The organism is Sphingomonas faeni, from assembly GCF_024273235.1.
Taxonomy (GTDB): domain Bacteria; phylum Pseudomonadota; class Alphaproteobacteria; order Sphingomonadales; family Sphingomonadaceae; genus Sphingomonas; species Sphingomonas faeni_A.
Window position 1 is genome coordinate 1 of record NZ_JANBVH010000004.1, and the last position, 172,440, is coordinate 172,440.

Below are 172,440 nucleotides of genomic sequence, written 5' to 3' on the forward strand. Positions count from 1 at the left end.
GGAGGCGGAGCAACGTCCCGCAACGCGACATCACCGCGCCGCGAGTCGCTCCATCGCCCGCTCGCGCCCGATCAGCGGCAGCAACGCCGCCATGTCCGGGCCATGATCGCGCCCCGTCAACGCGCGCCGCAACGGCAGGAACAGCGCCTTCCCCTTGCGCCCCGTCTCCGCCTTCAACCGGGCGGTCAGCGCATGCCAGGGGTCGCTCGACCAATCGATCTCCCCCGCCGCCGCCAGCGCCTGATCGAGATACTCAGCCTCCACATCGCCCTCGACCGCGATCGGTCCCTCGATGACGCCCCACCAGTCCGCCGCATCGGCCAGCGTCACCAGGTTCGGCCGCACCGCCTCCCAGGCCGCCACATCCATGCCCTCGGGCAACCGCCCGGCCACCGCCTCGAACGGCAGCGCATGCAGGATCCGCGCGTTCAGCGCCGCCAGTTCCGCCTCGTCGAACCGCGCCGGTGCCCGCCCGAACCGCGCGAAGTCGAACCCCGCGATCAGCGGCGCGGCGTCGGCGATCGGCTCGACCGGGTCGCTCGTCCCGATCCGCGCGAGCAGTGCGCGCACCGCCTGCGGTTCGATCCCGACCTCGCGGAAGTGATCGACGCCGAGCGAGCCGAGCCGCTTTGACAGCTTGCCCTCCGCGCCCGTCAGCAACGCCTCGTGCGCAAACCGCGGCGGCGCAACGCCGAGCGCGGCGAACATCTGCAGCTGGAGCGCGGTGTTCGACACATGATCCTCGCCGCGCACGACGTGAGTCACGCCCATCTCGGCATCGTCGATCGCCGACGGCAGCATGTACAGCCACGAGCCGTCCGCGCGCCGGATCACCGGATCGCTCATCGTCTTCGCTTCAAAATGCTGCGGACCCCGGATCAGGTCGTCCCAGGCGATCGCCGAGTCGTAATCGAGCTTGAACCGCCAATGCGGGCGTACGCCGTCCGCCTCCAGCTTCGCCCGCGCCTCGTCGTCGAGCGCCAGCGCCGCGCGATCATAGATCGGCGGCAACCCTCGCCCGGCCTGGATCTTGCGCTTCAGGTCGAGCTCCTGCGTCGTCTCATACGCCGGATACACGTGCCCGCTCGCGACCAGCGCGTCGAACCGCGCCTCGTACAACGCGAACCGCGCCGACTGCCGCTCCTCCGCATCGGGCGTCATCCCGAGCCAGTCGAGATCGGCGCGGATCGCGTCGACGAAGCGCTCTTCGCTGCGTTCGGGATCGGTATCGTCGATCCGCAACACGAACTTGCCGCCATTGGCCCGCGCGAACATCCAGTTGTGGAGCGCGGTGCGGATGTTGCCGACATGCAGCCGGCCGGTGGGCGAGGGGGCGAAACGGGTGATCACGGTCATCCTGCCGCTGTACGGAGCGGCGCCCGCGCGGGCAAACCCTTCCACCAATCGGAAGCTGCGCCTAAGGGGTGCGGAATATCGAGCGGGAAAGAGCTTCATGAAACTGATGACCGGCAATTCGAACCTGCCCCTCGCGCAGGAGATCGCCGCCTATCTTGAGACTCCGCTGACCGACGTCAGTGTGCGGCGGTTCGCCGACGAGGAGGTGTTCGTCGAGATCAACGAGAACGTCCGCGGCGAGGACGTGTTCGTGATCCAGTCGACCGGCTATCCGGCCAACGACAACCTCATGGAACTGCTGATCATGATCGACGCGCTGAAGCGAGCGTCGGCGCGGCGCATCACCGCGGTGATCCCGTACATGGGGTACGCGCGGCAGGACCGGAAACCGGGCCCGCGCACGCCGATCTCGGCCAAGCTGGTCGCCAATCTGATCACCGTCGCGGGCGCGAACCGCGTGCTGTCGGTCGACCTCCACGCCGGCCAGATCCAAGGCTTCTTCGATATCCCGACCGACAATCTCTATGCCGCGCCGGTGATGTCGGCGGACATCCTCGCGCGGTTCAAGGGCAAGAATTTGATGGTCGTCTCGCCCGACGTCGGCGGCGTCGTCCGTGCGCGCGTGCTCGCCAAGCGGCTCGACAACGCACCGCTCGCGATCGTCGACAAGCGTCGCGAGCGCGCGGGCGAGTCGGAGGTGATGAACATCATCGGCGAGGTCGAGGGACGCTTCTGCATCTTGGTCGACGATATCGTCGATTCGGCGGGGACGCTCTGCAACGCGGCGGCGGCGTTGAAGGAAGCGGGCGCCGAGGACGTCGTCGCGTATGTGACGCATGGCGTGCTGTCGGGTGGCGCGGTTGCGCGAGTCGAGGGTTCGGAATTGCGTGAACTGGTGATCACCGACTCGATCGGCAACCACGACGTGATCAAGGGCGCCCACGGCAAGATCCGCCACCTCCAGATCGCGCCGCTGCTCGGCGAGGCGATTAAGCGGATCGCGGACGAGACGAGCGTGTCGAGCCTGTTCGATTGACGGGCGCAGGTGCGGCGTCGTCCGCGCCGCTGATCGCAACGCGGTCAGCGCCCGGCACGGCCGGCGGTTCGGTCATGCCGAACCGACCGACGGCGGCTTTGCCGACGTTCCTCGCCGTTTTCCTGCGAACGCAGGAATCCAGTGTAACCAAAGGCCGGGCTAAGTAATCCTGGGCTCCTGCGTTCGCAGGAGAACGAGCTGGCGTCCTATCGCTGCGACAGCGCCACGATGTGCTCGAATACCGCCGGATGCAGCGGCTTGGCGAACGCGCAACCGTATTTGAACTTGTCACGCCACGCGACCACCGCTTCGAGTGCCGCGAGCCCCGGAAGCGTCAGCCACACCACCGTCCCCGGCCACAACGTAAAGCTCGTCTCCGCACGAAATCCGGAGAGCGACAAATCCGTAACCTCGATCTCGAATCGCGTCTGGCCCCGATCGCGCAGATGGGCGCGCATCTTGACGGCCTTGCGTAGCGCCTGACGAAGCTCCTCGCCTTTCGGTTCGGCGGGAGGGATGGGGACCGGCTGTGTCATGTCCGGGATACTGCTCCCCAAGTGGTTACCAATCTCCAAACGCCTTACGATTCGGCGACTTGGGATTTGGCCGCTCGCGGCTTGACGGGCGCTCGAATACCAGCGCGCGACCGTCGCTTCAGTTCCGCCTTCAGATCCTCGGGCTTCGGCGCGACGAGGAAACCGAAGCTGACATTGCCCTCCTTCGTCTCGACGACGTGGTGCAGGCGGTGCGCCTGGACGATCCGCTTCATGTATTTCGACTTGGGCAGATACCGCGTCGGAATGCGCTGGTGCACGATCACGTCGTGAAACCCGAAATAGATCGCGCCATAGGCTGCGATCCCCGCACCGATCCAGGCGAACCCCGGCCACCAGCCGAGCTGCACGCCGCCCAGCAACAGCACGAACGACGGCACCGCGAAGATCGCCGCATACAGGTCGTTCAATTCCCAATTACCGTGGCGGGCGCGGTGGTGACTCTCGTGCAGGAACCAGCCGAAGCCGTGCATGATCCAGCGGTGCGCGGCATAGGCGAACGCCTCCATGCCGATCACGGTGCCGATGAACAGGAGGATGCCGAGCCAGATCGCCATGCCCTGCATATAGGGGCGGTAAGGCTCGACGGCAAAAGGCGAATTGTCCCAGGGAAAACCAGATCAACTCAACAAGGATACGCCTCTATTGCGAACGAGACGCAAGTGCATGTGCCTTAAGGGTGGATTTGCTGCCCGCCCTGTGCTTTACGCCGACGCAATTCCCGAGTTTCCTAAAAATTGCGTGGAGCCTTCCCGATGAACATCCATGAATACCAGGCCAAGGAACTGCTGGCCAAGTTCGGCGTCCCCGTGCCTGCCGGTTTCGCGGCGCTGACCGTCGAGGAGGCCGTCGAGGCGTCCAAGAAGCTTCCCGGACCGCTCTATGTCGTCAAGGCGCAGATCCACGCCGGCGGCCGCGGCAAGGGCAAGTTCGTCGAGCTTGGCCCCGATGCCAAGGGCGGCGTCCGCCTCGCCAAGACCGAGGACGAGGTTCGCGCGGCCGCGACCGACATGCTCGGCAACACGCTCGTCACCATCCAGACGGGTGACGCGGGCAAGCAGGTCAACCGCCTGTACGTCACCGACGGCGTCGACATCGACAAGGAATTCTACCTCGCGCTGACGCTCAACCGCACCACCGGCCGCGTCATGATGGTCGTCTCCACCGAAGGCGGCATGGACATCGAAGCCGTCGCGCACGACACGCCCGAGAAGATCCAGTCGATCGACATCGACCAGGCTACCGGCTTCATGCCGCACCACGGCCGCGCCGTTGCCGCCGCGCTGAAGCTGACCGGCGATCTCGCCAAGCAGGCCGCGAACACCGCGTCGAAGCTGTATGACGCGTTCATGGGCACCGATGCCGAGCAGATCGAGATCAACCCGCTCGCCGTCACCAAGGACGGCAAGCTGATGGTGCTCGACGCGAAGGTCGCGTTCGACGGCAACGCGCTGTTCCGCCACAAGGACCTGCTCCAGCTGCGCGACGAGACCGAGGAAGATCCCGCCGAGCTCGAGGCGTCGAAGTACGACCTCGCCTATATCAAGCTCGATGGCGACATCGGCTGCATGGTCAACGGCGCGGGTCTCGCGATGGCGACGATGGACATCATCAAGCTCAACGGCATGTTCCCGGCCAACTTCCTCGACGTCGGCGGCGGCGCCAACAAGGAGAAGGTGACGGCCGCGTTCAAGATCATCCTCGCGGATCCCAACGTGAAGGGCATCCTGGTCAACATCTTCGGCGGCATCATGAAGTGCGACATCATCGCCGACGGCATTGTCGCCGCGGCGAAGGAAGTGAACCTGTCGGTGCCGCTGGTGGTCCGCCTCGAGGGCACGAATGTCGAGAAGGGCAAGGAGATCCTCGCGAACTCCGGTCTCGCAATCGTTCCCGCGAACGACCTGGGCGATGCGGCCAAGAAGATCGTCGCAGAGGTGCAGAAGGTCGCGGCCTAACCGCCTTCGACCTCGCATACTGATTCTGCGAAAAGAGTGGCTCGGACGGGAACGTCCGGGCCCTTTTTCGTTGGGTTCGGCTGCTAGCTTCACGATCCTCCCCCGCCAGGGGGAGGTGTCGCCGGAGGTGACGGAGGGGGAGGACACGGCATATCGGTTTCGCTTACCTCCCCCTCCGTCTGGCAAGAGCCAGCCACCTCCCCCTGGCGGGGGAGGATTCGTTGGAATTACGACTCGACCGCCGGGCATACCGCCGTGACGCTACGGCATCGCGATGTTTCCATACCGGACTTGCGAAAACGGCTTGAAGCAGCCATCTGTCCCGGCAACGACCCCTGGGTAACAGGCGGGCGAGAACGAATAGATTCACCTTGGAAGGAACCCCGATGAAGGTGCTGGTGCCGGTCAAGCGCGTGCTTGACTACAATGTGAAGCCCCGCGTGAAGGCGGACGGAACGGGCGTCGATCTGGCGAACGTCAAGATGAGCATGAATCCGTTCGACGAGATCGCGGTCGAAGAGGCGATCCGCCTGAAAGACAAGGGCGTGACGGAGATCGTCGTCGTCTCGATCGGCGAGCAGAAATCGCAGGAAACGCTGCGTACCGCGCTCGCGATGGGTGCAGACCGTGCGATCCTCGTCGTCAGCGAGACCAAGGTCGAGCCACTCGGCGTCGCCAAGATCCTCGCCAAGATCGTCGAGGAGGAAAAGCCCGACATGGTGATCCTCGGCAAGCAGGCGATCGACGACGACAATAATCAAACGGGCCAGATGCTCGCCGGCCTCCTGAACTGGGGCCAGGGCACGTTCGCGTCGAAGGTCGAGATCGCCGACGGTTCGGTCAACGTGACGCGCGAAGTCGATGGCGGTGCCGAGACCGACACGCTGAAGCTGCCCGCGATCATTACCACCGATCTTCGCCTCAACGAGCCGCGCTACGCCTCGCTGCCGAACATCATGAAGGCGAAGTCGAAGCCGATGGCGCAGAAGACGCCGGCCGATTTCGGCGTCGACGTGACGCCGCGCCTGACCACGCTGAAGGTGGTCGAGCCCGCCAAGCGCTCGGCCGGGATCAAGGTCGCCGATGTCGACGCGCTGGTCGGCAAGCTCAAGGAAATGGGCGTCGCCAAGTAATCATCCGTTCGCCCTGAGCGAAGTCGAAGGGCATGCCCCAAGCGAGGGGACTTCGACTTCGCTCAGCCCGAACGGAATTTTGGAAAAGGTTTTGTCATGAAGACATTGGTTTGGGTCGAACATGACGGTCAGGCCGTCAAGGATGCCACGCTCTCTGCCGTAACGGCGGCAAGTCAGCTCGGCGAAGTCCATCTGCTGGTCGTCGGCCAGGGCGTCGACGGCGTCGCTGCCGAAGCCGCCAAGATCGCCGGCGTCGGCAAGGTGCACGTCGCCGACGACGCTGCGTTCGCGCATGCGCTCGCCGAGAACGTCGCGCCGCTGATCGTCGAGCTGATGGCCACGCACGACGCGTTCGTCGCGCCGTCCACCACGCACGGCAAGAACATCGCGCCGCGCGTGGCCGCGTTGCTCGACGTCATGCAGATCAGCGACATCCTGTCGGTCGAGAGCGAAGACACGTTCACGCGGCCGATCTATGCCGGCAACGCCATTGCAACCGTGCAGTCGTCGGATGCGAAGAAGGTCATCACGGTGCGCGGCACGGCGTTCGCCAAGGCCGCGACCGAGGGTGGTTCTGGCGCAATCGAAGCGGTCGCGTCGACCGGCGGCGACAAGGGTCTGTCGACCTTCGCCGGCGCCGAGATCGCGAAGAACGAGCGTCCCGAACTGACCAGCGCGAAGATCATCGTCTCGGGTGGCCGCGCGCTCGCCTCGAGCGACCAGTTCCATGCGCTGATCGATCCGCTGGCGGACAAGCTCGGCGCCGGCGTCGGTGCCTCGCGCGCCGCGGTCGATGCGGGCTATGCGCCGAACGACTATCAGGTCGGCCAGACCGGCAAGATCGTCGCCCCGGAAGTGTATGTCGCGATCGGCATCTCGGGCGCAATCCAGCATCTCGCGGGGATGAAGGACTCGAAGGTCATCGTCGCGATCAACAAGGACGAGGACGCGCCGATCTTCCAGGTCGCGGACATCGGCCTGGTTGGCGATCTGTTCAAGATCGTGCCGGAACTGACCGAGAAGCTTTAGGCGAACGCCGATGCGCGGGCGAAGTCCCGCGCAAAAGCGATTGCGGCCGGCGGCGCCATAGCGCCGACCGACGATGCGGGATTTACTCCCGCGTCGCGCGCCACGAACGGGCGGTGTGACGAAGGTCGCACCGCCCGTTCTTGTGTCTGCCGAACGTACAGGTCTGCCGACGCCGAACCGATACGCTTACAAACTGCGGTCTATTTCACCTAAAGCGACCACCACCCCGGCGAAGGCCGGGGCCCAATTGGGAAACGGAGGTAACGACGGATGGTCCTTCGTTACATCGACCTTTCCACTTGGACCCCGGCCTGCGCCGGGGAGGTGCATCTGTCGAAGCGGGATAAGCACCGAATACGTCTGGAGTACCGAGATCGTTCTCGTGCCTTCGCGCACAGTTGCCGCCTGCCGCTCGCCTTCCCAATTACCCAGCATGTACGGCGTCTACCAGAACCAGCGCGATCGGCTCATATCAGCCGCCGGCGCCGCGCTACTCTGCGCCGTCATCGGCTACGCCCTCATCCTCGGTCTCGGCGTCACCATCCCCACCGCGATCCCCGACGCCCTCAAGACCTTCGCCGTCGGTCCCACCCCACCACCACCGCCGCCTGAAAAGATCATCCCCCGCCCCGCGAAGAGCCACCGCCCCGAGGGCGCGGCGTCTCCGGCCAATCTCCGCTCGAAGGCGACCGAACTCGTCGTCCCCAAACCGATCATTCCCCCAATCGTCCCACCACCGCCGGTCATCGCCGCGCTCAAACCCGGCCCCGGCAGCGACGCCACCTCCGGCGCCGCGCCTATCCCCGGGCCGGGCACGGGCGCAGGCGGCGAGGGCAATGGCACCGGCAGCGGCCGCTCCGGGGATGGCGACGGCGACGGTGGCGACGAAAGCCCGCCCCGCCTCCTCAAGGGCCGATTCAAGAACAAGGACTTCCCCAATGCCGAGGCGGTGATCGGTGCGGGCGGGATCGTCGGCGTCCGCTACACGATCGAGACCGACGGCAGCGTCACGCATTGCAGTGTCACGCGCTCCAGCGGAAACGCGGTACTCGACGCGACCACCTGCCGCCTGATCGAGCTCCGCTTCCGCTATCGCCCGTGGTTAGACGCCGCCGGCCGCCCGGTCCGCTCGACCGTCGTCCACAACCAGGAATGGGTGAACCAGCTCGATCCGCCGTCACGCGGGTCCTGATCGCAGCGCGGCACGGCAGGGAGTGATCGCACATAAACGTGTCGTCATCCCCGCGGAGGCGGGGATCCATATTCTCAGAAGCATGCGATTTTAAGGCGAGGCCAGCCAGTATGGGTTCCCGCCTTCGCGGGAATGACGGTTGCGTTGGGGGCGTAAGCTCCGACCCCTAACGCCCGAGTCGCCCTCCGCTGAGCACCCGCGCCACCGCTGGCGAGACCGTCATCAGCCCCCGCCCCAGAGCGACCGTAGCCCCGAGCACCAGCAACGGCTGCGCCAGCAGGTACGCCGGGTACAGCCCCGCCCCCAGCGCGCCGGTCGCGAGCCCGATCACCGGCCCGAACAGCCACAACAGCACCAGATGATCGCAGAACGCGAGAAGCCCGTAGCGCTCGGTCGTCCTCAACCGATCCGCGACGCTACTCCCCGCCAGTACCCAAGCGACCCGCCAGAACAGCATCGCCGAGGCCAATCGAAACAATATGTCGAACGCCGCCATCGCATGGGGATGCGCATCAAAAAACACGTTCCCCAGCAGCGCGGTCCAGAGTCGCGGCGCGATCAGCACGACGAACGGCAGCGAACAGAGCGCGACAGGCCACCCCGCCACCTTCTCTGCCACGCCAAATCGCCGCGCGGCGATCCCGGCGGTGAAGAACAGCAGGATCTGCGGCCGCAACAGCAGCGGGACATACACCCCGGACACGCTCCACGCGACCACGATCACGATCACGGCGACCAGCGCCAGCCAGATACTCGACGCGCGCACCAGCAGCGGCGCGATCATCATGCAGACGAACAGATCGCGCAGGAACGGCATCTGCACGTTGATGTCGTTGGCGTGGACGAGCGGCACGAGTTCGTTCAGCGTCCAGCCGATGCTCGACGGCGTCGGCGCCTTCAGGTCGCCGAACGTTGCCGCCGCCCCGACCAGCACAATCGCGATCGCATTCCACAGGAGCATCGGCAGCAGGATCGTCCGCGCCTTGCCGAGCAGGAACGGGCCATAGCCCCGCCGCGTCGCGGTCGAGACCACCAGCCAGCCCGAGATCATCCCGAGCAGCGGTACGGCGCTACGCCCGAACATCTCGCCCAGCACGGTACGAAGAACCGCCTGCCAATCGAACGCGACCGCCGCCAGCTCTTCCGCGGTCCGCCCGGTCCAGGCATGGACATAGACGATCCCCATGATCCCTATCAGCCGCGCGATCGCGATCGCGGTGGAGAGGCGGCTGTCCGCCTTGCGCGCCGATCCGGCCGTTCCCGTGTCCAATTCCGCCCCTCTTCTCACGTTCGGCGAGCGCCTTACCCGGCTTGTCGCGCGCGAACACCTCCTTCAGGATGGAGTGGACGCTACGGGGGACAAAGACATGATCGCCGCATTCCTGCTGCTGGCCGCGCAGGCGGGTCCGGACGCCGCGCTTTCTCGCCGGATCGAGCGCGTGCTGGAGCGCAGCCCGGTGATCGACGGGCATAACGACCTCGCCTGGGAAATCCGCGAGTTGCACGACGCGAAGGTCGAGGCGGTCGATCTCTCCGCCGACACCGCACGGCTGCCGAACCCGTTGCAGACCGACATTCCCCGGCTGCGTAAGGGCCATGTCGGGGGGCAGTTCTGGTCGGTCTACATTCCCGCCGATGCGCCGCGTGCGGTCGAGATGACGCTGGAGGAGATCGATATCGTCCGCCGCTTCGTCGCGGCCAACCCGGCGACGTTCGAACTCGCCACCACCGCCGCGGACATCCGACGGATCGAAAAGGCGGGGCGGATCGCGTCGCTGATCGGCGTCGAGGGCGGGCACCAGATCGACGGGCGGCTGTCGGTGCTGCGCCAATACCGCGCGCTCGGCGTCGCCTATATGACGCTGACGCACGGCAAGAGCCTGAACTGGGCGGACAGTTCGACCGATTCGCCGCGCGCGAACGGCTTGAGCGAGTTCGGCCGCCAGGTGATCGCAGAGATGAACCGGATCGGCATGATCGTCGACGTCTCCCACGTCTCGGACGCGACGATGGCCGCAGCTTTGGCGGCCACCAAGGCGCCGGTGATCGCCTCGCACTCGAGCGCGCGGGCGATCGCCGACGTGCCGCGCAACATCCCCGACGACCTGCTGCGGGCGATCGGTGCGAACGGGGGCGTGGTGATGGTCAACTTCTACCCGTCCTTCCTGTCGGCCGAGTGGCGGGCGTGGGACGTCGCGCGCTCGGCCTATGCGAAGTCGGTCGGCGTGCCGGCGGGAGTCTACGGCGCCAAATCGCCTGCGCCGCTGGTAACGTGGGACGCCGCCCACCCGGAGCCGCAGGTCACCGCCGCGATCGTCGCCGATCATGTCGAGCATATCGCGACGATCGCGGGCCACGACCATGTCGGGCTCGGCGGCGATTTCGACGGGATCCAGGGGACCGGGCCGATCGGGCTGAAGGGCGTCGACGGCTATCCGCTGCTGTTCGCGGAACTGGCGCGGCGGGGGTGGAGCGATGGCGATCTGGCGAAGCTGTCCGGCGGCAACGTCCTGCGCGTCATGGAGCGGGTCGAGGCGGTCGCGAAGGGCATGGCGGGGCTGCCGCCGGTCGACGCAACGGACGTGGCGTCGCGGTAGAGGATGTGGCGTCACGGTAAAAAGGACGAGTACTCGTTGCTCGAGTTTCGACCGAGCCCGCCAAATCTCGTCACCCCAGCGAAAGCTGGGGTATCCTCCGTATCAGATGACGTGGGCCAAACGATGATATCCCAGCTTTCGCTGGGATGACGGGAATGGTCGGGATTACGGGAATGGTCGGGATGACGGGGGAGGGTGGTCACGGATCGGGCATCCGCTGCGGCACCGGCGGCTCCACCACCAGCGGCGGCACCGTTCGCAGCACCAGCCCGATCGCCAGCGCCGCCACCCCCAGCAACAGGCAGAACGCCGTCACGCCCGGCCAACCGGCATGAGTCCACGCGAACCCGCCGGCCGATCCCAGCACGCTCGATCCCATATAATAGAAGAACAAATAGAACGCCGCCGCCTGCCCGCGCGAGCCCTGCGCACGCCGCCCTACCCAGGCGCTCGCGATCGAATGCGCGCCGAAAAAGCCGATCGTCACCACCGCGATCCCCGCGATCACCAGCACCAGCGGCGTCATCGCGGTCAGCGCGACGCCGGCGATCAGCAGCACGACGGGCACCCAGAACACCTTCCGCCGTCCGAGCCGCCCGGCCAGCGTCCCGAACTTCGCCGAACTCACCGAGCCGAGCACGTAGAGCAGGAACACGCCGCCGACCGCCGCCTGGCTGAGGCCATAAGGCGGGCGCATCAACCGGAAGCCGGCATAGTTATAGATCGTGACGAACACGCCCATCAGCAGGAACGCTTCGAGATACAGCAGCGGCATCGCGCGATCGACGAACAACGATCCGGCACTCCGCAACAGCGCGCCCGGTCGTCCCACGCTCGGCGTGAAATTGCGCGAGAGCGGCGCGAGCCGGCGGAATGCCTCCGCCATCGCCAGCCCCGCGAGCCCGACTGCGGCAAGCGCCCAGCGCCAGCCTTCGAGATCGGCAACGACGCTCACGACCAGTCGCCCGGCCATGCCGCCAAGCGCGCTCCCGGCGATATACAGCCCCATCGCCGCGCCGACCGCGCCCGCATCGACCTCCTCCGCGACATAGGCCATCGCCACCGCCGGCACCCCCGCGAGCGCGACGCCGGTCAGGAAGCGCAGCACCAGCAACCCGCTCCACCCCGGCACGACCGCCGCCGCGAGCGTCAGCGCGCCCGCCGCGAACATCGCCGCGATCATCAGCGGGCGCCGGCCGACGCGGTCGGACACGAACCCCGCGAACAGGATGCCGATCGCGAGTGGTCCGGTCGCGAGCGACACCGCGAGCGATGCCGCCTCCGCGGTGAGGCTGTATTGCGCGGCGAACAGCGGCAGCAACGGCTGCACCGAATACAGCAGCGAGAAGGTCGAGAACCCTGCGAACAGCATCGCCAGCGTCAGCCGGCGATAGGCTGGCGTGCCCAGAGCGATCGGCGCCTCAGAAGCCACTCAGGAAACTCGCGACGTTGTGCCCCAGTGCATCGACCGCGTAGCCGCCCTCCATGACGATGGCGGTCGGCCAACCGCGTGCCGCGATGTCGGCGGCCAGCACCGCATAGTCGGGCGTGGTCAGTTTGAAATGCGAGATCGGATCGCGCTCCCACGTGTCCGCGCCGAAGCTGACGACCAGCAGCCCCGGATCGAAGGCGGCGATCGCGTCGAGCGCGGTCGTCTGCGCCGCACGGAAGGCATCGATCCGCGTGCCGTGCGGGAGGGGGAGGTTCAGCGTGGTGCCGATCCCTTCGCCTTCACCCGTTTCGTCGGCGTGGCCCCAGTAGAAGGGATAGTCGGTCTTCGGATCAGCGTGGACCGACGCGTAGAACACGTCGCCTCTCGCGTAGAAGATGTCCTGCGTGCCGTTGCCGTGGTGATAATCGATATCGAGGATCGCGACGCGGTCAACCCCGGCGTCGCGCGCGGCCTGCGCGGCGATCGCGGCGGTGTTGAGGTGGCAATATCCGCCGCAATAATCCGCGCCGGCATGGTGGCCGGGCGGGCGACACAGGGCGAACGCCGCGCGGTCGCCGTCGAGTACCGCATGCGTTGCGGCAAGCGCGGACTGGGCGCTGCCATAGGAGGCGGCCCAGGCCTGCGGCGTGATCGGCGTGGTCGCGTCGAAGCTGTGCGCGCCAATCAACGCGTCGATCCGGGTGAGATCGAGCGGCCGGCGCCCGCGGATCGGGAAGGTGTAGGGGATCGCGTCGCCCTCGCGACCTGCCTCGCGCCACAGTCGCGCTGCATCCTTGAGGAACGCGACGTACAGCGCGGGGTGGACGGCCAGGATCGGCGCCTCGCCGCGATCCTCCGGCGCTTCGACCGGACCGATCGCGCGCAGGATCGAGTCGATCCGCGCAGGCGTCTCCGCATAAGCGGTGAACGCGCCGTTGTGCAGTTCGCGCGCTGGCGCATGGCTCCGCTGGGCCTCGTCGAAGAACAGCCGCATCTTTGCTCCTTGGTGCGCGGTCACGAGGGAAGAACCGACCGATCGCCTTGCGGGTCCTACCGGGTCGCGCGCGTTCGGCAAATTCGACGGCTCAGAACAGCGCCAGTTGCCGATCGTCGTCGCCGTCCAGCAGCCAGCGCCCGATCACGTCGTGGCGTGTCCGGCCGACATGGCTGTGGACCAGCACGAACGCATCCGCGGTCCAGCCGATCGGCGCGATGGCCTGCGTGAACGGTGCGCCCTCGCGGTAGCCGAGCGTCATGTGAGGACTGAACCGATAGCCTTCGCGGGCGCGCAACCCGGCCGCCCCGCGTGCCACCGCGATCCGCTGATGCAGCGCGGCGAGCGAGGCATTCTTGTGGCGCGGACGCAGCGCGATGGATCGCTCGCTGCCGACGACGGTATCGAACCGGAGCGCGAAGGGCGCCGCCTCGACCGCATCGCCGATCGCCTTCAGGTCGCGCTCCAAGGCCGTCGACACGCGGTCATGGTCGTCGAGGATGTCGATCGTGACGTGAAGATGCTCGGGGCGGAGTTTGTCCCCGTCGGTCTCGAACCACGACGCTGCGGCGGTAATCTGGCGCGCGAGCGGAAGCGGCGGGCGGATCGCGAAGAACAGGCGATGACGGGCGATCGGTCGATGGAACATGCCGGTTTCCGAATCGGGGGAGGCTGGCTTGTTGCTAATATGTTCTACTGGACTCGTCTAGTTGGCGCGCGAGACCGGAGGGCTCAAACACCACCCCGGCGAAGGCCGGGGCCCAACTGGAAAGGTCGGAGTAACGAAGCGTGAAGGCTCGTTAACAGCGTATCCCAATTGGGCCCCGGCCTGCGCCGGGGTGGATATCTCTTTCGGGGCGTGGCCTTAGCGCGCCAACGCCTCCGCGATCAGCTTCCGCGAATTCGCCACCCCATACAGCGCGATGAAGCTCCCCATCCGCGGGCCCTGCTCGGAGCCGAGCAACGTCTCGTACAGCGCCTTGAACCAGTCGCGCAGGGTCTCGAACCCGCCGGTCTTGCCGATCTCGTAGACGATGTTCTGGATATCCTCCGCGCTCGCCTCGGCCGACAGCGCGGCGAGTTCCGCATCCAGCCGCTCCAGCGCCGCGACCTCGACACCCTCGGGCGCGCGGCGCTTGAGCGTCGGCGCGACGAAATCGCGGCTATAGGCCAGCGCATAGCCGATCAGCCGGTCGAGCTCCGGGTATTTATCCGCCGACGCATCGGGCACGTAGTTCGCCAGATAGCCCCAGACCTGCTCCTTGCTCGCATCGCCCATCACCCCGACGAGGTTGAGCAACAGCCCGAACGTCACCGGCAGCTCGCCCGTCGGCAGCTTGCCGTCATGGATGTGATGGACCGGGTTGCCGAGCTTCTGCTTCAGGTCCTGGCCGGCATAATTGCCGCGGAACTGCCAATATTCGTCCACCGCGCGCGGGATCACGCCCATGTGCAGCGACTTCGCCTTCTTGGGCTCGCGATACGCGTAGAAGGCCAGCGATTCCTCCGGGCCATAGGTCAGCCACTGTTCGAGGCTCAGGCCATTGCCCTTCGACTTCGAGATCTTCTCGCCATTCTCGTCGAGGAACATCTCGTAGTTGAAGCCCTCGGGCGGCCGCCCGCCGAGCACGCGCGCAATCTTCGACGACTGCGTCACCGAATCGATCAGGTCCTTGCCCGCCATCTCGTAGTCGACGCCTAGCGCGACCCAGCGCATCGCCCAATCGACCTTCCACTGGAGCTTGGCCTTACCGCCGAGTACCGACTGCTCGATCCGCTGTCCCTCGTCTTCAAAGGCGATGAGCCCGGCCTCGGCGTCGATCACCTCGATCGGCACCTGCAACACGATGCCGCTGGTCGGCGAGATCGGCAGTACCGGTGAATAGGTCGCGCGGCGTTCCGCGCGCAGCGTAGGCAGCATCACGTCCTGAATGCCCTGGAAATGCCGCAGCACGCCCTTCAGCGCCTCGTTGAAGCGCCCGGACGTGTAATAGTCGGTCGACGACGCGAACTCATAGTCGAAGCCGTAGCGGTCGAGAAACTCGCGCAGAATCGCGTTGTTATGTGCGGCAAAGCTCGAATGCGTGCCGAACGGATCGGGGATCTGCGTCAGCGGCTTGCCGAGATGTTCGCGCAGCATGTCGCCGTTGGGGACGTTGTCCGGCACTTTGCGCAGGCCGTCCATGTCGTCCGAAAACGCGATCAGCCGCGTCGGCGTGTCGCTCAGCGCGTGGAAGGCATTGCGCACCATCGTCGTGCGCAGCACCTCGTTGAAAGTGCCGATGTGCGGCAGGCCCGACGGTCCGTACCCGGTCTCGAACAGCACAGGGTCGCCCGACTTGCCGTTCGGATAGCGCTTCAGGAGTTTGCGCGCCTCCTCGTACGGCCAGGCTTTGGATTCGAGGGCGGCGGTGCGGAGGTCTTCGGTCATGCGGGCGGCGATAGCGTGTGGTGGAGGAAGCGCACAACCCTCCCGTTTTCTGCTCACCCGCTCACCCGCCGTCCCACCATCCCTCCCTCCAACCGTCATCCCAGCGAAAGCTGGGATATTCATGGGACGGGTGCTGCGATCTCCACGGGGATATCCCAGCTTTCGCTGGGATGACGGGATAGGTCACCGATTTGACGCTCCACTATCCTAGACTCCCACCGTCGCGGGAGAACAAGCAGCAAAAGGTTGCCCTTTCGTTCCGCTTCGCACAAGGTCGCGCGGTGCTGCCCTATCCCGCCCTCCACGCCAGCCACGCCGGCATCTGGATCGCGAACGCGGACGGTGCCCGTCCGATCGGGCGGGGCGAGGCGATCCGGATCGCGGCCGACACGCCGGTAATCATGCTCAACGCGCCGCTCGTCGGGCAGCGCCTCGGCTATCCCGATCTGTTCGGGCTCGACCTGCTCGAACTCTATGCTTTCCTGCGCCCCGCGCAGTTCGCGGTGCCGACGCCGAAGGGAATCGCGCGGGTTACCGGGCTCGACGTGCCGACCGAGGACGCGGAGGTCGCGCCGTTCCTTCTGCGCGCTGCCGACGCGATGCTGGCGCTCACCGACGCCGATTGGCCCGAGCGTGAGGGCGCGTGGACCGCGGCGCAATCGCTGTTCCGCCTGCGCTGGCCCTGGGCTCCCGTCGTCGCCGAGCGGCTGAAGAAACCGTCCGTCAACGAACGCTGGCTGTTCTCGTCGCTCCCCGAATGGGAGGAGCACGCCCCACGCCCCGCCCCGCGCACGGTCACGATCGAACCCGGCGACGCCGAAGCGCGCCTCGTCGACCTCACCGGCCACGGCGCCGAGGAACGCCCCGGCCAGCGCGCCTATGCCGGCGCCGCAACCGCCGCCTTCGCGCCGCGCGCGATGCGCGACACGCCCAACCTCGTCCTCGCCGAGGCGGGCACCGGGATCGGCAAGACATTGGGCTATCTCGCCCCCGCCTCGCTCTGGGCCGAAAAGGCGGGTGGTGCAGTGTGGATCTCGACCTACACGAAGACGCTCCAGCGCCAGTTGGGGCAGGAAACCGCACGTCTGTATCCCGACGCGGCGACCCGCAAGGCCAAGGTCGTCACGCGGAAGGGGCGCGAGAATTACCTTTGCCTGCTCAACCTGGAGGACGCGCTGCAGGGCGGGTTCGCGGGCCGCGCGGCGATTTTGGCGCATCTCGTCGCGCGCTGGGCCGCCTATAGCGCCGACGGCGACATGGTCGGCGGCGACCTGCCCGGCTGGCTGCCGACCTTGTTCCGCCGCAACGGCTCGACCGCGCTGACCGACCGGCGCGGCGAGTGCGTGTACGCGGGCTGCCCGCACTACCGGAAATGCTTCATCGAGCGCGCCGCCCGCGCCTCGTCCGACGCCGACATCGTCATCGCCAACCACGCGCTGGTGATGGTCAACGCGGCACGCGGCCGCGAACTCGCCACCCGCCCGACGCGCTACGTGTTCGACGAGGGGCACCATATCTTCGACGCGGCCGATTCGATGTTCGCGACCGCGCTGACCGGCGCCGAGACGATCGAACTGCGTCGCTGGATCCTCGGCCCCGAATCGAGCGGTCGCGGGCGGCGGCGGGGGCTCGCCGCACGCCTGTCCGATCTCGCCAGCTATGACGAACAGGGTGCGCGGGCGATCTCCGACGCGGTAACGGCGGCGGGGGCACTCGCGTCCGACGACTGGCTCCAACGCCTCGGCGAAGGCGCGCCGTTCGGACCGATCGAGACGTTGCTCGCCGCCGTCCGGGGGCTCACCTACGCACGGGCCGAGCAACCCGGTGACGCGGGCTATGGCCTGGAAACCGAACTCGCCGAACCCGATGCGACGCTGATCGAGGCCGCCGCGCCCGCCGCCGCCGCCCTCGACGCCCTTGTCCGGCCGCTCGTGACGCTCGGGCGTCGCCTCGAAGCGGTTCTCGCCGAAGCGCCCGACTGGATGGACGGCCCTGCCCGAGCCCGGGTCGAGGGCGCGATCGCCTCGATCGGCTGGCGCGCGGAGACGGTGGCGTCGTGGCTATCGCTGCTCGCGCGCGTCGGCGGCCCGGTCGATGGCGATTTCGTCGATTGGCTCGCGGTCGATCGGATCGAGGGCCGCGAGTTCGACATCGGCCTCCACCGTCACTGGCTCGACCCGACGCGCCCGTTCGCCGAGATCGTCCTGAAGCCCGCCCATGGTGCGCTCGTCACCTCGGCGACGCTCACCGGCGGCGGCGACTGGGAGGTGGCCGAAGCCCGCACCGGCGCGCCGCATCTGCTGCGCCCCGCCGCGCGGTTCGAGGCGAAGAGCCCGTTCGACTATACGCGCCAAGCCGAAGTGCTGATCGTCACCGACGTCAAGCGTGGCGATATCGGCGCGCTTGCCAATGCCTATGCGCAACTGATCGTCGCCAGCCGCGGCGGTACGCTCGGGCTGTTCACTGCCATCCGCAGGTTGCGCGGCGTGCATGGCCGCATCGCCGATCGACTCGCGCGCGAAGGCCTGCCGCTACACGCGCAGCACGTCGACCCGATCGACACCGGCACCTTGGTCGACATCTTTCGCGACGATCCCGGCGCGTCGCTGCTCGGCACCGATGCGCTCCGAGATGGCGTCGACGTGCCCGGCGAATCGCTGCGGCTGGTAGTTATGGAGGGCGTGCCTTGGGCGAAACCCTCAGTTCTCCACGCCGCGCGCAGGCTCGCGGGCGGTGGTTCAGCGTATGACGATCGTCTCGTCCGCGCGCGTTTGGCGCAGGCGTTCGGCCGGCTGATCCGCCGCGCCGACGATTCCGGCGTGTTCGTGATGCTGTCCGCCGCGATGCCGTCGCGACTGCTCAGCGCGTTCCCGCCGGGCGTGCCGATCGCCCGCGTGACGCTCGAAGAAGCGGTGGCCCGAGTCGCAAGCCGGCTTTCCTCACGGGTCCCGGTAGGGCATGAAAGCCGCGAACCGGCTTGAGGATTGCCATGAAGACGTTGACGCTGTTGCGCCACGCCAAGTCCGGCTGGGACGATCCGGTCGCGCGCGATTTCGATCGCCCGCTCAACGCCAAGGGCAAGCGCGCCGCCGCGATGGTCGGCCGGCACATGCGGTCGCTGGGACTCGTGTTCGATCATGCGATCGCGTCGCCGGCGGTACGGGTTACGGAGACGTTGGAGCAGATCGAATCGGGCTATGGCAGGACGATCGCGCCTGCCTGGGACCGGCGCGTGTATCTGGCTTCGGCGGCGACGTTGCTGGACGTGGTGCACGGCTTTCCGGCGGAGACGCAGAGCGCGTTGCTGGTCGGGCACAACCCCGGGCTGGAGGATCTGGTGCTGATGCTGGTTGCGGATGGGGCCGACCCGCTGCGCGATGCGGTCGAGGACAAATATCCGACGGCCAGCATTGCGGAGCTTCAGTTCGAAGGGGAGTGGGGGGATGTCGCGACAAGCACTGCCCGCCTGACCCGCTTTATCCGCCCTCGCGATCTCGATCCGACGCTAGGTCCAGACGCGGACTAACCTGTTTCCCCGCGAAGGCGAGGATCCAGTCTGGGCACCCGCCTTCGCGGGTGAACAAGAGGGTGGGTATGCCCTCGAACGCCCACTACCCCGGCGAAGGCGGCAGCCCGATCCGACACCGTCGCCGGGCTAGCCCTGCTCTTCACCCCTCCCTGGAAGGGAGGGGCCGGGGGTGGGTCGGCCGGTTGGCTACCCAAACCTTCGAACAACGGGCCGACCCACCCCCAACCCCTCCCTTCCAGGGAGGGGAGCTAGATTCACCCCTTCTTCGCCATCCTCGCCTTCAGGTCCGAGAACGCATTCGCCGGCCGGAACTCGTCCTCGCTGATCACCCCCGCTGCCGCCAGCGCCGCTGCCGCGTTAGGCCCACGCGGGAACGGGTCGATCGACAGCGCCAGCGTGTCCGCCGCCGCCTCGCCCAGATCGATCGTCCCGCCCTGGATCGCCACCATGTCGAGCGCGTCGTCGGACAGCTCGACCTCGTCTCCCTCGGCGATCAACTGTTCGACGAACAGCAGCGCGACCGGCTCGTCGATCTGCGTATCGAGCGGTTCGTCGGTCACCGAGCACGCCTGCACCGCCGCGCCGGTGACGCGCCCCTTCACGACGATGCCGCTATCGGTACGCTTGATCCCGAGTCGCGCGTCGAGCCGCGCGATCGAGAGCAGATCGAACCGCTTCGCCAGTGCCGCGCGCTCGTCCTCGTTGGCGACGATCTCGACGATCCGCTCGCGCTCGCCGATCGTGTCGAGGCGTTCGGGGCGGCTGAACTCGGGCTTCACGGCAATTCTCCAGATAACAGATTTGGTAGCGGCATCGCAGCCAGCCCGGCATGAAAAGCGGTCACCGAGTCGCGGACATGCGCTAGGGCAGCGTCGTCCGGCGCCGAACCCCGGTACAGGTTCCGCACCAGCGCCGGCGCGATATCGCCTGCCGCCAGGCCCTCGCGGTAGGCACCGAGCCGCCCGCCGAGCATGCTCATCATCTTGCCGATATGCTTGCCGACGATGATGTCCCCGATCCCGATCTCGCGCAGCTGCCCGTCCATGTCGTCGACGAACCGCTCGGCCAGCCGCGCCGCGGGATCGCCACCCGCCTGCTCGGCCTCGAGCCGTAGCATCGTGAATGCCAGCAGCGTCGCGATCATGTCGAACCGGCCGTCGACCGTGTCCGGCACCGCGCCCTCCCGGTACCAATGCTCCGCGCGCGCGCGGGCGACCACCGCGTTATACAGCGGCAATGCCTCGTCCGGCTTCTCGCCGAGCAGTCTTCCGAACCAGCTCAATCCGTCGTCCTTCAGGTCGCAACCGCGCTTCGGCTTGTTTGCCCGCGCAACCTCGCATATCGAGGCGAACGGCGGCCGATGCAAATGCGTGGGACTCGTCACGTGTTTTCGCGTGCCCCGGTTGGGAGTTTATATGAGCGTGTTTTCCGCCCGTACGGGTCTCGCCGCAGCACTTGCGGTTGCCGCATTGGCCAGTGGGGGCTGCACCCAGCTGCGCTCGCACCAGGGCTATGTGGTCGACACCGACCTCGTCAACTCGGTCCAGCCGGGCGTCGACAATCGCCAGTCGGTGCTCGCCACGCTCGGCAAGCCGACGCTGGCCGGGCAGTTCGACCAGGGCGACTGGTATTATCTCGCGCGCGACAGCCGCAACCTCGCGTTCCGCAATCCGCGTCCGAATGCACAGATCACGTTGCAGATCAGCTTCGACCAGAAGGGCACCGTCACCGCGATTCGTCGCGGCGGCCTCGATCAGGTCGCCTCGATCAAGCCGTACGGCAAGAAGACTCCGACGCTCGGCCGCGAGCGCGGGTTCTTCCAGGATCTGTTCGGCAATATCGGCACGGTCGGCGCAGCGGGTGCCGGCGGCGGCGCGGGCAACGGCAGCAACACCGGCGGCGGCGGTCGCGACCGGCCATAGTTCGAGGAGGCCCAACGCGATCCGGATTTCGGCTTAGGCCGCACCCTCTGCCATGCAGCGGTGCGGCCGGGCCGGGCATCGTCGGCGCCGATCCCGAAAGGGGGAAAGGGATCATCGTTGTAACGCATGTTCGACGCGATGGTTCGGCCTGACTTGTGCGAATTCATCAAAGATCGGTGCGTGTCCTGTCGGCAAACATCCGATTCCGATCCGACTATATCCGTAATGGGGGTAGGCTGCGGTACGCTCACCACGGGGGTGTGGCTTGGGCGAGTCGCTGTGGATCATCGACGCGTCCGCGCGTGAGATGCTGCTGTTTGCGGGCGTAGGGTTGTTGCTGGGCGGGATCGACGATCTGTTGGTCGATCTGCTTTATATCGGACATCGGATCAGGCACCGGGTCAGGCATGGCGGTCGGCCTCGCCTGACCCTCGCGAGCTTGCCGCCGCCGCGCATTGCCGGGCGGATCGCGGCATTCGTCGCCGCATGGGACGAGGTGGCGGTCATCGGCGGGATGCTGACCACCGCGCTTCAACGCTACGATCACGACGATTACCGCATCTATGTCGGCGCCTACCCCAACGATCGCGGCACGATCGATGCTATCGTTGGGGTGGCCGAACGCGACCCGCGTATCCGGCTCGTGATCGGGGACCATGACGGACCGACGACCAAGGCGGACTGCCTCAATACGATATGGCATGCGTTCTGCCGCGACGATCTGCGGGAGCGAGCCTCGGGGCAGCCGCCGACCAAGGCGATCGTGCTGCACGATGCCGAAGACGTGGTGCACCCGCAGGAACTGCGCGTCTTCGACAGCCTGATCGAGCGGTATGATGTCATCCAGATCCCTGTCCTGCCGCTGGTCCACTGCGGTGCCCGGCTGGTGTCGGGGCACTACGCTGACGAATTCGCCGAGTCCCACGCCAAGCAGATCGTCGTCCGGACCGCCCTTGGCGCGGCAATGCCGCTCGCCGGCACCGGCTGTGCGATCGCACCGGCTGTCTTGGCGATGATTGCGCAGGCGCGCGGCGGCGATCCGTTCGATGCCACCAGCCTGACCGAGGATTACGAGCTGGGCTTGCGGCTCGCAGAACTGGGCGCGCGCGGCATCTTCGCCCGGGTCGCGGCGGACGACGCCGGAACGGTCGTCGCGGTGCGCGCCTATTTTCCGTGTACGCTCGGCGGTTCGGTCCGCCAGAAGACGCGATGGATGACGGGCATCGCGCTGGCAGGCTGGGACCGTACCGGCTGGGGACGGCCGCGCGCGGTTGCCGATCACTGGATGCGGATGCGCGATCGCCGCGCGCCGCTGGCGGTCGTGATCCTGGCGGTCGGGTATATCGCGGTGCCGATGTGGTTTCTGTCGCTGGCGATGCATGCGTATTCGGACGGGGCATCGCCTTACGCAAATGGCGCCTATCCGGTCGCGTTCTGGCTGCTGGTCGCCAACGGTGCGTTGCTTGCGTGGCGACTCGGCATGCGGATGATATTCACCGGGCGCAGTTACGGCGTGCGTGAGGCGTTCTGGGCGCTGCCCCGGTTCCTGGTTGGTAATCTCGTCTCGCTGATCGCCGCACCGCGCGCGGTGGTCGTCTATGTCGGCATGTTGCGCGGTGCGGCCCCGGTCTGGGACAAGACGCGGCACGAGTTTCCCGACTTGCCCTCCGACTCGATCCTCCGTATCGACGATCCAGGCCTCGCCGCCGCGGCACGATGAGCGTCGGCCGCCCGCTGCGCTTTCTCGCGCTTGCACTGGGCGGATGGGTGATGATCCGTGTGGCGTGGCTATTGCCGGAGGTCGCATCGCTCCCCGCGTCCGAGGTACTTCCCCGGGTCATCGAAGCGCTGGTCCCGCAAGTTGCCGCCGCGGTTATGGGGCACCCGCGTGCGAAGCCGCGGATGGCGACCGTTGCGCCTGTCGTCGTCGCGCCGTCGATCTTCGCCGCACTGCGGCCATGGCAGCCGCCACCGGTTCGACCACCCCCTTCGGTAGCGCGCCCCATTCCTCACGCCCCGCTCGCTGTTGAGCCGCAGACCTATGCCGTCCCGTCGCCGGTCGCACCGCCCTTCATCGCCAAGCGGCCGAGTCGCCTGAGTGGAAGCGCGTGGCTGCTCGCGCGGGGCGGTGCGGCCGGTACTGTGTCGGGCGGCCAGCTTGGTGCCTCTCAAGGTGGACTGCGACTAGCCTATGCGATCGATAGCCGCCGCAAATTCGCGGTGGTGGCGCGCGTCGCTACGCCGCTCGAAGGCATCGGGCGAGAGGCGGCGCTCGGCATCGAATGGCAACCGATGCGGTTACCGATCCGCCTGGTCGCCGAGCACAGGATCGCGCTCGACGGCGGGCGCGGCGGGCCGACGTTGGGGGTGATCGCCGGCTATGGGCCGTCCGATATCGCGCCGGGCATCCGTGTCGAAGCCTATGGGCAGGCCGGCGCGATCGCACGCGATGGCATCGAAGCATATGTCGATGCCTCGGCGCGCATGACGCATCCATTGGGCAAGGTCGGTGGCGCCCGGGTCGAGATTGGCGTCGGCGCATGGGGAAGCGCACAACGCGATGCCGAGCGCTTTGATATCGGCCCCTCGATCGTCGCGACACTGCCGGTTGCGGCGAAGACGTTGCGTCTGACGCTCGACTGGCGCGAGCGAATCGCCGGTGGCGCGCGCCCGGGTTCGGGGCCTGCGCTGTCGATCGGCAGCAACTTCTGACGCGCCCCATAGCGCAGGGAGGGAGCGACCATCGTCTACCCAACGCCTCCAATCCAGTTCGCGCGCGTCGAGCCTAGCCCCGCGCGCGCAATCCAGTGTAACGCTGCGGCCGTGGATCTGTATCTCCCCGTCGCCAACCTGTCGGTCAACGCGCTCGTCATCATCCTGCTTGGTGGGGGCGTCGGGCTGTTGTCGGGCATGTTCGGGGTCGGCGGCGGCTTCCTGACGACGCCGTTGCTGATCGTCTACGGCATCCCGCCGACCGTCGCCGCCGCCTCGTCCGCGAGCCAGGTGACCGGCGCGAGCGTGTCGGGCGTGTTCGCGCATTTCAGGCGCAAGGGCGTCGATACGAAGATGGGCGGCGTGCTGGTCGCGGGCGGTATCCTCGGCTCGTTCTTCGGCGCGTGGCTGTTCAGGCTGCTCCAGCAAAGCGGCCAGATCGATACGGTGATCGCGATCGTCTACGTCCTCATGCTCGGCTCGATCGGCGGCATGATGGCCAAGGAATCGATCGGCACGATCGGTCGCGCCCGCACGGGGCGCCCTCCCAAGGCGCGCAAGCGCCGCCATCATCCGCTCGTCGCCGCACTCCCGCTGCGCACACGCTTCTATGCGTCGGGGCTCTACATCTCGCCGCTCGCGCCGTTGCTGCTTGGCTTCTTCACCGGCATCCTGACGATCCTGCTCGGCATCGGCGGCGGTTTCATCCTCGTCCCCGCGATGATCTACCTGCTCGGCATGGCGACCTCCGTCGTCGTCGGCACGTCGTTGTTCCAGACGTTGTTCGTGACCGCGGTCGCGACGATGGTCCACGCGACGACCACCAAGGCGGTCGACATCGTCCTCGCCGGACTGCTCCTTCTCGGCTCGGTGGTCGGCGCACAGATCGGCGCGCGCTTTGCCACCAAGTTCCGCCCGGAATATCTGCGCCTCGCGCTCGCGGTGATGGTGCTGCTGGTCGGCGCGCGCATCCTGCTCGGGCTGGTCTGGCGGCCCGAGGAGATTTTCTCGGTCACGCTCTCATGAGGGCTTGCTGGCTCGTCCTCCTGGCGCCACTGCTGATGGCGCAGGCGAAACCCGTGCTCGTCCCCGACGTGTCGCAGCGCAATATCGAGATCGCCTACAGCTTCACCGGTGCCGAGCTCCTCCTGTTCGGCGCGATCCTCTATCCCGGCGGGCGGTTGCCGAGCGACGAGCACCCAACCGATGTCGTCGTCGTCGTGAAGGGCCCGACCCAGTCGGTCCTGATGCGCGAGAAGGAAAAGGTCGCGGGGATCTGGGTCAACGCCTCGCGCCTGCGCTATCGCTCGGCCCCCAGTTTCTACGCGATCGCCTCGTCCAAGCCGATCGACCGCCTCGTCGACGATCGGACGCGCGCGATCTACGAACTCGGGCTCGGCAGCCTGCAATTGTCGCCCGCATCCAGCGCGCCGGTCGACACGCAGGACCGTTTTCAGAAAGGCCTGGTGGATCTCAAGCGCCGCGCCGGCCTGTATTACGAGGCGCCGCGCGCGGTCGAGATCACCGACGGTGTCCTCTACCGCGCACGCGTGTCGATCCCGGCGCGCGTGCCCGTCGGTCGCTTCACTGCGGAGACGTTCCTGATCCGCGACGGCCGCGTGCTGGCGGCGGCGGTGCGCGATATCGAGATCCGCAAATCGGGCTTCGAGCGCTTCGTCGCCCGCGCCGCCGAACGATCGTCGGTGATCTACGGGCTGGTCGCGGTCGCGCTATCGGTTTTTCTCGGCTGGGCGGCAGGCTGGATCGCGCGAAGAGTATAGTACCGCGGCACAGGCGGCGTGTTTCCCCGCGAAGGCGGGGCCCCAGACTGGACCCGCCTTCGCGGGAGAACATGGGCGGATGTACATCCTCACCGGATATTTACGCCTTGGCTGCCACAGCGGACCGGTAATGACCGGAGATCTTGGTAGCATGAGCGACTTGTCGGGACATGACGCGTTCCTGCAGAAATTACCGGCCGAAGGCGCGGGCGCGATCGCCGACGCAGATTTTGCCCCGATCGGCGTCGTCTATGCGATCGCCGGCTCCAGCAGCCGCGTACTGCTCGACCGCGCCTCGATGGGCGCGCTGCTCGACGATCCCGACCCGGTCGTCGTCGGTGCCGGCCAGGTCGGCAGCCAGGTCAAGATGCGCGTCGGTACGTCGTGGCTGGTCGCTAATGTCCGCTCGCTGAAACTCGAGGACGCCGCCGGCACCTGCATAGCCGCCGAGATCGATTTCCTGGGCGAGGGCGACGAGGAGACGCTCACCGGCAAGCTCCATCGCTTCCGCCGCGGCGTCACCCGCTATCCGATGCCGGGCTGCGAGGTGTTTCCGATCACCACCGCCGACCTGCAACAGATCTACGCCGCCGACGACCGCGCCAACATCACCGTCGGTACGGTGTATCCGACCGACGACATCCGCGCCGCGCTGTACGTCGATGCGATGCTCGGCAAGCATTTCGCGCTCGTCGGATCGACCGGCACGGGCAAGTCGACCGGCGCTGCGCTGATCCTCCACCGGATCTGCGAACTCGCGCCGCAGGGTCATATCGTGATGATCGATCCGCACGGCGAATATGCCGCTGCGTTCAAGTCCAACGGTGCGATCTACGACGTCTCGAACCTTCAGATGCCGTATTGGCTGATGAACTTCGAGGAGCATTGCGAGGTGTTCCTCACCAGCAGTGGTTCCGCGCGGCAGTTCGATGCCGACATCCTCGCCAAATGCCTGCTCGCCGCCAAAGCCAAGAGCCGCATCGGCCAGGAGATCGCAAAGTTGACGGTCGATGCGCCGATTCCGTATCTGCTCAGTGACCTTACGACGATCATCAACGCCGAAATGGGCAAGATGGACCGCGCCGGCGACACTGCGCCCTATCTCCGGCTGAAGACCAAGATCGACGAGATCAAGGCGGACCCGCGCTATGGCTTCATGTTTTCAGGCATGCTCGTCGCGGACACGATGGCGGGCTTTCTCGCGCGCATCTTCCGCCTGCCCGGCGAGGGCAAGCCGATCTCGATCATCGACGTCTCGGGCGTGCCGTCTGAGATCACCTCGGTGGTCGTCGCGGTGCTGGCGCGCATGACGTTCGACTTCGCGATCTGGTCGCGCAACGAACCGCAGCGCCCGATCCTGCTCGTCTGCGAGGAGGCGCATCGCTATATTCCGGCGGGTGAGGAAACGGGCAGCGCGGTCGGGCGCATCCTCGGGCGGATCGCCAAGGAAGGGCGCAAATACGGCGTGTCGCTGGGCCTGATCACGCAGCGCCCGTCGGATCTGGCGGAAGGCGTGCTGTCGCAGTGCGGCACGATCATCGCGATGCGCCTCAACAACGACCGCGACCAGGCGTTCGTCCGCGCGGCGATGCCGGAGGGCGCGCGCGGTTTCCTCGATTCGATCCCCGCGCTCCGCAACCGCGAATGCATCATCTCCGGCGAAGGCGTGACCATCCCGATCCGGGTAAGCTTCGACAACCTCGAGGAGTCGAAGCGCCCCGCATCCGGCGATCCGCTATTCTCGGACCTGTGGCGCGACGTCGGCCACGAAGACCAGATCATCGGCCGCACGATCCAGCGCTGGCGGGCGCAGGGGAAATAGGAATGTCCGGACGTGGTGGACCGAAATTGTCTACCGCCTGTTCTTTGAAGAACACGAGGGTCAAAAAAAGTCGGCGATAGCGGACCGGATCATTTCGCGACCGGCTTCGCACGCTCGACCGCGGCAGGGGGCTGCTTCGGCTTGACGTGGCGGTCCAGCCAGTCGGTCATCTGCCACAGCGTTTCCTCGGTCGACTCCAGTGCCCGATACCCATGCGGCTCGTTGGGCAGCACGACGTAGCGCACCGTCGCGCCATTGCCCTTCAGCGCCGCGTACATGCGTTCGGACTGGATCGGGAAGGTGCCGCTATTGTCGTCGGCGGCGCCGTGGATGAGCAGGATCGGTGACTTGATCCGGTCGGCATAGGTGAACGGGCTCATCTCGGTATAGGTCGGCGTCGCCTGCCAATAGGTGCGTTGTTCGGCCTGGAAGCCGAACGGGGTCAACGTGCGGTTATACGCGCCCGACCGGGCGATGCCGGCCCGGAACAGGTCGGTATGCGCCAGCAGGTTGGCGGTCATGAACGCGCCATAGCTGTGCCCGCCGACCGCCATCCGCGACCGGTCGGCGACGCCCAGCGTGACCACCGCATCGACCGCCGCCTGCGCATCCTGCTGGAGCTGCTTGATATAGGTGTCGTTCGCCTCCGCGCCGCCCTCGCCGATGATCGGCATCGCCGGGTTGTCGAGGATCGCATAGCCCTGCGTCAGCAGGAACAGGTGGCTGATCCCGCGCGGACGGACGAAGCGGTTGCCCTGGTCGACGGTCTGCCCCGCCACCTTCGCGTCGGTGAATTCGCCCGGATACGCCCAGAGCAACGTCGGCAGCGGCCCGTCGCGCTTCGCATCATAGCCGGCGGGCAGATACAGCGAGCCGGACAAGGGCAGTCCGTCGGCGCGCGCATAGGTGATCGTGCGCTTCGTCACGCCGGCAAAGACCGGGGCGGGATCGGCAAACGCGGTCACCGGCTTGGCGCTGCCGCCCTTCACGCTGCGGATCATGTAGTTGGGCGCGAGCGTCGCGCTCTCGCGCCGCGTCAGGATGCGCTGCGCCTTGTCGTCGAGCAGCGCGACGACCGTCTCGTAATAGGGCGCCTTGGCGGTCCAGAGCCGGGTCTGCGCGCTTCCCGTCCCCGTTCCCGTTCCCGTCCCCGTCAGCGGCATCGTCGCGAGGAACGGGAAGGCACCCGCCTTGGTCGCGCCCTCGCCGGTGACGTAGACGCCGTCATGCGCAGGCGTGAAACGCATCACCGGCTTGCCCGCGGCATTCTCCTCGATCATCGGATCGCCGGGATCGCCATATTGATCCTGGTAGTTGCGCGTCGACACGATGCGCGTCTGGCCGGGGCGCGACGGGGCCACGGCGAGGCGATGCTCGGTACGCGACCGCCATTCGCGATCGATCACCATCGCGAAGCCGTCGTCGCCCCATAGGGTCTCCGCATAGCGCGCCGGGGTCATCGCCAGTTCGACAGGGGCCGCGTCGAACGGCGCGGCCTGCATCATGACCTTGTCGTGGAACGCGATCTTCGCGCGGGGATTGCCGCCGTCGAGCGCCTCGGCCCAGGCGAGCGTCGCAGGCGCGTCCGACCGCCACATCGCCTCCCGCGGACCCGTGACGGTGGCGTCGAAATCGACCGGAAGATCGTCGGCCAGCGGGCGATCGACCAGCGTCTTCACCGGCTGGCCGTCGATCGTCGAGACGGCGATCTCGGTAGGGAAATAGCGCGCCGGCAACAGATAGGAATAGGGACGCTTGAGCCGTTCGGTCAGCAGGTAGCGACCGTCGGGCGACACGCTGAAATCGGTGATCAGGCCCGGCTTGCCGATCGCGCTCGCCGCCCCGGCAAGGTCGATCCGGACGAGCTGGCCGGTGAAGTAATAGTCGAACAGCGCCTCGTCGTGCGCATCGCCGAGCAGGTCTTCGTAGGTGCGCGCCGCCGATGTCCGGCCGTTGCTTTCCTGTACGACCGGACCCGTCGGGGTGATGCTGGCCGCCGGCGCCGTGCCGCGGCCGGCGGGGACGGTGTAGGCGATCAGCGCCTTGCTGTCGGGTGTCCACGCGAACGGGGTGCCGAACGTGCCGTTGAGGGCCTTCGCAACGGCGCGCGCGCTGCCGTCGCGATCGGCGATCCACAACGACAGGCCATCGGGGTCCTGCGCATAGAAGGCGAGGCGGGTGCCATCGGGCGACCAGTCGGGCGCGGCGAAGCGCAGGCCCGCGGGAAGCTTGACCGCGATGGTCCTGCCGGTCGCCACGTCCTTGAAGCCGAGCGCGTTCAGCCACTGGACGCGAACCTCGGCCTGGCCGTTGGTCGCCGGGTCGATGCGGTAGCCGCCGAGGCGCAGGATCGGCTTGGACAGGTTGGCGATCGACGGCAGGTTCTCGCGGCCGAGGATGGCCAGCGTCCGGTGATCGGGGCTGACGGCGACGCCGGGGGTCGGCGGCGTTTCCAGCGCCCTGGCGATCGCGTCGGGCGCACGATGATAGGGCGTGCCGGGCGTCTGGGCCGTAGCGGCGGAGGCGAGGAGAACGATCAGACAGGCAGCGGCGCGCATTCATAACCCCTTGTTCTGGTATGCAACAGGGTGTGGCATGCGGGTGCAGTAAGCGCTAGGCGCGGATGGGCGATAGGCGATCCGCGGGGCGATCGAAATACCACGCACGGCCTGGGCCCGTTCAGATCATCGGCCCGCCCATCCTGAAAACGCCTATCCGAACAGGTCGATACCGGCGACCGCCATGTGGTTCTTGGGCGCCGCCAGGCCGATGAACGTCATCCGTACATAGCCCGCGTCGGTCTTGGCGGCGAACAGGATGCGTTGCGGCGATAGCGCGTTGGCGATGTTCGAGAATTCGTCGGACGCGGCTTTGGTCCAGGCCTTACCGTCGACGCTGGTTTCCACGACGAACCGCTTCGGTGGTGCGCTGTCCGTGTTCACGGCGCGCGAGGGGGTCAGGATGAAACCTGCCAGTCGTTGCCGCCTCGCGAGCTTGATCGTGACCGTCGCCGATCCCGAGGCGGCGGCGACCGGAACCTGCCAGACGCTGCCCGGATCATTGTCGATCAAGGCCCCGGCGCCAGACCCCGTCGCGGCGACGATCGAGAGGTCGGAGGATGGCAGTACGTCGCGGGCGCGGGCTTCGGGTAGTTTAACGGCAACCGGGGCGACCTGTCGGAACAGCGCGACTTCGCTGATCGCCGGGCATGCCTGGGCCGCGACGATCCGGATGCGCAGTCGTCGCGCGACCACGGGAGTCGGCAGGCGGACGACGCGCTGTGCCGCAATGCATTCGCCGCGCGCGACTTCCGACCATCCCGCACCCCGGTCGATATCGATCGCAAACCGGTCCACGCGCACGCCGAGCGGGAGAAACTCGCGGATACGGATCAGATCGAAGCTGGTGCCGGGCGGCAGGTCCAGCACGAGGCTGGGCGTGCGGATGGCATCGGGCGTCGACCAATAGCTCTTGGGATCGCCGTCGAGCACGTTCCGCGCGGCAAAGCCCGGCCCGCGGACGTGATCGGCCGAGGCGACCGCACCCTGCGCGCGATCCTTCGCGAACGTCGCGCGCTGTGCCGCACCGAAGGATTGCAGCACCGCAACGTCCGGATCGGCGAGGCGACCGCGCCGGTCGGGCGGCAGGTTCAGGATCAAATTGGTCCCGCGCGCGATCGATTCGTCGAACAGCTTCAGCATCCGCTGGGGATCCTTGACCTTCGAATCCTCGTCGGCGTGATAGAACCAGCCCGGCCGGATCGAGGTGTTGGTCTCGGCGGGCCACCACAAGGGGCCGTTGCGTAGGCCGGCATTGCCCTCGGCCTGGGTCGGCTTGTGATCGGCCATGGTCGGCCAGCACGGATCGCCGGCGACCCCGTCTTCGTTGCCGACCCAGCGCGCGTCGGAGCCGAGCGGTTCGAAGGTGCAGGCCATCGGCTGATGCTGGTGGACGAGGGCGAAGATCGACGGCCAGTCGTAATAGGTTTCGGAATCGATCTTCCGCGTCTCGCGCGCGCCGCCATAATAGCCGTCGCCGCCATTGGCGCCATCGAACCAGAACTCGAACAGCGTGCCATAGCGCGTGCAGAGCTCGACGATCTGCTTGCGGTAGTAATCGAGATAGGCGGGGCGGCCATAGTCCGCGTGATTGCGATCCCAGGGCGACAGATAGATCGCGAAGTCGAGCCCGGCCCGCCGCGCGGCCTGTTCGAATTCGCCGACGATGTCGCCCTTGCCGTCGCGGAACGGGCTGTTGCGCACGCAATGCTCGGTCAGCATCGTCGGCCACAGGCAGAAGCCGTCATGATGCTTGGCGGTCAGGACGATCCCGCGCAGGCCGCCGGCCTTGGCCGCGCCGACGATCTGATCCGCCGAGAAGTCGGTCGGCGCGAACAGCTTGGGATCCTCGTCGCCATAGCCCCATTCGCGATCGGTGAAGGTGTTGATCGAGAAGTGGACGAAGGCATATTGCTCGCGCGCATGCCAGGCGAGCTGGCGCGGGGAGGGGGTTGCTCCCCAAGGCGCGGGCGCTGCTGCGGACGTAGCCTTGCGCGCCCAGCCGTTCGACGTGCCGACGGATGCCAGTCCGGAGGCCAGCCCCGTTGCCAGCATATTGCGGCGGGTGATGATCGACATGGCGGCTCCTGGAAAATCTTGGGTCATGCGGCGTCGGAGCGCCTGCGTAGCGCGATGCGGTAGGGGCGGCCCGGCGTGGTTGCGACCGTGATCGCATGCGGGTTTCGTTCGAGCCGGATGGCCTTGCCCTGTTGCGACACCGTCACCGGCTCGAAGCCCGGCGGCATCCGGACCGTCAGGCGCTCGCCCCCGGCGATCACGGTCGCGTCGACGTGCAGGCCGCTCCAGCTGATCGCGACCTCGTGACGCCCGCGCGCGCGCAGCCCGGCGACGCGGCCCGAAGTCCATTGCGGCGGGAGCGCGGGCAGCAGCGCGATCTCCGTCTCGCGGCTTTGCAGCAGCATCTCGGCGATCGCGGCGGTGATGCCCAGATTGCCGTCGATCTGGAACACCGGGCGCGGTTGTGCGGGGTGGGTGTCGAGCAGATTGGCCGCGATGCTGTTGGCGATGAAGGCGGAGAGCGACCGCCCGGCCTGCGCGCCGTCGCCGAGTCTGGCCCACACCGCGGTCGCCCAGGCGCGGCTCCACCCGGTGCTGGCGCCGCCATGCGCCTCGCGGCGTGCCATCGAGGCACGGGCGGCCTGCGCGAGCCGCGGCGTCCGGACCGGGTCGATCGCGTCGCCCGGATACAGCGGATAGAGATGCGAGATGTGGCGATGCCCCGGATCCTGCTCGGGAAAATCCGCGGACCATTCCTGAAGCTGGCCGTAGCGACCGACCCGGTAGGGTTCGAGCTGTTCTAGCAACCCCGTGAGGCGGGCGCTGAGCCCGTCGACATCGCCGATCACCACCATCGCCGCGATGCAGTTGGCGAACAGCTCGCGGATCAGCGCGAGGTCCATCGTGCAGCCTGCCGAGATCGCCGCGGACTTGCCGCTGGCCGTCAGGAACAGGTTCTCGGGCGAGATCGACGGTGCGGTGGTCAGGTTGCCGCTACGGGGATCGCGGACGAGCCATGCCGCACAGAACTCCGCACAACTGCGCATCAGCGGGAAGCCGCGCGCCTTCAGGAACGTGCGGTCGCCGCCGAAGCGGTAATGCTCCCAGACGTGCTGGACCAGCCACGGCCCCGCCATCTGCCAGTTCGCCCAATTGGGATCACCGACGCCTGCACCGACAGGATTGCTCATCGCCCACATGTCGCTGTTGTGATGCACGCACCAGCCGGGCAGGCCGTAGAGGCGTCGCGCGGTCTGCGTGCCGGTGACGGCCAGCCGCTCGATATGGTCGATCAGCGGCAGATGGCAGTCCGCGAGATTGCAACTCTCCGCCGGCCAATAGTTCATCTGGAGATTGATGTTGGTGGTGTAGTTCGCGCTCCAGGGCGGGCGGATCTCGGTATTCCACACGCCCTGAAGGTTCGCGGGCATGGTGTGGCTACGCGAACTGGCGATCATCAGATAGCGGCCGAGCTGGAAGAGACGCTCCGCGCGCGGGGTGTCGCGGTCGCTCGCGGCACCCTGGAGTTCGAGCGAGGCGCGGCGATAGAGCGCCTGATGATCGGTGACGTGACGGCTGAGCAGCGTCGCGTAGCCATGCCGCGTGCCGGCGGCGAGGATGCGCTCGGCCGAGGCGCGTACGGTCTCGACGGGCGTGTCCGGCATCAGGTCGAAGCGGCGGAATCCGGTGGCGGCGGCGATCCGGATCAGCACCGTGGTGGCGCCGCGTATGTGCAGCGCACCGTCCGACGCGGTGATCGCGCCGCCTTCGGTCTCGACCGACAGGATCGTCGCGAACGCCATGCCGTGGCCGGGCGCATCCGAGTATCGAACGGGGTCGGGGACGTCGCGGTAATTGGGTTCGCACAGCGTCGGCGCCTTGCCGACCAGCGCGATCCGGTTGCTGCCGGCTTTCGCGGTGGTTGTCGCCGTCGCGCGCAGCTTGCTGGTCAGTTTGAGGCGGCAATCGATCTTGCCGCGTCGATCCGCGCTCAGGCGCAGGACGATCACCCCGTCCGGGTGAGAGACGAACAGCTCGCGGCCGAAGTTCGTCCCGCCACAGCGATAGCCGACCGATGCTACCGCGCGATCGAGATCGAGCACGCGTCGATACGCCTCCGGGGCTTCGGCATGATCCATCTCGAGGTCGAGATCCGCCATCGGCGCGTAGCTGGCGCTGAACGGTCCCTGGAGCGACTTGCTGAGCCGGTCGGCACCCACCGGGTCGCCTGCGAAGACGGCCTGACGGACTGCCGCCAGCGCTTCGCGGCCGTCGTGATCCGGCATACCGGCAGGCTGACCGCTCCACAGCGTATCGTGGTTGAGCGACAGGGTGTCGCGCGCGATCCCGCCGCCCATCATCGCGCCCAGCTGCCCGTTGCCGACCGGATGACCGAGCAGCCATTCGGTGGCCGGCTGGTCGGCCGTGATCCGGTGCCGTGCATCCGCCCCCGGCTCGGCGGCACCGGCATCGCCCGCCGCCGCGAACAGCCCGGCAAACATCGATCCGGTGCCACCGGCCAGGACGGCGCGACGCGATACGCGGCCGGACGCGGGGGACTTGGTACCTAGCTCAGAAATCGACCGTCGCCCCGATGTTGATCGACCGGCCGAGCGCGTCGTAGACCGACGGCGAGGTGTTGACGCGTTCGGCGGCCTCGAGCGGCGGGCTCGGGCGGACCGGTGCCGCGCGGTTCAGCACGTTGTTCACCACCAGCCGCAGCGTCAGCGCGCGCGATATCGTCACGCTGCCGCTCAGATCGAAGACGTCATAGGCCGGCAGGTACTTGTATTCGTCCGGCACGGTCGGATCGTCCTCGCCGAAGATCGGATTGCCGTCGAGGCGCGAGTTCTTCAGCCCCGAATGATGGCGCCAGTTGACCGAGATCAGCCCCTGCGTCTGCGCGGATTCGGGCGAGGACAGCGTGAACCGGAAATTATGCTGGTAGCGGCGATAGCCTTGGCCGGCATACGGGCCGAACAGCCCGACCACGTTGAAGTCGGTATCGGGCAGGCCGAGATCGCCGCCCTTGGCGGTCTGCAGCGTCGAGGTGTAGCTGGTCGAGAAGCGTGCCCAATTGCCCAGGCGCGTGTCGTAGTTCGCGGAGAAATTGAAGCCGCGCGCATTGGTCCGACCGAGGTTGCTATACCCCTGGTTGATATAGCCCGTCGCGGAGCCGGCATTGCTGAACAGCGTCCCGTCGGCGTTGCGCTTCAGCTGGCTGCAGAAGAACTCATAGCCGGTGTTGGCGCAGGTCTGGAGGAAATCGATCGCCCGGTAATAGCCGATGCCGTTCTCGATCTCGATGCTGTAATAATCGGCGGTGGCGGAGAAACCGCGCAGCATCCGCGGCGTCAGGACGAGGCCGTAGGTGTAGGTATGCGCGACCTCCGGCGTCACCAGCCCCTCCGAGCCGTTGCGCACGGTGCACAGGAAATCCGGACACTGCGCGATCGAGCCATATTGCGCGTCGGTGACACCGGTGCTCGCGCAGATCTCGCGGCTCGCGACCGGGTTTGCGCCGGCGCAGGGATCGCCAAGCGTGTTCGTATCGAGCGTGCCGTAGCTCGTATTGGCGTTGGACGAGAGCTCGTAGATGCTCGGTGCGCGGGTCGCCTTGTTGTAGCTCGCGCGGAACAGGATGTCCTCGACCGGGCGCCAGCTGCCGTCGATCTTGTAGGTCGACTGCGCCTTCGCGATGCCCGAATATTTCGAGCCGCGGATCGCCGCGCCCACGCTCAGGTCGCGGATGAACGGCTTGTCGCTGACCAGTGGCACGTTGATCTCGCCGTACAGGTCGGCGGCTTCGTTGGACAAGGTCGTCGGCGTCGAGCCGAAGGCGGCCTGATACGCGGCATCGGGGCGCGAGCGGTAGGTGTTGCGGCGGTATTCGCCGCCGACCGCGACGTTGATGCCCTTGGTCGAGAACGGGCTCTTCAGGCCGTATTCGCCGAGATCGCCGGTGACGTTCGCATTGCCGACCCATTGCTCATAGCGTTCGCGGAACACGCCGCCGCCCTCCGCATAGGACAGATAGTCCACAGCGGCAGAACTCGGCCCGTTGGTCGAGAAGATGTCGAGCGGGACACAGTTCGGGTCGGTTCCGTTGACGGCCGAGACGCAGGTCGGCGTGCCGTTGACGTCGACCACCTGGAGTGCGTTGGCGACCTTGGTCGGGTCGATCCGGCCGGTCTGCTGCTGGCGGTACAGCGTGGTCGAATAGACCCCGCCGACATCGTAATGCCAGGCGCTGCCGAGATCGCCGCGAACGCCCGCCACCGCGCGATAGATCTCGTTCGACGACCGCGTCGTCTGCGGTTCGGTGAAGCGGTAGCGGACGTCGGTGCGGACGTTCGTGCTGGTGCCGGCCGCCGATCCGCACAGCGCGCCCGCCTGTTGCGCGGACAGCAGGGGGTTGTTGCAGTTGATGTCGTACGGCGTCGAGCCGGGCTGGATGGTCGCGGGATCCGACTGGCTTTGCGATTCGGATCGCAGGTACAGCCCGTTCGCGTAGAGCTGGATCGCCTTCGAGACTTCGTAGTTCAGGAACGTCGCGCCGTTGTAGCGCTTGTTCTGCCGCTGGAAATAGAAGCTGTCATTGTAGTTATAGCCGTTCGTGCCCGTGAACGGCACGAACTCGCGGCCGCCATCGGCTGCGTTGGTCAGGATGCTGCCATTCTGCGCCGGCCCCGAAAGCGCCTGGAAATAGCCCGCCGAAGTGGCGGACGACGGCGATGCGCAGACCACCGTCTGGCCAGACAAGGTGATCGGGCAGACCGAGAACGAGCGCGACGACGCCAGCACGGGTTCGGTCTGGCTGTACGCGCCGAAGACCGAGATATTGCCGCGGCCCCCAGCGAAGTTCTTGCCCATGCTGATATTCGCGTCGAACCGGCCGCCATCGTTGGTCATGCCGCTGGGGACCGCAAACCCCGAATTGCGCGCTGCCTGCGCGGCGATGTTGTCGCGGTTGTCGGCGTTGTAGAAGCCGTAATTGACGTTCGCGTTGACCCCTTCGAAGTCCTTGCGGAGGATGAAATTCACCACCCCGCCGATCGCGTCCGAGCCATAGACCGCGGAGGCGCCGCCGGTCAGCAGGTCGACGCGCTCGATCAACCCGACCGGCACGACGGAGGCGTCGATGCCCTCAGTGACGCCGATCCGCTGGCCGTCGATCAGCGTGAGCGTCCGGTTGGTGCCCAGCCCGTGGAAATCGAATTGCTGGCGTCCGTTGCCGTTCGACAGATTGGTATCGCTGTTCTTGATCGCGGGGACGCGGTTCAGCACCTCCTGCACGCTGAACGCTGCCTGCAGCTTGATGTCGGCCTGCGTGACGCTGGTCACCGGTGCGGTTTCGACGAGGTTCTTCGACCGGATGCGCGACCCGGTCACGACGATGTCGCCGCCGGGCGGGGGCGTTGGGGCGGTGTCGACTTCGGTATCGGCCGCCGCGCGATCCTGGGCTGTTCCCGGCACCGTCATCGCGACCCGGGTGAGCGCGGCGGGGCGGGTGATCACATACACCCCCTGGCCGGTCCGCGACATCGTGAGGCCGCTGCCCTGGAGCAAGCGGCCGATCGCCGCGTCCGCCGTCATCGCGCCATTGACGGAAGGGGCAACGCGACCACCGAGCGCCGCTTCGTCGAACACCATCTGCACATGCATCTGACGACCGAGCAACCGCAGCGCGGTACCCAGCGGCTGTGCCTTGATATCGATGCGGACCACCCGCTGGGCTTGCGGCGCCTGCGCCTGCGCCGACGTGATCGTCATCATCGTCGCGATAGCCGCGCAGCTTGCACCGAGAATCATGCGCTTCGTCACAGTCATCAACCGCCCCCTCGTCATGTTATACTTTTATGACGCATGGGGCCGGGGGATGCTCAGCAAATTACCGTGATTATCTTCAATTGATGTTATTTTGGCCTCCAACCGGTATCATCGACGTCGGCTGAGCCGGATTTCCGTATCGGCGACGGTGGCATCGACGGGGAAGGTCGCGGCGATGGCCTGCGCGAATGCATCGACATCGCCGACGTTGAACACCCCGCTGATCCGAACGTCCGCGACGCCGGGATCGACGGTGAGCCGGCGGCGTTCGGCATAGCGGTTCATCCGCTCGGCGGCGGTGCCGAGCGTCTCGGACGTGAAGCTGATCTGTTCCGCACCCCAGCCCTCGCCGCCGACCCCCTCGCCGCCGCCCATCGGGCCGATCACCGGACCGATCGACCCGATCGTCCCCGCCACCGGCAGGCCGATTTCATAGCCGGGCGTCAGCGCGCGCTCCGCGGTGACGCTACGCCCATCGCGCCGGACGATCTCGCTCGTCTGGCCCTGTGGCGTATCGCGCAGCACCGCGACCCGTCCTTCGAACAGCGCGACCCGCACCTCGCGGCTGAGCCGTTCGACCGAGAATTCCGTTCCGGTCGCGACGATCATGTTGCGGCCGCTCCGTACCGCGAACGGGCGCAGCGGGTCCTTCGCGACCTTGAAGCGCGCGCGACCCCGTTCGAGGACGACGTTGCGGCGTTGCGCGGTGAACGCAACCGTGACCACGCTGTCGGCATCCAGCGACAGGCGTGAGCCATCGGCCAGCGCGATGACGCGCCGTTCGCCGATCGCGGTGCGATATTCGTCGCGCCCGTCCTGCCGCCACAGCAGCGACCCGAGCGCCAGCGTCAGCAGCAATGCCGCGGCGATCGCCCACAGGACGGGCGGGGACACGAACGTCGTGCGCAGCCAGCGGCGCTGTCCGGCGCGGTGGACCGCACCGAGCGCCTCGCGTCGCAGCGCCAGCATCTCGGGTGCGTCGGCGTCCGCCTCGACCGCGTCCCACACCGCGAGCGCCGCGCCCAGCCGCTCGCCACGGGTCGCGTCGCCGGCCAGCCAGTCGTGCAGTCGCTCGCGATCGTGCGGCGACATGCTGCCGTCGCTCAAGCGCAGGCACCATTCGACGACCATGTCCTCGTCCGAGCGGGGCGCGGTCATTGCGAGGCTCCCATGTCCGCGAGCAACGCCCGCATCGCGCTCGCGATATGCTTTTCGACCGCGCTGACCGAGATGCCGAATGCATCGGCGATCGCCTTTCGCTGCATGCCCTCCAACCGATAGAGGATGAAGATCTGGCGGGTGCGGTCGGGCAGTCCGCCCAGCGTCCGCGCGACGCACCCGACGCTCTGCCGCGCGGACAGCAATCGCTCGGCGTCGATCGGGTCGATGGCAAGGTCGGGATCGCCCGCGCGCGATTGCAGATATCGCGAGCGCGTGGCCTCGCGCCGATAATTGTCGCGCAGGAGATTGGCGGCCGCCTGGAAGATATAGCCTTCGGGATTGTTCGTCGCCGGGCCGGTCATGGTCGCCATGCGGATGAAAAGATCCTGGATCAGATCCTCCGCCTGCACGGGATCGCTCAGACGCCGGACGAAGAACGCCATCAGCGCCGGACGCATGCGCTCCATCAGCGCCGACAGGTCGTGCTCCGGCATGACACCTGCAGGTCGCGTGCGCTTCATCATGCTAGATAGACGTCCGGACAGGCGATGTGCACAGCCGAAACCGCAGATTCCTTCGATTAACGCGACGTCCCCAATGGCGGAAACTGTTCGACGTGACCGGATAGCGGCTAAGGTGGCCGACCTCTTACCCCATTTCCCGAGGACCAGCCGATGATCTTGCACAGTGACGAGGTACGGGATGTCGACGTACCGGGCAGCGGGCCGATGCGAATGCACCTTTTCCGACCAGCGGCGGAAGGGTGCTTTCCGGGCGTGCTCCTGTTTTCCGAGATCTACCAGGTCACGGCGCCGATCCGCCGGTTGGCGGCGATGATCGCCGGAAACGGCTATGTCGTAGCCGTGCCCGAGGTCTATCACGAATATGAACCGGCCGGCACGGTATTGAACTACGACCCGGCCGGCACGGATCGCGGCAACGCGTTGAAGGTAACCAAGCCCGTCGCCGCCTATGATGCCGATGCGCAGGCCGGTCTTACGGCGCTTCTGGAGCATCCGGCGTGCAACGGCAGGCTGGGGACGTTCGGCGTGTGCCTCGGCGGTCATCTGGCCTATCGTGCGGCGCTCGATCCGCGCGTGTCCGCCGCCGCGTGCTTCTATCCGACCGATATCCATGCCGGAACGCTGGGAGAGGGGCGGTCGGACGACAGCCTGGCGCGCATGGCGGACCTGAAGGCCGAGATCATGTTCGTGTGGGGGCGGCAGGATCCGCACGTCCCCTATGCGGGGCGCGAGGCGATCCGCGCGCGGCTCGAGGAGGTCGGTGCCACTTATGCGTGGCACGAGATGAACGCCCAGCACGCATTCCTGCGCGATGAGGGTCCTCGGTACGACCCGGCGCTGTTCCTGCAGGCGATGGCGCTGACATTGGAGTTCTATCGCCGCACGCTGGCATGACGGGGCAAGGGAGCCAGTTCGGCGGTTTCGAACTGAAGGTCGATCCGTCCTGGGTCGCGGTCAGAATTGGGTAGCGGTTACGCGCTGCAGGACATGCGTCGTGAAAGCCGGCAGCGGGCAGGTTTCGCCGCAATCGGGTATCGTCAGGGCGACGCTGTCCGGTGGTGCGTGCTCCGACAGGGGGACCTGGTGGCGCATCTGGTCGAGCCCCTGCGCGACATAGCGGGCGCGGACGACCTGCTGCCCCGTCGCGGCGAGACGCCAGACCTCGAACACGAGCCCGCCGCCCGGTGCCGCTTCGCCCGCGGCATAGTCGCGCAGTTTCCAGTCGAGCCCGAGCAGCCCCGCGAGCATCGTCACCGTGCCGTCGTGCCCGCTGAGGACGACGATCTTCTCCGCGTCGCCGATCGGGTCGGCCAGCGCGGTTGCGCCGGCACCGCGCTGGAGCGTGGCGAGCAGCCGCATCGCGATGTAGCTGCTGGTCTGGCGTCCGACCTCCGGCGTGCGGGTGCGCAGGTCGATGCCGGCACCGTGCACGATGAGCGCCTTGCCGATCGTCGCCGCATCGATCCCGCGCCATCCGGGGAAGGCGAGCCCGTCGGCATAGGCCATCACCAGGCTCTCGGCGATCCCGGCGACCTGCAGGCTGGGGGACGTCAGGTCCGGCTTGCCGCTGGCGTCGATCCGCATCGCGACGGGCGTATCGCCGAGCCGGCGCTGCACTCTGGTTCGCTCGACCGACGAGCAGGGGATGCGGCGACATTGCAGCAACAGCGCTTCGAACCGGTCGCGGTTCGGGCCCTGCCGCGCGTCCCATGCAGCGAGGTCGCCGTCGACCCGCGCGGATATCGCCGCCAGCATCCGCTGCGGATCGAGTGGCGCGAGCGGCGTCTGCGGAGCCTCGAACAGCGGATCGGGGGCCGCGGCGGACTGGTGGATCGTCGCCGCGCACCCCGGCGTCAAGCCGGCGGCGAGTGCGGTCGCGGTCGCCTCGGTCCGCTGCGTATGGTTCGCCCAGTAATAGACCGCGCAGTCGTTCGCGCCGAGTAGCCGCAACTGCCGGTAATGCGCGCGATACCAGCCGCCGAGCATCGTCACGAGCGTCGCGCCATTGGCGGTCAGATGGCCCGGCGGCACCGCGAACTTCGGCCATGCGCGGCGGCTGTAGCGGCCGAGGTCCTCCGGGCTCGACATCGCGCTGCGAACGCCGTGCCGCATGACGATGACCACGCGTTCGAGCTTGTCCTGCGGCGGCGGCGGGGGTGGCGGTGCAGTCTGCGCCACGGCCCCACCGGCCATCATGGTCGAGACGGCCAGCGCTAAGCCGGCTGCGAGCGGTGCGATCCGCATCAGAATTTCGCCCTTACGCCGGCCATGAACGTGCGCCCGTAGTCGGTGTAGCCCGCGAACTGGTTGTCGCGGACATATTGCCACTGGACGCCGCCCGCGACGTTGATCCCCTGCACGACGAAGGTGACGTTCGGCGTGACCTTGTACGACATGTCGAAATCGAGGCTGCCGAACGCGCTGTCGTTGTTGGCGGCAAGCCCCGCCCCGCCGACGTCGCGCAGCACGTCGCCGCGCCAGCTGTAGCTGACGCGGGCGCCGACGCGGTTCTTCTCGTAGAACGCGGTCAGGTTGAAGCTGTCCTTGGCGACATCGACCAGCGCATCGCGGAACGTCCCGCCGGTCGCCAGCGCATAGGTGCCGCCGCTGGTGGTATGCGTGTAGTTCGCCTGCGCGCCGAGGCCGTCGAACGGCGCGGGGAGCATCTTGAAGAGCTGCTGGTACGCGATCTCGACGCCCGCGACATAGGCGTCGCCGCCATTCTGTGGCGCGGTCAGCCGGTAGGTCTGGCCGTCGAGCACGAAATTGCCCGTCTGCTGGAAGACGAAGGTCGTGATGTCCTTGTAGAACGCCGCGGCGATCAGCGCGCTGCCGGGCGCGAAATACCATTCGAGCGTGCCGTCATATTGCCACGCCTCGAACGGCTTCAACTCGGGATTGCCGCCGACCGCGGTCAGCACGGTCGGGTTCGAATTGATCGTCAGCCGCGGCGCGAGATCGGCGAGCGAGGGCCGGGTGATGACCTTCGACGCGGCGACGTGCATCTGCAGCTTCGGGGTCAGCTCGGCGACCAGGTTGAGCGCGGGCAGCGCGTTGTCGTAGCTGCGCTCGAAGCTGACCGGGGTCGCCACCGTGCCGTTGTCGGCATGCCCCGACGAGGTCTGGCGGGTATGGGCATAGCGCACGCCGACATCGCCGCGGACCGTCACGCTGCCGAGCGGGAGCGAGAAATCAGCCATGCCGTAGCCGGCGACGATCTCCTCGCCGATCTTGTAGCTGTTGCGCAGATCGCCGCGTGAAAGTGGTGCGGCCAACAGCGCTTCCTTGCCGGTCGCCGCGGCCAGGAACGGCTCCGGGTCCGGCATCAGCCAGCTTTTCGGCAGGGTCCCGTCGACGCCGTCGAGGAAATCGTCGACCGGGAACGCATCGAAATAGCTCGCGTCGAATTTCTTGTTGGCGATCCCGCTCGTGAAGTTGATGTCGCGGCGATTATAGTCGCGGTCGCGCTTCTGGTATTTCACGCCGGCCTGGAGCGCGCCGAACACGCCGCCCAGTTCGCGGGTCACGTCGAATTTGGCGGCGCGCTCCCGGTCGAGCGAGTCGTTGACGCGGTATTCGACGCGGCGGCCCGGCAAGGTCGAGGGCGATTCCAGATCCGCAGTCGCGAAGCTGATGTCGGGCAGGCTGTCGCCCACCTTGCCGAAATCGAAGCTGACATTGCCGACGCTGCCGAGCAGGCGGGTGCGATAGATCGGCGTCGGCGTGTTCGAGTAGGCGCGGCCGAGGCTGGCATCGGCGGCGAGGGTCCAGCCGTTCGCCGCCCATTTCGCGTTCGCGCCGACCAGCCAGTTCTTGTATTGCAGCGTCGACGTCTCGCGGCCGATCTGCGTCGAGGTGGCGACCGTCGCCGCGGTCAGCACGCCGTTCTCGATCACCGCGGTGCCGGGCACGATCGCCTTGCCCGTCGTGTTCGAGAAATCGGTCGAATAGGTCAGCTCGTCATAATCGACGTTCAGCCGGCTCCACAGCCCGTCGACGTTGAGTTCGAAGCGATCGTCGGGTTTCCACTGGACCGCGCCGTTGATGCCGATGCGGTCGCGGTTCTCGCGCTCCAGCGTCGGGCGGATCGCGGTCGGGACCAGGATCGTGTCGCTGTCGAGCGAGCCGTTGCCGTCGGTGTCGATCTTGCCGTCCGCCCACGCCACGCCGGTCACGCGGTCCTGGCGGGTGGTGCGCTCGTCATAGACGCCGGCGATCAATGCGCCGAACTTGCCGTCGGGGCTCGCCCAGCTGACCATGCCGGACAGCCGGGGATCGACCGCATCCGCCAGCCGCGGCGAACTGGCGGTGGCGGACAGCGACAGCACCGGCTTCTTCAGGTCGAGCGGGCGGAAGGTGCGCAGGTTGATCGTCCCGCCGATGCCGCCTTCGTCGAGGCTGGCGCGCGGGCTCTTGATCACCTCGACCGCGGACATCAGTTCGGACGGCAGCGTGTCGAAGCGGAACTGGCGGCCGCTCTGGCCACTGTCGCGGACGTTCTCGTTCACCGCGACCGAGCGATCGTTGAGCGTCACCACCTGGAAATTGGCGCCGAGCCCGCGGATGCGGACGAACACGCCTTCGCCGCGATCGCGGACGATCGACACGCCGGGGACGCGCTGGAGCGCCTCGGCGATGTTTTGCGCGGGGAACTTGCCGATGTCCTCGGCCTTGACGACGTCGATGACGTTGGTCGCCTTGCGCTTCTGCGCGAGCGCGCCGGTCAGGCTGCTGGCATAGCCGGTGACGACGATGTCGGGACCGGGTTCCGCGGTGTCCGTGGTTGCGGTGACGGCCGGGACCGTCGTGACGGCGGTCCCGCGCGCTATGAGCAGCGCGCCATTGGCCTCGCGGCGGACGGTGAGCGGCGTGCCCGCGATCAGGCGCTCGACCGCGACCTGGGGCGCCATCGTGCCGTCCAGCGCCGGGGCGGTGATCCCGGCGACCGCGGCGGGCGTGAACAGGATGTCGGTGCCGCTTTGCCGCGCCAGCGCCTCGAGCGCCTTGCCAAGCGGCTGGGCAGCGAGGTGCACGGTGACGCGCGCCTGCGCGGTGGCGGCGGTGGCGAGAAAGGCGGTCGACAGCGCGGCAAGCGCGGCGCCCAGCACGAACGATCGGCGCAGGCGCCGGCGATTGGTGATCACGGTGTTCATCCCCCCAAGGAAGGCGGCGATGATGCCGCACCTCCTCGACGGGCGAGGATCGATCTACCCCACCCCCACCCCAGGGCGAATTGCGGCGAACTGCGACGAAATTTATCCGCCGAGCAGGACCGCGCCTTCCATCGTCCGCACCCGCAAGGCGAGCAGCGCCGCGAGCGACCGGCCCAGCGCGACATTGTCGCCCATCCGGTACATCCCGCTGACGCGCAATCCGGCGGCGGCCGGGTCGGCGATCACCAGCCGCGTCGCGCTGTAGCGGTTGGCCTCCTCGGCGACCGTCGCCAGCGTATCGTCGTGGAACGCCGCACGCCCGCTGGTCCAGGCCTGCGTCGCGGCAAGGTCGGGGCGATCGACCCGGCCCGCGCGCAGGCGCTCGCCACCGGTCAGCCGTCGCGCTGCGCCGGTCGTCGTCACCGCCGCGCTGCCCTCGATCGCGGTCACCGCCACCTGGTCGTCGCGGTCGCGGCGCAGGTCGAACCGGCCTGCCGCCGCGGTCATGTCACCGGCCCCCGCGTCGATCGTGAACGGGGTCGTCAGCGGTGCCACGGTCAGGTCGACCCGGCCGCGCGCCAGCCAGAGCCGCCGCCGCTCGGGCGTTGCGATCACGCGCACGCGAGTCGCCGCATCGAGCAGCAGCGACGAGCCGTCCTGCAGCCCGATCCGCCGCTGTTCGCCGATCCCCGTCTCGTAGGGCGTCGCCGCATAGGCCGCCTGGAACGCAAACGTGCCGCCCGCCGTCGTCGCGGTCAGCGCCACCAGCCCGGCGATCGCCCGGCGCCGCGTCACCGGCGCCCGCGACGGCGCCGTCCCCGGCACCATGTCCCAAAGATCGGTGGCACGCTCGAACCGCGCGGCATGGTCGGGGTTCGCGGCGAGCCAGCGCCGGAAGTCCGCCGCATCGCGCGGCGTCGCGTCGTCGGCATTGAGCCGTGCGATCCAGTCGGCCGCGGTTCGGTTGCTGGCGGCCCGGTTCGTATCGAAGCTGTTCGGGGAACGGCGGCCGGGCATCGCGAAACTTACCAACCCTCCGTCCAATCGGCCAAGAAGGTCATCGCCTTGGCCATGTGCTTCTCGACCGCGCCCTGGCTTATGTCCAGCCGCTCGGCAATCTCGCGATACTTATACCCGTCGAGCCGCTGCATCAGAAATATCTCGCGGGTCCGGGGAGTGAGGCGATCGATACCCTCGCGGACCCGCGCCAGCCGCGCCTTGGCGATCATCACCTCGTCCTGGATCGGTGCGGGATCGCGCAGCCAGTCGATCGCCTCGGCTGGTTCGCACGCCCCGCGCACCGCCTCCCGGCGAAACGCATCGCGCGCCCGGTTGACCGCGGCATGGACCAGGAACGCCTCGTCGTTGCGCGGCGCGGTCGCCAGCCCCGCCATGCTGACATACGCATCGTGGAGCAGGTCCTCGCCATCCGTGCGCCGCGTCATCCGCTCGACCTGCGCCCGCAACCGCGACCATCCCGCCCAGAGGCGACTTGCCCCGGCATCAATTGCAAGATCGGACGTCGTCATCCGCCCACCCGGTATGGGCCTGCGGGTACAGTTTGATGACGTCGCGGGGACGGATCAATGACACGCGCGGCGGCTCAGCGTCACCGCGCGCCCTGACGCCGATCGACCCGCGGGGGGCGTGTAGTCGAGTACGAGCCGGTATGAACGTGTAGGGCTGGATGTGCCCAGGACCGAACGCGGGTCGGATATTCTACCGAGTTTTGCGCGGTTAACCGCCGACCCGCACCGCCAGCAATTGCGCGACCTTCGCCTTGAACGCCCGCAGCTTCGCGCCGGACAATTGCGCGACGCTCGCGAACGAGACCGAGCGCGGGTTGATCGCGGTGCCGTTCTTCCAGACTTCCCAGTGCAGATGCGGCCCGGTCGACATGCCGGTCGAGCCGATATAGCCGATCACCTGCCCCTGCCGGACCCGCGTACCCGACGACACCGCGATCCGGCTCATATGGCCGTAGCCGCTCGCCATGCCGCCGCCGTGGACGAGCTTGACGAAATTGCCGTAGCCGCCGGTTCGCCCTGCGAACGCGACCCTGCCGTCGGTCATCGCGTGGATCGGCGCACCATAGGGCGCGCCGATGTCGAGGCCCTTGTGCATGCGCGTGAAGCCGAGCAGCGGGTGCGTCCTGAGCCCGAAGCGCGAGGTGATCCGCCCGATCACCGGCATGCCCGATACCGCGCGGCGCTCGGTCTGGCCGTTCGCGTCGAACCAGCCGCCGCGGCTCGCATCGTCGTCTTCGACGTTCGCCGCATCGGGGGCGAACCGTACGAGCTGCACCTTGCGGCGGCCCTGGTCGATTCCGGCGAACAGCAGGTCGCCGATCCGGGTCTCGCCGGTCGCCGCGCGTTCGCGCGCGACGATCAGGTCGAAGCTGTCCGAGGCGGTCACGTCGCGGCCGATCGACAGCCGGGTCGAGATCGCCTTGATGAACGACTCGACCGCCTTGGCCGGCACGCCGGCCGCCCGCGCGGAGCGGTAGAGGCTGGAGCCGACGAGACCCTGGATACGCAGCGGCGTCGAGTCGATCGCGATCGGCTTGCGGTTCGCCGTCAGCCCGCCCGCACCCCGTGCAAGCGACAGCGCCAGATCGAACCGCGCGCGAAAATCGAGCTTCTCCAGTGGCCGGGCCACGGTCCGGTCCGCCCGCCGACCGAGCGTCAGCGCGATCCGCGTGCCCGCCGGGATCGCCGTCGGATCGACCGACTGCGCGACCAGCGCCGCCGCCGCCTCGGCATCGTTGCGACCGACGCCGGCGCGCATCAGCACGCGGTCGAAGCTGTCCCCCTCGCCGAGCGTCGCGGAGAGATCGACGCTCGGCCGCTCGGGCACTTCGGCCAGTGGCGCGACGAGATCGTTCGCCCCCATCCGCCGCCCCGTCGTCGCACCCTGGGCGAGCGGCGAGATGCCCTGCGCCCGCGTCTCCTCCCACTCGGCGCCGGCGAGTGGCGTCGGCACCGTGCCGACCAGCGGCCGCATGCCCGGCGACAATATCCAGGTCGCGGCACACAGCGCGGTGCAGGTCGCAAGGCCGCGCCACCAGTCGCGGCTGCCGATCCGCGCGCCGAGATCGGGTACCCAGTCGATGCGGGAGGGGGCGGCTTTGGGCGCAGGGCCAGCCTGCCGGTCGAGCGCACGGCCAAACCCGCGCGCCCCGCCGCCCGCCAGTTCCAGCGCTTGATCGTTCTGCAAATACACGCGTGCCCGCCCCGAAATCACGTCCAGATCTTCGTGTGCCGGGTTGTGGCGGCGACATGCTAAAGTCAAATTAACCCGGGGCCGCCGGGGGCTTGGCGGCGGCGGGGCGTGCCCGGGCCGGGGCGGACGAAACTTAGCAGCCGATGCTTGGCTCTCCTGTCTGGTTTTAGAGGGCGTCCGAACCCGATCCACCACCCCGGCGAAGGCCGGGGCCCAATTGGGTAGGCCAAGGTAACGAGGCGCTGACCTCCGTTAAGCCTGTTCCCCAATTGGGCCCCGGCCTTCGCCGGGGTGGTACTGGATCGAGGCGACGGTCGAGCCAGACGACCGAGCGAAGGAACCCGGCAATTCACCCCGTCAACACCCCGCAATTCCGCGCAGGTCATTGCGCACGCCCGCTTTACCCCCGATGTTGTCGGCCATGAGCGACGATGTCTCCGCTGGCGTGACCGCGGTCCTCGGCCCGACCAACACGGGCAAGACGCACCTCGCGATCGAGCGGATGTGCGCGCATTCGAGCGGCATGATCGGCTTTCCGCTGCGGCTGCTCGCGCGCGAGGTCTATGACCGGGTGGTCGCGATCAAGGGTGCGAACCGGGTGGCGCTGGTTACCGGCGAAGAGAAGATCGTGCCGCCCGATGCGCGCTGGTTCCTGTGTACCGCCGAGTCGATGCCGGACCGCGACGTCGCGTTCGTCGGACTGGACGAGGCGCAGTTGGGCGCGGATCCCGAGCGCGGGCATGTCTTTACCGATCGCCTGATGCGCGCGCGGGGGCGCGAGGAAACGATGATCCTCGGCTCCGAGGCGCTGCGGCCGATGATCAAGGCGCTGGTGCCCAAGGCGGAGATCGTCAACCGGCCGCGCTTTTCGACGCTGACCTATGCGGGCGCGAAGAAGATCAGCCGGTTGCCCAAGCGGTCGGCGATCGTCGCGTTCTCGGCGGAGGAAGTGTACGCGGTCGCCGAGATGCTGCGGCGCCTGCGCGGCGGCGCGGCCGTCGTCATGGGGGCACTGAGCCCTCGGACCCGCAACGCGCAGGTCGCGATGTTCCAGGCGGGCGAGGTCGATTATCTGGTCGCGACCGACGCGATCGGCATGGGGCTCAACATGGACGTCGCGCATGTCGCGTTCGCCAGCCTCAACAAGTTCGACGGCAAGCGCCAGCGTCGGCTGACGGTGGCGGAGATGGCGCAGATCGCCGGCCGCGCGGGGCGGCACCAGCGCGACGGCACGTTCGGGGCGCTGTCCGACGACGGCCCCGGCGCTTTCCTGCCCGAGGAAGTGCTGGCGATCGAGGAGCACCGGTTTCCGCGTCTCGAGAACCTCTATTGGCGGCAGGGCGAGCCTGACTTCTCCAGCATCGATGCACTGGTGGCGAGCCTGGAGGCGCGGCCTCCCGCGGGTGTTTTGCGCGCTGCGCCTCAGGCGCTCGATCTCGGCGTGTTGAAGCGGTTGGCGGAAGAAGGCTGGGTGCGCGAGCGGGCGCGGCATCCGGCGATGGTCGCGCGACTGTGGGCGGCGTGCGGCGTGCCCGATTTCCGCAAGGTTGGCCTCGACCCCCATGCGCGCTTCGTGTCGCGGCTGTTCGGGCATCTGAGCGAGGGGCGGGGGCATATTCCGCACCAGTGGTTCGCCGACGAGATCGCGCGGCTCGATACGGTGGCGGGCGACGTGCCGGTGATCGCCGGGCGGATCGCGGCCACCCGCATCTGGGCGTATATCGCGCAGCGGGCGGACTGGCTGGCCGAGCCGACCTTGTGGGCCGCGCGCACTGCCGCGCTGGAGGAACGCCTGTCGGATGCGCTGCATGCGAGCCTGACGCAGCGGTTCGTCGACAAGCGCACGACCGCGCTGATGCGACAGATCGGCGCGGATGCGGGCGCGCTGCCGGTGGTGATTGGCCCCGAGGGCGAGGTGATGGTCGAGGACCATCCGATCGGTCGCCTCGACGGGTTCCGCTTTACCGTCGCGGCGGACGCACGGGCGAGCGACAAGAGGTTGCTGCTGGCGGCGGCGGAAAAGCGCCTGACCGGCGAGCGCTCGCGGCGCGGGCAGTCGCTGGTCGATGCGCCCGATGCCGACATCGCACTCGACGATGCGGCGCAGATCGTCTGGGCAGGGCATCCGGTCGCCAAGCTCGGCGCAGGGCCGTCGTTCGCGCGGCCGAAGCTGGTGCTCGAACGGTCGCTCGACTGCCTCGACAAGCCCGCGCGGGATCGGATCGAGGCGCGTCTGTCGCTGTGGCTTGCGGGCATGCTGAAGCGGCGGATCGCGGTGCTGGTTCATCTCGCCGACTTGAGTCGCGATCCCAACGCGACGCCCGCGTTGCGCGCGGTCGCCAGCGCGATCGAGGAGGCCGGCGGGATCCTGCCGCGGTTGCCGATGCGGCTCGCGCTCGACGCGATCGATCCCGAGGACCGCAAGCGGTTGCGCAAGATCGGCATCACGATCGGTGCGCTCGACCTGTTCGATGCGCGGTTGCTCAAGCCCGAATCGGCGCGCTGGCGGCGTATCCTCGCGGCGGCTCGCGGTACGACGATCGCGGCGCCGCGCGAGGGCGCCACTGTGCTGGCGCGTGGCAGTGATGGTGCGGTTCTCGAGGCAGGGTTCCGGCCCCTCGGGCTCCAGGCGGTGCGCGTCGACCTGATCGAGCGGATCGCCCGCGCCGCGCACGACTCGCGCCAGGGGCGTACGCCGTTCGCGCCCGATCCGGCGCTAGCCACGTCGATCGGGCTCGACCCGGCGTCGCTGGATCGGTTGATGGCCGAACTCGGCTTTAAGGCACTGGCGGGGGACACGCCGCGCTGGGTCTGGCGAGGGCGTCCGCCCGCACGTGCCGTCGCACCCGCCCCGATCGATCCGTCGCGGCAGAATGCGTTTGCCGGGCTCGCCGCACTGGTCCGCCATGGTTGAAGGCGCGATGCGGATCGATCGGTTCCTGTGGTTCGTGCGGCTCGCCAAGACACGCAGCGCCGCGCAGGCGATCGCCGAGAGGGGCCGCCTCCGCATCGACGGCCGCCCGATCGATCGCGCGCACTGCCCGGTGCGGGTCGGGAATGTGCTGACGTTTGCGGTGGAGGAGCGGGTGCGGGTGATCCGGGTCGAGGCGCTGCCGGTCAGGCGAGGGCCGGCGCCCGAGGCGCAAGGGTGCTATCAGGATTTGATTGCGGGGAGGACGCCGGCCGGTACCGTCCGCGATCCTGCCTCCGAATAACTGATCCTCCCCCGCCAGGGGGAGGTGGCACCGAAGGTGACGGAGGGGGAGGCAAGCGATCACCTCCGTTGCGTGTTCTCCCCCTCCGTCTGGCAAGTGCCAGCCACCTCCCCCTGGCGGGGGAGGATTTAGGGGGCGACAAAGCCTGATAACGTCTCGCACAAGCCCAGCTATGATTGACGCGACGGGCCTGCGCGCATAGTCGCTGGCGCGTTCGTCGCCGGGAAGGAATCCGGCCCAGGAGTTCTGCAATGACCTACGTCGTCACCGATGCCTGCATCCGCTGCAAGTACATGGACTGCGTGGAAGTGTGCCCGGTCGACTGCTTCTACGAAGGCGAGAACATGCTGGTGATCAATCCCAGCGAGTGCATCGACTGCGGCGTGTGCGAGCCCGAATGCCCCGCCGAGGCGATCCTGCCCGACACGGAAAGTGGTCTCGAGCAGTGGCTCGAGCTGAACACGACCTTCTCGGCGCAATGGCCCAACGTCACGCGCAACGACAACCAGACCCCGCCGGATGCCGACGCAATGAAGGGTGTCGAGGGCAAGTTCGACAAGTATTTCTCGCCGGAGCCGGGCGCGGGCGACTGATCGATCCCGGTTAGGTCAAGCCGGCTGCCATGTGCCGCCCAGGTGCGGCTGGTAATTTTGTTGCAAAGCTGCTATTGGGTCCGCGACGGGCGCGATGACGATAGTCGTGCGCCTGGCGTGAGTTAGACCTATCCCTCCCCCGATGCAGCAGCGACGAGCCCTTCGTCGAGGCGTCGCGTGGAGGCCTGATCCGGAAAGGCCCCAAATGGCTGCCAAGGCACTGTCCTTCGATGTCGGTGATTTCGTCGTTTACCCAAAGCACGGGGTCGGCCGTGTGATCGAGCTCCAGCGCTCGGAAATCGCCGGCATGACACTGGAACTCTACGTCCTCCGGTTCGAGAAGGAGCGCATGACGCTCCGCGTGCCGACCAACAAGGCCGAAAGCGTCGGCATGCGCAAGCTGTCGTCGGACAAGACGATGCGCGAGGCGATGGACACGCTCAAGGGCAAGCCCAAGGTCAAGCGCACCATGTGGTCGCGCCGTGCGCAGGAATATGAAGCGAAGATCAACTCGGGCGACCTCGTGTCGATCGCCGAGGTGGTCCGCGACCTGTTCCGTGCCGACGACCAGCCCGAGCAGAGCTATTCCGAGCGCCAGATCTTCGAAGGCGCGACCAGCCGTCTCGCGCGCGAACTGGCGGCGATGGAAGAGCTCGACGAGCCCAAGGCGCAGGAGAAGATCCTCGACATCCTCCGCGCCGCCGCCGCGATCTACAACAAGGACAAGGTGCCGGCGTAACTGCCGGGCGCTTTGCCGAGACGAAAGGGCGGTCCTGCGGGGCCGCCCTTTTTCGTTTTGCACCGACCTCAACGATCCTCCCCCGCCAGGGGGAGGTGGCACCGAAGGTGACGGAGGGGGAGGACACGGCACAGAGGTTTTCCCTTTCCGCCCCCTCCGTCTGGCAAGTGCCAGCCACCTCCCCCTGGCGGGGGAGGATTGAGAGCCCCCCCTTAACCCCCTGGCGGGGGAGGATTGAGAGCCCCCCCTTAACCACCCCGGCGAAGGCCGGGGCCCAATTGGAGAGGTCGGCGTGACGGAGTGCCGCCTCAAGTTAGCGACGTTTCCCAATTGGGCCCCGGCCTTCGCCGGGGTGGAGCAAGTGGGATGGAGCAAGTATTGTAAGTATTTGTGGCGATATACACTGCCCCTTCCACTAATCTGAACGTAACCTTGCCATCGATCAAGAAAGCGACCGGCAGGATCGTTACACGCAAAATTCAATCGCAGACTCCATCGTCGGACAAGTCTCGCCCTACCGGCTGAACGTCTCGCCGGACGGAGCGACCGTCTCGCCGGATATCGATTGTCATTGCCCCGACTCTCCGCTGACTGACGCCATCCATGTTTGGAAAGGTTAAGTCTATGCGTACGAATCTCCCGAAATATCCGACCGTCGCCCTGATCCTCATCGCCGGGGTTGGCCTGAGCGGTTGCGCCACGAAGGGCTTCGTCCGGGATCAGATCGCGGTGGTCAACACGCGGATCGACGGCATGGACGGTCGCCTGCGGACGGTCGAAGGCACTTCCGGCCAGGCACTCGCCCAGGCACAGGCCGCCGCCGGCCAGTCGCAGCAGAACGGCCAGCGTATCGACCAGCTCAACGGCCGCGTCGATGGCCTCGACCAGCAGATGCAGATGCAGGCCCAGCAGCGCCAGCGCAAGCCGCGCGGCTAAGCCATCCTCGCTAGCGCCTGCATCGACGGACAGCCTTGCTGGACGATATCATCATGACGTCCGCAGGGTTGCTTCGTTGCGCCTGCCGTACGGGCATGGGCTCATGGCTGGCGCTTGGGCTCGTCGCACCGCAGGCCGCGCTGGCCGGTGGGGCGGCGAGTGGGGCCATAAGTGGGGCGGTGGGCAAGGCTGCCGTCGCCACCAAGTCGCGCAAGGCCAAGGCGCCGAAGCGGTCCCGCACCAAGGCCGCCAAGCCGGTCGAGGCGGCCCCGCTGGTCCTGCCGCCGCAATCGGAGCCGGCGAGTCGCATGATCGCCTGGATCGCGGCCGAGCACGATAATGCCGGGCTGCCCTATGTCGTCATCGACAAGCAGGCGGCATCGCTGCTCGCGTTCAGCGCCAAGGGCGACTTTCTCGGCCAGACCCCCGTTCTGCTCGGCGTCGGCGTAGGGGATGATTCCTCGCCGGGCGTCGGTGCGAAGGACCTTGCCGATATCGGTCCGGCCGAGCGGACCACGCCGGCGGGACGGTTCGTCTCGAAGTTCGGCCGCGCCTTTGGTCACCAGCGGGTGATCTGGGTCGATTATGCCAATTCGGTCGCGATCCACGCGGTGATCACCACGCACAAGAGCGAGCACCGCGTCGACAGGCTGGTGTCGCCGACGCCGGACGACAACCGCATCAGCTTCGGCTGCATCAACGTCGGCACCAAATTCTACACGCGCACGCTCACGCCGTTGTTCCAGAAGAAGGGCGGCATCGTCTATATCCTGCCCGACACCAAATCGCTCGACGACGTGTTCCCACGCGTGCGCCTGTTGCCCTATGTCAGCGCCGCAGTCGGCAGCTAGGGCGCTGTCCGGCGCAGAGGAAACGTCATGATCTTACTGATGCTTGCCGGAGCCGCCGCGGCTTCCGGACTCGCCGGCCACCCCGCAGATCGCCCGACTGATCGAGCACGCGATCGGCCGGTCGTGGTGAGTTCGCTCACGACCCAGCAGCTGCTCGAATATTGCCGGGGCAAGGACAGCGATCCGACCGCCAATTTCTGCACCGGCTACATCCTCGGCGAGTTCGACGCGTTGTCGTTGTCGGGCGACATCTGCCCGTTGCCGGCCCGCGCCTCGAACATCGAGGTCGCTGCGGCGGTGCGGAAGTATCTGCGCGCACGGGCCAAGAAGACGGGGACCGGCGCGCCCTCCTTCGTCGTCCGCGATGCCCTGCGCGACGCCTACCCCTGCAAGGGGCGCTGAGCGCTGGAATTCCTCCCCCGCCAGGGGGAGGTGGCTGGCCCTTGCCAGACGGAGGGGGCGGAAAGCGAAACGACTGTTCCGTGCCCTCCGCCTCCGTCACCTTCGGTGACACCTCCCCCTGGCGGGGGAGGATCGGTCAAATTCCGCATCCGCCGCCCGCGTAATTTCGCTTTGCAGCCCTCTCGATCAGGTGTATTGCTCAAACAATACACAGGAGGATGCGATGAACTTTCTTGCGCTCGGGCTGATCATACCTCTCGCCGCGTGCTCGTTCAGCTGGAACGACGACAAGGAGGGGTCCGGGGTCGCCGCGGCGGGGTCGGGCACGACCCGCACCTTCCAGGTTACCGATTTCGACCAGATCGACCTGCGCGGCTCCGACGATGTCGACGTCCGCGTCGGCACCGGCTTCTCGATCCGCGCCGAGGGGCCGAGCGAGCAGCTCGACCGGCTCCGGATCGAGCGCGACGGCGACACGCTCGATATCGGCCGCAAGAACGGGACGGGCTTCGGCTGGAGCAAGGGGGCGACCGTCAAGGTGTACGTCACGCTGCCGCGGCTGACCGAAGCGACCGTCTCGGGCTCGGGCAACATGGCGGTGGACCGCGTCGAGGGCAGCGCGTTCGAGGGCGGGATCGCAGGATCGGGCAATTTGACGATCGCCGCGGTGCAGGTCGAGTCCGCGAAATTCTCGATCGCGGGCTCCGGCACTGCGCGCGCCAGCGGGATCGCACGCGACCTGAGCGTCGAGATCGCGGGCTCGGGCAATGTCGAGGCGTCGAAGCTCCAGGCGAAGTCCGCCAAGGTCGAGATCGCCGGCTCGGGCAGCGTCCGCGCGGTGGTCGACGGCCCGGCCAAGGTCGACATGATGGGCTCGGGCGACGTCGATCTCGGGCCGCGTTCGCGCTGCACGGTTTCGAAGATGGGCTCGGGAAGCGTCCGCTGCGGAAGCTGACTTGCGAAGATCGGCGGGAGCGGCGACGGTCGCGGGCATGAGATACCTGCTCGCGCCGCTGCTGCTCCTGTCCTCGCCGGCGTTCGCGCAAGGATCTGCCCAAGAATCCGGGGCCAGCCGGACGGTCTCGGTCGGCAGCTTCGACCGGGTCCGCGTCGAGGGACCGTTCGAGGTACGCGTCGCGATCGGCTCGCCGCGCGCGACGATCACCGGCGATTCGCGCATGACCGAAACCGTGGCGGTCCGCGTCGACGGCACCACGCTGTCGGTGCGCAAGGGCACCGGCGGCTGGGGCGAACCGCCGCGCAAAGGGGGCTCGGGGCCGCTCGTGATCACGCTGTCGACGCCCGGGCTGACTTCGGCAAGCGTCGCGGCCGGCGGTCGGCTGACGATCGCCCGGATGCGCGGGATGCGGGTCGACGTCACGGTCAGCGGTAACGGCAGCCTGTCGCTCGCGGCGGCCGACACCGACCAGTTGAACGCGACGCTGATCGGTACCGGCCAGATGACGCTCGCCGGCCGCGCCGCCCGCGCGCGGCTGGTGACGAGCGGGCCGGGCGCGATCGAGGCGTCGGCGCTGGTGGTCGACGACCTTACCGTGCATCTGGACGGCGTCGGCGAGGTGAAGGCGGCGGCGCGGTACACCGCGCAGGTGACGAACAGCGGGCTGGGGACTGTGACGGTCGCGGGCAACGCGAAATGCCGGGTGGAGGCGGCGGCCGGCGGGCCTGTGGTGTGTGGGAAGGCTGGCTCCACTCGCTGAGATGCGGGGGCGGGGCTGCTGCTTGGCGGTCGAGGCGTTCGAACAACGGGCCGACCCACCCCCAACCCCTCCCTTCCAGGGAGGGGAGCAGCGCGCGTCCAGGACACCGCGTCACCTCCGCCATGCCGACACCCGCCATTCTCGTTATGGACCGCTCGCGCTAACCACTACGCCCGCCGCCTGCCACGCCCGCCGCCTGCCACGCCCGTCACCCACTCCTCCCGTCACCCCAGCGAAAGCTGGGGTATCCCGCGGGGCAGGTGACGGTCGCCCCACGATGAGATCCCAGCGTTCGCTGGGATGACGGGAATGGCGGGATGAAACAGGCTCCCCTCCCTGAAAGGGAGGGGCAGGGGGTGGGTAGGCCGGTTGGCGCCCAAACCGCTCGAACCAAAAGCCACCTTTCTCAAAGAGGCCAGCCCCTCAGATCAGCGCCAACTCCGCGAGCTTCGTCATCAACGCCGGCGGCATCACGTCGAGCCCGGTCGCATCGCCGCCCAGATCGAGCGGCGCATCCGCCCCCTCCAGATACCGCCACCCCTGGTGCGCGCGCTTGGGCCGCGCCTGGACCAGCACCAGCCTCGGATCGATATGGATCGCCACGCGCCCACCCTCGGCCTCGCCGAACCCCAGGATCGGCGAGCGCGCGATCAGCTGGTGCTTGAGGATCCAGAACATCGAACCCTGACCCGCGACTTCCTCATGCCGCTTGGGCAGATAGCGGGTGGTCAGGAACACCGGCCCTTCCTCGCCGCGCAGGCGAAGTCGCTCCGCCAAGTGGTCGACGCTGTCCGCGCCGAACGCGACTTTGGTGAGGTGGAGCGGCATGTCGCTGAAAATGGGTCTTAAACCGCCCCGATCAACCGTGCAGACCCCATAATGACGCCAGCCCGAGGAACGAGAAGAACCCCATCGTGTCGGTCATCGTCGTCACGAACACCGCCGACGACACCGCGGGATCGATCCGGAACTTGTCGAGCGTCACCGGCACCAGCACGCCGCTTAAGCCCGCGACGATATTATTGGTCAGCATCGCCGCCGCGATCACGATCGACAGATTCTGGTTGTGGAAGATCAGATACGTCCCGCACCCGATCAGCGCCCCCAGCATCACGCCATTGGCGGCGGCGATGCGGAACTCGCGGCCGATCATCCGCGCGGTGTTCGAACTCGTCAGCTGGTTGGTCGCGAGCGCCCGCACCACCACCGCCAGCGTCTGCGTGCCGGCATTGCCGCCCATCCCCGACACGATCGGCATCAGCACAGCGAGCAGCGCGAAGCTTGCGATCGTCCCCTGGAACAGCCCGACCACCGACGACGCGACCATCGCGGTGCCGAGATTGACCACGAGCCACGTGAAGCGCGTCCGCACGGTCAGCCGGATCGGCTCGTTGATGTCGCCGTCGCCGGCACCTGCCAGACGCAGCGTATCCTCGCCCGCCTCTTCCGAAATGATGTGGACGATGTCGTCGACCGTGATCATCCCGACCAGCCGGCCGCCGTGATCGACCACCGCGGCCGAGATCAGCGCGTATTTCTGGAAGCGCAGCGCGACTTCCTCCTGGTCCATGTCGACCGGGATCAGCGTCTGCTCGCGCTTCATCACGTCGGCGATCGCGATCCCGCGCGGCGTGCGCAGCATCCAGGAGAGCTGGCAGGTGCCGATCGGCTTGTGTGCCGGATCGACGACGAAGATCTCCCAGAAATCGGTCGTCAGTTCCTCGTGGCCGCGCAGGTAATCGATCGCGTCGCCGACCGTCCAATGCTCGGGCACCGCGATCAGCTCGCGCTGCATCAGGCGGCCGGCGGATTCCTCGGCGTAGCTCAGCGCCTCCTCGATCGCCGCGCGATCGTCCGGGTCCAGCGCGCGCAGCACCGCGCGCTGCTCGTCCTCGTCCATGTCCTCGATGATCGCGACCGCATCGTCGGTATCGAGTTCGGACGCGAGATCGGCGACCTGGTGCGGCTCGAGCGCGTCGATCAGATCCTCGCGGACGTAATCGTTCATCTCGGCGAACACGTCGCCGCCGAGCAGGTCGGTGACCGCGCGTGCCAGCGCGGCGCGATCCTCCTGCGGGGTCAGCTCGAACAGATCGGCGATGTCGGCGGGATGCAGCGGCTCAACCAGCGCACGCGCGCCCTCGTCGTCGCCGTCCTCGACCGCATCGAGCACCGCCCGGACGAATTCGGGCCGCAAATGGTCGTCGCGATCGAGCTGGGTCTCGGGCTGGGTTTCGGTTTCGACCTCGGGAAGCTCGAGTTCGCTCATGGCTGCCTCCCTTAAAAGATGCGCGGTTGGGCCCTAACGCGGGCGACGCGCATTTGCCAGTCGGAGTGCGGCTCCCTATCTGCCGCGCATCAATTCAGGAGAACATGAATGGCCGATACCCCCGAAACGCTGACGCTGACCCTCGAAGGCGGCGACGTCACGATCAAGCTGCGCCCCGATCTCGCGCCCAAGCACGTCGAGCGGATCGTCGAGCTGGCCAATGACGGCTTCTACGACGGCGTCGTGTTCCACCGCGTGATCCCGGGCTTCATGGCGCAGGGCGGCGATCCCACCGGCACCGGCATGTCGGGCTCGGACAAGCCGAACCTCAAGGCGGAATTCTCGGCCGAGCCGCACGTCCGCGGCGTGTGCTCGATGGCGCGCACCAACCAGCCCGACACGGCGAACTCGCAGTTCTTCATCGTGTTCGACGACGCGCGCTTCCTCGACAAGCAGTACACCGTCTGGGGCCAGGTCACCGACGGCATGGACCTTGTCGACGCGCTCCCCAAGGGCGAGCCACCGCGGAACCCGGGGAAGATCATCAAGGCACGGGCGGCCTGAGCTGAAGGCTGCACCGGCGCAGCATAGCTGCGCCGGAGACAGCCGAAGCCGGCCGGCGGAGTGCACTCCGTCCGACGGCGCGGCTTAGCCGCGACGCGCTTCGGGCTAGAAGCGTGTCGCGGCAGGTCCCTTTTTGCTTTTAAGTCCGATCCCGATCTTAACTCCGACTCTGACTCCGACCTCAACCCCACACCCTACCCGTCATCCCAGCGAAAGCTGGGATCTCCCGGCTCGAGCCTTGCCGCTTCCCAACCGGGATACCCCAGCTTTCGCTGGGGTGACGGACTGGGGGCAGGGGACAGCGGCGAAGCAGGGGACGGCAGTGGCGCAGGTACGCAGCGAAGCAGGGGACGGCAGCGAACAAGCACGCGCTGCGTAAGCCAAATTCGCCTCCCGCTTGCGGGAGGGGCTAGGGGAGGGCGCGACGTACGTACTGGCGTCCGGCTTCGAGGCACGCCCCTCCCCCGACCCCTCCCGCAAGCGGGAGGGGAGTAGCGGTCACACTTCCGCCAAAGTGCGAATCAACCAGTCATGGAACAGCTTCACCGGCTTGGTCTGCAACGCCCGCGGGCGGCAGACGAACCAGTAGCTGTACGGGCTCTCCACCTCGATATCGAACAGCCGCACCAACCGCGGGTCGTTCGCATCCGCAAAATGGCTCGCATGCATGAACGCGACGCCGAGGCCCTGCGCGGCCGCCTCCAGCATCAGCGCGCCCGAATCGAAATGGTCGATCGCCAGCGGCTCGATCGCGTCCAGCCCCGCCGCCGTCCGCCATGCCGAGAACGTATCCGTCATGTCGCGGTGCACCAGCGCGGTCAGGGTCGACAGCTGTTCGGGCCGCGTGATCGGGTCCGCCCGCTCGAGCAGGCTGCGCGCACCGATCACATAGACCGAATTGCGATCGAGCCGCCGCGCGTACAGCGACGGATCGATTTCGCGCGACAAGGCGATCACCGCGTCGAGACCGTCGCCCAGCCGCGACACCAGATGCGCGGCGGTATCGATGTCGAGGTGCAGTTCGGGATGCGCCTTGCGCAACTCGCCCAGCCGCGGAAACAGCTTCTGCGACGCGTAAAGCGGCAGGATGCCGAGCCGCAGCCGCAGCACCTCGGTCGTGCTGGTCAGCGATTCGACCGCATCCGACAGCGAATCGAGCACCGGTGCGATCTGCGCCAGCAACCGCTCGCCATCCGCATTCAGCACCATCGCCTGATGCCTGCGCGCGAACAACGGTTTGGCGATGAACCGCTCAAGGCTCTGCACCCGCCGGCTGAGCGCGGGGGCGGACAGCGCCAGATCCTCGGCCGCGGCCTTGATCGAGCCCAGCCGCGCGACCTGCACGAACGCCTCGATAGCCCCCAATGGCGGCAGCCTGCGCATGATTCCTCTTTCGACTCGACGAGTGTGACAATGACCGCTGGACGCATTCATGCATGCGATTGCAGTTAGCGCAATCGTAGCTGATCCCTTCGCACTTGCAACATGAACCGTCTCGACGCAAAAAGACCTCGCCTTTCAGGCATCCTCTCCTAAAAACTTTCATGGGCTGGCCTTCATTGGCCGGCCCTTTTTTTGTCCGCTCGGGGTCCCCCGCGCCATTTCAAGTCCTCGCAAGCCCGGAACCTGCCTCCTATCTCGCGCGCTACGAGTTCGAAGGAGCAGAAATGCCAGACAGCGAAATCCCCACGCGGAAAATCCAGGTCGCCAATGCGCGTCCCGAGGACAGTGGCCGCGGCCTCGCGCATCTGCCGCGCGCGCTGATGGCGACGCTCGGGATCGGCGAGGGCGACGTGATCGAGATCCTCGGCAAGCAGAACACGCCCGCGCGCGCCGTCGGGCCCTATCCCGAGGACGAGGGCCTCGACATCCTCCGCATCGACGGCCTCCAGCGTGCGAACGCCGGGGTCGGCTCGGGCGATTTCGTCGAGGTGCGCAAGGCCGAGTCGAAGCCCGCCACCCGCGTCGTCTTCGCCCCCGCCCAGCAGAATCTCCGCCTCCAGGGCTCGACCAACGCGCTCAAGCGCACCTTTCTCGGCCGGCCGATCTGCCAGGGCGATATCGTCGCGACCGCCGGGCATCAGCGGGTCGGCGACATGCCCCCGGGCGTCCAGCAGTTCATGAACGCGCCGGCCTATGCGTTGCAGGAGATCCGCCTCGCGGTGATCGCCGCCAGCCCCAAGGGTGTGGTGCATATCGACGAGAATACCGAGATCGAACTGCGCTCCGAATATGAGGAGCCGCAGGCCGCGCGTCGCGCCGACGTCACCTATGACGATATCGGCGGCATGGCGCAGACCATCGACCAGTTGCGCGAGATGGTCGAATTGCCGCTCCGCTACCCCGAACTCTTCCAGCGGCTCGGCGTCGATCCACCCAAGGGCGTGCTGCTGCACGGGCCTCCCGGTACCGGCAAGACGCGGCTCGCGCGCGCCGTCGCCAACGAATCCGACGCGCAGTTCTTCCTGATCAACGGCCCCGAGATCATGGGCTCGGCCTATGGTGAGTCCGAATCGCGCCTCCGCGAAGTGTTCGAGGAAGCGGCGAAGTCCGCCCCCTCGATCGTGTTCATCGACGAAATCGATTCGATCGCGCCGAAACGCGGCCAGGTGTCGGGCGAAGCGGAAAAGCGGCTCGTCGCGCAGCTTCTCACGCTGATGGACGGTCTCGAATCGCGCGCGAACCTGGTCGTGATCGCCGCCACCAATCGGCCCGAGGCGATCGACGAAGCACTGCGCCGTCCCGGCCGGTTCGACCGCGAGATCGTCGTCGGCGTGCCCGACGAGCGCGGTCGTCGCGAGATTCTCGGCATCCACGCACGCGGCATGCCGCTCGGCGACCGCGTCGACCTCGATGAATTGGCGCGGACCACCTATGGCTTCGTCGGTGCCGACCTCGCCGCGCTCGCCCGCGAGGCGGCGATCGAGGCGGTGCGCCGGATCATGCCGAAGCTCAACCTTGAGGAACGGACGATCCCGCCCGAAGTGCTCGACGAATTGTCGGTCACGCGCGAGGATTTCCTCGGCGCGCTCAAACGCGTCCAGCCCTCGGCGATGCGCGAAGTGATGGTGCAGGCACCGACCGTGCGCTGGGCAGACGTCGGTGGCCTCGACGATGCGCAGATGCGGCTCAAGGAGGGCGTCGAACTCCCGCTCAAGAACCCCGACGCGTTCCGCCGGCTCGGCATCCGCCCGGCCAAGGGCTTCCTGCTCTATGGCCCGCCAGGGACCGGCAAGACGCTGCTGGCAAAGGCGGTCGCGCGCGAGGCGGAGGCGAACTTCATCGCCACCAAATCGTCCGACCTGCTCAGCAAATGGTACGGCGAGAGCGAGCAGCAAATCACCCGGCTGTTCCAGCGCGCCCGCCAGGTCGCGCCGTGCGTGATCTTCATCGACGAACTCGACTCGCTGGTGCCGGCACGTGGCAGCGGTGCAGGCGAGCCGCAGGTGACCGAGCGCGTCGTCAACACGATCCTGGCCGAGATGGATGGGCTGGAGGAACTGCAATCGGTCGTCGTGATCGGCGCGACCAACCGGCCAAACCTGATCGACCCGGCGTTGTTGCGGCCGGGCCGGTTCGACGAACTCGTCTATGTCGGCGTCCCCGACAAGGCCGGTCGCCGCCGCATCCTCGGCATCCAGACGCAGAAGATGCCGCTGGCGAGCGACGTCGATCTCGATCGCCTGGCGGACCGCACAGATCGCTTCAGCGGCGCGGACCTGGAAGACGTCGTCCGCCGCGCGGGCTTGGTGGCCTTGCGCAGGTCGATCGAGTCGCTCGAAGTAACGATGGCCGACTTCGAAGGCGCGCTGAAGGAGTCGCGTGCCAGCGTGACCCCCGAAACCGAGCGCGAATACGAACAGATGGCCGCCCGCCTGAAGCAGGATGCAACTGCGATCCAGCCGCTCGGCTTCGCGTTCCCCAGCGTGAAGGACGACTAAGGCGCGACGCTCTGGTGCAGCATGCCCCGCCCGGCCGATATCGGGCGGGGCATCGGCATCGACGATCGGGAAGGCCTAACTGTCGGTAACTGCGGTCGCCATCGTCTTCAGGTCGATGGAGGTGTCGCCGAGCGTGACCGGATCGACCCGCGCCGATCCGGTGACGAGCAGGCGGCCCTGCACATAATCCCGGACCCGGTTCACGCAGTCGAGCGCGATCACGTGGCCCGCCTTGAGGTAGATCACCGAGAAGCTGCGCTCGGCCGGATCGCCGCGTACCACGGTCGCGTCATAGCCCGTGGACAGCCCGACGGTCTGCAGCTTCAGATCATATTGATTCGACCAGAACCACGGCACCGCGTGATAGGCGTCCGGCGTGCCCGTCAGCGTCTTGGCGACGACCGCTGCCTGGTCGTTCGCGTTCTGCACCGATTCCAACCGGATCGTCCGCCCCTCGGCAAACGCGTTCGCATGCGCGGCGCAGTCCCCGATCGCGAAGATGTCCGGCAGGCTGGTGCGGCACTGCGCGTCGACCGCGACACCACCCGGCGACCCGCCGGATATCAGTCGATCGCCACCTTCCGCACCGGCAGCAAGCAGCGCCGCCACCGCGGGCACGATCCCGATCCCGACGATCACCATCTCGCATGGCAGCATCTCGCCATCGAGCAGGCGGACGCCACAGGCCGCGCCCTCTCGTTCCTCGATGCAGGCGACCGCCACACCGGTCCGCAGATCGACGCCGTGCGCGCGGTGTTCCGCTTCGTAGAAGCGCGACAGCGGTTCGCCGGCGACTCGCGCCAACACCCGGTCCTGCGCCTCGATCAGCGTGACGTGTTTGCCGAGCTTGGTGAGCACGGCCGCCGCTTCGAGACCGATATAACCGCCGCCGATCACCACGACCCGCTCGACCGAGGGCAATTCGGCGATCATCCGATCGACGTCGGCGCGGGTGCGGACGCCGTGGACGCCGGCCAGGTCATGTCCGGCGCACGTCAGGCGGCGTGGCGCGCCGCCCGTCGCCCAGATCAGCGTGCCGTAATGGATGCAGCCATCGTCCGCGGTGACGACGCGGTGTGCCTCGGCATCGACGCTGACCGCCTGCCGGCCGGGCAGCAGCGTGATCGCACGTTCGTCCCAGAAACCAGCGGGCCGCAGCAGAATCCGCTCGAACGGCTTGTCGCCCGCCAGATAGTCCTTCGACAGCGGCGGTCGCTCATAGGGGAGATCGGGCTCCTCGCCGAGCAGCGCGATCGTGCCGGCATAGCCCCGCTGGCGCAACACGATCGCCGCTTGCGCCCCGGCATGCCCGGCGCCGACGATCAGGACGTCGTAACGCGCCATCCCGGTCATCGACGCGTCCTGCAAAGGATGGGCTTGCCGATGGCGATCAGTCCTTCCAGGCCCAGTACAGCTGTGCGGGCGGGACGTTCCACCACTCCATGTCGTGGTCGATCGAGTCGAAATGCGGCGTCAGGAAGTCCTTCACCTTGGGCGAGAACTGATAGACCAGGAACGCGCCGCCGGTCCGCAGCACCGCATGCGTCGCGGCCGCGATCGCCGGGCCGACGCCGGGGGGCAGCGTCGAGAACGGCAGGCCGGAGAGCACGTAATCGGCCTTTTCGAAGCCATGATCCGCGACGATCGTCTCGACCTCGTCGGCAGAGCCCAGCACCGCGAAGAAGCGCGGGTCGGTGATCGTATGGCGCAGATAGCGGATGAAGTCGGGGTTGGTGTCGATCACCACCAGCTTGGCGTCGGGCGCCATGCGGTCGAGGATCGGCCGGCAGAAGGTGCCGACGCCCGGGCCGTATTCGACGAACAGCTTGCAGTTCGCCCAGTCGACCGGGTCGAGCATCTTGCGAATCAGCTTGTCCGACGACGGCACGATCGATCCGACCATGACCGGATGTTTCAGGAAACCTGAAAAGAACATCTGCCACGGGGACGGCACGCCGGCAGGGCGGCTGCGTGCACGCCGGGTGGCGGTGGTCGAACTGGGCATCGTGTTCCTTACGATCAGGGGTCCCGCACGGTGGCGGAGCTTTGCCCCTCCCGTCGCACGAATTCCGAACGCGTTTCAAGGCCCGCGGGTTGCATCCGGCGACGAACCGAAGTGGAAGTCGTGCGCCGACAAGTGGTTCCGCCGATTCCACACCGGCGTTGCCAAGCCTGCCCCATCGCTTAAGCACGGCATATGCACGACGATCGAACAGGAGAAGTGGCGGTCATTTTCGTGTCGTTTCGTAACGGCACGGACATGATCGGATATGCGGACGCCGCGGCGGCGATGGATGCGCTGGCCGCCGCGCAGCCGGGGTATCGCGGAGTCGACAGCGCGCGCGAGGCGGACGGCATGGGAATCACCGTAAGCTACTGGACGGACGACGCCGCCGCGATCGCATGGCGTGACCACCCCGAACATGCGGCGATTCGCGAGCGTGGCCGGTCGCTCTGGTACGACAGCTATTCGGTCGCCGTGACGCAGGTTCAGCGCGCCTATCACTGGACACGACCATGATCGGGGCGACGACGGACGGCCCGAAGATCGACCGCCGCTTCGCACTGATGTTCCTCGTGATGCTGACGATCGCTGCGGGGAACACCGCGCTGCAATCGGTCCTCCCTGCGCTCGGGCGGTCGCTGGGCGTCGCGGACAGCGCGGTGGCGGCGGCGTTCTCGGTGTCGGCGCTGCTGTGGGTGATCGCCGCGCCGTTCTGGGCGAACCGGTCGGACCGGCACGGCCGGCGCGCGATGATTTTGCTCGGCGTCGGCGGGTTCAGCGTGTCGCTGGCACTGTGCGGGGTGTTCCTGCTGGCCGGGATCAACGCGTGGATCGGCGGCACCGCGGCGTTCCTGTGCTTCATCGGCGGGCGGCTGATCTACGGGACGTTCGGCGCTGCCGCCCCGCCGGCGGTACAGGCTCTGGTGGCCGGCGAGACGACGCGCGAGGAACGCACCAAGGCGCTGACCTTGCTCGCCTCCGCGTTCGGGCTCGGTACCATATTGGGGCCGGCGATCGCGCCGTATCTGATCCTCGGCTCGATCGGCGGAGTCGAGATCGGCCTCGCCGGACCCGCCTTCCTGTTCGCGGTGTTCGGGGTCGCGGTGTGGGTCACGGTGCGGCGGATGTTGCCCGACGACCGGCCCAAGGACTGGGGCGTCGCTCCGCACGAAACGCATGGCGCGAGTTCGGCCTATCCGTCGATCGGCGGCGCACCCACCGGCGCATCGGTCGCTGCCGCCACCGGCTCATATGTCGAGCATGTCGGCTACACCGATCCCCGCATCCGCGCATGGATGATCGCCGGGCTGGTGATGGGCCATGCGCAGGCGATGACGGGCCAGGCGATCGGCTTCCTCGTGATCGACCGGCTCCACCTCGCGCCTGCGCTCGCGCTGGAGCCGACCGGCATCGTCCTGATGATGGGCGCGGGCGCCGCCTTGCTGGCCCAGTGGGGGATCATCCCGCGGCTGAACCTGACGCCGCGACAACTGGTGCTGACCGGCCTCGTCCTCGCAGCGGTCGGCACCGCGCTCACGGGAATCGCGACGTCGCTTTACACGATCGCGACGGCCTATGCGCTGGCGAGCCTCGGCTTCGGCTTCACGCGACCGGGGTTCACCGCAGGCTCGTCGCTGGCGGTCGGGGCCAACGCGCAAGGCTCGGTCGCGGGCAAGGTGACGAGCATCAACGGGGCAAGCTTCGTGCTCGGCCCGTCGATCGGCGTCGGGCTGTACGAGGCGCAGCACTCGCTGCCCTATCTGGTCGCAGGCGCGGCGTGCGTGGTGATGATCGCCTATGCGTATGTCGCGCTACGGGATGCGAAATAGGACGAGACTGCCCGAGCCGCACCCCGATGCCCGGGATCAGCCGACCGTCAGCCACTGACGCAGCAGCGCGGTGACCTCGCCGGGGCGCTCCATCGGCGCCAAATGGCCGCACGAGCGCAGCAGGTGAAAGCGCGAGCCCTCGATCCTGTCGCTGAGCGCGCGCGCATCGTCGGGCGTGCAGATCAGGTCGCGATCCCCGACCGCGACCAGCGTCGGCACCTGGATCGCGGCGATCGCCTCGCTGATGTCCGGCCGGGCGAGCAACGCGCGCTGCTGGCGTTCGAACACGGTCTGGCCGACCCGCTCCGCCATCGCCTGGGCGGGGCCGGCGACGATCGCGGTCAGCCTCGGGTCGGCATGCGGCGCGGTCGCGAGCAAGCCCTGGCCGACGACGGTGCGCGGGCGAACCTCCATCGACGCGCGCGTGCCGAACAAGGCGATCCGCGTGATCCGCTCGGGCGCCTGTCGCACCATCTCCATCGCGACGTAGCCGCCGAGACTGACCCCGGCGACCGCGAACCGCGGCGGTGCGGCGGCGAGCACCCGCGCGGCCATCGCCGACAGCGTATCGTCCTGCGACAGGTCGCCGAACTCGACCTGCGCGACCGCGGCGAGGTCGACGATCTGGCGGGCCCAGAGTTGCCCGTCGCAGCCCATCGCGGGGAGCAGCATCAACGGTGTACGCGGTCGGACCATGCGAAATCTCCGGTAGCGGCGGGTTGCGGGGATGCTCACCTCAGGCGACGAACGGGAAGGCGAGCGCGATCATGCCGACCAGCGTCATCACCGTGCAGACCGCGATGGCCGGCACGAGCGTGAAGCGCTGGTGATCGGCGAGGTCGATCCCGACCAGGCTGACCAGCAGATAGGTCGACGGCACCAGCGGGCTGAGCAGGTGGACCGGCTGGCCCATCAGCGAGGCCCGCGCGATCGCCTCGGGTGCCACGCCGTAATGCGCGCCGGCCTCCGCCAGGATCGGCAGCATCCCGAAATAGAACGCGTCGTTCGAGATGAAGAAGGTGGCCGGCATGCTCAGCACCGCGGTGATCGGCGCCATATACGGCCCGAGCGCGGGCGGGATCACGCCGACCACCGCCTTGCTCATCGCCTCGACCATGCCGGTGCCGCCGAGGATCCCGGTGAAGATGCCGGCCGCGAAGATCAGCGACACCACCGCCAGCACGTTGCCGGCATGCGCGGAGATGCGCTCCTTCTGGTCGGCGACGCCGGGATAGTTGACGATCATCGCGATCGCGAACGCCAGCATCATCAGCACCGACAACGGGAGTATGCCCCACACCAGCAGCGTCAGCAGCGTGACGACGAGCGCGGCGTTGAACCAGATCAGCTTGGGACGGCGCGCCTCGGGATATTGCGAGACGGCCATGCCGGTGAACTCGGTGTCCGCGGTGATGCCCGCTTCGCCCATCCGGACGCGCTCTTTCCGGCCGAAATACACGGCGAGACCGATCAGGAAGGCGAGCCCGGCGATCATGCCGGGGATCAGCGGCAGGAACAGCGTTGCCGGATCGAGCTTCAGCGCACTCGCAGCGCGCGCGGTCGGGCCGCCCCACGGCGTCAGGTTCATGATCCCGCTCGTCGTCATCAACAGGCAGACGAGGTACAGCCTGTTCATGTTGAAGCGCTTGTAGAGCGGCAGAAGTGCTGCGATCGTGATGATGTAGGTGGTCGAGCCGTCGCCATCGAGGCTGACGAGTGCGCACAGCACGACCGTGCCGATCAGGATCCGCATCGGATCGCCGTGGACCATCCGGATCAGCCGCCCGACCAGCGGATCGAAGAGCCCTGTATCCGTCATTGTCGAGAAGAACAGGATCGCGAACAGCAGCATGACGCCGGTCGGCGCGAGGTTCTTGATGCCGTCGATCATCATCGGGCCGAGACCCGCGGCCTCACCCGCGAACACGCCGAAGATCGACGGAATCACGATGAGCGCGACCAGCGGCGTCATCTTCTTGGTCATGATCAACGTCATGAACGTGGCCACCATCAGGAAGCCGAGCAGGGCAAGATTCATCGCATCGTCCTAGGAAAGGGCGTGAAAAAGGGGGCGGGGGCTGCGTCGAATACGCGCGCCAAACACCGATCTGTTTGAGTCACCGGAGTCGCCAAGTTCTCCGTCATGCCGGGCTCGTTCCGGCATCCACGGCACCGCAAAATCGAGAGCGTTTGATTTGCGGAATGGTGGACCCCGGAACCAGTCCGGGGTGACTGAGTGATGTTGGGACTGCCAGCATCAGAACGTGACACCCACACGGGCGCTCACCGTCTGGCCGCTGTCGTTGCCGACATAGTCGCCGGCGCGGTTGTCGGTGTTCCACTGGATTGCGTTCACCTGGAAGCGGGTGAAGCTGTTGAGGTACCAGTTCACCCCGACGGTCGCCGCCCAGCCGTCGCCGCCGGTGAGCAGATTGTCGAAATCGAGGCTTTCGTAGCGTGCGGTCAGTTCGATCGCGCCGACGCCGCCGTCGAACGTCGGCTTCAACACCTTGGGCTGGCCGAAGCTACCGAGCCGCGGGTTGTATGGCGGCAGGTCGCCGGTCAGGAACAGACCGCCCGAGACGCTCCACGCCTTGCTGACGAAATCGGGACGCCCGCCGTCGAGCCGCGCGTTGCGGCGACCCGCTTCGCCCATCACCCACAACGGCCCGCGATAGCCGCCGAGCTCGACGCCGTAGCCGGTCGTGCCGGTGCCGCCGATCAGCGGCCCGGTCGACACGCGCAGCGCACCGTTGAAGCGGCCGCCGATCACCGTGTTGCGCGTCAGCGTGCCGGCGACCGACGACAGCGATTCGTCGAAGCCCCAGGCGCCGACGTGCAGCACGCCGGTGTCGGACTTGATCGGGTTCCAGTGCGCGCGGCCCAGCACGGTGCGGCTGTCGCCGACCGCCTGCGTGCCGTCGATCCGGTCGCCGGTGACGGTAACCGAGGCGTGGCCGGTCTTCCAGAAAATGCGCGGCATCACGCCGATGCCGTAGAAGCCACGCTGCGGGATAATCGCGGTCGAGACCGTGCTGCGCTCGAGGAACGGCGTCGAATCCGAGCCCGTCGAGCCCTCGAAACTGCGGTCGTTGAACAGGTGGCCGGCGCGGACGTCGTAGTCGAGGCCCGGCTTGATCTTGTTGCGCCAGCCGACGAACGCGGTGACGACGTCGACCTCGTTCTCCGAGAAGTCGCTCTCGAACTGGTAGAAGAAATGCGTGCCGACGCCGCCTTCGAGGCCGAGACGCAGCGCGCGCATGCCCGTCGTGGTGATGTTGCGGCCGTCATATTTGGAGCCGAAGCTCGAGCTGACATCGGTCAGGATGCGGCCGCGCGGCTTGAACGTGTAGACGCCGTCCGCCGAGTGGAAGACGGGCAGGCCGGCGCCCCATTCGGTGGTCACGCCCGACGGATTGTCGCGCGCGGCGACCGCCTGCGCGACGCTGCGGTCGGCCGGGCCGGGAGGGGCCAATTGCGGCGCGAACGGCAGGGTGCGACGCGGTTCGGTGTTCTGCGCGACCGCCTGCGGGGCGACCTGAACCGGCGCGACCGGCGCGGACGCCTGCGCGACGGCGGCGTTGTTCTCCAGCCGGTCGAGCCGCGACTTCAGCGCGGCGATCTCGGCAGCCTGCGCACGCACCAGCGCGGCGAGATCGGCGTCGCTCGGAGGCGACGTCGGGACTTGGGCCAGCGCCGGAGTCGCGGCGATCAGCGCGAGTGCGGCGCACCCGGTACGGAAGAGAGTCATTGTTGGGCTCCGGTGGCGAGAATCGCGGTCCAGTCGCGCAGGAAACGCTGGCGCTTGACGCGGTCGAGGTTGACGAGAAGTTGCGGGCCCACGCGGATCGGTCGCGCCTGGCTTGAAGGAAGACGGCGGGCGGAAACGTCGGTGCGGACCGGCCACAGGCTGCGTTTCGCGAGCAGCGACTGGCCTTCGCGCGACAGCAGGAAATCGAGGAACAGCTTCGCCGCCGCCGGATGTGCGGCCTCGCGCGCGATGAACGCGATCCGCGACGTGACGATCGTATAGTCCTGGAGGAACGCGACGCCGATCCGCGGGTCGGTCCGCGCGCGTTCCAGCGCATAGGAGCCGATGACGTTGTACGCGATCGCCTGCCTCCCCTCGGCGACCCCGCGCAGCATCGGCTCGCTGGTCTGCGACAATATGGGCTTGGTCGCGGCGATCGCCTCCAGCAACGACCGCGTGTCGCGCGTGATGGCGAGGTCCTCGGACAGGTACAGATAGCCGACATTGGAGCGCGCCGGGTCGAACGTCGTCACGCGCCCGGTCAGCGCGCGGGCGTTCTTCCGCAGCCATGTCTCCAGCGCGGCATGCGTTCGCGGCACCTGCCCAGGCGGCACGAGACGCTTGTTGTAGACGATCCCGATCGGCTCCGCGGTGACGCCGAAGCCCATGTTCTTCCACACCGACACCGGTGGCAGCGCGGGCTTTTCGGGGCTGGCATAGCCTTGGGCGAAGCCGTCGTTGATCAGCTTCACCTGGAGGTCCATCGCCGACGACCAGACGAGATCGGCGGACAATTTCCTGGCACGCGTCTCGGTGACGAAGCGGCGATACATCTCGGTCGAGCCGAGGTCCGCGTACAGCACGGTGATCCCCGGATAGCGCTTCCGGAACGCGGCGACGACCGGCAGCAACTCCGCGCGATCGGCATTGCCGTAGATCCGCACCTGTCGCTCGGCGCGCGCCTCGTCGATCAGCTGGTCGTAGGATCGCGGATAGCCGACCGGGCGCTGCGCCATAACGGCGGTCGCGGTGAAACCCGTAGCCAGCAATGCGATCTTCAGAAAAATTCGGGCCATCATTACTCTCCTCGCCTTCCGTCTCTGTGTTCGGATAGACTGCATCGGTGGAGTACGAACCGAAGCTGTCACCAACCTTTCACGGGTTTCCATGCGCATCCTGGTGATCGAGGACGACGCGGCGCTCGCGCGCAGCATCGGCGCGTTGCTGCGCGCGGGCGGCAATGCGGTCGATCATGTCGCGACCGGCGAGGACGCGCTGTCGGTGGTCGCGGGGGAGCCCTATGCGCTGGTGATCCTCGACGTCGGCCTGCCCGGCATCGACGGCTTCACCGTGCTGGAAACCTTGCGGCGGCGTGGTGAGCGTGTGCCCGTGCTGATGCTGACCGCGCGCGATGCGCTCGACGACCGGGTGCGCGGGCTCGATCTCGGCGCCGATGACTATCTGCGCAAACCGTTCGAGCCCGAGGAGCTGGAGGCGCGGGTACGAGCGCTCGGACGGCGCCGCGGGGGCGATCCGCTGCCGGTGCTCAGCGTCGGCACGCTGACGATCAACCGCTCGACCGGCGACGCGGACATCGCCGGCCGCGCGCTCGACCTGCGCCGGCGCGAGCGCGCCGTGCTGGAGGCGCTCGCGACGCGCGCAGGCCGCGTGGTGCCGCGCGCGCTGCTGATCGGCGAGGTGTTCGGGTTCGACGAGCCGGTCGGCGACAATGCGATCGAGGTCCATGTGACCCGCCTACGCACCAAGCTCGCGCCGGATGGCCCAGGCATCCGCACCGTCCGCGGCGTCGGCTACATGCTCGATGCCGGCTGAGACCATCGCTACCGATCGGGGCACGCCAGCGCTGCGCACCCGGCTGTTGGTGGCGGTGCTCGGCCCGTTGCTGGCGGCGGCGATCCTGATCGGCGTGGTCGGCGCGACGCTGATCGCCGACGTGGTCCGCCGCACCAACGACCGCGTGCTCGGCGGGGCGCTCGGCGCGATCGCTGAGACGGTGCAGGTCGAGCGCGGCGAGGTGACGCTGGATCTGCCCGCAGCCGCGTTCGGGATGCTGGAAAACACCGAGCGCGACAACGTCTATTACCGCGTCGCCGTCGGCAGCGACCTGCTTACCGGCTATGCGGACCTGCCCGCCCCCGATCCCGCAACGCTCGCGATCGACGTGCCGCGCTATCGTTTCGCGCGCTACCGCGACCAGAAGATCCGCATCGCCGAAGTCCGCCGCTCGCTCCCGCGGATCGACAAGCCCGTGATCGTCCAGATCGCCGAGACGCTCGACAACCGCGGGGCGCTCACCCGCCGCCTGATGCTCGCGCTGCTGATCGGCGAATGCGTTCTCGTCGGTGCCGCGGCGTTGCTGCTCAGGCCCGCATTAGGATGGTCGCTGCGACCACTCGCCCGACTCCGCGGTGCCGTCGAAGCGCGCGACGAACGCGCGCGCCCGGATTTCTCCCCGCTCGACACCGGCCCGCTGCCGAGCGAACTCCGCCCGCTCGCCGGTGCGTTCGACCGCCTGCTGGCGCAGCTCGACACCGCCACCGTCGGCGTCCGCCGCTTCACCGCCGACGCCTCGCACCAGATGCGCACGCCCTTGTCGGTGCTGAAGGTCCAGGTCGCGCTCGCCCGCCGCGGCTCGGACGCGGAACGGCGCGAGGCGTTGGACGAGATCGCCGACGCTGTGGTCCGACTCGAACGGCTCGTGACGCAATTGCTCGCTTTGGCGCGTGCCGAGGAAGCGGGCGTGTCCGCCCCGCTCGAAGCGGTCGACCTGCGCGAAGTCGCGGCGGCGGTCATCACCCGCCAGATCAAGCACGCGATCGAGGCGGGCATCGACCTGACGCTGGAAGGCGAGGGGACCGCCGGCCCGGTCGTGTCGGGCCACCGCACGCTGATCTTCGAGATCCTCTCCAACCTCGTCGACAACGGCATTCGCTACAACCGGCGCGGCGGCACCGTGTCGATCATGCTCGAGGCGACCGAGGCGGCGACGACGGTCACGATCGCCGACGACGGTCCCGGCATCGCGCCCGAACACCGCGAAATGGTGTTCGACCGGTTCGTCCGGTTGGAAACGCCCGGTAGTTCCGAGGGCAGTGGCCTGGGTCTTGCGATCGTGAGATCCGCAGCGGCTCGGCTCGATGCGACGGTTGCGTTCGGCGATACGCCCAGCGGCACAGCCGTGATTATTCGATTTGTACGTCCGACAGGATAGACCTGCGCCAAACAGATGCTCGTCCGTTCGACTCAATAAGGAGTTCCCGCATGCCCAACGTGCCGCCGGTATTTGATGGGACGCCGGACCGGGCATTCCGGCCCGATCGTCGTGGCGTCCTGATCGGGGCCGTGGCGCTGGTCGCGACGTCGGCGCACGCGGGAATGCCGGGCGGGGCCGCCGCGCCTGCCGACGCCGAACCGCGCATCGAGCGAATGTCGGCGAAGTTCGACCGGATGGTCGCACCCGGTGCGCAGGTCGAGACGGTCGCGACGGGCATACGCTGGGCGGAGGGACCGGTGTGGGTCGAGGCCGGGCAGTATCTGCTGTTCTCCGATCCGCCTGCGAACATCGTGCGGCGATGGCGCAAGGGTGGTGTCGCGGCGCCGTTCCTCGATCCGTCGGGTGCTGGCGGGACCGATCCGAAGCTCATCCGGGAGCCGGGTGCGAACGGACTGACGCTCGATCGAACGGGCAAGCTGCTGATCGCCAACAGTGGCGGTCGGTCGATCGATCGCGTGGATCTGGCAACGCGGCGGCGCGAGACGGTCGTCGACCGGTATCGGGGAAAGCGGTTCAACAGCCCGAACGACATGCATGTCGCGCGGGACGGTACGCTGTATTTCACCGATCCGCCGTACGGCCTGACCGAAGGCGATACGTCGCCCCTGAAGGAACTGGCGGTGAACGGCGTCTACCGGCTTCGGCCGGGTGGTGCGGTCGAACTGCTGGAGGGGAGCCTCACGCGACCGAACGGGATCGCGCTGTCGCCAGACGAAACGCGGCTCTACGTGTCGGTATCGGACGAAACCGCACCGCGGATCATGGTCTATGATCTGGGTGCGAAGGGCGTGCGCAATGCCCGGGTGCTGCTCGATGCCAAGGCGATGAAGGCGCGCGGCGGCGCCGGCCTGCCCGATGGAATGAAAGTCGCGCGCGACGGGACCCTGATATGCTCGGTGCCGGGCGGCATGATGTTCATGACACCCGATGCGGAGCCGCTCGCGCTGGTCACGACCGGCGCGCCGATCGCGAACTGTGCGTTCGGCGAGAAGGGGCGGGCATTGTACATGACCGCGAACGACCGGGTCCTGCGGCTGCCGCTACGCGCGGGATGGCAGAGTTGAGGGACGGCTCGTCCCCGGCAGGAACTGCTGCCGGGGACGACGCCCTCAGAACCGCCCTCAGAACCGCCCTTAGAATCGGGCGCGCACGCCGATCCGGTAGAAGCGGCCGAGCGTGTCGTAGAGCGCCGGGTTCACGTCGAGCCCGGTGTTGGTCTGTGGCGAAGGCTCGGGATCATGGTCGAACAGATTGTCGACCTTGAAGAACATGCTGACCTGCTTGGTGACGTTCACCGCACCGCCGATGTCGAAGTAGAACGCGCCCTTCATCGTGTTGTTGTCGATCGTCGGGTTGTTGCTGGTCGAGACCGGGCAGTTGCCGGCCGAGCACACGACATACTGGTTGCCGTACACCCCGTCGCTGAACCAGCGCTGCTGCAGCGTGATGCTGAACGCGTCGTTGTCGTAGCTCTCGGTGACGAGCCATTTCCAGTTCGGCGTCGCGCCGGTGTTCGCACCCGCCGAATCGACCGGGATCGTGCCGGGCAGTCCGGGATCGGTGACGTATTTGATCACATGCGTGGTCAGCCCGCGCAGGGTGAGGTTACCGTCGATCCCCAGCGGCTTGCGCCACTGATAGCTCGCCTCGATATCGAACCCGTCGGTCTTGATCGACGCGAGGTTGAACGACTGGACGTTGACGTATTTCGAGTCGCTGTCGAGGTCGAACGCGCCGCAGGTGTCGGGGATCTTGTCGACCAGGCAGAGGTTGACGACCTGCTGCGCCGACAGGCTCGAGATCACGTCCTTCAGCTTGATCTTGTAATAGTCGAACGACAGGCTGAGCCCCGGCAGCCATTTCGGCCGCGAATAGACGACGCCGAGTTCGGTGTTGCGCGCGATTTCGGGCCTCAGCGCCGTGTTGCCGATCGTGTTCTGGATGATCAGCACCTGGCGCCCGTTCGGGTTCTCGGCGGTCCTGCGCGGATCGGTGAAGTTCGGGACGGTGGTCGTCACCGGTGCCGCGAACAGTTCCGACAGGTTGGGCGCGCGGACGTCGCGCGACGTCACGGCGCGGAAGCGGAGCCCGTCGAGCGGCGTGTCCCAGGTGCCGCCGACCTTCCAGGCATAGACGACGCCCGATGTCGAATAGCGCGTCGCCCGGCCCGCCGCGTTCACGTTCGCGCGGCCCAGCGTGTCGGAGTTGAGGATCGGCAGGTTCAGCTCCAGGAAGCTCTCGAGGACGTTGTACTTGCCCGTGCCGTTCTTGTAGTTGCCCGCGTACCAGTTGCTGCCGTTCACCGAATTCAGGCTCGGATCGGCCGGATACAGCGTCGAGTTGGGACTGTCGGCCGAGACGCCAGCGCCGTAGGGGTCGGCGTTCACCCGGTAGAATTCGCGGCGATATTCGATGCCCGCCGCGACCGCGAGCGGCCCTGCCCACAAATTGATCGGCTCGCCCGAGATGCTGCCGGCAAAGGCGTCCTGCGTCTGCTTGGTATGCTGGAACGGTCCCGCGGCCGGCGTGACATAGGCGAGTGCGGCGGCCGACGGTGTCGCCCCGCCGAAGATGTTGATCGGCTGGCACCCCGCGGCACGTGCGGCGGCGTCGGCGCAGACGATCTGGCCGTTCAGGCTGATCGCGTTGATCGCCTGATTGTAGCGTCCGGTCAGGCTGATGTTGTCGACGTTGATGTCGGTGATGTTGGTGCCATGCTCGTACGACGCGTCATAGGTCCAGTTGGTCCCGAGCAGGTCGGCCTTGCCCTTCAGCCCGCCGACGAAGCGATATTGACGGCGATCGGTATTCACCTGGATGTTCGGCAGGATCGCGTTGCTCAGCCCGTATTGGAAGCTGGTGATGCCGTTCGCCGCACAGGCGGCCGAGATCGACGCGGGCAAATACGGGTTCGCGCACTGTACGGTCAGCCCGGTCTTCGCGGAGCCGGGATTGGGCTGGTTGTGCGTCTTCACCTGCGCGACGTTGGCGGTCATGTAGACCTCCATGTCGGGCGCGACGTCGTAGCTGATGCGCGTGTAACCGTTGAGCCGCTGGATCGCGGATTGCAGCGACGTGCCCGATCCGACATGCCCCGATTGGTCGCCGCCGACGCAGAAGCCGACATAACACCCGTTGACGTTGCCGGCCCTGTCCTTGGCGGGCACGCCGTTCGATCCGTACTGGAACTGGAAGGGCTGGCCGTTGGCGTCGAACGCGGTGCCCTGCAGCGGGCCGGCGCTGATCAGGCCGTATTTGGTGTATTGATACGCCTGGCCGTGATCGCGGACGAGGTATTGCGGCGATCCGTTGTTCATGATGCCGGTGTTGACCAGCGTGGTCGCGCGGTACCAGTCGCGGCTGCCGGCGAGGTCTTCGCCGAAATTGCCCGGGCCGACGCCCTGTTCCTTGGCATATTCGCCGCTCAGGATGACGTGCAGCCTGTCGTTCGCGAAGCTCTTGCCGACCGCCGCCTGGAACAGCACCTGGCCGTCGTCGCCATAGGTCGTCACGCCGCTCTGGACGTTCGCCTTGAACCCGGTGAACTTCGTGTCGGTGATGAAGTTGATCACGCCGCCGACCGCATCCGAACCGTAGGACGCAGAGGCGCCGCCGGTGACGATATCGACGCGCTTGATCAGCAATTGCGGGAACTGGCTGATGTCGGGAACGCCGGTAACGTTAGCACCGACGACGCGCTGGCCGTCGAGCAAGGTCAGCGTCCGGATCGTGCCGAGGCCGCGCAGCGAGAACGAGCTGAGCCCCTGCGATCCGCTCGACGTGCTGAACGTCCCCGTATTGGCGCCGGTCGAGCCCTGCAACGAGGGCAATTGCGCCACCGTCGTGAAGATGTTGGGTTGCGCGTTCTTGAGGATCTGTTCCTCGCCGATCACCGTCGTCGGCGTCGGCGCGTTGAACCCGCTCGACGTGATGCGCGTGCCGGTGACGACGATATCCTTCGTGCTCGCGGTCCGCTCGTCGTCGTCGGGCAGGGTGGTCTGCGGCGCAGGATTCGGTGCGGGTACGGCCTGGTCCGCCGGCGCGGCTGCAGTCTCTGCGGTGGCAGGGACGGCGGTTTCGGGGACGGCGGTTTCGGGGACGGCGGTTTCGGGGACGGCCGAAGGCGCGGTCTGGGCCGCGGCTGGCGCACACAGCAACGCAGTCGCCAGCACGAATAGGCTGGTAGCGTTAACATGTGATTTTACGAGTAATAGCCGATCGCGCGTGACCTTCAGCATCCGTCCATCCCCTTGTTGCACGTAGCGCGTGCCGGGCTCCGGCTTGGCGACGTGTCGTTCCGGTTACTCTGTACCGTATGCGGGGCGGCGTATCATCTACGACCATGGTCGCAGTGCGGAACCATCGGACTCGCGCGGCGCACCGCCGCCGATCCGCCGGACCGTGTCAGGGCATCAGCCGCTTGCGGCCCTGCGACAGATGCCAGCGCATCGCAAGCGCGGCGCCGTCGGCATCCTGCGCGCGGATCGCCTCGACGATCGCGTCATGCTCGTCCATCATCGCCTTGATCACCTCGGGTGCGCGCGACCGCGATATGTCCACGCCGGCGCGCAGGATCCGCATCACCGCATCCTGGAGATGATCGAAGACCGGCAGGAACGCGGCATTGGCGGTCGCCTCGGCGATCGCGCGGTGCAGTACCCAGTCCTCGTCATGCGCCGGCGCATTGGACAGCAGCGCCGTCCGCAACGCCTCCAGCGCGCGCTCGATCGCGTCCATCTGGTGATGCGACCGGCGCTGTGCCGCCAGCCGCGCCGCCTCCGCCTCCAGCACGAAGCGTACTTCGTAGGTGCCGAGCGTCGCGGCGATGTCCGCCATCGGCATGTGCGAGCCGAGCCGCTCCGACGGCCGCCGTTTGACATAGGAGCCGGCACCACGCCGCGCCTGCGTGATCCCGTCCGAGGCGAGCCGTGCCAGCGCCTCGCGCACGATCGTCCGCGACATGCCGAACATCGTCGCCAGCTTGTCCTCCGCGGGCAACCGGTCGCCGACCGCGAGCTGCTCGTCGAGGATGATCTGGACGATCCCGGTATAGGCCCGGTCCGCCAGCCGCTCGCCGCCGGTCACGACCGGCCTCGAATTTGGGGCTGCGGCATCGTCAGACGACATAGCTCAGCGCCATCACCAGCGCGAGGCCGACCACCGAGATCGCCGTCTCCAGCATCGACCATGTCCGGAACGTGTCCGCGGTGCTGGTGCCGACATAGCTTTTGACCAGCCAGAATCCCGGATCGTTGACGTGGCTGAAGAACACGGAGCCCGCGCCGATCGCCAGCACGACCAGCTCCGGCGACACGCCCGAGCTGGCGACCACGCCCGGCATGATCCCGACCGCAGTGATCGTCGCGACGGTCGCGGAGCCAGCCGCCAGGCGTATCCCGACCGCGACCAGCCAGCCCAGCAGCAGCGGCGAGATCGAATACATCAGCACGGTGCGCGCCAGCAGGTCGGACAGGCCGGCGGTCACCAGCACCTGCTTCAGCGCACCGCCCGCGCCGATTGCGAGCAGGATCGCCCCGGCCGCGCCCATCGTCTCGTGCCACACCGCGGTCTGGATCGCGGCATCGCGCAGCCGCCGGCCGAACAGCAGCGGCAGGGCGATCAGGTTGGTCAGCAACAGCGCGACCACCGGATTGCTCGCCGCGACCAGCCAGGCGGTGCCCTTCATCCCCGGGATCATCTGGCCCAGCTCGCCGGTCGCGATCATCAGCACGGGCAGCAGCACGATCAACAGCGACAGCATCCGCGCCGGCGGTGCGATCGATAGCGCATGATCGTGCAGCACCGGCGCCTCCAGCCGCACGCCGCGCGTCGTGAACTTCGCCAGCAATGGCCCGGATATGATCGCCGTCGGGATGGCGATCGCGATCCCGTAGAGCATCGTCTTGCCGAGGCTGGCGCCGAGCGCCTCGACGGCGAGCAAGGGGCCCGGATGCGGCGGCACCAGCGCGTGGACCACGCCCAGCCCGGCCAGCGCCGGCATGATCAGCCTCAGCTTGGCGGCGTCGCGTTCCGGGCCGTCCTTGCCGGTCATCTCCTCGGCCGCCGCGACGACGATCGGCAGCAGCAGGACCAGCCCGGTCTCGAAGAACAGCGGCAGCCCGACGATGATCGCGATGCCCAGCGTAGCCCAGGGCGCGGCCTGGACGCCGGTCATCCGCAGCGCCGCCTTGGCCAGCGACGCGGCGGCGCCCGACAGATGCAGCATCGCGCCCAGCGACAGGCCCAGCGCGACGACCAGCCCGGTGCCGCCGATGATGTCGCCGACGCCCTTCTGCACCGCCTTGGCGACGTCAGGGAGCGGCAGCCCAGCGAGCAGCCCGACGGTGAACGCGCCACACAACAGGCCGATAAAGGGGTGGAGCCGCCCGCGGACGATCATCACCACGGCCAGGCCGATGCCGGCCAGCGCGGCGATCACCAGCCGCATGTCCGCACCGATCATCGGCGTGCCGCCCGCGTTCCAGCGCGCGCGTCCGTTGCGTTTCGTGCACGCGTGTCCGGTGCGTGTGGCATCAGGCCCCTCCCGTCGCTCAGCGGCGCCTTCGCCTGCTGATGATCGTGCATATCTGTACGACAGGTCTTTTCGCTCTGACAACAGAAAAGGCTTGATTGCGTCCAAATCCGTGGCCCATACTCAAAACCTGTCCAACCGAATCCGTATAAGCGGATCGCTGGATCAACGGCGCAAACCCTGTGGCGGCACTGAATCGTCGCGGCACAGGCTGAAGCTCAGGGAGGATGACCATGGAACGGACCGGCCACGACATCGGGCATCCCCCGGCGGCCAAGGTGGCGGCAAAACCGGCGGCACCAGCGGCGGCACCAGCGCCGGGGACCCACGCGGCGCTGACACCGACCCAGATCAGGGTACTCCGCGGCGTTCATTCGGGCCTGCTCAACAAACAGATCGCGTTCGATCTCGGCATCGCCGAGGCCACCGTGAAGGTCCACATGACCGCCCTGATGCGCAAGCTCAACGTCCGCAACCGGACTCAGGCGGCGATCGTCGCGCAGACGCTAGCGATCTGACGCCCCCTTTCGATCCTCCCCCGCCAGGGGGAGGTGGCTGGCGCTTGCCAGACGGAGGGGGAGGTAAGCGGCACGTCTGTTCCGTGTCCTCCCCCTCCGTCGCCTACGGCGCCACCTCCCCCTGGCGGGGGAGGATCGAAAGGCTTTCCCGAAAAGATACGACCTTCGTCGCAGATGAAGCGCACCCCCACGAACGGTAGGACTGCTGTCCTGATAACGGGAGACGGACGATGGTTGCGAAATGGCTGCTCTGCGGGACGGCGCTTCTGATCGCCACGCCCGCATTCGCAAAACCGGCGACGCCCACGAAGTCCGTCTCGGTCTATCTCACCCAGCCCGACGACCCGAGCGCGATCACCGTCAAGGGCGTCGGCGACGGTCGCGCCGACGACAGCGTCGCGCTCCAGCAGGCGATCGACGCGGCCGCGGCGGGCGGCCATGGCGGCGTCGTGTTCCTCCCCTCCGGGCGCTACCGGATCAGCCGGACCATCTTCGTCCGCTCCGCCGTCCGGATCTTCGGCATCGGCCCGACCCGGCCGGAGATCGTGCTCGGCGACAACAGCGCGGGCTATGCGTCGGGCGTCGCGGCGATGGTCAGCTTCACCGGCGAGGACCAGTACCGCGTCGGCAAGGCGCCCGTGCCGCCGCGCACCAGCGTGCCCTTCGACCCCGCGATCTTCGACGCGACCTCCAGCACCTTCTATTCCGCGCTCTCCAACGTCGATTTCCGGATCGGCGCGGGCAATGCCGGCGCGGTCGCGGTCCGCTTCCGCGTCGCGCAGCACGGCTATCTGCGCCACGTCGATTTCCACATCGGCTCGGGGCTTGCCGGCATCTACCAGGCGGGCAACGAGTTCGAGGACCTGCGCTTCTTCGGCGGTCGCTACGGCATCATGTCGGAAAAGACCTCGCCCGCGTGGCAGTTCACGCTGATCGACTCCGAGTTCCAGGGCCAGCGCGATGCGGCGATCCGCGAGCATGAGGTCGACCTGACGCTCGTCAACGTGGCGATCCGCGACACGCCGGTCGGGATCGAGATCGACCGCGGCTATTCCGACTCGCTCTGGGGCAAGGACGTCCGGTTCGAGAACGTGTCGCAGGCGGGCGTGATCGTGTCGGCGGAGAACAGCGTCTTCACGCAGGTCGGCTTCGACAATGCGGTGGCGTCGAACACCCCGACCTTCGTCCGCTTCCGCGACAGCGGGAAGACCGTGGCGGGGGCGGGGCCAAACTACCGTGTCAGCGACTTCTCCTACGGCCTGAAGCTGGCAGGGCTGGGCACGATCGGCGAGTATGCGACCGACATCCAGATGGCGCCACTCGCGCGCATGCCCGCGAGGCGCACCCCGGCGATCCGCGCGATGCCGCCGGTCCGCGACTGGGCGAACGTCCATGATCTCGGCGTGAAGGGCGACGATACCACCGACGACACCGCGGCATTGCAGCGTGCGATCGATACGCACCGCGTGCTGTATCTCCCGGTCGGTCGCTACCGCGTCACCGATACGATCACGCTGCGCCCCGACAGCGTCCTGATCTCGCTGCACCCCAGCCTCACGCATCTCTACCTCCCCGACGAGACGCCTGCATACATGGGCGTCGGCGGTCCCAAGGCGCTGTTGCAGAGCGCGAAGGGCGGCAATGCGATCGTCTCGGGGCTCGGCCTGTGGACCGGCGGCGTGAACCCGCGCGCGACCGCGCTTCTGTGGAAGGCCGGCGAGGCGTCGATGGTCAACGACGTCAAGATCCAGGGCGGCGGCGGCACGGTGCTGACCAAGGGCAGCCCGATCGGCTTCGGCGATCCGCGCGCGCGCTTCGACGGGCAGCATCCGAGCATCTGGGTGACGGACGGCGGCGGCGGCACCTTCGCGGCGATCTGGTCGCCGAACACGCTGGCCTCGGCCGGCTTCCAGGTCTCGAACACCACGACCCCCGGCCATGTCTACGAACTGTCGGCCGAGCACCATTACCGCGCCGAGATCGTCCTCGATAATGTCGAGAACTGGGAATTTCTCGCGCCGCAGACCGAGCAGGAGGTGCGCGACGGCGTCGACGCGATCTCGACCGAGATCCGCAACTCGCGCAACATCCTGTTCGCCAACTACCATGGCTACCGCGTGACGCGCACGATCAAGCCGATGGACGCCGCGGTAAAGCTCTACAATTCCGGCGATATCCGCTTTCGCAATGTCCATGTGAACGCCGAAAGCGGCTTTGCGAGCTGCGACGCGAAAGGCTGCGGCACCTATCTGCGCGCCAGCAAATTCCCGTTCGAGAACGCGATCAAGGACATGACCCGCCAGCAGGAGGTGCGCGAGCGCGAGTTCGCCCGGCTCGACGTGCCAGCCGCCCCTGCGACCGCGGCGACCCAGCCGGCGATTCCCGTGTCGCCGGGCGTCGAAAAGCTCGCCGACGGCTTCTATTCGATCGCAGGCGGATCGATCGATGCGAAGGGGAAATTGTATTTCATCGATCGCCAGTTTCAACGGATACATGGCTGGACCAAGGCCGAAGGGTTGTCGATCGTCGCGGATGCGCCGCTCGATGCGGTGAACCTCGCGGTCGATCGCTCGGGCAAGCTGCTCGTCCAGTCCTCCGCCGGGCGCGACGGAACCGTCTACAGCATCGATCCGGCCAAGCCGGCCGAGGTCACGGTCATCCCCCCGACCACCGCCGGCCCGAACCGCGGCGCGGCCACCCTGCTCCCCGTCAACGTCTGGGCGAATGGCGAGTTCGCCGACCGGATCGACCCGGCGACCTATACCTACCCGACGATGGCGGACTTCTTCACCGGCAAGATGGGCGAGGCCAAGTCGCAGGAATATGTCTCGCCCGACGGATCGCTGGTGCTGCCGGCATTCCGCGTCTGGAACCAGGGGCCGGACGATCACCGCGGCTGGCGCTGGTCCGACACGCTCGACAGCTATGGCTTCGTCGCTGCCGCCCCCGGCGAACGAATTGTCCTGACCAACGCCTCGGAGAACCGGACCTATAGCGGCGTCGTCGGCGATCAGGGCCGCCTGACCGACCTCAAGGTCGTCGCCGATCGCGGCGGCGAGAGCGTCGCGCGCGATGCCGCGGGCAACCTCTACGTCGCCAACGGCCAGGTGTTCGTCTACGCCCCCGATGGCACGCTGGCCCGCCGCATCGACGTCCCCGAGCGTCCGCTGCAACTCGTGATCGGCGGCGCCGACCGCCGCACGCTGTTCATCCTCACGCACCACGCATTGTACGCGACCGGGATCTAGACGCCGGCTAGCGGAAGAGGGCGAGGGGTATGGCCTCGCCCATCGCGCGATACCCGGCCTCGGACGGGTGGAGATGGTCGCCCGAATCATAGCGGGGCGACAGCCGGTCGGGATGTGCCGGATCGCGCATCGACCGGTCGAAATCGATCACCGCGTCGAACACGCCGGACGTGCGGATGAACGCGTTGACCGCCTGCCGATCGGCCTCGTTGACGGCGTCGGGATGGTAATAGCTGTTGCCACCGAACGGCATGACCGTGCCGCCGATCACCTTGATCCCGTGCGCATGCGCCCGCGCGACCAGCTGCGTGAAACCGGCCTTGAGCTGCGCGACCAGCGCGGCGTGCTGCGCGGGCGTGGCAGGCGCATCGCGGGTCAGGACGCCGAGATCGTTCACGCCCTCCAGCACGATCGCCCAGCGCACGCCGCTGCGCGCGACGACGTCGCGATCGAACCGCGCAAGCAGATTGGGGCCGAGACCGTCGAGCAGCACGCGATTGCCGCCGATCCCTGCATTGACGACGCCGATCGCCCGCGTTGCAGGGCGCGCGCGGAGTCTTTGTGCCAGCACGTCGGTCCAGCGGGTGTTGCGCTCGGGCTTCACGCCGTACCCGTCGGTGATCGAGTCGCCAATCGCGGCGATGGTACCCGCGGCCGGCGCCCCCGCGACCTCGACATCCGCGAGCGCATACCAGTGTGTCGTCGGCGTCGCACCCGCCAGCGTCCCGTCCGCAACCGCGTCGCCGGCCCGCGTGAAACTGGTCGCGCGCGAGCCGGGGTGGCCGGTCTGCGGGCTGGCGGCGTCCGGCAAATAGAGGCTGACGGCCAGATCGGCGCCGGCTGCGACCCGCAGCGCGACCGGGTCGCTGTAGATTTCCGCACCGGCCGGGATCACCGCGTCGCCCTGCCCCGAGAAGGTCAGCCGGGCGCCGCCTTCGATCCGCGGCGTGCCGGGCGCGACCGACCGGGCAAGGTGCGCCCCGCCGATGACCAGCGGACGCGTACCGAATGCGTTGGAGAGCCGGATGCGTACGCGCTCACCGCCGGCCGACACGCGCACGACCTGCCGCAGCGTGATCGCGCCGGCCCGGTCGGCGGGGAGCGCATTGTCGCCCTCGGCGATCATCTGCGCCGATCCCCAGGTCGCGATCCAGTGCGTGTTTCGTGGCGGCGCAATGTCCCGTGCAGTGTCCCGTGCAGTGTCCCGCGCGCCTGCGCCCGTCACGATCAGGGCGCCCAACATCAGCGCCAACGGCCACCGTCTCGTCATCGCGTCCTCATCCTCTTCTGTCGCGTCAGCGCATCGTTATCGAAGGGTTATTGCGGGTTGCCGGGCGCGTACGGAAAGCGCTGCGCCTTGTACCACGCCAGGTCGTGCGCGGGCGCCGCCGCTCCCGCCGGCAACGGGCGTCCGTTGACCGACATCCAATAGGCGAGGCTCGCATCGCGCCACCACCGCGCTTCGCGCTCCTGCACCGCCAGATAGGTCGCGGTCTTGGCCCAGCGCTCGGCATCGACCTGCGGCTTCAGCGCATCCCATCGCCGGCGCATGTCCGCGACATATGCGACGCCGGAATCGTAATCATGGACCATCTCCGCCCATAATGTCCGCCCAGACGCCATGCGCCGGTCCCACGAGACGTGGTGGAACCACAGCAGGTCGCGCTCCGGCGTCGTCGCCGGATCAGCGAGCGTGCGGGCGAGGGCAGGGGCGTATTGCGCGACCGCGTTGCTGCCCGTCTTGGTCCGGTCGAAGCCGATCCCGGCCTTGTCGGCGCGGTGATAATAGACCGGGTTCCATTCGGGGCGCTTGAGATCGGCCACCCACGGAGCCGGGCCGTAATGATGCCCCGTCGCCATGAGGTGCGCGAGCCCCAGGGGCGTCATGTAGTCGACCACCGCCTCGCGCGATCCCATCATCATCGCGACCACCGGATCGACGACGTTCGGGGAAGGGGCAAAGGTCATCGCCGCCCATTCGCGTGCGATCGGCGCGGCGCCCAGCGTCGGATCCCACGCCATCCGCCCGAACGCGTACCAGTTCGCCTGATTGAACGTCGAGCCAGCCCAGTCCCGGTCGCGCCCGATATTGGCGACCCCCGCCATGCCCGTCAGCGTATGACCTTCGACCGAGCCGTCGACGACGTCCGCGACGGTCTCGCCCGGCGTCCGCATCGTCTCGCTCGACAGCGTTTCGGCGAACATCGGCCCGAGATAGGCGAGGTGCGTCGCGAAGCCGAGATACTCCTTGGTGATCTGGAATTCGATCATCAGCGGCGTTTTCGGCATCGCCCCGAACAGCGGGTGGAACGGCTCGCGCGGCTGGAAGTCGATCGCGCCGTTCTTGACCTGGACGATGACGTTGCTCGCGAACGTGCCGTCGAGCGGCTTGAACTCGGTGTATGCCTGCTTGGCGCGGTCGTCCGGGTCGGTTTCCGCATAGACGAACGCGCGCCACATCACGATTCCGCCATGCGGCGCGACCGCGGCGGCGAGCATGTTGGCGCCGTCCGCATGGCTGCGGTGATAGTCGCGCGGGCCGGGCTGGCCTTCGCTGTTCGCCTTGACCAGGAAGCCACCGAAATCGGGGATGCTGCGATAGATCTCGTCGGTCTTCGCCTTCCACCACGCCGCGACCTGTGGATCGAGCGGGTCGGCCGTCTTCAGGCCACCGATTTCGATAGGGGCCGAGAAGCGCGCCGACAGGTACACCTTGATCCCGTACGGCCGGAACACGTCGGCGAGCGCCGCCGCCTTGGCGATATACGGCGCGGTCAGGCTGTCGGCCTTCGCGTTGACGTTGTTGAGGACGGTGCCGTTGATCCCGAGCGACGCGTTGGCGCGCGCGTAATCGGTGTAGCGGGGATCGCGGAAATCGGGGAGCGTCCACCAATCCCACAGCGACACGCCGGCATAGCCACGCTCGACCACGCCATCCAGATTGTCCCAATGGTTTAGCACGCGCAGTTTCACGCGGGGGCTCGATGTCAGGGCGATGCGGTCGAGGCTGCCACCGGTCTGGAGGTGCCGCAGCAAGGCGAAGCTGCCGTACAGCACGCCGCGGTCGGTATTGGCGGTGACGAGGAGGACGCGGCGATTGCCGATCGTGACGAGGCCGATACGGTATCCTTCGTCGCCGAGCGCGGCCAGGGGCAAGCGAAGTGCCGCGACGTCGCGATCGTTGGCGGTGGCCAGCAGGATCGGCGGCGGGCTGGTCCCGAACAGCCCCACGCCGCGCCGCAGTTCCTCCGCCGCGACCCGGAGCGTAGGCGTATCGCCGCGCGCTTCGACCGTCGGGGCATTCCGCGCGGGCGTCGTCGCCGGGGCGTGATAGCGCAGCCAGAGATCGTAGCCGTCTTCGGCCTGCGCCGGTCCGGTCAAACCAATTACTGCCCCGAACAGCAGCGCGAACTTACCGATCCATCGGCCGAATTGCGTCATAATCCTCTCCCGCTGTTCCGCGCCACATTGACAGGATCGCGGATGATCAGCCATGTTATCGCTATCACGACGACGGCTTCGACAGCAATGCCGCGTTTCAAATTAGGAGACAATCTTGGCCGATACGAACACTGCAGCGATCGCGCCGACCATGATGCCAGCCGCGATGCCGACGCGACGCGACCTTTTCGGTCTGCTCGGCTCGGCCTCGATCGTGGGGCTCGTCCCCGGTGTCGCGCAGGCCGCGGCGGCGACCCCGATCTACCGCGACGCACGCGCGCCGGTCGACCTCCGGGTCCGCGACCTGATGGCGCGGATGACGCTGGAGGAAAAAGTTGGCCAGACCATTTCGCTGTGGGCGACCAAGGCGGACGTGATGACTCCGGGCGGGCTCGATTTCGATCCGGCGCGGGCGACCGCGGCGTATCCTGCGGGCTTCGGGCAGGTCACGCGACCATCCGACAAGCGCGGCGGTCCCTCGATCGCGGCCGTCGCCGGCGGCACCGGGGCGGCGTGGCGCGGAACGGCCTCGACGATCGCGTTCGTCAACGCGGTCCAGCGCTGGGCACGCGGTACGCGGCTCGGCATCCCGGTGATCTTCCACGAGGAATCGCTGCACGGCTATATGGCGCCCGACGCGACGATGTTCCCGCAGGCGATCGGCATGGCCGGCGCGTTCGACCGCGACCTGATGCGCCGCGCGCAGGTGATCATCGGTCGCGAGGTGCGCGCGCACGGCAGCCACCTCTCGCTGTCGCCGGTCGTCGATATCGCGCGCGATCCGCGCTGGGGCCGGATCGAGGAGACGTTCGGCGAGGACCCGTATCTGTGCGGCGAGATGGGCGTCGCCGCGGTCGAGGGGCTGCAGGGCGACAGCACGACGCTCGCACCCGGCAAGGTCTTCGCGACGCTGAAGCACATGACCGGCCACGGCCAGCCCCAGGCGGGCAACAATATCGGCCCCGCACCGATCGGCGAGCGCGAACTGCGCGAGAGCTTCTTCCCGCCGTTCCGCGCGGTCGTGACACGGACCGGGATCGGCGCTGTGATGCCGTCCTATAACGAGATGGACGGCGTGCCGAGCCATGCGAACCGCTGGCTGCTCGGCGACGTGCTGCGCGGCGAATGGGGATTTTCGGGTGCGATCGTCAGCGATTACGGCGCGATCGAGGAACTCGACACGATCCACCACATCGCGCGCGACCTGAACGGGGCGGCGAAACTGGCGCTGGAGGCGGGCGTGGACAGCGCGCTGCCGGACGGGATCGCGTTCCGGACATTGCCCGCACAGGTCCGCGCGGGAACCGTGCCGATCGCGGCGGTCGACGCGGCGTGCGCGCGGATACTCGCGCTGAAGTTCCGCGCCGGGCTGTTCGAGGAGCCGACGGTCGATGCCCGCGCCGCCGCGCGCCTGACCGGCAATGCCGAAGCGCGCGGCGTCGCGCTGGAGGCCGCGCGCAAATCGATGTGCCTGCTGACCAACGACGGCACGCTGCCGCTCGCGCCCAAGGGCCGGATCGCGGTGATTGGCCCGAACGCGGCGATCGCCCGGCTCGGCGGCTATTCCGCGCCGCCACGCCAGACGGTATCGCTGCTCGACGGCGTGCGCGCGCTGGTCGGCGGCGCGGCGACGGTCCTCCATGCGCAGGGCGTTTTCATCACCCAGAGCGAGGACCGGTCGCAGGACGAGGTGCTGCTCGCCGATCCCGCCAGGAACCGCGCGTTGATCGCCGAGGCGATCGAGGTCGCACGCGGCGCCGATACGATCATCCTTGCGATCGGTGATACCGAGCAGACCAGCCGCGAGGGCTTCTCGGCGAACCACCTCGGTGATCGCACCACGCTCGACCTGCTCGGCGAGCAGAACGCGCTGTTCGAGGCGCTGCATGCGCTCGGCAAGCCGATCGTGATCGCCGCGATCAACGGCCGTCCGCCGAGCTGGCCCAGCGTGATCGCGAAGGCGAACGCGGTCCTCGAATGCTGGTATCCGGGGCAGGAGGGCGGCACCGCGATGGCCGAGGCGCTGTTCGGGCGGATCAATCCCGGCGCCAAGCTGCCCGTCACCGTGGTGCGCGAAGTCGGCCAGGTGCCGTTCTACTATAACCGCAAGCCGTCGACGCAGCGCGGCTACCTGTTCGCGGAGACGGCGCCGTTGTTCCCGTTCGGGCACGGGCTCAGCTACACGCGCTTCGAGGTCAGCGCACCGCGGCTGTCGGCGGCGAAGATCGGCATCGCCGGCAGCGTCGGGGTCGAGGTCGACGTCGCCAATATCGGGCAACGCGCCGGCGACGAGGTCGTGCAGGTGTATGTCCGCGACCAGGTATCGTCGGTCGCGCGCCCGGTGATGGAATTGAAGGGGTTCGAACGCGTGACGCTGGCGCCCGGCGAGCGGCGGACTTTGCGCTTCACGCTCGGGCCGGACGCGTTCGCACTCTGGGACGTCGACATGCGCGAGGTCGTCGAGCCGGGGCTGTTCACGATCATGGCCGGGCCGAGTTCGGCGCAGGTGAAGACCGCGATCCTCGAAATCGCCTGAAGGCCAAATCGCCTGAACCATCGCCAAGCGGGTCCCGACAGCGCTACACTCGCCGTCATGACGATCAGAATCGGTATTGGCGGCTGGACCTACGAGCCGTGGCGCGGGACCTTCTACCCGGAGAAATGGCCGCAGAAGCGCGAGCTGGACTATGCCGCCGAACGCGTCACCGCGATCGAGATCAACGGCACCTATTACGGCAGCCAGAAGCCCGCGACCTTCGCGTCCTGGGCCAAGGCAGTGCCCGACGGCTTCGTCTTCGCGCTGAAGGCCTCGCGCTATTGCACCAACCGCAAGGTGCTGGCCGACGCCGGCGAATCGATCGCCAAGTTCACCGGGCAGGGCATCGTCGAACTGGGCGACCGGCTCGGACCGATCCTGTGGCAGTTCATGGCAACCAAGAAATTCGACGCCGACGACTTCGCCGCGTTCCTGAAACTGCTGCCCGCCAGGCAGGACGGACTCGTTCTGCGCCACGCGATCCAGGTCCGGCACGAAAGTTTCGCGGTGCCGGAATTCGTCGCGATGTGCCGCGATGCGGGCGTCGCGATCGTGTTCGCGCAGTCCGCCGAATACCCCGCGATCGCCGATGTCACCGGCGATTTCGTCTATGCCCGGCTCGAGGATGCCGAGGAGCGTTTCGTCGCCGGCTACGCCCCGACCGCGCTCGACGACTGGGCCGCCAAGGCAAAGACCTGGGCCGCTGGCGGTCGACCGGAAGGCCTGCCCTATGTCGATGACACCGCCCCGGCGAAGACCCCCCGCGAGACGTTCGTCTTCTTCATCAACGGCGCCAAGGTCCGCGCCCCCCACGCGGCAATGGCGCTGATCGAGCGCGTTTCCGCCTGAGGGAGGATCCGTATGCTTACGCCCATCTTCAGTCGCAGCGGGACTCATGGCGCTTGCTCAAGAGCGGTCGCTCGTTCAGCTTCCTTGTATGACGGATCGATCCCATCCTCTGACGACGATCGTCGTCCTTGCTATTATAATGACTTCAGCGACGAACGGCTGCGCTGCGTCACGAAGCGCATTCACTCCGTCCGCCTTCGAAGCGGCGAAAGCGGCATGTGGCGCAGCAGATGCATACATTTCAAAATCGGACCCGAAGGCCGTTGGATTTCGAGGGTATTCACCAGCCCACGCAGAACAAGCTCAGTGCCTAGTGGAGCGCCTAAAGGGTACGGAAGCGAGAATGATCGGTTTCATTAGCGAACCGCCGAGCTAACGGGCCGATGTCGCCGACATCCGAATGCCCGAGTTAAAAATCGGAGCCCTCAAAAGCAGCCATTCGTTCAGAGCGATCTTTTCCATCAGAAATGGCGTGAAGCGGTCAAGCACCTGATTCCAATGTGGCCGTTCAGCGTGACCTTCGATCGCGCGCAAGAATGAAGACAATAATGACCGGTGGCACGAGCGTAAGTGCTGAAAGTACCCAGATTGAAGTACAATGCGCCATCGAGTCAGAAGGTGCGCATCGAGGTGCGATGGAACCTGTATATGCCCAGCCGCCTACATGGATGAGCAAACTTACCAAGGTTCCGGCCACGGCCCAGACCAGACTGGTCCTATCAAGGAAGTGAGGGCGTTGGCTCATTGGAAAGCAATGCTACACCCAACGTTCGCTTTGACCAATGATGCAAAAATCACAAGTTTTGCATCAGCTAAGAACGGCTGAAAACGCCACCTGATTTTGATGCGTAAATCTAATGCGTCGAAACTACATTGGGACGGCAGAAACGCCCGAGCTTCAAACGCCGCCGATGTCGGACGTCTCTGGTACGGCAACCTCGGGGACCGGCGTCGGGATCACCACCGGCGCCGGCTGCGGCTGGCTGGCCTGGCCGATCAGCGCGGTGTTCTCGATCACGTCGAGCGCCTGGCGTGCGGTGACATAGCGCCGCGCGGCGTCCATCCAGTTGCTGGCCTGCGCCGCACCCGGCAAGCGCGCGACCTCGGCCCGTGCCGCCTCGACCTGGCCCGCTTCGAGCAACCGGCGCACGCGCGCGAGGCGGTCGGCGGGCATCGGCGACGGCGTACCGGCCTTGCGCAGCACCACCAGCGAATCGATCTGGTGCTGGATCGTGTCGAGCCAGCCTTCGCCGGTCGAGGTCGTGATATCGGGCGCGATCGTGTCGAGGCCCTGGCGCAGGTCCTCCAGCGTCACCGGCTGGCGCGCGGCCTGGATCAGCAGCATCGTCGCGCGCGGCTGGGCCTGGCCGAAGCGCAGCCGCAACTGCTCCTCGAGATAGCCGAGCCCGACCCCGCGATCGAGCGCACGGCGTGCCGCGAACGCGACCATCAGCCCTTCCGCACGCGTCGCCTGTCCGCCGGCCGCATTCGCATCCGTCGTGATCGCCGCGGTGCGCGCCTCGAGCGCGGCCAGTTGCGCCGCCAGCGTCGCCTCGCGCGTCGCCAGCACCGCGGTATCGACCGGCGCGGCCGCCTGCGGCTCGCCGTCGGGGCCCAGCGGCTGCGACGGGATATAGCCGGTCGCGGACGACGACGCCTTTTGCTGCGCCGTCGTCGCGGCGGCGGTCGAACGGGTGAAACCGAACCACGGCACGGTCTTGGCCGCATACGCCATCAGCGCGAGGCCGGCGATGAAGGCAAGGCCCACCAGCGCAAGGATGACACCCATTCTGGGTCCGCGTGCCCGTGGGCGATCGGTCGGCACGTAGTCGCTCATGGCGTGCTTATCCCCGCCGCGCGCGCGCTGGTCAATCGCGCGTGTGTTCGCGGACGCAGCGGCCATCGCGACGATCGCCGAATCGCTCGGTTCCGGGGCGATCGCGACGTCGCCCCAGCCCGTCCCGGCCGCGTCGCCGACCGCCCGGCTGATCGCGACCAGCGCGATGCGCGAGCGATCCGCGTCCGCCCCATCGACCAGCTCGGCCAGTCGCGTGGCGGCGCGCGCGGAATGCACCAGGACCAACGCATCCTCGAACGACCGCACGACGTCCGCCGGCACCGGTACGGCCTCGCTCGCATAGACGGTGACCGCCTCGACGCCGTCCTCGGTCGGCGCCCGCTCGCGTCCGGCGAGATGCAGCAACCGCGCGAACCCCCGGTCCCGCGCCTTGGCCACCGCCGCGCGTGCATCCTCGCCGCCCGTCACCGCGACCGCGAACCCGGCCCCGCTCGCCGCCGCCGCCGTCGCCGGGCCGACCGCGACGACCGGCAACCGCTTGAACAGGTCCAGTCCGGTGCCACCATGCCGCACCGCGTTCGCGCTCGTCAGCAGCAGGCCGTCGAACCCGGTCGGATTGGGCGGCGTCCAATAGACCGGCACCACTGCGAACAGCGGAACCTGCCGCGCTTCCAGCCCGTGGGTGCGCAGCGCCGTCGCGGTGCGCGTGTTGCCGGGCTCCGGCCGCAGCACCACGACCATGCGGGTCATCGGAGCATCATGCGGCGAACAGTCGCCGGACGCTGGCCGGCGCGCGCGCGAGCAGATCCTCCGCGAGCGCTGTCCCGAGATCGTCGTCGATCGTCCCCTCGATCGATCCCGCGACGTCGCAGGACCCGTCCTCGGCGATCAGCTCGGCGCGCAACGTCAGCGTCTCGCCCGCCAGCGACGCGAGCGCCGCGACCGGCGAATGGCAATCCGCCCCGAGCCGCGCGAGCAGCGCGCGCTCGGTCAGCACGCACGCACTCGTATCATGGTGGTCGATCGCCGCGACGATCTCGCCCGCCGGGCTCCCGGCGAGCACTTCGACGCCGACCGCACCTTGGGCAGGTGCCGGCAGCATCACATCGGTCGGAATCGCATGGCCGTCGTCGCGCCCGAGCCGGTCGAGCCCCGCCGCTGCCAGCAGCGTCGCATCCATCTCGCCGCTCGCGACCCGGCCGAGCCGCGTATCGACATTGCCGCGGATCAGCACGATCTCCAGGTCGGGGCGCAGCCGCAGCATCTGCGCGCGCCGCCGCGGCGAACTCGTCCCCACCACCGCACCCTGGCGCAGATCGGCGAGCGTCTCCGCGCCGATCAGCCGGTCGCGCACGTCGGCACGCGGCAGCATCGCCGCGATCTTCAGCGTGCTGGGTCGGATCGTCTCGACATCCTTCATCGAATGCACCGCGCAATCGATGTCGCCGTCGTGCAGCGCGCGATCGAGTTCCTTGGTCCACAGCGCCTTGCCGCCGATCTCGGCCAGCGCGCGATCCTGCACGCGGTCGCCGGTGGTGCGGATCACGACGATCTCGATCCGCTCGGGCGACCAGCCATGCGCCGCGCACAGTGCATCGCGCACCATGCCCGCCTGGGTGAGCGCCAGCGGCGAACCGCGCGTACCGAGCCGAAAACGAGTCATCCTGCGCGCCATGCAGAAAGGGCGGGGCTTCGACAAGCTTCGCGCACCCCTATACAGGTGTATGATGATCATCCTCGGTATCGAATCCTCCTGCGACGAAACCGCCGCCGCGCTCGTCACCGGCGACCGCCAAGTCCTCGCGCACCGCCTGCTCGGGCAGGAAGCCGCGCATGCGCCGTTCGGCGGCGTCGTCCCCGAAATCGCCGCGCGCGCGCATGTCGAGGCGCTCGAGCCGCTGATCGTCGCGGCCCTCGCCGACGCGAAACTGACGCTCGCCGATGTCGATGCGATCGCCGCGACCGCGGGCCCGGGCCTGATCGGCGGCGTCATGGTGGGGCTTGTCACCGGCAAGGCGCTCGCCCACGCCGCGGGGAAACCGTTGATTGCGGTCAACCATCTCGAAGGCCACGCGCTCTCGCCGCGGCTGTCCGATCCCGACTTGGAATTTCCGTATCTGCTGTTGCTCGTCTCTGGCGGGCATTGCCAGTTGCTGCTGGTCGAGGGCGTCGGCGCGTATCGCCGTCTCGCCACGACGATCGACGACGCGGCAGGCGAAGCCTTCGACAAGACCGCCAAGCTGCTCGGCCTGGGCTTCCCCGGTGGCCCCGCGGTCGAACGCGCCGCCGCGCTCGGCAACCCGAAGGCGGTCCCCTTGCCGCGCCCGCTGAAAGGCTCGGTCGAACCGCATTTCTCGTTCGCCGGCCTGAAGAGCGCGGTCGCCCGCGTCGTCGGCCAATATTCGCCCGAGGACCTCGCCGCCTCGTTCCAGGCCGCGGTCGTCGACTGCCTGATCGACCGCACGACCAGGGCGCTGCAAAAATTACCGTTCGTGTCGAGCGAAGTCGAGACACCGCTCCCACGCGGCGACTTCTCGACTGCGCTCGAAGCGGACGGGGGTAGGGATGGCGCACACACCCGCCGCCCCACCGCGCTCGTCGTCGCCGGCGGAGTCGCTGCGAACACCGCGGTCCGGGGCGCGTTGCAGAAACTCGCCAGCGACCACGGCCTCCGCTTCGTCGCGCCGCCCTTGTGGCTCTGCACCGACAACGCGGCGATGATCGGCTGGGCGGGCGCCGAGCGCTTCACCGCCGGCCTCACCGACCCGCTCGACGTCGCCGCGCGTCCACGTTGGCCGCTCGATCCGACCGCCGAAGCGGTGCGTGGCGCAGGAGTGAAGGCATGAAAATTGGCGTCATCGGCGGCGGGGCCTGGGGCACCGCACTCGCACAGGTCGCCGCGCATGAAGGCCGCGACGTCATCCTCTGGGCGCGCGAAACCGCCGTGGTCGACTCGATCAACGCGCGCCACGAGAACGCGCTGTTCCTCGCCGGCGTCGCACTCTCCCCGACGATCCGCGCGACCGACGACCTCGCCGCGCTCGCCGACATGGACGCGATCCTCGTCGTCGCCCCCGCGCAGCACGTCGGCAGCGTCCTCGCCGCCGCCCCGGTCGGCCGCATCCCGCTCGTCCTGTGCGCCAAGGGCATCGAGGCCGGCAGCAAGCGGCTCGTCGGCGAAGTCGCGCGCGCCGTCCACCCGGACGCGCCGATCGCCGTCCTCTCCGGACCCACGTTCGCGCACGAAGTCGCCGCCGGATTGCCCACCGCCGTCACGCTCGCCTGCGAGGATGCCGACCTCGGCGAGCGCCTCGCCGCGTGGTTGGCCGCGCGCCATTTCCGCACCTACGCCTCGACCGACGTCGCCGGCGCGGAGATCGGCGGCGCGGTGAAGAACGTCCTCGCAATCGGCTGCGGGGTCGTCGAGGGGGCAGGGCTAGGCCAGAACGCCCGCGCCGCCCTGATCGCAAGAGGGTTCGCCGAAATGACCCGCTTCGGCCTGGCCCGGGGCGCCCGCGCGGAAACGCTCGCCGGGCTTTCGGGGCTGGGCGACCTGGTCCTGACCTGCTCCTCGACCAGCTCCCGCAATTTCTCGCTCGGCGTCGGTTTGGGGAGAGGCGACTCCGCCGCAACGCTGCTCGCCGACCGCCACACCGTCGCAGAAGGTGCCTTCACCGCCCCCGTCCTCCGCGAAGCTGCGCGAGACGCCGGCGTCGACATGCCCATCACCGAAGCCGTCTGCCGACTGTTGGAAGGTGCCCCGGTAAGCGACGTCATCGGCGATCTCCTAGCGCGGCCGCTAAAAGGCGAGGCAGGCTAAGACTGTTTCCCCGCGAAGGCGGGGACCCAGACTAGGCTCCCGCCTTCGCGGGAGAACAAGGGCGAACTGACCTCTCGATCCTCCCCCGCCAGGGGGAGGTGGCACCGAAGGTGACGGAGGGGGAGGACACGGAACCTGCGTTTCCCTTTCCTCCCCCTCCGTCTGGCAAGCGCCAGCCACCTCCCCCTGGCGGGGGAGGATCAAGCGCTCACCGCAACACCCGCGCCGCCAGTCCCGAGCAATCCGCATCCCCCGCGACCGGGCCCTGCGTCCCCGAAATCGCCCGCCCGATCGCCTTGAAGATATTCCCCACCGACTTCACCTCGGGCGGGATCGTGACATTCGGCCGCTCGATCGTCCCCGTCATGTACGCCGCCCCCGGCAACCGCAGCAGCGCATCGCGTTTCGGCGCGCCGGTCAGCCGGATATCCAACGTCTCTCCCGGGAACACCACACTCCCAGCCCCGCGCAACTGGCTCGCCGTCGTGTCGACGATCATCGGATCGACCCGCCCGCGCCCGCCCGTCACGTCCAGCTTCAGCACCACGCACCGCAGCCCCGCGCGCTCGCCATCCTTCGCCAGCAACGCCCGCGCCGCATCGAACCCGAGCGCGGCGGCGATTCCCTGCGGCAACTGACCATCCCGCGCGACGAACCCGATCGTCCCGTTGGACCGCCCGACGGCGGCGCGGATCGTCTCGCCCGGCCCCTTCAGCCGCACCCGCGCGCTGACGTTACCGCTGAAATCGCCGCCGCCGCCCGCCAGATCCTGCACGCTGCTCCCGCGCAACCGCAGGTCGATATCGACGATCGGCACCTTCCGGTCACCGCGCTGGTCGACCGTCACCGTGCCCGTGACGTTGCCATGCGACAGCCGCGCGACCAACTCCCTCAGCGTCAGCAGCTGATGATCGATCGCCAGCACGCCCTTCGCGGCGAGGATCGGCGACGCACCCTTGGCACTGACGATCCGCCCGATCCGAAACCCCATCCGCGCGTCCGTCGTATCGATCTTGCCGATATCGATCCGTGTGTTTGGCACCAGCCGCGGCCCGATCCGACGTTCCAGCGCGTCGCCCTCGGCCTTGCCCTCGTCCGACGCCAGATCACCGAAATCGAACTGCCGCGAGACGATGTCGCCGTTCACCTTGCTGCGCCCCGCCTGCTTGTCGACGGTCACGTGGCCTGAGAAATCGGAGCGCCCGACCACGCCCTTCAGCCGCGTGATCGTCCATTTCGGCTGGTCGTGGCGGACATGCGCGCTGAACGACACCGGCTGCGTGCGGAACAGCCCCGCCTCGATCACCGCGTCGATCAGCTTCAGATCGGACGCGCGTGCCGTGACATCCAGCGTCATCGCATCGGTGTCGAGCGGCCGGTCCATGAGGCCCTTGGCGGTCACCGACAGCTTGTCGCCATCGATCGAGGCGGTGAACGGCCAGGGTTTGCCGTGAAATTTCTCGACCGACGGCCCCGCGACGCCGATCCGCACCGCCGCGCCGCGGATCGTGCCCGTCCCGTTCGCCCGGATCCCGTGCACCGGATCCGACGCGAACCGCGCTTTGACGAAGCGATCCTGCTTGTCGTCGCGATACTCGATCACGCTGTCGCTGATCGTCAGTCCCTCGAGATCGGTCGAACTGCCGCCGCCCTTGGGCTTGCCCGGCCGCTCCCAGTTGGTCCGGCCGTTCCTGTCGCGCACCAGTACCAGATGCAGCCCGCGCGCCTTCACGTCGCGTGGCCCGAACGCGCCCTTCAGCAGCGCGAGCCCGGAAAACGTCGCCTCGGCCTCGCGAAGATCGACGAAATCGCCCTTGCCCGCCCAGTCGGCCTGCGGAATCCGCACATCGGTGATCCGGATCGTCGGGTTGAACCCGAACGCATCGACCCGCTCGATCCCGCCGATCGTCACCGGCCGCCCGAACCGCGCGGTCAGCTGTCGCTCGATCACGCCCTTCAGCGATCCCCACGGAAACGCGGCAAACCCCACCAGCCCCAGCACGAGCACGCTCGCGACGACGATGCCGGTGATTTTCACCCAGCGTTTCTCGAAGTATCCCCTCATGTTACCGCGACGCGCCGCCGGGTAAATCGTTCCGCCTGCGTCAGGACCGCTGCCGCAGATTTGCGTGCGCCGCTCGCAACAACGAGACACCACCCCGGCGAAGGCCGGGGCCCAATTGGGCAACGTCGCTAACGAAGGGCGGCGCTACGTTACGACCACCTCTCCACTTGGGCCCCGCCTCCGCCGGGGTGGAAGTAGGGCGGATCACGCCCCCTCAGAAATCGATCGCCATGCCCTTCAGCTCCCAATCCCCATAGCGCGTCGGATCGCGCGGTTCGGGATCCTTGTCCGGCACGATCGGCTCGGGTTTCGGCACCGGCGTGGTCTTGGCGAGATATTCGGGTGGCTTCACATGATCGGGGCGCTGGCCCATCGTCGCTCTCCGGATTTGCGTGTTGGCGTCGTAACCGCCACATGGGCGTTGCCACGCGATTTTGCCATGACAGCCGCGCGGCAAACCGAACGCGAAGGACCTTAGATGCCCGACTACACCCACGCCCCCGAACCGCTCGGCGTCCCGACCCGCCGCGCCGCGCTCCGCCTGCTCGACGCCGTCCTGCGTCGCGGCGAGTCGCTCGAATCCGCACTCCCCGCTGCGACCCGCGCGATCCACGGCCCAGACCGCGGTCTGGCGCACGCGATCGCCGCCGAGACGCTGCGCCGCCTCCCCGATCTCGACGCGATGATCGATTTGGTCACCAAGACCAACCTGCCCGACGATGCGAAGGCGCGGATGGCGCTCCGCATCGCCCTCGTCCAGGTGCTGATCCTCGGCACGCCCTCGCACGCCGCGATCTCGACCGTGCTGCCTTTGGTCGACGGCGGCCCGCGCAAACTGGTCCACGGCGTGTTCGGCACGCTGTTCCGCGCCAACATGCTGCTCCCCGAGGTGCCGACGCTGCCGGCCCCGGTCGAGCTGCGCTGGGAGGCGGCATGGGGCGAGGAAATGGTCGACGCCGCCGGCCGCGCGATCGCCCAGGTGCCGCCGCTCGACCTGACGATCGCCGACCCGTCCGAGACCGAAGGCTGGCGCGAGAAGCTCGGCGGCGAAAGCTTCATGCCCGGCCATCTCCGTCTCGGCGACCACGACTCGGTCCCCGACATGGCAGGGTTCGGCGACGGCGCGTGGTGGGTGCAGGACATCGCCGCCTCGCTCCCCGCGCGGTTGCTCGGCAAAGGGGAGGGCCATGTGCTTGATCTCTGCGCAGCCCCAGGCGGCAAGACGCTGCAACTCGCGAGCGCCGGCTGGACCGTCACCTCGGTCGACAATTCGCAGAGCCGCATCAAGCGCCTGCGCGAGAACCTCTACCGCACGCACCTGAAGGCCGAAGTCGTCAACGCTGACATCCTCGAATGGGCGCCGACCGAGCCCGCCGACGCGATCCTGATCGACGCACCGTGCAGCGCCACGGGCATCTTCCGCCGCCACCCCGACGTCCTCCACCGCGTCCGCCCCTCGATCATCGCCGAGACCGCGGCATTGCAGGCGCGGATTTTCGCGCGCGCGGCCGACTGGGTGAAGTCCGGCGGCACGTTGGTGTACGCCACGTGCTCGCTCGAACCCTCTGAAGGCGAAGCACAGCTCGACGCGTTCCTCTCCGCGCGCAGCGACTACACGATCGCCCCGGTAGACCAGTCCGAACTCCCCGCCGGCATCACTCCGACGGAAACCGGCACGATCCGCACGCTCCCCGGCATGCTGGCGGACCAAGGCGGCTGCGACGGTTTCTTCATCGCCCGCCTGAAACGTAGCTGACCCCCATCTCCCCCCCTCCCTGAAAGGGAGGGGCCGGGGGTGGGTAGGCCCGCTCAAGTCACTACCGCACGACCAAGCGGAACCCGACCCACCCCCAACCCCTCCCTTCCAGGGAGGGGCGAAAACCAAACCCTTCGCACCACGCAAATCCCGCGCTAGGACACAATCATGCAACCCGTCCGCATCGCCCCCTCCATCCTCTCCGCCGACTTCTCGAAACTCGGCGAGGAAGTCCGCGCCATCGACGCGGCCGGCGCCGACTGGATCCATATCGACGTGATGGACGGCCATTTCGTCCCCAACATCTCGTTCGGCCCCGCGGTCATGAAGTCGGTGCGCGGCGTCACGACCAAGCCGTTCGACGTCCATTTGATGATCTCGCCCGTCGACGCGTATCTCGACGCGTTCGCGGAGGCCGGCGCCGACTGCATCACCGTGCATTACGAGGCCGGCCCGCACATCCACCGCTCGCTCCAGCACATCAAGGGCCTCGGCAAACGCGCGGGCGTGGTGATCTGCCCCGGCACCCCCGCCAAGATGCTCGACTACCTCATGGACATGGTCGACCTCGTGCTGGTGATGAGCGTCAACCCGGGCTTCGGCGGCCAGAGCTTCATCCCGAGCCAGCTCAAGAAGATCTCGGCGATCCGCACTATGATCGAGAAGAGCGGCCGCGACATCGATCTCGAAGTCGATGGCGGCGTCGATGCCGAATGGGCCAAGCGCTGCATCGAGGCGGGCGCCGACGCGCTGGTCGCCGGCACCTCGGTCTTCCGCGGCGGTCCCGATCACTATGCCGCCAACATCGCCGCGTTGCGGGGGTGAACGACACGCGTGATCCAGTAACCGATCCCGCGCCCGACGGGATCGAGGAAGGTCGCCGCCTGATCCGGCTCGGCGGCGACAAGGGGCTGTCGCTCGCCGATCGCCTGGCCGAGCGTTTCCACCGCCTCACGTGGCGCACCCCGCTCCACACGCTCCGCCTCAAGGGGCGTTATCCGCTGAAGCTGATCGCGGTCCCCGACGACCCCATCCTCGGTGACATTCCCCGCGGCACGATGCTGCTGGAAGGCGTCCTTTCGTTCCGCGGCGAGGCACGCGACATCGAGACGCTCGATCTCTCGAAGCCGCTCCCCAAACCCTTCGCCGAATATTTCCACGGTTTCGCCTGGCTGCGCGACCTGTCGACGGTCGCGACCCGCTCGCGCGGCGCACCGATCGCCGAATACCTCATGGGCCTCTGGCTGACCGCGCACGCCGACACCCAGGGGGGGATCGCGTGGCGCCCCGACATGTGGGGGCGCCGCATCCTCGCCTGGACCGCGCACGCGCCGCTGATCCTGTCGTCCTCCGACCAGATCTACCGCTCCAAGGTGCTGAACGCGCTCGCGAAGGGCGCGCTCCACCTCGATCGCACCGCCGACAAGGCACCGGCGGGCGCCCCCCGTATCGCCGCGTGGTGTGGAGTCGTCGCCGCCGGCCTGCTGATCCCCGGCGGCGAGCCACGCCAGGCGTTCGGTGAAGCCGGCCTGCTCCGCGCGCTCGGCACCGGGTTGTTCGACGACGGCGGCTCGGTCTCGCGCAGCCCGGCGATGCTGCTCGACTCGATCCAGCTGCTGACGTTGCTTCAGGAAAGCTACGCCGCGCGCAGCGCCGAACTGCCCGAGACGGTCGCGGTCACGCTCACCCGGATGGTCGCCGCCCTGCTCGGCGTCGCGCACGCCGATCGCGGGCTGTCGAGCTGGCAGGGCGGCGGGCCCACCACCGAGACGCAGGTCGCCGCGGTCATCGAAGCCAGCGGCGTCCGCACGCGTCCTTTACGGCAAGCCCGCGACTGGGGCTATCAACGCCTCGCCGCCGGCACCGCCGTGCTGATCGTGGACGCCGCACCACCGCCGATCGCCCGCCTCGTCGAAGGCGGCTGCGCCTCGACGCTGGCGTTCGAATTCTCGGACGGCCCGGCGCGGATCGTCGTCAATTGCGGCGGCGCGAGAGCCGGCATCGCCCAGCTCCCGCCCGCGATGGTCGAAGGCCTGCGCTCGACTGCCGCGCATTCGACGCTGACGATCGCCGACAGCAATTCCACCGCGATCCACGCCGATGGCACGCTCGGCCTCGGCGTTGCGGAGGTCGAGCTCAGCCGCCAGGAATCGGACGCCGCCAGCCGGATCGAGGCGAGTCACGACGGTTACGTCCGCCGCTGGGGCTTCCTCCACCGCCGTCAGCTGATGCTCACCGGTGACGGCCGCGAGCTCCGCGGCGAGGACGCGCTGTTACCGCACGGCCGCAAACGTCGCACCGGATTGTCGTTGTTCGCGATCCGCTTCCACTTGGGCGCAGGCGTGCAGGTATCCCCAACGGCAGACGGCCTCGGTGCGATCCTGCGCTTGCCGGGCGGCCCCCTATGGCAATTCCGCTGCCGCGGCGGCGCGCTCGTGGTCGAGGACAGCGTCTGGATCGACCCCGACGGCCGCCCGGTCGCGACCCAGCAACTGATGATCACCGGCGAAGCGGCAGCCGGCGGCGCGAGTGTTAGCTGGGCGCTGAAGAAGGCCTGACTTCTTCCCCCCTCCCTGAAAGGGAGGGGCCGGGGGTGGGTAGGCCCGCTCGAGCCACCACGGTCCGAACACGCGGAACCCGACCCACCCCCAACCCCTCCCTTCCAGGGAGGGGAGAAGCGCGCGCCCTGTTTCGCCGCCCCCCTGTTCCCCAGCGTCAACCAACGCTAAGGCACCGCCGCACGGCGACTCCCGACGAAAGACTCCCCATGACCAGCATCCCGATCAAGCGCGCGCTCCTGTCCGTTTCCGACAAGACCGGGATCGTCGATCTCGGCAAGGCGCTCGCGAGCCACGGCGTCGAACTCGTCTCCACCGGCGGCACGGCAACCGCCCTCCGCGCCGCCGGCCTAGAAGTCCGCGATGTGTCGGAACTCACCGGCTTCCCCGAAATGATGGACGGCCGCGTCAAGACGCTCCACCCGATGGTCCATGGCGGCCTGCTCGCGGTGCGCGACGACGCCGGCCACGCCGCCTCGATGGCCGAGCACCAGATCGGCGCGATCGACCTCGTCATCGTCAACTTGTACCCGTTCGAGGCCACCGTCGCGAAGGGCGCGGACCGCGACACCGTGATCGAGAACATCGACATCGGCGGCCCCAGCATGGTGCGTTCGGCCGCCAAGAACCACGCCTATGTCGCGATCGTCACCGACCCCGCCGACTATGCGCTCGTCTCGGGCGGCACCACCACGCTCGAAGACCGCAAGAAGCTCGCGGCAAAGGCCTTCGCCACCACCGCCGCCTATGATTCCGCCATCGCCACCTGGTTCGGCACGGTAGATCAGGCCGAGGAGTTCCCCGCCACCCTGCCGATCACGCTCAAGCGCGGCGACAGCTTGCGCTACGGCGAAAACCCCCACCAGTCCGCCGCCTTCTACACCGCGACCGGTTCCGTCCAGGGCATCGGCCAAGCCCGCCAGCTCCAGGGCAAGGCGCTCAGCTACAACAACCTCAACGACGCCGACGCCGCGCTCGAACTGATCGCAGAGTTCCGCGACGCCGCCCCCTCGGTGGTGATCGTCAAGCACGCCAACCCCTGCGGCGTCGCCACCGCCGCCACGCTCGCCGAAGCGTACGCCGCGGCGTTCGCCTGCGACACGGTGTCGGCGTTCGGTGGCATCATCGCCGTCAACCGTCGCCTCGACGCAGAGACCGCGCGCGCGATCACCGGCATCTTCACCGAAGTCGTCGTCGCCCCCGACGCGGACGACGACGCGATCGCGCTGTTCGCCGCCAAGAAGAACCTCCGCCTGCTGCTGACCGGCGACCTCCCCGATCCCGCGCGCACCGGCCTTACGGCAAAGTCGATCGCCGGCGGCTGGCTCGTCCAGGGGCGCGACAACGGCACGCCGGGTGAGTTGACCGTCGTCACCAAGCGCCAGCCGACCGAGCAGGAACTCCTCGACTGCCGCTTCGCCTGGACGGTGGCCAAGCACACCAAGTCCAACGCGATCGTCTACGCCAAGGACGGCAGCACCGCGGGCATCGGCGCCGGCCAGATGAACCGCCTCGAATCCGCACGGATCGCGGCGTGGAAAGCCAAGGACGCAGCCGAAAAGGCCGGCTGGTCCACCCCGCGCACGATCGGTTCGGCGGTCGCCTCCGACGCCTTCTTCCCCTTCGCCGACGGGTTGCTGGCGGCGGTCGAGGCCGGCGCGACCGCGGTGATCCAGCCCGGCGGCTCGATCCGCGACGCCGACGTGATTGCGGCCGCGGACGAAGCCGGCCTCGCGATGGTCTTCACCGGCATGCGCCACTTTCGGCATTGAGTTTGGCTCGCTCGGATCGCTCGCGCTAACTGTTCCCCCGCAAAAGCGGGGGCCCAGGACCACAATTGCCATCGTTCGTAACCCTGGGCTCCCGCCTTCGCGGGAGAACAGCGTGTCTGGCAATACTGCCCAAAAAACGAGCACCCGCACCGCACTGCACAAGTTTTAACCCCAAAACCCCCGCTCCCCGCTCCCCGAGCACACCTCACCCCTCCACACCCCAACTGGCACGCACATTGCTAGGCATCTCCCGTAACAAGGGGGAAGGGCCGCGATGAAACTCGTCATTGCCATCATCAAGCCGTTCAAGCTCGACGAGGTGCGCGAAGCGCTCACCACGATCGGCGTGGCCGGCATGACGGTCACCGAGGTCAAGGGTTTCGGCCGTCAAAAGGGCCAGACCGAGATCTATCGGGGGGCCGAGTACAGCACCAACATGGTGCCCAAGATCAAGATCGAGGTGGTCTGCGCCGCCAGCCTGTCCGACCGCGTGGTCGAGGCGATCCAGGCCTCGGCAAACACCGGCGCGATCGGCGACGGCAAGATCTTCGTGCTAGACGTCGGCCAGGCGGTTCGCATCCGCACCGGCGAAACCGACGATTCAGCGCTCTGAGGGGGGTACGAGATGAAGCATGATATGAAGACAGCCGCCTCGGCGGTTCTAGGGTTCGGAGCGGCGATGATCGCCGCCGCACCCGCCTGGGCACAAGAGGTTGCGGCACCCGTGGCCGCACCGGTGGTGGCGACCGTGAACAAGGGCGACACCGCCTGGATGATGACCTCGACGGTCCTCGTCCTGATGATGATCCTGCCCGGCCTCGCGCTGTTCTACGGCGGCCTCACCCGGTCGAAGAACATGCTGTCGACCATGACTCAGATCGGCGCCGTCGCGGCGCTCGCGATGCTCATCTGGGTGATGTGGGGCTACACGCTGGCCTTCGGTCCGGACGTGAGCAACCCGCTGCTCAGCAACTTCATCGGCAGCTTCGACAAGGCGTTCCTGAAGGGCGTCACGCCCGCTTCGCAGGCGGCGACCTTCACCGCCGGCGTCGAGATCCCCGAATATGTCTTCATCTGCTTCCAGATGACCTTCGCCGCGATCACCATCGCGCTGGTCCTGGGCTCGGTCGTCGAGCGCATGAAGTTCTCGGCGGTGATGGTGTTCGGCCTGGTCTGGCTGACGATCGTCTACTTCCCGATCGCACACATGGTGTGGGCATCGAGCGGGTATTTCTTCAAGGCGGGCGCGCTCGATTTCGCCGGCGGCACCGTGGTCCACATCAACGCCGGCGTCTCGGCGCTGGTCGCAGCCCTGATCCTCGGCAAGCGCATCGGCTATCCGAAGGAGCCGATGGCACCGCATTCGCTGGTCATGACCGGGATCGGCACCGGGCTGCTCTGGGTGGGCTGGTTCGGCTTCAACGCAGGCTCCGCGCTCGAGGCGAACGGCTCGGCCGCCCTCGCGATGCTCAACACCTTCGTCGCCACGGCCTCGGCCGCGCTGTTCTGGATGCTTGCCGAGAAGCTCTCGGGTCACAAGGGTTCGGCTTTGGGCTTCTGCTCGGGCATCGTCGCCGGGCTCGTCGCGGTCACGCCGGCCGCGGGCAACTCCGGCCCGTTCGGCGCGATCATCCTCGGCGCGATCGCCTCACTGATCTGCTTCATGGCGGTGTCGAAGCTCAAGCCGATGCTCGGCTATGACGACTCGCTCGACGCCTTCGGGATCCACGGCATCGGCGGCATGGTCGGCGCGATCGGCACCGCGGTGGTCTACGCCCCGTCGCTCGGCGGGCCGGGGGCTGCGGACTATGCGATGGGCGCCAAGCTGTTCGTGCAGCTCCAGGCGGTGATCGTGACGATCATCTGGGCCACGATCGGCACCACGATCGCGATCTACATCGCCAAGGCCGTCACCGGCCTGCGGGTCTCGCCGGAAGTCGAGCACGAGGGTCTCGACATCGGCGAACACGGCGAGCGCGCCTACAACTGATCGGTAGCGGGCCACCCGAGCCCGCACCCACGACGTTCCTCCTGCGGACAACCTTGGCTCGGTGTGGCAACACACCGGGCCTTTTTTTGCGTCGACCGAAGTGGGACTTCGATCGAGGTCTGGAGGTCTGGAGTGGGGGGGTAGTGGTAGCGGGAGTGAGAGAAGCGGCGGAGTTGGAGGCGGGGACACCTACTATGTTCTCCCGCGAAGGCGGGAGCCCAGCCTGAATCCCCGCCTTCGCGGGGAAACAATGGCGCAGCGGGCGTGAAGCATTCTCACCGATCGCTCATCGATCAGACTGGTTTGGCGCCTATCGGACTCTACCAAAATGCACCTCCCCGGCGAAGGCCGGGGCCCAATTGGAAAGGTCGCAATCACGGAGCGCAGCCGTCCTCAGCACCGTTGCCCAATTGGGCCCCGGCCTCCGCCGGGGAGGTATTGGCGCTATGCTATGTCCTCAAGGAAATATCGTTTCGAGCGCGATTTCCCCGACTCACCCCGGACTCGTTCCGGGGTCCACCGTCCCGCACACTCAAGTCCATCGAATACGCGGAACGGTGGATGCCGGAACCAGTCCGGCATGACGAAGCTCGTTTTAAGGGACCGGCATCACGAACCGATCGAGGTGGGGGAGCCCAAAGGGACGAGCCGGGCGGAAAGGACTCTCGCCGTCCCCCCACCGTTCGTGCTGAGTAGCGACCGAGCAGCGCCGCAAGGCGCGTATCGAGGGCGCGTATCGAAGCAGAGGTTCCACATCCCAACCCTTCCTTCGATACGCCGCTTCGACAAGCTCAGCAGCTACTCAGGACGAACGGGGGGGGCGGACAGGACGAACCGGCGAGGGAGCGGGCTGGGCGAACGGGACAGGGTCGCGGAGGTTGGCCCAAGCCCAAGCCCAAGCCCAAGCCCAAGCCCAACCCGCAACCTCAACGAAAGCCCCCGGCTAAACCCGAACTCCCTTGGGCGCCAATCGCCGGATATCCAGCACATCGACCTGCGCCAGCATCACGGCCCCCAGCGCCCGGTCCCCGGTCTCCACCAAGATCCCCTCCCGCGTCGCCCGCACCGTCCGCCAGGAAACCTCGCGCACCGCCAGCCGCTTCCCGATCCGCTTCACCGCCGCCACGCGCCCATCGTCGGCAACGGCAAGCGCCCCCCGGCCATCCGCCCCGACCACCGCGCCCGCCACCGCGAACCCGGCAAGCTGCGCTTGCGCCGCCTCCGCCGCTTCCTCGGGCGTCTCGATCTTCACGACCCGCCGCATCCGCACGACCACCCAGCTCAAGGCGCCAAGCAGAACCACCACGGCAGCCACGACGCCGCCGACGATCGCAGGCGTCATCGCGGCCCTGCGAGCGCGTCCAGCATCGGTCGAATCCCGCGCAAATCATACCCGGCGTCCTCGGCCTGCGCCAAAAGCAGGTTCGGATTCCGCCCCGCCTTCGCCGCCGCCAGCGCCCACAGATTGCAGCTCCGCGTCCCCGACCGGCAATACGCCAGCACCGGCCCGTCCGCATCGACCAGCGCCTGCGTCATCGCGTCGATCTGTGGATGCGAAAACCCCGCATGCGTCACCGGAATCGCGACATAACGCAGCCCCGCAGCCTCAGCCGCCGCGCGGATCGAGTCGCCCGAAGGCTGCCCCGCATCCTCGTCGTCCGGCCGGTTGTTGACGATCGTCTTGAACCCCGCCGCGGCGATGTCCGCGACCTGCTCGACCGCGATCTGCGGCGCGACCGAAATGCTTTCGTTGATGTGCCGTATCATGCGGACTCGCGGATCACCTGGAGGAAGGCATCCCCATAGGCGTCGAGTTTCCGCGCGCCAATGCCTGAAAGCACCGCGAGCGCCGCCCGCGACGCCGGCCGCTGCGCCGCCATGTCACGCAGCACCGAATCGTGGAAGATCACATACGGCGGAACGCCCGCCTCCTTCGCCAGATCGCGCCGGCGTACCCGCAAGGCCTCGAACAGCGGATCGTCGACCGGGTTCGGGGTCGCGCCCGGCGCAGCCTTGCGCCGCCGCTCCCGCTTGGGCGGCACGACGATCGAAACCGTCGCCTCGCCCTTGAGTATCGCCTTCGCCGCCGGCCCGAACTCCAGGCCGCCATGCGGATTGGTGCGCAAAGCATCTTTCAGCATCAGCGCGCGTGACACGGGCTTCAGCAACGCCACCTCGTCGCCCTCGACGATCCCGTACACCGACAGCGCCTCATGCCCGTTCATCAGGCTGCGTTCCGACGACACCCCCGTCAGGATCCCCTCGATATAGCCGACGCCGAACATCTGCCCGGTCCGGAACACCGCTGACAGGAATTTCCGCGCGGTCTCGGTCGCGTCCACCGCATCGACATTGCCGAGGCAATTGTCGCAATTCCCGCAATCCTCCTGGCGGTCCTCGCCGAAATGCTTGAGCAGGATCCGCCGCCGGCACCCGGCCGTCTCGACCAGCCCGCCCATCGCCGTCAGCCGTTGGCGCTCGCCAGCCTGCCGCTCGGGCTCGACCTCGCCGATCCGCTGCCGCGCGCGCGCGAAATCCTCCGCGCCCCAGAACAAATGCGCGATCGCCGGGTCGCCGTCACGCCCCGCGCGCCCCGTCTCCTGATAATAGGCCTCGATCGATTTCGGCAGCCCGGCATGGCACACGAACCGAACGTCGGGCTTGTCGATCCCCATCCCGAACGCGACCGTGGCGCAGATCACCATGTCCTCGCTCGCGACGAAATCCGCCTGGTTCTTCGCGCGCACCTGCGGATCGAGCCCGGCATGATACGCCCGCGTCGGTCGCCCGCTCCGCCCCAGCGCCTCCGCCAGCTTCTCGGTCGCCGCCCGCGTCTGTGCGTAAACGATCCCCGGCCCCGGGATCTTCTCCAGGATATCCGCGATCTGCCGATTGACGTTGTCGCGCCCCGAAATCGCATAGCGGATGTTTGGCCGGTCGAACCCCGATACGATCAGCCCCTCGCGCGAAATCCCCAGCTGCTCGAGGATGTCCGCCCGCGTATGCGCATCCGCCGTCGCCGTCAGCGCCAGCCGCGGAACCTCCGGAAAGCTGTCGAGCAACGGCCGCAGCAACCGGTAGTCCGGCCGGAAATCATGCCCCCACTCACTGACGCAATGCGCCTCGTCGATCGCAAACAAGCTGAGCTTGGCCTGGCTGAGCAGGTTCCGAAAACTCTCGTTCGAAGCCCGCTCCGGCGCGACGTACAGCAGGTCGAGATCCCCCGCCCGAAACCGTGCGATCGTCTCCTCGCGATTGGTATCGACGCTGGTCAAGGTCGCCGCCTTGATCCCGACCGCCGTCGCGGCGCGCAACTGGTCGTGCATCAACGCGATCAGCGGCGACACGACCACGCACGTCCCCTCCAGCATCGTCGCCGGCAACTGATAACACAGCGACTTCCCCGCCCCCGTCGGCATGACCGCCAGAGTCCGCTGCCCCGCAAGCACCCGATCAACGACATCGCGCTGCACGCCACGAAAATCAGGAAAGCCAAAGATGCGCTGGAGATCGGGAAGAGGGTCGAGTGCCATTGCCAAGCGATCTAGGCGCGGCATGCCGCCCCGTCGAGGGCGCGCATACATTCATTCCCGCCCGGAAAATCGTTGCGGCCGCGTCACGATGTGCAACACCCTTCGCATTGGTTCAGGAGAAATGGCGTGACAGGCTCAATTGCTCGCGGCGGTGTCGCGGCGTTCCTCTCGGTCGCGCTCCTCCCGATCGGAAGCCCGGCCTCCGCCGCCGACAAGGACGTGCCGGTTCGCGACGTGCCCATCGGTGGCATGATCGCCGCGACGATCGACGGCATGCCGGTCACGCTGCGCGTCGATCCCGGCGCTCCCGGGCTCGTCCTGATGACCACCGCCGCCGCCGACCGGCTCGGGTTGAAAGGCGGGATGATGGAGCTCGGCTATTCGGTAGGCGGGCAGGGCGCGATGCAGGCTACGACCGTGCGGCCGATGACGCTCGGGGCCACCCGCGTGAAACGCCGGATCGGCTTTCCCAGCCGCAAGAAGGTGGCGATCGACGCGCGCTGGATCGGCCGTGCCTATGCGACCGTCGGCGATGGCAGCATCGGGCCGGGATCGCTCCCGGAACCGGTCGTGCGCATCGCCCTCCATGCGCCCCGCGCGGGCGAACGGACGGTCGCGCTGCCGATGGTCGATGGCGGCGGCCTGTTCGGGCGGCTGTCGGGCGAGTTCGCGCAGATCATGATCGGCGGCCAGCCCGTCCGCATCCGCTTCGACCCCTATCATCCGCGCACCACGGTCACCGCCAACGCCGCGTCGCTGATCGCCGAGGCACAGCGCGGCACGCTCACGGGCAGTGCCGAACCGGTCGAGATCGCGTTCGGCATCGCGCGGCCGGTACGGACGATGACGCTCGCCACCCCGCTCGCGGTCGGACCGCTGCTGCTCTCGACGCTCGGCGTCCGCACCAGCGACGTCGGCAGCGCCGCCACGATTCCCGAAGCCGACGCGGCGCCACCCGATCCCGACGAGATCGTCGTCACCGCCAAGGGCAAACGCGACCCCAAACGCGACCGCCTGACACTGGGCGCCGACCTTCTCGATCGCTGCTCCGCCATCGTCTTCGACCGCCCGGCGCAACAGGTTCAGCTGACGTGCGGATAGGGTATTGCCGGTCGCGTCCGACGCTAACTAGTTTTATTGATTGCTTTGCGGGCGCCGACGAAAATGCCCGTCAAAACCATGCCGACAAGTCCGAGTACCGTGACGGCGGTACTACCGACCAGCAGATCAAGCACGCTTTCGTCCAGATCGAAGCCGCGCCAATGACTGCCGTCGAGCACGAGTAAAGCGAACGAGCCGGCAGAGTAGGCCGACATATAACGGAACGCCTTGTTGGCGGACGGTGCGATCAGCTTGTCGAGTTCGGCTACGGTGGTGCTACTGCGGCGAAGATCCTCGAAATCCTGCTGAAGTTTTTCCTTGTCTGCTGTAACCTCGTTGAAACGCTCGCGGAGCGTTTCCAGTTCGCCCTTGTAATCGATCGGCTGAGTGATCGGCAGGCTGACTGGCGCCCGGTCGAGATCATCGAGTGACGCACGTTCGATTGAAGGCACGAACTCCGGAAGATCGCCCGCGGTGGTCAGGCCAGGATCCGCCCTGCCTGAGCGAGCGCCAGATAATGCGCGCGGATGTCCTCGTTTGGAATAACCGCGTTACGCCCGCGGCCATAATACGACCGGGACCAGGGCGTGTTGGGTTGATGCGTCAGATCGGACAACTCCCGCGCGCTCTTCTGCCCGTACTTATTCCAGACGTGTTGGACCACGGCACGCTCCGGATCGGTAAAAGCCGCTGTCGGCGTAGATCCATCGTAATCGCGAACCTTGCCGCTCGCGCTGCCGAGATCCCGTAATCGATTCCAGATAGACCGGAAGACTGGGCCATTGTCCCACGCTTCTGGTTGGGCATCGACCAGCGGGACGCCTGCGATAGCCAAGTTCCAGCCATCGGCGATGTACGTCAGCTTTTGCAGCTTCATTTGCGGCATTGCGTGGCCCGCCAGATCCGCGAAGGCATTTGCAACGGCCGCGGGCGAATAGTTAGGCATCTACTCCTCCCATTTGATGAGTACGGCGGGCTCGACACGGAACAATGTAGGAACGCTGCAGACGCATATCAAATTGTACGTCGAGATACAATCAACCGCTACTCCGCCGCCAACGCCCCATCGTCATCCCCGGCACGCTCTTGCGCCTGCCGGTTCCACATCTCCGCATACACGCCGCCCTGCCGCAGCAGGTCCGCATGCGTGCCCTTCTCGACGATGCGCCCCGCCTCCAGCACGACGATCTGGTCCGCATGCACCACGGTCGACAGCCGGTGCGCGATCACGATCGTCGTCCGCCCGCGCTCGATCGCCTCGAGCGTGTCGAGGATCTCCGCCTCGGTTCGGCTATCCAGCGCCGAGGTAGCCTCGTCCAGGATCAAAATCGGCGGGTTCTTCAGCAACGTCCGCGCGATCGCCACGCGCTGTTTCTCGCCACCCGACAGCTTCAACCCGCGCTCGCCTACCCGCGTCGCATACCCCAAAGGCTGGCGCTCGATGAAGCCCGAGATCGCCGCGCCCCTCGCCGCCGCCTCGACCTCGGGCATCGCCGCCCCCTCGCGGCCATAGGCGATATTGTACCCGATCGTGTCGTTGAACAGCACCGTATCCTGCGGCACGATGCCGATCGCGGCACGCAAAGACGCTTGCCGCACCTGCGCGATATCCTGCCCATCGACGGTGATCCGCCCGCCCGTCAGGTCGTAGAACCGGTACAGCAACCGCGCGAGTGTCGACTTGCCCGCCCCCGACGGCCCCACCACCGCCAGCGTAGATCCCGCCGGCACGTCCAGCTCCAGATCGCGCAGGATCGGCCGCCCGGCATCATACCCGAACGAAACCCCCTCGAACCGGACATGCCCCGCGCTCACCGCCAGCGCCGGCGCACCCGGCGCATCGACCACCGTCGCCGGCGTATCGATCAGGTCGAACATCGCCGCCATGTCGAGCGCACCCTGCCGGATCGTGCGATACACCATCCCCAACAGGTCGAGCGGGCGGAACAGCTGCGCCAGCAGCGTCGACACGAACACCACGTCGCCGGCCGACGCCTCGCCCCGGCTCCACCGCCACACGACGAACCCCATGCCGCCGGCCAGCATCACATTGGTGATCAGCGCCTGCCCGAGGTTCAGCCACGCGAGCGAATTCTCACTCTTCACCGCCGCCTCTGAATAGGCCGTGATCGCGCTATCGTAGCGCCGCGCCTCGCGCTCCTCGGCGCCGAAATACTTCACGGTCTCGAAGTTCAGCAGCGAATCCACCGCATGCGCCACCGCCCCGGTATCAAGGTCGTTCATCCGCGCCCGCAAGGCATTGCGCCAGTCGGTCACCATCCGCGTGAACGCGATATAGCCGACCACCATCACGATCGTCGCGACGACCAGCGGCCACCCGAACTTGGTCCAGAACAGCCCGAGCACCAGCACGAGTTCGAACACCGTCGGCGCGATGTTGAACAGCAGGAAATACAGCATCGTGTCGATGCTCTTGGTGCCCCGCTCGACCACCTTGGTGACCGCACCCGTCCGCCGCGACAGATGGAAATCGAGGCTCAGCGCATGCAGATGGCGAAACACCTGCGCCGCCAGCCGTCGCGACGCGTCCTGCCCGACCCGCTCGAACACCGCATTGCGCAGATTGTCGAACAACGTCGTCCCGAACCGCGACGCGGCATATCCGACCACCAGCAAGACGACCAAGGTCAGCGCCCCGCGATCGTTCCCCGCCATCCGGTCGACCGCATATTTCAGCGTGAACGCGGCGCCAAACACCTGGATCAGCTTCGACGCGATCACCAGCAGCATCGCGACGACGATCCGCGCCTTCAGCTTCGGCTGCCCAGCCGGCCACAGAAACGGCAGGAAGCGGCGGAGCGTGGGGAGCAGCGGCTGGTCCGCACGCGTCGAGGTGTAGGTATCAGGGGGCATGGATCGACGCGATGTAGGCGCAGTCAAGCCCCGGTGAAAGCAGTTGGGGGAACAATCCTGCCACTTCGTCGCTTTTATCGATACGTCCTGCCGCAACGGCGTGTCGCAACCGGAGAGTGAAATGGAACCGCTGTTCTACGTCATGGCCATCATGGGTTGCGGCGACGGCAATGTGAACTGCACCGAGGCCCGGGTCATCCCCGCGCGCTACGAGACGATGGCGCAGTGCCGTGCGGCGCTGCCCGAGCAGCTGGCGCAGAACACCAATGTTCCCTATCCGATGATCGGCGCAAACTGCCGTGCGAGCGGCATGGCCATGGCCAAGGCGGGCAAGGCCAAGCCGCAGGGCTGATCGCCGTTGTTGCGACGTCTGGGTGGGAGCGGGGCTGGTCTTGAGGACCCCCACCACGTGGATCCTATACGCCATGACCGTTCCGCCGTCATAGCCGACATCAAAGTATAGACGCTGTAAAAGCATGTTTCCCCGCGAAGGCGGGGATCCAGACTAGGCTCCCGCCTTCGCGAGAGAACATTGCCTTCGCGGAATAACGTCTACGCCTGAGCGCCCCCCGCGCGCCTCAGCGAGCGTAGCATTTCTCCATATACGACACCCGTGAGCGCCCATCGCCATGCGTCGCGTCGCCGGGAAACGACCGCATCGTCGTCCCCAACCGGCTGAGTTCGTCGCGCGACAGCCACCCCTGGATCTTGCCCTGCTGCACCGCCCAGCAATCCGCCGCGGCCTCGCCCGGCCCGAAGATGTGATGCGCGCATTCATGCGTGTACCAGAAGAGTTGCTGCGCACGCGGCAGATCGAGCACGCGGGGGTGGAGGATGATCCGGCCCTTATAGGCGGCGGCGATGTCGTCGATCGGCTTGATCATCGTATCGACCGGTCCACAGGTCGCGCGATAGCCCGCGAGCAGCAACGCACCGGGTACGATCAGAGTCTGCGCGGCCGCGGGGTGCGGGGCGGTGGTGAGCAAGGCCGCCGCAGCGCCTGCGAGAATGGATTTGAACATGGGTGTCCTGGCCCCGCGAAGCGCGAGGACGAGCAAGAGTCCGGCATTGGATGGCGTCGGTCGACGATGCCGATCGGGGAGCGATCGGGGGCCGCGCTCGTCTAGCGGAAGCGCTCGGTCTGCCGTCCCTTGATACGCTGGGTCACGCGCTGGTCTTCGGCTTCGGCGGCGATCGCCGTGGCCCTCGCGCAGACGGCGGTGTGCTGCGCCGGGCGGCGCGCCAATGCGGTCGCAGGGCGCGGGCTCGCAGGGGATGCGTGCGCACGGGATCGCGATCCCGCACCCGCGAGAAATCGTGGTTGCATGGTAAGACTCCGCCGATGTCGTTCAATCGCGTCACCCAGGGCTCACGCCGGCAGCGGAGCGGGGGATGTTCCCGAACTCTTCGGTAGGTGCGACTTATGCGCATCCATGAGGGCAGAGGTTCGCGATGTAGTCGCGCAACCGGCCTAACCTATGTTGGTCGTACAAGATAAACGTCGGATATCTTAGAAGGATGCACGTTGTAAGAATCTTAATCTGGATTATAGCAAAGTCAGATAACCTGGATCACTACTTCACGATCGGCGCGGACTTTATGGCTATGCATGACGACCCGCGCGCCTTGTCGGACGCTCGACCTTTCGATCGTCGCGACGGTCAGTTGGAGGCGCTCGGCCGGTCGGAGTCCGCTGCGCAGGTCCGCGATCGGATCGCGTGCTACCCAGGTGCGGTGCGGATGCCGGCGAACGACGTCGAACTCTACGTCGTCCGAAACTTCCTGACGCTCGACGAATGTGGCGCCCTGATCGCGCTCATCGACGCCGATCGCGTGCCGTCACCGGTCGTGGGCGATGCCGCGGTGTCGCCGCATCGTACGAGCGAGACGTGTTACCTCTATCCCGGCCCGGCGCCGGTGACTGCGGTCGAGACCAAGCTGGACCAGCTGACCGGGCTCGAACCGGGCTATGGCGAGGCACTGCAGGGCCAGCGCTATGCGGTCGGGCAGGAGTTCAAGCCGCATCACGATTATTTCGATACCGCACAGCCCTATTGGCTGGACCAGGTGACGATGGGCGGCCAGCGGACCTGGTCGGCGATGACCTTCCTCAACGAACCCGAGGCGGGCGGCCGGACGAACTTCCCGACCGCGGGGCTCGCGATCGCACCGAAAGCGGGCAATCTCGTGATCTGGAACAACATGGACGACTGTGGCGCGCCGAACCCCGGATCGCTGCACCAGGGCATGCCGGTTGAGCAGGGCGTGAAGTACGTGCTGACGAAATGGTACCGCGAACGCCCCTGGTGCCAGTGACGCGCCAAGCTCTGTGATCCTCCCCCGCCAGGGGGAGGTGGCTGGCACTTGCCAGACGGAGGGGGAGGAATAGGCAACGTAGGTTGCGCGTTCCGCCCCCTCCGTCACCTGCGGTGCCACCTCCCCCTGGCGGGGGAGGATCGAGACGTTCGCTACTTCGCCTCGACCGGCACGGCGAACACGCTCCGCAGCGGCTTCGTCTCGGGCAGGATATAGACGATCCCCACGGTCCCGGTGAACAGCGGCTTCACCACCCCGTCGTAAAACCCGGGCGGCACGTTCACGCAGCCATACGAGATCCGGTTGTCGCTCGGCGTCGGCGATGCGAGCCGTCCAGCGCGATCGTCCACCCGGCGACCCTTGATCACCCGGTGCAGCGACAGCGCGGCCTCATAGTCGATCCACAATATATCCTGCTCGAAATCGCGCCCGAGCGACGCCTGGAACCGCCCCGCCGGCGTGGTCCGCTCGGGCGGCGTGATCGTCGCGAGCTTGCGCTGGCCGATCCCCGGCACGCTGTCGTCGCCGCGCGCCATCCCCAGCAACGCAGGCGCCGCACCGCGCAGCACACCGGCACCATCGAACGCGAACACCTTCGCATTCGCCTTGTCGATCACGACGAACGGCAGCGCATGATTGTCGTGCGACGCCGTCACCCAGTTCGCCGTATCGCGCGCGTCGGCGGAGACTGTCTCGCCCCTGAACTGCGCGGCGGTCGCGGGCTCGGCGACAGGCCGCGCCGCCACCGGCGACGCGACGACCATCCCGAAGGCGAGCACGCCGAGCAGCCGGACGCATCCGCCCGCCCGCCGCCCCGCGCTCTGCCCTCTCGCGCCCGTCACCTCAGTGACGCGCCTGCTTGCGCGGATAGACCGGGACGACGGGCGTGGTCGGCGGCGTGGGCTGCACGAACAGCGGCTGGACGGCCTGCACGGGCGGCGTATCGGGCGTCTCGACGATGACGGTCCCCGGACGCTCGGGCGCCGGATAGGTCACGCCACCCTCGACGATCTCGACCGTCGGCGGCGTCGGAACGCGAACCGGGACAGGCGGCACCTCGAGGAACGGCCGCGTCGCGTTCGGCAGGTCCGGCACCGGCGTAGGCGTCGGAGCCGGAGCAGGCGCTGGAGCCGGTGCGGGCGCAGGAGCCGGAGCAGGCGCAGGAGCCGGAGCAGGCGCAGGAGCCGGAGCAGGCGCTGGTGCCGGAGCAGGCGCTGGTGCCGGAGCGGGCGCTGGTGCTGGAGCAGGCGCTGGTGCTGGAGCAGGCGCTGGTGCCGGAGCGGGCGCTGGTGCTGGAGCAGGCGCTGGTGCTGGAGCAGGCGCAGGAGCCGGAGCGGGCGCTGGTGCTGGAGCAGGCGCAGGAGCCGGAGCGGGCGCTGGTGCCGGAGCGGGCGCTGGTGCTGGAGCAGGCGCTGGTGCCGGAGCAGGCGCCGGTGCCGGAGCAGGCGCTGGTGCCGGAGCCGGAGCGGGCGCTGGAGCCGGAGCGGGCGCTGGCGCTGGCGCTGGTGCTGGAGCAGGCGCTGGTGCTGGCGCTGGTGCTGGAGCGGGAGCGGGCGCTGGTGCTGGAGCGGGCGCTGGTGCCGGAGCAGGTGCAGGCGCTGGCGCCGGAGCAGGCGCAGGAGCCGGGGCGGGCGCAGGAGCCGGGGCGGGCGCTGGAGCCGGAGCCGGGGCAGGAGCCGGAGCAGCCGTAATCGTCCCCGTCGTCCGGAACCCGGCGACGCAGCACGAACTCGCGAGCGCATATTGGTCCGCGTTCGCGCCGGTCAGCGTGTAGCCGCTGAAGCTCACGCCGATGCCCGTGCCTTCGCCGGTGCTGTCGAACGTCGCGGTCGCATCGGGGCCGGCGACCAGCGATACGCCGGTCGGCGTGCCCGAGGTGCCGTTGGTGTTGAACCCGCTCAGCACCGCCGCATTGGTGCCGTCCGCCACCTTCTGCGCGGTCGGGAACAACAGCATGCGCTGGGTGATCGCCGCGCCTTCGGTCAGCACGAACTCGGTCGAGAAGTCGGTCGGCGTCGTGTACGAAATGGGGTTGTAGTTGATCGACACCGGCGCCGCGGTGACCGTGGTCGGCGGCGACAATGCGGAGAACACGATCGTGCCGCCGTTGACGCCCGGCCCGGTGCCGTCCGCGCCGGCGATCAGCGTCAGCCCGACCGGCAGGCCGAGGCTCTGCGCGGGGATCGTCGTGCCGCGCGTCAGCGTCACCGCCGCGTCGATCAGCACGTCGTGGCCGGCGCACAGCGCGATGTTGCCGTCGGTCGTCGTGATCGCGTGGAACACGTTCACGTTCTGCCCGGCGTTGAGCAGGATGCTGCCGTTGGTCGTGGTCAGCGGCGCGTTGACGTTCACGTCGCGGCCACAGCACGCGACGATGTTGCCGTTGGTCGCGGTGATCGGCGCGTTGATGTTGACGTCGCGGAATGCGTTCATCGTCAGCGTCGTCGGCACGCCCGACGCGGTCCACGCGACCGCATCGTTGACGAAGATATCGCCATTGCCGGTGGTCGTGTCGCCCGCCGCGGGGATCGTGCTGATCGTGATGCTGGTCGTCACGAGCTGCGCCGACAGCGTCGAGCCCGAGATGTTGCCGCCCGCACCGATCACGTAATCCTGCGGATCGATCAGCCACATGCCGGTCATGCCGCCCGGTGCGAAGGTCGACACCCTGGCGCTGTCCGCGACGGTGACGGTCGCCGCCGACGTCTCGATGAAGCCGCCATTGCCGCCGACCGGCGCGCTCGCGTCGAGTTCGCCGCTGACGGTGACCGTGCCGGTCTTCATGTCGCCGAGCAGCAGGATGGTGCCGCCACGGTTCTGCAACGTGCGCGCCTCGACGATACCGGTGTTGTTGACCGCGGTGTGGAGCAGGTCACCGGCCCCTTGCGCGGTCATCACGACCTTGCCGCCGTCCGCGCGGATCAGCCCGCCGTTGCGGACCAGCGCGCCGACCGCGCCCTTGTCGACCGCGACGTTGAGCAGCCCATCGCCCGCGACGTCGAGCGTGATCGCCTCGCCGCCCGCCAGCACGACGGTGCCGAAGTTCGCCTTGATCGTGCCGCCGTTGCCGACGTTCGCGCCGAGCAGCGCGACATAGCCGTTCTTCGCGGTGATCCGGCCGTCGTTCTGGACGCTCGCGCCGCTGGTCCCCGCAAAACTGGTCTTGCCCGCGAGGAAATCGGCATCGGAGATGTTCAGCGTCGAGGCCACCAGCCCGCCGACGTTCACGTTCGCGGTCTGGCCGAACAGGATGCCGTTCGCGTTGACCAGGAACACCTTCCCGTTCGCCGACAGGTTGCCGAGGATCACCGAAGGATCCGACCCCAGCACGCGGTTCAAGGCCACCGAGCTGCTGGTCGGCTGCTCGAAGACGACGCTCTTGCCCTTGCCGATCGAGAAGGACTGCCAGTTGATCGCCGCGCGGTCGCTGGTCTGCGTCACGGTCAGCGACTTGGTGCCGGTCGCGATGCTGGCCTGGCCCGCAACGACTTCACCCCCGGTCGGCAGCGTCTGCGCCTCGACCGGACGCACCGCCATCGTGCCCGCAAGGCTGAACCCGATCAGCCACGCGAACCGCGCGAGCCCGGTCGTGCCGAACAGCCCGCCACGCCGCGTGCGCGTGACGGTGGGAGTGGGGCGGCGCGTGTTTCTGATCGTCGAAGGGATGGGGGTCATGTGCGGTATCCTCGGTGGCGGCGGATGGCCGCAAAGTTTTGTGCGAGCTGGCGCGCTCAGAAGGTCTTAGAAACCTGGAACCAGGCGCGGCCCGACTTGTCGGGGGCGGACGTCGCATCCTCGTCGCCGAGTTTCCGCGCATAGGTCGCCTTCGCGGCGATCCCGTACGGTCCCGCCCAGCTCAGCCCGGCGCCGTATGCGCTGCGCTTCGCGTGGTTCGATCCGTCGAAATACGGATGCTTGACGAAATCGACTTCGCCGACGTCGACGAACCCGAACAGCTGGAGCGCACCCGGCACGACCTGCGGCAAGGCCAGCCGCGCCTCGGCGGTGGCGACGTAACCCTGGTCGCCGTACGCCTCGCCCTCGGGATAGGCGCGCACCGCATAGGCGCCGCCCAGTTCCATCCGCTCGGAGATGTCGAGGTTGCTGAACGCGATCTGCCCGCGGGCGGAGGCGAACAGCGACAGCGGCCCGGCGATCGTCTGCAACCGCGCGAAGCTGAACTGCAGCTTCCCATAGCTGCCGTCGGTGCGTGCGGTCAGCGCGTCGACCGAGCGCTCATACGCGCCGCGGATATCGAGATTGCCGACCGAATAGCTCAGCGAATACGCGCTCCAGCCGCCGCCGAGCAGCGTGTCGTGCTGGTCGCCGCTGAGCCCTGCGGTGATCACCTGCGCACGGCGATAGGTCGTGGTGTCGACGATGCCGATCCGGTCCTCGAACCATTTCACGTCGCCACCGAGCGTCACGTACAGATTATTGTCGCGCGACCGGATCAGCGGATAGCTGGCATAGACGCTGGCGACGTCGGCATTGCCGCTGCCGTCGAGGCTGTCGAACTCCTTGCCGAGCGAATATTCGAGATGCGCGAACGCGACGCCCAGCGTGACCTGGCCGATCGGTGCCTGGTACGACGCACGGCCATAAGCGAGCCCCGAGAACGACGTCAGCGCGCGCAGGCTCAGCACGTCGCCAGACCCCGTCGGGTTGTTCCAGTTGACCGAACCGCCGACGCGGTAGGCGCCGGTGTAGCGGTTGCCGGCATTGTCGGCCTCGACGCTGCCGGTGATGCTCTGGCCGGGGGTGATGTCGACCAGCAGGTCCGACGTGCCGACCGCGGTGCCGGGGCTGAGCGTCGATCGCACCCGCACGCCTGGCAGGTCCGACAGCATCAGCAGGCGACGTTCGAGCGGCGCGACCGCGACCGGATCGCCGACGTCCAGCCCATCGAGGATGCCGTTCGCGACGCTGTCCGACAGCCGCGATTCGTTCTTGATGCCGACCGCGCCGAAGCGCCCTTCGATCACCGCGATCGTGACCGCGCCGCTCTGCACGTCCTGCTCGGGGAGGTACGCGTTCGCGACGAAATAGCCGCGGCTGGTGTAATAGTCGGTGATCCGCGCGGCGAGCGTCTTCATCTCGGACAGATCGAGTTCGCTGTCGGGCACGAACCCGGTCGCGGCGATCAGGTCGGTCTCGGGAAACAGCGTCGCGCCGGTCACGCGCAGCGACCGGACGAGCGTCTTCGGGCCACCTGTTGCGACGACGACGACCGGCGTCTTGCGCTCAAAGCCGAGATCGGGCGTGGGCTTGTCGGTGAGCGGTGCGGGTGGGATCTGCTGGAGCTGACCACCGGCACCGACCGGGACCTGCGCCACCGCAGCCTGAGTCGAAACCAACAGGGCAGCCGGGCTCACAGCCGCAAGCGCGGCCGCCCAAAGGGTCGACTTGTACATGAACACCTCGAAAGTCACCGCGGATGGAAGGCACGAATCTCCCATCCGCAGCAGCGGGAGCCGTTCGAAAAGGGGAAGTGCGCCCGAAGCGAGGACGAAGCCTTAGCGGACCGCCGCGACTCGATCTGTGTCAAGTCCCGCCGCGGTCGAATACCAGAAGGTCAGGCGTAGAAGTGCTCGAGTTGAGCCCGTCGCGAGGGTCGCGATGTAGGGAGCACTCGGCTTATTCTTAACCTATGTATGTGATTTGAATCGTTTGCAAGATAAATCTATGATAAGACTGTCATAATCATACAACTTATCCGCTACGCGAGAGTTTATGGTAAACGAACGGTAACATGTGTTTCCCGCGCGCATGCCCGAACGGTGGCGATTCAGCGTGTTCAGGCGCTGAAAACCGCCATCGTGCAGCGAATATTGCGACGATACAGCGATCGGCCGCGCTTCAGGGTTTAGGCCGGGTCCAAAGTCGCGGGTTGCGCCCGGTCCGCGGGTACAGCGTCTTGCGCGACGCCGCCTGTCGTGCAGCTTTCGCGATGAACCCCAGTTTCTGCACGCCCGACGTCGTCACGCGGTGGTCCCACGCATGCTCGCCCCGCGCCGCCACGGTCCGCCCGATCGCGCCATAGATTCCCGCGGCCGACAGCACCGCCCACGCCGAGCGGAACGACAGCGCCGGCGTCCCCTCGCGCGCACTCGCCTCGAACGCCGCCGCGCGGTCCGCCATCCGCTTCGTCAACACCGCCAGCCGGGACCGGAACGGCGGCTTCATGTGCTGGCCCGGCGGAAAGTCCATCTCGACCAGCCAGTCCTCGGGCAGATAGCACCGCCCGACCCGGTCATCCTCCTCGACGTCGCGCGCGATATTGGCGAGCTGGAACGCCATCCCCAGGTCGCACGCACGGTCGAGCGTGTCCTCGTCGTCGGGATCGACGCCCATGGCCACGGCCATCATGCACCCGACGACGCCCGCGACATGGTAGCAATATTTGTAGAGGTCATCCTCCGACCGCGGCCGCCACTCGCGCGCATCGAGCGCGAACCCCTCGACCAGATCGCGCGCGAACCGCTTCGGCAGCCGCGTTTCGGCCGCAAAGATCCGCAGCGCATCGAACGCCGGCTCGCCGACATAGTCGCCCGCGAGCGCCTGCTCGGTCATCGCCGACAGCGTCACCAGCCGGGCCGGCGCGTCCTCGACCACGGTCATCCCGTGCCCATGATCCTGCCCGTCGGCGATATCGTCGCACCGCCGGCACCACGCATACAGCAGCCACGCCCGCTCGCGCGTCGGCTTGTCGAACAACAAGCTGGCGGCGGCAAAGCTCTTCGACCCACGCGAAATCGACTCGTGCGCGGTAGCAACGATCGCCTCGCGAGAGGGGAGGGCGGAGGTCATGCCGCCATCCCACGCGCTACCATCATCAGGGCCACCACCCCGGCGAAGGCCGGGGCCCAATTGGAAAGGTTGGAGTAACGACGCGCAACGCAAACCAAGTCATGTTTCCCGATTGGGCCCCGGCCTCCGCCGGGGTAGAGCGGGGTTTCGACGTGCGATCCGAAGACCCTCACAAATCCGACGCGTTCATCCGCACGATCGGCTGCGTCGGCACGTGCTCCGCCATCCGGTCGAGCAGCACCTCCAGCGTATCCGCCACGATCAGCAGATCCCGGTGCTGCGCCCGCAAGAACCCAACCTCGCCCATCTTCTCCCAGAACGCGATCAGGTGATCATAATACCCAGCGGTGTTCAGCAACCCCACCGGATCCGCATGATAGCCAAGCTGCGCCCAGCTCAGCGCCTCCCACAACTCGTCCATCGTCCCGGTCCCGCCCGGGATCGTCACGAACCCGTCGGAGAGATCGGTAAACATCTGCTTCCGCTGATGCATGCCGGAGACAACGTGCAACTCGGTAAGCCCCCGATGCGCCACCTCCGCATCGACCAAGGCCTGAGGAATAACCCCGATAACCTCGCCGCCGCCCTCAAGCGCGCCATCGGCGATCGCACCCATCAGCCCGGTCCGCCCACCGCCATAAACAAGGCCAATCCCCCGCTCGGCAAAGGCCAGCCCCAGCGCCCGGGCGCCCTCGATATAAGTTGGATCAGCCGGCGTCGCCGACCCGCAATACACAGCAAGTCTCTTCATCCCGCACCGCTAGGGGATGCGCGCGGGGTGCCGCAAGAGAAGAATGGGTTCACGCGGAGACGCGGAGACGCGGAGGTGTTGCGTTCCGGACAGCGCTCGCGCTGTCTTCACGCAAGTTCCGCAGATCGTTGGAGACACGGTCGCTACGCGACAAGCGCAACACCTCCGCGTCTCCGCGCCTCCGCGTGAACAAACCTTACTTCTCGCCCCCGAGCATCAACCGAGCCGTAGCCTTGGCACTCCCGACAACCCCCGGAATGCCCGCACCCGGATGCGTCCCAGCCCCCACGAAGTACAAATTCGGAATATGCTCGTCCCGATTGTGCACCCGGAAATACGCGCTCTGCGTCAACACCGGCTCCAGCGAGAACGCCGACCCAAGATGCGCATTCAAATCCTGCGCGAAATCCTTCGGCGCGTACGAGAACTTCGTCACGATCCGCTCGTGGATATCCGGGATCAACCGCCGCCCGATCTCGTCGAGGATGCGCTTCTCCAGGATCGGCGCGATCTCGTCCCAGTCGACCGGGAATTTTCCCATGTGCGGCACCGGCGCCAAGGCATAGAAGGTCGAATGCCCCTCCGGCGCCAGCGAAGGATCTGTCACCGTCGGGTGATGCAAATACAGCGAGAAATCCTCGCTCAGCACGCCGTGATCGTAAATGTCCTCGAGCAGCCCCTTATAGCGCGGCCCGAACAGGATCATGTGGTGCGGGATGCCCGGCCACGTGCCCTTGATCCCGAAATGCACCACGAACAGCGACGGTGAATATTTCTTCCGCTCGAGCGAGCCCGTCTTGCGCTTGGCACTACGCGAGGTCGCCAGCAGATCGCGATAGGTATGCATGATGTCGCTGTTCGCGGCCACCGCATCGGCCTGACCCGACCAGCCGCTCGCAGTCGTCACGCCCGTAGCACGGTCGCCGAGAGTCTCGATTGACGTCACCGGATCGTCGAGCCGCAGCACGCCGCCTAAGCGCTCGAACTGCGTCACCAGCGCCGCCACCAGCCGGTTGGTCCCGCCACGCGCGAACCACACCCCGCCGTCACGCTCCAGCTTGTGGATCAGCGCATAGATCGCGCTCGTCGTCATCGGATTGCCGCCGACCAGCAATGTGTGGAAGCTCAACGCTTCGCGCAATTTCTCCGACTTCACGAAGCTCGACACGATCGAATAGACCGACCGCCACGCCTGGTATTTCGCCAGCGCCGGCGCCGCCTTGATCATCGACCCGAAGTCGAGGAACGCGACATGCCCCAGCTTCTCATAGCCCTCGTGGAACACACCCGCCGAATATTGCAGGAACTTCTCGTATCCCGCCCAGTCGCCGGGATGCAGCTTCTCGATCTCGGCGCGCATCTGCACGTCGTCGTTGGTATAGTCGAAATTCGTCCCGTCGGGCCAGTTCAGCCGATAGAACGGCAGCACCGGATCGAGCGTCACGTCCTCGCTCATGTCGCGCCCGCTCAGCGCCCATAGTTCGCGCAGACAATCGGGATCGGTGATGACGGTCGGGCCCGCATCGAAGGTGAACCCGTCGCGTTCCCAGAAATACCCACGCCCACCCGGCTTGTCGCGGCTTTCGACGATCGTCGTCTGCACGCCCGCGGATTGCAGCCGGATCGCGAGCGCAAGGCCGCCAAATCCTGCGCCGATGACTATTGCGGTCTTCAAGAGCGTGCTCCGATAATGGCGCGAACGGCGCGCGAGATGGGGACTGGCGGCTTGCCGGTGAGGACTCGGGCCTTGTCGGTCATGGTCGACCGTCCGGCATAGAACCGCCCGATAAGTGCAGGCGACAGGCGGTAGAAGCGTTCGAGGATGCGGTAGCGTTCCTCCGGCTCGGCGGCGCGGAACAACATCGTGTCGAGCATCCGGTAGAAGCCGCGGCTTTGCCACGTCGCCCGCGCCATATCGTGCGTCGCGTCATGCAGTTTCGCGCCCGAGAAATCGCTGAGGTCGGCCAGCATCGCCGCGGTCCGCACCGCATCGGGCAGCGAATAGCCGGTCGTCGGGTGGAACATCCCCGCGCGCATGCCCGCCTTGGCGACATGCGCGCCGCCCGACCGCCAATACGCCTCGAAATCGCCGCCCATCGCAACCGGCAGCACGCCCGATTCCTCACGCTCGACACGCGCCACCGACCAGCCACGCCCGGCGACATAGTCATCGATCCGCGCGCCCAGCACGGGCACGTCCAGATCGGGCGTGTCGCTGTAATAGGTGTCCTCGACGAACATCCGGTCCGCGCTGAACGGCAGGCAATAGACGAACCGATACCCGTCGATCTGCAGAATGGTGGCATCCATCACCATCGGCCGCGGGCTTTCGTGCGGCACGTTCAATGCCAGTTCGCGCCCGAGAAACTTCTGCCACGCCAGATCGAGCAGCGACAGGTCGCCCGGGCCCCGCGCATCGATCACGCCGGTCGCCTCGATCCGGTCGCCATCCGCCAGCACCACCGCGGTCGCGCTCGCGCCCGATACCTTCCGCCCGAGCATCAGCGCGTGTGGCGGCAGCACGCGGCGCACCTCGCGGTCGAGCCGCTCGCTCTCGATCGAATAATAGGTCGCGTCGATCGTCCGTGCATGGTCCGGAAAGCGTACGTCGTAGCCCTGCCACGCATGCACCACGAGCGGCGCGACGATCCAGCGATCGCCTTGCGCCACGTCGCTGCCGAAGAACGACCAGAGATGATTGCCGCCGACCACCGGCGCGGCGTCGATCAGCCGAACGTCCAGCGCCGGATGCCTGGCCTTGAGCGCCAGCGCGATCATCCCGCCGGCCAAACCCGCGCCAACGATCGCGACGTCGCAGGAGATCGTCGATGCCATGCCTCCGACTAGCGCAAAGCGAGAGCCTCGAAAACAACCTTTGCAAAGCAATCACGCACTAAGACAACCTGCGTTGCCGGGACGCGCAGGGGGGGCGTACCGGGTTTCCTCCCCCGCCAGGGGGAGGTGGCAGGCGCTTGCCTGACGGAGGGGGAGGAAAGGGGAACCGAGGTGCCGCGTCCTCCCCCTCCGTCACCTGTGGTGCCACCTCCCCCTTGCGGGGGAGGATTCACGGATCGAGCATCGCAGCGTCTGCGCCGTGCAAAGGGAAAAGCCAAACCTGCTCCCCTCCCTGGAAGGGAGGGGAGAACCCGCCACGGCTACACCCCGCGGTAAGGAAGAGGAACCTGCCCCCCTCCCTGGAAGGGAGGGGCTGGGGGTGGGTCGGCGTCCGCATAGTCGAACGCGCGTGGCACAAGCCGGCCGACCCACCCCCGACCCCTCCCTTCCAGGGAGGGGCGAATGCCCGGCCACGATACCCCTCCCTTTTCGGCAAGGAGAACCCGGCAACGACTACGCCTCCCTCACCGGCAAAGTGAGCCCCCCCGCAACGGATATCCCTCCATCGCAATCGTCCCTAGACCCGGCAAATGCTCACGCCCGCATCCGCCCCCACGCTCACCACCGCCCGCCTGACCCTGACCGGCCACGCCGCCGCCGACCTCGAGGACTGCGCCGCGATGTGGACCGATCCGCGCGTCTACACGATGATCGGCGGCCAGCCCCGCGCCCGCGAGGACGTCTGGATCCGCCTGCTCCGCTCGATTGGGCAATGGACGCTGTTCGGCTATGGCAGCTGGATCGCGCGCGACACCGCGACCGGTCGCCTGATCGGCGAGCTCGGCCTGATCGAGGCGCGCCGCGCGATCGAGCCCGCAATCGATGCCGCGCCGGAAATCGGCTGGACCCTCACCGGCGCCGCGCAAGGCCAGGGCTATGCCTCCGAAGCGCTCGTCGCGATCCTCGCCTGGACCGACGCACGCATCCCCGCGACGACCTGCATCATAGATCCCGCCAACGCCCCCTCGATCCGCCTCGCCGAGCGCCTCGGCTACCGCCTGCGCACCACGGGCACCTACCGGGACGCGCCGATCCTGATCTTCGACCGCCGCGCGCCCGCAGTGGATCTCCCGGCGGATCCCGCTGCTATTGCTGCGCGGTGACGACCGGCGTCTGCACCGAAGCGATCGGCACCGGATCGCCCGCCCGGTCGTAGAACGCCATCAACACCAGCCCCAACGCCAAAATGGTCCCGGCGATCGCATACATCAGCCCCTTATGGTCCTTGCCGGTCTGTACGCCAGTATCCCCGCGCGCGGCGCCGTGGTTTGCCATGCATCACTCTCCGAGTTGGCAGGTCATCCTGCTCTGGAGGGGAGGCTATCATCTTTCCGCACCCTGCATAGAGCCTATCGCAACCCCAAGCGATTCTCGGGACAAGGGCGTCTCCGGAAGCGCGCCAAGCACCACGCCCCCTCCTCCAAGCCCCGCTCCTCCAAGCCCCGCCCCCTCCAAATCCGTCACCCCAGCGAAAGCTGGGGTATCCCACGATGCACGCATCCGCGTCCGCAATGCAGCTATCTGGTCGCCGTTGCCTTGACCAAGGCTTCGGCTGCGCGTTGCCCCGACAGCGCCTTGATCGTCAGCGCAGTCGGCATCGGACGGTAGCGACCTACGATCTCTCCGGCGCGCGCCTTATCGCCTGACGAAAGCTGCTCTTCGAAATTCTCGAGCCAGGCCGTCTGCTTGTCGTCGGGTTCCGAACGGGCAAGGAAAAGCCGGAAATACGCGGCCGTTTTCGCGGCGTCGGGTTTGACGCCCGCTGCACCATTGTACACCGAGGCGAGTGTCATCAGGCCGCCGGACCAGCCCTGTGCCGCGGACTTTTCCAGCCAGCCAAGCCCCTTGGGAACATCGCCATCCTGCGCATACAGGATCCCGACATCCTGTTGTGCCAGCGCATAGCCTGCATTCGCCGCAACGAGCTTGTACTGGAGGGCCAACGCGGCATTCGCCGTCACCAGGCCGGCGCCTTGCCCTGCATAATAACAGCCCAACTTATACGCGCCGAGCGGGTCGCCCAGTTCTGCCGCTCTACGGAAAGCGTCGAGTGCTTTTGCATGGTCTTCGCCGACACCGGAGCCCGTCTGATACGCCATGCCGAGATAGTATATCGCTTCCGCATTGCCGGATTTGGCTAACCTTTCGAGCGCGGGAATCAGTGTTGGGCTTTGCGCATTTCCGCAGCCCGCTACTGCCACGAGAATAGCGGCAGTCATCATCTTGATGATCGTTCGCATCCGGCCCCCCCGATTAAAATCCTAGCTTACCGGACTATTTGCCAGTCGCAACGTCCACGGTCCCAAAGGCACCCAGGTTGTCACCGCCATGGAGATTTCGTGCCCATGATCGCATCGGTGCTGACTGCCCACTAGCCTCGCGCCCACCCCCACAACCCCATTACCCAACACCCCAAAATCCCCTATAAGCGCCTCATGTGGCTCGCCATCCTCCTCTCCGCGCTGGCAATGACCGCGATCGTCGGGGTCCGCTATCTCATCGTCTCCGGCGCGTTCGCCGCCGCCACCCGCGCGCGTCATCCCGGGCTCTACCGCGGGCTGGATGCGCAGATGCGGCGCGAGATCTGGTGGAGCATCGCCTCCGCGGCGATCTACGGCGTACCCGCGGGGATCGTCGCCTGGGGCTGGCAGAATCGCGGCTGGACGCAGATCTACACCGACGTCCACGCTTATCCGCTCTGGTACCTGCCGGTGTCGGTGCTCGCCTTCCTGTTCGCGCACGACACCTGGTTCTACTGGACGCATCGCTGGATGCATCGGCCGAAACCCTTCAAGCTCGCGCATGCGGTGCATCACGCCAGCCGCCCGCCGACCGCGTGGGCGGCGATGGCGTTCCATCCGATCGAGGCGATCACCGGCGCTGTGATAATTCCGCTACTGGTCTTCCTGATTCCGATCCATGTCGGCGCACTGGGTCTGGTACTGACGATCATGACCGTTATGGGGGTAACCAATCACATGGGGTGGGAGGTTTTCCCCCGGTTCATGTGGCGGGGCGCACTGGGAGGCTGGCTGATCACGGCGAGCCATCATCAGCGCCATCACGAACAATACGGGTGCAACTATGGCCTTTATTTCCGCTTTTGGGATCGGCTCTGCGGCACCGACAAGGGACTCGGCGACTTCACCAAGTCGCATGCGAAAGCTGCCGCCCGTGTCGCGCCTGCCGTTGGCAGTGGCGGGCGCGCTGGCGTGGCTGACGCTGGCGGCAGCAGCCCCCGTCACGCGGCTTGACGTAGAGATCGACAATCTCCGCTCGGCAAAGGGCATGATCCGGATCTGCCTCACCGCGGATCCCGACAATTTTCCCGCCTGCGTCGACGATGCCAACGCGCTGACCCGGTCGCTGCCCGCCAGCGTCCGCACCACCAGTTTCCCGGGGTTGCCCCAGCGCGGCTATGCGCTCGCGGTGATCCACGACGAGAACAACAACGCGAAGCTCGACACGCTCGCCGGCATCCCGCGGGAGGGCTACGGCTTCTCGCGCAACGCCGCCGTCCGGTTCGGTCCGCCGCGCTTTTCGGCGGCCCGGTTCATGGTTGCCGGTGATGCCGAATTGCAACAGGTGAAAATGCGTTACATCTTCTGACCGATCCTAACGGACCGAAAACGGTTTCACCGCGTTGCGACGGGGAACCTTTCTGTCCGGAGCATTTCCTTGCGCGCACTCACTCTCTTAACGTCTGCCGCAATCGCGGTGCTCTCGATCGCTACCCCCGCGCTCGCCCAGACCGACCCCAACCCGTCGCCGACGGTCACGGACCCGCGCGACAACAACCGCATGACGGTCGCGCTCGGCGTGGTGTCGATGCCCGATTACGAAGGCGCGGACAGCAATTCCTTCACGCCCGCCGGTGCATTCGTCGGCACGGTGCGCGGCCATGACATCTTCCTCCGCGGCACGCAGCTCTATTTCAACCTGATCCCGAACACGGGCGAGGTCGGTATCAACTATGAAGTCGGCGTCATCGCCGGCGTCCGCCGCGACCGCACCGGCGATATCGACAACCGCCAGGTCCGCGCGCTCGGCAAGATCGACACCGCCTATGAACTCGGCGGCTATGTCGGCGTCGCCCGCACCGGCGTCATCACCAGCGACTATGACACGCTCACCGCGCGCGTCGCCTATGTCCATGACGTGTCGGGCACCTATGACAGCTACGTCATCACCCCGCAGGTGAACTACACCACGCCGCTGTCGGTCCGCACGCTCGTCTCGCTCGGCATCGCCGCGGACTATGCCGGCAAGGGCTTCGGTCGCACCTATGCGGCGGTGACGCCGATCGGCTCGCTCGCCAGCGGTTTGCGCACCTACGACGTCAACGACAGCGGCTTCCGCCGCGTCAACGCCTCGCTGTTCGTGGTGCAGAGCCTGTCCGGCGATCTCCGCCACGGCCTCGGCGTCGGCGCCGGCGTGCTCTACGGCCGCATGGTCGGCAAGTACAAGGACAGCCCGATCGTCGCCGACGTCGGCGACGCCGACCAGTGGCTCGGCGCGATAGGCCTGACCTACACTTTCTGAGTCAGGCCCGGCTGATCCTAGGCCGGCCTGATCTGATCTCGGGCAAACAAGAGCCAAACCCCCGGACCTCACGATCCTCCCCCGCAAGGGGGAGGTGGCTGGCCCTTGCCAGACGGAGGGGGAGGCAGCGCAAACGCCGGTTCCGTGTCCTCCCCCTCCGTCGCCTACGGCGCCACCTCCCCCTGGCGGGTGAGGATCGTAAGCCAGAGATCCAAAAGCCCCTCCCCTGAAGGGGCGGGGAGAAGCAGACCGCCAAGCCTCAACCGCCAGCGGCGTCCTGTCGACGCGGGCCAACGAAGCGCGAGAACTGCCGCGGCCAAAGCTTCCAAAGCTCCCGCAACGCCAGCCACCAAAGCTCCCGCAACGCCAGCCACCAAAGCTCCCGCAACGCCAGCCACCAAAGCTCCCGCAAAACTACCGCGACCCAATCTTCCGAACGCGCCCGCGAACCCGCCTCGGGCGCCCCCGCAAGACCGCCCCGCCGCCGCTCCACCAAACCCCCACCCCACCTGAAATTTATTTCACAACGTTGCCGTTAATGCTGCGTCCATTTCGCCATGGCGTCCGTTCCTCGCCTTGGACGGCAGGTTTCTGCCCGCAATAGAGCGCGTTACGAGTCGGCCCCTGGCGACAGGGTGTTACTCTCATCGGTCCGGATTGTTCGATTGTTTCAATAACTCCGACGTCTGCAACAACAAGGGGAGGACCCTGATATGACCGAGAGCGTGCACCTGATCGAAGCCCTCGATGCGCGAGTGGAACGGCGCAGCGAGCGGCGTGAGTTTTTCAAGAATGCGCTCGGCGCCGCTGCGATCACCGCGGCCGGTGCGACCGCATTGTCGATGTCCAGCGCCGCGGCGGCCCAGTCCGTCACCGACGCCGATGTCCTGAACTTCGCGCTCAACCTCGAATATCTCGAGGCGCAATTCTATTCCTACGCGGCCTATGGCACCGGGCTCGACAACAGCCTGCTTGGCGGCACTGGCCAGCAGGGTGCGGTCCGCGGCGGTCGCCAAGTAAATTTCACCGATCCGATCGTCTCGCAATACGCCCGTGAGATCGCCCAGGACGAGATCGCCCATGTCAGGTTCCTCCGCACCGCGCTCGGCACCGCCGCCGTCGCGCAGCCGGTGATCGACGTCAGCGTCTCGCCGACCAGCGCGTTCTCGCTCGCCGCCCAGGCCGCCGGGCTCGTCCCCGCCGGCACCGCGTTCGATCCCTATGCCTCCGACGAGGCGTTCCTGCTCGGCGCGTTCATCTTCGAGGACGTCGGCGTGACCGCGTACAAGGGCGCCGCCCCGCTGCTCACCAGCAAGGCGTATCTCGAGGCCGCTGCCGGCCTGCTCGCGGTCGAGGCGTATCACGCCGCGATCGTCCGCACGACGCTGTACGGCAAGGGCATCGCGACGCCGTCGCTGCGCACCTCCGCCGATGCCATCTCGCGCGCGCGCGACAGCCTCGACGGTGGTGGCGCCAACACGACGATCTTCGGTGCGAACGACATCGACCAGGGCATCTCGTCGTACAGCGCGACGCCGATCAACCTCGCCACCACGCAGGCCGCGGTGACCGTGTCGAACATCGTCCCGCTCGACACCAACGGCGTCGCCTACAGCCGTTCGCCAAGCCAGGTGCTCAACATCGTGTACCTCAACAGTGGTGCAGCCTCCGCAGGCGGGTTCTTCCCGGCCGGCATGAACGGCAACGTCAAGACGAGCACCGCAGCGGTCTGATCGCTCAGACCGACCGCGCGCCTTCTTCGATATTCAGGGGATTAACCCAATGACCGATCTCAATACCAAGCTCGAGATATTCGACGCGATCGCCGCCCGCCGTAACGAGCGCCGCGGTTTCCTCCGCTTCGCCGGCGGCTCGGCCCTCGCCATCGGTGGCGCAAGCCTGCTTGCGGCCTGCGGCAACGACGATGAGGATCTCGCACCCGCTCCCACGCCGACTCCGACCCCGGCCGCCGCCATCAACGATGCGGATATCCTCAACTACGCGCTCAACCTCGAATATCTCGAAGCGCAGTTCTATGCGTTCGCGGCATTCGGCGTCGGGCTGAACGCCAGCCTGCTCACCGGCACCGGTACGCAGGGCGCCGTCACCGGCGGCGCGCAGGTCCCGTTCCAGGATGCCGTCGTCCGCGAATATGCGCGCGAGATCGCGATCGACGAGGTCGCGCACGTCGCGTTCCTGCGGACCGCGCTCGGCACCGCCGCCGTCGCCCAGCCCGCGATCGACATCTCGGCCGGCACGGTCGCCGCGCCGGGTGCGTTCACGGCCGCAGCACGCGCCGCCGGCGTCGTCTCTGCATCGCAGGTGTTCAACCCCTATGCCGACGACAACAGCTTCCTGCTCGGCGCGTACATCTTCGAGGACGTCGGCGTCTCGGCCTACAAGGGCGCAGCGGCGCTGATCGCCAACAAGACCTATCTCGAGGCCGCCGCCGGCATCCTGGCGGCTGAGGCCTACCACGCCGGCCTGATCCGCACGATCCTGTACCGCAAGGGCCTGGATGCACCGTCGCTGCGCACCATCGCGGGCCAGATCAGCGACGCCCGCGACAGCCTCGACGGCAGCAGCGACATCGATCAGGGCATCACCGGTACCGATGCGACGATCTCGAACATCGTGCCGACCGATGCCAACGGCCTGGCCTATAGCCGGTCGATCGCACAGGTGCACAACATCGCCTATCTGACCAACACCGCACGGATCGGCGGGGGCTTCTTCCCCAACGGGACCAACAACCGCACCGACGCACTTCGGAGCAGCGGCGCCAACGCATGATCGCCGTCACGGACTGAAACAGAAACCTCGGATCGCGGCGCATTCAGGAGCGCCGCGATCCTTGTTTGGGGAATGACCATGAAACACTTCACGACGCTCACCATGCTCGCCGGTCTCGCCGCCGCGGGCATTTTTGCCGTTCCCGCCGCCGCGCAGGACATGACCACCGACCGCGACAGCAAGCCGTTCTCGGGTGTCTATATCGGCGCGGCCGGCGGTTACGACGTCCAGGGCAACGACGTCGGCTCGTCGATCCTGTTCGATCGCAACGGCGACGGCAATTTCAACGACAGCGTCAACACCATCACCGGCGCCAACGCCTTCTCGCCGGGCTTCTGCAACGGCTCCGCCCGCACCGCGGTGGTCGATTACGGCTGCCGCAACGACGATGACGGCTGGTCCTATTACGGCCGCGCCGGCTTCGACGTGCAGAGCGGCGCGTTCGTGGTCGGCCTTGTCGGCGAATTCGGCAAGTCCGACATCACCGACAGCGTCGCCGCCTTCTCGTCCACGCCCGCCAGCTACACGATGGCACGCAAGCTGAAGTGGGAAGGCTCGGTCCGTGCCCGTGTCGGCCTCGCCGCGCGCAACACGCTGTTCTACGCCACCGGCGGCGCCGGCTATGCCAAGATCGACAATCTGTTCTTCACCACCAACACCGCCAACGCGTTCGCGGCCACCGGCTCGAACAAGCGCTGGGGCTATGTCGGCGGCGGCGGCATCGAGCAGAAGCTGACCCGCAACATCTCGATCGGCATGGAATACACCTATCACCAGTACAAGGACGACGACGCCCGCGTTCTGGTCACCGCCGGCACCGCGCTCGCCGGCAGCCCGGTGCTGCTGGCGAACAACCCGTTCGTGCTCGCCCCTAACACCAGCGGCACCACCTTCCGCCGCAGCGACGACCAGTTCCGCTGGCACTCGCTCCGCGGCACGGTGTCGTTCCGGTTCTGAGGCGCAGGGCGGCCTGCACCAAGCTGGTGCAGGACTCGCCCAAGCCCGGCCAGCGCAGCACAGCACGCCACAAGGCGTAGCTTTGCTACGACTGACGGCGAGCGGAGTAAGGAAAAGGCCGTTGCCCCAAACCAGGGGCAGCGGCCTTTTCTCTAGTGCTCAATCCTCCCCCGCCAGGGGGAGGTGGCGCCGAAGGCGACGGAGGGGGAGGACCGCGCAACACCGGTGATCCCTTACCGCCCCCTCCGTCTGGCAAGCGCCAGCCACCTCCCCCTTGCGGGGGAGGATCGCAAGAAAGGGCTTCACCCGCACCGTTCACCCCCCAAGCCCGTTCGCCCTGAGCGAAGTCGAAGGGCAAGTTTCCCATTGCGCCCCACCCCAAGCCGCCTATGCTCACCCCACCCCGGGGGAGCGCTTTATCCGCGCTTGAGAGGAAGGCAGGAGCCTTCGACCCGCTGAACCTGATCCGGTTGATACCGGCGGAGGGAGGGAGCGGTCGCCACAGAACCGCAATCCTTGCTCCGACACCCGTAGGAGCAAGCGCATGGCCGATTTCGAAGCAGGCACCCCAACAGCAGACATCGGCGTAACCACCGGCCCGATCCGAGGCTCGCGAAAGATCCACGTCGCGGTCCCCTCCAGCCCAGACGTCCGCGTCGCCATGCGCGAAATCGTCCTAGACCCAAGCTGCAGCGAACCCCCGTTACGCGTCTACGACACCAGCGGCCCCTACACAGACCCCCGCGCGAAAATCGACATCAACGCCGGCCTCCCCCAACTCCGCCGCCAGTGGATCGAAGCACGCGGCGACGTAGAATCCTACGAAGCCCGGGAAATCCGCCCCGAAGACAACGGCCAGCTCGGCCCCGACCGTTCCGGCGGCGTCCCCCAATTCCCCGGCAGCATCAAGCGCCCCCTCCGCGCCAAGCCCGGCGCCAACGTCAGCCAGATGCACTACGCCCGCCGCGGCATCATCACCCCCGAAATGGAATACGTCGCCACCCGCGAAAACCTCGGCCGCGCCATGCTCAAAGACTACAAGCGAGACGGCGAAAGCTTCGGCGCGCAGATTCCCGACTTCGTAACCCCCGAATTCGTCCGCGACGAGATCGCCCGCGGCCGCGCGATCATCCCCAACAACATCAACCACCCCGAATCCGAACCGATGGCGATCGGCCGCAACTTCCTCGTCAAGATCAACGCCAACATCGGCAACAGCGCGGTCGCCAGCAACGTCGCCGCCGAAGTCGACAAGCTCGTCTGGTCGATCCGCTGGGGCGCCGACACGGTGATGGACCTCAGCACCGGCCGCAACATCCACGACACCCGCGAATGGATCCTGCGCAACGCGCCCGTCCCGATCGGCACCGTGCCGCTCTACCAGGCGCTCGAAAAGGTCGGCGGCGTCGCCGAAGACCTCACCTGGGAGATATTCCGCGACACCCTCATCGAGCAGGCCGAACAGGGCGTCGATTACTTCACGATCCACGCCGGCGTGCGGCTGGCGTACATCCCGATGACCGCGAAACGCGTCACCGGCATCGTCTCGCGCGGCGGCTCGATCATGGCGAAATGGTGCCTCAGCCATCACAAGGAGAGCTTCCTCTACGAGCGCTTCGACGAGATCACCGAGATCATGAAGGCCTACGACATCGCCTACAGCCTCGGCGACGGCCTGCGCCCCGGCAGCATCGCCGACGCCAACGACGAAGCGCAGTTCAGCGAACTCTACACGCTCGGCGAACTCACCCACCGCGCGTGGAAGAGCGACGTCCAGGTCATGATCGAAGGCCCCGGCCACGTGCCGATGCACAAGATCAAGGAGAACATGGACAAGCAACTCGAAGTCTGCGGCGAAGCACCTTTCTACACGCTAGGGCCACTCACCACGGACATAGCCCCCGGCTACGACCACATCACCAGCGGCATCGGCGCAGCGATGATCGGCTGGTACGGCACCGCGATGCTCTGCTACGTCACGCCGAAGGAGCATCTAGGCTTGCCGGATCGCGACGACGTCAAGGTCGGCGTAGTAACCTACAAACTAGCCGCCCACGCCGCCGACCTCGCCAAAGGCCACCCCGCCGCCCAGATGCGCGACGACGCCCTCAGCCGCGCAAGGTTCGAATTCCGCTGGAGAGACCAGTTCAACCTGTCGCTAGACCCCGACACGGCGGAACAATACCACGACCAGACGCTCCCGGCAGAAGGCGCCAAGACCGCCCATTTCTGCTCGATGTGCGGCCCAAAATTCTGCTCGATGAAGATCACGCAAGAGGTGCGGGATTTTGCGGCGAAGCAGAACCAACCGGCGGACGCATTCCTTTCCGCGGAGGCTGCCCTGAAGGCCGACGATCCCCGCGCGCTCTTCGCCAAGGGCGGGACGCATGCCGATGCTGAGAAGGGCATGGCGGACATGAGCGATATGTTCAGAGAGCGGGGTGGGGAGATTTACTTGCCATCAGCGTGATAGCTGCGAATGTCGTTGGCCAGAAGGGGATACCATGACGACAGTCGACGCCTTGCGTAAGCCGGATATGCCGGCCGTAATCGCACGAACCCATATCTCCAGTGATATCCACGGCTTTTTATTGCCGGTTTTCGAGGCGATTTCGAACGCTATACACGGCGTTGAACAAAGATTTTCAGACCAGTCCATGATGGCGGGCCACGTTGACATCACGTTCACGGGTATCGGTAATTCGTTAGAATTCTCGGTATCTGTAACCGACAATGGTTCGGGGCTAGACGACCAAAACTACCTATCTTTTCTAACTCCATTCAGTGGCCTCAAACTGTCACAAAAGGGAAGGGGCTTCGGGCGATTCATCGCCTTTAAAGTATTCAACAGAATACTATATTCGTCTCGTTATAATGTCGGAACTGCAAGAATAAGTCGAGCATTCCGGTTTAATATTTATGACGATAGAGAGCTGATTTACTTTGATGCCGAGCCGGACTTTTCGGATCTTGGTGTTCGGGTGGAATATAATGACCTAAAACCCGAATGGCACTCAATCGTAGAGAGCCTGTCCGCAACTATAGTTGCAGATGAAATTGCTCACCATTTCTTCCCGGAGTTCATCCGTGGTACATTGCCGCGCATAAATCTTACGTTTGGCGATGCAGAGATCGAACTTACTTCTCGATTCAGCTCTCTTTTCGTTTCCCACGGTAGTGGCAGTGTCGTGGTAAAGATCGATGGTGCCGACGAGGAGCTACAGTACTCCCTAAGTAGAGTGCCCCGCTCCCGCAGGTTCGATCAAAATGCATTGCTTTTCTCAGCAGGCGGAAGAATTGTAGGGAGTCCGCGAGATTTATCCCAGAAGTTGGGTCGATCTTTTTTCGTCGGGGAGGCTGACGAGAAGTATATCATAATCGCCGTTATCTCTGGCGATGCTCTGGAGCAGCGGCTCAACGATTCCCGGACCAGTATCGGTGTAGCGCCAAAGGCCATAGAAGATATTGTTTCGGCAGTTGCGAAAATGATCGAGGAAGTCGAGGGTGATCAAATACGAGTAATCAAGGAAGCGCAGCGGAAAGACCTATCGGGGGCGTTAAGCGAAAATCCGATCCTACGCACCGGATTATCAGGTCAGTCACTCGAAGAGTATGTTAGGTCGAAGCCAAATAGTTGGGGTGCGGATCAGTTTGTTTCTGATTTGGCGCTAAGGCGTTTTCGAGCTAGTAACAACCTTTCTCAGTCGATTGCTACTGCATCGGTTGATAGAGAATCATATTATGAACAGATAAAAGACCTCGTGGCAAAGATAGATCTGGGTAAGAAGGACGCTCTTGCTGAGTACGTCATCCATCGCAAAAAAATAATTACGCTTATTGAGGCTGCCCGTAAGTTCGATACGTCGGGCAAAATATCGCCCGAAGATACAATTCATGATTTGGTATTCCGCCGATATTCTGACAACGCAACTCGTGGGTACTTTGATCACAATTTGTGGTTGGTAGACGATGCTCTTGCGTTCTGTCCCTATATTTCGAGCGACCGGACCATTCACGGTGGTCGTCGCCAGAAAGGCGATAAGGTTACAGATCTGATGTTCTACGAAGACAGCATCGTTCTGGGTGAGAATGATGGATCATCGTTAGTCATTGTTGAATTTAAAAAACCTGTAAGAGACGACTATGTATTTGGTCCGGCGAAATCGGATCCCGTCATGCAAGTTGTGGAGACTCTAGAAAAAGCTATTGCAAACGGTGGTATAACTAGATCCGACGGCGGCCATTTTTCGTTCGTACAGGTGACCCGGAGGTTCGCATACATAATTGCCGATCTCACACCATCTCTGATACGGGTGCTTCAACGGCATGATTTCAAGAATGACTGGAATCCTAAAGTTTGGATTCGATATAGAGATACAGAGCAGATGGCCATCTACGTTTATGGATATGACACAATGATAGAAGGAGCGAAAAAGCGCAACGCTGCATTCTTTAGCGTTTTGCTCGACGAATGAGCCGGAAGCTTACTGTGCTTTATGGTTTCACTCGAGAATAGTCTGCCAGCCGTAGGAGCGGCGTACTGAACGCGTCCACATAGGGATGGCCTGATCGATACGGAGCGCTGGACGCTGAAATCGCGGATGTCGTCCAGATCGCTCTGAGCCTTTCGGCTCAATTCAAGCCGCACTCGCGGTCCGTAGCCGGTCGCGCAACTCGTCGAGATAATCGAACGGATCGCGCTCGCTCACGCCCGATGCGCTGCCTTCATCGATCGCCGCCTGCAAAGCCCGCCGCTTTTGCTCATGGTCCCGATCGCGCCGTATCAGATCGAGAATATACCCGTCGGTCCCGCCGTACCGCCCTTCGGCGACCCGCGCCTCGACCCAGGTTTCCAAGTCGCCCGGAAGCGAAACATGCATTTGCGCCATCTGTCTAAACTACGGCAACACGGAAGGATCGACAAGTGACCGCCCCATTTTGCACATCCGTCCAACGCACCGCGTGATGGATGCTCCATGGCAACACCCCGCACAATTCGGTCCTACACGCGGCGCCCCGCGCTGTCCTACACAGCCCCGATCTGATCCGCTCCCGCGATGACCAAAGCATCAGACCCGCGCGGCCGTCCGGTCGCTGCCCCCACCCTTGCCCCCACCCTCAACCGCGCGATGGACTTTGCCGATTTCGAACCCGTCCGGGCAATGACACCTCCAATGCCGCAGCCGGAAATGGCGATGTCCGACCGCGCCGTCCCCGCGCTCGCCACCCCCGCCGCCGCCACTCTCGCCGCCAAGGCCAACCTCCCGCAGACTTGCATGATCGAGGAGGACGATCCCCGAGTGATCCTCGACGGGTTCGATCCCGCCGATTACGTCTGGGTCCCCGTCCCCCGCCAGCGCCGCCCCGACGGCTGGAGCCACGCCAAGCAGCGCCTCTTCATCGAACACCTCGCCGACACCAGCTCGGTCACCGCCGCCGCCACGCAGGTCGATATGTCGGTCAACAGTTGCTACGCGCTGCGCCGCGCCCCCGGTGCCGAACAATTCGCCGCCGCCTGGACCGCGGCCGTGCAGTCGGGCGTCACGCGGCTCGCCGACCTGGCGCTGGAGCGCGCGATGACCGGCGAGGAAATTCCGGTGTTCGACAAGAGCGGCCACCGGATCGCGTGCCGCTACAAATACAGCGACCGGATGATCATGTTCCTCCTGCGCGCGCACATGCCCGAACGCTACGGCCACGCGCACCGCACGACATCTGCCCCGCACGACCGCGACCGGCCTGAAGCGCCGCGCATAGCCTCGGTCGCGCAGGCCATCGCGCTGCTCGAACCCGCCATGCCGGACAACCCCGCGGCACTGCTGACGGAGCAAGCCCTGTGCGACCGGCTCCAGGACATCCAGGATCTGGGCGGCGCCGACTTCGTCCTGCCGCAGGACGCGTCCGGCCAGATCCTCCGCGACCGCTCGCACCGGATCGAGGAGCAGCGCGTCGCCGACATAGAGTTCGACCGCCGCCTCGAATGGGCAAAGATCGGCGTCGCCCCGCCACCGCCGACCGGCTATCCGCCGTCGCCTTACGGCAATCACGACGACCCCGACTACGACGACGAGTGACCGCGTCTTGGCCTAACCCGGCCTAATCTTCTTTTCGTTTAATCCCGCGAAATCAACGCGAAAGCCCTACCGCTTCCGAACGAACTCCGCCCGCAGCACCAGCCCCTTGATCCCCTCGTACCGACAGTCGATCTCCTGCGCATCGCCGGTCAGCCGGATCGACTTGATCACCGTTCCGCGCTTCAACGTCTGCCCCGCACCCTTCACGGTCAGGTCCTTGATCAGCGTCACCTGGTCGCCGTCCGCCAGCACGTTCCCGACCGAATCCCGCACCACGACCGCGCCGTCATCCGCCGCAACAGCCGTCGCCGCACCGCCCGCAACCCACTCGCCGGTAGCTTCGTCGTACACATAGTCGTCGCTCATCGGTCGGTCTCCGGCAGCGCCCAATCGATCGGAGCGCGCCCATGGGTTTCGAGAAAGTCATTGGCCCGGCTGAACGGCCGCGATCCGAAGAACCCGGTCCGTGCCGCCAGCGGCGACGGGTGCGCCGACTGGATCACCAGATGCCGCCCGCCCTTCGTCACGTCATCGACGAACGCCGCCTTCTTCTGCGCATACGCCCCCCACAGCAGGAACACGACCGGTTTGTCCTGCGCATTCACTGCCGCGATCACCGCATCGGTAAATCGCTCCCACCCGCGCTTGCTGTGCGAGGCAGCCTCCCCCATCCGCACGCTCAGCACCGCGTTGAGCAACAGCACGCCCTGCGCTGCCCAATGATCCAGCATGCCGTGGCGTGCACGCGGAATCCCGAGATCCGCCTCCAGCTCCTTGTAGATATTTACCAGGCTAGGCGGCGTCCGCACACCTTGGCGGACCGAGAAGCTCAGCCCATGCGCCTGCCCCTCGCCATGATACGGATCCTGCCCCAGGATCACGACCCGCACCTGATCCAGCGGCGTCAGCTCCAGCGCCCGAAACCGGTCGGCCTCTTCCGGAAACACCCGAGCCCCCGCCACCCACTCGGCCTCCAAAAACGCATTCAGCGCGCGCATGTACGGCGCCTCGAACTCGGCAGCGAGCGCCTGCCAGCTCGGCGGGAGAGGGGAGTCGATCATCCCCGCCGCATGTCGGACAGGGCAGGGGCGTGTCAATCGCCACCCTCGTTCCCCCGCGAAGGCGGGGGCCCAGGATCACAAACGATACCGCCCGAGACCCTGGACCCCCGCCTCCGCGGGGGAACAGCAAGAAGGCTCGCACTCCGTGACGCGCCCCCTTATATGCGCCGCCATGACCGAGATCACCGTCGCCGCGCTGCAGCTGGGCTTCACGCCCAACATCGACCGTAACATCGCCAACGTCTCGCGCCTCGTCCACGAGGCCGCCGCGAAGGGCGCGCAGGTCATCCTCCCGCCCGAGTTGTTCGAGGGCGAATACTTCTGCCGCGTCGAGGACGAGGGCCTCTTCGCCAACGCCGCGCCCGTCGGCGAACACAAGGCGGTGCTCGCGATGCAGGCGCTCGCCGAAGCGCTCAAGGTCACCATCCCGACCAGCTTCTTCGAGGCGGACGGCCCGCACCACTACAACAGTCTCGCGATGATCGGCCCCGACGGCAACGTCCAGGGCGTCTACCGCAAGAGCCACATCCCCGACGGCCCCGGCTACGAGGAGAAGTTCTACTTCCGCCCCGGCAACACCGGCTTCAAGGTCTGGCCCCACGCCGCCGACTCCAGGGCGGTCAAGCTAGGCGTCGGCGTCTGCTGGGACCAATGGTACCCGGAAACGGCCCGCGCGATGATGCTGATGGGCGCCGAAATCCTGTTCTACCCGACCGCGATCGGCAGCGAGCCGCACGACACGTCGCTCGACACCGCCCGGCTCTGGCGCCGCGCCATGGTCGGCCACGCGGTCAGCAACGTCGTTCCGATCGTCGCCGCCAACCGCGTCGGCGTCGAGCACGGCCAGACCTTCTACGGTACCAGCTTCATCGCCGACGAGCGTGGCGACATCCTAGCGGAGCTAGGCCGCGAGGACGAAGGCGTGATCACCGCGACGATCGACCTCGACATCGTCAAGCGCCACCGCGCCGCGTTCGGCTTCTTCCGCGATCGCCGCCCCGATTTGTACGGCCGCCTCGTTCAGGACATCTGACCACGCAACGCCAGCGCCCGCTCGAACACCGCGTCGAACATCGCGGCGGTCAGCACGCCGGTGTTCACGTTGTAGCGTGAGCAGTGGAAGCTATCGATCAGGATGCGACCGTCGGGCATCACATGCTCGGCGCCATGCGCGAACCGTGCCTTGGGCAGCCGCCCGCCGAGCATCTTCACCGCCGACTGGTGCGCGATATGCCCGAGCGCCACGAACACGCGGGCGGTCGGCACCGCATCCGCCTGAGTCTCCAGGAACGGGCGGCAGGTGCGGATTTCCTCTGGCGTCGGCTTGTTCTCGGGCGGCAGGCATTTCACCGCGTTGAGGATGATCGCACCGTCGAGCGCCAGACCGTCCTCGGCCTTCGCACCGTACGTGCCCGTCGCAAGCCCGAACCGCCCGAGCGTCTCGAACAGGAACTGCCCCGCATAATCGCCGGTGAAGGCGCGGCCGGTCCGGTTCGCGCCATGCTTCCCAGGCGCGAGGCCGATGATGCCGAGCCATGCGGCAGGATCGCCGAACGCGGGGACGGGCGCGTTCCACCAGGTCGGGAACTCGGTCCGCAGCTGCTCGCGCACCCCGACGAGGCGGGGGCAGAGCGGACAGTCATGCGGCGGCTCGGTCTCGGGCAGCGCGGAGACGGGCGCGAAGACGGTGGTGACGTCGACCTCGCCAGCCTCATCGACGTTTTCGGGAAGCGCGGTGGTGTAAGGTGTGGAATCCATGGGATTGCGCTAGGCGGACCAAATGTCGCCTGCAACCCCGCTCCCGCCGATCGCGCTAGCGCCATCCACCTACGCGATCGCACTGGGCTCGAATCGCCGCGGCCGACACGGTGCCCCTGAGCGCGAGATCGCGGCCGCTATGGACATGCTCGGCAATATCATCGCTCGATCACCGACCGTCGCCAGCGCACCGCTAGGACCCTCGAATCGCCGCTACGCCAACGCCGTCGCGCTGATCGAAACGCCGGAAGACCCCGCCGCGCTGCTGGTCCGCCTGAAGCGGATCGAACGCAGCTTCGGCCGCCGCCCCGGCCGCCGCTGGGGCAGCCGCGTGATCGATCTCGACATCATCCTCTGGTCGGGTGGCGCCTGGTCGTCGCCCGGTCTCACCGTGCCGCACGCCGCCTTCCGCACCCGCGGCTTCGTGCTCGGCCCGCTCGCTGGGCTCGTCCCGACATGGCGCGATCCCCTGAGCGGGCGAACGATACGGCAATTGGCGCAATCGGTTGACCGAAAGCGGCCACGCGATTAGGTGCGCGGTCCACGATGGCGGGGGTCCGTAGCTCAGTTGGTAGAGCAAGCGACTTTTAATCGAGAGGTCCCGGGTTCGAGCCCCGGCGGACCCACCATCGACGGCACGCCCGAAAAGGGTGAGCGCAGGCATGTGCCCGCGGTTCTCGCCGGCGCATCGGTCGCCGCAGTCGGCATCGTCCTCATCCTGCTCGTCGGTCTCGCGGTAGGCCATTGGCCGTTCGCGTTCGATCGGTCGATCATCCTCGGGCTGCGCGCCTGGGGTGGTCCGTCCTGGTTGCCGAAGGTCGCCGCCGACGTCACCGCGCTCGGCGGCGGCATCGTCCTGACGATCGTCGTGGTGATCGTCGCCGGGCTGCTGATCGTCCAGCGGCTCTGGCTGACCGCGATCGCGATCGTCGCAGCCAGCGTCAGCGGCAATATCATCGTCGAGTTGGTCAAGCTGCATGTCGCGCGCCCACGCCCCGACATCGTCGCGCATCTCGTCACGGTCACGCATATGAGCTTCCCCAGCGGCCATTCGGCGAACAGCGCGATCGTCTATCTGACGCTCGCCGGCCTCGCCTCGCAGGTGACGAGGGATCGCGCGACGCGGGCGTACATGCTGGTCATCGCGATCCTGCTGGTCGGCGCGATCGGGTGCAGCCGGGTGTATCTCGGCGTCCACTGGCCGAGCGACGTGCTGGCCGGCTGGAGCTTCGGCACGCTGTGGGCGCTGGCGTGGTGGCTGGCGACCGCCCGCGTGCGCACCTCAATCGGCGGCGAGCGCTAGCACGGCCTTGGCCGCCTTCAGATGCGGCGCGTCGACCATCCTGCCATCCAACTGGAGCGCACCCGCACCCGGATTGGCGGCGAACAGGTCGACGATCTTTTGCGCATGAACGCGCTCCTCGGCCGACGGCGTGAAGGCCGCGTTGATCACCGCGACCTGGCTCGGATGGATCGCCATCATCCCCGTGAAGCCGTCGCGACGGCCCCGCGCGGCATAGGCGGCGAGCCCGTCCAGATCGCGGAAATCGGGATAGACCGTCTCGATCGCCGCCACCCCTGCGGCATGCGCGCCGAACAGCGTCAGCGACCTAGCGAGCTGGTATGGCGCGGTGTACGATCCATCCGCCTCGCGCGAGGTCGCCGCGCCGATCGCTGCGGGCAAATCCTCCGCGCCCCAGGTCAGCCCGACGAGCCGGTCCGTCACGCCGCCATAGCTACCGAGCGCGAAGATCGCTGCTGGCGTTTCGGTCGCGATCGGCAGGATGGCGATGTCGCCGCTCAGTTTGGCATCGAGCGCGGCGAGGCTCGCCGCGCCCTCCGCCTTCGGCAGCACGATGCCATCCGGCTTGGCCGAGAGCACGGCCGCGAGATCGTCGTCCGCCAGCCCCGAATCGAGCGGGTTGATCCGCACGAACAGCGGCATCGTCCGGGGCTCGGCAAGGGACGCCGCGACATGCGCGCGCGCCGCCACCTTGGCACTCGGCGCGACCGAATCCTCTAGGTCGAGGATCAACGCGTCCGCCCCCAGCCCGAGCGCCTTGACCATCCGCTCGGGTCGATCACCCGGCACGAACAGCAGCGAGCGAAGTCTCACCGCCCCTTCTCCGCCAGCGCGCGCTCCCACGCCAGCGCATCGCGGACGATCCCGTCGAGATCGGCGTGGCGCGGCGTCCAGTCGAGCGTCTCCAGAATCGCGCGATTGTCCGAGATCAGCATCGCCGGATCGCCCGCACGGCGCCCTTCCAGGCGGCGCTCGATCGTCCGGTTGGTAATCTTGTCGACCGCATCGAGCACCTCGAGCACCGAGAAGCCCTTGCCATAGCCCGCGTTCAGCGTGTGGCTCTTGGCGGGTTCGGCGATCAGCACCTCCAGCGCGGCGACATGCGCGGCGGCAAGGTCGGTGACGTGGATGTAATCGCGTACGCCGGTGCCGTCGGGCGTGTCGAAATCCGTGCCGTAGACACCGACCGCGTCGCGCTTGCCGGTTGCCGCCTCGACCGCGATCTTGATCAGGTGCGTCGCGCCGACGGTCGACTGGCCGCTGCGCCCCTGCGGATCGGCGCCGGCGACGTTGAAGTAGCGCAACGCCGCGTAATTCATCGGGTGCGCCGCGGCGACATCGCGCAGCATCGCCTCGGTCATCAGCTTCGACATGCCGTACGGGTTGATCGGCACGGTCGGATCGCCCTCGGCCACGGGCACCTTCTCGGGCGTGCCATAGGTCGCGGCGGTCGACGAGAAAATGAAGTGCGGCACGCCCTCGACGACCGCGCTCTCGATCAGCGCACGGCTCGCGGCGGTGTTGTTGCGGTAATATTTGAGCGGATCGCTAACCGACTCGGGGACCACGACCGAGCCGGCGAAATGCATGATCGCGCGGACGTTGTGATCGCGGATCGCCGTGCGCACCTTCGCATCGTCGGCGACGTTCGCCTCGACGAGTGCGGCGCGGCGGTCGACCGCCCAGTCGAATCCGGTGACGAGGTTGTCGAGTACGACGACGTCGTAGCCCGCGTCGAGCAGCGCCAATACCGCGTGGCTGCCGATGTAACCGGCGCCGCCGGTGACCATAACCTTACCGTCGATCATACGCGTCTCCTCTTTGTTGCGCGGTAGCGGCTTCCTACATTGGCGGAAAGGAGATCGTGATGACGGATTATGTAACGCTGGCCGGCGGCTGCTTCTGGTGCACCGAGGCTGTGTTCAAGGACGTGATCGGCGTGGAGAGCGCCGAGAGCGGCTATATCGGCGGGACTGTGCCCAACCCGACCTACAAGCAGGTGTGCGGCGGCGACACCGGCCATGCCGAGGCGATCCGGATCGGTTTCGACCCGGAGCAGCTGAAGCTCGGCGACCTGCTCGACATCTTCTTCGCGACGCATGACGCGACGACGCTGAACCGGCAGGGCAACGACGTCGGCACGCAGTATCGCTCGGCGATGTTCCCGGCGGACGACGCGCAGAAGGCGGAGATGCAGGCGGCGCTGGAGCGGGCGCAGGCCGACTCGCCCAAGCCGATCGTCACCACCATCGAGCCGATGGATACGTGGTACGAGGCGGAAGGCTATCACCAGGATTACTGGGAAACCTCGGGTCGCTCGAACCCGTACTGCATGGCAGTGATCCCGCCGAAGCTGCAGAAGTTGCGCAAGAGCTTTGCGGCGCGATCGAAGGCGGCGGTTAGCGCGTAAGACAGAATGGGTTCACGCGAAGGCGCGAAGGCGCGAAGATGTCGGGCTGAGGTAAGCCCGTCCCGGCCTATCGAAAGGCTCAAACCTCTTCGCGCCTTTGCGCCTTCGCGTGAACCAATCTTCTTTCAACGATGCGCAGCACGGCGAAGGCGGTCGTTGATCGCCTCGCCGATGCCGTCGAGCGGGATCGGTGCGACGGCAATCTTCGCACTTTCGTTCGCGTCGGCGGCGTGGAGCAGATCGAACAGCTTCGCGGCCGCTTCGACGAGGTTTCCTGAGGCCGACAAGGAGACGTCTCCGGCCACGTTGCCGAAACCGATCAGCCATTCGTCCGAACCTGCCTCGGTCGCATTCAACCGAAGCAGCTTCTTGGGAGCATAGTGGCTTGCAAGCTGCCCCGGCGCCGTGACCGCACCCTCACTCCCCCCCGGCGAAGGCCGGGGCCCAATTGAGGGACGGTCATGATCCGCGTCGCGCTCCGTTACATCCGACGTTCCAATTGGGCCCCGGCCTTCGCCGGGGGGGTGCTGTTCGCCGGGGGCGTGTTTGAGGTGGGTTAGGATCGCTTCCGCCGTCACCGGCCCAGGCCGCAACACCGTACGCCCCGCCACGATCGTCGACTCGAGCCCAGCCTCGGTAGCCCCGTCGTCGATAATCAGCGGCACGTTCCCCCCCAGACTCCCCGCAACATGCGTAGCGCAAGTCGGACTGATCCCCCCGCTCGCATTGGCCGACGGCGCCGCCAGCGGCCGCCCCGACGCCGCGATCAACCCCTGCATCGCCCGATGCCGGGGCACCCGGATCGCGATCGTATCCAACCCCGCCGTCACCAGCGAAGCGATCCCCGCCTCCGCCCGCACCGGCAGCACCAGCGTCAGCGGCCCCGGCCAGAACACCGCCGCCAACGCAAACGCATCCGCATCGAACACCGCGATCCGCTCCGCCGCCGCCAGATCCGCGACATGCACGATCAGCGGATTGAAACTCGGACGCCCCTTGGCGGCATAGATCCGCGCCACCGCATCCGCATTCGTCGCGTCCGCCGCGAGTCCGTACACCGTCTCGGTCGGCACCGCGACGAGTCCCCCGGCGCGAATCAGCGCGGCGGCTTCGGCGATCGCGGCCGTGCCGTAGGGTAAAATTCGAGGGTGTGGACGGGTCATTTTACAGGCGTATAGCGGGTCCAAACCGTAGCGATAAGAGGATGCGATGGCCTTCACTCCAGCAACCACCGAACAGCGTTTCGTGCTCGATCATGTCGTCCGGATCGGCGAGCTCGCCGCGACCGAACGCTATGCCGCCGCCAGCGACGACGTCGTCGACGCGGTGCTCGAAGGCGTCGGCCAGCTCGCGGCCGGCGAATGGGCGCCGCTCAACCGCGCTGGCGACACGGTCGGCGCGAAATGGACCCCGGAAGGCGTGGTCATGCCGGACGGCTTCGCGCAGGCGTACAAGGATTATGTCGAGGGCGGCTGGGGCACGATCGGCGTCGAGGAGGCATGGGGCGGGCAGGGCCTCCCGTTCGCGATCCAGACCGCGGTGCTCGACACGCTCGGCTCGGCCAACATGGGCTTTGCGCTCTGCCCGACGCTGACCGTCGGCGCGATCGAGGCGCTCCAGCATCACGGGTCGCCGGAGCAGCAGGCGCTCTACCTCCCCCATCTCGCGACCGGCGAGTGGACCGGCACGATGAACCTCACCGAGCCACAGGCGGGCTCCGACGTCGGCGCGCTCCGTGCGACCGCCACCCCGCTCGGTGACGGCAAATGGTCGATCAAGGGCACCAAGATCTACATCTCGTTCGGCGATCACGACATGGCGCCGAACATCGTCCACCTCGTCCTTGCCCGGACGCCGGGCGCGCCAGCCGGGACCAAGGGCATCTCGCTGTTCCTCGTCCCCAAGTACCGCCTCAACGAAGACGGTACGCCGGGCGCCTTCAACGACGTCCGCGTCGTCTCGATAGAGCACAAGATGGGGCTCCACGCGTCGCCGACCTGCGTGCTGAGCTTCGGCGACAACGACGACTGCGTCGGCGAGCTGATCGGCGCGGAGCTCGGCGGCATCCGTGCGATGTTCACGATGATGAACAACGCGCGCCTCAACGTCGGCCTCCAGGGCGTTCAGGTCGCCGAGGGCGCCACCCAGGGCGCGGTCGCCTATGCGCTGGACCGCGTGCAGTCGGCGCGCGCCGGTTCGCCGAACAAGGACTCGGTCAAGATCGTCGAGCACCCCGACGTCCGCCGCATGCTCATGCGGATGAAGGCACAAACGCAGGCTGCGCGCGCGCTCGTCTACTACGCCGCCGGGCAGGTCGATCGCGCCAATCTCGGCGACCACGCCGCGCGCAACCGGCTCGAACTCGTCACGCCGCTGGCCAAGGCGCACGGCACCGACATCGGCAACGAAGTCGCCTCGCTCGGCATCCAGGTTTACGGCGGCATGGGCTATGTCGAAGAAACCGGCGCCGCGCAGTATTTCCGCGATGCCCGCATCACGCCGATCTACGAAGGCACCAACGGCATCCAGGCGGCGGATCTGGTCGGGCGGAAACTCGGGTTGGATAACGGCGGCGCGTTCGCCACGTTGATCGCCGACATCCGCGCGGAGGCGAAGGACGAGCGCCTGCTGGCCTTGGTCGATGCTTGCGAAGCGATCGGGCGCAGACTCGCCACCGCGGACGCCGACGACAAGCTCGCCGCGAGCTATCCCTTCCTGACGATGCTGTCGGTCGCGACCTGCGGCTGGCTGATGGAGCGGCAGGGCGAGGTCGCCGGCACCGACGATTTCGGCCGGATGAAGACCGCGGCGGTGCGGTTCTACCTCGATCAGATCGTCCCCGAAGCAATGGGCCTGAACGCGGCGGCGAATGCGAGCGCAGCGGTGCTGTACTCGATCGAGCCGGAACTCTTCGCGGCCTGATCTAACCCCGCCACCCGTCATTTCCCCTCCGTCATCCTGACGAAAGTCAGGACCCAGGGTCAGGCGTGACGGCGTTCGTGGCTCTGGATCCTGGGTCGAGCCCAGGATGACGGATTTGGGGCGGCGGCGTTGCGATCAAACGGATTGGCGTTCGCAATCCTCGATCCTCCCCCGCCAGGGGGAGGTGGCTGGCGCTTGCCAGACGGAGGGGGCGGTAAGGGATAAGCCCTGTTCCGTGTCCGCCCCCTCCGTCGCCTTCGGCGCCACCTCCCCCTGGCGGGGGAGGATGATTGGGCTCGGTCCCACTCGACGGCTACTCGGGACGAAAGGTAAGGGGGGCCAGCAACCAAGGACCTTCCCGACCGATGTTCGACCTCGACGCCTATCTCCTCCGTGTCGCCATGCCCGCGCGACCGACGCTCGATTCGATCGGCCTCGGTCGCCTCCAGCACGCGCACCGTCTCGCCATCCCGTTCGAGGATCTCGACGTCGTCCTCGGCCGCGGCATCGCCATCGACAGCGTGTCGGTCTTCGCCAAGCTCGTCACCGCGCGCCGTGGCGGCTATTGCTTCGAGCATAACCGCCTGTTTCTCGATGCGTTGACCGAACTCGGCTTTACCGCCCGCCCGCTGCTCGCCCGCGTCTGGATTGCGGCCACCGACGTGCCGCCGCTCACTCACACCTTCGCGCTGGTCACGATCGACGGGCAGGACTGGATCGCCGACACCGGTTTCGGCGGCAGCTACACGCCCGTCCTGCCGCTCGCTGATGGTGCCGAGGCGACTGCGCCCGATGGCGCGCGGTTCCGCCTCGAAGCGACCGAGCAAGGCTGGATGCTGTTCCGCGACGGCGATCCGATGACCACCGACGGCCGCGGATCGGGTGAAGGCTTCCAGCCGCAATACAGCTTCACCTTGGCGCCGGTGTTCGACGCGGACCTTGCACAGTCCAACCACTGGACCTCGACCGCGCCCGCCAGCCGCTTCACGCACACCGCGATCGCCAGCATCGTCCTGCCCAACGGCTTCGCCTCGCTGATCGGGCGTAACTATCGCCGGCGTTCGGGGACGGATACGACCGTCGGCGAGATCACCGATCCGCGCGTGTACCGTATCCGCATGAGCCTGTTGTTCGGGATCGACCTGAGCGTCGAGGATGTCGCGGCGCTGGGGTTGTTCTGAAGTTCGACCACTTCCATTCGTGCTGAGTAGCGACCGAGTAGTCCCGCAGGGACGTATCGAGGGCGCGTATCGAAGCATGGGTTCCGAGCGACAACCTGTCCTTCGATACGTCCTCTCGATACGCCGCTTCGCGCCTACTCGATGACTACTCAGGACGAACGGGGGAGGGGCGGTCGGTAGCGATGGGAAGGCTAGAGCACCTGAACGGCTCAGGCCCGCTCGCGCTCCAGCAGGTCATGCGCATCCAACCCCAGCAGATCGATATGCCCCAGTATCCGCGGCCACTGGGTCGTCACGAAATTCTCGCGCTCCGCCACCCGCAACGCCTCCGCAGCGCCAGGCATCACGAACATCCCGACGCCGCGCCGGACCTCGACATAGCCGTCGTCCTGGAAGCTCTGATACGCCTTTGCCACCGTCAACGGATTGGCGCCCTGCTCGGCTGCAAACGCGCGTACCGACGGCAGCTGGTCGCCCGCACGAAAGTCGCCACGGAGTATCCCCGCCGCGATCGTGCTGCGGAGGCGGATGTACACGGGGCTGTCGTCGCTGCTGAGCGCTGTCATGCTGTTCTAATACAGCAATCGGGCGATTAGTCGAGTCTCACGATCCCCAGTGCGAGACGAGGCGTGCCATATCGGGGCGGGGGCGTTCGTCGAGCGCGCGCGACGGCGTGCCGATGAACATGAACCCGGCTATCCGCTCCGATGCGGACCCGAACGCATCGCGCACCGTGTCCGAGAACGCCGCCCAGCCGGTCAGCCAGCCGCCCGCGAACCCTTCGGCATGGACCGCATGGAGCAGGTTCATGCACGCCGCGCCCGCCGACAACTCCTGCTCCCACACCGGAATCTTGCTCTCCTTCGGCGACGACAGGACGACGACCAAAGTCGGCGCCTGATGCGCGAACTGGTCGAGCGATTCCAGTTCCAGCCGCGACGCGCCGGGCCGCTCCGCCAGGTACGCATCGGTGATCAGCGCCGACAGCGCCGCGCGGCGTTCATCCCCGACGACGACGAACCGCCACGGCGCCAGCTTGCCGTGATCGGGCGTCCGCGCCGCGATCTCGAGGATCGTCGCCAGCTGGTAGGAGTCCGGCCCCGGCGCGACCAGGTCGCGCGGCTTGCCCGAGCGACGGGTGGCGAGCAGCGAGAGTGGCGTCGAGCGATCGTTGAGCATGGTCCAGCAGATAGGCTTTGGCGTCTGATATTTACAGTCCGGGCTTTGTCGTTAAGTTGCGCGCGCATAACGGCCCGCGTTCGACGGCGGCCAGTACGAGTTTCAGGGAGCGTAAGAATGGTGGACACCCCGACCGCGGATACCCCGCGAGAGCCGGATATCACCCATATCAACCCGGCGTCCGGCGAAACCTGGTTCGGGCATCCCCGCCAGCTCGCGCGGCTGTTCACCACCGAGATGTGGGAGCGGTTCGGCTATTACGGCATGCGCGCGCTGCTCACGCTGTATCTCACCAAGCATTTCGTGTTCGGCGACCGCGAGGCGACCGGGCTCTATGGCGGCTACACCGCGCTGGTGTATCTGACCCCGCTGGTCGGCGGCTACCTCGCGGATCAGTATCTGGGCTCGAAGCGCGCGGTGAAATTCGGCGCGATCATCATGGCGCTCGGCTATCTGCTGCTCTGCTTCGGCGGCGAGACCGCCAAGCCCTATGCGACGATCGCCAACCAGCGCTACGCGATCGAAGTCGTCGACCAGGCCGACAGCGAAGTCCGCTATCTCGTCGACGGCGCGAACAAGCTGAAGATCAAGGGCAATGACGACGGCACCGTCTCGCTGCTCGCACCCGACGGCTCGACCGCGCGCACGGTGGAGAAGGGCGGCTTCGAATCGGGCGCCGAACGCAGCAGCTTCTACGTCACGATCATGCTGCTGGCGCTCTGCATGATCTCGGTCGGCAACGGTTTCTTCAAGCCGAACATCTCGACGATGGTCGGCGAGCTCTACGCGCAGGGCGACAAGCGCCGCGATGCCGGCTTCACGATCTTCTACATGGGGATCAACCTCGGCTCGCTGTTCTCGCAGCTGCTCTGCCCGTTCCTCGCCGTGGCGTTCGGCTGGTGGGCGGGCTTCGGGCTCGCGGCGATCGGCATGCTGTTCTCGTGGACGCTGATCCAGTTCGATGGCGGCAAGCTCGACGGGTACGGCGAGCCGCCGGTCCGTGCAGGGCCCGATCGTGCGCTCGGCATCTACGCCGCGGCCCTGCTCGGCATCCCGATCTTCTACCTGCTGTTCGTCAACCTCATGAACGCCGAGCCGCCGGTGCCGGGGTCGGGGATCATCGGCTACATCGTCTCGCTGTCGCTGATGGGCAAATTGCTGTTCGGGACGTTCCTGATCGCGGTGCCGGGCATCCTGATCTGGTCGTTCGTCAACGGCGAGCGTCGCGAGTTCCAGATGATGCTCGCGGCGATGGTGCTGATCGTGTTCAACGTCGTGTTCTGGACGCTGTTCGAGCAGGCCGGCTCCTCGCTGACCCTGTTCGCGGATCGCAACACCGATCTCAGCATCTTCGGGCTGTTCAGCATCTCGGCGGGCCAGACGCAGTTCTTCAATGCGTTCTTCATCGTCGCGCTGGCGCCGGTGATGTCGATCCTGTGGACCAAGCTGGCCGCGAAGGGCATCGAGCCGTCGATCCCGGTCAAGTTCGGCATCGCGCTGATCGGTGTCGGCGTGGGCTTCCTGTTTCTCGTCTGGGGCGCGAGCATGGTGGGCCCCACGTTCAAGGTCGCGATCTGGTGGCTCGCCGGGCTGTATTTCATCCACTCGTTCGCCGAGCTCTGCATCTCGCCGGTCGGCCTCAGCATGATCACCAAGCTGTCGATCGCGCGTGTCGTTGGGCTGATGATGGGCGTGTGGTTCCTGTCGATCTCGGTCGCGCAGTACGTCGCGGGGGTCGTCGCGCAGGTCGCGAGCGTCGAGACTGTCGGCGGGCAGGTGACCAATCTCAAGGTCAGCCTGGATACCTATGCCGGCGTGTTCTGGACGATCGGGCTGGTGTCGGCGGGGATCGGCGTGGTGCCCCTGCTGATCTCGCCGCTGCTCAAGAAGTGGATGCACGGGGTTCAGTAAGCGACCTGTTCCCTCCCGCTTGCGGGAGGGGTTAGGGGAGGGCGCGACGTACGTACTGGCGTCCGGCCTATGCGGCACGCCCCTCCCCCGACCCCTCCCGTAAACGGGAGGGGAGAAATTAGATCCGGGTCATCGACAGCGCCTTCTCGCCGTACCGCGGCCCGGCCGTCCCGCCGCGCGGCGCCGCCGCATCCAGCTTCGCCAGATCGTCCGCCGACAGCGTCACGTCCGCCGCCTTCATGCTGTCCTCCAGCGTAACCCGGCGCTTCGACCCCGGAATCGGCACGATGTCGTCGCCCTGCGCCAGCAGCCACGCGAGCGCGATCTGCGCCGGCGACGCCCCATGCGTGTCGGCGATAGACTTCACCACCGCGACCATCTCCATGTTCTTGGCGAAGTTCTCCTCCGAATAGCGAGGGTCGTTGCGGCGGTAGTCACCCTCGGGCAAGTCCGACCGTGCAGTGATCTGCCCCGTCAGGAACCCCCGCCCCAGCGGCGAATACGGCACGAACCCGATCCCGAGTTCGCGACACAGCGGCAGGATCGCCTCCTCCACGTCACGCTCCCACAGCGAATATTCGCTCTGCAACGCCGCGATCGGATGCGTCGCCGCCGCGCGGCGAATGGTGTCGAGCCCAGCTTCGGACAGCCCGAGATGCCGCACTTTGCCCTCGCGCACGAGGTCCGCCATCGCCCCGACCGTATCCTCGATCGGCACACCTGGATCGACGCGGTGCTGGTACAGCAGGTCGATCGTCTCGACCCCCAGCCGCTTCAGCGATCCCTCGCAAGCCCGCCGCACATTGGCAGGCGTCGAGTCGACCCCGGTCATCCCGTTCTCGTCGTAGCGAAAGCCGAACTTGGTCGCGATCACGACGCCGTCGCGCTTGCCGCGGATCGCCTTGCCGAGCAGTTCCTCGTTGACCAGCGGGCCATAGATCTCCGCGGTGTCGAACAGCGTCACGCCGAGCTCGATCGCGCGGTGGATCGTGGCGATGCTCTCGTCGGCGTTGGCCTCGCCGTACATGCCCTTGCCGATGCCGGCCATCGGCATGCAGCCTAAGCCCAGCGCGGAAACCTCGAAATCAGGGCCGAGCGTGCGATATTTCATGGGGTATCTCCTGAGTGCCGTCCTTTTGATCGGACCGGGCTGAAACGGAGATGGTGACGGCGGTATCCATAGTCACGTTGCCGACGGTGCGGAACAGGTCGGGCACGGTCTCGACCGCGATGAGCAGCCCCAAAGCCTCGATCGGTACCCCCATCGCGAGCGACACCGGCGCGACCGACGCGACGAAACTGATCGTCCCCGGCAGCGACACCGAACTCATCGTCGTGATCGCTGCGGTCGCGACACCCGCGGCCAACTGCGCCGGACCGATCGGGACGCCAAGCCAATGCGCGACATACAGCGCCACGGCCAGGTTCACCGCCGGACTGGTCGCGCGGAAGATCGCGACCGCCAGCGGCAGCACGATGCCCGCGGTGGCAGGCGACGCACCGAGATCGACCGAGCCCTTCAGCATTGCCGGCAGCGACGCGAGCGACGACTGCGTGCTGATCGCCACCGCCTGTGCCGGCGCGACCGCCCGCGCGAACCGCCCGAGCGATACCCGCCCGCCGATCATCCCGACCGGATACGCCGCGAGCAGCACGACGAAGCCGATCGCCGAGACGCAGACGATATAATGGAGCAACGCCCCGAACGCCGCCGTCCCGGTCCGTGCCCCGACGCCGTAGGCCAGCGCGAAAATCCCGATCGGCGCGAGCTTCAGCACCCAGCCGATCAGCACCAGCAACGCATCGACCACCGCCTGGAAGAACCCGGTCAGGATCGCGCGCTGTGCCGCTGGCAGCCGCGTGATCGCGAACGCGAACGCCAGCGCGAACACCGTCAGCGACAGGAATGAATCGCTCGCCGCCGCCGCGACGATGTTGGTCGGCACGATCCCGTCGAAGAACGCACCGATCCCCGGCACCGTGCCGATCGGCGCCGCCGTCGTCAGCGCCGCGCGCAACGCCGTGCTGAGACTCTCTGGCAGCGGGAACAGGTCGAGCAGCAACGGCATGACGAACGCCGACATGATCGTCGTGCTCCACAGGATGACGACGATCATCAGGATCGCGCGGCCCGTGATCCGTCCGGCGCGCGCCGCCTCGGCGGTCGCACCGATGCCGGTGACGAGCAGCCCGACGATCAGCGGCACGATCACCATCTGCAACCCGTGCAGCCATGCCGATCCGATCGGCTGCGTCACTGCGGTCACCGCCAGCGCGTTCGCCGGCGACCAGGCGGCCGCGGCGATGCCGATCGCGATGCCGCCGACCAGCGCTGTAAGAATCCGTGTAGCCTGCGACATGCTCGCCCTTCGTGTTCGACCGCGCTATCAACGGCTTCGGATACCGATACGGGACGGAAAGCGGACGCGATGGCAAGGAAATATTTCGGTACCGATGGCATTCGTGGCGCCACCAACGTCGCGCCGATGACCGCGCAGATGGCGATGAAGGTCGGCATGGCCGCCGGCGCCTATTTCCAGCGTGGCAACCACCGCCACCGCGTCGTCATCGGCAAGGACACCCGGCTGTCCGGCTACATGCTCGAATCCGCGCTGGTCGCAGGCTTCACCAGCGTCGGCATGGACGTCGTCATGGTCGGGCCGATGCCTACGCCTGCGGTGGCGATGCTCACCCAGTCGATGCGCGCCGATATCGGCGTGATGATCTCCGCCAGCCACAACCCGTACGCCGACAACGGCATCAAGCTGTTCGGCCCCGACGGCTACAAGCTGTCCGACGAGGCGGAGGAAGCCATCGAGGTCTTGATCGATGGCGACGTGCCGCTCGTCCCGTCCGATCAGATCGGCCGCGCCCGCCGTATCGACGACGCCCAGGGCCGCTACATCCACTTCGCCAAGTCGACCTTCCCCGAGAATCTCCGCCTCGACGGCATGCGGATCGTCATCGATTGTGCGAACGGTGCGGCGTACAAGGTCGCACCCTCGGCGCTGTGGGAACTCGGTGCGGACGTCGTCGCGATCGGCGTCTCGCCCAACGGCACCAACATCAACGACGGCGTCGGCTCGACCGCCCCGCAGACGCTCGCCGAGACGGTGGTCGCAAGCGGCGCGGACATCGGCATCGCGCTCGACGGCGACGCCGACCGGCTGATCGTGGTCGACGAAACCGGCACGATCGTCGACGGCGACCAGCTGATGGCGACGATCGCGGCCAGCTGGGCGCGGCAGGGGCGACTGGCGGGTGGTGGCCTCGTCGCCACCGTGATGTCCAACCTCGGCCTCGAACGCCATCTCGCCGCGCAGGGGCTGGGGCTGGTGCGGACAAAGGTCGGCGATCGCCACGTGCTCGAGAAGATGCGCACGAGCGGGTATAATGTCGGCGGCGAGCAGTCTGGTCACATCATACTGTCGGATTATGCGACGACCGGCGACGGTCTCGTCGCGGCGCTCCAGATTCTTGCGGAGGTGAAGCGCTCGGGCGCCCCCGCAGGCGAAGTGCTGCACCGCTTCGAGCCGCTGCCGCAGTTGCTCAAGAACGTCCGCTTCGGCGGCGGCAAACCGCTGGACGACGAGTCGGTGAAGGCGGTGATCGCGCAGGCGGAGGCCGAACTCACCGGCAAGGGACGTCTCGTCATCCGCCCGTCGGGCACCGAACCAGTGATTCGCGTGATGGCCGAAGGCGACGACCCCGGCCAGGTCGAGCGTGTCGTCGACCGGATCTGCGATGCCGTACGAAAGGCCGCTGCCTGATGCTCGAAATGCGCCCCCTTTGCGAACGCTGCACCACGGACCTTCCCGCCGATGCACCGGGTGCGTTCATCTGCTCGTTCGAATGCACCTTCTGCGCGGAATGCGCCGACGCGCTCGACGAGCGTTGCCCCAACTGCGGCGGCGAACTCCTCGACCGCCCCACGAGACTCGGTGCAGCGCCGCCACAAAAGCCGGGAGCCGGCAGGCGGCACTAGGCCACCGAAGTAGCGCCCGCCAACGCTGCCACCTCAACGTTACCACTCCAACGCCACCACCCCGGCCACTTCTACCACCCCGGCCACCTCTACCACCCCGGCGAAGGCCGGGGCCCAATTGGAAAGGTCGAAGTAACGGAACCCTTCGTCACTCCCCAACTCCGTCACCCCAGCGAAAGCTGGGGTATGCTCGTTGGGAAGCGAGGGGCTCGAACCGGGATACCCCAGCTTTCGCTGGGGTGACGGACTTGGGGGGATGAGGAGGTTGCGGCGACGGGGTTGGCGGCGATGGGGTTGCGCCAGGCTCAGTCAGGCATGTCTCCCGATCGGGCCCCGGCCTCCGCTGGGGTGATGCGGTTGGGGCGCGGTGCTCGGCACATGCTAGCGCCTCTGTCCTACAGACCAGCGATTATGGCATAGCGATTTCCATGACCGCCGCCCTTGCCAAACCCCGCTCAGCCACCGCAAACGGCTTCCGAACGAAACCGTGCGAGCGTCTATACTTCCTATACTTCACTCCGGCCGCCGACCTCCGATGACCGCCAGAATCCTCATAATAGCCGGCTCGGACTCAGGCGGGGGCGCCGGCATCCAGGCCGATATCAAGACCGTCACCATGCTCCGCGGTCACGCGATGACCGCCGTCACCGCGATCACCGCACAGAACACGCTCGGCGTGCAGGCGGTCCACCGGATCCCGACCGACATGGTCCTGGCGCAGATCGACTCGGTGGCCAGCGACATCGGCATCGACGCAGTAAAGATCGGCATGATCGGCTCGGCCGAAACCGCCAACGCCGTAGCCGCATATCTAGAGCGTCTTTCCCCCCTCCCTGAAAGGGAGGGGCCGGGGGTGGGTAGTAGGCCGCTGAACGAGCGCGACACCAGCCTCAAACCAACCCACCCCCAACCCCTCCCTTCCGGGGAGGGGAGCAGACTCCCCATCATCTTCGATCCCGTCATGATCGCCACCAGCGGCTCCGTCCTGGCCGACGTCGCCACAATTGCAGCCTTCGCCCGCCTCATGCGGATCGCCACGCTCGTGACCCCCAATCTCCCGGAACTCGCGGCCTTGGGCGGCGAGTCCGCGATCCGCGCGCTTGGCCCAGCCGTCCTCATCAAGGGCGGCCACGGCGAAGGTCCGCACATCACCGACCGCCTCGTCACCGACGCCGGCGAAACCCGCTGGACCAACCCCCGCATCGAAACCCGCCACGCGCACGGCACCGGCTGCACGCTCGCCAGCGGCATCGCGACCGGGCTCGCCCAGGGCCTGTCGCTCGACACGGCGATCGAGCGCGCCATCGCTTTCGTCCGCGCTGCGCTTGCCAACGGACCGGGGCTCGGCGCAGGGCACGGCCCCATGGGGCACGCACTCGGTGTCAGCCCATTCGACCAGTTGAGAACCAAATAATGCCCGGCATGAAACACGAAAAGCTCTGCGTCGGCCCCGTCGCCGGTGTCGACGAAGCCGGCCGCGGCCCGCTCGCCGGGCCGGTCGTAGCCGCCGCCGTGATTCTCCCGCCCAAAGGCGTCCCCCGCGGCATCGACGACTCCAAAAAGCTCTCCCCCTCCGAACGCGAACGGCTCTGCGCGCGCCTCAAGGGCTGCGCGATCGTCGGCATCGGCATCGTCGAGCCCGACGAGATCGACACGCTCAACATCTATTGGGCGACGATGAAGGCGATGACGCTCGCGGTCGACGCGCTCGCCACCGAACTCGGCCACGCGCCCGGCCATGTCCTGGTCGACGGCAATCGTTTGCCCCGCTGGACCTACCCCGCCACGCCGCTGGTCGGCGGCGACGCGAAATCGCTGTCGATCGCCGCCGCCTCGATCGTCGCCAAGCACACCCGCGACCTCATCATGATCGCAGCTGCGGACGTGCACCCCGAATATAACTGGCATTCCAACAAGGGTTACGGCTGCGCGCACCACATGAAGGCGCTGCGCGATCACGGGCCCACGCCGATTCACCGCCGCAGTTTCGCGCCCGTCGCCGCCACCTATCTGGCGCGCGAGGGGCTGTTCGCGACGGAAACGACGAGCTGAGTCTTTCGCGCCACACCCCAAGGGCTTGAGTCGCGAGTCTCCCACGACTCAACATCTGGGCAATGGCAACTCGATTGGCTGCGGCGACGGATTCGCACCAAAGCGCCGTTAACGAAACTTTGCTTGACGGAGTCGGACAATTCCGCAGCTATGGGTGCCGACAAGGGGCGGAAAACATGGGTTTGATCGAGACGATCGCACGGCCGCGTGCGAAGAAGACAACGGAGCCGGCTGTTCAAGCCGTTCTTCCACTCGACCAGATCCTCCGCGGCGACTGCATCGAACGGATGAAGGCGCTCCCGTCGAAGTCGATCGACATGATCTTCGCCGACCCCCCGTACAACCTTCAGCTCGGTGGCGAACTCTATCGCCCCGACGGCAGCCACGTGGATGCCGTCACCGACGACTGGGACAAGTTCGACACCTTCGCCGCCTATGACCGCTTCACCCGCGCCTGGCTCCAGGAAGCGCGCCGCATCCTCAAAGACGACGGTTCGCTCTGGGTGATCGGCAGCTATCACAACATCTTCCGCGTCGGCGCGGCGGTGCAGGATCTCGGCTACTGGATCCTCAACGACATCGTCTGGCGCAAGACCAACCCGATGCCGAATTTTCGGGGCACGCGCTTCACCAACGCGCACGAAACGTTGATCTGGGCGTCGAAGGGCGAGAAGGCGAAATACCACTTCAACTACCGCGCGATGAAGACGCTCAACGACGAGCTCCAGATGCGTAGCGACTGGGAATTCCCGACCTGCGGCGGTGCCGAGCGGCTGAAGAAGAACGGCACCAAGGTGCATCCGACGCAGAAGCCCGAGGCGCTGCTCTACCGCATCCTGCTGGCCTGCACGAAGCCCGGCGATGTCGTGCTCGACCCGTTCTTCGGCACCGGCACCACTGGCGCAGTCGCCAAGCGCCTCGGTCGCAGCTGGATCGGCATCGACCGCGAGGGCGATTATATCGAGGCGGCGCAGGAGCGTATCGAGGCGGCGTTGCCGCTCGACGAATCGGCGATCCGCACGATGATGAGCCCGCGCACGCAGCCCAAGGTCGCGTTCGGCGTGCTGGTCGAGAACGCGTATCTGACACCCGGCGCGGTGCTGACCGATTCGAAGCGCCGCTGGCGCGCGACGATCCGCGCGGACGGTTCGCTGCTCAGCGATTGCGGCACGATCGGCTCGATCCACAAGCTCGGCTCGACGCTCCAGAACGCGCCGGCGTGCAACGGCTGGAGCTTCTGGCATTACGAGAGCGACAAGGGCCTGAAGCCGATCGACGACCTCCGCCAGACCTATCTGTTGGCGACCACGGTCTGACATCTTGCTCCCCTCCCTGGAAGGGAGGGGCTGGGGGTGGGTTGGCTGCTTGTCGGGCAATACGTAAACCAACGGGCCGACCCACCCCCGACCCCTCCCTTCCAGGGAGGGGAGCAGGAGAATGATCATCCACCTCCGCCCCGTCCAGTTCGTCGACACCCCGATCGGCCACCCCGACGGCAGCGTCGTGCGCATCGCCGGTGGCCTGCAATGGTTCGCCGCCTACGAGGTGATCGAAGGCCGCACCCGCCGCACCATCCCCGTCGCCGACGTCGCGACGCTGGGCGAGCGCGCCGCGCACCTCCACGCCGCCATCACCGCCCCCCGTGCCGCACTTCAGGTCGGAGAACGCACGCTCCGCTTCGACCAGCCGATCGTCGCCGGCATTCTCAACGTCACCCCCGACAGCTTCTCCGACGGCGACAAGCACGCCGACGACCCCGCCGCCGCAGCAGCAGCCGGCATCGACATGGCCGCCGCCGGTGCGACTCTGATCGACGTCGGCGGCGAATCGACTCGCCCCGGTGCCGCCGCGGTGTGGGAAGGCGACGAGATCGCGCGGCTAGTGCCCGTCGTCGAACGCCTCGCGCGGGCCGGCGCGATCGTCTCGGTCGACACGCGCAAGGCGGCGGTCATGGAGGCGACGCTCGCCGCCGGCGCGCACATCGTCAACGACGTCGCCGCGCTCCTCTGGGACGACCGCGCGCTCGATGTAATCGCGAAAGGCGGCTGCCCGGTGGTTTTGATGCACTCGCCCGACCCCAGTAAGGGCGGACACGGCGACGGCGGCTACGCCAATGTCCTGACCGACGTGTTCGACTGGCTCGAAACCCGCATCGCCGCGGTCGTCGCGGGCGGCGTCGAGCGGTCGCGGATCATGGTCGATCCCGGCATCGGCTTCGGCAAGACGCTGGCCGAGAACCTCGCGCTGCTCAACGGCCTCGCGATTTTCCACGGCCTTGGCTGCCCGATCATGCTCGGCGCGAGCCGCAAACGCCTGATCGGCGCACTTTCGAACGAAGCGCCGGTCGACCAGCGTCTCGCCGGCTCGCTCGCACTGGCGCTGAAAGGCGCGGAGGCGGGCGTGCAGATCCTGCGCGTCCACGACGTCGCCGAGACGGTGCAAGCGGTGAAGATCTGGCGCGGCCTGCGCGATCAGTCGCTGGTTGGTTGATAAGCGGGGGCGGATAAGCGGAGGCGGCTAATTACCGCTGCGTTGCAGCGAAACGCCACTTCGCGCATTAAAGCCGCGTGAAAAAGGGAGCTTTCGTTTGATCGTCACTGCAACACCGCGCTTCAGTCAGATCCTAAGCGAGGTCTGGCGCCCGCTGCTCGGCCTCTTCGTCTGGGACGTGGTCGTCACGATCACCTATTACGTCCTGCCGTTCCACGCGCCCGCCTTGCCGCTGACGCTGTTCGGTACCGCCCTCGCGCTCTTCCTCGGTTTCCGTGACAATTCGGCGTATCAGCGCTGGTGGGAAAGCCGCGGCCTGTGGGGGCTGATGATCAACGCCTCGCGCAGCTTGGCGCGTATGGCGCGCAACATGTTGCCCGAGCCCGAGGGCCACGACATGAAGCGAACGATCGTCCTCCGCCAGATCGCGTATGTGAACGCGCTCCGCTGTCAGTTGCGCAAGCAGCCGGCCGCACCCGAGGTGCTGCGCTTCCTGTCGCAGGAGGAGGCCTCGTTCGCGCTCGAGCGGACCAACATCGCCAACGGCCTGCTCGATGGCACCGGTCGCCGGATCGACGTCGCGCGGCGCAATGGCTGGATCGACACCATCCAGCAGACCCAGTTCGAAGCGATCCTCGTCGACATCGCCAATGCGCAGGGCGGCATGGAGCGGATCAAGAACACGCCGTTGCCCAACCAGTATCGGTTCTTCCCGAGCCTGTTCACGCGACTGTTCTGCGTCCTGCTGCCGATCGGCCTGGTCGAGACGCTGGGCTATGCGACCCCGGTCGGCTCGACGATCGCCGGCCTGATGTTCCTGGCCGTGCTGCAGATCGGCGACGATCTGGTCGATCCGTTCGCCGACACGATCCACGACGTGCCCCTGAACGCGATGTGCCGCACGATCGAGATCGACCTGCTCCAGGCGATCGGCGATCCGGCGCCTGAGCCGTTGCAGCCCGAGAAGGGTGTCTTGTGGTAAAGGTCGCCGCGCCGGCTGATGTGGCAACCACTGGGCGAGGCGGTTCTCGGGGATGAGGACTTGTCCAAGGGTTCTCCAGCGTCCAGTCTCCGAGGATGTGGAAATCGCATCGGCTCCAGCGAGGTCGCGGCAGATGGCCACAAGGTGCGAGGCCCAACTTAGGATTGGTTTTGCTGACGAGCGTCTGATTTTCGCAACGCCGAAAGGATGGGCCGATGGTTCGGTACGCGCTCCTGATGCTCACGATCCTTTCAGGATGTGGCGGATCGGCGACGGCCGAGCGACCAAACCCACGCCCCGGAGTGACCGGCAAGATATGGGCCTTGCGCCAGATCGACGGTACGCAGGTCGAACGCGCCGACGTGGAGACAGCCACGCTCCGGTTCGATGCTGGTCATGGGATTACGGGAACGTCCGTTTGCAACGACGTCGGCGGTGACGAGTTCGGCTGGTCCGCCGATCCCACAAGCACGAGGGGCGTGATCAGACGCGACGAGACGGAAGCGACGATCGTCACGGCGGTCGGATGCATGGACGAGCATGCCTCCGATATCGCCAGACGGTTCTGGCAAAAAATGGAAACGGCGAAGGAGTGGGTCGTGCAAGGCGGCACACTGCGGATCAGTTTTCTGGACGGAAGCGCTGCAACGCTGAAGCCTGTCGGAGACGCTCCGCCGAACGGCGAATTGGGCTGCGTGAACGGCGAGGCAGGCAATTTCGACTGTCCAGATCGGCGATAGGCTATCCAGCGCCGGCGCGCCTGTCCGCCTCAAGCGGCGTTGTCGATCCCAAGGTCGCTGAGCTTGCGGTACAGCGTCGAGCGGCCGATGCCGAGGCGGCGGGCGACTTCGGTCATGCGGCCGCGATAATGGCCGATCGCCAGGCGGATCACGTCGGCCTCGATCTCCTCGAGCGCGCGGAGGTTGCCGTCGGGGCGGAACAGCGTGACGCCGCCGCCGCCCGCTGCCACGGTGGCCGGGCCGCGCTGGCGATTGCCGAGTGCGGCGATCTGCGGGAAATCCTCTTCGGTCAGCGCGGCGCCTTCGCACAGTACGGCGGCGCGGAAGAGCGCGTTCTGCAACTGGCGGACGTTGCCGGGCCAATCGTAGTGGACGAGCAGCTTCAGCGCTGCGTCCGTGATGCCGAGTGGGCGCAGTCCCGGTTGCTCGGCGATCCGCGCGAGCAGATGACGGGCGAGCGCGGGGATGTCGCCGGTGCGCTCGCGTAAAGGTGGGATCGTCACCTGCACCGCGTTGAGCCGGTAATACAGGTCTTCGCGAAACCGCCCCGCCTCGACCTCGTCGAGCAGCCGCTGGTTGGTCGCGGCGATCACCCGGACGTCGACCTCGCGCGCATGGCGTGCGCCGATCGGCTGGACTTCGCCGGTGTGGAGCAGATGGAGCAGCTTGGCCTGCGCCTCCAGCGGCATCTCGCCGATCTCGTCGAGGAACAGCGTGCCGCCATCGGCATCGTGGAACCGGCCGATCTTGCGCTCGAACGCACCGGTAAACGCACCCTTCTCGTGCCCGAACAATTCCGATTCGATCAGGTTGGCGGGCATCGCCGCGCAATTGACGGTGATCATCGGCTTCTTGGCGCGCGGCGAGGCGGCGTGGATCGCCTCGGCGACGACTGCCTTGCCGACCCCGCTCTCGCCCTCGACCAGCACCGCGACGCGCGCACGCGCCGCCTTGGCCGCGATCGCCAGCGCGGCGCGGAAATCGGGGGACGAGCCGACGATCTCGTCGAACGCGAGCAACGCCGGGATCTTCTCGGTGAGCGGGCGCAGTTCCCCCGCGGCGGTGCCGGCGACGGCGGCCTCCAGCGCGGCGAGCACGCGGTCGGGCGCGAGCGGCTTGACCAGGAAATCGGTCGCGCCCGCGCGCATCGCGGCGACCGCGTGCGCGACCGAGCCATTGGCGGTGAGCATCAGGATCGGCAGGGCGGGGCGGCGCTCGCGGAGTTCGGCGATCAGCGCGGTCGCGTCGCCATCGGGGGCGGAGTAATCGAGCAGGATCGCATCGAGTTGCATCCCGTCCTGCGTGCCCAGCGTGGCGATCGCCATCTCGCCATCGGTCGCGAACACCGCGCGCCAGCCGCCACGCGCAGCAAGCGCGGCGACCAGCCGGCGTTGCGCGGGCTCGTCGTCGATCAGCAATACTAGGCGCTGGCCGTTACGCGTCATGGCGAATCCTGTCCCGTTCCGGCACGTGCAATAGCGCAATCGAGTAAAGGGCGCCTTAAATGTCTCGCTTGGCGATCCCGGATGTGCGGGTTAAGGTCGACGGCATAGAGGATAGCACTGACAGGATTGGGGCACGAACCATGGCCGGCAACGGAGACATGAAGGCGCACGTCGCGACCTATTCGAGCGTGACGGGGATGATGAAATGGGGCTCGATCGGATGCGCGCTGGTCGTCGCGCTCGTCATCTGGCTGATCTCGTAACATCATGAAGATCGCCGTCCTGAAAGAGCAAGCGGACGGCGAGCGGCGGGTTTCCGCGACGCCGGAAACGGTGAAGAAGTTCATCGCGCTGGGCGCGACGCTGGCAGTGGAGGCGGGGGCGGGCGAGACGGCCTCGATCGCCGAAGCCGCCTATGCGGAGGCGGGCGCGTCGGTTGGCGATCGTGCGGCGACGCTGGCGGGGGCGGATATCGTACTCGGCGTGCAGGGGCCTGATCCTGCATCGCTCGCCGGCGTCGCGCCGGGGGCGTGGATCGCCGCCAGCCTCAATCCTTTTGCAGAGCGTGCGCGGATCGATGCCTACGCCGCGGCCGGTTACGAAGCGCTGGCGATGGAGTTCATGCCGCGCATCACGCGCGCGCAGTCGATGGACATCCTGTCGTCGCAGTCGAACCTGGCGGGCTACAAGGCGGTGCTCGACGCGGCCGCCGAATATGGTCGTGCCTTTCCGATGATGATGACCGCGGCGGGGACGATCTCGGCGGCCAAGGCGTTCGTGATGGGCGTCGGCGTAGCGGGCTTGCAGGCGATCGCGACCGCGCGGCGTCTGGGCGCTCAGGTGTCCGCAACCGACGTGCGCGCCGCGACTCGCGAGCAGATCCAGTCGCTCGGCGCCAAACCGATCTTCGTCGAAAACGTCGCGGGAATCGAAGGCGAGGGGACGGGCGGCTATGCCGGCGAGATGTCGCCCGAATATCAGGCCGCGCAGGCCGAACTCGTCTCGGGGCATATCGCCAAGCAGGACATCGTCGTCACCACCGCGCTGATCCCCGGACGTGCCGCCCCGCGGCTGATCTCGGCGGCGCAGGTGGCGAGCATGAAGCCGGGCTCGGTGATCGTCGATCTCGCGGTCGAACAGGGCGGCAATGTCGAGGGTTCGGTCGCCGGCGAAGTCGTCGTCGTGAACGGCGTGAAGATCGTCGGCCACCGCAACGTGCCGTCGCGGTTGGCGGCAGACGCAAGCGCGCTGTTCTCCCGCAACCTGTTCAACTTCCTCAACGCCTTCTGGGACAAGGAGGCGGGCAAGCCCGTTCTCGACACGGAAATCGGCGACGCGATCCGCCTGACCCAGGGCGGCAAGATCGTGAACCCGCGGTTGATCTCATGATAATCCTCCCCGGCACGGGGAGGGGGACCGGCGCAGCCGGTGGAGGGGGCGTTCCGCACATGCTACGCCCCGAAGTCTCGCTGGCGCGCAAATTACGCCGGGACATGAGCCTCCCGGAAGTGCTGCTCTGGGAGCATCTCCGAGGACGGAAGGCCGGCTTCAAGTTCCGCCACCAGCATCCCATCGGGCGGTATGTCTGTGACTTCTACTGCGCCGCCGCCAAGCTCGCGGTCGAGGTCGATGGCGAATTCCACGGCCGCGGCGACCGCCCCCAGCGCGACGCCGAGCGTGACCAATTTTTCGAGCAGAATGGCTACCGGGTGCTGCGAGTGGCGGCAGGCGATGTGCTGAGGGATATCGAGGCCGTGGTGACGATGATCGTATCGTTCGCGGCCGGCCCCCTCCACCAGCCTGCGGCCGGTCCCCCTCCCCGTGCCGGGGAGGAATAGAATGGACTTTATCGCGATCCTGTCGATCTTCGTGCTGGCGTGTTTCGTCGGGTATTTCGTGGTGTGGGCGGTCACGCCCGCGCTGCACACGCCGCTCATGGCGGTGACCAACGCGATCTCGTCGGTGATCATCGTCGGCGCGCTGATCGCCGCCGCCGCTGCCGGTATCGGTGCCGGGTCGGGTGTCGCGAAGGCGCTCGGGTTGCTCGCAGTGGTGCTGGCGAGCATCAATATCTTCGGCGGCTTCGCGGTCACCGCGCGGATGCTGGCGATGTACAAGAAGAAGGAACGGCCCGTTGCGAAGGGCTGAGTCGGCGGTCGACATACGATCCTCCCCTGCAAGGGGAGGTGGCAGGCGCCAGCCTGACGGAGGGGTATCGCGCTATCGAGAGCGCGTCACCCCTCCGTCGCTGCGCGACACCTCCCCTTGCAGGGGAGGATTAGGGGGAATGGACGATGCATGAACTGACGGTCAGCCCCTGGGCATCGCTCGCCTATCTGGTCGCGGGGGTGTGCTTCATCCTCGCGCTGCGCGGGTTGTCGAGCCCGGCGTCGAGCCAGCGCGGCAACCGCTTCGGCATCATCGGCATGACGATCGCGGTCGTGACGACGCTGGTGACGCATGTGCCGACCGTTCAGCATCTTCTCGTTTCGGACACCGGACCGACGATAGCCGTGCGCACCATCGATTGGGTCACGGTCGTCGAAATCCTCGCGGCGATCGGCGTCGGCGCGGCGATCGGCCTCATCACCGCCCGCCGGATCGCGATGACCGCGATGCCGCAGCTCGTCGCCGCCTTCCATTCGCTCGTGGGCCTCGCTGCGGTGCTGGTCGGCGTCGCCGCATATCTCAATCCGCAGGCGTTCGGCATCTCCGACCTCGTCATCCCCCTGATCGGCCAGCCCTTCGCGGTCATCCACCCGGTCAGCCGGATCGAACTCGGCCTCGGCGTCGCGATCGGCGCGATCACCTTCTCGGGCTCGGTCATCGCGTTCCTGAAATTGAACGGGAACATGGGCGGCAAGCCGATCATGCTGCCCGGTCGCCACGTCATCAACATCGCGCTGCTCGCCGGCATCCTAGGCCTGATCGCGTATTTCGTCACCGACCAGTCGGCGTGGATCTTCTGGACGATCACGGGCTTGAGCTTCGTCATCGGCTTCCTGCTGATCGTCCCGATCGGCGGCGCGGACATGCCGGTCGTCGTCAGCATGCTGAACAGTTATTCGGGCTGGGCCGCCGCCGCGATGGGCTTCACGCTGCACAACAGCGCGATGATCATCACCGGCGCGCTGGTCGGCAGCTCGGGCGCGATCCTCAGCTACATCATGTGCCGCGCGATGAACCGCAGCTTCATCAGCGTGATCGCAGGCGGCTTCGGTACGAGCGATGCAGGCGCGGGAAGTGGCGGCTCAGCCGTCGATCGGCCGTGGAAGCGCGGCTCGGCCGAGGACGCCGCGTTCCTGATGAGCCAGGCCGAGCAGGTCATCATCGTCCCCGGCTATGGCATGGCGGTCGCGCAGGCGCAGCACGTCCTGCGCGAGATGGGCGACAAGTTGAAGGCCGAGGGCGTGCGCGTGAAATACGCGATCCACCCGGTCGCGGGGCGCATGCCGGGGCATATGAACGTCCTGCTGGCCGAGGCGAACGTACCCTATGACGACGTGTTCGAACTGGAGGACATCAACAGCGAGTTCGCGCAGACCGACGTCGCCTTCGTGATCGGCGCCAACGACGTGACCAACCCGGCCGCCAAGACCGACAAGTCCTCGCCGATCTACGGCATGCCGGTGCTCGACGTCGAAAAGGCCAAGACCGTGCTGTTCATCAAGCGCAGCATGGGCGGCGTCGGCTATGCCGGTGTCGATAACGACCTGTTCTACCGCGACAATACGATGATGTTGCTGGCCGACGCGAAGAAGATGGTCGAGGACATCGTCAAGGCGCTCGACTAGGCCCCGATCGCGCCCTGCAGAGGAAGTTCCCAAATCCAACGAAACTCGATCCAGTTCGGGTATAATACTTGGCCTGACGCAGGTTAGTCTCCGTTTCAAACGGAGACCGTGATGACTCGACCGGCCGGCCCGCCCGACGCGGCAGATTACGATAGCGGGATCGACGCGGTCCTGATTGCCGCGGCGAGTGCGCCGGACCGGTTGGCCGTTGCGCTCGCCGCGCTGCGTGGGCGGGTCGTCGGGCGGCTCGACTGGCAAGCGGCATTCGGCGATCACGCGATGCCGCACGTGATCGTCGTCGAGGCTGCCGGGGTCGATCTCGCGCTGCTCGCCGAACGCCTGCCCGTCATCGTCGATCAGGCGGCAGCCTTGCAGGCGGGGCTGGTCGTCGCCCTGGGCATGGATGAAATCGACGTCGTCGCTGCGGCGACTCTCGGCGGCAGCACGCGGTTGCTGGTCGATCCCACCGTCGGCGATTGCGTCGCGGCGATCGTGGTCGCCGCCGAAGCCGCGCGGCTCCCCGCCGGTGTGTTCGACGTCACGCGCGAGAGCGACAGTACGCGACTGGAACGTCTGAATACCGAGGTCGCGCGGATCGCCGAGGCGCTCGCGCGGCTGACGCGTGCGGAGATCGAGGAGGATACCCCTGCCGCGCCAATCGTCGGGGATCGGACGAACCATTACGGCGCGCCGCCGTCCCTGGCCGAGCCGAGCGCCGCCGATGTCCGTCGCGCCATCCGGGCGAGGCGGCTGCGCGACCAGTTCTTCGGGACCGCGCTGTTCGAGGATCCGGGCTGGGACATGCTGCTCGATCTCTACGCCGCCGAACTCGAGCGGGGGCGCGTGTCGGTGTCGAGCCTGTGTATCGCCGCCGCGGTTGCGCCGACCACCGCGCTGCGCTGGATCGCGCGGATGACCGACACCGGATTGTTCGAACGCCGCCCCGACATGCACGACCGGCGGCGCGCATTCATGGTGCTGTCGGACCGCGCGAGCGAGGCGATGCGCGGGTATATCGTGGCCACCAGAGGCGCCGACCTGCGGATTCCGTGATCGTGCGAGCCCTTTTAGCTTGCCCCGGCCGCCCGGCTTTGGCATCGCACCTCCACCCGAGAGGGGGCGATTAGCTCAGTTGGTAGAGCGTCTCGTTTACACCGAGAATGTCGGCGGTTCGAGCCCGTCATCGCCCACCACCCCTTTGTGTCATCCTACTTCAGCAAATGTCAGCGACGATCACGGATCGCAGATAAGCGCCATATCGGCGTCCCATGGGCTGTCAGTCCATATCTTACAATCGCAGCTGAGTGGGGTGCCGTGTGGGGGTATCGGCTGGACAGATGGGGGTATCGACCGGACGGACGGGGGTACCGCAGTCACAGTGCCTTATTCACGGCATCAAACCGCGGCGACACTCGCGTGAGAAGCAACTATTTGTCATCGTAATCGATGTTCGATCATCCAGGCTTGTCGCGCGAGCAGGTCGTCATGTCGGCGCCTGAGCTGTGCCCTTGCTGCGGGTCGGCCGACATCAGCCATCTTCCGGCCTACTGGGGGGAAGGCAGGCGCACTTGGTTTGTCGGGAGGGCATTCTTGAATGCTAGCAGAGAAATTAGCTGCGATAAGTATCTGTTTATGAAAGTTGTCTC

Annotated in this window: 146 protein-coding genes, 2 tRNA genes and 1 riboswitch; of the genes, 80 read left to right on the forward strand and 68 right to left on the reverse strand. The window is 67.1% G+C overall.

The genetic code is table 11. The features are described 5' to 3' along the window. Positions 1-30: 30 nt before the first annotated feature. Positions 31-1,356: a glutamate--tRNA ligase gene (gene gltX, locus NLI89_RS02790; protein WP_254685629.1), complete on the reverse strand. Its 1,326-nt coding sequence runs from the start codon at positions 1,354-1,356 to the stop codon at positions 31-33. Between the two features lie 97 nt (positions 1,357-1,453). Between gltX and NLI89_RS02795 the strand changes: the two genes are divergently transcribed. Then, on the forward strand, positions 1,454-2,392 hold the full coding sequence (locus tag NLI89_RS02795) for a ribose-phosphate pyrophosphokinase (RefSeq protein WP_056053689.1): 939 nt from the start codon (positions 1,454-1,456) through the stop codon (positions 2,390-2,392). 206 nt (positions 2,393-2,598) lie between these two features. On the opposite strand, the gene NLI89_RS02800 is transcribed toward NLI89_RS02795, so the two are convergent. Next, a complete protein-coding gene (locus tag NLI89_RS02800) occupies positions 2,599-2,928 on the reverse strand; it encodes a PilZ domain-containing protein (RefSeq protein ID WP_056487867.1) in 330 nt (109 codons plus the stop codon). 44 nt (positions 2,929-2,972) lie between these two features. Beyond that, positions 2,973-3,503 (reverse strand): sterol desaturase family protein, encoded by a 531-nt coding sequence (locus NLI89_RS02805; RefSeq protein ID WP_254685630.1) that lies wholly within the window; start codon positions 3,501-3,503, stop codon positions 2,973-2,975. Between the two features lie 198 nt (positions 3,504-3,701). Between NLI89_RS02805 and sucC the strand changes: the two genes are divergently transcribed. The 4 genes from sucC to NLI89_RS02825 all read left to right on the forward strand — a co-directional run bounded on the left by sucC (position 3,702) and on the right by NLI89_RS02825 (position 8,258). Continuing rightward, positions 3,702-4,904: an ADP-forming succinate--CoA ligase subunit beta gene (gene sucC, locus NLI89_RS02810; RefSeq protein WP_254685631.1), complete on the forward strand. Its 1,203-nt coding sequence runs from the start codon at positions 3,702-3,704 to the stop codon at positions 4,902-4,904. Between the two features lie 386 nt (positions 4,905-5,290). Then, positions 5,291-6,037 carry an electron transfer flavoprotein subunit beta/FixA family protein gene (locus NLI89_RS02815; RefSeq protein ID WP_056419080.1) on the forward strand — a complete coding sequence of 249 codons (747 nt, stop codon included), beginning with the start codon at positions 5,291-5,293 and terminating at the stop codon, positions 6,035-6,037. A gap of 96 nt (positions 6,038-6,133) precedes the next feature. After that, complete coding sequence (locus NLI89_RS02820) at positions 6,134-7,066, forward strand: electron transfer flavoprotein subunit alpha/FixB family protein (protein WP_254685632.1); 933 nt, start codon at positions 6,134-6,136, stop codon at positions 7,064-7,066. Between the two features lie 433 nt (positions 7,067-7,499). Continuing rightward, the gene (locus tag NLI89_RS02825) at positions 7,500-8,258 is read left to right on the forward strand and encodes an energy transducer TonB (protein ID WP_254685633.1); all 759 of its coding nucleotides are present in this window, start codon (positions 7,500-7,502) and stop codon (positions 8,256-8,258) included. 166 nt (positions 8,259-8,424) lie between these two features. Here the strand turns inward: NLI89_RS02825 and NLI89_RS02830 are convergent, their stop codons facing one another. Further along, entirely contained in the window at positions 8,425-9,528 is a 1,104-nt protein-coding gene (locus tag NLI89_RS02830; protein WP_254685634.1) for an acyltransferase family protein, read from the reverse strand. Between the two features lie 97 nt (positions 9,529-9,625). Between NLI89_RS02830 and NLI89_RS02835 the strand changes: the two genes are divergently transcribed. Beyond that, positions 9,626-10,855: a dipeptidase gene (locus NLI89_RS02835; RefSeq protein WP_254685635.1), complete on the forward strand. Its 1,230-nt coding sequence runs from the start codon at positions 9,626-9,628 to the stop codon at positions 10,853-10,855. Between the two features lie 199 nt (positions 10,856-11,054). Here the strand turns inward: NLI89_RS02835 and NLI89_RS02840 are convergent, their stop codons facing one another. From NLI89_RS02840 to NLI89_RS02855, 4 genes are all read right to left on the reverse strand, one after another. Continuing rightward, complete coding sequence (locus tag NLI89_RS02840) at positions 11,055-12,287, reverse strand: MFS transporter (protein ID WP_254685636.1); 1,233 nt, start codon at positions 12,285-12,287, stop codon at positions 11,055-11,057. Continuing rightward, a complete protein-coding gene (locus NLI89_RS02845) occupies positions 12,277-13,281 on the reverse strand; it encodes a histone deacetylase family protein (protein WP_254685637.1) in 1,005 nt (334 codons plus the stop codon). Before NLI89_RS02845 ends, NLI89_RS02840 begins: the two co-directional genes overlap by 11 nt. Positions 13,282-13,372: 91 nt before the next feature. Next, a complete protein-coding gene (locus NLI89_RS02850) occupies positions 13,373-13,930 on the reverse strand; it encodes a 2'-5' RNA ligase family protein (protein ID WP_254685638.1) in 558 nt (185 codons plus the stop codon). 216 nt (positions 13,931-14,146) lie between these two features. Beyond that, positions 14,147-15,712, reverse strand: a complete 1,566-nt coding sequence (locus NLI89_RS02855) for a lysine--tRNA ligase (RefSeq protein ID WP_254685639.1) — start codon at positions 15,710-15,712, stop codon at positions 14,147-14,149. 281 nt (positions 15,713-15,993) lie between these two features. Here NLI89_RS02855 and NLI89_RS02860 point away from each other — a divergent pair, with 281 nt between their 5' ends. Then, positions 15,994-18,693, forward strand: coding sequence for an ATP-dependent DNA helicase (locus NLI89_RS02860; RefSeq protein WP_254685640.1), 2,700 nt, complete (start codon positions 15,994-15,996; stop codon positions 18,691-18,693). Positions 18,694-18,701: 8 nt separating this feature from the next. Then, positions 18,702-19,238: a SixA phosphatase family protein gene (locus tag NLI89_RS02865; protein ID WP_254685641.1), complete on the forward strand. Its 537-nt coding sequence runs from the start codon at positions 18,702-18,704 to the stop codon at positions 19,236-19,238. Between the two features lie 257 nt (positions 19,239-19,495). Here the strand turns inward: NLI89_RS02865 and NLI89_RS02870 are convergent, their stop codons facing one another. Both NLI89_RS02870 and NLI89_RS02875 read right to left on the reverse strand, forming a co-directional pair. Next, positions 19,496-20,020, reverse strand: a complete 525-nt coding sequence (locus NLI89_RS02870; protein ID WP_254685642.1) for a YceD family protein — start codon at positions 20,018-20,020, stop codon at positions 19,496-19,498. Beyond that, positions 20,017-20,523 carry a ubiquinol-cytochrome C chaperone family protein gene (locus NLI89_RS02875; RefSeq protein ID WP_439144468.1) on the reverse strand — a complete coding sequence of 169 codons (507 nt, stop codon included), beginning with the start codon at positions 20,521-20,523 and terminating at the stop codon, positions 20,017-20,019. Before NLI89_RS02875 ends, NLI89_RS02870 begins: the two co-directional genes overlap by 4 nt. A gap of 133 nt (positions 20,524-20,656) precedes the next feature. Here NLI89_RS02875 and NLI89_RS02880 point away from each other — a divergent pair, with 133 nt between their 5' ends. The 6 genes from NLI89_RS02880 (at position 20,657) to NLI89_RS02905 (ending at position 27,478) form a co-directional block, all read left to right on the forward strand. Continuing rightward, entirely contained in the window at positions 20,657-21,163 is a 507-nt protein-coding gene (locus NLI89_RS02880) for an outer membrane protein assembly factor BamE (protein ID WP_128454806.1), read from the forward strand. A gap of 265 nt (positions 21,164-21,428) precedes the next feature. Next, the gene (locus NLI89_RS02885; protein WP_302675583.1) at positions 21,429-22,883 is read left to right on the forward strand and encodes a glycosyl transferase family protein; all 1,455 of its coding nucleotides are present in this window, start codon (positions 21,429-21,431) and stop codon (positions 22,881-22,883) included. Then, complete coding sequence (locus NLI89_RS02890) at positions 22,880-23,875, forward strand: hypothetical protein (RefSeq protein WP_254685643.1); 996 nt, start codon at positions 22,880-22,882, stop codon at positions 23,873-23,875. The genes NLI89_RS02885 and NLI89_RS02890 overlap by 4 nt, the downstream gene beginning before the upstream one ends. A gap of 111 nt (positions 23,876-23,986) precedes the next feature. Continuing rightward, entirely contained in the window at positions 23,987-24,901 is a 915-nt protein-coding gene (locus NLI89_RS02895) for a sulfite exporter TauE/SafE family protein (protein ID WP_187504276.1), read from the forward strand. Beyond that, a complete protein-coding gene (locus NLI89_RS02900) occupies positions 24,898-25,656 on the forward strand; it encodes a TIGR02186 family protein (protein WP_254685644.1) in 759 nt (252 codons plus the stop codon). The genes NLI89_RS02895 and NLI89_RS02900 overlap by 4 nt, the downstream gene beginning before the upstream one ends. Before the next feature lie 151 nt (positions 25,657-25,807). Further along, the gene (locus tag NLI89_RS02905) at positions 25,808-27,478 is read left to right on the forward strand and encodes an ATP-binding protein (protein WP_254685645.1); all 1,671 of its coding nucleotides are present in this window, start codon (positions 25,808-25,810) and stop codon (positions 27,476-27,478) included. Between the two features lie 89 nt (positions 27,479-27,567). Here NLI89_RS02905 and NLI89_RS02910 read toward each other — a convergent pair whose 3' ends face one another. From NLI89_RS02910 to NLI89_RS02935, 6 genes are all read right to left on the reverse strand, one after another. Continuing rightward, positions 27,568-30,036, reverse strand: coding sequence for a S9 family peptidase (locus tag NLI89_RS02910; RefSeq protein ID WP_254685646.1), 2,469 nt, complete (start codon positions 30,034-30,036; stop codon positions 27,568-27,570). A gap of 153 nt (positions 30,037-30,189) precedes the next feature. Beyond that, positions 30,190-32,115, reverse strand: coding sequence for an alpha-L-fucosidase (locus tag NLI89_RS02915; protein ID WP_254685647.1), 1,926 nt, complete (start codon positions 32,113-32,115; stop codon positions 30,190-30,192). A gap of 23 nt (positions 32,116-32,138) precedes the next feature. Continuing rightward, positions 32,139-34,556 carry a glycoside hydrolase family 95 protein gene (locus tag NLI89_RS02920; protein ID WP_254685648.1) on the reverse strand — a complete coding sequence of 806 codons (2,418 nt, stop codon included), beginning with the start codon at positions 34,554-34,556 and terminating at the stop codon, positions 32,139-32,141. Between the two features lie 70 nt (positions 34,557-34,626). Next, positions 34,627-37,866 carry a TonB-dependent receptor gene (locus NLI89_RS02925; RefSeq protein WP_254685649.1) on the reverse strand — a complete coding sequence of 1,080 codons (3,240 nt, stop codon included), beginning with the start codon at positions 37,864-37,866 and terminating at the stop codon, positions 34,627-34,629. Between the two features lie 126 nt (positions 37,867-37,992). Continuing rightward, the gene (locus NLI89_RS02930; protein ID WP_254685650.1) at positions 37,993-39,042 is read right to left on the reverse strand and encodes a FecR family protein; all 1,050 of its coding nucleotides are present in this window, start codon (positions 39,040-39,042) and stop codon (positions 37,993-37,995) included. Next, positions 39,039-39,539 (reverse strand): RNA polymerase sigma factor, encoded by a 501-nt coding sequence (locus NLI89_RS02935; protein WP_254685651.1) that lies wholly within the window; start codon positions 39,537-39,539, stop codon positions 39,039-39,041. Before NLI89_RS02935 ends, NLI89_RS02930 begins: the two co-directional genes overlap by 4 nt. Before the next feature lie 180 nt (positions 39,540-39,719). On the opposite strand from NLI89_RS02935, the gene NLI89_RS02940 reads away from it, so the two are divergent. Beyond that, positions 39,720-40,463: a dienelactone hydrolase family protein gene (locus NLI89_RS02940; protein WP_254685652.1), complete on the forward strand. Its 744-nt coding sequence runs from the start codon at positions 39,720-39,722 to the stop codon at positions 40,461-40,463. Between the two features lie 60 nt (positions 40,464-40,523). Here NLI89_RS02940 and NLI89_RS02945 read toward each other — a convergent pair whose 3' ends face one another. The 5 genes from NLI89_RS02945 to NLI89_RS02965 form a co-directional block, all read right to left on the reverse strand. Next, positions 40,524-41,813 (reverse strand): histidine-type phosphatase, encoded by a 1,290-nt coding sequence (locus NLI89_RS02945; protein WP_254685653.1) that lies wholly within the window; start codon positions 41,811-41,813, stop codon positions 40,524-40,526. Next, positions 41,813-44,722 carry a TonB-dependent receptor gene (locus tag NLI89_RS02950; RefSeq protein ID WP_254685654.1) on the reverse strand — a complete coding sequence of 970 codons (2,910 nt, stop codon included), beginning with the start codon at positions 44,720-44,722 and terminating at the stop codon, positions 41,813-41,815. Before NLI89_RS02950 ends, NLI89_RS02945 begins: the two co-directional genes overlap by 1 nt. A gap of 102 nt (positions 44,723-44,824) precedes the next feature. Continuing rightward, positions 44,825-45,739, reverse strand: a complete 915-nt coding sequence (locus NLI89_RS02955; protein ID WP_254685655.1) for a FecR family protein — start codon at positions 45,737-45,739, stop codon at positions 44,825-44,827. An 8-nt stretch (positions 45,740-45,747) separates the two neighbouring features. After that, a complete protein-coding gene (locus NLI89_RS02960; RefSeq protein ID WP_254685656.1) occupies positions 45,748-46,251 on the reverse strand; it encodes an RNA polymerase sigma factor in 504 nt (167 codons plus the stop codon). Positions 46,252-46,459: 208 nt separating this feature from the next. Next, positions 46,460-47,944, reverse strand: coding sequence for a M23 family metallopeptidase (locus NLI89_RS02965; protein WP_254685657.1), 1,485 nt, complete (start codon positions 47,942-47,944; stop codon positions 46,460-46,462). A 421-nt stretch (positions 47,945-48,365) separates the two neighbouring features. Between NLI89_RS02965 and NLI89_RS02970 the strand changes: the two genes are divergently transcribed. The 9 genes from NLI89_RS02970 to NLI89_RS03010 all read left to right on the forward strand — a co-directional run bounded on the left by NLI89_RS02970 (position 48,366) and on the right by NLI89_RS03010 (position 56,398). Continuing rightward, positions 48,366-50,858 carry a helicase-related protein gene (locus tag NLI89_RS02970; RefSeq protein ID WP_254685658.1) on the forward strand — a complete coding sequence of 831 codons (2,493 nt, stop codon included), beginning with the start codon at positions 48,366-48,368 and terminating at the stop codon, positions 50,856-50,858. Next, positions 50,851-51,159, forward strand: coding sequence for an RNA-binding S4 domain-containing protein (locus NLI89_RS02975; protein WP_254685659.1), 309 nt, complete (start codon positions 50,851-50,853; stop codon positions 51,157-51,159). Before NLI89_RS02970 ends, NLI89_RS02975 begins: the two co-directional genes overlap by 8 nt. Before the next feature lie 251 nt (positions 51,160-51,410). Beyond that, positions 51,411-51,752 (forward strand): ferredoxin FdxA, encoded by a 342-nt coding sequence (fdxA, locus tag NLI89_RS02980; protein WP_031393648.1) that lies wholly within the window; start codon positions 51,411-51,413, stop codon positions 51,750-51,752. 205 nt (positions 51,753-51,957) lie between these two features. Continuing rightward, positions 51,958-52,491, forward strand: a complete 534-nt coding sequence (locus NLI89_RS02985; protein ID WP_056053923.1) for a CarD family transcriptional regulator — start codon at positions 51,958-51,960, stop codon at positions 52,489-52,491. A 624-nt stretch (positions 52,492-53,115) separates the two neighbouring features. Next, the gene (locus tag NLI89_RS02990; RefSeq protein WP_128454792.1) at positions 53,116-53,427 is read left to right on the forward strand and encodes a hypothetical protein; all 312 of its coding nucleotides are present in this window, start codon (positions 53,116-53,118) and stop codon (positions 53,425-53,427) included. A 95-nt stretch (positions 53,428-53,522) separates the two neighbouring features. Further along, positions 53,523-54,278: a hypothetical protein gene (locus NLI89_RS02995; RefSeq protein WP_254685660.1), complete on the forward strand. Its 756-nt coding sequence runs from the start codon at positions 53,523-53,525 to the stop codon at positions 54,276-54,278. 27 nt (positions 54,279-54,305) lie between these two features. Beyond that, positions 54,306-54,680 (forward strand): Rap1a/Tai family immunity protein, encoded by a 375-nt coding sequence (locus tag NLI89_RS03000; protein WP_254685661.1) that lies wholly within the window; start codon positions 54,306-54,308, stop codon positions 54,678-54,680. 223 nt (positions 54,681-54,903) lie between these two features. Beyond that, positions 54,904-55,635 carry a head GIN domain-containing protein gene (locus NLI89_RS03005; RefSeq protein WP_254685662.1) on the forward strand — a complete coding sequence of 244 codons (732 nt, stop codon included), beginning with the start codon at positions 54,904-54,906 and terminating at the stop codon, positions 55,633-55,635. A gap of 37 nt (positions 55,636-55,672) precedes the next feature. Further along, on the forward strand, positions 55,673-56,398 hold the full coding sequence (locus NLI89_RS03010; protein WP_254685663.1) for a GIN domain-containing protein: 726 nt from the start codon (positions 55,673-55,675) through the stop codon (positions 56,396-56,398). A 423-nt stretch (positions 56,399-56,821) separates the two neighbouring features. Here NLI89_RS03010 and NLI89_RS03015 read toward each other — a convergent pair whose 3' ends face one another. Together NLI89_RS03015 and mgtE are read right to left on the reverse strand one after the other, a co-directional pair. Then, a complete protein-coding gene (locus tag NLI89_RS03015) occupies positions 56,822-57,226 on the reverse strand; it encodes a DUF1489 family protein (protein WP_254685664.1) in 405 nt (134 codons plus the stop codon). Positions 57,227-57,257: 31 nt separating this feature from the next. Next, positions 57,258-58,667, reverse strand: coding sequence for a magnesium transporter (gene mgtE, locus NLI89_RS03020; RefSeq protein ID WP_254685665.1), 1,410 nt, complete (start codon positions 58,665-58,667; stop codon positions 57,258-57,260). A 108-nt stretch (positions 58,668-58,775) separates the two neighbouring features. On the opposite strand from mgtE, the gene NLI89_RS03025 reads away from it, so the two are divergent. After that, positions 58,776-59,231, forward strand: a complete 456-nt coding sequence (locus NLI89_RS03025; protein WP_254685666.1) for a peptidylprolyl isomerase — start codon at positions 58,776-58,778, stop codon at positions 59,229-59,231. 498 nt (positions 59,232-59,729) lie between these two features. Here the strand turns inward: NLI89_RS03025 and NLI89_RS03030 are convergent, their stop codons facing one another. Beyond that, the gene (locus NLI89_RS03030) at positions 59,730-60,614 is read right to left on the reverse strand and encodes a LysR substrate-binding domain-containing protein (protein ID WP_254685667.1); all 885 of its coding nucleotides are present in this window, start codon (positions 60,612-60,614) and stop codon (positions 59,730-59,732) included. Positions 60,615-60,898: 284 nt separating this feature from the next. Here NLI89_RS03030 and NLI89_RS03035 point away from each other — a divergent pair, with 284 nt between their 5' ends. Next, on the forward strand, positions 60,899-63,172 hold the full coding sequence (locus NLI89_RS03035) for a CDC48 family AAA ATPase (RefSeq protein WP_254685668.1): 2,274 nt from the start codon (positions 60,899-60,901) through the stop codon (positions 63,170-63,172). 75 nt (positions 63,173-63,247) lie between these two features. Here NLI89_RS03035 and NLI89_RS03040 read toward each other — a convergent pair whose 3' ends face one another. Together NLI89_RS03040 and NLI89_RS03045 are read right to left on the reverse strand one after the other, a co-directional pair. After that, a complete protein-coding gene (locus tag NLI89_RS03040; protein ID WP_254685759.1) occupies positions 63,248-64,516 on the reverse strand; it encodes an NAD(P)/FAD-dependent oxidoreductase in 1,269 nt (422 codons plus the stop codon). 46 nt (positions 64,517-64,562) lie between these two features. Beyond that, positions 64,563-65,177 carry a class I SAM-dependent methyltransferase gene (locus NLI89_RS03045; protein WP_254685669.1) on the reverse strand — a complete coding sequence of 205 codons (615 nt, stop codon included), beginning with the start codon at positions 65,175-65,177 and terminating at the stop codon, positions 64,563-64,565. A 216-nt stretch (positions 65,178-65,393) separates the two neighbouring features. Between NLI89_RS03045 and NLI89_RS03050 the strand changes: the two genes are divergently transcribed. Together NLI89_RS03050 and NLI89_RS03055 are read left to right on the forward strand one after the other, a co-directional pair. Next, positions 65,394-65,693: an antibiotic biosynthesis monooxygenase family protein gene (locus NLI89_RS03050; RefSeq protein WP_439144467.1), complete on the forward strand. Its 300-nt coding sequence runs from the start codon at positions 65,394-65,396 to the stop codon at positions 65,691-65,693. Next, positions 65,690-67,006, forward strand: coding sequence for an MFS transporter (locus NLI89_RS03055; protein ID WP_254685671.1), 1,317 nt, complete (start codon positions 65,690-65,692; stop codon positions 67,004-67,006). The genes NLI89_RS03050 and NLI89_RS03055 overlap by 4 nt, the downstream gene beginning before the upstream one ends. 36 nt (positions 67,007-67,042) lie before the next feature. Here NLI89_RS03055 and NLI89_RS03060 read toward each other — a convergent pair whose 3' ends face one another. The 4 genes from NLI89_RS03060 to NLI89_RS03075 form a co-directional block, all read right to left on the reverse strand. Next, entirely contained in the window at positions 67,043-67,702 is a 660-nt protein-coding gene (locus NLI89_RS03060; protein WP_254685672.1) for an alpha/beta fold hydrolase, read from the reverse strand. 40 nt (positions 67,703-67,742) lie between these two features. Beyond that, on the reverse strand, positions 67,743-69,044 hold the full coding sequence (locus tag NLI89_RS03065; RefSeq protein ID WP_254685673.1) for a CitMHS family transporter: 1,302 nt from the start codon (positions 69,042-69,044) through the stop codon (positions 67,743-67,745). A 219-nt stretch (positions 69,045-69,263) separates the two neighbouring features. After that, on the reverse strand, positions 69,264-70,757 hold the full coding sequence (locus NLI89_RS03070; protein ID WP_254685674.1) for an OprO/OprP family phosphate-selective porin: 1,494 nt from the start codon (positions 70,755-70,757) through the stop codon (positions 69,264-69,266). After that, positions 70,754-71,833, reverse strand: coding sequence for an ABC transporter substrate-binding protein (locus tag NLI89_RS03075; RefSeq protein WP_254685675.1), 1,080 nt, complete (start codon positions 71,831-71,833; stop codon positions 70,754-70,756). Before NLI89_RS03075 ends, NLI89_RS03070 begins: the two co-directional genes overlap by 4 nt. Before the next feature lie 91 nt (positions 71,834-71,924). Between NLI89_RS03075 and NLI89_RS03080 the strand changes: the two genes are divergently transcribed. The 3 genes from NLI89_RS03080 to NLI89_RS03090 are packed head-to-tail and all read left to right on the forward strand — an operon-like array spanning position 71,925 to position 75,116. After that, positions 71,925-72,590, forward strand: a complete 666-nt coding sequence (locus NLI89_RS03080) for a response regulator transcription factor (protein ID WP_187502981.1) — start codon at positions 71,925-71,927, stop codon at positions 72,588-72,590. Continuing rightward, on the forward strand, positions 72,580-73,989 hold the full coding sequence (locus NLI89_RS03085; RefSeq protein ID WP_254685676.1) for a sensor histidine kinase: 1,410 nt from the start codon (positions 72,580-72,582) through the stop codon (positions 73,987-73,989). The genes NLI89_RS03080 and NLI89_RS03085 overlap by 11 nt, the downstream gene beginning before the upstream one ends. A 50-nt stretch (positions 73,990-74,039) precedes the next feature. After that, complete coding sequence (locus NLI89_RS03090; protein WP_254685677.1) at positions 74,040-75,116, forward strand: SMP-30/gluconolactonase/LRE family protein; 1,077 nt, start codon at positions 74,040-74,042, stop codon at positions 75,114-75,116. A gap of 69 nt (positions 75,117-75,185) precedes the next feature. Here NLI89_RS03090 and NLI89_RS03095 read toward each other — a convergent pair whose 3' ends face one another. The 3 genes from NLI89_RS03095 to NLI89_RS03105 all read right to left on the reverse strand — a co-directional run bounded on the left by NLI89_RS03095 (position 75,186) and on the right by NLI89_RS03105 (position 80,515). Further along, positions 75,186-78,224 carry a TonB-dependent receptor plug domain-containing protein gene (locus NLI89_RS03095; protein ID WP_254685678.1) on the reverse strand — a complete coding sequence of 1,013 codons (3,039 nt, stop codon included), beginning with the start codon at positions 78,222-78,224 and terminating at the stop codon, positions 75,186-75,188. 232 nt (positions 78,225-78,456) lie between these two features. After that, entirely contained in the window at positions 78,457-79,179 is a 723-nt protein-coding gene (locus NLI89_RS03100) for a FadR/GntR family transcriptional regulator (protein ID WP_254685679.1), read from the reverse strand. Beyond that, complete coding sequence (locus tag NLI89_RS03105) at positions 79,169-80,515, reverse strand: GntP family permease (protein ID WP_254685680.1); 1,347 nt, start codon at positions 80,513-80,515, stop codon at positions 79,169-79,171. The genes NLI89_RS03100 and NLI89_RS03105 overlap by 11 nt, the downstream gene beginning before the upstream one ends. Positions 80,516-80,817: 302 nt before the next feature. Here NLI89_RS03105 and NLI89_RS03110 point away from each other — a divergent pair, with 302 nt between their 5' ends. Both NLI89_RS03110 and NLI89_RS03115 read left to right on the forward strand, forming a co-directional pair. Then, on the forward strand, positions 80,818-81,102 hold the full coding sequence (locus NLI89_RS03110; protein ID WP_254685681.1) for a helix-turn-helix domain-containing protein: 285 nt from the start codon (positions 80,818-80,820) through the stop codon (positions 81,100-81,102). Positions 81,103-81,332: 230 nt separating this feature from the next. Beyond that, on the forward strand, positions 81,333-84,350 hold the full coding sequence (locus NLI89_RS03115; protein ID WP_254685682.1) for a glycosyl hydrolase family 28-related protein: 3,018 nt from the start codon (positions 81,333-81,335) through the stop codon (positions 84,348-84,350). A gap of 7 nt (positions 84,351-84,357) precedes the next feature. On the opposite strand, the gene NLI89_RS03120 is transcribed toward NLI89_RS03115, so the two are convergent. After that, positions 84,358-85,620 carry an SGNH/GDSL hydrolase family protein gene (locus tag NLI89_RS03120; protein WP_254685683.1) on the reverse strand — a complete coding sequence of 421 codons (1,263 nt, stop codon included), beginning with the start codon at positions 85,618-85,620 and terminating at the stop codon, positions 84,358-84,360. Between the two features lie 47 nt (positions 85,621-85,667). Further along, positions 85,668-87,791, reverse strand: coding sequence for an alpha-glucuronidase family glycosyl hydrolase (locus tag NLI89_RS03125; RefSeq protein ID WP_254685684.1), 2,124 nt, complete (start codon positions 87,789-87,791; stop codon positions 85,668-85,670). Between the two features lie 166 nt (positions 87,792-87,957). On the opposite strand from NLI89_RS03125, the gene NLI89_RS03130 reads away from it, so the two are divergent. Together NLI89_RS03130 and NLI89_RS03135 are read left to right on the forward strand one after the other, a co-directional pair. Beyond that, the gene (locus NLI89_RS03130) at positions 87,958-90,327 is read left to right on the forward strand and encodes a glycoside hydrolase family 3 N-terminal domain-containing protein (protein ID WP_254685760.1); all 2,370 of its coding nucleotides are present in this window, start codon (positions 87,958-87,960) and stop codon (positions 90,325-90,327) included. 57 nt (positions 90,328-90,384) lie between these two features. Continuing rightward, complete coding sequence (locus tag NLI89_RS03135) at positions 90,385-91,176, forward strand: DUF72 domain-containing protein (protein WP_254685685.1); 792 nt, start codon at positions 90,385-90,387, stop codon at positions 91,174-91,176. Positions 91,177-92,074: 898 nt separating this feature from the next. Here NLI89_RS03135 and NLI89_RS03140 read toward each other — a convergent pair. Both NLI89_RS03140 and hemC read right to left on the reverse strand, forming a co-directional pair. Beyond that, positions 92,075-93,724 (reverse strand): uroporphyrinogen-III synthase, encoded by a 1,650-nt coding sequence (locus tag NLI89_RS03140; protein ID WP_254685686.1) that lies wholly within the window; start codon positions 93,722-93,724, stop codon positions 92,075-92,077. 7 nt (positions 93,725-93,731) lie between these two features. Further along, positions 93,732-94,637, reverse strand: a complete 906-nt coding sequence (gene hemC, locus NLI89_RS03145) for a hydroxymethylbilane synthase (protein WP_254685687.1) — start codon at positions 94,635-94,637, stop codon at positions 93,732-93,734. Between the two features lie 61 nt (positions 94,638-94,698). Here hemC and tsaD point away from each other — a divergent pair, with 61 nt between their 5' ends. Continuing rightward, complete coding sequence (tsaD, locus tag NLI89_RS03150; protein ID WP_254685688.1) at positions 94,699-95,820, forward strand: tRNA (adenosine(37)-N6)-threonylcarbamoyltransferase complex transferase subunit TsaD; 1,122 nt, start codon at positions 94,699-94,701, stop codon at positions 95,818-95,820. Next, on the forward strand, positions 95,817-96,794 hold the full coding sequence (locus NLI89_RS03155; RefSeq protein ID WP_254685689.1) for an NAD(P)H-dependent glycerol-3-phosphate dehydrogenase: 978 nt from the start codon (positions 95,817-95,819) through the stop codon (positions 96,792-96,794). Before tsaD ends, NLI89_RS03155 begins: the two co-directional genes overlap by 4 nt. A 208-nt stretch (positions 96,795-97,002) precedes the next feature. On the opposite strand, the gene NLI89_RS03160 is transcribed toward NLI89_RS03155, so the two are convergent. Then, positions 97,003-98,859, reverse strand: a complete 1,857-nt coding sequence (locus NLI89_RS03160) for an AsmA family protein (RefSeq protein WP_254685690.1) — start codon at positions 98,857-98,859, stop codon at positions 97,003-97,005. 214 nt (positions 98,860-99,073) lie between these two features. Next, positions 99,074-99,232: a DUF1674 domain-containing protein gene (locus tag NLI89_RS03165; RefSeq protein WP_082445075.1), complete on the reverse strand. Its 159-nt coding sequence runs from the start codon at positions 99,230-99,232 to the stop codon at positions 99,074-99,076. A 105-nt stretch (positions 99,233-99,337) separates the two neighbouring features. Between NLI89_RS03165 and NLI89_RS03170 the strand changes: the two genes are divergently transcribed. The 6 genes from NLI89_RS03170 (at position 99,338) to NLI89_RS03195 (ending at position 106,935) form a co-directional block, all read left to right on the forward strand. Then, positions 99,338-100,615 (forward strand): RsmB/NOP family class I SAM-dependent RNA methyltransferase, encoded by a 1,278-nt coding sequence (locus NLI89_RS03170; RefSeq protein WP_254685691.1) that lies wholly within the window; start codon positions 99,338-99,340, stop codon positions 100,613-100,615. A 168-nt stretch (positions 100,616-100,783) separates the two neighbouring features. After that, positions 100,784-101,440 carry a ribulose-phosphate 3-epimerase gene (rpe, locus tag NLI89_RS03175; protein WP_254685692.1) on the forward strand — a complete coding sequence of 219 codons (657 nt, stop codon included), beginning with the start codon at positions 100,784-100,786 and terminating at the stop codon, positions 101,438-101,440. Beyond that, complete coding sequence (locus tag NLI89_RS03180) at positions 101,437-103,173, forward strand: heparinase II/III family protein (protein WP_254685693.1); 1,737 nt, start codon at positions 101,437-101,439, stop codon at positions 103,171-103,173. The genes rpe and NLI89_RS03180 overlap by 4 nt, the downstream gene beginning before the upstream one ends. Before the next feature lie 209 nt (positions 103,174-103,382). Continuing rightward, a complete protein-coding gene (gene purH / locus NLI89_RS03185; RefSeq protein WP_254685694.1) occupies positions 103,383-104,945 on the forward strand; it encodes a bifunctional phosphoribosylaminoimidazolecarboxamide formyltransferase/IMP cyclohydrolase in 1,563 nt (520 codons plus the stop codon). Positions 104,946-105,219: 274 nt separating this feature from the next. Next, entirely contained in the window at positions 105,220-105,558 is a 339-nt protein-coding gene (locus NLI89_RS03190; protein ID WP_056053652.1) for a P-II family nitrogen regulator, read from the forward strand. A 12-nt stretch (positions 105,559-105,570) separates the two neighbouring features. Beyond that, positions 105,571-106,935, forward strand: a complete 1,365-nt coding sequence (locus tag NLI89_RS03195; protein WP_254685695.1) for an ammonium transporter — start codon at positions 105,571-105,573, stop codon at positions 106,933-106,935. Positions 106,936-107,878: 943 nt separating this feature from the next. On the opposite strand, the gene NLI89_RS03200 is transcribed toward NLI89_RS03195, so the two are convergent. From NLI89_RS03200 to recQ, 3 genes are read right to left on the reverse strand one after another with little or no spacing between them, the layout of a single operon-like run. Continuing rightward, complete coding sequence (locus tag NLI89_RS03200) at positions 107,879-108,277, reverse strand: hypothetical protein (protein WP_254685696.1); 399 nt, start codon at positions 108,275-108,277, stop codon at positions 107,879-107,881. Beyond that, positions 108,274-108,702 carry a TIGR01244 family sulfur transferase gene (locus NLI89_RS03205; RefSeq protein ID WP_254685697.1) on the reverse strand — a complete coding sequence of 143 codons (429 nt, stop codon included), beginning with the start codon at positions 108,700-108,702 and terminating at the stop codon, positions 108,274-108,276. Before NLI89_RS03205 ends, NLI89_RS03200 begins: the two co-directional genes overlap by 4 nt. Continuing rightward, positions 108,699-110,468 (reverse strand): DNA helicase RecQ, encoded by a 1,770-nt coding sequence (gene recQ / locus NLI89_RS03210; RefSeq protein ID WP_254685698.1) that lies wholly within the window; start codon positions 110,466-110,468, stop codon positions 108,699-108,701. Before recQ ends, NLI89_RS03205 begins: the two co-directional genes overlap by 4 nt. Before the next feature lie 126 nt (positions 110,469-110,594). Between recQ and NLI89_RS03215 the strand changes: the two genes are divergently transcribed. Continuing rightward, positions 110,595-111,569 (forward strand): hypothetical protein, encoded by a 975-nt coding sequence (locus tag NLI89_RS03215; protein WP_254685699.1) that lies wholly within the window; start codon positions 110,595-110,597, stop codon positions 111,567-111,569. 23 nt (positions 111,570-111,592) lie between these two features. On the opposite strand, the gene NLI89_RS03220 is transcribed toward NLI89_RS03215, so the two are convergent. The 3 genes from NLI89_RS03220 to NLI89_RS03230 form a co-directional block, all read right to left on the reverse strand. Then, positions 111,593-112,021 carry a hypothetical protein gene (locus NLI89_RS03220; protein WP_254685700.1) on the reverse strand — a complete coding sequence of 143 codons (429 nt, stop codon included), beginning with the start codon at positions 112,019-112,021 and terminating at the stop codon, positions 111,593-111,595. Between the two features lie 26 nt (positions 112,022-112,047). After that, a complete protein-coding gene (locus NLI89_RS03225; RefSeq protein ID WP_254685701.1) occupies positions 112,048-112,515 on the reverse strand; it encodes a Panacea domain-containing protein in 468 nt (155 codons plus the stop codon). Positions 112,516-112,613: 98 nt separating this feature from the next. Beyond that, positions 112,614-114,443: an ABCB family ABC transporter ATP-binding protein/permease gene (locus tag NLI89_RS03230; RefSeq protein WP_254685702.1), complete on the reverse strand. Its 1,830-nt coding sequence runs from the start codon at positions 114,441-114,443 to the stop codon at positions 112,614-112,616. 121 nt (positions 114,444-114,564) lie between these two features. Here NLI89_RS03230 and NLI89_RS03235 point away from each other — a divergent pair, with 121 nt between their 5' ends. After that, a complete protein-coding gene (locus NLI89_RS03235; protein WP_254685703.1) occupies positions 114,565-114,795 on the forward strand; it encodes a hypothetical protein in 231 nt (76 codons plus the stop codon). Between the two features lie 226 nt (positions 114,796-115,021). Here the strand turns inward: NLI89_RS03235 and NLI89_RS03240 are convergent, their stop codons facing one another. Both NLI89_RS03240 and NLI89_RS03245 read right to left on the reverse strand, forming a co-directional pair. Then, the gene (locus tag NLI89_RS03240; protein WP_254685704.1) at positions 115,022-115,465 is read right to left on the reverse strand and encodes a hypothetical protein; all 444 of its coding nucleotides are present in this window, start codon (positions 115,463-115,465) and stop codon (positions 115,022-115,024) included. A 101-nt stretch (positions 115,466-115,566) separates the two neighbouring features. Continuing rightward, positions 115,567-115,770 (reverse strand): hypothetical protein, encoded by a 204-nt coding sequence (locus NLI89_RS03245; protein WP_254685705.1) that lies wholly within the window; start codon positions 115,768-115,770, stop codon positions 115,567-115,569. Positions 115,771-116,042: 272 nt separating this feature from the next. On the opposite strand from NLI89_RS03245, the gene NLI89_RS03250 reads away from it, so the two are divergent. After that, positions 116,043-116,759, forward strand: coding sequence for a prolyl hydroxylase family protein (locus NLI89_RS03250; protein ID WP_254685706.1), 717 nt, complete (start codon positions 116,043-116,045; stop codon positions 116,757-116,759). Between the two features lie 152 nt (positions 116,760-116,911). Here the strand turns inward: NLI89_RS03250 and NLI89_RS03255 are convergent, their stop codons facing one another. From NLI89_RS03255 to crtY, 7 genes are all read right to left on the reverse strand, one after another. Then, entirely contained in the window at positions 116,912-117,601 is a 690-nt protein-coding gene (locus tag NLI89_RS03255; protein ID WP_254685707.1) for a L,D-transpeptidase, read from the reverse strand. Position 117,602: 1 nt separating this feature from the next. Then, the gene (locus tag NLI89_RS03260; RefSeq protein WP_254685708.1) at positions 117,603-120,434 is read right to left on the reverse strand and encodes a two-partner secretion domain-containing protein; all 2,832 of its coding nucleotides are present in this window, start codon (positions 120,432-120,434) and stop codon (positions 117,603-117,605) included. Positions 120,435-120,490: 56 nt separating this feature from the next. Continuing rightward, positions 120,491-122,173, reverse strand: coding sequence for a ShlB/FhaC/HecB family hemolysin secretion/activation protein (locus NLI89_RS03265; RefSeq protein WP_254685709.1), 1,683 nt, complete (start codon positions 122,171-122,173; stop codon positions 120,491-120,493). Positions 122,174-122,618: 445 nt separating this feature from the next. Continuing rightward, entirely contained in the window at positions 122,619-123,569 is a 951-nt protein-coding gene (locus tag NLI89_RS03270; RefSeq protein WP_254685710.1) for a phytoene/squalene synthase family protein, read from the reverse strand. A gap of 169 nt (positions 123,570-123,738) precedes the next feature. After that, on the reverse strand, positions 123,739-124,320 hold the full coding sequence (locus NLI89_RS03275; protein WP_254685711.1) for a TIGR00730 family Rossman fold protein: 582 nt from the start codon (positions 124,318-124,320) through the stop codon (positions 123,739-123,741). A 196-nt stretch (positions 124,321-124,516) separates the two neighbouring features. Further along, on the reverse strand, positions 124,517-125,995 hold the full coding sequence (locus tag NLI89_RS03280) for a phytoene desaturase (protein ID WP_254685712.1): 1,479 nt from the start codon (positions 125,993-125,995) through the stop codon (positions 124,517-124,519). Beyond that, positions 125,992-127,155 (reverse strand): lycopene beta-cyclase CrtY, encoded by a 1,164-nt coding sequence (gene crtY / locus NLI89_RS03285; RefSeq protein WP_254685713.1) that lies wholly within the window; start codon positions 127,153-127,155, stop codon positions 125,992-125,994. The genes NLI89_RS03280 and crtY overlap by 4 nt, the downstream gene beginning before the upstream one ends. A 590-nt stretch (positions 127,156-127,745) precedes the next feature. Between crtY and NLI89_RS03290 the strand changes: the two genes are divergently transcribed. Beyond that, the gene (locus tag NLI89_RS03290; protein WP_254685714.1) at positions 127,746-128,318 is read left to right on the forward strand and encodes a GNAT family N-acetyltransferase; all 573 of its coding nucleotides are present in this window, start codon (positions 127,746-127,748) and stop codon (positions 128,316-128,318) included. Here NLI89_RS03290 and NLI89_RS03295 read toward each other — a convergent pair. Together NLI89_RS03295 and NLI89_RS03300 are read right to left on the reverse strand one after the other, a co-directional pair. Further along, entirely contained in the window at positions 128,302-128,490 is a 189-nt protein-coding gene (locus tag NLI89_RS03295; RefSeq protein WP_254685715.1) for a hypothetical protein, read from the reverse strand. The two genes, NLI89_RS03290 and NLI89_RS03295, sit on opposite strands and share 17 nt — an antisense overlap. Before the next feature lie 242 nt (positions 128,491-128,732). Beyond that, on the reverse strand, positions 128,733-129,455 hold the full coding sequence (locus tag NLI89_RS03300) for a tetratricopeptide repeat protein (RefSeq protein WP_254685716.1): 723 nt from the start codon (positions 129,453-129,455) through the stop codon (positions 128,733-128,735). Positions 129,456-129,650: 195 nt separating this feature from the next. Between NLI89_RS03300 and NLI89_RS03305 the strand changes: the two genes are divergently transcribed. From NLI89_RS03305 to NLI89_RS03340, 8 genes are all read left to right on the forward strand, one after another. Further along, positions 129,651-130,469, forward strand: coding sequence for a sterol desaturase family protein (locus NLI89_RS03305; RefSeq protein WP_254685717.1), 819 nt, complete (start codon positions 129,651-129,653; stop codon positions 130,467-130,469). Then, the gene (locus NLI89_RS03310; protein WP_254685718.1) at positions 130,390-130,824 is read left to right on the forward strand and encodes a DUF2141 domain-containing protein; all 435 of its coding nucleotides are present in this window, start codon (positions 130,390-130,392) and stop codon (positions 130,822-130,824) included. The genes NLI89_RS03305 and NLI89_RS03310 overlap by 80 nt, the downstream gene beginning before the upstream one ends. A 69-nt stretch (positions 130,825-130,893) precedes the next feature. Continuing rightward, the gene (locus NLI89_RS03315) at positions 130,894-131,757 is read left to right on the forward strand and encodes a MipA/OmpV family protein (RefSeq protein ID WP_254685719.1); all 864 of its coding nucleotides are present in this window, start codon (positions 130,894-130,896) and stop codon (positions 131,755-131,757) included. A gap of 713 nt (positions 131,758-132,470) precedes the next feature. Continuing rightward, positions 132,471-133,490: a ferritin-like domain-containing protein gene (locus NLI89_RS03320; RefSeq protein ID WP_254685720.1), complete on the forward strand. Its 1,020-nt coding sequence runs from the start codon at positions 132,471-132,473 to the stop codon at positions 133,488-133,490. Between the two features lie 49 nt (positions 133,491-133,539). After that, positions 133,540-134,550: a ferritin-like domain-containing protein gene (locus NLI89_RS03325; protein WP_254685721.1), complete on the forward strand. Its 1,011-nt coding sequence runs from the start codon at positions 133,540-133,542 to the stop codon at positions 134,548-134,550. 78 nt (positions 134,551-134,628) lie between these two features. Beyond that, positions 134,629-135,507 carry an outer membrane protein gene (locus tag NLI89_RS03330; RefSeq protein ID WP_254685722.1) on the forward strand — a complete coding sequence of 293 codons (879 nt, stop codon included), beginning with the start codon at positions 134,629-134,631 and terminating at the stop codon, positions 135,505-135,507. 394 nt (positions 135,508-135,901) lie between these two features. Next, positions 135,902-136,012, forward strand: a riboswitch (TPP riboswitch). Between the two features lie 39 nt (positions 136,013-136,051). Next, positions 136,052-137,977 (forward strand): phosphomethylpyrimidine synthase ThiC, encoded by a 1,926-nt coding sequence (thiC, locus tag NLI89_RS03335; RefSeq protein WP_254685723.1) that lies wholly within the window; start codon positions 136,052-136,054, stop codon positions 137,975-137,977. 34 nt (positions 137,978-138,011) lie between these two features. Beyond that, positions 138,012-139,982, forward strand: a complete 1,971-nt coding sequence (locus NLI89_RS03340; protein WP_254685724.1) for an ATP-binding protein — start codon at positions 138,012-138,014, stop codon at positions 139,980-139,982. 162 nt (positions 139,983-140,144) lie between these two features. Here NLI89_RS03340 and NLI89_RS03345 read toward each other — a convergent pair whose 3' ends face one another. Continuing rightward, a complete protein-coding gene (locus NLI89_RS03345) occupies positions 140,145-140,387 on the reverse strand; it encodes a type II toxin-antitoxin system ParD family antitoxin (protein WP_254685725.1) in 243 nt (80 codons plus the stop codon). A 294-nt stretch (positions 140,388-140,681) separates the two neighbouring features. Here NLI89_RS03345 and NLI89_RS03350 point away from each other — a divergent pair, with 294 nt between their 5' ends. Then, complete coding sequence (locus tag NLI89_RS03350; RefSeq protein WP_254685726.1) at positions 140,682-141,581, forward strand: hypothetical protein; 900 nt, start codon at positions 140,682-140,684, stop codon at positions 141,579-141,581. A gap of 66 nt (positions 141,582-141,647) precedes the next feature. Here NLI89_RS03350 and NLI89_RS03355 read toward each other — a convergent pair whose 3' ends face one another. Together NLI89_RS03355 and ung are read right to left on the reverse strand one after the other, a co-directional pair. Further along, positions 141,648-141,947, reverse strand: coding sequence for an alkylphosphonate utilization protein (locus tag NLI89_RS03355; protein ID WP_254685727.1), 300 nt, complete (start codon positions 141,945-141,947; stop codon positions 141,648-141,650). Beyond that, positions 141,944-142,642, reverse strand: a complete 699-nt coding sequence (ung, locus tag NLI89_RS03360; RefSeq protein ID WP_254685728.1) for a uracil-DNA glycosylase — start codon at positions 142,640-142,642, stop codon at positions 141,944-141,946. Before ung ends, NLI89_RS03355 begins: the two co-directional genes overlap by 4 nt. A 172-nt stretch (positions 142,643-142,814) precedes the next feature. Here ung and aguB point away from each other — a divergent pair, with 172 nt between their 5' ends. Further along, a complete protein-coding gene (gene aguB / locus NLI89_RS03365; RefSeq protein WP_254685729.1) occupies positions 142,815-143,675 on the forward strand; it encodes an N-carbamoylputrescine amidase in 861 nt (286 codons plus the stop codon). Here aguB and NLI89_RS03370 read toward each other — a convergent pair. Continuing rightward, positions 143,663-144,400 carry a uracil-DNA glycosylase gene (locus tag NLI89_RS03370; RefSeq protein WP_254685730.1) on the reverse strand — a complete coding sequence of 246 codons (738 nt, stop codon included), beginning with the start codon at positions 144,398-144,400 and terminating at the stop codon, positions 143,663-143,665. The two genes, aguB and NLI89_RS03370, sit on opposite strands and share 13 nt — an antisense overlap. Before the next feature lie 22 nt (positions 144,401-144,422). Between NLI89_RS03370 and folK the strand changes: the two genes are divergently transcribed. The 3 genes from folK to NLI89_RS03385 all read left to right on the forward strand — a co-directional run bounded on the left by folK (position 144,423) and on the right by NLI89_RS03385 (position 145,703). Continuing rightward, a complete protein-coding gene (folK, locus tag NLI89_RS03375; RefSeq protein ID WP_254685731.1) occupies positions 144,423-144,932 on the forward strand; it encodes a 2-amino-4-hydroxy-6-hydroxymethyldihydropteridine diphosphokinase in 510 nt (169 codons plus the stop codon). Positions 144,933-144,953: 21 nt separating this feature from the next. Next, positions 144,954-145,029, forward strand: a tRNA-Lys gene (locus NLI89_RS03380). A 35-nt stretch (positions 145,030-145,064) separates the two neighbouring features. Then, positions 145,065-145,703: a phosphatase PAP2 family protein gene (locus tag NLI89_RS03385; protein WP_254685732.1), complete on the forward strand. Its 639-nt coding sequence runs from the start codon at positions 145,065-145,067 to the stop codon at positions 145,701-145,703. On the opposite strand, the gene NLI89_RS03390 is transcribed toward NLI89_RS03385, so the two are convergent. After that, complete coding sequence (locus NLI89_RS03390) at positions 145,683-146,516, reverse strand: HpcH/HpaI aldolase/citrate lyase family protein (protein WP_254685733.1); 834 nt, start codon at positions 146,514-146,516, stop codon at positions 145,683-145,685. The two genes, NLI89_RS03385 and NLI89_RS03390, sit on opposite strands and share 21 nt — an antisense overlap. Further along, positions 146,513-147,511, reverse strand: coding sequence for a UDP-glucose 4-epimerase GalE (gene galE, locus NLI89_RS03395; RefSeq protein ID WP_254685734.1), 999 nt, complete (start codon positions 147,509-147,511; stop codon positions 146,513-146,515). Before galE ends, NLI89_RS03390 begins: the two co-directional genes overlap by 4 nt. Before the next feature lie 59 nt (positions 147,512-147,570). On the opposite strand from galE, the gene msrA reads away from it, so the two are divergent. Further along, entirely contained in the window at positions 147,571-148,113 is a 543-nt protein-coding gene (gene msrA, locus NLI89_RS03400) for a peptide-methionine (S)-S-oxide reductase MsrA (protein ID WP_254685735.1), read from the forward strand. Positions 148,114-148,238: 125 nt separating this feature from the next. Here the strand turns inward: msrA and NLI89_RS03405 are convergent, their stop codons facing one another. Beyond that, the gene (locus NLI89_RS03405) at positions 148,239-149,276 is read right to left on the reverse strand and encodes an L-threonylcarbamoyladenylate synthase (RefSeq protein WP_254685736.1); all 1,038 of its coding nucleotides are present in this window, start codon (positions 149,274-149,276) and stop codon (positions 148,239-148,241) included. A gap of 46 nt (positions 149,277-149,322) precedes the next feature. Between NLI89_RS03405 and NLI89_RS03410 the strand changes: the two genes are divergently transcribed. Both NLI89_RS03410 and NLI89_RS03415 read left to right on the forward strand, forming a co-directional pair. Next, entirely contained in the window at positions 149,323-151,035 is a 1,713-nt protein-coding gene (locus NLI89_RS03410) for an acyl-CoA dehydrogenase (RefSeq protein WP_254685737.1), read from the forward strand. Positions 151,036-151,400: 365 nt separating this feature from the next. Beyond that, a complete protein-coding gene (locus tag NLI89_RS03415) occupies positions 151,401-152,216 on the forward strand; it encodes an arylamine N-acetyltransferase family protein (protein ID WP_254685738.1) in 816 nt (271 codons plus the stop codon). Between the two features lie 209 nt (positions 152,217-152,425). On the opposite strand, the gene NLI89_RS03420 is transcribed toward NLI89_RS03415, so the two are convergent. Both NLI89_RS03420 and NLI89_RS03425 read right to left on the reverse strand, forming a co-directional pair. Further along, entirely contained in the window at positions 152,426-152,782 is a 357-nt protein-coding gene (locus NLI89_RS03420; protein WP_254685739.1) for a GntR family transcriptional regulator, read from the reverse strand. Between the two features lie 37 nt (positions 152,783-152,819). Continuing rightward, positions 152,820-153,395, reverse strand: coding sequence for a nitroreductase family protein (locus NLI89_RS03425; protein WP_254685740.1), 576 nt, complete (start codon positions 153,393-153,395; stop codon positions 152,820-152,822). Between the two features lie 117 nt (positions 153,396-153,512). On the opposite strand from NLI89_RS03425, the gene NLI89_RS03430 reads away from it, so the two are divergent. Continuing rightward, the gene (locus NLI89_RS03430) at positions 153,513-155,306 is read left to right on the forward strand and encodes a peptide MFS transporter (protein WP_254685741.1); all 1,794 of its coding nucleotides are present in this window, start codon (positions 153,513-153,515) and stop codon (positions 155,304-155,306) included. Between the two features lie 118 nt (positions 155,307-155,424). Here NLI89_RS03430 and NLI89_RS03435 read toward each other — a convergent pair whose 3' ends face one another. Both NLI89_RS03435 and NLI89_RS03440 read right to left on the reverse strand, forming a co-directional pair. Further along, a complete protein-coding gene (locus NLI89_RS03435; RefSeq protein ID WP_254685742.1) occupies positions 155,425-156,417 on the reverse strand; it encodes an aldo/keto reductase in 993 nt (330 codons plus the stop codon). After that, positions 156,392-157,666, reverse strand: a complete 1,275-nt coding sequence (locus NLI89_RS03440) for a dicarboxylate/amino acid:cation symporter (protein WP_254685743.1) — start codon at positions 157,664-157,666, stop codon at positions 156,392-156,394. Before NLI89_RS03440 ends, NLI89_RS03435 begins: the two co-directional genes overlap by 26 nt. A 69-nt stretch (positions 157,667-157,735) precedes the next feature. Here NLI89_RS03440 and glmM point away from each other — a divergent pair, with 69 nt between their 5' ends. The 8 genes from glmM to NLI89_RS03480 all read left to right on the forward strand — a co-directional run bounded on the left by glmM (position 157,736) and on the right by NLI89_RS03480 (position 165,555). Continuing rightward, positions 157,736-159,076: a phosphoglucosamine mutase gene (glmM, locus tag NLI89_RS03445; protein ID WP_254685744.1), complete on the forward strand. Its 1,341-nt coding sequence runs from the start codon at positions 157,736-157,738 to the stop codon at positions 159,074-159,076. Then, a complete protein-coding gene (locus NLI89_RS03450; RefSeq protein WP_254685745.1) occupies positions 159,076-159,291 on the forward strand; it encodes a DUF1272 domain-containing protein in 216 nt (71 codons plus the stop codon). The genes glmM and NLI89_RS03450 overlap by 1 nt, the downstream gene beginning before the upstream one ends. A gap of 535 nt (positions 159,292-159,826) precedes the next feature. After that, positions 159,827-160,705, forward strand: a complete 879-nt coding sequence (gene thiD / locus NLI89_RS03455; protein ID WP_254685746.1) for a bifunctional hydroxymethylpyrimidine kinase/phosphomethylpyrimidine kinase — start codon at positions 159,827-159,829, stop codon at positions 160,703-160,705. Beyond that, positions 160,705-161,343, forward strand: a complete 639-nt coding sequence (locus NLI89_RS03460; protein WP_254685747.1) for a ribonuclease HII — start codon at positions 160,705-160,707, stop codon at positions 161,341-161,343. Before thiD ends, NLI89_RS03460 begins: the two co-directional genes overlap by 1 nt. Positions 161,344-161,519: 176 nt before the next feature. Then, complete coding sequence (locus NLI89_RS03465) at positions 161,520-162,659, forward strand: site-specific DNA-methyltransferase (protein ID WP_302675585.1); 1,140 nt, start codon at positions 161,520-161,522, stop codon at positions 162,657-162,659. Between the two features lie 121 nt (positions 162,660-162,780). Further along, a complete protein-coding gene (gene folP / locus NLI89_RS03470) occupies positions 162,781-163,833 on the forward strand; it encodes a dihydropteroate synthase (RefSeq protein WP_254685748.1) in 1,053 nt (350 codons plus the stop codon). Between the two features lie 97 nt (positions 163,834-163,930). Continuing rightward, on the forward strand, positions 163,931-164,815 hold the full coding sequence (locus tag NLI89_RS03475) for a bestrophin family protein (RefSeq protein ID WP_187503843.1): 885 nt from the start codon (positions 163,931-163,933) through the stop codon (positions 164,813-164,815). Positions 164,816-165,117: 302 nt separating this feature from the next. Beyond that, positions 165,118-165,555 (forward strand): META domain-containing protein, encoded by a 438-nt coding sequence (locus NLI89_RS03480; RefSeq protein ID WP_254685749.1) that lies wholly within the window; start codon positions 165,118-165,120, stop codon positions 165,553-165,555. A gap of 29 nt (positions 165,556-165,584) precedes the next feature. On the opposite strand, the gene NLI89_RS03485 is transcribed toward NLI89_RS03480, so the two are convergent. Next, on the reverse strand, positions 165,585-167,000 hold the full coding sequence (locus NLI89_RS03485) for a sigma-54-dependent transcriptional regulator (RefSeq protein ID WP_254685750.1): 1,416 nt from the start codon (positions 166,998-167,000) through the stop codon (positions 165,585-165,587). Positions 167,001-167,140: 140 nt separating this feature from the next. Between NLI89_RS03485 and NLI89_RS03490 the strand changes: the two genes are divergently transcribed. The 8 genes from NLI89_RS03490 to NLI89_RS03525 all read left to right on the forward strand — a co-directional run. Beyond that, positions 167,141-167,263 (forward strand): aa3-type cytochrome c oxidase subunit IV, encoded by a 123-nt coding sequence (locus tag NLI89_RS03490; protein WP_187503846.1) that lies wholly within the window; start codon positions 167,141-167,143, stop codon positions 167,261-167,263. Positions 167,264-167,267: 4 nt separating this feature from the next. Further along, positions 167,268-168,389: an NAD(P) transhydrogenase subunit alpha gene (locus tag NLI89_RS03495; protein ID WP_254685751.1), complete on the forward strand. Its 1,122-nt coding sequence runs from the start codon at positions 167,268-167,270 to the stop codon at positions 168,387-168,389. 59 nt (positions 168,390-168,448) lie between these two features. Next, positions 168,449-168,838: an endonuclease domain-containing protein gene (locus tag NLI89_RS03500; RefSeq protein WP_254685752.1), complete on the forward strand. Its 390-nt coding sequence runs from the start codon at positions 168,449-168,451 to the stop codon at positions 168,836-168,838. 1 nt (position 168,839) lies between these two features. After that, positions 168,840-169,148 (forward strand): NAD(P) transhydrogenase subunit alpha, encoded by a 309-nt coding sequence (locus tag NLI89_RS03505; RefSeq protein WP_254685753.1) that lies wholly within the window; start codon positions 168,840-168,842, stop codon positions 169,146-169,148. A gap of 146 nt (positions 169,149-169,294) precedes the next feature. Continuing rightward, positions 169,295-170,794: an NAD(P)(+) transhydrogenase (Re/Si-specific) subunit beta gene (locus NLI89_RS03510; RefSeq protein ID WP_254685754.1), complete on the forward strand. Its 1,500-nt coding sequence runs from the start codon at positions 169,295-169,297 to the stop codon at positions 170,792-170,794. Positions 170,795-170,905: 111 nt separating this feature from the next. Then, complete coding sequence (locus tag NLI89_RS03515; protein WP_254685755.1) at positions 170,906-171,847, forward strand: MarR family winged helix-turn-helix transcriptional regulator; 942 nt, start codon at positions 170,906-170,908, stop codon at positions 171,845-171,847. A gap of 64 nt (positions 171,848-171,911) precedes the next feature. Continuing rightward, a tRNA-Val gene (locus NLI89_RS03520) sits at positions 171,912-171,987 on the forward strand. Positions 171,988-172,240: 253 nt separating this feature from the next. Next, positions 172,241-172,440 (forward strand): hypothetical protein (locus NLI89_RS03525; RefSeq protein WP_254685756.1); only part of this gene is annotated, 200 nt, incomplete at its 3' end.

What these genes read in the sequence shown, in the direction of transcription:
- gltX (WP_254685629.1), bottom strand. Translation starts at nt 1,356, where the DNA reads ATGACCGTGATCACCCGTTTCGCCCCCTCGCCCACCGGCCGGCTGCAT.
- NLI89_RS02795 (WP_056053689.1), top strand. Translation starts at nt 1,454, where the DNA reads ATGAAACTGATGACCGGCAATTCGAACCTGCCCCTCGCGCAGGAGATC.
- NLI89_RS02800 (WP_056487867.1), bottom strand. Translation starts at nt 2,928, where the DNA reads ATGACACAGCCGGTCCCCATCCCTCCCGCCGAACCGAAAGGCGAGGAG.
- NLI89_RS02805 (WP_254685630.1), bottom strand. Translation starts at nt 3,503, where the DNA reads ATGGCGATCTGGCTCGGCATCCTCCTGTTCATCGGCACCGTGATCGGC.
- sucC (WP_254685631.1), top strand. Translation starts at nt 3,702, where the DNA reads ATGAACATCCATGAATACCAGGCCAAGGAACTGCTGGCCAAGTTCGGC.
- NLI89_RS02815 (WP_056419080.1), top strand. Translation starts at nt 5,291, where the DNA reads ATGAAGGTGCTGGTGCCGGTCAAGCGCGTGCTTGACTACAATGTGAAG.
- NLI89_RS02820 (WP_254685632.1), top strand. Translation starts at nt 6,134, where the DNA reads ATGAAGACATTGGTTTGGGTCGAACATGACGGTCAGGCCGTCAAGGAT.
- NLI89_RS02825 (WP_254685633.1), top strand. Translation starts at nt 7,500, where the DNA reads ATGTACGGCGTCTACCAGAACCAGCGCGATCGGCTCATATCAGCCGCC.
- NLI89_RS02835 (WP_254685635.1), top strand. Translation starts at nt 9,626, where the DNA reads ATGATCGCCGCATTCCTGCTGCTGGCCGCGCAGGCGGGTCCGGACGCC.
- NLI89_RS02845 (WP_254685637.1), bottom strand. Translation starts at nt 13,281, where the DNA reads ATGCGGCTGTTCTTCGACGAGGCCCAGCGGAGCCATGCGCCAGCGCGC.
- NLI89_RS02850 (WP_254685638.1), bottom strand. Translation starts at nt 13,930, where the DNA reads ATGTTCCATCGACCGATCGCCCGTCATCGCCTGTTCTTCGCGATCCGC.
- NLI89_RS02855 (WP_254685639.1), bottom strand. Translation starts at nt 15,712, where the DNA reads ATGACCGAAGACCTCCGCACCGCCGCCCTCGAATCCAAAGCCTGGCCG.
- NLI89_RS02865 (WP_254685641.1), top strand. Translation starts at nt 18,702, where the DNA reads ATGAAGACGTTGACGCTGTTGCGCCACGCCAAGTCCGGCTGGGACGAT.
- NLI89_RS02880 (WP_128454806.1), top strand. Translation starts at nt 20,657, where the DNA reads ATGAGCGTGTTTTCCGCCCGTACGGGTCTCGCCGCAGCACTTGCGGTT.
- NLI89_RS02890 (WP_254685643.1), top strand. Translation starts at nt 22,880, where the DNA reads ATGAGCGTCGGCCGCCCGCTGCGCTTTCTCGCGCTTGCACTGGGCGGA.
- NLI89_RS02900 (WP_254685644.1), top strand. Translation starts at nt 24,898, where the DNA reads ATGAGGGCTTGCTGGCTCGTCCTCCTGGCGCCACTGCTGATGGCGCAG.
- NLI89_RS02905 (WP_254685645.1), top strand. Translation starts at nt 25,808, where the DNA reads ATGAGCGACTTGTCGGGACATGACGCGTTCCTGCAGAAATTACCGGCC.
- NLI89_RS02910 (WP_254685646.1), bottom strand. Translation starts at nt 30,036, where the DNA reads ATGCGCGCCGCTGCCTGTCTGATCGTTCTCCTCGCCTCCGCCGCTACG.
- NLI89_RS02915 (WP_254685647.1), bottom strand. Translation starts at nt 32,115, where the DNA reads ATGTCGATCATCACCCGCCGCAATATGCTGGCAACGGGGCTGGCCTCC.
- NLI89_RS02920 (WP_254685648.1), bottom strand. Translation starts at nt 34,556, where the DNA reads ATGTTTGCCGGGCTGTTCGCGGCGGCGGGCGATGCCGGTGCCGCCGAG.
- NLI89_RS02925 (WP_254685649.1), bottom strand. Translation starts at nt 37,866, where the DNA reads ATGATTCTCGGTGCAAGCTGCGCGGCTATCGCGACGATGATGACGATC.
- NLI89_RS02930 (WP_254685650.1), bottom strand. Translation starts at nt 39,042, where the DNA reads ATGACCGCGCCCCGCTCGGACGAGGACATGGTCGTCGAATGGTGCCTG.
- NLI89_RS02935 (WP_254685651.1), bottom strand. Translation starts at nt 39,539, where the DNA reads ATGCCGGAGCACGACCTGTCGGCGCTGATGGAGCGCATGCGTCCGGCG.
- NLI89_RS02940 (WP_254685652.1), top strand. Translation starts at nt 39,720, where the DNA reads ATGATCTTGCACAGTGACGAGGTACGGGATGTCGACGTACCGGGCAGC.
- NLI89_RS02945 (WP_254685653.1), bottom strand. Translation starts at nt 41,813, where the DNA reads ATGCGGATCGCACCGCTCGCAGCCGGCTTAGCGCTGGCCGTCTCGACC.
- NLI89_RS02950 (WP_254685654.1), bottom strand. Translation starts at nt 44,722, where the DNA reads ATGAACACCGTGATCACCAATCGCCGGCGCCTGCGCCGATCGTTCGTG.
- NLI89_RS02955 (WP_254685655.1), bottom strand. Translation starts at nt 45,739, where the DNA reads ATGCCCGGCCGCCGTTCCCCGAACAGCTTCGATACGAACCGGGCCGCC.
- NLI89_RS02960 (WP_254685656.1), bottom strand. Translation starts at nt 46,251, where the DNA reads ATGACGACGTCCGATCTTGCAATTGATGCCGGGGCAAGTCGCCTCTGG.
- NLI89_RS02970 (WP_254685658.1), top strand. Translation starts at nt 48,366, where the DNA reads ATGAGCGACGATGTCTCCGCTGGCGTGACCGCGGTCCTCGGCCCGACC.
- NLI89_RS02975 (WP_254685659.1), top strand. Translation starts at nt 50,851, where the DNA reads ATGGTTGAAGGCGCGATGCGGATCGATCGGTTCCTGTGGTTCGTGCGG.
- fdxA (WP_031393648.1), top strand. Translation starts at nt 51,411, where the DNA reads ATGACCTACGTCGTCACCGATGCCTGCATCCGCTGCAAGTACATGGAC.
- NLI89_RS02985 (WP_056053923.1), top strand. Translation starts at nt 51,958, where the DNA reads ATGGCTGCCAAGGCACTGTCCTTCGATGTCGGTGATTTCGTCGTTTAC.
- NLI89_RS02990 (WP_128454792.1), top strand. Translation starts at nt 53,116, where the DNA reads ATGCGTACGAATCTCCCGAAATATCCGACCGTCGCCCTGATCCTCATC.
- NLI89_RS02995 (WP_254685660.1), top strand. Translation starts at nt 53,523, where the DNA reads ATGGGCTCATGGCTGGCGCTTGGGCTCGTCGCACCGCAGGCCGCGCTG.
- NLI89_RS03000 (WP_254685661.1), top strand. Translation starts at nt 54,306, where the DNA reads ATGATCTTACTGATGCTTGCCGGAGCCGCCGCGGCTTCCGGACTCGCC.
- NLI89_RS03005 (WP_254685662.1), top strand. Translation starts at nt 54,904, where the DNA reads ATGAACTTTCTTGCGCTCGGGCTGATCATACCTCTCGCCGCGTGCTCG.
- NLI89_RS03010 (WP_254685663.1), top strand. Translation starts at nt 55,673, where the DNA reads ATGAGATACCTGCTCGCGCCGCTGCTGCTCCTGTCCTCGCCGGCGTTC.
- NLI89_RS03015 (WP_254685664.1), bottom strand. Translation starts at nt 57,226, where the DNA reads ATGCCGCTCCACCTCACCAAAGTCGCGTTCGGCGCGGACAGCGTCGAC.
- mgtE (WP_254685665.1), bottom strand. Translation starts at nt 58,667, where the DNA reads ATGAGCGAACTCGAGCTTCCCGAGGTCGAAACCGAAACCCAGCCCGAG.
- NLI89_RS03025 (WP_254685666.1), top strand. Translation starts at nt 58,776, where the DNA reads ATGGCCGATACCCCCGAAACGCTGACGCTGACCCTCGAAGGCGGCGAC.
- NLI89_RS03030 (WP_254685667.1), bottom strand. Translation starts at nt 60,614, where the DNA reads ATGCGCAGGCTGCCGCCATTGGGGGCTATCGAGGCGTTCGTGCAGGTC.
- NLI89_RS03035 (WP_254685668.1), top strand. Translation starts at nt 60,899, where the DNA reads ATGCCAGACAGCGAAATCCCCACGCGGAAAATCCAGGTCGCCAATGCG.
- NLI89_RS03040 (WP_254685759.1), bottom strand. Translation starts at nt 64,516, where the DNA reads ATGGCGCGTTACGACGTCCTGATCGTCGGCGCCGGGCATGCCGGGGCG.
- NLI89_RS03045 (WP_254685669.1), bottom strand. Translation starts at nt 65,177, where the DNA reads ATGCCCAGTTCGACCACCGCCACCCGGCGTGCACGCAGCCGCCCTGCC.
- NLI89_RS03055 (WP_254685671.1), top strand. Translation starts at nt 65,690, where the DNA reads ATGATCGGGGCGACGACGGACGGCCCGAAGATCGACCGCCGCTTCGCA.
- NLI89_RS03060 (WP_254685672.1), bottom strand. Translation starts at nt 67,702, where the DNA reads ATGGTCCGACCGCGTACACCGTTGATGCTGCTCCCCGCGATGGGCTGC.
- NLI89_RS03065 (WP_254685673.1), bottom strand. Translation starts at nt 69,044, where the DNA reads ATGAATCTTGCCCTGCTCGGCTTCCTGATGGTGGCCACGTTCATGACG.
- NLI89_RS03070 (WP_254685674.1), bottom strand. Translation starts at nt 70,757, where the DNA reads ATGACTCTCTTCCGTACCGGGTGCGCCGCACTCGCGCTGATCGCCGCG.
- NLI89_RS03075 (WP_254685675.1), bottom strand. Translation starts at nt 71,833, where the DNA reads ATGGCCCGAATTTTTCTGAAGATCGCATTGCTGGCTACGGGTTTCACC.
- NLI89_RS03080 (WP_187502981.1), top strand. Translation starts at nt 71,925, where the DNA reads ATGCGCATCCTGGTGATCGAGGACGACGCGGCGCTCGCGCGCAGCATC.
- NLI89_RS03085 (WP_254685676.1), top strand. Translation starts at nt 72,580, where the DNA reads ATGCCGGCTGAGACCATCGCTACCGATCGGGGCACGCCAGCGCTGCGC.
- NLI89_RS03090 (WP_254685677.1), top strand. Translation starts at nt 74,040, where the DNA reads ATGCCCAACGTGCCGCCGGTATTTGATGGGACGCCGGACCGGGCATTC.
- NLI89_RS03100 (WP_254685679.1), bottom strand. Translation starts at nt 79,179, where the DNA reads ATGTCGTCTGACGATGCCGCAGCCCCAAATTCGAGGCCGGTCGTGACC.
- NLI89_RS03105 (WP_254685680.1), bottom strand. Translation starts at nt 80,515, where the DNA reads ATGATCGGTGCGGACATGCGGCTGGTGATCGCCGCGCTGGCCGGCATC.
- NLI89_RS03110 (WP_254685681.1), top strand. Translation starts at nt 80,818, where the DNA reads ATGGAACGGACCGGCCACGACATCGGGCATCCCCCGGCGGCCAAGGTG.
- NLI89_RS03115 (WP_254685682.1), top strand. Translation starts at nt 81,333, where the DNA reads ATGGTTGCGAAATGGCTGCTCTGCGGGACGGCGCTTCTGATCGCCACG.
- NLI89_RS03120 (WP_254685683.1), bottom strand. Translation starts at nt 85,620, where the DNA reads ATGACGAGACGGTGGCCGTTGGCGCTGATGTTGGGCGCCCTGATCGTG.
- NLI89_RS03125 (WP_254685684.1), bottom strand. Translation starts at nt 87,791, where the DNA reads ATGACGCAATTCGGCCGATGGATCGGTAAGTTCGCGCTGCTGTTCGGG.
- NLI89_RS03130 (WP_254685760.1), top strand. Translation starts at nt 87,958, where the DNA reads ATGCCGACGCGACGCGACCTTTTCGGTCTGCTCGGCTCGGCCTCGATC.
- NLI89_RS03135 (WP_254685685.1), top strand. Translation starts at nt 90,385, where the DNA reads ATGACGATCAGAATCGGTATTGGCGGCTGGACCTACGAGCCGTGGCGC.
- NLI89_RS03140 (WP_254685686.1), bottom strand. Translation starts at nt 93,724, where the DNA reads ATGACCCGCATGGTCGTGGTGCTGCGGCCGGAGCCCGGCAACACGCGC.
- hemC (WP_254685687.1), bottom strand. Translation starts at nt 94,637, where the DNA reads ATGACTCGTTTTCGGCTCGGTACGCGCGGTTCGCCGCTGGCGCTCACC.
- tsaD (WP_254685688.1), top strand. Translation starts at nt 94,699, where the DNA reads ATGATGATCATCCTCGGTATCGAATCCTCCTGCGACGAAACCGCCGCC.
- NLI89_RS03155 (WP_254685689.1), top strand. Translation starts at nt 95,817, where the DNA reads ATGAAAATTGGCGTCATCGGCGGCGGGGCCTGGGGCACCGCACTCGCA.
- NLI89_RS03160 (WP_254685690.1), bottom strand. Translation starts at nt 98,859, where the DNA reads ATGAGGGGATACTTCGAGAAACGCTGGGTGAAAATCACCGGCATCGTC.
- NLI89_RS03165 (WP_082445075.1), bottom strand. Translation starts at nt 99,232, where the DNA reads ATGGGCCAGCGCCCCGATCATGTGAAGCCACCCGAATATCTCGCCAAG.
- NLI89_RS03170 (WP_254685691.1), top strand. Translation starts at nt 99,338, where the DNA reads ATGCCCGACTACACCCACGCCCCCGAACCGCTCGGCGTCCCGACCCGC.
- rpe (WP_254685692.1), top strand. Translation starts at nt 100,784, where the DNA reads ATGCAACCCGTCCGCATCGCCCCCTCCATCCTCTCCGCCGACTTCTCG.
- purH (WP_254685694.1), top strand. Translation starts at nt 103,383, where the DNA reads ATGACCAGCATCCCGATCAAGCGCGCGCTCCTGTCCGTTTCCGACAAG.
- NLI89_RS03190 (WP_056053652.1), top strand. Translation starts at nt 105,220, where the DNA reads ATGAAACTCGTCATTGCCATCATCAAGCCGTTCAAGCTCGACGAGGTG.
- NLI89_RS03195 (WP_254685695.1), top strand. Translation starts at nt 105,571, where the DNA reads ATGAAGCATGATATGAAGACAGCCGCCTCGGCGGTTCTAGGGTTCGGA.
- NLI89_RS03200 (WP_254685696.1), bottom strand. Translation starts at nt 108,277, where the DNA reads ATGACGCCTGCGATCGTCGGCGGCGTCGTGGCTGCCGTGGTGGTTCTG.
- NLI89_RS03205 (WP_254685697.1), bottom strand. Translation starts at nt 108,702, where the DNA reads ATGATACGGCACATCAACGAAAGCATTTCGGTCGCGCCGCAGATCGCG.
- recQ (WP_254685698.1), bottom strand. Translation starts at nt 110,468, where the DNA reads ATGGCACTCGACCCTCTTCCCGATCTCCAGCGCATCTTTGGCTTTCCT.
- NLI89_RS03225 (WP_254685701.1), bottom strand. Translation starts at nt 112,515, where the DNA reads ATGCCTAACTATTCGCCCGCGGCCGTTGCAAATGCCTTCGCGGATCTG.
- NLI89_RS03230 (WP_254685702.1), bottom strand. Translation starts at nt 114,443, where the DNA reads ATGCCCCCTGATACCTACACCTCGACGCGTGCGGACCAGCCGCTGCTC.
- NLI89_RS03235 (WP_254685703.1), top strand. Translation starts at nt 114,565, where the DNA reads ATGGAACCGCTGTTCTACGTCATGGCCATCATGGGTTGCGGCGACGGC.
- NLI89_RS03240 (WP_254685704.1), bottom strand. Translation starts at nt 115,465, where the DNA reads ATGTTCAAATCCATTCTCGCAGGCGCTGCGGCGGCCTTGCTCACCACC.
- NLI89_RS03245 (WP_254685705.1), bottom strand. Translation starts at nt 115,770, where the DNA reads ATGCAACCACGATTTCTCGCGGGTGCGGGATCGCGATCCCGTGCGCAC.
- NLI89_RS03250 (WP_254685706.1), top strand. Translation starts at nt 116,043, where the DNA reads ATGGCTATGCATGACGACCCGCGCGCCTTGTCGGACGCTCGACCTTTC.
- NLI89_RS03260 (WP_254685708.1), bottom strand. Translation starts at nt 120,434, where the DNA reads ATGACCCCCATCCCTTCGACGATCAGAAACACGCGCCGCCCCACTCCC.
- NLI89_RS03265 (WP_254685709.1), bottom strand. Translation starts at nt 122,173, where the DNA reads ATGTACAAGTCGACCCTTTGGGCGGCCGCGCTTGCGGCTGTGAGCCCG.
- NLI89_RS03270 (WP_254685710.1), bottom strand. Translation starts at nt 123,569, where the DNA reads ATGACCTCCGCCCTCCCCTCTCGCGAGGCGATCGTTGCTACCGCGCAC.
- NLI89_RS03275 (WP_254685711.1), bottom strand. Translation starts at nt 124,320, where the DNA reads ATGAAGAGACTTGCTGTGTATTGCGGGTCGGCGACGCCGGCTGATCCA.
- crtY (WP_254685713.1), bottom strand. Translation starts at nt 127,155, where the DNA reads ATGGCATCGACGATCTCCTGCGACGTCGCGATCGTTGGCGCGGGTTTG.
- NLI89_RS03290 (WP_254685714.1), top strand. Translation starts at nt 127,746, where the DNA reads ATGCTCACGCCCGCATCCGCCCCCACGCTCACCACCGCCCGCCTGACC.
- NLI89_RS03295 (WP_254685715.1), bottom strand. Translation starts at nt 128,490, where the DNA reads ATGGCAAACCACGGCGCCGCGCGCGGGGATACTGGCGTACAGACCGGC.
- NLI89_RS03300 (WP_254685716.1), bottom strand. Translation starts at nt 129,455, where the DNA reads ATGCGAACGATCATCAAGATGATGACTGCCGCTATTCTCGTGGCAGTA.
- NLI89_RS03305 (WP_254685717.1), top strand. Translation starts at nt 129,651, where the DNA reads ATGTGGCTCGCCATCCTCCTCTCCGCGCTGGCAATGACCGCGATCGTC.
- NLI89_RS03320 (WP_254685720.1), top strand. Translation starts at nt 132,471, where the DNA reads ATGACCGAGAGCGTGCACCTGATCGAAGCCCTCGATGCGCGAGTGGAA.
- NLI89_RS03325 (WP_254685721.1), top strand. Translation starts at nt 133,540, where the DNA reads ATGACCGATCTCAATACCAAGCTCGAGATATTCGACGCGATCGCCGCC.
- NLI89_RS03330 (WP_254685722.1), top strand. Translation starts at nt 134,629, where the DNA reads ATGAAACACTTCACGACGCTCACCATGCTCGCCGGTCTCGCCGCCGCG.
- thiC (WP_254685723.1), top strand. Translation starts at nt 136,052, where the DNA reads ATGGCCGATTTCGAAGCAGGCACCCCAACAGCAGACATCGGCGTAACC.
- NLI89_RS03340 (WP_254685724.1), top strand. Translation starts at nt 138,012, where the DNA reads ATGACGACAGTCGACGCCTTGCGTAAGCCGGATATGCCGGCCGTAATC.
- NLI89_RS03345 (WP_254685725.1), bottom strand. Translation starts at nt 140,387, where the DNA reads ATGCATGTTTCGCTTCCGGGCGACTTGGAAACCTGGGTCGAGGCGCGG.
- NLI89_RS03350 (WP_254685726.1), top strand. Translation starts at nt 140,682, where the DNA reads ATGCCGCAGCCGGAAATGGCGATGTCCGACCGCGCCGTCCCCGCGCTC.
- NLI89_RS03355 (WP_254685727.1), bottom strand. Translation starts at nt 141,947, where the DNA reads ATGAGCGACGACTATGTGTACGACGAAGCTACCGGCGAGTGGGTTGCG.
- ung (WP_254685728.1), bottom strand. Translation starts at nt 142,642, where the DNA reads ATGATCGACTCCCCTCTCCCGCCGAGCTGGCAGGCGCTCGCTGCCGAG.
- aguB (WP_254685729.1), top strand. Translation starts at nt 142,815, where the DNA reads ATGACCGAGATCACCGTCGCCGCGCTGCAGCTGGGCTTCACGCCCAAC.
- NLI89_RS03370 (WP_254685730.1), bottom strand. Translation starts at nt 144,400, where the DNA reads ATGGATTCCACACCTTACACCACCGCGCTTCCCGAAAACGTCGATGAG.
- folK (WP_254685731.1), top strand. Translation starts at nt 144,423, where the DNA reads ATGTCGCCTGCAACCCCGCTCCCGCCGATCGCGCTAGCGCCATCCACC.
- galE (WP_254685734.1), bottom strand. Translation starts at nt 147,511, where the DNA reads ATGATCGACGGTAAGGTTATGGTCACCGGCGGCGCCGGTTACATCGGC.
- msrA (WP_254685735.1), top strand. Translation starts at nt 147,571, where the DNA reads ATGACGGATTATGTAACGCTGGCCGGCGGCTGCTTCTGGTGCACCGAG.
- NLI89_RS03405 (WP_254685736.1), bottom strand. Translation starts at nt 149,276, where the DNA reads ATGACCCGTCCACACCCTCGAATTTTACCCTACGGCACGGCCGCGATC.
- NLI89_RS03410 (WP_254685737.1), top strand. Translation starts at nt 149,323, where the DNA reads ATGGCCTTCACTCCAGCAACCACCGAACAGCGTTTCGTGCTCGATCAT.
- NLI89_RS03415 (WP_254685738.1), top strand. Translation starts at nt 151,401, where the DNA reads ATGTTCGACCTCGACGCCTATCTCCTCCGTGTCGCCATGCCCGCGCGA.
- NLI89_RS03420 (WP_254685739.1), bottom strand. Translation starts at nt 152,782, where the DNA reads ATGACAGCGCTCAGCAGCGACGACAGCCCCGTGTACATCCGCCTCCGC.
- NLI89_RS03425 (WP_254685740.1), bottom strand. Translation starts at nt 153,395, where the DNA reads ATGCTCAACGATCGCTCGACGCCACTCTCGCTGCTCGCCACCCGTCGC.
- NLI89_RS03430 (WP_254685741.1), top strand. Translation starts at nt 153,513, where the DNA reads ATGGTGGACACCCCGACCGCGGATACCCCGCGAGAGCCGGATATCACC.
- NLI89_RS03435 (WP_254685742.1), bottom strand. Translation starts at nt 156,417, where the DNA reads ATGAAATATCGCACGCTCGGCCCTGATTTCGAGGTTTCCGCGCTGGGC.
- NLI89_RS03440 (WP_254685743.1), bottom strand. Translation starts at nt 157,666, where the DNA reads ATGTCGCAGGCTACACGGATTCTTACAGCGCTGGTCGGCGGCATCGCG.
- glmM (WP_254685744.1), top strand. Translation starts at nt 157,736, where the DNA reads ATGGCAAGGAAATATTTCGGTACCGATGGCATTCGTGGCGCCACCAAC.
- NLI89_RS03450 (WP_254685745.1), top strand. Translation starts at nt 159,076, where the DNA reads ATGCTCGAAATGCGCCCCCTTTGCGAACGCTGCACCACGGACCTTCCC.
- thiD (WP_254685746.1), top strand. Translation starts at nt 159,827, where the DNA reads ATGACCGCCAGAATCCTCATAATAGCCGGCTCGGACTCAGGCGGGGGC.
- NLI89_RS03460 (WP_254685747.1), top strand. Translation starts at nt 160,705, where the DNA reads ATGCCCGGCATGAAACACGAAAAGCTCTGCGTCGGCCCCGTCGCCGGT.
- NLI89_RS03465 (WP_302675585.1), top strand. Translation starts at nt 161,520, where the DNA reads ATGGGTTTGATCGAGACGATCGCACGGCCGCGTGCGAAGAAGACAACG.
- folP (WP_254685748.1), top strand. Translation starts at nt 162,781, where the DNA reads ATGATCATCCACCTCCGCCCCGTCCAGTTCGTCGACACCCCGATCGGC.
- NLI89_RS03485 (WP_254685750.1), bottom strand. Translation starts at nt 167,000, where the DNA reads ATGACGCGTAACGGCCAGCGCCTAGTATTGCTGATCGACGACGAGCCC.
- NLI89_RS03490 (WP_187503846.1), top strand. Translation starts at nt 167,141, where the DNA reads ATGGCCGGCAACGGAGACATGAAGGCGCACGTCGCGACCTATTCGAGC.
- NLI89_RS03495 (WP_254685751.1), top strand. Translation starts at nt 167,268, where the DNA reads ATGAAGATCGCCGTCCTGAAAGAGCAAGCGGACGGCGAGCGGCGGGTT.
- NLI89_RS03500 (WP_254685752.1), top strand. Translation starts at nt 168,449, where the DNA reads ATGCTACGCCCCGAAGTCTCGCTGGCGCGCAAATTACGCCGGGACATG.
- NLI89_RS03505 (WP_254685753.1), top strand. Translation starts at nt 168,840, where the DNA reads ATGGACTTTATCGCGATCCTGTCGATCTTCGTGCTGGCGTGTTTCGTC.
- NLI89_RS03510 (WP_254685754.1), top strand. Translation starts at nt 169,295, where the DNA reads ATGCATGAACTGACGGTCAGCCCCTGGGCATCGCTCGCCTATCTGGTC.
- NLI89_RS03515 (WP_254685755.1), top strand. Translation starts at nt 170,906, where the DNA reads ATGACTCGACCGGCCGGCCCGCCCGACGCGGCAGATTACGATAGCGGG.